The 202,833-nt window shown below is 43.6% G+C and carries 164 protein-coding genes and 3 tRNA genes (1 of these 167 running past the window's edge); 102 read left to right on the forward strand and 65 right to left on the reverse strand.

Going from position 1 to position 202,833, the window contains the following annotated elements; translation table 11 throughout:
- The 3 genes from ACFFGT_RS06810 to ACFFGT_RS06820 all read left to right on the forward strand — a co-directional run.
- Positions 1–3,108: the 3' portion of a SusC/RagA family TonB-linked outer membrane protein gene (locus tag ACFFGT_RS06810; protein ID WP_377021764.1), read on the forward strand. Its footprint begins 237 nt before the window's first position; the window shows 3,108 of its 3,345 coding nt (coding positions 238–3,345); the start codon falls outside the window, past its left edge; the stop codon is at positions 3,106–3,108.
- Positions 3,109–3,138: 30 nt separating this feature from the next.
- Positions 3,139–4,695, forward strand: coding sequence for a RagB/SusD family nutrient uptake outer membrane protein (locus ACFFGT_RS06815; protein WP_377021765.1), 1,557 nt, complete (start codon positions 3,139–3,141; stop codon positions 4,693–4,695).
- Positions 4,696–4,856: 161 nt separating this feature from the next.
- A complete protein-coding gene (locus tag ACFFGT_RS06820; RefSeq protein WP_377021920.1) occupies positions 4,857–6,359 on the forward strand; it encodes an arabinan endo-1,5-alpha-L-arabinosidase in 1,503 nt (500 codons plus the stop codon).
- Between the two features lie 63 nt (positions 6,360–6,422).
- Here ACFFGT_RS06820 and ACFFGT_RS06825 read toward each other — a convergent pair whose 3' ends face one another.
- Positions 6,423–7,520: a redoxin domain-containing protein gene (locus ACFFGT_RS06825; protein ID WP_377021766.1), complete on the reverse strand. Its 1,098-nt coding sequence runs from the start codon at positions 7,518–7,520 to the stop codon at positions 6,423–6,425.
- 215 nt (positions 7,521–7,735) lie between these two features.
- Here ACFFGT_RS06825 and ACFFGT_RS06830 point away from each other — a divergent pair, with 215 nt between their 5' ends.
- Complete coding sequence (locus ACFFGT_RS06830; RefSeq protein WP_377021767.1) at positions 7,736–8,170, forward strand: CBS domain-containing protein; 435 nt, start codon at positions 7,736–7,738, stop codon at positions 8,168–8,170.
- A 12-nt stretch (positions 8,171–8,182) separates the two neighbouring features.
- Here the strand turns inward: ACFFGT_RS06830 and ACFFGT_RS06835 are convergent, their stop codons facing one another.
- The gene (locus ACFFGT_RS06835) at positions 8,183–9,148 is read right to left on the reverse strand and encodes a hypothetical protein (protein WP_377021768.1); all 966 of its coding nucleotides are present in this window, start codon (positions 9,146–9,148) and stop codon (positions 8,183–8,185) included.
- A gap of 115 nt (positions 9,149–9,263) precedes the next feature.
- Here ACFFGT_RS06835 and ACFFGT_RS06840 point away from each other — a divergent pair, with 115 nt between their 5' ends.
- Positions 9,264–10,559: a DUF885 domain-containing protein gene (locus ACFFGT_RS06840; RefSeq protein ID WP_377021769.1), complete on the forward strand. Its 1,296-nt coding sequence runs from the start codon at positions 9,264–9,266 to the stop codon at positions 10,557–10,559.
- A gap of 126 nt (positions 10,560–10,685) precedes the next feature.
- On the opposite strand, the gene ACFFGT_RS06845 is transcribed toward ACFFGT_RS06840, so the two are convergent.
- The 3 genes from ACFFGT_RS06845 to ACFFGT_RS06855 form a co-directional block, all read right to left on the reverse strand.
- Positions 10,686–11,312, reverse strand: a complete 627-nt coding sequence (locus ACFFGT_RS06845; RefSeq protein WP_377021770.1) for a CatA-like O-acetyltransferase — start codon at positions 11,310–11,312, stop codon at positions 10,686–10,688.
- 128 nt (positions 11,313–11,440) lie between these two features.
- On the reverse strand, positions 11,441–12,406 hold the full coding sequence (locus ACFFGT_RS06850) for a quinone oxidoreductase family protein (RefSeq protein WP_377021771.1): 966 nt from the start codon (positions 12,404–12,406) through the stop codon (positions 11,441–11,443).
- Between the two features lie 78 nt (positions 12,407–12,484).
- On the reverse strand, positions 12,485–13,054 hold the full coding sequence (locus ACFFGT_RS06855) for a Crp/Fnr family transcriptional regulator (protein ID WP_377021772.1): 570 nt from the start codon (positions 13,052–13,054) through the stop codon (positions 12,485–12,487).
- Positions 13,055–13,140: 86 nt separating this feature from the next.
- Here ACFFGT_RS06855 and ACFFGT_RS06860 point away from each other — a divergent pair, with 86 nt between their 5' ends.
- Together ACFFGT_RS06860 and fabF are read left to right on the forward strand one after the other, a co-directional pair.
- On the forward strand, positions 13,141–13,977 hold the full coding sequence (locus tag ACFFGT_RS06860; protein ID WP_377021773.1) for an isocitrate lyase/PEP mutase family protein: 837 nt from the start codon (positions 13,141–13,143) through the stop codon (positions 13,975–13,977).
- Positions 13,978–14,238: 261 nt separating this feature from the next.
- Positions 14,239–15,483: a beta-ketoacyl-ACP synthase II gene (gene fabF, locus ACFFGT_RS06865; protein WP_377021774.1), complete on the forward strand. Its 1,245-nt coding sequence runs from the start codon at positions 14,239–14,241 to the stop codon at positions 15,481–15,483.
- A gap of 57 nt (positions 15,484–15,540) precedes the next feature.
- Here the strand turns inward: fabF and ACFFGT_RS06870 are convergent, their stop codons facing one another.
- On the reverse strand, positions 15,541–17,220 hold the full coding sequence (locus ACFFGT_RS06870) for a patatin-like phospholipase family protein (protein ID WP_377021775.1): 1,680 nt from the start codon (positions 17,218–17,220) through the stop codon (positions 15,541–15,543).
- Between the two features lie 93 nt (positions 17,221–17,313).
- Positions 17,314–17,487, reverse strand: a complete 174-nt coding sequence (locus tag ACFFGT_RS06875; protein WP_377021776.1) for a hypothetical protein — start codon at positions 17,485–17,487, stop codon at positions 17,314–17,316.
- A 131-nt stretch (positions 17,488–17,618) separates the two neighbouring features.
- Between ACFFGT_RS06875 and ACFFGT_RS06880 the strand changes: the two genes are divergently transcribed.
- Positions 17,619–18,005, forward strand: a complete 387-nt coding sequence (locus ACFFGT_RS06880; protein ID WP_377021777.1) for a VOC family protein — start codon at positions 17,619–17,621, stop codon at positions 18,003–18,005.
- Here the strand turns inward: ACFFGT_RS06880 and ACFFGT_RS06885 are convergent.
- Together ACFFGT_RS06885 and ACFFGT_RS06890 are read right to left on the reverse strand one after the other, a co-directional pair.
- Entirely contained in the window at positions 17,996–19,180 is a 1,185-nt protein-coding gene (locus tag ACFFGT_RS06885; protein ID WP_377021778.1) for a GAF domain-containing sensor histidine kinase, read from the reverse strand. The genes ACFFGT_RS06880 and ACFFGT_RS06885 overlap by 10 nt on opposite strands.
- 173 nt (positions 19,181–19,353) lie before the next feature.
- A complete protein-coding gene (locus ACFFGT_RS06890) occupies positions 19,354–21,171 on the reverse strand; it encodes a PAS domain-containing sensor histidine kinase (protein WP_377021779.1) in 1,818 nt (605 codons plus the stop codon).
- A gap of 297 nt (positions 21,172–21,468) precedes the next feature.
- Here ACFFGT_RS06890 and ACFFGT_RS06895 point away from each other — a divergent pair, with 297 nt between their 5' ends.
- The 7 genes from ACFFGT_RS06895 (at position 21,469) to ACFFGT_RS06925 (ending at position 29,258) form a co-directional block, all read left to right on the forward strand.
- Entirely contained in the window at positions 21,469–21,936 is a 468-nt protein-coding gene (locus ACFFGT_RS06895; protein WP_377021780.1) for a nuclear transport factor 2 family protein, read from the forward strand.
- Positions 21,937–22,058: 122 nt separating this feature from the next.
- Positions 22,059–25,013 carry a ligand-binding sensor domain-containing protein gene (locus ACFFGT_RS06900; RefSeq protein WP_377021781.1) on the forward strand — a complete coding sequence of 985 codons (2,955 nt, stop codon included), beginning with the start codon at positions 22,059–22,061 and terminating at the stop codon, positions 25,011–25,013.
- 2 nt (positions 25,014–25,015) lie between these two features.
- Positions 25,016–25,642: a response regulator transcription factor gene (locus ACFFGT_RS06905; protein ID WP_377021782.1), complete on the forward strand. Its 627-nt coding sequence runs from the start codon at positions 25,016–25,018 to the stop codon at positions 25,640–25,642.
- 245 nt (positions 25,643–25,887) lie between these two features.
- Positions 25,888–27,012 (forward strand): S1 family peptidase, encoded by a 1,125-nt coding sequence (locus ACFFGT_RS06910; RefSeq protein ID WP_377021783.1) that lies wholly within the window; start codon positions 25,888–25,890, stop codon positions 27,010–27,012.
- Between the two features lie 432 nt (positions 27,013–27,444).
- Positions 27,445–27,807: a VOC family protein gene (locus ACFFGT_RS06915; RefSeq protein WP_377021784.1), complete on the forward strand. Its 363-nt coding sequence runs from the start codon at positions 27,445–27,447 to the stop codon at positions 27,805–27,807.
- 14 nt (positions 27,808–27,821) lie between these two features.
- Positions 27,822–28,688 (forward strand): helix-turn-helix transcriptional regulator, encoded by an 867-nt coding sequence (locus ACFFGT_RS06920; RefSeq protein ID WP_377021785.1) that lies wholly within the window; start codon positions 27,822–27,824, stop codon positions 28,686–28,688.
- 393 nt (positions 28,689–29,081) lie between these two features.
- On the forward strand, positions 29,082–29,258 hold the full coding sequence (locus ACFFGT_RS06925) for a hypothetical protein (RefSeq protein WP_377021786.1): 177 nt from the start codon (positions 29,082–29,084) through the stop codon (positions 29,256–29,258).
- Between the two features lie 81 nt (positions 29,259–29,339).
- On the opposite strand, the gene ACFFGT_RS06930 is transcribed toward ACFFGT_RS06925, so the two are convergent.
- From ACFFGT_RS06930 to ACFFGT_RS06985, 12 genes are all read right to left on the reverse strand, one after another.
- Positions 29,340–31,418, reverse strand: coding sequence for an alpha-amylase family protein (locus tag ACFFGT_RS06930; RefSeq protein ID WP_377021787.1), 2,079 nt, complete (start codon positions 31,416–31,418; stop codon positions 29,340–29,342).
- A 91-nt stretch (positions 31,419–31,509) separates the two neighbouring features.
- Complete coding sequence (locus ACFFGT_RS06935) at positions 31,510–33,855, reverse strand: glycoside hydrolase family 95 protein (protein ID WP_377021788.1); 2,346 nt, start codon at positions 33,853–33,855, stop codon at positions 31,510–31,512.
- Positions 33,856–34,055: 200 nt separating this feature from the next.
- A complete protein-coding gene (locus ACFFGT_RS06940; RefSeq protein WP_377021789.1) occupies positions 34,056–36,395 on the reverse strand; it encodes a glycoside hydrolase family 95 protein in 2,340 nt (779 codons plus the stop codon).
- Between the two features lie 35 nt (positions 36,396–36,430).
- Positions 36,431–37,738 carry an alpha-L-fucosidase gene (locus tag ACFFGT_RS06945; RefSeq protein ID WP_377021790.1) on the reverse strand — a complete coding sequence of 436 codons (1,308 nt, stop codon included), beginning with the start codon at positions 37,736–37,738 and terminating at the stop codon, positions 36,431–36,433.
- Positions 37,739–37,832: 94 nt separating this feature from the next.
- Positions 37,833–39,062, reverse strand: a complete 1,230-nt coding sequence (locus tag ACFFGT_RS06950) for a DUF4998 domain-containing protein (RefSeq protein ID WP_377021791.1) — start codon at positions 39,060–39,062, stop codon at positions 37,833–37,835.
- 27 nt (positions 39,063–39,089) lie between these two features.
- Entirely contained in the window at positions 39,090–40,328 is a 1,239-nt protein-coding gene (locus tag ACFFGT_RS06955; protein WP_377021792.1) for a DUF5000 domain-containing lipoprotein, read from the reverse strand.
- A gap of 48 nt (positions 40,329–40,376) precedes the next feature.
- Positions 40,377–42,287 carry a RagB/SusD family nutrient uptake outer membrane protein gene (locus tag ACFFGT_RS06960; protein ID WP_377021793.1) on the reverse strand — a complete coding sequence of 637 codons (1,911 nt, stop codon included), beginning with the start codon at positions 42,285–42,287 and terminating at the stop codon, positions 40,377–40,379.
- Between the two features lie 26 nt (positions 42,288–42,313).
- Positions 42,314–45,634 (reverse strand): SusC/RagA family TonB-linked outer membrane protein, encoded by a 3,321-nt coding sequence (locus tag ACFFGT_RS06965; RefSeq protein ID WP_377021794.1) that lies wholly within the window; start codon positions 45,632–45,634, stop codon positions 42,314–42,316.
- A gap of 199 nt (positions 45,635–45,833) precedes the next feature.
- Positions 45,834–47,822: an SGNH/GDSL hydrolase family protein gene (locus ACFFGT_RS06970; protein ID WP_377021795.1), complete on the reverse strand. Its 1,989-nt coding sequence runs from the start codon at positions 47,820–47,822 to the stop codon at positions 45,834–45,836.
- Between the two features lie 390 nt (positions 47,823–48,212).
- Positions 48,213–49,511, reverse strand: coding sequence for an L-fucose:H+ symporter permease (gene fucP, locus ACFFGT_RS06975; RefSeq protein ID WP_377021796.1), 1,299 nt, complete (start codon positions 49,509–49,511; stop codon positions 48,213–48,215).
- Positions 49,512–49,526: 15 nt separating this feature from the next.
- The gene (locus tag ACFFGT_RS06980) at positions 49,527–50,291 is read right to left on the reverse strand and encodes an SDR family NAD(P)-dependent oxidoreductase (protein ID WP_377021797.1); all 765 of its coding nucleotides are present in this window, start codon (positions 50,289–50,291) and stop codon (positions 49,527–49,529) included.
- A gap of 9 nt (positions 50,292–50,300) precedes the next feature.
- The gene (locus ACFFGT_RS06985) at positions 50,301–51,530 is read right to left on the reverse strand and encodes an enolase C-terminal domain-like protein (protein WP_377021798.1); all 1,230 of its coding nucleotides are present in this window, start codon (positions 51,528–51,530) and stop codon (positions 50,301–50,303) included.
- Between the two features lie 220 nt (positions 51,531–51,750).
- Here ACFFGT_RS06985 and ACFFGT_RS06990 point away from each other — a divergent pair, with 220 nt between their 5' ends.
- Positions 51,751–52,626 carry an AraC family transcriptional regulator gene (locus ACFFGT_RS06990; protein ID WP_377021799.1) on the forward strand — a complete coding sequence of 292 codons (876 nt, stop codon included), beginning with the start codon at positions 51,751–51,753 and terminating at the stop codon, positions 52,624–52,626.
- Here the strand turns inward: ACFFGT_RS06990 and ACFFGT_RS06995 are convergent.
- Positions 52,623–55,217 (reverse strand): NACHT domain-containing protein, encoded by a 2,595-nt coding sequence (locus ACFFGT_RS06995; RefSeq protein ID WP_377021800.1) that lies wholly within the window; start codon positions 55,215–55,217, stop codon positions 52,623–52,625. The two genes, ACFFGT_RS06990 and ACFFGT_RS06995, sit on opposite strands and share 4 nt — an antisense overlap.
- Before the next feature lie 426 nt (positions 55,218–55,643).
- Here ACFFGT_RS06995 and ACFFGT_RS07000 point away from each other — a divergent pair, with 426 nt between their 5' ends.
- The 7 genes from ACFFGT_RS07000 (at position 55,644) to ACFFGT_RS07030 (ending at position 77,718) form a co-directional block, all read left to right on the forward strand.
- Complete coding sequence (locus ACFFGT_RS07000; protein WP_377021801.1) at positions 55,644–68,573, forward strand: Ig-like domain-containing protein; 12,930 nt, start codon at positions 55,644–55,646, stop codon at positions 68,571–68,573.
- Positions 68,570–69,565: a PorP/SprF family type IX secretion system membrane protein gene (locus tag ACFFGT_RS07005; RefSeq protein ID WP_377021802.1), complete on the forward strand. Its 996-nt coding sequence runs from the start codon at positions 68,570–68,572 to the stop codon at positions 69,563–69,565. Before ACFFGT_RS07000 ends, ACFFGT_RS07005 begins: the two co-directional genes overlap by 4 nt.
- Positions 69,566–69,575: 10 nt before the next feature.
- Positions 69,576–71,537, forward strand: coding sequence for an OmpA family protein (locus ACFFGT_RS07010; protein ID WP_377021803.1), 1,962 nt, complete (start codon positions 69,576–69,578; stop codon positions 71,535–71,537).
- 31 nt (positions 71,538–71,568) lie between these two features.
- Positions 71,569–71,913 carry a hypothetical protein gene (locus ACFFGT_RS07015; protein WP_377021804.1) on the forward strand — a complete coding sequence of 115 codons (345 nt, stop codon included), beginning with the start codon at positions 71,569–71,571 and terminating at the stop codon, positions 71,911–71,913.
- Between the two features lie 448 nt (positions 71,914–72,361).
- Entirely contained in the window at positions 72,362–75,802 is a 3,441-nt protein-coding gene (locus ACFFGT_RS07020; protein ID WP_377021805.1) for a ThuA domain-containing protein, read from the forward strand.
- 119 nt (positions 75,803–75,921) lie between these two features.
- The gene (locus tag ACFFGT_RS07025; RefSeq protein WP_377021806.1) at positions 75,922–76,779 is read left to right on the forward strand and encodes a sugar phosphate isomerase/epimerase family protein; all 858 of its coding nucleotides are present in this window, start codon (positions 75,922–75,924) and stop codon (positions 76,777–76,779) included.
- 3 nt (positions 76,780–76,782) lie between these two features.
- Complete coding sequence (locus ACFFGT_RS07030; protein WP_377021807.1) at positions 76,783–77,718, forward strand: sugar phosphate isomerase/epimerase family protein; 936 nt, start codon at positions 76,783–76,785, stop codon at positions 77,716–77,718.
- A 30-nt stretch (positions 77,719–77,748) separates the two neighbouring features.
- On the opposite strand, the gene ACFFGT_RS07035 is transcribed toward ACFFGT_RS07030, so the two are convergent.
- On the reverse strand, positions 77,749–78,270 hold the full coding sequence (locus tag ACFFGT_RS07035; protein WP_377021808.1) for a protease: 522 nt from the start codon (positions 78,268–78,270) through the stop codon (positions 77,749–77,751).
- A gap of 167 nt (positions 78,271–78,437) precedes the next feature.
- Between ACFFGT_RS07035 and ACFFGT_RS07040 the strand changes: the two genes are divergently transcribed.
- Positions 78,438–79,559, forward strand: coding sequence for a metallophosphoesterase family protein (locus tag ACFFGT_RS07040; RefSeq protein WP_377021809.1), 1,122 nt, complete (start codon positions 78,438–78,440; stop codon positions 79,557–79,559).
- Positions 79,560–79,613: 54 nt separating this feature from the next.
- Here the strand turns inward: ACFFGT_RS07040 and ACFFGT_RS07045 are convergent, their stop codons facing one another.
- Positions 79,614–80,210, reverse strand: coding sequence for an FMN-dependent NADH-azoreductase (locus tag ACFFGT_RS07045; protein ID WP_377021810.1), 597 nt, complete (start codon positions 80,208–80,210; stop codon positions 79,614–79,616).
- 416 nt (positions 80,211–80,626) lie between these two features.
- On the opposite strand from ACFFGT_RS07045, the gene ACFFGT_RS07050 reads away from it, so the two are divergent.
- From ACFFGT_RS07050 to ACFFGT_RS07180, 27 genes are all read left to right on the forward strand, one after another.
- On the forward strand, positions 80,627–81,211 hold the full coding sequence (locus ACFFGT_RS07050) for a contractile injection system cap protein (protein ID WP_377021811.1): 585 nt from the start codon (positions 80,627–80,629) through the stop codon (positions 81,209–81,211).
- A gap of 38 nt (positions 81,212–81,249) precedes the next feature.
- Positions 81,250–82,434: a hypothetical protein gene (locus tag ACFFGT_RS07055; RefSeq protein WP_377021812.1), complete on the forward strand. Its 1,185-nt coding sequence runs from the start codon at positions 81,250–81,252 to the stop codon at positions 82,432–82,434.
- A gap of 18 nt (positions 82,435–82,452) precedes the next feature.
- On the forward strand, positions 82,453–83,907 hold the full coding sequence (locus ACFFGT_RS07060) for a contractile injection system sheath protein (protein WP_377021813.1): 1,455 nt from the start codon (positions 82,453–82,455) through the stop codon (positions 83,905–83,907).
- A gap of 11 nt (positions 83,908–83,918) precedes the next feature.
- Positions 83,919–85,934, forward strand: coding sequence for a phage tail sheath C-terminal domain-containing protein (locus ACFFGT_RS07065; protein WP_377021814.1), 2,016 nt, complete (start codon positions 83,919–83,921; stop codon positions 85,932–85,934).
- A gap of 34 nt (positions 85,935–85,968) precedes the next feature.
- Complete coding sequence (locus ACFFGT_RS07070) at positions 85,969–86,400, forward strand: phage tail protein (protein ID WP_090524162.1); 432 nt, start codon at positions 85,969–85,971, stop codon at positions 86,398–86,400.
- A 2-nt stretch (positions 86,401–86,402) separates the two neighbouring features.
- Positions 86,403–86,861 (forward strand): phage tail protein, encoded by a 459-nt coding sequence (locus ACFFGT_RS07075; RefSeq protein ID WP_114937092.1) that lies wholly within the window; start codon positions 86,403–86,405, stop codon positions 86,859–86,861.
- 4 nt (positions 86,862–86,865) lie between these two features.
- On the forward strand, positions 86,866–87,048 hold the full coding sequence (locus ACFFGT_RS07080) for a DUF5908 family protein (RefSeq protein WP_377021815.1): 183 nt from the start codon (positions 86,866–86,868) through the stop codon (positions 87,046–87,048).
- Positions 87,048–87,719, forward strand: coding sequence for a CIS tube protein (locus tag ACFFGT_RS07085; protein WP_377021816.1), 672 nt, complete (start codon positions 87,048–87,050; stop codon positions 87,717–87,719). Before ACFFGT_RS07080 ends, ACFFGT_RS07085 begins: the two co-directional genes overlap by 1 nt.
- A 6-nt stretch (positions 87,720–87,725) precedes the next feature.
- A complete protein-coding gene (gene vgrG, locus ACFFGT_RS07090) occupies positions 87,726–89,477 on the forward strand; it encodes a type VI secretion system tip protein VgrG (RefSeq protein WP_377021817.1) in 1,752 nt (583 codons plus the stop codon).
- Positions 89,478–89,487: 10 nt separating this feature from the next.
- Complete coding sequence (locus tag ACFFGT_RS07095) at positions 89,488–89,778, forward strand: PAAR domain-containing contractile injection system baseplate protein (protein WP_330859102.1); 291 nt, start codon at positions 89,488–89,490, stop codon at positions 89,776–89,778.
- A 3-nt stretch (positions 89,779–89,781) separates the two neighbouring features.
- The gene (locus ACFFGT_RS07100; protein ID WP_377021818.1) at positions 89,782–90,204 is read left to right on the forward strand and encodes a gp25 family contractile injection system sheath assembly initiator; all 423 of its coding nucleotides are present in this window, start codon (positions 89,782–89,784) and stop codon (positions 90,202–90,204) included.
- Between the two features lie 9 nt (positions 90,205–90,213).
- Positions 90,214–93,507 (forward strand): baseplate J/gp47 family protein, encoded by a 3,294-nt coding sequence (locus ACFFGT_RS07105; protein WP_377021819.1) that lies wholly within the window; start codon positions 90,214–90,216, stop codon positions 93,505–93,507.
- Positions 93,504–96,215 (forward strand): contractile injection system baseplate wedge protein, encoded by a 2,712-nt coding sequence (locus ACFFGT_RS07110; protein WP_377021820.1) that lies wholly within the window; start codon positions 93,504–93,506, stop codon positions 96,213–96,215. Before ACFFGT_RS07105 ends, ACFFGT_RS07110 begins: the two co-directional genes overlap by 4 nt.
- Before the next feature lie 18 nt (positions 96,216–96,233).
- Positions 96,234–100,694 carry a hypothetical protein gene (locus tag ACFFGT_RS07115; protein WP_377021821.1) on the forward strand — a complete coding sequence of 1,487 codons (4,461 nt, stop codon included), beginning with the start codon at positions 96,234–96,236 and terminating at the stop codon, positions 100,692–100,694.
- 9 nt (positions 100,695–100,703) lie between these two features.
- The gene (locus tag ACFFGT_RS07120; RefSeq protein ID WP_377021822.1) at positions 100,704–102,188 is read left to right on the forward strand and encodes a contractile injection system tape measure protein; all 1,485 of its coding nucleotides are present in this window, start codon (positions 100,704–100,706) and stop codon (positions 102,186–102,188) included.
- Positions 102,185–105,736 (forward strand): eCIS core domain-containing protein, encoded by a 3,552-nt coding sequence (locus ACFFGT_RS07125; protein ID WP_377021823.1) that lies wholly within the window; start codon positions 102,185–102,187, stop codon positions 105,734–105,736. Before ACFFGT_RS07120 ends, ACFFGT_RS07125 begins: the two co-directional genes overlap by 4 nt.
- The gene (locus tag ACFFGT_RS07130) at positions 105,733–106,716 is read left to right on the forward strand and encodes a tetratricopeptide repeat protein (RefSeq protein WP_377021824.1); all 984 of its coding nucleotides are present in this window, start codon (positions 105,733–105,735) and stop codon (positions 106,714–106,716) included. The genes ACFFGT_RS07125 and ACFFGT_RS07130 overlap by 4 nt, the downstream gene beginning before the upstream one ends.
- Before the next feature lie 7 nt (positions 106,717–106,723).
- On the forward strand, positions 106,724–107,674 hold the full coding sequence (locus ACFFGT_RS07135; RefSeq protein WP_377021825.1) for an eCIS core domain-containing protein: 951 nt from the start codon (positions 106,724–106,726) through the stop codon (positions 107,672–107,674).
- Position 107,675: 1 nt separating this feature from the next.
- Entirely contained in the window at positions 107,676–109,004 is a 1,329-nt protein-coding gene (locus ACFFGT_RS07140) for an ATP-binding protein (protein WP_377021826.1), read from the forward strand.
- Positions 109,005–109,626: 622 nt separating this feature from the next.
- Positions 109,627–111,939, forward strand: coding sequence for a tetratricopeptide repeat-containing sensor histidine kinase (locus ACFFGT_RS07145; protein ID WP_377021827.1), 2,313 nt, complete (start codon positions 109,627–109,629; stop codon positions 111,937–111,939).
- A 5-nt stretch (positions 111,940–111,944) separates the two neighbouring features.
- Entirely contained in the window at positions 111,945–113,894 is a 1,950-nt protein-coding gene (locus ACFFGT_RS07150; RefSeq protein ID WP_377021828.1) for a sigma 54-interacting transcriptional regulator, read from the forward strand.
- Between the two features lie 335 nt (positions 113,895–114,229).
- Entirely contained in the window at positions 114,230–114,481 is a 252-nt protein-coding gene (locus ACFFGT_RS07155; RefSeq protein WP_377021829.1) for a hypothetical protein, read from the forward strand.
- A gap of 208 nt (positions 114,482–114,689) precedes the next feature.
- A complete protein-coding gene (locus tag ACFFGT_RS07160; RefSeq protein ID WP_377021830.1) occupies positions 114,690–115,235 on the forward strand; it encodes a GNAT family N-acetyltransferase in 546 nt (181 codons plus the stop codon).
- 6 nt (positions 115,236–115,241) lie between these two features.
- Positions 115,242–116,414 carry a M20/M25/M40 family metallo-hydrolase gene (locus tag ACFFGT_RS07165; protein WP_377021831.1) on the forward strand — a complete coding sequence of 391 codons (1,173 nt, stop codon included), beginning with the start codon at positions 115,242–115,244 and terminating at the stop codon, positions 116,412–116,414.
- A complete protein-coding gene (locus ACFFGT_RS07170; protein ID WP_377021832.1) occupies positions 116,389–117,729 on the forward strand; it encodes a sigma-54-dependent transcriptional regulator in 1,341 nt (446 codons plus the stop codon). The genes ACFFGT_RS07165 and ACFFGT_RS07170 overlap by 26 nt, the downstream gene beginning before the upstream one ends.
- 559 nt (positions 117,730–118,288) lie before the next feature.
- Positions 118,289–119,680, forward strand: a complete 1,392-nt coding sequence (locus ACFFGT_RS07175; RefSeq protein ID WP_377021833.1) for an outer membrane beta-barrel protein — start codon at positions 118,289–118,291, stop codon at positions 119,678–119,680.
- A gap of 151 nt (positions 119,681–119,831) precedes the next feature.
- Positions 119,832–120,434, forward strand: coding sequence for a hypothetical protein (locus tag ACFFGT_RS07180; protein WP_377021834.1), 603 nt, complete (start codon positions 119,832–119,834; stop codon positions 120,432–120,434).
- Positions 120,435–120,491: 57 nt separating this feature from the next.
- Here ACFFGT_RS07180 and ACFFGT_RS07185 read toward each other — a convergent pair whose 3' ends face one another.
- The gene (locus ACFFGT_RS07185) at positions 120,492–121,649 is read right to left on the reverse strand and encodes a trans-sulfuration enzyme family protein (protein WP_377021835.1); all 1,158 of its coding nucleotides are present in this window, start codon (positions 121,647–121,649) and stop codon (positions 120,492–120,494) included.
- 2 nt (positions 121,650–121,651) lie between these two features.
- Positions 121,652–122,980 (reverse strand): APC family permease, encoded by a 1,329-nt coding sequence (locus ACFFGT_RS07190; protein ID WP_377021836.1) that lies wholly within the window; start codon positions 122,978–122,980, stop codon positions 121,652–121,654.
- 415 nt (positions 122,981–123,395) lie between these two features.
- On the opposite strand from ACFFGT_RS07190, the gene ACFFGT_RS07195 reads away from it, so the two are divergent.
- From ACFFGT_RS07195 to ACFFGT_RS07205, 3 genes are all read left to right on the forward strand, one after another.
- Positions 123,396–124,427, forward strand: coding sequence for a LacI family DNA-binding transcriptional regulator (locus ACFFGT_RS07195; RefSeq protein WP_377021837.1), 1,032 nt, complete (start codon positions 123,396–123,398; stop codon positions 124,425–124,427).
- Between the two features lie 917 nt (positions 124,428–125,344).
- The gene (locus ACFFGT_RS07200) at positions 125,345–126,016 is read left to right on the forward strand and encodes a basic secretory protein-like protein (RefSeq protein ID WP_377021838.1); all 672 of its coding nucleotides are present in this window, start codon (positions 125,345–125,347) and stop codon (positions 126,014–126,016) included.
- Between the two features lie 182 nt (positions 126,017–126,198).
- Positions 126,199–128,487: a GH92 family glycosyl hydrolase gene (locus tag ACFFGT_RS07205; protein ID WP_377021839.1), complete on the forward strand. Its 2,289-nt coding sequence runs from the start codon at positions 126,199–126,201 to the stop codon at positions 128,485–128,487.
- 78 nt (positions 128,488–128,565) lie between these two features.
- Here the strand turns inward: ACFFGT_RS07205 and ACFFGT_RS07210 are convergent, their stop codons facing one another.
- Together ACFFGT_RS07210 and ACFFGT_RS07215 are read right to left on the reverse strand one after the other, a co-directional pair.
- Positions 128,566–129,249: a TIGR02117 family protein gene (locus ACFFGT_RS07210; protein ID WP_377021840.1), complete on the reverse strand. Its 684-nt coding sequence runs from the start codon at positions 129,247–129,249 to the stop codon at positions 128,566–128,568.
- 940 nt (positions 129,250–130,189) lie between these two features.
- Positions 130,190–131,761: a TROVE domain-containing protein gene (locus ACFFGT_RS07215; RefSeq protein WP_377021841.1), complete on the reverse strand. Its 1,572-nt coding sequence runs from the start codon at positions 131,759–131,761 to the stop codon at positions 130,190–130,192.
- Positions 131,762–132,407: 646 nt separating this feature from the next.
- Here ACFFGT_RS07215 and ACFFGT_RS07220 point away from each other — a divergent pair.
- The 5 genes from ACFFGT_RS07220 (at position 132,408) to ACFFGT_RS07240 (ending at position 133,732) form a co-directional block, all read left to right on the forward strand.
- A tRNA-Pro gene (locus ACFFGT_RS07220) sits at positions 132,408–132,481 on the forward strand.
- A gap of 13 nt (positions 132,482–132,494) precedes the next feature.
- Positions 132,495–132,567, forward strand: a tRNA-Ile gene (locus tag ACFFGT_RS07225).
- Positions 132,568–132,573: 6 nt separating this feature from the next.
- A tRNA-Cys gene (locus ACFFGT_RS07230) sits at positions 132,574–132,647 on the forward strand.
- A 419-nt stretch (positions 132,648–133,066) separates the two neighbouring features.
- Complete coding sequence (locus ACFFGT_RS07235) at positions 133,067–133,312, forward strand: hypothetical protein (protein ID WP_377021842.1); 246 nt, start codon at positions 133,067–133,069, stop codon at positions 133,310–133,312.
- Between the two features lie 51 nt (positions 133,313–133,363).
- Positions 133,364–133,732: a hypothetical protein gene (locus ACFFGT_RS07240; protein WP_377021843.1), complete on the forward strand. Its 369-nt coding sequence runs from the start codon at positions 133,364–133,366 to the stop codon at positions 133,730–133,732.
- Here the strand turns inward: ACFFGT_RS07240 and ACFFGT_RS07245 are convergent.
- The 4 genes from ACFFGT_RS07245 to ACFFGT_RS07260 all read right to left on the reverse strand — a co-directional run bounded on the left by ACFFGT_RS07245 (position 133,710) and on the right by ACFFGT_RS07260 (position 136,505).
- Positions 133,710–133,940: a DUF4287 domain-containing protein gene (locus ACFFGT_RS07245; protein ID WP_377021844.1), complete on the reverse strand. Its 231-nt coding sequence runs from the start codon at positions 133,938–133,940 to the stop codon at positions 133,710–133,712. The genes ACFFGT_RS07240 and ACFFGT_RS07245 overlap by 23 nt on opposite strands.
- Before the next feature lie 42 nt (positions 133,941–133,982).
- On the reverse strand, positions 133,983–135,200 hold the full coding sequence (locus ACFFGT_RS07250; protein ID WP_377021845.1) for a multiheme c-type cytochrome: 1,218 nt from the start codon (positions 135,198–135,200) through the stop codon (positions 133,983–133,985).
- Positions 135,201–135,430: 230 nt separating this feature from the next.
- Entirely contained in the window at positions 135,431–135,598 is a 168-nt protein-coding gene (locus tag ACFFGT_RS07255; protein WP_377021846.1) for a hypothetical protein, read from the reverse strand.
- 115 nt (positions 135,599–135,713) lie between these two features.
- The gene (locus ACFFGT_RS07260) at positions 135,714–136,505 is read right to left on the reverse strand and encodes an NIPSNAP family protein (protein ID WP_377021847.1); all 792 of its coding nucleotides are present in this window, start codon (positions 136,503–136,505) and stop codon (positions 135,714–135,716) included.
- Positions 136,506–136,700: 195 nt separating this feature from the next.
- Here ACFFGT_RS07260 and ACFFGT_RS07265 point away from each other — a divergent pair, with 195 nt between their 5' ends.
- Positions 136,701–137,387 carry a DUF2461 domain-containing protein gene (locus tag ACFFGT_RS07265; RefSeq protein WP_377021848.1) on the forward strand — a complete coding sequence of 229 codons (687 nt, stop codon included), beginning with the start codon at positions 136,701–136,703 and terminating at the stop codon, positions 137,385–137,387.
- On the opposite strand, the gene ACFFGT_RS07270 is transcribed toward ACFFGT_RS07265, so the two are convergent.
- Both ACFFGT_RS07270 and ACFFGT_RS07275 read right to left on the reverse strand, forming a co-directional pair.
- Positions 137,388–137,708, reverse strand: coding sequence for a hypothetical protein (locus ACFFGT_RS07270; protein WP_377021849.1), 321 nt, complete (start codon positions 137,706–137,708; stop codon positions 137,388–137,390). It lies immediately after the preceding gene.
- A 119-nt stretch (positions 137,709–137,827) separates the two neighbouring features.
- Entirely contained in the window at positions 137,828–137,983 is a 156-nt protein-coding gene (locus ACFFGT_RS07275) for a lmo0937 family membrane protein (RefSeq protein ID WP_022832652.1), read from the reverse strand.
- Between the two features lie 159 nt (positions 137,984–138,142).
- On the opposite strand from ACFFGT_RS07275, the gene ACFFGT_RS07280 reads away from it, so the two are divergent.
- The gene (locus tag ACFFGT_RS07280; protein WP_377021850.1) at positions 138,143–138,478 is read left to right on the forward strand and encodes a hypothetical protein; all 336 of its coding nucleotides are present in this window, start codon (positions 138,143–138,145) and stop codon (positions 138,476–138,478) included.
- Positions 138,479–138,583: 105 nt separating this feature from the next.
- On the opposite strand, the gene ACFFGT_RS07285 is transcribed toward ACFFGT_RS07280, so the two are convergent.
- From ACFFGT_RS07285 to ACFFGT_RS07305, 5 genes are all read right to left on the reverse strand, one after another.
- Positions 138,584–139,711 (reverse strand): glycoside hydrolase family 76 protein, encoded by a 1,128-nt coding sequence (locus tag ACFFGT_RS07285; protein WP_377021851.1) that lies wholly within the window; start codon positions 139,709–139,711, stop codon positions 138,584–138,586.
- A gap of 340 nt (positions 139,712–140,051) precedes the next feature.
- Entirely contained in the window at positions 140,052–141,485 is a 1,434-nt protein-coding gene (locus tag ACFFGT_RS07290; protein WP_377021852.1) for a tetratricopeptide repeat protein, read from the reverse strand.
- An 86-nt stretch (positions 141,486–141,571) separates the two neighbouring features.
- Positions 141,572–141,754 carry a hypothetical protein gene (locus ACFFGT_RS07295; RefSeq protein ID WP_377021853.1) on the reverse strand — a complete coding sequence of 61 codons (183 nt, stop codon included), beginning with the start codon at positions 141,752–141,754 and terminating at the stop codon, positions 141,572–141,574.
- 252 nt (positions 141,755–142,006) lie between these two features.
- The gene (locus ACFFGT_RS07300; RefSeq protein WP_377021854.1) at positions 142,007–142,879 is read right to left on the reverse strand and encodes a hypothetical protein; all 873 of its coding nucleotides are present in this window, start codon (positions 142,877–142,879) and stop codon (positions 142,007–142,009) included.
- Between the two features lie 70 nt (positions 142,880–142,949).
- Positions 142,950–143,552 carry an NUDIX hydrolase N-terminal domain-containing protein gene (locus ACFFGT_RS07305; RefSeq protein WP_377021855.1) on the reverse strand — a complete coding sequence of 201 codons (603 nt, stop codon included), beginning with the start codon at positions 143,550–143,552 and terminating at the stop codon, positions 142,950–142,952.
- 471 nt (positions 143,553–144,023) lie between these two features.
- Here ACFFGT_RS07305 and ACFFGT_RS07310 point away from each other — a divergent pair, with 471 nt between their 5' ends.
- Complete coding sequence (locus ACFFGT_RS07310; protein WP_377021856.1) at positions 144,024–144,617, forward strand: dihydrofolate reductase family protein; 594 nt, start codon at positions 144,024–144,026, stop codon at positions 144,615–144,617.
- 32 nt (positions 144,618–144,649) lie between these two features.
- Here ACFFGT_RS07310 and ACFFGT_RS07315 read toward each other — a convergent pair whose 3' ends face one another.
- The 3 genes from ACFFGT_RS07315 to ACFFGT_RS07325 all read right to left on the reverse strand — a co-directional run bounded on the left by ACFFGT_RS07315 (position 144,650) and on the right by ACFFGT_RS07325 (position 146,396).
- Entirely contained in the window at positions 144,650–145,393 is a 744-nt protein-coding gene (locus ACFFGT_RS07315) for an AAA family ATPase (RefSeq protein ID WP_377021857.1), read from the reverse strand.
- A gap of 44 nt (positions 145,394–145,437) precedes the next feature.
- The gene (locus tag ACFFGT_RS07320; protein ID WP_377021858.1) at positions 145,438–145,800 is read right to left on the reverse strand and encodes a hypothetical protein; all 363 of its coding nucleotides are present in this window, start codon (positions 145,798–145,800) and stop codon (positions 145,438–145,440) included.
- Positions 145,801–145,862: 62 nt separating this feature from the next.
- On the reverse strand, positions 145,863–146,396 hold the full coding sequence (locus tag ACFFGT_RS07325) for a hypothetical protein (RefSeq protein ID WP_377021859.1): 534 nt from the start codon (positions 146,394–146,396) through the stop codon (positions 145,863–145,865).
- Between the two features lie 282 nt (positions 146,397–146,678).
- On the opposite strand from ACFFGT_RS07325, the gene ACFFGT_RS07330 reads away from it, so the two are divergent.
- The 3 genes from ACFFGT_RS07330 to ACFFGT_RS07340 all read left to right on the forward strand — a co-directional run bounded on the left by ACFFGT_RS07330 (position 146,679) and on the right by ACFFGT_RS07340 (position 148,883).
- Entirely contained in the window at positions 146,679–147,740 is a 1,062-nt protein-coding gene (locus ACFFGT_RS07330) for a helix-turn-helix transcriptional regulator (RefSeq protein WP_377021860.1), read from the forward strand.
- Positions 147,741–148,042: 302 nt separating this feature from the next.
- Positions 148,043–148,591 carry an RNA 2'-phosphotransferase gene (locus tag ACFFGT_RS07335; protein WP_377021861.1) on the forward strand — a complete coding sequence of 183 codons (549 nt, stop codon included), beginning with the start codon at positions 148,043–148,045 and terminating at the stop codon, positions 148,589–148,591.
- A 154-nt stretch (positions 148,592–148,745) separates the two neighbouring features.
- Positions 148,746–148,883 carry a hypothetical protein gene (locus ACFFGT_RS07340; RefSeq protein ID WP_377021862.1) on the forward strand — a complete coding sequence of 46 codons (138 nt, stop codon included), beginning with the start codon at positions 148,746–148,748 and terminating at the stop codon, positions 148,881–148,883.
- Between the two features lie 34 nt (positions 148,884–148,917).
- Here the strand turns inward: ACFFGT_RS07340 and ACFFGT_RS07345 are convergent, their stop codons facing one another.
- The gene (locus ACFFGT_RS07345) at positions 148,918–149,211 is read right to left on the reverse strand and encodes a helix-turn-helix domain-containing protein (protein WP_377021863.1); all 294 of its coding nucleotides are present in this window, start codon (positions 149,209–149,211) and stop codon (positions 148,918–148,920) included.
- Between the two features lie 189 nt (positions 149,212–149,400).
- Here ACFFGT_RS07345 and ACFFGT_RS07350 point away from each other — a divergent pair, with 189 nt between their 5' ends.
- Complete coding sequence (locus tag ACFFGT_RS07350; protein WP_377021864.1) at positions 149,401–149,976, forward strand: DUF2306 domain-containing protein; 576 nt, start codon at positions 149,401–149,403, stop codon at positions 149,974–149,976.
- Positions 149,977–149,984: 8 nt separating this feature from the next.
- Here ACFFGT_RS07350 and ACFFGT_RS07355 read toward each other — a convergent pair whose 3' ends face one another.
- Positions 149,985–150,194, reverse strand: a complete 210-nt coding sequence (locus ACFFGT_RS07355) for a hypothetical protein (RefSeq protein WP_377021865.1) — start codon at positions 150,192–150,194, stop codon at positions 149,985–149,987.
- Between the two features lie 113 nt (positions 150,195–150,307).
- On the opposite strand from ACFFGT_RS07355, the gene ACFFGT_RS07360 reads away from it, so the two are divergent.
- Positions 150,308–150,664 (forward strand): hypothetical protein, encoded by a 357-nt coding sequence (locus tag ACFFGT_RS07360; RefSeq protein ID WP_377021866.1) that lies wholly within the window; start codon positions 150,308–150,310, stop codon positions 150,662–150,664.
- Between the two features lie 339 nt (positions 150,665–151,003).
- Entirely contained in the window at positions 151,004–151,465 is a 462-nt protein-coding gene (locus ACFFGT_RS07365; protein ID WP_377021867.1) for a hypothetical protein, read from the forward strand.
- 53 nt (positions 151,466–151,518) lie between these two features.
- Here the strand turns inward: ACFFGT_RS07365 and ACFFGT_RS07370 are convergent, their stop codons facing one another.
- Entirely contained in the window at positions 151,519–153,081 is a 1,563-nt protein-coding gene (locus ACFFGT_RS07370) for a PAS domain-containing protein (RefSeq protein ID WP_377021868.1), read from the reverse strand.
- A gap of 307 nt (positions 153,082–153,388) precedes the next feature.
- On the opposite strand from ACFFGT_RS07370, the gene ACFFGT_RS07375 reads away from it, so the two are divergent.
- Positions 153,389–154,309: a ChbG/HpnK family deacetylase gene (locus ACFFGT_RS07375; protein ID WP_377021869.1), complete on the forward strand. Its 921-nt coding sequence runs from the start codon at positions 153,389–153,391 to the stop codon at positions 154,307–154,309.
- A gap of 5 nt (positions 154,310–154,314) precedes the next feature.
- On the opposite strand, the gene ACFFGT_RS07380 is transcribed toward ACFFGT_RS07375, so the two are convergent.
- Complete coding sequence (locus tag ACFFGT_RS07380) at positions 154,315–154,524, reverse strand: hypothetical protein (RefSeq protein WP_377021870.1); 210 nt, start codon at positions 154,522–154,524, stop codon at positions 154,315–154,317.
- Between the two features lie 181 nt (positions 154,525–154,705).
- On the opposite strand from ACFFGT_RS07380, the gene ACFFGT_RS07385 reads away from it, so the two are divergent.
- Positions 154,706–155,713 carry an ABC transporter ATP-binding protein gene (locus ACFFGT_RS07385; protein WP_377021871.1) on the forward strand — a complete coding sequence of 336 codons (1,008 nt, stop codon included), beginning with the start codon at positions 154,706–154,708 and terminating at the stop codon, positions 155,711–155,713.
- Positions 155,714–155,858: 145 nt separating this feature from the next.
- Here the strand turns inward: ACFFGT_RS07385 and ACFFGT_RS07390 are convergent, their stop codons facing one another.
- Positions 155,859–156,815, reverse strand: a complete 957-nt coding sequence (locus ACFFGT_RS07390; protein ID WP_377021872.1) for an EamA family transporter — start codon at positions 156,813–156,815, stop codon at positions 155,859–155,861.
- Between the two features lie 6 nt (positions 156,816–156,821).
- Positions 156,822–157,301 carry an Lrp/AsnC family transcriptional regulator gene (locus ACFFGT_RS07395; RefSeq protein WP_377021873.1) on the reverse strand — a complete coding sequence of 160 codons (480 nt, stop codon included), beginning with the start codon at positions 157,299–157,301 and terminating at the stop codon, positions 156,822–156,824.
- 236 nt (positions 157,302–157,537) lie between these two features.
- Here ACFFGT_RS07395 and ACFFGT_RS07400 point away from each other — a divergent pair, with 236 nt between their 5' ends.
- From ACFFGT_RS07400 to ACFFGT_RS07410, 3 genes are all read left to right on the forward strand, one after another.
- Complete coding sequence (locus ACFFGT_RS07400; protein ID WP_377021874.1) at positions 157,538–158,113, forward strand: RNA polymerase sigma factor; 576 nt, start codon at positions 157,538–157,540, stop codon at positions 158,111–158,113.
- Between the two features lie 21 nt (positions 158,114–158,134).
- Positions 158,135–158,536 carry a hypothetical protein gene (locus ACFFGT_RS07405; protein WP_377021875.1) on the forward strand — a complete coding sequence of 134 codons (402 nt, stop codon included), beginning with the start codon at positions 158,135–158,137 and terminating at the stop codon, positions 158,534–158,536.
- Between the two features lie 79 nt (positions 158,537–158,615).
- The gene (locus tag ACFFGT_RS07410; RefSeq protein ID WP_377021876.1) at positions 158,616–158,831 is read left to right on the forward strand and encodes a hypothetical protein; all 216 of its coding nucleotides are present in this window, start codon (positions 158,616–158,618) and stop codon (positions 158,829–158,831) included.
- A gap of 9 nt (positions 158,832–158,840) precedes the next feature.
- Here the strand turns inward: ACFFGT_RS07410 and ACFFGT_RS07415 are convergent, their stop codons facing one another.
- The 3 genes from ACFFGT_RS07415 to ACFFGT_RS07425 form a co-directional block, all read right to left on the reverse strand.
- Positions 158,841–159,326, reverse strand: coding sequence for a M15 family metallopeptidase (locus tag ACFFGT_RS07415; protein WP_377021877.1), 486 nt, complete (start codon positions 159,324–159,326; stop codon positions 158,841–158,843).
- A gap of 99 nt (positions 159,327–159,425) precedes the next feature.
- On the reverse strand, positions 159,426–159,914 hold the full coding sequence (locus tag ACFFGT_RS07420) for a VOC family protein (RefSeq protein WP_377021878.1): 489 nt from the start codon (positions 159,912–159,914) through the stop codon (positions 159,426–159,428).
- 85 nt (positions 159,915–159,999) lie between these two features.
- The gene (locus ACFFGT_RS07425; protein ID WP_377021879.1) at positions 160,000–160,155 is read right to left on the reverse strand and encodes a hypothetical protein; all 156 of its coding nucleotides are present in this window, start codon (positions 160,153–160,155) and stop codon (positions 160,000–160,002) included.
- A gap of 333 nt (positions 160,156–160,488) precedes the next feature.
- On the opposite strand from ACFFGT_RS07425, the gene ACFFGT_RS07430 reads away from it, so the two are divergent.
- Positions 160,489–161,166, forward strand: a complete 678-nt coding sequence (locus tag ACFFGT_RS07430; RefSeq protein ID WP_377021880.1) for a Pr6Pr family membrane protein — start codon at positions 160,489–160,491, stop codon at positions 161,164–161,166.
- A gap of 122 nt (positions 161,167–161,288) precedes the next feature.
- Positions 161,289–161,435, forward strand: a complete 147-nt coding sequence (locus ACFFGT_RS07435; protein WP_377021881.1) for a hypothetical protein — start codon at positions 161,289–161,291, stop codon at positions 161,433–161,435.
- Between the two features lie 93 nt (positions 161,436–161,528).
- On the opposite strand, the gene ACFFGT_RS07440 is transcribed toward ACFFGT_RS07435, so the two are convergent.
- Both ACFFGT_RS07440 and ACFFGT_RS07445 read right to left on the reverse strand, forming a co-directional pair.
- Positions 161,529–161,729 carry a hypothetical protein gene (locus tag ACFFGT_RS07440; protein ID WP_377021882.1) on the reverse strand — a complete coding sequence of 67 codons (201 nt, stop codon included), beginning with the start codon at positions 161,727–161,729 and terminating at the stop codon, positions 161,529–161,531.
- Positions 161,730–161,839: 110 nt separating this feature from the next.
- On the reverse strand, positions 161,840–162,700 hold the full coding sequence (locus tag ACFFGT_RS07445) for a glycoside hydrolase family 16 protein (RefSeq protein ID WP_377021883.1): 861 nt from the start codon (positions 162,698–162,700) through the stop codon (positions 161,840–161,842).
- Positions 162,701–163,533: 833 nt separating this feature from the next.
- Between ACFFGT_RS07445 and ACFFGT_RS07450 the strand changes: the two genes are divergently transcribed.
- Positions 163,534–164,805 carry a metallophosphoesterase gene (locus ACFFGT_RS07450; protein ID WP_512700655.1) on the forward strand — a complete coding sequence of 424 codons (1,272 nt, stop codon included), beginning with the start codon at positions 163,534–163,536 and terminating at the stop codon, positions 164,803–164,805.
- Between the two features lie 34 nt (positions 164,806–164,839).
- Here ACFFGT_RS07450 and ACFFGT_RS07455 read toward each other — a convergent pair whose 3' ends face one another.
- Positions 164,840–165,232 (reverse strand): VOC family protein, encoded by a 393-nt coding sequence (locus tag ACFFGT_RS07455; protein WP_377021885.1) that lies wholly within the window; start codon positions 165,230–165,232, stop codon positions 164,840–164,842.
- 155 nt (positions 165,233–165,387) lie between these two features.
- Between ACFFGT_RS07455 and ACFFGT_RS07460 the strand changes: the two genes are divergently transcribed.
- Together ACFFGT_RS07460 and ACFFGT_RS07465 are read left to right on the forward strand one after the other, a co-directional pair.
- Complete coding sequence (locus ACFFGT_RS07460; protein WP_377021886.1) at positions 165,388–165,603, forward strand: hypothetical protein; 216 nt, start codon at positions 165,388–165,390, stop codon at positions 165,601–165,603.
- Positions 165,604–166,363: 760 nt separating this feature from the next.
- Positions 166,364–169,204, forward strand: coding sequence for a hypothetical protein (locus tag ACFFGT_RS07465; protein ID WP_377021887.1), 2,841 nt, complete (start codon positions 166,364–166,366; stop codon positions 169,202–169,204).
- Positions 169,205–169,206: 2 nt separating this feature from the next.
- Here ACFFGT_RS07465 and ACFFGT_RS07470 read toward each other — a convergent pair whose 3' ends face one another.
- The 4 genes from ACFFGT_RS07470 to ACFFGT_RS07485 all read right to left on the reverse strand — a co-directional run bounded on the left by ACFFGT_RS07470 (position 169,207) and on the right by ACFFGT_RS07485 (position 172,539).
- On the reverse strand, positions 169,207–170,004 hold the full coding sequence (locus ACFFGT_RS07470; RefSeq protein ID WP_377021888.1) for a hypothetical protein: 798 nt from the start codon (positions 170,002–170,004) through the stop codon (positions 169,207–169,209).
- A gap of 113 nt (positions 170,005–170,117) precedes the next feature.
- A complete protein-coding gene (locus ACFFGT_RS07475; protein WP_377021889.1) occupies positions 170,118–170,870 on the reverse strand; it encodes a copper homeostasis protein CutC in 753 nt (250 codons plus the stop codon).
- A gap of 156 nt (positions 170,871–171,026) precedes the next feature.
- Positions 171,027–172,037 carry a glycosylasparaginase gene (locus ACFFGT_RS07480; RefSeq protein WP_377021890.1) on the reverse strand — a complete coding sequence of 337 codons (1,011 nt, stop codon included), beginning with the start codon at positions 172,035–172,037 and terminating at the stop codon, positions 171,027–171,029.
- 61 nt (positions 172,038–172,098) lie between these two features.
- Positions 172,099–172,539: a putative signal transducing protein gene (locus ACFFGT_RS07485; RefSeq protein ID WP_377021891.1), complete on the reverse strand. Its 441-nt coding sequence runs from the start codon at positions 172,537–172,539 to the stop codon at positions 172,099–172,101.
- Between the two features lie 54 nt (positions 172,540–172,593).
- Between ACFFGT_RS07485 and ACFFGT_RS07490 the strand changes: the two genes are divergently transcribed.
- The 4 genes from ACFFGT_RS07490 (at position 172,594) to ACFFGT_RS07505 (ending at position 175,082) form a co-directional block, all read left to right on the forward strand.
- Complete coding sequence (locus tag ACFFGT_RS07490; protein WP_377021892.1) at positions 172,594–173,541, forward strand: helix-turn-helix transcriptional regulator; 948 nt, start codon at positions 172,594–172,596, stop codon at positions 173,539–173,541.
- A gap of 122 nt (positions 173,542–173,663) precedes the next feature.
- Positions 173,664–174,119: an EVE domain-containing protein gene (locus ACFFGT_RS07495; RefSeq protein WP_377021893.1), complete on the forward strand. Its 456-nt coding sequence runs from the start codon at positions 173,664–173,666 to the stop codon at positions 174,117–174,119.
- Positions 174,107–174,529, forward strand: coding sequence for an SRPBCC family protein (locus ACFFGT_RS07500; protein ID WP_377021894.1), 423 nt, complete (start codon positions 174,107–174,109; stop codon positions 174,527–174,529). Before ACFFGT_RS07495 ends, ACFFGT_RS07500 begins: the two co-directional genes overlap by 13 nt.
- Before the next feature lie 94 nt (positions 174,530–174,623).
- Complete coding sequence (locus tag ACFFGT_RS07505) at positions 174,624–175,082, forward strand: GyrI-like domain-containing protein (RefSeq protein WP_377021895.1); 459 nt, start codon at positions 174,624–174,626, stop codon at positions 175,080–175,082.
- 274 nt (positions 175,083–175,356) lie between these two features.
- On the opposite strand, the gene ACFFGT_RS07510 is transcribed toward ACFFGT_RS07505, so the two are convergent.
- Positions 175,357–176,691, reverse strand: a complete 1,335-nt coding sequence (locus ACFFGT_RS07510; RefSeq protein ID WP_377021896.1) for a dihydroorotase — start codon at positions 176,689–176,691, stop codon at positions 175,357–175,359.
- Positions 176,692–176,795: 104 nt separating this feature from the next.
- A complete protein-coding gene (locus ACFFGT_RS07515) occupies positions 176,796–177,212 on the reverse strand; it encodes a winged helix-turn-helix transcriptional regulator (RefSeq protein WP_377021897.1) in 417 nt (138 codons plus the stop codon).
- A gap of 80 nt (positions 177,213–177,292) precedes the next feature.
- Here ACFFGT_RS07515 and ACFFGT_RS07520 point away from each other — a divergent pair, with 80 nt between their 5' ends.
- The 9 genes from ACFFGT_RS07520 (at position 177,293) to ACFFGT_RS07560 (ending at position 187,797) form a co-directional block, all read left to right on the forward strand.
- A complete protein-coding gene (locus tag ACFFGT_RS07520; RefSeq protein WP_377021898.1) occupies positions 177,293–178,177 on the forward strand; it encodes an NmrA family NAD(P)-binding protein in 885 nt (294 codons plus the stop codon).
- A gap of 292 nt (positions 178,178–178,469) precedes the next feature.
- Complete coding sequence (locus tag ACFFGT_RS07525; RefSeq protein ID WP_377021899.1) at positions 178,470–179,822, forward strand: DEAD/DEAH box helicase; 1,353 nt, start codon at positions 178,470–178,472, stop codon at positions 179,820–179,822.
- Between the two features lie 8 nt (positions 179,823–179,830).
- Positions 179,831–180,097, forward strand: a complete 267-nt coding sequence (locus ACFFGT_RS07530; RefSeq protein WP_377021900.1) for a hypothetical protein — start codon at positions 179,831–179,833, stop codon at positions 180,095–180,097.
- 8 nt (positions 180,098–180,105) lie between these two features.
- The gene (gldC, locus tag ACFFGT_RS07535) at positions 180,106–180,438 is read left to right on the forward strand and encodes a gliding motility protein GldC (RefSeq protein ID WP_090524371.1); all 333 of its coding nucleotides are present in this window, start codon (positions 180,106–180,108) and stop codon (positions 180,436–180,438) included.
- Positions 180,439–180,447: 9 nt separating this feature from the next.
- The gene (locus tag ACFFGT_RS07540) at positions 180,448–180,885 is read left to right on the forward strand and encodes a hypothetical protein (protein ID WP_377021901.1); all 438 of its coding nucleotides are present in this window, start codon (positions 180,448–180,450) and stop codon (positions 180,883–180,885) included.
- Positions 180,886–180,972: 87 nt separating this feature from the next.
- Entirely contained in the window at positions 180,973–184,431 is a 3,459-nt protein-coding gene (locus tag ACFFGT_RS07545; RefSeq protein ID WP_377021902.1) for a response regulator, read from the forward strand.
- A 2-nt stretch (positions 184,432–184,433) separates the two neighbouring features.
- Entirely contained in the window at positions 184,434–185,264 is an 831-nt protein-coding gene (locus ACFFGT_RS07550) for a CheR family methyltransferase (protein ID WP_377021903.1), read from the forward strand.
- Positions 185,254–185,841 carry a chemotaxis protein CheB gene (locus ACFFGT_RS07555; protein WP_377021904.1) on the forward strand — a complete coding sequence of 196 codons (588 nt, stop codon included), beginning with the start codon at positions 185,254–185,256 and terminating at the stop codon, positions 185,839–185,841. Before ACFFGT_RS07550 ends, ACFFGT_RS07555 begins: the two co-directional genes overlap by 11 nt.
- Positions 185,842–185,868: 27 nt before the next feature.
- Positions 185,869–187,797, forward strand: a complete 1,929-nt coding sequence (locus ACFFGT_RS07560; RefSeq protein ID WP_377021905.1) for a hybrid sensor histidine kinase/response regulator — start codon at positions 185,869–185,871, stop codon at positions 187,795–187,797.
- Here ACFFGT_RS07560 and ACFFGT_RS07565 read toward each other — a convergent pair.
- A complete protein-coding gene (locus ACFFGT_RS07565; protein WP_377021906.1) occupies positions 187,794–188,279 on the reverse strand; it encodes a methylated-DNA--[protein]-cysteine S-methyltransferase in 486 nt (161 codons plus the stop codon). The two genes, ACFFGT_RS07560 and ACFFGT_RS07565, sit on opposite strands and share 4 nt — an antisense overlap.
- 93 nt (positions 188,280–188,372) lie before the next feature.
- Here ACFFGT_RS07565 and ACFFGT_RS07570 point away from each other — a divergent pair, with 93 nt between their 5' ends.
- Positions 188,373–189,056, forward strand: a complete 684-nt coding sequence (locus ACFFGT_RS07570) for a heme exporter protein CcmB (RefSeq protein WP_377021907.1) — start codon at positions 188,373–188,375, stop codon at positions 189,054–189,056.
- Between the two features lie 15 nt (positions 189,057–189,071).
- On the opposite strand, the gene ACFFGT_RS07575 is transcribed toward ACFFGT_RS07570, so the two are convergent.
- Positions 189,072–190,142: a serine hydrolase domain-containing protein gene (locus tag ACFFGT_RS07575; RefSeq protein ID WP_377021908.1), complete on the reverse strand. Its 1,071-nt coding sequence runs from the start codon at positions 190,140–190,142 to the stop codon at positions 189,072–189,074.
- Positions 190,143–190,326: 184 nt separating this feature from the next.
- Here ACFFGT_RS07575 and ACFFGT_RS07580 point away from each other — a divergent pair, with 184 nt between their 5' ends.
- The 6 genes from ACFFGT_RS07580 to ACFFGT_RS07605 all read left to right on the forward strand — a co-directional run bounded on the left by ACFFGT_RS07580 (position 190,327) and on the right by ACFFGT_RS07605 (position 197,563).
- A complete protein-coding gene (locus tag ACFFGT_RS07580) occupies positions 190,327–191,568 on the forward strand; it encodes a hypothetical protein (protein ID WP_377021909.1) in 1,242 nt (413 codons plus the stop codon).
- Positions 191,569–191,579: 11 nt separating this feature from the next.
- Positions 191,580–192,005, forward strand: a complete 426-nt coding sequence (locus tag ACFFGT_RS07585) for a QcrA and Rieske domain-containing protein (protein ID WP_377021910.1) — start codon at positions 191,580–191,582, stop codon at positions 192,003–192,005.
- An 8-nt stretch (positions 192,006–192,013) separates the two neighbouring features.
- Positions 192,014–193,090: an imelysin family protein gene (locus tag ACFFGT_RS07590; protein WP_377021911.1), complete on the forward strand. Its 1,077-nt coding sequence runs from the start codon at positions 192,014–192,016 to the stop codon at positions 193,088–193,090.
- 8 nt (positions 193,091–193,098) lie between these two features.
- Complete coding sequence (locus ACFFGT_RS07595) at positions 193,099–194,472, forward strand: di-heme oxidoreductase family protein (protein ID WP_377021912.1); 1,374 nt, start codon at positions 193,099–193,101, stop codon at positions 194,470–194,472.
- Positions 194,473–194,975: 503 nt separating this feature from the next.
- Entirely contained in the window at positions 194,976–196,160 is a 1,185-nt protein-coding gene (locus ACFFGT_RS07600) for a carboxypeptidase-like regulatory domain-containing protein (RefSeq protein ID WP_377021913.1), read from the forward strand.
- 278 nt (positions 196,161–196,438) lie between these two features.
- On the forward strand, positions 196,439–197,563 hold the full coding sequence (locus tag ACFFGT_RS07605; RefSeq protein WP_377021914.1) for a DNA-methyltransferase: 1,125 nt from the start codon (positions 196,439–196,441) through the stop codon (positions 197,561–197,563).
- Here ACFFGT_RS07605 and ACFFGT_RS07610 read toward each other — a convergent pair.
- From ACFFGT_RS07610 to ACFFGT_RS07620, 3 genes are read right to left on the reverse strand one after another with little or no spacing between them, the layout of a single operon-like run.
- Positions 197,560–198,171, reverse strand: a complete 612-nt coding sequence (locus ACFFGT_RS07610; RefSeq protein ID WP_377021915.1) for an MjaI family restriction endonuclease — start codon at positions 198,169–198,171, stop codon at positions 197,560–197,562. The genes ACFFGT_RS07605 and ACFFGT_RS07610 overlap by 4 nt on opposite strands.
- A 12-nt stretch (positions 198,172–198,183) precedes the next feature.
- Complete coding sequence (locus tag ACFFGT_RS07615; protein WP_377021916.1) at positions 198,184–198,765, reverse strand: MjaI family restriction endonuclease; 582 nt, start codon at positions 198,763–198,765, stop codon at positions 198,184–198,186.
- A complete protein-coding gene (locus tag ACFFGT_RS07620) occupies positions 198,749–198,967 on the reverse strand; it encodes a helix-turn-helix domain-containing protein (RefSeq protein ID WP_377021917.1) in 219 nt (72 codons plus the stop codon). The genes ACFFGT_RS07615 and ACFFGT_RS07620 overlap by 17 nt, the downstream gene beginning before the upstream one ends.
- Before the next feature lie 270 nt (positions 198,968–199,237).
- Here ACFFGT_RS07620 and ccsA point away from each other — a divergent pair, with 270 nt between their 5' ends.
- The 4 genes from ccsA to ACFFGT_RS07640 all read left to right on the forward strand — a co-directional run bounded on the left by ccsA (position 199,238) and on the right by ACFFGT_RS07640 (position 202,467).
- Positions 199,238–199,921, forward strand: coding sequence for a cytochrome c biogenesis protein CcsA (gene ccsA, locus ACFFGT_RS07625; protein ID WP_512700656.1), 684 nt, complete (start codon positions 199,238–199,240; stop codon positions 199,919–199,921).
- Between the two features lies 1 nt (position 199,922).
- The gene (locus ACFFGT_RS07630; protein ID WP_121227648.1) at positions 199,923–200,132 is read left to right on the forward strand and encodes a CcmD family protein; all 210 of its coding nucleotides are present in this window, start codon (positions 199,923–199,925) and stop codon (positions 200,130–200,132) included.
- A 152-nt stretch (positions 200,133–200,284) separates the two neighbouring features.
- Positions 200,285–201,721, forward strand: coding sequence for a Glu/Leu/Phe/Val family dehydrogenase (locus ACFFGT_RS07635; protein ID WP_377021918.1), 1,437 nt, complete (start codon positions 200,285–200,287; stop codon positions 201,719–201,721).
- Between the two features lie 125 nt (positions 201,722–201,846).
- The gene (locus tag ACFFGT_RS07640) at positions 201,847–202,467 is read left to right on the forward strand and encodes a hypothetical protein (RefSeq protein WP_377021919.1); all 621 of its coding nucleotides are present in this window, start codon (positions 201,847–201,849) and stop codon (positions 202,465–202,467) included.
- Positions 202,468–202,833: the final 366 nt, after the last annotated feature.

Genomic DNA, 202,833 nt, shown 5'->3' on the forward strand with positions numbered 1-202,833 from the left:
AAAAACGACGTGCAGGCCAGTTTAAATACAAAAGATGCATCGCTTGAAGAGGTGATGAAAGCTATACTTAGCAATACCAACCTGGGCTATACGCTGAGCGATAATAACCTGGTTATCCTTGCCGAAAAAGGAAAAGTATTTGCGGCTAATGCAGTATCCGGTAAAGTAACTGATGAAACAGGCCTGCCTATGCCCGGCGTAACCGTCAGGGTAAAAGGCACGGATGTAAGTACGCAGACCGATGTGCAGGGCCGTTATATGATCAACGTACCTGATGCCAATGCTGCTAATGCAGTACTTGTATTTACTTTTATAGGCTACGCTACCCAGGAGGTGCCTTTAGGCGGCAACTCATCACTTAATATCCAGTTAAAGGCGGCATCCAACTCGTTAAACGAGGTTATTGTTGTGGGTTACGGCACGCAGAAAAAGGAAAATCTTACCGGCTCGGTTACCGTCGTAAACCTTAAGGATGCTACTAAACGTACCACTCCTGATGTTGCCAGGGCTTTACAGGGCCAGGTTGCCGGCGTGCAGGTGAACGGATCAGGTGTACCGGGCGAAGGCGTTTCTATCCGCATTCGTGGCGTGAGCTCTTTGATTAATAACAACCCGCTTTACATTATTGATGGCGTACCAACCATGGAGCCTTTTGATTTTCCGCCTTCGGATATTGAAAGCCTGCAGGTGATCAAAGATGCATCGGCAGGTGCTATTTATGGTTTTCGCGGTGCTAACGGTGTGATTATTATTACTACCAAAAAAGGAAAAAGCGGGGCCATGAAAATTAACTATAACGGTTATGCTGGTTTCCAGAAAAATCCTAAAACCTTATCTGTTACTGATAGGGTAGGCTATCAGCAAATTGCCAATGCCGCCGAAACCAATGCTGGTTTATCATTGGCGCCGGGCAATGATCCATCATCAAGCAAATTTATCAGCAATGTAAATACCGACTGGCAAAAATCAGGTTTTCAAACAGGGCATACCCAAAGCCATGATCTTGGTTTATCGGGTGGTAATGAAAACATGAGCTACAATGTTGCTTTAGATTATTTTAACCAAACCGGTACAACCGTATCAGGTCCGTCATATACCCGTTATAACCTGAGCGGCAATATCCAGGGTAAAAAAGGTATCGTATCATTCGGAACCAAGTTTGCCTATACCGAAGGCGATTATAATAACCTGGCTTACCCACATTTGCACGGTACCGGCAACCAGATAGTCGACCTGGTTACGGCTATCCCAACCATGCCAATTTATGATCCTAACCGGGTTGGCGGCTACGGTGGTGTTGATCAAAACACGCAAAGGGCTATTTCCCTAAATATTATAGGTGTAAACAATTTATTGAACAGCACAGGCCAGCGTAACCGTATGGTAGCATCGGCCTGGATGGAGGTTGAAATTATCAAAAACCTGAAATACCGCCTTAGCGCAAGCTATGATCGTAACGATTTCAAGAATACTTATTTCGACCCGATTTATGACCTGGGCTGGTTTTATCCAAATACCACTGCCTATTACAGCGATGCCCGCGGAAACTACTACACCGCCCTTGTTGAAAATACGCTGAGCTATAAATTCAACATCAAAAAACATAATATAGAGTTATTGGCGGGTACGGCTTATCAAAAAGATAAAAATGATAACCTTACCGGCATAGCGTACAATCTGCCGCAACCTTACCTGTTTGCCTTTGATAACGTAAGCAACACCACTGATAAAACCGTATTTGGCAACAGTAACGAGCGTAAATTTTATTCGCCAATATTTGGCCGTGTAAACTATAACTATGATGACCGTTACCTGCTAACCGCAAACTACAGGCGCGATGGTACATCGCAGCTGCCGGAGTATAACCGCTTTGGTAATTTTGCCGGTGTATCTGTAGGCTGGAACATCAATAAAGAAAAATTTCTGCACCTGCCCGAAGCCATTACCCAATTAAAGTTAAAGGCTGGTTATGGTACTTTGGGTAACGTAAATGCGCTTGCATTTTATCCTTACCAGGCTGTGGTAAATGCCAATGCCAGCTATGTATTTGGTAATACCTTAGCATCGGGCGCTACCCAAACCCAGGTGTTTGACCAAACTAACAAATGGGAGCAAAAACGCACTACCAACATCGGTTTGGATTTAAGCTTGTTTAAAGATCAGCTGAGCTTTTCGTCAGAGTATTATGTGAACAAAATTATAGGCATCCTTTTGCCTGTGCCAATTCCGGTTTCGGTAGGTGCCATTAATACGCCGCTGGTAAATGCTGCTTCGTTTACTAATAAAGGTATTGAGTTTACAGTAACCTATCGCAGCAGGGATACCGGGCCGTTTAACTATACCATCAGCGCAAACGCTTCAACGGTTAAAAACAAAGTATTATCATTAGGAAACGGCGGTAACCCAATTTATGGCGCATACAGTAAAACAGCAGTAGGCGGTGAAGTTGGTCAGTTGTTCGCTTTCAAAACCGAAGGTATTTTTAAAGATGCTGCCGATGTAGCAGCCCATGCCACTCAAACAGGTGCAGCCCCCGGCGATGTTAAGTTTGTTGATACTGATCATAACGGCATCATTAATGATAACGACCGCGTTTACTTAGGCTCGGCCATTCCTAAATTGTATTATGGCTTTAACTTCAGCGCCAGCTACAAAAATCTCGATGCATCCATATTTATACAAGGCAATTATGGCAGCAAAATAGCCAATGGCGTGTACCAGTCTTTAATGACTGGTCAGTACACGAATGCAAGTACCGATGAGCTGAACTACTGGACTCCGAACAATACCAACACCAATGTGCCGCGCCCGATCATCGGCGACCCTAATGCCAATAACCGCAACTCCGACAGGTTTATTCAAAGCGGCTCATACGCCCGCTTACAAACTGCTCAGTTAGGTTATACTTTACCATCGGCATTGCTAAACCGTACGCACGTGTTCAGAAGTGTAAGGATCTACTTATCAGGCCAAAACCTGTACACCATTACCAAGTACAAAGGTTTCGACCCGGATTTTATTAACGATGGCACTATTAACCGCGGTTTTGATTATGGTTCGTTCCCTAACCCGCGCACTTTATTAGTTGGCTTACAGGTAGGGCTTTAAAAATTGATTAACGATTTAACATTATTTATAATGAAAACGATATATACAAAAGCGGTATTTACACTATTGTTGGTAGCTGTATTTGCCATGGGCTGTAAAAAAGGCGATTTGACCACGGTGAACCCTAACGCCCAAACAAGCCAAACATTTTGGCAAAATGCCAGTGATGCTGTAAAAGGAGTAAACGCAGCGTACGGCAGCTTGATTATTGATGGCTCATACATGCGCTTTTCGCCGATAGTGGAAAACACAAGGGGCGATGATGCTACAAGCTATAGCCCCTGGGACCAGATCTATAACATGGGTAAGTTTAACATGCAAAGCACCGGCGATGGCGTGCTGTTTTCGTGGACAGCTTACTACCAGGGTATTTTGCGCGCAAACGAAGTACTGAAGTATGTACCCGCCATTACTATGGATGCAGAGTTGAAGAAACGTGTATTAGGCCAGGCCTATTTTTTACGCGGCTTATTCTACTTTCACCTGGCCGATTTTTATAAAAACGTGCCTATGCCACTGGTACCGGCTGCCTCAAGCGCTGATTATTTCCAGAAACAGCAACCTCAGGATGTAGTTTGGGCGCAGGTGATCAGCGATTTTAAAGCTGCCGAAAGCATGCTGCCAACAACTTACAGCGGCTTATCACCCGATGGGCAGATTGGTCGGGCCACAAAAGGTGCCGCGGCTGCATACCTGGGTAAAACTTACCTGTTCACTAAAAAATATACCGAGGCAGCTGCCGAGTTTAAATCGGTTATTGATATGGGCATCTATAGCCTGGTGCCTAATTATTACGATAACTTTTTTGCGAACAACGAAAACAACTCGGAGTCGATTTTTGAGGTTCAGTTTTCGAGGGATGCCGGTGGTACCGATCTGGGCTGGGGCGGCGATCCCTCATCAGGATGGGGACGTACATCTGCCCGTGCTATCACCTTTGGCGCGGCAAGTTTCGGTTTTACCGATGTACAGCCAACTCCGGTATTATATAACGAGTATCTGCAGGAAAAAACAACCAGCGGTGGCGTTGACCCCCGTTTGGATGTAACCATGTATTACAACAAACCCGGCGAAAAACTATATAACCAGGATTTTGCTACCCGCTATGCAGGCAGTTCATCATTAAACGCACTGTTTTGTCATAAGTATGAAAACGGCGACACTGGCCAGGCTGATGAATACGACTGGAGATCGGGCATTAACGAAAGGCTGATGCGTTATGCCGATGTACTGCTGATGTACGCCGAATGCTTGAATGAATTGGGCCAGACAAATGACTCTTATCAATACATCCAGATGGTGCGTAACCGTGTTGGCTTGCCAAACCTGGCTACTGTTAAACCGGGCATGAGCCAGGCCGATATGCGCGAGCAGATTGGTCACGAACGTTTCCTGGAGTTTTCGTTGGAAGGTCACCGCTTTGATGATATCCGCCGCTGGGGCTGGTTACAGGATGCAACCAAACTGGCCTGGTTAAAGGCCCGCGATCCGGAATTTAACACTTACACTGTGGGTAAAGAGTATTTGCCAATACCGCTTACCGAAGTGCAAACCAACGTTGGTTTGGTGCAGAATGCGGGGTATTAAATAAGAGAGCGAGGGGAGGTGCGATTCCTTCCCCGGGGAAGGAGGAGGAAGGGGTTTATGAAGTCAGGCACACTGCTCGCTTTCAGAAACCCCTCCCTGCCACTTCTCTGTCCATCACACCCCTCCCAAGGGAGGGAATTAAAAAAAATCAAGTGAAAGAGATGAACACGATGACCAATACAGCGAAAAATATATACTTAATAGCAACATTGGCAACAGTAATGTTTTCCTGCTCAAAAAAGGATACACCTGCGCCAACACCTCCTAAAACGGATACCACCACAACACCGGTAACAACGGCATTTGATATCAACAGCATTAGTGACACTTATGCGGATATTGCGGCATTTACCTACTATCCTAAATGGACAGTGTATAACGTGCATGACCCATCTATCAAAAAGTTTGGCGATTATTACTATTGCTATAGCACTGATGTGGCTTTTGGTACCGATGTAAGGCCGGGCCTGCAAATCCGCCGGTCGAAGGATCTGGTACAGTGGGAGTATGTAGGCTGGGTATTCTCGTCGTTACCGGCGCAGGGCTCGGCTTATATTACAGGGAAAGGTGGTACGCCTTACAATGCTTTATGGGCGCCTTATGTAATGAAAGTTGGATCAGAGTACCGGTTGTATTATTCGCTATCATCGGCAGTGGCTCGGCTGAGTGTGATCGGTATGGCGACGGCTTCATCGCCCGATGGGCCATGGACGGAAAAAGGCCTCGTGGTAACATCTGCCAATGATGCCAGTATCCAAACTAACGCCATCGACCCAACAGTAATTACCACCACAACCGGCGAACAGTATATGTACTATGGCTCGGCCTGGGATGGGATCTATATCCTGAAGCTTGACCCATCAACCGGTTTGGCTGCGGCATCGGGCGATAAGGGTAAGCGCATAGCTAACCGTGGCTTTACCGGCGGCAAATACAATGGCAATATTGAGGGGGCGGAAGTGATCTATAATCCCGATCTGAAAAAGTATTTCCTGTTTATCAGTTATGATTGGCTGCAAACCAAATACAATGTAAGGGTAGGGAGGGGCGACAGTCCCACAGGGCCGTTTTATGATTATAACGGGCATGATATCAACACCGATGAAGACCATGGGCCGATGATCCTGGCACCATATCAGTTCACTAATCAAAGCGGCTGGCAGGGTACAGGCCATTGCGCGGTGTTTGACAATGGCAGCGGGCAGTATTATATGGCGCACCAGGGCAGGCCGGGCATTAACTCCTATTTTATGGATTTGCATGTGCGTAAAATATCATGGACACCGGACGGCTGGCCTATCGTATCTCCCGAGCGCTATGCCAACGTTGCCCAAACTGCTATAGCCGCTACAGATGTGGCCGGAACCTATGAAAAGATCACGCTGAACTATCACATTGTGCCGGGTTACGGTACCGAGCAAACCAATCCGGATTTTCAGGTGTCAACAACCTTTAAACTTGATGCTGCAGGTACTATTGATGGCAATGCTGCAGATAAATGGACATTCACCACTCCTTGGCTTGAACTTAAATACAGCAGCGGCGACACCTACAAACTGAAGGTTGAACGTGAACGCGACTGGGAAAATAAAATAACGTCAACCCTGATATTTACCGGATTGGATAACCATGGCACAGCCATTTGGGGAAAGAGAAAACAATAGGTTTGTTTTATATAGGTTGGTGGCCCTTCGGTTTAATTACTGAAGGGCTTTTTTGTTGCATGTTTACTTTAGCAGTGTATCCAGTTTTTCGGCAAGCTGATCTGGATAAATATTGTCTTCAATGATTTTGCCTTGTTTATCTATCAGGAAATTATGAGGTATGCCATTGATGTTATAAAGCGTAGCAACTTCGTTTTGCTGTCCCTTTAAATCGGATAGCTGCGGCCAGATCAGGCCATCGTCTTTAATTGTTTTTAGCCATGTTTGCCTGTTAACATCGGTTGATACACTGATGATCTCAAAGTCTTTGTTTTTAAATTTATTGTAGAGTTTTACCAATTGTGGGTTCATTGCCCGGCAGGGCCCACACCATGACGATGAAAACTCCAACAAAACGTATTTACCTTTAAATGCGGATAGCCTTACAGGCTTTCCGTGCTGGTTAGCCTGTTCAAAATCGGGGGCCATTTGCCCTATTTTGGTTTGATCGTAACTTTTATTCAATTGCTGCACAAGGTGTCCATATTTTGAGTTTTGAAGTTCCGGGTCAAATTGTTTCAGTAATCCCCTGGCTTCATCTGTAGTAAAAGTTTTATCAATTTTGCTGTAGTAAAGCAGGATTATACCCGCGTATGAATGCAGGTTTGATTGAATATAAGTTAATAACACGGTCTTCTTTACAGCAGCAACGCTGTCCAGGCGGCTTTTTACGCTATCCTGATTATGGTATGTGCTATTAATAACAATCTCGTTGCGTTTATCTTGAATTGGCTGGGTTATTTTATTTAATTGAATGAAGTTATCCCACAGGGCTGAGCCTGAAATGGTCATGCTTTCGCGATTTGCTTTGTCTCCGGTAATTTTAATATCCTGTTTATCAGTCCAAAATCCAACCAAAAGATCATCGCCAACACCGCCAGAGTCTTTGGTTTTGCCTATTGATACCTGGTCGGGTTCGCCTGTGTATTTAAAGTGAATTTGACCATTTTGAACTATGCATGAATCCAGGCCCATTATACTGGGGCCGTTTAAATAATATTTATCGTGATCCTTTAAGCCTATGATTTCAACAGATATGGCAATCGAGGCTATTTTTTTCTGTTGGGCATTTAAATTAAATACAATGAATAAGCTAAGCAGTAGCAGCAGGAAGGTTTTCATAATTCAGGTTCAGGTAAAATAACAGGTTAAGTAGAAGCTAAGTTAAGGCAATACTTTAATCAAACAATGGACACGTTAATTAATTAGATGGATAATATGCTTATGCCGTACTCAACGTTAATAAATTATGCCCGGAAATGTAGTTTTTAAAAATAATCCATTGTTTTTCTGCTACTTATTCGTAAATTGGAATTACCAAATTAACCTGAGTACTTATGAAAAGTGTAAAGCATATCCTGGCCCGTAAGGGCAGCAATGTTACTGCTGTGCCCGCCGAAACTACTGTGTTTAATGTGTTGAAATTAATGGCCGATAAAAACATCGGTTCGGTAGTGGTGACCGAAAACGGCAAATATGTGGGTTTGATGACCGAGAGAGATTACTCACGTAAAATTATTTTAGTGGGTAAGCATTCTGACGAAACCACTGCCGGAGAGATCATAAGTACTAATTTCCCGAGAATCACTCCCGACTCTTCAGTTGATGAATGTATGCTGATCATGAGCGAAAACAATATCAGGTATTTACCGGTGTTTGATGTGGCAGATCAGTTGTGCGGTATTATTTCTATGAGCGATGTGGTGTACGAAACCATTCATTCGCAAAGGGAAACCATTGAGCAGCTGCACAGCTATATCCAGTCGACATAAGTTAAACTTATTTCACCAGGCTTCGTTAAACTTCACCCAATAAATATCATCCCAGCCATTGCCGGGGCTGTTTAGCAGCGGTTGTAATTGTTGATATGATTTGGTTTTGCCGTTGCTTAGCTGGCTGTTAATACGGTTGCTGGTGAAGATCATGTACTTTTTATCTGCGCTTATAAATGGGCAGTAATCAAGGGCTGTGCTGTTTATGGGGGCAGGCAGATGTTTGGCGGGCAGCCAGTTGCCCGATTTATCTTTATGGCTTATGTACAGATCACCACGCCCCAGGTCATCGGTCCGGCCGTAGCAGCTAAACATAATAAACTGTTCATCAGGATCAATAAAAGCGTTAAACTCATCGTATTTGGTATTCACAGCTTCAGGGAGGCTTTCGGGTTTACTGTAGCCAGTGGCTGTTGGTTTGCAAACTACAATATCCTCACTGCCTTTGCCGTAATCAGCTTCTACCGTAAAATACAGGTTGCCGCTTTTGGCTACGCTTGGATAATACTCACTTTTGGCTGAGTTTACTTCCGGGCTCAGGTTTTCGGGCTGTCCCCATTTACCGTTCTTGTCACGTTTAACCCGCCAAATGTCAAAATCCTTTTTTGTAATGGTATCATTCACTGGTCTGTCTGACGAAAAGTAAACGGTTTGTCCATCCGGCGAAAAGCTTGCTTCCAGGTCACGATAACGGCCCGAAAATGGGGCAACTTCAGGTTTGCCCCATTTGCCGTTTTTCTTTTGGATCTGTAAAATGGTACTGGTTATAAAACGTGGTTGCTGCAGGGTGAAAAAGATCTCATCCCCTTTTGGGGATATGGTAAAATCGCGGTTGCTCAGGCCATCTGTAAGGATGCCTTCAGCAAACAGCCGCGGCGTATCTGCTGGCAGGGAAGCATCAGGATATGTTACCTGTGCAAAGCCACTGCCGGTTATCAGCATAAAAATAAAAAGCAGGATTAATTTGCGATACACCATGATTATCAAATTTATACCGTAGCGGTTACTGGCTTATCACCCCAACAGGGGGATATTGGGTTTTGCATAAGTAAAATACAGTTTATTATTTATGTTTGTTAACCAGATCCAATTTATGAAGGTTTTTATTGTAGCTCTCGGCGCATTTATATTGTCTGTATTCCCGGTCAAAAAGCAGCAAACGTTTGATGCCTTTTGCAAAGATTTTGTAGCAGGCTATAACGGTCTGCACCTGCCGCAACTGGAATTAAGCTACGTAAGCGGGTTAGAACATATCGGTACAACTGCTGATGTACAAAAACAGCTGGATTTTTTTACAAAAGTAAAGGCTAATTTATCGGCTTTTAAGGCAGATGAGCTAACCGGGCCGGAAAAGGTAGATTACCTGCTCATCAACTATGAAACCGGTCTTAATTTGGAGCGGATAGCTCTTGAGCAGGATTGGTTAAAGAATAAGCCCGCGATTATTCCTACAGGCGGCATTATTACCATCCCCAACGGCAAAGCCTGGTATGCTTACCTGCTTAAACGGTGGACAAGCGCCAATGCCACACCCGATGAAATTTACCAGTTTGGTTTAACCGAAGTAAGCCGGGTTCAAAAGCATATTGAAGCTATCCGCCTGCAAACAGGCTTGAGTGAAGATGATTTTTATAAACACCTCAATGATCCTTCATTTTTTATCAGCGATCCCAAAGTAGTGCAGCAATCGTTTGAAAAAACTAAGGAGATCATTTATGCCAACCTGCCCAAACTGTTTAACAATACCAATATTGCGCCGTTAAAAATTGTAAAGGGCGAAAGCAGGCAACTGGCCCAAACGCCCGGATATTATGATAGTAATGCGTTTTACTACAACCTTTTTGATAAGCCCTACAATAAACGGCAGGTCGATTGGCTTTTTATTCACGAGGGTGTTCCAGGTCACCATTACCAGGCCAGTACCGAGGCGCAAACCAAAACATCGGCGGTGCAGCAGCTTTTTTATTATATGGGTTTTGCCGAAGGTTGGGGCGCTTATACCGAAGAGCTGGGTAAGCAGCTTGGCGTTTATAAAACGCCTTATGACGAGTTAGGCAAATGGGAGTGGGATATTGTACGCTCGGTTCGGGTGCCGTTGGATGTAGCCCTTAATTATTACGGCTGGACAGACGAACAGGCACTTGCCTTCTGGAAAAAGAATATCCGCGGGCAGGATGACATTGCCATGCGCGAGATTGCCCGTATGCGCCGCTGGCCGGCACAGGTAGTTACCTACAAATATGGGGCATTACAAATCCTGCACTGGAAGCAAGAGCAGCAACAAAAACAAGGCGCTCAATTTAATATCAGGGATTTTCATTCACGTGTGCTTGATCACGGTTCGCTGCCGTTGTTTATGGTGAAGGCAAATGTGTTTAAAAAAGGATAGATCTTTTTACACGTAAAATTACAGCCTGAAAGGTTGCCCCAGAGGGGCAAAAGGTTTGTAGAATTAAATTAAAATAAGATTTTAGCGTGCCAGAGGTACGCAACTTCTTAGCTTGATAAGGTTAGCCTAAACGCCTTTGTTCAATAATTCCTGGTAGCAATCAATATACTGGCCTACATGGATCCCGTCAACCAATGCATGGTTTACATGGATAGATACCGGCATGGTGCGTTTACCATGATGTTCGGTCATTTTACCAAATGAAATCTTGGGGCAGCTATCCACAAACGAAAACATGCGTGCATGTGACAGCGATGTGAAATTGATCCAGGGCAGCGAAGAAAAACGGATGATATTATTTACGGTTGAACGTTCCAATAGGTTATTACTTTGTACACGCTCAATTTCTTTAATGGCCTCCCGGTTAAAATCCTCAAACAAAGGATAAAACAAGTATTCGCCAAAACCGAAGGTGCCGTTGGCGCGCGGAATAGTTGAGCCGCCGTCAATCTGGTCGTAAATGAAAACCTCATCACCCTCCATACGATATTTAAACGCTTCAATAATTTGGGATGCAGCTAAGGATTGATACATGGTATAAAGAAAAAACGATACCCCGTTATCCTTTACAAACTTATAGGCGGCCGTTACATCAATGTTAATGTTTACACCATAATAGGGCTCTTCAAACTGTTTAAAAAAGTTATAATGCTCTTTCCTGATCCAGTTTTCAATATCTACTTTTTGTTTCATGACTAATATTGCTGCAATAATAGGGAATATGTTAGTTAACAGGAAAGTAGAAAATAAAGTAGCGTAATGGAAAATGCCATCCCTTTGGTTTACCAAAGGAAATGACATTGATGTATGTGAAATTTGGCCTACGGTACCAGAACAATCCTTTTTCCGGAATCATTTTTCTCCCATGCCTGTTCTACATCTTTCAAGGCGACTACTTCTGTCTCAATAGAAATTATCCCTTCGGCAGCCAGCTCAAAGATTTGTGGCAATATTTCAGTGGGGAGTTTCAGCATGATCTCTTTGGTTATGCCCCCGCCGCCTGCGCCAACCAGTTCAATTAATGAACTCCTTAACGTAGCTGCTTTAAGGTTAATGTCGGCACCTGCCATTTCTCCCACCTGTACGTAGCGGGTTAAGTGCCCTGCCGAATTAAGGTCGTGCCCGGTTAACAAGCTTAGTACAAGTTCGGCCGGTTTGCCCCAAAGGTAGTCGAGCACGATATCGAAAGGCGCTTTTTTGATCTCGGCGCTAATAGCTTGCCGTAGCTGATCTTCAGGCTGGTTAAGGGAGATTGTTACATCCGCCCCCAACGTTGTTAGTACTTTTAAAGCTTCAGGGTTACGGCCGGTAGCTACTATACGGGCTGCGCCCATGTGTTTTGCCAATTGCACAGCCAGTTTACCGGTTATGCCCGTTGCTCCAAGAATCAAAACTGATCCGCCTTTTTGAAGCCCGCCTTTCCACGCTAATGACAGCCATGCTGATACCGCCGGGTTGGCTATGGCCGCTGCTGTAACATCGTCAAGGTTTTGTGGTAATGGGACCATCATTTTGCTGCCTGCAACCGCTTTTTCGGCCATCATACCGGTACGTGAACCGGTATAAACACGTGTGCCGTCGGGTAATACACCTACACCATCTACCCCAACCACAGCGGGGAAATTGGTGTAGGTATCATAATGTGAACCTTTGGCACGCATTTTATCAAGGTTTTTGATTGATGCTGCGGTTACGGTAATAACCTGCTCGCCTGCATTGACTGTGGGTTCGGCAAAATCATCATATATTGGGGTATTGCCTGTTTGGTATAATACTGCTGCTTTCATTTGCTTAATTGTTTTATGCAAAGTTGGGAAGCAGCAAATGCCCCCGCGATAACAATTGTTAAGAAATGAATGCGTGTTTTACTTTACCACCGCGTTGCGGATGCGGCTTAATGAAACCGAGGTAATACCGAGGTAGGAGGCTATGTAATGCTGCGGGATGCGCTTGATGATCTGCGGCTTTTCTTTAACGAGATTAAGGTAACGTTCTTTGGGCGTATGCTTAATGAACGACATGAAATGCTGCATATAATTAAGCTGCCTGTTTAACGTAATATCAATCAACTGCTCACGAAGTTCGGGAATGGCATATATTTCGTTCTGCAGGTTGAGCCAGTCTTTTTTATGGATCCAGTATAAAACGCAGGACTCGATGGTTTCGATGGAGTATAAACTGGGGGTACCGCGGCGGAAGCTTTCGATGGATGATACCGCCTCATTTTCAAAAAAGAACTGGAAGGTTACATCTTTTCCTTTATTGTTAAACCAGGCCCTGATGCAGCCCTGCTCAATGATATAAGCTTTTTTTGAAACATCTCCCTCGTTCAATAAAATGGTTTTGGCAGGTACTTCAATGCGATGGTAAAGCATGGCATACTTGTCCCAAAGCTGGTTAAATTGCGGAAACTGTTTGTTATAAAGCTGAAACATCAGCGTGAATTTAATTACTTATTGCTGAAATAGGTAAACCGCTTTTTATTTAATTTCGGGTATTATCTATCTGTATTCAAATGAGCATGAACAATAATAATCCCCAATATCAAAAAGCCGAAGTTTTCAAAGCGCTGCATGAACGCGATGGCCTGTTTATTATCCCTAACCCCTGGGATGCGGGCTCGGCTAAAATTTTAACAGGATTAGGCTTTGAAGCTTTTACCACTACAAGCGCCGGGCTGGCTTACGCACTGGGCCGACCGGATGGGCATGCTTTGATCAGTCGCGATGAAACGCTTGATAATGCCCGCGCCATCATTAATGCTACGCATTTACCGGTAGCTGCCGATCTGGAGAATGGATTTGGTGATACCCCCGAAATTTGTGCCGAAACTATTTTGGCAGCAGTAGGAGCAGGCCTGGTTGGCGGTTCAATAGAGGATGCTACGGGTAACGAAAATGATCCTATTTACAATTTCGCCCTTTCGGTAGAAAGGGTTAAAGCAGCCGTTGAAGCAGCGCGGAGCCTGCCGTTCCATTTTACGCTGACTGCCCGGGCTGAAAATATGATCCACGGAAAAATAGACCTGCAGGATACAATCAAACGGCTTGTTGCTTATGCGGATGCAGGTGCCGATGTGCTTTTTGCACCCGGACTTAAAACAAGGGAACAAATAAGCGAAGTAGTTAAAGCCGTTGCTCCTAAACCTGTAAATATTGTGCTTGGCGCGGCAGGTTTTGATATCAGCTTTAATGAACTTGCGGATTTGGGCGTAAAAAGGGTTAGCCTTGGTTCGGCTTTGGCAAGGGCTGCTTTAGGTGCTTTTCAGAGGGCCGCCGTTGAGCTTAGCCAGGGTGGTTATAGTTTTGTGGATGATGCTGTGCCTTATTCGGAACTGAATAAGATTTTTGGGCATTGATTTCTTTGTAAAGAACAATTAAAACGCGTCATTGCGAGGCACGAAGCAATCCCCGATTAGCAGAGACGCTATGCAAATCTCCCTGTAAAGTTTGGGATTGCTTCGTGCCTCGCAATGACGAGGTGGAGATATTTATAAACCGCCGCTTGTCATCGTTGCCATAACTTCGTAATATTTACCTCAAGCCTATCTTATCACAACCATTTTCAAAATACCAATTGGTATATATTTATATATTTGCGCCGATTTAATAAAACCATCATGTTAAACAGAGTTGTTATTACTGGTATGGGCGCTTTGACGCCGCTTGGAAATGATGTTAAAACCTTTTGGCAAAATATCGTTGCCGGTAAAAGCGGTGCTGCCACCATTACCCGTTTTGATGCGTCCTTATTTCGCACACAATTTGCCTGCGAATTGAAAGGCTTCAGCGCAGCCGATCATCTGGATAAGGCTGAATTAAAACGTACTGATACTTTTACCCAATATGCACTTGTAGCATCTGATGAGGCTATCCGCGATTCGGGTTTCGATTTTAATAAAATGGACCCCTTTGATGTTGGCGTGATCTGGGGAAGCGGACAAGGCGGTATGGAAACTTTTGAAGAGCAGGTAACCGAATATGCCAAAGGCAATGGACAACCTCGCTTCAGCCCGTTTTTTGTGCCGAAGTTTATTTCCAACATGGCTTCGGGCATGATCTCTATCCGCAACGGTTTTATGGGGATCAATTATACCACGGTTTCGGCCTGTGCAACCTCCAACACGGCTATCATGGATGCTTTTAATTACATCCGTTTAGGGAAAGCTAAAATCATCATTACCGGTGGTTCGGAAGCGCCTATTACACCGGCTTCTATCGGTGGTTTTAGTTCAATGAAAGCTATGTCGGCCCGCAATAATGATCCTCAGCATGCCTCAAGGCCATTTGATATCGATCGTGATGGTTTTGTTATGGGCGAAGGCGCCGGTGCTTTGATATTAGAAGATTATGACCATGCCGTTAGCCGTGGTGCACATATTTATGCCGAGGTAACCGGGGCTGCCATGACTGCCGATGCTTACCACATGACCGCCACCCATCCCGAAGGACTTGGTGCAGCCCGTGCCATGCAGCAGGCATTAAATGAATCGGGTTTAGTTATTGACGACGTTGACTACCTGAACATGCACGCTACCTCAACACCTGTTGGCGACCTTTCAGAGATCAACGCCCTGCTTGCAGTGAGCAAAAACAGAAAAATAGATACCATCATAGGCTCAACCAAATCAATGACCGGTCACCTGCTTGGTGCCGCCGGCGCTATTGAAGCCATTGTTGCCATAAAATCAATTCAGGATCAGGTGATCCCGCCAACCATTAACACAACTGTTCTTGATCCGGCTATTCCCGATACATTAAAATTTGTATTGAGCGATGCTATCGACCACAAAGTAAAAGTCGCCATGAGCAATACTTTTGGTTTCGGTGGGCATAACGGGATAGTGGTATTCAAGGCGCTGTAAAGCAGTTGAAGACTTACGAAGTTTTTAAAACTTCGTAAGTCTGGATTGTACAACAACCTATGGTAACAGTTTCCAGGTTTTAAGTTCGCCTTTTATCACCACCATAATTTTATTGGTTACCATTTTATTCAGGATCACTTTTGCACCTATCCACAGCAAACTTTTGGTAAGCCATCCCAAATCTGCTACATTAAGCATAATGGTTTGGATGCGGTTTTTCAAGCCATCACTAAAGCGGTCGATATCCTGTTCTTTGATGGTAGGCCAGTTGTTGCCCGAACTGAACTTAATGTCAGGGAACTTAATCTCCTCTTCAAACACCGGGATGATCTGGTAACTATCGTTTTGGGTTGATTTAAATTTGGTTTTACTAAGATCAATATTAGCATAACCATCTTTAAAAATTGGGTTGGTTGTAAGCGCTTTGGCAGGTACGGTAAAATAATCGCGCAAAAAGATCTTGCAGTTATGACGGCCTAAAAAGTAATCATGTACCCTGAACTCCTTGTTCAGGAAGCCGCTAAATCCGCTCAGCGCACCACAGGCAATCGCTTGTTCACCCGTAAGATCGGTTGATTTACCATCCGGCGTATCCACCCTGCGAGATGGGGTGATCAGGTATTGGCCTGCGCAATCCGCATCCATGGCGTCTTTAATGTTAACGGCCTTTGAGCGCATTTGCGATAGCATGGACGACAGCGTTAAACCGATCACGTTTGATACAGCTCTTGATTGTGAAATAGGTGTTGGTGCCTGGGTAGGGAAGGGCTCGATCATCAATACGGTCGAAACAAACTTGTTATAGTTATTGTAATCAACATCAGGCTGACCGGTAAGGTCATCCAGAACACTCCTTACCTTATCAAAAGGTTCGTTATTGATCATACCGCCGTCAACATTCAGGGTTTGATAACCGCCTGCAGCAACAGGGCTATTGGCTAAGTAGTTGCTTAGCCATGGGTTATTGTTAACATATTGAGCATCACGCTTAACTATCCTTGATTGCAAACCAACCGGAAAGGCACCGGTAGCCATGGCAGCATCGGCGGCTATATCAGTATTAACTTTATTTTTCAGATCGAGCGGCATCCAGCCATTGTTATGCCCGGTGATGGCGTTTTCGGTAAGTTCAAAACATGCATAGTCATTATGAATACGCATGTTATACTTGGTACGCTCGGGCGATGCTGCATTGAAGGGAACATTATACGCGTAGCCCTGCAGGTTGGTAAGCGTGGTAAAGATCTTTAAACCAGGTTTAATGTATGCAGGCAGGGGCTGCCATTGTTTTGGATCGGCACTAACTACACGTTTGGCAACATCATTAATAAAATCAGAGTTAAGGGCCGATATTACGCCTGAAGCTTTAATATCGCTGGTATCCAGCATTTTTGTGAACATATCGGCCTGGATCAGGTCAACCCATGAGTGGTAAAGCTTATTTTCGGGATGCTCGGCTAAAATATCTCCCGATGGCTTATCAATATGAGTTATGGGGTTATTAAGCGAAGATGCCGCCATGATACTGGTCATGCCGCCTGCCGACGCGCCGCCCATTACCGGGATCTGTACCCTGTGCGATGGAACGCCGGGTTCATTACGCCGCTTGTCCCACTCGGCTAATGCCTGTAACAGGTAGTCAATAACGCCTGCTGTATAGGCCCCGGCAGATACTGCGCCGGCCATACAAAGTCCTACATAAAATACTTGCTGATCTGATGTTTTATCTGCTGCCATGAGATAGATATTAGGTTTGGTTGCTAAATGTAAAAAACGGATATCAAAAAATAATGCGTGAAACTACGTGAGTTGGTAGCGGGTTTTACCCAATTACATAGCTTTTTCGGCTTTTTGCGGCTTAGGGTGTTCCCTGGATTTAAGTTCGCGGTTAATGATCTGCCGTTCAAAGCCTTTTTTATCTTTAAGGTTGGTTTTAACTATCCATATCATTAATACTATTAACAGGGTTATTACAGTGCCTACTATGAAATAATTGATTTGCATGTTTTTATATTTGGCTGACTAAATTTACCCCGTCAGTATTAATTGGCGATTAAATTTAAGTGTGAAATAAAACATGTCTGTCGACCCTTGTTTTGGGATAAGAAAAGGTTTCAATAAAAAACAATGACACTATGCAGAGCCATGTAACTGCCATTACACTTGCTGTTAAAGATCTTGCTGCGATCAAGGCATTTTATACCGGAAAATTCGGATGGCAAACCCTTGCCGAAAATGAAAAGGTAGTAATGTTAAAGCTTGATAATTTGGTGCTCACCCTGTGCAATGAATTGCTTTTTGCACAATACACAAATATAAGCAATAATGCCGGGAGTAAGCCTTTTTATCTCACCATAAACCTGGCTTCAAAGGCTAAGGTTGATGAAAGAATAACCCAATTAAAACAGGAAGGTGTACAAATAATGAAAATGCCGGCTGAAACATTTTGGGGTGGCTACAGTGGCTTTATTGCCGATCCGGAAGGCAATTGCTGGGAAATGTGTTATAACCCCTACGCCTGAAACTGAAAAGTAAAACGCGTTTCTTCGGGTGTTGATATTACAGAAATTGTGCCTCCGTGAGCTTTCGCTATCTCTGATGAAATGTACAAGCCGAGACCTAAACCCTGCTGACCGGGCTTAACCTCACCGCGCGAAAACGGCTGAAATAATCGTTCCATTGCTGCCACCGGGATCTGTTCGCCGGAGTTGGCTACCGAGAGTATAAACCTATTGCCCGCATTGCTTGCATGTACATGAACAGGTGCACCTTTTTCACCATGAACAAGGGCGTTCGAGAGCAGGTTGGAGAATAGCTGAGCTATCCTTGTGCCATCGCAAAATACAGGCCCGGTAATATCAAAATCAATATTGATCTCCCGTTCCGGTGATGCCAGGTGCAATTCGGAAATTACATGGCTAAGTGTTTTTTCGAGATGCTCATTATGCTTTAAGGCAAGCGTGATACCATCACCAAGACGGCCGCGCGCAAAATCAAGCAGGTTATCTATCAGGCCTTTCATACGCATGGATGAATCCTGCAGGATGGCGGCGAGGCGTTTAAGCCGGTCATCAAGCGGCATCCGCATCATCAGCTGACCAACGTTTGATACGGCTGTAACAGGGTTGCGCAGATCGTGCCCCAAAATAGCTATGAACTGTTCACGAAGCTCAGCAGTTTGTTGCTCTTCTAAAAGTTTTCCCTCGGTAAAGGCAAGCTGTTCAATTGCCTGTAAATGAAAGGAGATCAGATCGGCATAAAGCTTAAACATATTGATAACCTCAGGGGTATTAAGCCTGGCCGGGTTAGGGTCAATAGCACAAAGCGTACCAAAAAAAGTACCATCTTTACGGATGATAGGCATCGAAATATAACTCTGAAAGCCATACATCAAAGGCGTATGATGATTACGAAAGTTATCATCCTTTTCAACATGATCAATGATAACAGCCTCCTGGTTTTGCCTTATTTCATGACAAATGGTGGATTCAACCTGTAACTCGCCACCCGGTACCAGTCCAAATTGAATATTATCCAGTACGGCGCAGGCTATCCATTTTTTTTCGGTAACGCGGGCAACAGCTGCAAAGCCCATCCCGGTGGTGCGGCAAATTACCTCCAGTATTGAACTTATTACGGGGATCTGGTTTATTGCTTCCAGATCGGCCTGGAGATTAAGGTCTAAAGTGCCTGCCATTTGGGGTCTTAAATTCGGGGATTGTGTTTAAAAATACGAATATTACTAACACAAAATGGATGTATTTGTTGAATTAAGAATAATTTAACTGTTTAGGTTAAATTATTGCCTAAGGATTAAAAAAAACTGTTTTCGGCCTATGTTAATAAAAGGTAAGTATAAAAATCAACATTTTAATTTAACGGTATTGTAAACCAAAAGGTGCTGCCCTTGCCAACTTCGCTTTCAACACCCATTTCGCCGCCATGCCGCTCAATAATTTCGGAACTGATGTATAAGCCAAGCCCGAGGCCTGAGTATTGAATACCGGAGGAATCAACCCTGTAGTAACGTTCAAATAAATGCGGGATGTTTTCTTTCGGGATCCCCTTGCCAAAATCCTGCACCGATACTTTGGCCATATCATCCTCTTTACTTATGTCAATGACTATCCGGTTACTGTCGGGAGCATATTTAACCGCATTGTTTACAAAGTTAACAACAACCTGGTCAATACGTTGCCTGTCGGCATACAGCTCAAGTTCGGTGTTGCCCGTAAGCTCCAGTTCATGTGTGCCTGCAAGCCGTACATGGTCGCAGCATTCATTGATCATTTGAGCTGCCGAAAAACGGGTTTTATGGAGCGAAAGCTGCCCCGCAGTTATTTTTGAAACGTTAAGCAAGCTATCAACCAATAGCTGCATTTTGTTGAGGCTGCTGTTGCCGCGACTAATAAACTGGGGAATTTTATCAGATGAAGGATCAACCTTGATCAGCCTGTCCAGCAATTGCATAGATGCTTTGATCGATGTCATTGGTGTTTTAAGCTCATGGCTGGCCACACTTATAAAATCGTCTTTTTGTTGCTGCAGGTGTTTAAATTCGGTAATATCAAGCAATGTGCCCAGGATGCGCAATGGTTTGTTTATGGATCCATAATAAACCTTGCCCTGTACCCGGATCCAGCGTAGCGTACCGTTGGGCCAGATGATCCTTGCTTCGTAAAAGAGCTTCCCGCTGGTAAGCGCAGTTTTATGAGCGTTATTGCGCAATTCCAGATCATCAGGATGGAGTGCTTCTACAAATAAATTGCGGGGCACGTCGCGCCCAACTCCGAAAATAATGTTAAACCTTTCGGATGTGAGGATCTCATCGGTGAGCAAGTCGAGATCAAAAGTGCCTATTTCTGCGGCTTCAACGGCGAGCCTGGCGCGCTCTTCTGCTTCTTCAATTTTTCGCCTGGCAAAAAATTTTTCAGTTACATCAATTGCAATAACCATGATGGCGCTGATCTCTCCGTCAAAGCCCCTAACCGGCTCATAAACAAAATCAATAAATACCATTTCGGGTATGCCATTACGTACAAGCAATAATTTATGTTCTTTGGCAGTGATTGGCAAACCGGTTTCAATAACGTTGTCCATTACAGGAGCGTATAATTCGGCTGCTTCGGGTATGGCATCCCAGACTACCTGGTTTTCCATTTCTGCACGTTGGCGGCCAACAAGCTCAAGGTATGAGTCATTAACAACTTCTATTACCAGGTTATCACTATTAATAATGCAGATACCAACAGGAGCTTGTTTCACCATGTTATACAAGGTGTGCCTGCTCTCTTCCATGGCCTGGCGGGCATGCTCAATTTCGGTAACATCGGTTGAGAAGCAGATAACGCCTACTATTTTACCGCGCGTGTTACGCACAGCCTGAAATGTAAACTTGAAATAATTGATTTGCCGTTTGCCGTCAATTATAAATTCGGCCGGTTCATTGTTGCCATAGTAGGTTTCGCCGGTATGGTATACTTCGCTAATTTGCGTGCTAAAGGGCTGGCCCTTAAGTTCGGGCAGTGCCTCATCAAAAGGTTTTCCAATTACCGACTTGTCTTTTCCCCATGCTTTCAAGGTGGCGTCGTTGGCAATGGCTATGAGCTTGTCTTCGCCCATACACATATACACGGGAAAAGGCGAGGCCTCAACAATGCTTCGGAAAAAATTTTCAGTAGGTTCCAAGTTGCAGTAGTAGTTTTATTCGGTAAACGATGCTCTCAAAAATAAAGATATTTTCGTACAGATTTAAATATCTGCCATAGGTTCTGATATTGTTTATTGATAATTAAAGAATTATCCGCATCGGGTTTCAGATTAATTGCAGATCTGCCAGAAATGTGCGAAAAACGGCCTTGATAGGTGAAAAACACCTGCTTGCTATTTGGGTAGCTGTGAACGGCCCCAACTCCTTTGCTTAGGTGTGATAGGCATATTTTTTTAATCAAAGCCTGCCCACATTTGATCAAAAAAATATCACAAATGAAAAATAAATTTTTATTGGCATGTATAGTAGGATTATTATCAGCCAGCACCATGTACGGCCGTCCGGTCACCGAAACAGGATACACCAGCGTGATCCGCGATTTCATTGACAGCCACATGACCACCAACTTTAAAAAGCTAAAATCAATAATGAGCGATAATTCAGTATTAAAAATACCCCGCGGCGAAAAGGTACTTATACAGGAAAAAGACGACCTGGTAAGCATGATGAAAAAGGATGCCGGCACACAGCAAAATTGCCAGTCGAACTACGAAGTGCTTGCCAAAAGCGACGCCATGGTAATTGCCCGGGTTGATTTTAACTACGAAAACTGTATACAGCATGATTACCTGATCATCGAAAAAAATGATAAACAGGACTGGAAAATTACCCAGGTATGTAAAATGTTTGAGGATATAAAAACACCTTTAACCAACGATAATTCTGTAGTAGCCAAAAACTAAATTTTACTTCCTTAACTGATAATAATTAATCACCCTATTGGGGTGATTTTTTTTATTTTAATTAGCTTTAATTTAACTTTTTAATTGTACCCCCATACAGGTAATTTAAATTACGTTTTTAATTGAATAAGCTATCGCGTTTCCCCATTTTTCTGCTTTTGTGTTCCCTGGTTTGTATGGTGTTGTTTACAGGCCAGGCCTACGCACAGAAATACATTTTTGCGCATTATGATATTGAGGATGGGCTTATCCAGTCGCAAATAAACAAGCTGTCAATGGATACCGACCATCGTCTGTGGATTGGCACCTTTGGCGGGGCCTGCCGGTTTGATGGCAAGGATTTTACTGCATATACCCGCCTGACCGGCTTGCCGGATAACTACGTTTCAACTATTTTTTCGGATAAAGGGGGCTGCACCTGGTTTGGTACAATGAACGGGCTGGCAAGGCTTTATAACGGGCGTATTATCAGGTACAAACCGGATATACCCGTGAAGCGTTATTTTGTGGGTAATATAACCCAGGATGGTGAGGGTACAATATGGGTTACATCGGCCGGGAGCCTGTTCAGGGTCAAAAATGATAAGATGCAGCATGTACCCATTAATGATGATGCCGAAGTTTTTGTTACCGGTTTGGCTGTTAACAGTTCAGGTATTTTATATGCAGCTGTGTATAAAAAAGGCATCTACCGCCTCAAAGGGCAAAAATGGGAACAGGTAATTGATATCCCTGCACAGTATGATGAGCAAATTGTAAAAAAGATCTTTTTTGACCGTTTTGATAAGAGCAAAACCTATATTTTAACAAAGGCAGGTTTGTTATGTGCCAGGGATGGTATGGCCAAACCGCTTGCTAACGTTGCCGGAAAAATAAAAGGCCAGCTGTTGTGTATTGAGCAGGATGCTGAAGCCAACATCTGGCTGGGTACTGATAACGGCGCTTATTGTATTATGGGCGATGAGGTGATCCACTATAACTCGTCAAACGGACTAACCGATAACTCTATTCCTGATATTTATTTTGATGCCGATAAAAACCTGTGGCTGGGTAGTCTTGGCAATGGCCTTTACCGCTGTGAAGGTGACAGGTATACTGTTTTTGACCGCACACAGGGAATCCCCGAATCAAAAATTGTAATGTCGGTAACGGAGGATTGGAACAAAAATGTTTTAATGGGGATTGACGGGGCAGGCCTTTTGCGTTATGACGGAAAAAAAGCCAGTGAAGTACCCGTGCCCACCGGCTCGCCATATTTAAAGGGAGTACAGTGTTTATATACCGATAAAAATGGCACCGTTTGGATTGGTACAGGCCAAACCGGTTTATGGCAATATGATAAAAACGGTTTCAGACAGGTAAAAAACAGCTCATCTTTTGCCTATAACTTTATTACTGCCGATGATAGCGGCGCCATATGGCTGGCTACATCTATGGGCTGTTTCTATTATCAAAACGGCGAATTGAAACAGGTGGAGGGCATTCCCTCATATTCGGCTTCAATGCTTGGCCTCGGGGGCGATTCTGTTTTAATAGGCACCCAAAATGGTGTTATGCTGGCCGTAAGTAAAAAGATAGTCCCCGGCTTTAAACTCAAATCATTCCCGGCTACGGCAGTTTATAGCATGATCCGTTATCATGACCTGCTGTTGGTAGGTACCGACGATAGCGGTTTATACACCTGGGATATGACCACCGGGGCAACTAATATTTACAATGTTGATGACGGCCTCAAGGCCAATAGCATTTACAGCCTTGCGGCCGATGAGCGCGGCAGGCTTTGGATGGGTACCGGCCGCGGAATTAACCGGATGCAATACGATCCCGCAAAGAAAACTTTTTGGGTAATTGATAACATTGGCTCAAAAGAACCGGTAGTGGAAGCCAACCAAAATGCTATCATGCACCGTGGCCGCCAGGTTTGGATAAGCACTACCAAAGCTGTTATGGTATATAATACCATGACTAAAATGGTAGCCTCACCGCCGCCGCATGTGTTTATCAAATCGGTACAGCTCATGAAAGAAGATGGTGAAAAACGCTCTTCAATTGACCTTAATGACTGGGCCGAGCTTAAACATAACCAAAATCATTTGTCGATATCTTTCCTGGGTGTTTACCTAAAAAATCCCGATGCGGTAACTTATCAATATAAACTGGTTGGGCTGGATAGCGCATTTAGTTCGCCCATGCGTAATAATGTGGTTAATTATCCTTCGCTGCCGCCGGGTACATATACTTTCAAAGTAAAAGCTATCAGCCCGGACGGGCAGGTATCACCACAGATGGCCAGTTTCAGTTTCGTGATCATTCCTCCCTTTTATCAAACGTTTTACTTCAGGTTGCTGGCTATTATATTGTTGGTGTTGCTCGGTTTCGGGGTGCAAAATTTAGTGCATCAACGTAAAATAAAACGGCAAAAGGCTATTGAGGCCATGAAGCGGGAAGAGAAGTTAAAGATCCGTCAGCAAACAGCCGAAGATTTTCATGACGATCTGGGTAACAAATTAACCCGTATCACCGTCTTATCAGAGATACTGAACGCCAAAATAGATAAAGAGCAGGCAGATCAGCGCGGAATTGTTGATCAGATCAAGCAAAACGCGGCATCATTATACAACGGTACAAAGGATATCCTTTGGGCGCTTGACCCTAAAAGTGATAACCTTTACGAAACCCTGAACCACATCCGTGAGATAGGGATAGAGGTTTTTCATGATGTGCCGGTTGATTTTGAGTTTGCTGCCGTTGATGAGGATATCCAGCTGATAAAACTGCCCATGGAGTACAGCCGCAACATTACCATGATATTTAAGGAACTGTTAAATAATATCCTTAAACATGCCGATGCCGGGCTGGTAATTTTTGAGCTTGACCAAAGCGATAAAAACGAGATAGCATTGAGGGTTACCGACGATGGAAAGGGATTTGACAGCAGTGCAGTCCATCGCGGGCGGGGGATCAATAACATTAATGCCCGCGCCAAACGGATCAATGCAACGCTGCTCATTAACTCGCATGCAGGTAAGGGTACTTCAGTAACGCTAAAGTTTAGTAAAAACCAGTTGAATAATTAAACATGGCCCGTAACATTAAAGTAAGTATTATTGAGGATGATGAAACCCTGCGCGATGGCTATGCCTTTTTAATTGGGGCTACCGAGGGTTATGATGTGATCAGCACTTACTGCTCATACGATGAGGCTGCTAAAAAAATAGCTGCCGACAGGCCCGATGTAATATTACTGGATATTGAACTGCCCGGCGTTAACGGCATTGATGCTATCCCCAAATTAAAAAAGCTGCTGCCCAATTGCTATATCCTGATCCTTACTGTTTACGAATCGGAAAAACAGATCTTTAATGCACTGGCTAATGGCGCTTCGGGCTATCTTACCAAAAATACCCCGTCAACCAAAATCATCGAATCGATAAAGGAAGTGCGGGAAGGCGGCGGCCCAATGAGCATCAACATTGCGCGCCTCGTGATCCGTTCGTTTCAAAAAAACCAGGAATCGCCGCTATCCAAACGTGAAACCCAGATCCTGGAACTCATAGGCGAAGGCAAAAGCCGCGGCCAGATAGCCAATGAATTGTTTATCGACCTGGAAACCGTTCGCAGCCACATCAAAAATATTTACCTCAAACTTGATGTAAACTCACGTGCCGATGCCATTAAACTGGCAAGGCAGAATAAGCTGATATAAATAGGTTTCTTATATTGCTTTCTTTTCATATTATCGCCTCAAAAGTGCACGGAGGAATTTTGAGTGAGCAGAATAGTTTCACTTTTAATGACGATATGGTGATACATACTGATACTTGTGCTTGTTGATTTAGTCTAAGATTAATTATTCATTTTGGGCTTTAGACACGAGGAATAATAGCTCTTAAGTTGAAAATCCAATTCTAATACTCTCGTTTTTTTGTTAGGTTTGAATAAACCGCGGTCATGTATATTACTTCTGAAGATTTTGAAAAATATCCATCTGAAACCTATGGTGTCATCAGATATTATATTGATGCTTTTCCAGGTAATCACAGCTACCCAAGGATTTTCGAAAGTGCAAAATCTTATGTCGAAAAGCGCGGAGAATTTAATCAAAATGTTCCTATAAACTATGGCTTTTATAGCGCGAGTCAAGCTTTTATTTATCTATCGACATTAGAGTCAGGTTCCTTTAACCATGTATTAGCCAGTAAGGTTATCGCTGATATGGAATATCATGAAATTTTAATTTCATATGGTGCTATAATGCTTGAAATGCTGTCGTTAGTTGGCAAGCCATTGCGGCTTGGAGACTATGGAAAACGTTTGAGTAAATGGGGAACTATCTTAATTAAGAATAAACTCATTGGTTTTTCCGAAATCGCTAAAGTTTATAGAAATTCTGTTGTGAAAATAGAGTTGGAGGTAAATGGTGAAGTTGTGGGTATTGGGACTGGATTTTGCATAACTACCCACTTGATAAGTGATGGGCAAAGAAAGATTTACATTGTTACTAATAATCATGTAGTTGAAGAAGCAACCAGACTGAATTTATATACAAATGAAGATCAGCCTATAAGACATGTAAATCAATATTTAGACCCACATAATGACATTGCTTTTTTAGAAGTCGAAGAATTTAATTTACCACCCCCGTTTTTTATATTAAAGCCTGAAATAGAGATTTTATCGGAAATTATAACTATTGGGTATCCAAGTATCCCTTTTACAAGAGATGCTTACCAGGTTGCTCATAAAGGACAAATTAATAATGAAACCTTGGAGAAGTCTTTTATAGATAATTTACAGCTTGCCCATAAAGGGGAAATTAACAGTATGGTTAAAGACTACCCTGGGAATAATTTTTTTCTAATATCCGCTAAAACGTCATCAGGAAATAGTGGTAGTCCAGTTATTAATGATGAAGGATGTGTTGTAGGAATGTTGACTCAAGAATTATTTAATCAGGACGATTACATAAAAAAAGGCAAGCCCCCATATTACGCTGCGATACCTGCTCAACAAATTATCAATTCATTTACATCACTTATAAACACTCCGGAAGTAATAACACTCCAAGTTTTTTAGTATATCCAATGCTAACCTCTTTGAGAATTTCAACGAATATTCACTGTTCTGCAAAATAACAAACACTCTTCTAACATTGATGAAAAGTTATAAGGGACATCTGGTGGTTTTGTGAATGTAAAGGCGATACAATTTTCCACGTTATTGGTGTTGTCTCCAACATTGGCGAGGGCTGATACTTACCCCCGATCCGTGTCCTCACGGATCGCCTGAGTTCAATAATAGCTCCATACCCCCAAATTCCACTAATTCACAAATCCCCCAAATAGGGGGATACTATCCCCCTTCAGGTAAGGTACCTTTGGTATGTTAAGTAGTTTTAACTGACCGGCTACTGTAAACCCGCTTCGAAAAATTATCCTGTACGCTGCCTATAGCCAACAGGTTGGTTTCCATTATTAAATCTGGTTTCTGGTTAAAAGCTACTGCAAAATGAAATTGAAATATATACCTGTGTACACAGCCGACTTTGAGGGGCAACTTAACTTTTATACTCAAAAATTAGGCTTCAGGATAACAGGTACAATGACATTTTACGAGGGCAGGGAAAGCACGGTGATCCAGTCGGATAAATTAAATGTGGCATTGCTTGTAACTAATAACGATAGCAATAGTGATAAGAGTAATATTATCATTAACACGGCCGACTGTTTGAACGATTATCATTTGCTCCGTACGGCAGGCGTGTTTTTTTGCAAATCGCCCGCTTATTTACCGGCTGGCCTGGCAGCCGAATTTTTGGACCCGGCGGGGAACAAATTTATGTTACTGGAAGAAAGAAATTATAACGAATAATAAAACATATCACAATGGACTATTCAAAAGTATTACGCAACAACAATAAGATTGTAAGCCGCACCGGCGGCCAGAGGCAGGGGCCGCAATATACTTCAGATTTAAGCCTTCGCTTTGTTTTAAGCGGTAATGAACGTTATGATATTGGCCGCAGGCATTTATCCATATACCCCGATTCGTTTCTGATCCTGAACAGGGGAACTCAATATACAACCGATACCGATCTGGGCCAGCAGGTACAATCGTTCGCCATCAATTTTGATCAGCAGTTTTTGCAGGATTTTAAGGATTGCTGGACCTTTGATGATGACAACCTGTTAAGCAAAGGCTACGGTAACGGCAAAGCACAGCCCGAATTTAACGAAACTATTTACCCGTTTGCGGGTGATATCAAATACAATGTATTTCACCTGAAGCAACACCTTGATAGTGGTATGCAGGATGAAATGCTGATCAATGAATACCTGCACCATACGCTCATCAACTATTTTCACATTTACAATGATGAGATCTGCAAAAAAGCCGAAAAACTCGACTTTTTAAACCAGGGCACCAGGATCGAGATCCTGCGCCGCCTTAACCTGGCTAAGGAGTTTCTGTATAGTAATTATAACCAGAACATTAGCCTTGAGGACCTTGCCGAACATGCTTGTCTTTCGGTTAACCATTTGCTGCGTACTTTTAAGCAGGCCTTTGGTTTAACGCCGCACCAGTTTTTGATCCAGCTGCGTTTAAAACGTTCGTTAATGCTGCTGAAGGATACCCGTTACCCTGTAAATGAAGTAGTTGGCATGGTGGGTTTTGAATGCCCAAGTTCATTCATCAGGCTGTTCCGTACGTATTATAAGATAACACCGTTAAAGTACAGGCAGTCAGCTTGATATGAATTTGTTTTAAGTGTTAAGATGGTGCTTTTCACACATGAAGCACGCTTTTAACACACTATGTTTGTAATACCAGATAGTTTTTTGTTAAGGATATTTGGTCAGTTAATAGTTAATGAAAAAGTCAGTAACGCGAGGTCACTGACTTTTTGTTTTTAAGATAAAGGTAACTCTCCAACACGTCATTGCGAGGTACGAAGCAATCCCCAATTGACAGAGAAGACATGCTAAAGTTCGCGATTGCTTCGTGCCTCGCAATGACGTTTACTGTAGTAACTGGGTGTATATGAGATTAATCAGTGCCCCAAAATATGCGAAAATCAACATTTCTGTTATGCACTGTAACATTCCCAAAAAAACATCGTCTCTTTAGTTAAAACCTACACAGCTATGAAATTTTTTACGTTACTGGCCGTTACCGGCGGATTGTTTTTTACTACACTTCAGATAGAAAAAACCAACGTTGCAAGTATAAAACACAATAAAAACAAATGCTGTATGAACGCTAAAAAATCAAAATGCCCGCTTGCATGCAAACGGGCAAAATCGGTTAAGTTAAACAGTTAAAAACGATACAGGGTTTCATCCCCTCAAAAGGCGTCCGGCAGCTAACAGGGGAATCTTGTTGCCGGCGCCTTTGCACGCCTTTTATTCGGAACCGTCAAATTTAAGTAGCGCTGCATCACCTGCTTTTACTACAACGCTGCCTTTGTTATTTACACTAAAACCTTGTAATAACGATTTCGCATTTACCGCTTTACCGGCTTCAAGACCAATCCTTTTCGGGTCAATAGCATAGGTTTTATCTTCGTTACCATAATTAAACAGGGCCAGGTAAAAGCTGTTGCCAATTTTAAGTGTAAACTGTTCGGTTGTGCCCGTTTCGGTATTTCCCTCAACCGGTCTGAAAGCTTTACCATTTTGTACAACTTTTAAAATTTCGGGATTTTGATACATGGCTTTAGCCCTGTCAGACCATTGGCCATGAGTGGAAAAATCATCGCCCGTTATAAATGTACCTGTAACAATGGCCGAAAGCATCCTGGCACGGTTAGCGCCTTCACTTTCGGTTGAGAGGACTACGTGATCGGCATCAATATAGTTGTACAGGTAAGTTTGCCACCAGCCATAGTTTACGCTGTTGAGGGTATAGCGGGTATCTTTTATAGTTTTAAAAGCATCGCAGGCAATACGCCTCATGTGTGCGTAACGTCCGGTTGCCAGGCTGGGGGAGATGGCTGCATAAACCAGCATCTGATTGTCCAGCTGATCAATCAAATGTTCCATCCCTTTTTTATAGGCCTGCATCCCGGTAGTTACCTTCGGATCATAAAAATGGCTGGATTCGGCTGCCGCATGACCCAAAAAATCGATCTTGATCATCTTAAAACCGCAGGCCTTTAATTTACCTATCACATAATCAATATGTTGTAAGGTGCCAGGATGGGTAGGGTCGGTGGCGCGGGCGCCGTCAATATCGTGGTAGCTGTTGCCAACTTTTGTCCATGTTTCACCATAGGTATAATTACTGCCTAATACCTTGCGGTCGGGGCCGCCTTTCCAGCCCCAATCGGTAAAAGGTGCCCAGTAAACGCCGGGTTGTAAGCCTTTACTTTTACAATAATCAGCAAATGATTTTAGCTTGCTGAAATCACCTTCCCATCCACCGCTGATCATATTGTCCCAAAACGAGTCGAGATCAATAAACGCGGTATTACCGTTGCGGAATGCAGGGATACTATCGGCAAAAAAGTTGGCTACTTTAATGGCTTTATCATAATTCAGTTTTTCCTGCATAACGCCCCAGCTGTTCCAGCCAACAGGAGTGGGCTTTGTCCAGTTAAAAATGTATGGCGGCTCGGCTATGCGGTTGGCTTTACTAAACTCTTCCATGCCGGTGCGCCAATCTGCAAACCGACCTACAAATACTTTGGGCGATTTAACCACATCACCGCTGATATAACCGTGAGCTATTTTATCACGGTTCACGGCCTCTTCGGTATAACCGCCCCATACCTCAAAGGTATTAGCGCTATCTTTTTTGGCGATAGTGCGCACGCCGGTTTTCCATATTTCGTGTTCAACTGAGCCAAACACTATGCCATTGCGGCTATCGTTATCAAAAATAGTCCCAACCTCGGCACTGGTATTGGTAAGCGGTGCTTTAAACGCTTTGGAATTATAACTGATGAAAGTATCGTTATCAAAAGGAACAAAGAGGGAACGGGTATCTCCGGGTACTGCTACCATATTTCCGGCTATTGGCTCCATGTAATTTGTTTTAATATTTTTACCTTCAACATAAACCTCAATTAAAAAGTAACCTTTATGTGATGGGTAGGTATAAAACACTTGTACCATGTTTGGCAAATTATTACCGGTTAGGGTAAAGGTGTGTTTTACGCCTTTGCCAAAGCCATCAGTTACCAGTGTTTTATTGTAAGAAATGTTTTTGTATGCTGTTGAAGTAATAAGTTTTCCGTTGATGCCGGCTTTACTAAAACAATTGCTAAGTACAGTTTTGCCGTTTTCGATAACAGAGAAGGTGCCGCTTTTTTGATCGTAACGGATAATACCGGCGGGGCCATATGAAAACGATACATCGCCCTGCTGGGTTTGCTGAGTAGTAATGGTTTTGGCTGATGCTGAAATAATTGCCGGCCGCCAAACGCAAAGCAAGCCGGACAACTGCACAGCAATTATAAAACGATTAAGAAATTTTTGCATGAATTTTAGGTTTATTAAATGTCTAAGTTACATTTTATTTATTGTGCACAAAGATTATTTTAAATCATAACGTTTTATTTACAAGAGCTCGTTATACTTTTTGCGCCATCACATTTTTCATCACGCCGTTTATCTTCATTTTAACCTTTCGTGGCTGGGTTGATGTAACACGATAGCTGGTGATCTTGCCATCCTGCCATTTAAAATCTACAGTAAAATTGCCTCTTACCCTTAAGCCTTTAACTTCGCCGGTTTGCTTCCAGTTAGCGGGTACGGAAGGGAGCAGTTCAATAAAACCTGCATGACTTTGGATCAGCATTTCTGCCAATGCCGCAGTGGCTCCAAAATTGCCATCGATCTGAAATGGCGGCCCGGCCGAAAGCATGTTGGGATAGATCCCGCCGCCATCGCCATAGTTCATATTAGTGGCGAGGGTAGGGTGGATTAGGTCGGTAAACAATTTGTAAGCGCGTTCACCGTCATGCAGCCTTGCCCACCACGCTATTTTGTAAGCGATGGCAAAACTCGGACCGTCATCGCCGCGGGCTTCCAGCGTTTTTTTGCTGGCTTCGGCAAGGGCCGGGGTAGCTTCAGGCGTGATGAGCGATGCCGGGTACAAGCCGTAAAGGTGCGAAATGCAACGGTGGTGCGGTTCAATTTCGGTATAATCTTCCAGCCATTCCTGGATGCGGCCATCTTTGGCTATGATACCCGCAGGCGGTAGTTTTTTGAGCTTTTCCTGCAATGTTTTACAGAATGCCTGATCCTTGCCCAGCACCTTGCCCGCAGTGATCACGTTGTTAAACAGTTCGCGAATGATCTGGTTATCGATGGTTGGGCCCATACAAATACTGGCGTGACGGCCACTGCCATCGGGCATTAAAAAGCCGTTTTCGGGCGATGAAGATGGCGAGGTTACCAGCCAGCCTGTTTTAGGATCATTAATGAGCATACTGCTGTAAAACAGCGCCGAACCTTTCAGTACCGGGTAAATATCAGCCAGGTATTTTTTATCGTTGGTAAAATCATAATGCTGCCAGAGGTTGTCGCACAGCCAGCCTGAACCTACTTTACAAATGCCCCATGAGGCTGCTTCGCCGGGCTCCGTCCAGCCCCAGATGTTGGTTATTACGTGGGCTACCCAGCCATCGGCGTTGTAATAAGCTTTAGCAGTTTTTTCGCCGTTGTTAACCATGCCTTTTACCAGCTCGGCAAGGGGCAGGTTTAATTCGGACAGGTTGGATACTTCAACCGGCCAATGGTTCATTTGCACGTTGATGTCCAGGTGGTAGTCGCCTGTCCATGGGGTGGCTATCTGGTTAGCCCAAAGGCCCTGCAGGTTGGGTGGCAACAAACCAATGCGGGTACTGCAAATACTTAGATAACGGCCAAACTGGTAATATAAAACGGGCAGGGCATTATCGGCCTTAGGGGTTTTATGAAAGTTGGCTAACCTAAGATCAGTTGGAATGGTGTCCCTGTAGTTGCCGCCCAAATTGACGGTAACCCGGTTAAACAGTTTTTGGTAATTGGTTATATGCCGTTGTTTTTCCTGGTCATATGGCTTTTTCATGGCGGCGGTTAGGATATCGGCTGCTTTTTGGTTGTAGTTAAGCTGCTTGTAATCGGTACCTGCCGATATGTAAATGATGGCTTCGGTAGCATTTTTAATCACCAGAGAGTTTGCTGTAATGCTTTGGCTGCCACCTTTTAAACTGGCTTTTACTTTGGCCAGGTAACGCATCCCTTTACCATCGATACCGTTATCCAACTGCCCGAACATTTCAAGCTGGTTGTTTTGTGCGGTTGTTGCAAAGCGTTCCGGCCTGTCCATGGTAAGACTTAGGTTTAGCTTACCGGGCTTATCTGCGGTGAGTTTAATGATACTGATATCATCGCCGAAACTGGTAAAGTACTCCCGCTTATAGGTAACACCATTAACCACATAACTGCATTTAGCTACGGCTGTATTAATTGAAAGCTCACGGTGATAATTGGTGTATTTAATGTCCTTTTGATCAGCTCCGGAATATTCAAATGCTATGTTCAGGTTGCCCATGGTTTGGTAGCAGCCATAATTTACCCCTGCCGATCCCGGGCCTTTGCAAATGAAATCCTTATCAATGATCTCCTGCGCATCGGCGTTTTTACCGGCCAGCAGCAGGGCACGGATCTGCGGGAGCTTTTTATAAGCCTCGTAATTATTGGCATCCTGCGGCGCACCCGACCATAGTGTGATATCATTAAGCGTGATTGTTTCCTTTTTAACGCCGCCATCCGGCATCATGCCCAATCTGCCATTACCGAGTGGCAGGGTTTCTTCCCACTGATTGGCCGGGCGGTTAAACCAGATCTTTAATGGTTGTGATTGTGCAATACATAAGCCGGGTATGCAAGTGGCTATAATGTTTAGCCCTATCAGGTACTTTTTAAACATAGGATCTCCTGTTTATAATGTTTAATTATAATTTCGAAAAATCCCCTCTTGAGAGGGGGCGCGGAGGAATGTGCGGCTGTAGGGGTGTGTTTCGTCGCTTTGTTAAACACACCCCCTACACCTCCCGAATTAATTTCGGGACAGGCTCTCTCAAGAGGGGAATCGCACGAACCCACTTCTTGAGGGGGATTCTTGTTGATTTAGCCTTTAGTAGCCATAATACTTTTAACCTCGCCGTTAACTTTCACTTTAACCATGCGCGGGGTAGGTGAGGTTACTTTGTAGGTAGTCACTTTGCCATCTTTCCATTTCATATCAACGGTGAAATTGCCGCGGGCTTTAAGGCCTTTAACCTCGCCCTGCGCTTTCCATGCATCGGGGATAGAAGGGATGAAATCGATGAACCCTGCGTGGCTCTGGATCAGCATTTCGGCAATACCGGCTGTTGCCCCAAAATTACCATCAATCTGGAACGGCGGGCCTGCAGATAACAGGTTAGGGTATACGCCGCCACCTGCGCCATAGTTAATGTCGGTTTTAATGGTGGGCTTCATCAACTCTTTAAATAGTTTGTAAGTGCGGTTGCCATCATGCAGGCGTGCCCACCACAATATTTTGTAAGCGATAGACCAGCTTGGGCCGTCATCACCCCTTACCTCTAAAGTTTTCCTTGCGGCTTCGGCAAGGGCAGGGGTGGCCTCGGGTGTAATTTCAGATGCAGGGAATAAGCCATACAGGTGTGATACGTGACGGTGCTGCGGCTCGGTTTCTTTATAATCTTCCATCCATTCCTGGATGCGGCCATCTTTAGCAATGACACCCGGAGGAGGCAGTTTTTTCACTTTGGCAGCCAGTGTTTTACTGAAAGCTTCGTCCTTACCTAATACCTTGCTCGCTGTGATCACATTGTTAAACAACTCGCGGATGATCTGGTTATCAATGGTTGGGCCTTCACAAATGCTGGCATGTGTGCCATCGGGCAGGTAAAAACTATTTTCGGGCGATGACGAAGGGGAGGTAACCAGCCAGCCGGTTTTAGCATCATTAATAAGCATGCTGCTATAAAACTGTGCCGCGCCTTTCAGTATCGGGTAAATTTGTTTCAGATAGTTTTTATCGCCTGTAAAATCATAATGCTGCCACAGGTTATCACAAAGCCAGCCCGATCCTACTTTACAAACACCCCATGAAGCGCTTTCGCCCGGCTCGGTAAAGCCCCAGGGGTTGGTGATCACGTGGGCAACCCAGCCGTCAGCATTGTAATAGGCCTTGGCTGTCTTTTCGCCGTGAGGCACCATACCTTTAACCAGATCGGCAAGGGGCAGGTTAAGTTCCGAAAGGTTAGAAACTTCAACCGGCCACTGGTTCATTTCAATGTTAATATCCAGGTGGTAATCGCCGTTCCATGGTGTGTGTACTTCGTTAGCCCATAAACCCTGCAGGTTTGGTGGCAACAGGCCCACGCGGGTACTGCAAATGCTCAGGTAGCGGCCAAACTGGTAAAATAATACAGGCAGCCCCTTATCTGCATCGGGGTTGGTGTGGAAAGCGATGAGCCTTTGATCGGTAGTCAGTTTATCAGCTTCTGAAGCACCCAGGTCAACTTTTACACGGTTGAACAGCTTTTGAAAGTTGGCTATATGCTGTTGTTTTTCCAAAGCATAAGGCTTTTTCATCGCTGCGTTCAGCGCATCGTTCATTTTGGTAAGATACAGGTGGTTCTTAAAATCAGTACCTGCCGATACATAAATAATCACCTCCGTTGCATCTTTAATAACCAGCGAAGTAGGGGTAGCAGTCAATGAACCACCTGTTAACTGTGCTTTAACTTTTGCCTTATAAGCCACACCTTTACCGTCGGTACCATTATCCAGCTGACCGGTAAGATCAAGTTCATTGCCCTCTGTAGTGGTAACACCGCGTTCCGGGCGGCTGATATTGATGCTCAGGTTAAGCATTCCCGGTTTATCGGCGCTTAGTTTAATCACATCTACATCATCACCAAAACTGGTAAAGTATTCACGTTTGTAGGTAACGCCGTTTACCTGGTAAGTAGTTTTGGCAAGGGCATTGTTTAGTGAAAGCTCACGCTCGTAGTTATCGTATTTTACATCTTTATCTTCAATGCCTTTGTACTGATACTTAAGGTTCAGGTCTCCCAGCATCTGGAAGCAGCCGAAAGGCACCCCGCCAGATCCTTTGCCGGTACACACAAACGATTTATCGATAATAGCCTGTGCTTCCACATTTTTACCGGCGGCAAGTAAACTCCTGATCTCGGGCAGTTTTTTATAGGCCTCGTAATTATTGGCATCCTGCGATGAGCCCGACCACATGGTAATATCATTCAATACCACTTTTTCGGCAGTGATGCCGCCATCGGGCATCATCCCCAAACGGCCGTTGCCAAGGGCAACGGTTTCTTCCCAGCGCTGGGCGGGCTGCTTGTACCAAAGCTTTAATTGTTTTGTTTGTGCGTGAGTAAACGTTGTAATACCTGTTATCATTACAGTTATTAGCAGAGGCGTTCTTTTTGGCATGTTTATATTAATTAGGTTTTCTGTTTTAAGCTTGTTTATTTACCCGCGGCAATTGCAGGGATTTCTTCGGCGTTTTTGTTCAGTTCCAATACAATAACATTGCTGTTTGCATCGGGTAAGGTTTGCGGCAAATCAATGATATAGCCTGCTGCATCCGGTTTATAATTTACTTTGGCCCCTCCCAGCACATGGGCATTGGTTATATTAACGCCCGGCAGGTTAGGTAGTACAATTTTATCACCTTTTTTCTGAAATACATGTAAATAGATCTTATTTCCCTTGCGTGTAACAGCATAGTTATCATTCGGCGCAAATGGGCCGCCTTTGGTACCGTAAATACTTTCACCGTATTTTTTTAACCATGCACCCATTTGCTGCAGGGTTTCAACCTGGCGCGCTTCGATGCGGCCGTCGGGCATGGGGCCAACATTAAACAGCAGGTTACCATTTCCGGCAGCAGTTTTTACCAGCGTTTGGATGCATTCCTGTGTGGTTTTCATTTTATCGTTAGGTTTCCAGGCCCATTGCTGGCAAATGGTGATACAGCTTTCCCATGGCTCGTTCATGTTAAGCTGGCCAATGCGCTGCTCGGGGGTAAGATAATCGCCTACCGATTGATCGTTCAGTTTTTCACTCTCTTTACCTAAGCGGTTGTTTACAATAACGTTGGGGTCAACACTTTTAATGAATTTGTAGATTTCCTGTCCGTCGGCATTTGTCCAGGGTTTTTCCCAGTAACCGTCAAACCAAAGCAGGTAAGGATGATATTTAGTGATGAGCTCTTTAAGCTCATTCTTCATTTGCGTTTTAAAGGCCACCATATCGCCCTTAACATTCTTTGTCGAATCGTAAGGGTTGTGGATAGGGTAGTTGGGATCGTGCCAGTCGAGCACGGTATGGTAAATACAAAAAAGTACGCCCTGCTTTTTGCAGGCGGCGGCCAGCTCGGCCACTATATCGCGCTTATAGGGTGTTTTGCTGATATTGTAAGCGGTAAAGGCTGATGGCCACAAAGCAAAGCCATCATGGTGTTTGGCGGTGATCACCAGGTATTTCATGCCCGCATCTTTAGCGGCTTTTACAATGGCATCGGCATTAAATAAAACCGGGTTAAACTCCTTGTACAGGTTGTCATAATCGTCCTGGGCTACTTCCTTATTGCGGCTCCAGCCAATTTCAGTGCCGCGTAAGGTTACCGGCCCAAAGTGAACAAACATGCCAAAGCGCCTGGTCATGAAATCATCCAAAACCGCTTTCGGGGTTTTTATGGGGGCAGCCTGCTGAGCAAAGCTGATTTTGATTAACGAAAACAGGTAAAGGAATATAATTGCCGGTTTTTTCATTACTGAATTTTGAGGTGGATATTAATTGAGGTCTTCGTCTTTATGTTCGTAAAATATGACCAGGCCGCAAAGCAGCCCGGTCATTGAGGTGTTATTAAAGTAATGCGTTATTCCAGAAAGTAAGCTCACTCATATTGGTGTAGTTACCTTCGTTGTTTGAGTTGTGCTTAATCCTGATACGGATGTAACGTACCGGCGGTGGGTTTGGATCAAAATTAACCTTTAATGGGGCGCTGCCATCGTCAGTCCTTTTGATTTCTTTAAGCAGTTTCCATCCTTTTGATATTGCTTCTGCGGTCCAGCCGGCATCATTTGCCTTTAAGGTGGTGGTGGCGTTAGTTAAATCTGCTATGCCCCATACTTCAAAATCATCGGGATTGTGGCAGCAGTTACGGCCTGTTTCTTCAATAGCAACCAAGCCTTTGTAAATCGCACCCATATCAAAAGTAATAACCACCGGCAGCGGCCCGTTACCATCGCTATGGAAAATGTTAGGGAAACCCTGAGGGCCTGTACTGCCATCCCAAAGCCTGTCTATGTCGGTATCTCCTTCATAGGGTTTGGCATCATTGGGCAAATAAACTTTTTTAAATAGCTTTTTATCACAGATAGCAACCGAATTAATGGTTGGGAAATCTTCATAATTGGCTACATAAAAAGTATCAAGGGCATTGGCTACAGGTTTGAAGGCCGAGAGGAACTGGATCTTGGTATCTGCCTTATAATCTGCCAGGGTAACCGACATGCTATCGGCGCTAAGTTTGCCAAAGCTCTCTTTACCGGCTTTATTGGTATATTTTATATCAGTGAACACATTATGTGTACTGGTATCAACCTTTAAGAAGTTAAGGGTGAGCTTTCCATCGGCACTGATGCCGTATGGGTTGGTAACATCATAGCCCCTGTTTGATAAACCTGATTGATAAATAGGCCCGTATACCCTAACATTGTTGATATCAAGCGGAATGGAACGGTTGCCTTTGGCATCATACGAAAACACAGTGAACGAATAAATATACTCGTTTAGGTTGGGTACAACGACAGTAAGGCTATCCGACGGATTATGATTGGTGGAATTGTAAATGATCGAATCTGCCTTATTGTTCCAGTATATTACGTAACGCGTTATGCTGGGGTCGGTACTCGGGTTCCAGGTGATGGCCGCACGTAAGTTTCCGGGGCGCGAGTGGGCATTGGCCACCGTACCCGGATATTTAACTTCATGACCGTTTAAGTATGATTCAAACTGTGTGTCTTGCTTGCTGCAACCGTACAACAGGTATCCAAGCAAACAGAAAGCAGCTATTCTGACAATATTTTTCATGTTCGTTTAATCTAAATTATTTAATACCTATTGTGGGTTACCATAAATTGAAAGCTCCATCATGTGGGCAAAGTCACCGTTTGACCATGTGTCATGAACCATAAAGCGGAAATATTTAATAGGTGTTGAACCCGGCGGGATATTAAAGTTAACCCCCGCTGCAACAAAGGCAGCATCGGCCGCGTTGGTAAAGCCCGGTGTAAGGCCTGATGGCGGGTTCGGATAATGGTAGTTGCCGATATTAACCCAATCGCCTACTACAGTTCCTACAGGTGCATAATCAGGCAATCTTACATCCTGCGGCGCATTAATGTTCGATCCCCAGATACTGAAGTCTTTAGGGTTACCATGTGCATAAGCATACTGATCGGGTCTTTCCCATAAAACAAAGCGGCTTAACTGTGCCGATACACCCAGGCTAAAGGTAACCTGTATTGGCGCAGGCGCTCCCGGAGCAGTGTGCCAGCCGTTTGAGTAGCCATCGGTTTTATTATCCCAAAGATATGGCACTTCCCATCCGTAAGCAGTTGGGCTATCGGTAGGGGTTTTATATACCGAAAATTTGCTCTTATCCAGTAGTGTTTCAAATATCGGGGTGAGATTAACAATGGTAGTATCAGATATGTTGCCAAATTTATCGGTAACATATACCCCAAATTTTTGCGATACCGCAGGATATCCCCGTATGGAGTAGTTAATGGTATCAACCTTGGTATAATGCTGGTCGACAACCTCCAATGCCTGGGTTGATTTATCGAAAGCCAATAAAATTACACCAATGTCTTTTTGGTTTGGGTTCATGGCTTTAATGTTTACACCGCCAAAATCAGATGTGATGGTTAATGTTGGCTTTATAAGCTTGTAAAAGGGGGTATCAGGATGTACTTTAACCACCAGCGGATCGGATTTAACGTTAGCCCGGCTTACCGAGTAAAGGGTTACCTCGTACTCCTGGCTTTTGGCAAAACCATCAACAGTAACCGTATCCGAGTAATAGCTCGATTTGGTTTGGCGCGTGGTTTTATCATTAATGCGGTACTCGGCCTGCACGTATAGCAGGTTATCGGAGTTAGGCAGATCATAGGTGATATAAGCACCGCCGTTAAAGTTTTTAACTTTTACATTGGTAACCGCGGTAGGCTTGCTCAAATCGGTCGAAACCTCTTTAACGTACCCGTCGTTCTTTTTGCATGAATTTAAGCACGCCATAAACAACGCCGCTGCAAGCACCAGCGCTGTTACCGAATAATTTTTAATGCGTTTCATAATTCTTATTTATGTTGAATTAATTCATTTTTAGGTTGATGGGGACGCCTACCAATAAGTAGTTTGTACCAGGTTGCTGTTAACGATCAGGTCATTGTCCTTTATAGGCCAGAAATAGTTTTTTAGCCCGAAAACCGGCGTTAACACGGTGTGCGGCCTGTAGTAGTTACCGGCTTCAGATTCATAAATATTCCATCCCTGCAGCGGTACGCTTAATACACCTTGTATCTCTTTCCAGCGGCGAAGGTCCCAGCCGCTTTGGGCCTCGAAACAAAGTTCAATACGGCGCTCGTGATGTATAATGTCGCGTAAACCTTCTTTAGTTGTTGGTTTGCCAGGGTTTTTTGAATAGGTTGACCATGACTCCAATACACCTTTTAAACCTGCCCTTGTCCTTACCTTATCAATGTAGTTGTATACATCACCTGTTGGGCCGTTTACCTCGTTCAGTGTTTCGGCATATAAAAGGTATAAACCGGCAAGTCTCATTAGCGGCAGGTGATACTCAATAGATTGGAAACCATCATCATAAACCGAAAGGTAGTTGGCCAGCTTTTTAGGCCAGTAACCGGTAATATTAAGGGTGTTCAAATCTTTAGGGCCGGCCAATGAACCTGACCCGCGCGCTTCTACGTGGTAAGCCTGGTCCTGGTTGTAAATACCGTTACCGTACCAGATACTGCCGTCGAAAGCAATGTTGGCATAAAAGCGGCTTTCGCGGCCGTAGTGTTCGTTAATGGTAGTGTAGCCCTGGGCTATGTAATATTTGTCAGCGTCGCCTGCTGTTTTCAGCCCGAAACGGTTGGCATAATCGTAGTCTTTATCCTCGGTTAATGGTACGCCGTTAGCTGTATAAAAAAGTTCCTGTGTTGAAATCGGAACAGCGAATGTTGATGGGTTTGAGAAGATATTAACTGCCGATTTTGGCGTTAACCTTGGAGTTGCATAACCCTGGCAAGGGAAAGTTGGGTTTAATGCCCAGATCAGCTCGGGGTTTACATCCCATTTTTCGGTAACGGCGTTTTGAATGGTTAGCTCGTTGCGTAACTGATCTGAAAGAGCACCAACCGTAGGCGGCGCAACAAAGGTGTAAAGTTTAAGCCCGTTGGCCTCGCAGGCATCAATAGCCGCTTTGCAGGCATCGGCCGCACGTTTCCATTTTTGCGGATCGGCAGTGCTTGAAAATAAAGGTTCGCCATCTTTGTTTTTCATGCTGGCATAATCAGGGTTGCCGTTAAAAAGCGGACTGGCCTGGGTTGCAAGGATCTCGGCCTTGATTGACATAGCTGTTAACTGGGTTATACGGCCAAGCTCTTTTGCCTGGTTGGTAATAACCGGTGGCAGATCAGGAATTGCCTGGTCAAGCAGTTGTACGCAGTAATTAAATACTGAGTCAACGGGCGAACGTTTTACCCTTACTTCTTCGGTACTGGCTGTGATATCAATATTGGTTTTTACCAGGGGTACCGGCCCGTACAGGCGGCATAAGTAGTAATGATAATATGCTTTAAGGAATTTTACTTCGGCTATCCACCTTGCCTTTTCGGCAGGTGAAAGGTCAACAGGCTTATCAATGTTTTCAAGCATGATATTACATCTCCTGATGGAGCGGAATAAAGCCTGGCCGCCATTTTCGCCATCCCACCAGTTTACACCCGGGCTGCTGCTGTTTTGCGTGCCGCGGATAAGGTTAAATCCACTTTCATTAAGCGGGTGATTGGTGAGGTTGTTGGGATAAATAATTTCCGAAGATGTGGTGAAACCTATGTTTGACGTAGGATCATAAAATTGCTGCAAGGTTGCGTAGCAGGTAAACAGGTAATTTTCGGCCTCGTTACGGTTCCTGAACGCGTATTCAAGGGTACCGGTATTATCTGGCGTTACATCAAGGTATTTTTTACATGATGCGCCCGAAACCAGGAGCCCTACCAGTAATAAAAGTTTATAATATTGTTTCATAATACTAAGTATTGATCAGTAAAAAATTATAGGTTAACGTTTATGCCTAAGTTGAATACCTTTTGTATTGGGTAAGCAAAGCCGTTACCGCCAAGTTCAGGGTCCCAAAGTTTAAAGGCACTCCAGGTGTACAGGTTTAAACCGTTAAAGTAAATGCGGCACTTGGTTACGTTTAAGCGCTTTAAAATAGATGGCGGCAATGAGTAACCTATCTCTACCGATTTAAGCCTCAGGAAACTACCGTCACGCATCCACCATGTACTGTTTTGGCGATTGTTTTCGATCTGGTTGCCGGTTACACCTAATCTTGGATAGGTAGCATACAGATCCTGGTTTTCCTCACTCCAGTGGCTGTCGGCAAATGCTTTGATCAGCTGGGTGTTACCATAAATATAAGGGTCGGGGCTTTGAATGAACGGACTGGTACGGTTAGGGTCGATAAAGAATGATACACGCGCCTGGCCCTGGAAGAAACAGGAAATATCAAAGTTTTTGATACCGGCCGATAAACCGTAGCCGTATACAATTTCAGGAACCGTAGGATAGCCGATAAAGGTTTGATCAGCGCCATCAATTTTACCATCGCCATTTAAGTCGCGGTATTTGATATCACCACCGCCCGGCGGGATGCCGTTGGTTGAAAATATCTGCGAAGGAGAGTTCTTCGCTTCGTTATCATCAACAAATAAACGTTCGGCAATATAGCCGTACTGCCGGCCTATTTCCTGGCCTTTATGATAACGGTAAGCTTCCTTGTACTGAGGCTCTTCATAGTTGCCGTATTTACTGCTTGCTAAAGTGAAGTTACCACGGCCCTGAAGCCATACATTGTTATTTATAGTAGCCTTGTAGTCCATTTGCAGGTCGATACCTTTGGTATCAGCCGTGCCTATGTTGGCAGTAACATTTGGCTGTCCATACTGGTCAAGCGCCTCAAGACCAAGCGTTGTAGGCAGCGAAGTACGGGTTTGGAGAATGTTGTAGCGGTGGTATTTGTAAACCTCAGCCACTACGTTAAGGTTTTTAAACATGGTAAACTCAAGGCCAAGGTTTAGCTGGCGCGATGTTTCCCAGGTTACGTTAGGGTTTTCGTAGTTGTTGATGTATACACCGTTACGGGTGTAGCCATTAAAAGTACCGAAAGAAGCAGGGTTTCCGCCGTTTAGGTTAACGTCTGAAAGGAAGAAGAAACGTTGTGAACCGATAGCATCATTACCTACTAAGCCATAACTGGCCCTTACCTTCATGCGGGTGAAAACATCATAAAGTCCCTGTCCCCAGAATTTTTCGTCAGATACGATCCATGAACCGCCAATGGTAGGGAAGAAACCGTACCTGTGGTTTGCCGAAAAACGCTCGGTACCGTTATAACCAAAGTTAAACTCTAAGAAGTAACGGCTTTTAAATGAATAAGTAGCACGACCTGCAAGGGTTAAGTTACGGTAAGGCAATGAGTATTGTAAAGTTGGGTAATTTAGTACCGGGTCTTTCGCAGCCGAATAAACAGTTTGCTGGCGCGTACCAATCAAAGATGCACTCAGGTTATGATCGCCAAAGGCATGATTATAATCCAAAACACCCTGGAAATAGATATAAGTATTCAGGTTATCGGTACTTGGGTCACGATAATAGCTTAAGTATTCTGTAGCTACGTTATTACCTGTTGGCTGCGGGTTAAGCCACAATAAAGTGTATTGGTTAGTGGCCTTATCATACGTATTTACATTATAATAGAATGGCGAGTAACCCATTTGCGACTGAAAGTAGGAATACCTGTTGGTATGGAACAAGCCGTGAAAGTTAAGCCCGCTGGTTATAAAATCCAGTTTCTGGTTCAATTCTAACTGAGCCGATAACCTTGATTCTGAATAGTTTTTATGGCCGCGTAACAATGCTGCATAAGGGTTATTATAGGCAATAGCGTTTGATGTTGAGCCTGCGTTGGCCGGTGCGGCGTTACCGAATAAGATGTGCTTAACATCGCGGTTGGCCGAATCGGCAGGGAAATAGGCGGGGAATAATACCGGGCTGGTATGCACAGCAACGTTGTAAAGGTCGGTCGAAAATGAGGCATCACTTGTAAGCGGGCCATTATACTCATTAAATGAGCCGGCAAGCCTTACAATAAGCTCGGTGCTTTTGCTTAAGTTGATATTAACATTTGAGCGCAGCTGGTAATTTTCAAATTTTACGTTGTTGTTGTTATTGTTGGCAATATCTTCCCTCAGGATCCCGTGGTCAATATTGTATGACCCTGAAACATAATAGCGGGCAACATCGCCGCCGCCGCTCACGCTCATGTCGGCGCGTTGAGTGGCAGTGCGTTTTTTGAAAAGCATATCCAGCCAGTCAACAGCAGGGTAAACATATTTATTGCTTCCTGCATCGCCGCGGATGGTAGCTTCGGTATTTAAAATTTTATTTTGAGAGAAAGGGAGCGGGCTTAACGGATCGCGGGTTATGGTGGCTTCGTTAAACAGGTTCATATAGGTAATAGGGTCGGCAAGCTGCAATGTCTTGGCCGATTGTGATATGGAGTTTTCCAAACGCACATTGATCTTGGCTTTGCCAATTTTACCTTCTTTGGTACTTACCAAAATTACGCCGTTTGCACCACGGGCACCGTAAAGGGCAGTGGCGCTCGCATCTTTCAGTATTGAAAAGCTGGCGATATCATCAACCTGCAAACGGGCAAGATCGGATGTAGAAAGCTCAACGTTATCGATCAAAATAAGAGGATCTTTTTTGTAGCCGAAAGTTGTTACACCGCGGATGAAGAAGCTGGAGTTATCCTGCCCCGGCTGGCCGCTTGGCTGAAAAGCGATGATACCTGCAACCTGGCCGGCAAGCGCATTTGTTAAGTTACTGGCGGGGATCTTCAGGTCGGCAGGTTTAACGGTGGTTACTGAGCCTACTACGGCCTCGCGACGCTCTTTTTTACCGTAAGCCAATACCACAACCTCTTCAAGGCCACGTTTAGATTCTTTAAGCACAATGTTTACTACCAGCTTACTGGCCGAAACAGTGAACATTTGATCGATAAAAGTTACGTACGATACTTTAAGGATAGTACCGGGTTCGGCATCGATCACAAACTTACCGTTAACATCGGTAGTGGTACCCAGGTTTTTGCGGTTTGTAGCTATAATGTTGGCACCGGCAATTGTTGTCCCCAGGCTATCGGTCACACGCCCGGTGATGGTTACTTTAGTTGTTTGCGCATGTGAAAACTGTGCCGAACAAATTAAGCTCAACAGCAATAGTACAAAGCAATAAAAACCCGGTGCAGGCTTGTAAGGGTGCTTGAGCTCCCGCCGGGTTTTGATCTGTTGGTAAAATTCTTTCATAAAATTGGTTTGATAATGGTTTTTTGTTTTTGAGTTTGGTTTGGTGCGTTGGTTTTGAATCCTTTTAGATGCGGAAATGGTAAAAGGTTTTTGCAGTAACAACGGGTTTGATCATGCTTGTTTGGGGTTTAAAATATGTTAAGTTGACAATTAAAAGTTTTGAGCTGCGTTTACAGCTTATTGCTGTTCATTAAAAAAATCAATTGGTTAAAAAATAGATTACCTGGCACGTGTTCCCTTTGCTGTTATTATTCTTATCGGTGTCAATTTTTAGGTTGAGCGTATGTGAGCCCTTTTTAAGATCGGTGCTGAAGGTTACATACCATGGCAGATAGATCCATGAACTGAACTGTGTGTATAAGTCCATCTTCTTTTCGGCCCCGCCATCAATACTATAGCTTATAATACCTGCATCCGGCCCGGATACAATGGCCATACCTATGGCAGTGCCGGTGAATGGTAATGTTAGTGATGATCCGGATTTTGTGCCGATAAGCATGGGCTTGTGTACAAAACCTTCACGTGTGCTCAGGTTATCATTTGGTGCCCAATCGGGGTTAACGGCCCAGCCATTCAGATTTTTTGCATTTTGGATGCTGTAATAGCGGCCATTGCTGAGATTTAAAGGAGTAAGGGGTTTCGGCAGTGGGTTTGTTTTTGGGGCAATATCCTGCTGATTATCAAAGCATGAATTGAGCAGGCTTTTTATGGAAGCAAAGTAAAGCTCCTGACCGTAAATGGCAGGGTGCAGGTCTTTAAAATCATATTGCCATGAAAATTCATGGTTGTTGAGTTTGTCGGTAACTTCTTTGGCAAGGTTGATGGATGGTAAGCCGTAATGATTTGCAACCAGTTCATGGTTTTTTATTTGCATCGGGGTTTTGCCGTTATTATAATCCCTGATCTTATCCGGATCAACAAACTCCATCATAACGAGGTCCATCTGCGGGTTGGCTTTTTTTGCATGCCTTACAATGCCCTCCAAAGCCCGTAATTCGGTCAGGCTATCCAGCCCGTTTACGTTATCATTAACTGCGGCTTCAACAAACATCAAATCAACTTTGCCCGAGTCAAGTACATCCCGCTGCAAGCGGAAGGAATGCGGCACGCTGCCCAATGAAGGGATCCCGGCTTGTATAAAATGAAAATCAGTTGATGGGAAACGTTCGGTAAGGTACCGGCTTATTTTTTCGCGCCAGCCGGGATTATAGGTGATGGATCCACCTAAAAAAGCTACCGTAGCTTTTTTGCCCGAATTGAATACGTTAAAACTGCCGGCCAGGCCGTTACGAATGGTGAAATAATCGGTATATGGCAGCATCTTTTTTACAGGATAGCTGTAATCCATGATCATACCGGCCCATTGTTCGGGGTGTTCAATAGGGAAGTGGTGCCCGTTCAACTCCTGCGGACCGGCAGTTACCGGGTATATCATTATCGGGCCGCCTAAAGCGGTATAGCGTTGAGCAAGGATATTGGTATTTTCGGCATTAGGTACAACCTGGTCGTTTATACCTATGATATGCATAACAGGTACTTTAAAAGCAGCCAGGCCGTCAAGGTTATCAATAGGATTGTCATGATAATCAAGCGCCTGTTGCTCTGTTATATGGTACACCTGCTGCAGCTGTTTCCAGAGGTTAGCATCGCCCGGGGCACTTAGTTTGCCGCCCGGCCAGCTTTTAATATTGCAAACAGGGGCTTCGTTATAAATGCAACTAACTTTATCGGGGTTGCGTTTGGCCCAGCCGTATACATATAAACCGCCACGGCTTACACCCTCAAGGGCAACTTTTGCAGCAAAAGATTGTTTAGTGGTTAAATATTTGTAGAAAGCATCCCATACCTGTAAAGCGTAAGGGCTGCCGTATTGGTCATCAACATTTACAAAAGCTATGTGAAAGCCTTTGGTTAGCAAAATACTGTCAATATCAGTATGCCAATCGGGGAAAGAGGCCCGCCACACCCACGGATTGCCTTCAAGCGACTTTTTAGGGTTTACATAATAGGCTTTGTGGGGGCCTATGGTAATGTTAACACGTTCAAACCCCTTCCAGCTATCGTTAGCTGTATTTTGAATAATATATACGGCTGGGGCATTGCCCGCACTGCCATTTTCATGGTTTTGTGCTAAGGCAATACCGGCCGTGAACCCAAATAAAAACGTAATTAGTAAAGTTTTAATCATTCAGTTTTGGTTATAGCAATTCCACTTCAAAAACTTCATCCTTTTTTTGGATTGCTGTTTCTGATTAAAAAAATGTTTTGTAAAAACCTTAGTAGCTGGGGTTTATAATCAGGATAAAAATATGGAGGGTATTAACAATAAATTGCACTTAAATTGATTTGTTTTGATACTATTTTGACAACCTGTTCTCAATTTGATGTCCAAAATCTCATTTTGAAACAATTTAGTTGTAATAAGTGTATTTTTCACAACAAAATACTGCTGAAAAAGCGAAAAGTTGCGCAAAATTGTATTGGTTCATTTAGGTAATAGTTCATTGTTGATGGTTCATAGCAGGACGGGAAGCGAAAAACTTGCGAAGTTTTTAAAACTTTGCAAGTTTGGATTTGCTTAATGCCCGATTACCGTTAATAAGGGTTCTTCTGGTTCATCCGAATAAGCTTTATTCTTCACTACATAACCCTTGATACCATAGTAAAATACGTATACGTAGCAAACAAGCGGTGCTATAAAAGCCATCCTGATACCGGAATGATCTGATATCAAGCCCATTATTGGCGGGATGATGGCGCCGCCTACAACACCCATAATGAGCAATGATGAAGCCACCTTGGTATAGTCGCCTATGTTTTTAATGCTGAGTGTAAAAATGATAGGGTACATTACTGAGGTAAAAAGCCCAACCATTGATAATGAAATTATTGAGAGATAACCTTGCGTAAGTACTGATACCAGTATCAGCACAAATGCACCGATACTGCAGATGGTGAGCACTTTATTGGGTTTAACCTGCTTAAGCAAAAATGCCCCCAATAATCGCCCTGTTAAAACCAGCGCCATGTAAAGTGTAATAAAGAGGGCTGCCTTTTGCTCGGTAATCCCCGCAATATTTAGCGACTTTGTATAACGGATAATGAAACTCACCACACCAACCTCAGCGCCTAAATAGGCAAAAACTGCCAGTACACCCAGTATAGTATGCCTGAACTTAAATACCCCCGATAGTTTTTGACGGCTATTACCTTCATGGATCACAGGCAGTCTCAGAAAGTAAAGTACTACACATAAGGCAATAAACAACAGCGCCAACGTGAGGTAAGGCGGAATGACCAAATGCGCCTCGTTGCTTAAAAATGTTTTTAATTGCCCGGGGTTAAAAGACTGGATAAGGCTTGCCGGGATATCTTTTTCATGCAGTAAAAATTTGGAACCAATGAAAGGCCCTATAGTTGCACCCATTGAACCAACGGCAGCAGCCAGGCTTAACCGGCTTGATGCATGGTCGGGATCGCCAAGTTTTGAAATGTAAGGGGTGGCTGTAACTTCCAATATGGCAAAGCCAGACGCCATGGTAAATAAAGCCAGCAAAAATACCGGGTAAAACCTGGTTGTAGCAGCCGGATAAAATATGGCGGCCCCGATAGCCGCAAGGATAAGGCCGGTAAGCATCCCTGCCCTGTATCCCATTTTTTCTATAAAACGACCGGCGGGCAAGGCCATTAAAAAATAAGCCCCGAAAAATGCCGACTGGATCAGTGACGATTGAAGATCGGATAACTGGCAGGCCCTTTTCAGGTGTGGGATGAGCACATCGTTGATATTGCGGCTCAGGTTCCAGAAAAACATCAGGCTCATTACTATCAGCAGCGGAACCAGATATTTTGATGCGTTACCGTTGGTTTTGTTCATGGTTAATATCTTGTTTTATCGTCTGTATCCCAATTCGGCGCCACCGCTTACGGGCATAATGCAGCCGGTTACAAACCGCGCCGCGTCCGAAAGCAGGAAAACTGCTGCGTCGGCCACTACATCGCCCTCGGGGCAGTAGCCTAAGGCATGTATATCATTCAGGTATTTTTCTATCGATCCGGGATCTGGTTGCTCAGCCGCCCATTGTTTAAGTAATGGTGTCCATACACCGGCCGGCGAAACTGCATTTACCCTGATACCGTATTGCGCATAATCAAGCGCCATTGATTTGGTAAGGGCATTGATGCCACCTTTGGTTGCCGTATATGCGGCATGCAGGCTTTGCCCAATATCGCCAGCCATGCTGCTGGTATTTAAAATGCAGCCTTTTGATGCTTTAAGCAAATCGATGCCATATTTGGTTGTCCAGAACAAGCTTTTGAGGTTAATGCTCATCAGGGCATCCCATTCGTCCTCTTCAGTTTCATCAACAGGCTTTGAGGGGTGGGCTATAGCAGCATTGTTATGAATAGCATCAAGCCTGCCATAATATTGTTTTATGGCATCAAAAGCCGCTTTTACATCAGCTGGTTTTGATACATCGCCGGGTATGCCTTCGTGGCTGCCTCCGAAATGGTCAAGCGCTTTATAAAGTGCACGTTCATTTACATCCATTATAAAAACGGTTGCCCCTTCACGAATATAGGCCTCGGCACAGGCCAAACCAATGCCCGATGCGCCTCCGGTAATAAATATTACTTTGTTTAATAATTGGTCCATTTTTGGTTTTTAGGTGGTTACCAGGTCACTGCTGTTGCCTGCTTCGGCAGGTACGGCGTAATAGCCCCCGCTAATATTGGCCGGATTTTTAAAATATTTGGCCAAATGCGGTATGTGTTCCAAAAATAAGTTTTCGTGACCAATAGCCACGTGGTTAAAAAGTACTAAATGCTGATGGATCTGCCCCATATCGCCCACGTGCGGTACTACCGGTATGTTGAATTTTTTTGCCAGCAGGCTTATGGTCAAAAATTCGGATACACCACCAACGCGCACACAGTCAACCTGGCAAAAATCCATGGCGCCGGCCTGCAAAAAGTTTTTAAAGATGATTTTGTTGGGGATATGCTCGCCGGCCGCAATTTTAAGCGGTGCAATTTCTTTAGCCAGTGTTTGATGTGCCAAAACATCATCGGGGTGGGTAGGTTCTTCTATCCAGTAAGGGTTTATTGCGCTTAATTCTTTACAGATGGAGATAGCCTGCGGCAGGTTCCATTTTTGGTTGGCATCAAGCATGATAGTCGTTTTGTCGCCTGCTTCGGCACGCACCAGTTTAGCCCTGCGGATATCACGCTGCGGATCATCAGAACCTACTTTTAACTTCATGGCAGTAAACCCACGGTCAATGGCGCGGGCTACGTTTTCTTTAATCTTTTCGTCCGAATAGTTGAACCAGCCTACCGATGTATCATAGGCCTTGTAGCCGGTTTGCAAAACGCTGTTACGCAGTGTACGGCCCGTAAAATTGCCCTTTAAAATGTTTTCTGCTTCTTCAATGGTCAATACATCTTCAAGGTAATTCAGGTCGAGCGTAGCTATCAGTTCTTTTGGGCTCAGATCAAGCAAAAGTTTCCAAAGCGGTACCTGGCGGCTTTTAGCCCAAAGGTCAAAGCAAGCATTTACTATAGCCGCCAGTGCCAGTTGCATGACCCCCTTGTGTGGCCCCAGCCAACGGTAAGTAGGCGAATCAAGTATCGAACGGTAAACCGAACCGAAATCGGCCATAAGTTCCTCAATTTCGCGCCCTTTTAATGTTTCTGATAGGTATTGTATGGCTTTGCATACCAAATCGTTACCGGCACCGAGGGTAAAAGCGAGGCCTATACCTTTTATGCTGCTGCCGGTATGCAGCTCGCAAATGGCGTAAGCATACTGAGTTGAATCATTTACGGCATCGGAACCGGCGCCATTGCCTAAATTAAAACGCTTGTCGGTAACTTCAATTTTATTGATGTACATGTAAGTAAATATATTTTGCAAATAGTTTCAGGCTGTTTTCAATTGAAAAGCCAAGGTAAAATCTTGTTTCCTGTGTTTATAAATCGGTTTATTTATACCTTTCTGGATCAGGTACGGTATTGTAAAATTAGCGCCGTTTGAATTTTTGCTTTCATTTTAATTGACAACTTTCGATAGTATATTTGCTTATATTTAGCTTTTCTGTTCATATCTTGTTAAAATGAAACCAATTTTAGCCGTATTGTCTGACGGGGTACAGTCAGAAGACCTCTTTGTTGCCAGGGAAGTAAAGCTCCCTTTTTTCTCAAGTGAGTTCCATTTTCACGAAGAATGTCAGCTTGTACATATCATAAAAGGCTCGGGCAAACGCATCATCGGCGATTTGGTTGATTATTTTGAAAGCGGGGAGCTTATCTTTCTTGGTTCAAATATTCCGCATGTTTGGCATAATACCCAGGAACAACCAAACGAGGATGATCCTGAAGCTTACGCGCATTCATTATCTATTCACTTCAATCCGTCAAAATTGCTGACGAATCTTTCGGCATTTGGTAACGTACGCAAAGTTGAATCGTTTTTGAGTAAGGCGCAAAGAGGAGTGGAGCTAAAGGGCAAAAGCCGCGACCTGGTAATAAAACTGATGTACCAGATAGTACAACAGGAGGGGCTGCAAAGGATCATCACCCTGCTCGAGATCCTTAATATCATGAGTGCAGATCCCGAGCATAACCTGCTGGCCAGTATTAATTATATCAACTACTATCAATACCATGACAGTAAACGCATGGACCAGGTGTTTAAATACATCTTTGACAATTTCAGGGAGGATATTTCGCTTAATACAATTGCCGATGTGGCTAATATGAACACCTTTGCATTTTGCAGATTTTTTAAGGCGCGTACTCAAAAATCATTTACCCAGTTTGTAAACGAAACAAGAATAGGCTATGCCTGTAAACTGCTTAATAATAAAGAAACCAGTATTACAGATATAGCCTACGAGTGCGGCTTTAATAATGTATCAAACTTTAACCGTTTTTTTAAAGTGATTAAAAAGGTAAGCCCACGCGAATACCGGAACAAGATCTTGTCTTAATTCCGGGTTAGGTTAAAGCTTTGGAGCCTGTTTAATGAACTGTTTGCCGGTGTTGTTTCGGCCCATTTTATTTCATCGTTCATAAAATGCTCGGTACGGCAGCCATTGTTGCGGATGCTTTTTATAAAATCAAAATACAGGTCGTTAAAAATATATACGTTTTCTTTTAATACTGCATAATTGGTAAGTATAAAACCAAGTGTATTGACTTTAACTATGATCTGTTTTGAATCGTCGCATAGTTTAATGAGACTTTTAATGTTGTTCACAACAGCAAGGTGATTGCTTACCGGCAAGGCGAGCTTTATTTTTAAGCCTTCGTAAAGCACCTTCATAAAAGTGGTAAAGCCACCGTCCTGTTCACTGTATGCGGCGCTTATCTCATTAAAAATATCTCTTGCCTTATCTTCATAGCCCGATGCCAGGTATGACTCGGCCAGGATTGTTTTTAAGATGAAGGAATATCCCATAGAATAACCCCTGTATACCTTATTTAGCCCGTTGATAAATTTGGCTGCTTTGTTGTGTTTCTGGCAAATGGTTGAGGTGTATAAGGCCAGCAGGTAAACTACCTCCGTAAAGCCTTTTGAAACTCCCGTATTTTGAACCGGGTTGAAGTAAAATTTGGTGATCTCGGTGAGGGACTCTTTTTTAATAATGCCGTATTTAAGATAAAACAGGATGGTTTCGATACAGTTTACCGGGTTGAGCGGTAAATTTTGAAGCCCTTTTAAATTGTATTGTTTTAAATCGGTAAGATGTTTTTCGATCTTTGTTAAATCAAGTTGCATTACAGCAATAGCAGCAAGGCAGGTTTTTATCAGTATTTGTTGCGGGGTTGATAAGCGGAAATGCAAAAACGTTTCCAGCACCTCTTCATAGCCAATATCAATAAACTCAAGACTGATAAAGTAATTAAAGAAATCTTCGCTGCAAACCTGTTTGAACAAATCTTCCATTCGTTCGGTCATATGAGTGTTCACATGCTGAATCTTGAGCAATTCGCCGATAAAACTTATAATCTCTGATTTTTCATTGGGCTGTAACTGCACATTGAGTAAGGCTTTAAGATCAAATTTATAATCCTTGTGTACTGCATTATAGATAAACCATTTTATAATTGGGAGCTTTTTATCCCGGCTAAATACCAGATCGGTCAGGTTTACCAGGTTATCGTCAAATACATAATTGTTATTGTACATGAGTATCATGGCAAGCGCGTACTCAAGGGTGGCTTCATCGGTCATTTTAACAATGAAGTTTAGCTTGTTTTCGCGCGACAGGTTCAGCTCTTCAATGATCCCGGCACTGATCATTTCCTGGTATGCTGATCCATATTTTTTGATGAGCTCATAGATCCTGAGCTTACTAACCTCATACACCCGGTTATCGGTATCCATTTGATTAATGATACCGGTAATGAGCAGTACTTTTTCAATAGCGTAATGGCCTTTGTAAACGCTATGATAATAATTTGAACCCACAAGGTGATAGTAGGTAAGGTTATTAAAATGGCTTAAACTAAAATTATCGCTGTAACGCTGGTAATAGTACTGGAAGTATAAAGGATGACTTAGCTTGTCAATAATAGGTAAAGTTACATCATGGGCAATATTGGGGTTTATGTTATCACAAAGTTTTTTAATTTGCTCGGTAGTGAACAGGGGTACATTAAGTTTTTGACTGTAATCCATCATAAAGCCGGTGAACCATACATCGGGCTGGGCTGTAATGTCTTCCCTGAAATTACTCCAGGTAGATGAGCGCATGGTTAGTATCACCTTAAACCATGGATATTTGTGATACATGGCTATAATATCGGCCAGTTGATTAAATACAGTTTCAAAAGTGTTATTCCTGAAATGAAATTCGTCAAAACTGTCAATGATCAATATGAAACGGCCGTTAAAGTCTTCGGCTATTTCTGCCAGACCTTCCAGGTCTTCATCCGGTGAAAGGCCGATAAGGCCCATCAGCCAGTGGCTAAGATGAATATTTTGAAGGGATGAATTCAGTGTGCTGCCATTAAAGAACAATATCAGATCTTTTTCATCCTTTTGTGTATTAGCTTTTATCAAATCCTTTACCCAATGGCATAAACCAATGGTTTTGCCATAACCAGCCGGAGCCGTAAAAACGGTAGCTGTAAATGGTTGCTGCATGAATATGGACAATTGCTCATCGATAAACTTTCGGGGTACAGTATACTGGAACGGTATGCCCGAATGATTAACCTGGGTTTGCAAAGTGAAATTGGTGATCCGTTCTGCTTTGGCCGTTATCTTGCCGGGTTTATATACATGGTTCTCTTTTTTGACAACCGTTTTTTGCCTGCTTTGGCAAAATGCATCCCAGCCTGTGTAGCCGCAAAATTCAGCAAGTGCATTCATGGTGAATAATGATGGGGTAAACTTGCTGTAAGCAAATCCAAAAATGCGCTTCAATGTGGTTTCACTGATGCTTTTTTGAGTTTTGTTGAATAGCATTAAGGATAAGGCCTTGCAGTCGGCAGGGGTAATATAAGCCATGCCCGCTTTTTCGGTCAGTTCTTTTTTTAACAAATCAAAATGATACGTCGAAAATAGATGCATCGGTAAAGGTTTTAAAAAGTGAATATTATTAACTTAAAGTCAGTCAAACAAAAAAGTAGCACTAATGGTATCAGCGAAAACTCTTGATAACTTAATAATAAATTGTTATAAAAGGTTTAAGCAATTCCCTGGGGTAACGGGACATTGTTAATACATGGCTAAACAAATATTTTCACATATTTTGTTTGATCAATAATACGTATGTTAATTGGAAATAGATTTATATTTTATGAAAAATGATATTCCGTTAGGTTGTATTTCATTAATGAATAAAATGAACAGATAATGAACGGAGAAAACAGAATGAACAGATGTGTATCAATACTGAATAATATGACCAGGATGGTTTTTAATGAATGAAAAGCCTTTTTTGTATTGCATAGGCTTGGTTTAGCTTTACGAGGTCATTTCAAATATCTATGCCTTATGAGAAACCTCGCCTTTAACAAGAACGCTTTTTTAGTGTTATTTATTTTATTGGCATTGTTTAATATTAAATATGCGCAAGCGCAACGGACATATGCCAATGCCGAACAACATGGTGCAACAGGTGTTGCCTGTGTAAACTGCACAGTGCTGAATGCCGCAAACGCAGCAGATGGTAATGTTCAAACATTTTCCTCTATAAATGTAAGTGTTGGCGTTGCGGCACAAACTTACCAGGAATTAATATTTCAAAGTGCAAAATCATCAGGTACCCCGGTCACTGTTAAATTAGGATCGGGCGATAAACTGTTGAGCCTTACAGCCCTTGGAGGGGTTTTCTTACAGGCATATAACGGAAATGCAGCTATCGGGAGCCCGGTAGCTGTCGCTACATTGCTAACTGCACTAAGCAATAATAACCAGGTTGAGGTAAGCATAACACCGGCCCAGGCTTATGACAGGGTAAGGGTAACAGTTAACGGTGGCTTAGCCGGTGTTTTGGCAAATACTTATTTATATGATGCCTTTACCAGCGGCACGGGCGCCGGCATTTGCGGTATGGCTGTTGATGAGTTACATGGCATATCATCGGCTTTGTTGGGTTTGGGCGCAGATGTGGGAGGCGTGGCAAATGCTCAGAACGCCATCGACGGTAATCTTAATACCGCATCTACTTTAAATGCCGGTGTAGGGTTACTCGGGGCTTATGCTCAGCAAACTGTTATATATGGCAGTCCTTCGGTAATAGGTGACTCTGTACGAATGACCTTATCCATACCGCAGGCATTGATTGATGTGGGATTGCTATCGAATATTTCGGTAGCGACTTATCTTGGCAATACTTATAATAATGATCAAACGGCAATAAATGCGTCGCTCTTAAACCTGCGACTGCTCGATTTGACCAATAACAGGCGAAAGGTTACCATAACCTTTGCGCCTACTCAAGTTTTTGACCGGGTGCAGCTTACCCTTGGCGGCGTAGCCAATGTTTTATCAACTCTTGATCTTTACGAGGCAGTTAGATTAATACCGAGGCCCGTAACAAAAATTAATAATACACCTGGCGTAACAGCTCAGATCAATTCGGGCTCAACGGCAACACTCACCGCTAATGCCGTTGCCAACACAACATTCCATTGGTACACGCAGGCAACAGGTGGGTCGCCGGTTGCTACGGGGCCGAGCTATACTACACTTGCGCTTACAGCATCTACCGATTATTATGTATCGGCTTCGCGCACAGGTTGTACCGATGAGTCAGAAAGAACAAAAGTTTCACTTACTATAGGGAGTACCACAACTACACCACCGGTAAATCCGTTGGGAGTGCGCACTTATGCTAATGCCCAGCAACCGGGAGCAGGTGGTTTATTGTGCCTTGGCTGTACAGTAACTAATCCGGGTAATGCTGTTGATGGTAATCTTCAAACTTATTCTACTTTAAATGTAACAGTAGGTGTTGCTGCACAAACTTATCAAACCCTTACATTCCCGGGTGGTACCAAAGCAGCCGGAACCCCTGTTACGGTTAAATTAGGTACCGGGGATAATTTACTTAGTTTGACAGCGCTTGGTGGGGTAACGCTACAGGCTTATAATGGTAACACGCCTGTAGGTTCTCCCGTTTCGGCGGCAACACTGGTATCGGTATTAAGCAATAATAACCAGGTTGAATTAAGCTTTGCACCAACACAAGCTTACGATGGTATCAGGGTTACGCTTAACGGTGGCCTGGTAGGGGCGCTAAGCAGTTTGTATCTATATGAAGGATTTGTTACTACCGCCGGTCCTGCTGTGTGTAACACTGCTATTGATGAATTGCATGGGATCTCTTCAGCACTGCTGAATTTAGGACTTAATGTAGGAGGCGTAGTCAATCCGCAAAATGCTATCGACGGAAATCTGAATACGGCATCTACCTTAAATGCCGGCGTTGGTTTATTGGGAGCATACGCGCAGCAAACAGTAATATTTTCAAATCCGTCGGTAATTGGCGACTCGGTACGGTTAACCCTTTCGGTGCCGGAGGCCTTGATTCAGGTTGGTTTACTGGCAGGTTCATCGGTAAACACATATTATGGTAATACCGATAATAATGATCTTACCTACTTAAGTTCGTCATTATTACAGGTTCGTTTGCTCGATCTTACTAATAACAGGCGCAAAGTAGTGATCACTTTTGTACCGGGTAAAGTTTTCGATAGGGTACAGCTGAGGTTAGGAGGCGTTGCCAACGTATTATCAACCCTCGATTTATATGAGATTCAGCGATTAATTGCCAAACCGGTAATCAAAATAAATAACGTAGCATCAACCGATGCACAGATCTGTACCGGGACTACAGCAACATTTACGGCTACCGCTGTACCTAATACTGTATTTCACTGGTATACACAAGCAACAGGCGGATCGCCGGTATTTACCGGGGCAGCCTTTACAACTCCTGTTTTAACAGCTTCGGCAACCTATTACGTTGCCGCTATGCGCAGCGGATGTACCGACGAGTCGGACCGAACTAAGGTAACTGTAACTGTAAGTGCCGTACCGGCCTCACCGGTAATAGCAAATAATACTGTTAGCGTTTGTTCAGGGCAAACCGCTACGTTTACCGCCACCAGTGTAGCCGGCGTTACCATAAACTGGTATAGCGCCGCTACCGGCGGTACATTACTGCACACAGGTGATAGCTTTACTACACCGGCCATAACCGCAGCTACAAGCTATTACGCCGAAGCAGTAGTTACAGGCGGAAGCTGTGCAAGCGCTGCCCGCACCAAGGTAACTGTCAATATTACCCCGCCGCCGGTAGCGCCAACACTTACAGCAGCAAATGTTACCATTTGTAGTGGCGGTGTAGCTACTTTATCGGTAAGCGGAGCAGTGGCAGGTACTATTTATAACTGGTACGCGGCCGCAACCGGAGGTACCCCGGTATTTACAGGGGCAACTTACACTACCGCCGCTTTAACCGCTAATGCAACTTACTTTGTTGAAGCTGTAAATGCCGGCGGCTGCAGCAGCGCCGCGCGTACTCAGGCAACCGTTACCGTTACACCTCTTCCTGCCGATCCAACAGTATCTGCAGCAAACTCGTCTATTGCTGCCGGGCAAAAAACAAGTATCAGCGTAACCAGTCCTCAGGCAGGCATTACTTATAACTGGTATACATCTGCAAATGCAGGTGCACCGGTATTTACAGGTACTACCTTCCAAACGCCTTTATTATATAATAACACAACTTACTATGTAAGTGCTGTAAACAACGCTACAGGCTGTGCATCGGCCAATCGCACTGCTGTTACTATTACCGTAACCATCAATACCAATGCACCTTGTACTTTTGCTAATCAGCAAACAATGACGGTAAATGGCCTTTGTTTAGGTTGTACCGTTACCAATCCGGCTTTGGCTACGGACGCGGACACAACTACGGCCTCAACCATCAATGTGCTGGCCGGTTTAGTTGGCGGGAACGTTCAGCAGGAGTTGCGTTTTCAACAGCAAGGTTTTGCCGGAGATACCATCAAACTTGTACTGCAAAATCCTAATGGTTTGTTAGGTGCTGCTGTTTTGGGTAATATTGGTGTAACGCTTGCCAATGGCACAACTACTACCGCAAGCTATCAGCTTAATAACGCGCTGATCAAAGTGTTCCTGCTTGCAGGCAGCTCCAATAAATATGCGGTTTATATCCCGGCAACCGGTGCTTATGACCGCATCACGATAAGTATCAACTCAGGCCTTGCAAGTGTTTTAACGCCGCTTAATATCTATTATGCTTCACAACAATTCCCGAAACCGGTGTTTAACCCAACTGCTCCTGAAATTTGTAAAGGTAGCAGTGCGGTAGTTAATATCACTTCGCCGGCTAACGGAACATTTACCTGGTACACTACGCCAACCGGTGGTACTTCGGTACATACCGGCACTTCATATACTACCCCTGTATTAAATGCCAATACTACTTATTACATTGAGTATACCCGTGGTACCTGTACCGGTACTGTAAGATTCCCTGTTACTATTTTGGTTGATGATGTTCCGGCAGCGCCAACAGTTACCGCCCAAAACGTAACCATCACCAGCGGACAAACAGCTACATTAAATGCTACAGCCAGCAATGGTGCTACCATACAATGGTATGATGCAGCAACCGGTGGTAACCTGGTGCATACAGGTAATCCATTTACAACACCTGTTTTAACTGCCAATAAAACTTATTACGCAGGAACAGCCTTAGGCAGCTGCGTATCGGCCACACGTACACCGGTTACTATTACCGTGCAGCCTATCGTGATACCTACTGTATCGGTAACACCGCCAACAGTTGCATTGAACGCAGGGCAAACAACTTCGTTCACTGCTTCATCAACTACGCCAGGCGTAACCTTTAACTGGTTTACTACGCCAACCGGTGGCACAAGCATCTTTACAGGTGCTATTTATACTACACCACCCCAATTTGCCAATACTACTTTTTATGCCGAAGCTACTGTAACAGCCACTGGCGTAAAATCAACTACAAGAGCGCCCGGCGCAGTAACTATCAATCAACAGGCATCAAGTCCTGTACCCTGCGACGCCGCTATCGATCAAACCAATACTACAAGTGGTTTACTATGTGTGGGCTGCGGTGTGCTGAATGCCACAGGTTCGGTTGATGCCGACAGGAATACTTTCTCGCAATTACTGGTTCCGGTTGGATTACTAAATGCTTATGCCAGCCAGACATTAAGGTTTACTAATCCTGGTCTTGCGGGCGATAGCGTTGTTGTTGAATTAGGTGTTCCCGGAACACTTGCCAGCGTAAGTGTACTTTCTCAAATTCAGATAGGTACCTACAACGGTGCAACATTTAATAACGACTATACAAATGTAAACGGATCGCTGATCAATATCCAGTTACTAAGCGGCACCAGCCGTTTCAGGGTAGCGTTTAAAGCAACCCATAATTTTGACAGGGTAGAGGTTAGGCTGAACGCAGCGCTTGCAGGTGTATTCAGCAGTTTAAATATTTATGATGCTTCACAATCGGTAGTTGCGCCTGTCATCGCTGTATCGCCTGTAACAACATGTTCAGGTGCCCCGGTTACACTCAGCGCTACTGTTCCGGCAAACGTAACCGTGAAATGGTATACTTCGGCTACCGGCGGATCTGTAGCAGGCACAGGTGCTAACTTTACTACACCGGCCCTTAGCGCGTCAACAACTTATTATGCCGAAGCAAGCCGTACATCCGATGGTTGTACCCAGGCTGTACGTACTCCAGTTAATATCAATGTGGTTACTATCCCAGCTGCGCCTGTTGTGGCTACGCCTAACGTAACCGTATGCGCAGGCCAAACAGCTTCGTTCAATATAACCCCGGTTGCCGGTGTAACCTATAACTGGTACTCGGCAGCTACCGGCGGCACATTAGTGCACACCGGTAACAGTTTCACAACTGCTGCTATCAACGCAACCACCAGCTATTATGCAGAAGCTGTATCTGGCGGAAGCTGTATCAGCACAACCCGTACCAAGGTAACAGCAACTTTAGCACCTCCGCCAACAGCACCGGCACTTAACGCCACCAGTGTCAGCATTTGCGACGGAAGTGTTGCCACTTTAGCTGTAACCAGTCCCGCTGCGGGAAATACCTATAACTGGTATACCACAGCAACCGGCGGTACACCTGTATTTACAGGCCCAACTTATACAACTGCTGCCTTACACAGCAATGCAAGCTATTATGTAGAAGCAGTGAACGCGGGCGGCTGTACCAGTGCCCAACGTACCCAGGCCGATGTTACCGTTGTTCCGCTTCCGGCCAATCCAACTTTATCGGCAAATAATACTTCGATTGCTGCCGGTCAGCAAACAACTATCGGGGTTACCAATACACAAACAGGTGTTACCTATAACTGGTACACATCAGCTAATGCTGCTACACCAGTGTTTACCGGTACAACCTTCCAAACACCGTTATTATACAGCAATACTACTTATTATGTAAATGCGGTTAACAGCACCGGCTGTACATCGGCCAGCCGTACGCCAATCACCATTAACGTAACTATCAATACCAATGCTCCTTGTACATTTGCTAACCAGGAAACTGTTACGGTAAATGGTATTTGTTTAGGCTGCGGTGTAACCAATGAATTGCTTGCAACCGATGCAGATACTACAACAGCATCAACCATTAATGTATTAGCCGGTTTATTGGGCGGATACGCTCAGCAGGAACTTCGGTTCCAACAGCCAGGTTTTGCGGGCGATAACATTAAACTGGTATTGCAAAACCCTAATGGCTTGTTAAGTGCAGCCGTTCTGGGTAATATCCAGGTGACATTAGCTAACGGTGCTACTCCAACTTCAACACTTGCGCTAAACAGTGCATTAATTAAAGTATACCTGCTTGCAGGAAGCTCTAACAAGTACGCGGTTTATATTCCGGCTACAGGTGCTTATGACCGTATCACCGTAAAAATAAACTCAGGGGTTGCAAGCTTGCTCACACCTTTGAACATTTACTACGCGGCACAGCAATTCCCTAAACCGGTGTTTAACCCAACTGCTCCTGAAATTTGTAAAGGCAGCAGCGCGGTGATCAATATTACGTCACCTGCCAACGGAACATTTACCTGGTACAATGCGCCGGTTGGTGGTACTGTTGTGCATACCGGTGCATCATATACAACCCCGGCTTTAAATGCCAACACCACTTATTATGTAGAGTACAGCCGTGGCTCATGCGCATCAACCGTAAGGTTCCCGGTAAATGTTATTGTTGACGATGCTCCGCCGGCACCAACAGTTACTGCTCAAAATGTAACCATCACTGCCGGACAAACAGCTACTTTAAATGCAACTGCCAGCAATGGTGCTACCATACAATGGTTTGACGCGCCAACAGGCGGCAACCTGGTATTTACCGGAAACCCTTATGTTACCCCGGTTTTAACAGCTACTAAAACTTATTACGCGGGCACAGCACTGGGCAATTGCGTATCGGCAACACGTACCCCGGTGATCATTAGTGTACAACCCGTTGTAATTCCTGATGTAAGTGTAACCCCGCCAACTACTACGGTTAGTCCGGGACAAACTACTTCGTTCACTGCATCATCAACCACGCCGGGAGCTGTATTTAACTGGTTCACCTCGCCAACCGGTGGCACAAGCATCTTTACAGGGACTACTTACACTACTCCGCCCGAATTTGCCAATACGATTTATTATGCCGAGTCGTCTATTCCGGCAACCGGTGTGAAATCGGCCACAAGGGCAACCGGTATAGTTACCGTAAATCAGCAGGGCTCAAATCCTGTACCTTGCGATGCAGCTATCGACCAAACCAATACCACCAGCGGTTTGCTGTGCGTAGGTTGCGGTGTGCTGAACGCTACCGGATCTGTTGATGCAGATCGCAACACTTTCTCGCAATTACTGGTTCCGGTTGGATTACTTAATGCATACGCAAGCCAGACTTTACGCTTTGCCAATACAGGTATAGCAGGCGACAGCGTAATTGTTGAGTTAGGCGTTCCCGGAACATTGGCCAGCGTAAGTGTGCTATCACAAATTCAGATAGGTACTTATAACGGTTCAACCTTTAATAATGATTACTTCAGCATAAATGGCTCACTGATCAATATTCAGTTATTGAGTGGTACCAGCCGTTTCAGGGTGGCATTTAAAGCAGCCCACACATTCGATAGGGTAGAGATAAGACTAAACGCCGCTCTTGCCGGTGTGTTCAGCAGCCTGAATATTTATGATGCTTCACAATCAGTTCCTGCGCCTGTTATTGCAGCTTCACCGGTTACTGCCTGCTCAGGTACTCAAGCTACATTGACAGCCACCGCTCCGGCAAACGTGACTGTAAGATGGTATACCTCGGCTACAGGTGGCTCACCAGTATTTACCGGTGCTACCTTTACTACACCGGCTTTAACTGCCTCAACAACTTACTACGCCGAAGCCAGCCGCACTGCTGACGGTTGTTCGCAGGCTGTTCGTACACCTGTACAGGTAAATGTTGTTGCTCCACCGGCTGCTCCGGTTGTGGCCGTACCAAATACAACAGTTTGTGCCGGTCAGCCAGCTGCCTTTGCTGTAACACCTGTTAATGGCGTTACCTATACCTGGTACGCTTCAGCAACAGGCGGTACACCTATAACTACAGGCAATAGCTTCACTACTCCGGCCCTAACTGCTACCACATCATACTATGTTGAGGCAGCAAATGCAGGCCAGTGCAGCAGCAGTGCCCGTACCAAAGTAACTGCTAACGTAACTGCTACTCCTGTTACTCCAACAGTATCACAGGCGAGTACACAAACCTGCTCTGGCTCTTCGGTTACTTTAACTGCATCATCAACTCAGCCTGGTGTTACCTTTAACTGGTACACTACCGCAACAGGCGGCACACCAGTACATACAGGTGCACAATACGTTACTCCGGCTTTAACCGCCAATATGTCATACTACGTTGAGGCTGCTACCGGTACCTGTATAAGTGCCAGCCGCGCCAAGGCCGATGTGATCGTTAATCCAACTCCGGTTGCACCTACTATCACCGTAGTTCCGGTAGGCGGACAGATCACATCCGGACAAACAGCTCAGCTATCGGCCAGCTCAACAACTGCAAATGTTACCTTCAACTGGTATAGCACTGCTACAGGTGGTACACCGGTTCACACAGGTGCAACGTTTACTACTCCGGCTCTAACTACCAATACAACCTATTATGTTGAAGCAGTATCAAATGCAACCGGTTGTATCAGCACTACACGTACACCAGTTACAGTAATTGTTAACCCGGTATTCTCTACTTCGTGCGATTTTGCATCCACCCAAACCAATACTACCAGTGGTGTGGCCTGCTTACTATGCGGTGTCACAAATCCTGATAATGCTGTAGATATCGATACAGTTAACTTCAGCCAGCTTAACCTTGGGGTAGGCGCTGTAGGTTATGTAGGTCAGAAACTGATTTTTGGCGATGCTGGTCTTGCCGGTGATACCGTGACCGTGAAAATAAAAGTACCGGTTAATCTGGCATCAGTAGGTGTATTAGGTCAGCTGCAGATCGGTTCGTTCAATGGCAATACTGATAATAACGACAGGATAGCGCTGAGCAGCACACTGATCAAGGTAACCATACTTGCAGGTGGCCAAACAGCTTTGGTGAAATTTGTTCCGAAAGCTGCTTACAATGCTGTTGAGGTGAGGTTAACCACAACAGTATCACTGTTTAACTCCTTAAATATCTATTACGCAACCAAGCAGGTACCAATACCTCAGCTTACTGCTAAAACAGATAATATATGTGCAGGCGGCACAGCTACATTTACGGTGGCTAATCCTGTTGCAGGTGTAACTTATAAATGGTACTCGGCAGCTGTAGGAGGTACTTTGCTGCACTCAGGCAATAATTACACTACTGCTGCTTTAAATATTACAACTAATTTCTATGTAGAAAGCAGCCGTACATCAAACAGCTGCCCTAACCCTAACAGGGTAGCGGCTACGGCAAACGTAACACCTGCTCCGGTAAATCCAATACTTGCACAAAACGCAGTATCGGTTTGCTCGGGTGATGCAGTTACACTTTCGGTAACCAATGCGGCAGGTACAACCGTGAACTGGTACGATGCGCCAACCGGCGGTACATTAGTGTTTACCGGTGCTAATTACCAGGCAACGCCAATTGCTACAGTTAGTTATTATGCCGAGATCACCAATGGCAGTTGCGTAAGCCCATCGCGTACAAAAGCTACCATTACGGTAAATCCTCGTCCGGCGGCACCTGGTGTGCAATCAGCCAATGTACAGGTTTGCCCTGGCAGCACCGCTACTTTGGCCGTACTTAACCCGGTTGCAGGTGTTAATTACCAATGGTTTGCGACTGCAACCGGCGGTACTATACTGAAGACTGGTAATACTTACACTACAGCGGCTCTTACACAAGATGCAACCTATTATGTGCAGGCAACCAATGCTACCACAAGCTGTTCAAATAACGGTGCACGTACAGCTGTTGATGTAACGGTAACCAATTCGCTTACAGCTCCGGTATTGAGCGCTGCTACCACTAATGTATGCAGCGGCGGTAGTGCTACACTTAGTGTCAATAATCCGGTTAACGGTTTAACCTACAAATGGTATACAGCTGCAACCGGCGGTGCACCAGTATTTACCGGGCCGATATTTACTATAAATAACTTAACTGCTGATGCATCATACTTTGTTGAATCATCAAACAGTTCAGGATGTACAAGCCCAACCCGAGCCCGTGCCGATATAACCGTGCAGCCTATACCAACTGCTCCGGTTGTACAGGCCAGTGCAGGTGGTCTTAATGTATGCGAAGGTGAATCAACAAGCCTGAGCATCGCCAACCCGGTAACAGGTGTGGTTTACCGCTGGTACACCGCTGCAACCGGAGGGACTTTGTTATACACAGGCACACAATTCAATACGCCTGTTTTAACTGCAGATGCTACTTATTATGTAGAGGCCGCTCAAGCAGGCAATTGTAATGCGTCTGCACGTACACAGGTAAAAGTAACGGTTAACCCATTGCCTGCCGATCCGATACTGGCCAGCAACAACGTGAAAATCTGTTCGGGTTCACCGGCTACGTTGAAGATCCAGTCGCCTGTAGCGGGTATCACTTATCAGTGGTTCAGCACAGCATCGCAAACTACCAAACTGTTTGAGGGCACAACCTATATAACAGGGCCACTTACCGCTAATGCAACTTATTACGTAGCTGCGGTAAATGCTTCAGGCTGTCAAAGTGCTAACCTTACCATAGCGCAGGTAAGCATCCAGGCTGCGCCATCAGCGCCGGTAATTGCCAATGGCAGTACGGTACAAACCTGTATCAATAGCATTGTAACGCTAAATATCTCCAATCCGCAGGCAGGCTTTACCTATAACTGGTATAGCGCGGCCACCGGAGGTACACCATTGTTTACCGGTACAAGCTTTAACACACCTGCACTGGCAGGTAATGTAACTTACTATGCCGAGGCGGTGAATAGTACAGGTTGTACCTCGACTGGTCGCACTTCTGTAAGTATTAATGTAAATCAAATACCAACCGCGCCTACGGTAACAGCACAGGGTGGTGGAAATACCACCGTATGTTCAGGCGGTACAATCGCGCTTACAGCTACCAGTACCACGCAAAATGTAAGCTTTAACTGGTACACGGCAGCTACGGGTGGTTCACCGATATTTACCGGCGCGACTTATACAACGCCTCCGCTTACTGCTGCCACAACTTATTATGTTGAAGCGGTAAGCGCCGGAAGTTGTGCTTCAACTACACGTACCGCGGTGCAGGTAACTATAGGCAATACTACAACGCCGACACCTCAGGTAGTAGCGGCCGATCTGTCTGTATGTCAAAACAGTGCGGCTACAATTCACATCAGTAACCCTGATGCGGGTACTACTTACAACTGGTATAATGTAGCAACCGGTGGCAGCTCGCTATATACTGGCACAGCATTTACAACACCGGTATTATCGGCCAATACCACTTATTACGTACAGGCTTCAAACAGCCAGAACTGTAATGCTTCGGCGAGGCTGGCGGTAAATGTGGTTATTGTTCCGCAGCCAAATACGCCGGTGCCAACATTGGCTAATGTACCAGTGTGCGCCGGAAATACGGCCACCTTATCGGTACAATCGCCGCAGGCCAATATCATTTACAAATGGTATAGCAATGCAGCCCGCACCAATCTGCTGTTTACCGGTTCAACCTATACAACTGATCCTATCCAGGCAAACACAACTTTCTATGTTGACGCCAGCAACGGATCATGTGCCAGCTCATCGGCCGCAACTGTTCAGGTGACTATTTCGGCACCACCGTCAACACCGCTGCTGGTTAACAGCGCTCAAACCGCCTGTGGTGGTTCGCAGGTATTGTTAAGTATCTCAAACCCACAACAAGGCTTTAGTTATAACTGGTACACAGCGGCAACAGGCGGTACGCCGGTTTACACAGGTACAAACTTTACCACGCCTTCGTTAACAGCCAGCAAAACTTATTATGCCGAAGCTGTGAATGCTACAGGCTGTAGTTCTCCTGCCAGGACATCTGCTACAGTAACTATACTCGGTGCCCCAACTGCGCCTACAGTAAGCGGGCCAAATGCAGGGATCTGTCCGGGCAGCACAGCTACACTTACTGTAAATAGTACTGCTAATATTACCATTAAGTGGTATGCTAATGCAACCGGCGGAACAGCACTGGCTACAGGCGATAGCTTTACTACCCCGGCACTAAACCAAACTACTACCTATTATGCCGAGGCTTCAAACAGCGGCGGTTGTAATTCCGGTACACGTACATCGGTAACTGTACAGGTATTACAGAAGCTTTCGACACCATCAGTTAGTGTTACTGAAACCACGCCGGTGAGCATAACCTTTGGCTGGGCGGCCGTAACCGGTGCAACTGGCTATGAGATAAGCCTGAACAATGGTTCAACCTTCAGTAGTGTAGGCACCGCGCTTACCTATAAGGTTGATAATCTGCAGCCATTGCAAAGCGCTACGATAGTGGTAAGGGCACTGGGCACATCGGGTTGCGAGCTGAGTGATAATTCGGCGGCAGTAACGGGTACAACAATCAATCCGCTTGGTAACAGCATATTTATCCCTAATGCCTTTAGCCCTAATGGCGATGGTAATAACGATACGTTCCTGGTATTTGGCACCGTGATCAAAGGCATGAACATGTCGATATATGATCAGTGGGGTGGGTTAATCTTCAAATCTACCAATCAGTCGGCCGGATGGGATGGAACTTATAAAGGTAAGGCGCAGCCGGTGGGTGTATATGTGTACTACGTTGAGGCCACGCTAAACGACGGAGAAGTGATCAAAAGAAAAGGAACTATCAATCTACTACGATGAGAAATAAAATCACAATTGTAACCCTGCTATTGCTTATTGTGGTAGCAGGGCGGTTATCAGCTCAGGTTGATCCGCATTTTTCACAGTACTACGCTTACCCCTTATGGCTCAACCCTGCATTAACCGGAGTTATTAATGGCGATTCGCGCGTGAACGCAAACTTTAAAAGCCAGTGGGCAACTATCAATAACGCCTATCAAACGGCAGCTATATCTGCCGATATGCGCGCAACTGATAAGCTAAGCCTTGGCGTAAATATCCTTGATCAGTCCTCTGGTGGGCATAGCTTCAATTACCTGAGCGCCTATGGTGCTTTGGGATATGCTATCTCTATTTCGGCTGATGGAAACCAGCGTTTAAGCTTTGGTGTACAGGCGGGGATCATCAATCGTAGTTTTGATATGAACAAGCTGCAGTTTGGCAGCCAGTATACCCCAATAGGTGGTTTTGACCCGAACATGCCGAGCTTTGAAAACTTCAATACCACCAATAGCACCGTATTTGATGCCAACGCCGGGATCTTTTATTACGATGGTGATCCCTTCAAAGATGTTAATGCCTTTGGTGGTATAAGTGTAGGTCACTTGTCCCGGCCTAAAGACGCCTTTTCTGCAACATCCGGCGGGAAGATTCCTCTACGCTATACTGTTCATGGCGGCTTCAAGATCAAGGCTTCTGACTTTTTTGACCTTACACCAAATGCTGTTTATATCAAACAGCAAGGCGCGGATATAAAAGGTTTGGGCGCTTACTCTGAATTTAAATTTCAGAATGATAATGGCCTCATCCTGGGTTTCCTTTACCGCTTTAAAGATGCTGCCGTTGCCGATGTAGGTTACCACGTAAAAAGCCTCATTATAGGCGCCAGTTACGATGTTAACACTTCATCCTTAAACCGTGCCACAGGTGGTAATGGTGGTTTTGAACTATCGCTGAGCTATGTATTCCGCAAACGCGTGCAGGAACCTGAACCTGTTTGTCCAAGGCTTTAATCGCTTAACTATGAGAGCTATAATTATAACTATTTTCTTATCGGCCATTACCCTGACGTGTTTTGGCCAGTACGGTAAGGATTTTCGTAACCTGGGCGATAGGGCATTTGCGGATAAGGACTATTACGAAGCTGCCTTTTATTACCGTAAGGTTGCCGAAGGTATGCACCTGCTTCAAAATAAGGAGGTGCCTTTTCAAACCATGAACAAGGCCCCTAAAAAGGATAAACCATCTGATGCTACTTATGTGAGCTACAGGCTGGCCGAATCATACCGTTTGTATGAAAATTATATTGAGGCCGAGGGCTGGTATAAAAAGACCATCGATGCGCCGGATGCGGCCACATATCCGCTCGCAAGGCTTTGGCATGGGGTATGCCTCCGGGCCATACAGCGTTTTGATGATGCCATCACCGAATTGCAGCTGTTTAACACAGGTTATGATAAAACTGACGAAAACAAAGCTATCGCCAATAAGGAAATAGCTAACTGCACCTTCGCTAAAGAACAATACAAATACCCGCAGCTGCTGGAGGTTGTAAAACTAAAAGGCGACTGGAACTCGGACGGATCTGATTACGCACTGCTTCAAACAGGTGATAACTATATGTTTACTTCATCGCGCTTTGCAAAGGATGATAAAAAACATATCAACCGCATTTACACGGCCAATGCTGCCGGTGGCCTTAAACCACAGGTAATTACTTTAAAGGATAACGATGCCAAAAAAGATGCCGAATACGGAACACCATCATTGACGCCTGATGGCAAGCGGATGTACCTAACCCGCTGGTATAAGGAAGGAAGCAAGGTTTACCATAGTATTTATTTTACCCAAAAGCAGGATAGCAGCTGGCAGCCGCTGCATAAACTCGGCAGCAATGTTAATGCCGATGGTTACAACGCCATACAACCGTTTGTTTCTGCCGATGGTAAGAAACTGTTCTTTGTTTCAAACAAACCCGGTGGTTTTGGCGGCGATGATATTTGGGTAAGTGATTTGGGTGATGACGGAGAAGCTACAAACGCCCTGAACCTGGGCAACACCATCAATACCGACCGCGATGAGCAGGCACCTTATTATAATGCCGATGAAAAGAGATTGATATACAGCTCGAAAGGTTTTATTGGTTTGGGCGGCTTTGACTTTTTTGAAAGTAAAGGTGATATCGGCAACTGGAGCACACCGGTAAACATGGGCTATCCGATGAACTCGGCCAAGGATGACCTGTATTTTATGCCTGATAACAAAGATACCAACAAATGGTACATCAGCTCGGACAGGGAATCAGATTGCTGCCTGAACCTGTTTGAAGTGCATAACAAAAGCTTTGTTTTGGCAGGCATAGTTACCGATTGCGAAACCCACAAACCGCTGCCGGGGGTTAAAGTGAGCTTTATCGATTCATTGACCAAGCAAACCCTTAAGGAAGTAACCACCGGTGCAGATGCTAAATATGCTTTTAAAGTAACATCAAAACGGCCATACAATTTAAAGCTCGAAAAAACTGGCTATTTCACTAAAGTGCTGCCTATCCCTGCAAGCGGCCAAATGAGCAACGATACGCTGTACAATGCAGAGATCTGCCTGCAGGCCTTTGAAAAAGATAAGCCTATTGTGATCAATAATATCTTATATGATTTCAACAAGGCAACCCTAAGGCCCGAATCAAAAACAGTACTTAACGGGCTGGTGACCATCATGAAGGATAACCCTAAGCTAATTATCAGGCTTGGTGCGCATACAGATTCGATAGGTAGCGTAAAATACAACATCAAGCTATCGCAGGCCAGGGCGCAGGCATGCGTGGATTATATTATAAGCCAGGGGATAACATCTGAGCGCATCTACGCCAAAGGATACGGAAAAAGTATGCCTGTAGCACCTAACTCATTGCCTAACGGCAAAGACAACCCCGCAGGCAGACAACTTAACCGACGCACAGAATTTACAGTGGTAAAAACAGAGTAATCATGGATTTTTTAACCTAAGCTATTTTTTTATGAAAGAGTCAGCAACATTTCACCGTCCGTTTTTGAGAACAAAAGGATTTTCAACCTTTCACATTCAAATTTTTGAGCTGATACTGCTTGGCAAAGCCAACCGCGAGATCAACAGGCTTATGGGGTACACACCTAAATCGCACATGGTGGTTGACCATTCGCGCCAGGTTATGAACAAGCTGCTCTCATACGAGGGCCTGTGTAAACGTGACTATAAGGATAGGGTGGTATATCCTCGTAAATACCAGTTCTGGTGGAAAAAGCTGCTCGAAAAACACAGGGATACCCTGATTCAGAAAGCTATAATACCTGAGTACTACGAAGATGTAGCACCCGGCATTTAAAGATCATGGGGCATGTTGTTAGTTGATGTGCCCTGGGTTGTAATGGTTAGTACGAGCCCCGCAGATAAGTTTCTGTGGGGTTCGTTGGTTTTATGATCTCTTGTTTGTAGAGACGCATCACATGCGTCTAACATAGGACAAGGCGTATGCAAATCGTTAATTCAAATTGTTTGCATGCGGGAGACGCATGTGATGCGTCTCTACAATTAAATTTTACAGCAGTAACAATTCAATTACAAATCCATCCCCACCTAAAATAAAAGTGTAATTAATACACGGTGAATGTTTTAAATGGTATTATTGTGTAAGCCAATTGTTTGAACAGCCCTTTTTAGCAGTACTGCATTTATATTTTTTTGCCTTGTACATAAATCCTTTTAGCAAGGCAAAGAGTTAATGCCGCTTTGATTGCTGTCAGCAAAAATGTAAACCAATAATAACCTCAAACATGTCATTAAAAACAAAACTCACCTTCGTTTTTTTGACAGGATTAACTTTCCTGCTTTATTCCTTTAAAAAACCATTTGATAAGCCACGTGTGCTGGTATTTTCCAAAACTTTAGGCTGGCACCACTCATGTATCCCCTTCGGGATATCGGCTATCCAAAAATTAGGTAACGAGAACGGCTTTGATGTGGATACTACCACCAATGCTGCCAATTTTAATGACGATAACCTTAAAAAGTATCAGGCCGTAGTATTTAACTGTACCACAGGTAACGTGCTTAACGCCGTTGAGCAAGCGGCTTTTGAGCGTTATATCCAGGCAGGAGGCGGCTTTATGGGCGTGCACTCTGCTGCCGATACTGAGTACGACTGGCCATGGTACGGCAAACTGGTTGGTGCCTATTTTTCAAGCCACCCCAATAATTCAAATATCCGCAAGGCTACGATTGATGTAACCGATAAAAGCCAGCCGGCCACAGCCAACCTGCCTTCAAGGTGGGAGCGAACTGACGAATGGTATAATTACAAATCCATTTACAGCGGTATTCATGTGCTGGCAAGTCTTGATGAAAATACCTATGATGGCGGTACCAACGGTGCTAATCATCCTATAACCTGGTATCATGAATTTGACGGCGGCCGGGCATTTTACACAGGCTGCGGCCATACCGATGAAAGCTATAGCGATCCGCTGTTTTTGGGGCAGTTGCTTGGTGGCATTAAATACGCCATGGGCAATGGTAAACCGCTCGATTATGGTAAATCATACTCCAAAGTAGCGCCCGATCAAAGCCGTTTTATAAAGACTGTGCTGGTGAGTAATATTGCCTCGCCCATGGAACTGGCTGCTGCTAAGGATGGCCGTGTGTTTTTTACCCAACTGATGGGCAATTTTTCGGTTTATAATACCAAAACCAGTAAGTTTAAGGTGATCCACAAATTCCCGATCACTTATGAAGGAGGTACAGGCGTAATCGGTCTCACGCTTGATCCTGATTTTGATAAGAACCAGTTTGTTTATATCTATTATATGCCTGCCGGGCAAACCATTGAGCCGCTTAATTTTCAGCTTTCACGCTTTAAGTTAAGTCCGGCGGATGTGCTCGACCTCAAATCGGAAAAGATTTTGTTTAAAGTGCCTGTGCAAAAGGTTAGCGGTGCGCATCACGGTGGTTCATTAGCCTGGGATAAGGATAAAAACCTGTACCTGTCTACGGGTGATAGCTCAAGCCCGTTCCCTTCCGATGGTTATGCACCGCTGGATGAGCGCCCCGGTACGGAACATTATAGCCTTGACGCGCAACGCAGCGCGGGCAATACCAATGATTTTAAGGGAAAGATCTTACGCATCCATCCCGAAGCTGATGGAACTTACACCATCCCCGAAGGAAATCTTTTCCCCAAAGGCACTGCCAAAACCAAACCCGAAATTTATGTAATGGGCTGCCGTAACCCTTACCGGATTGCGGTAAACCCCAAAACATCGGTTTTATACTGGGGCGAGATTGGGCCCGATGCAGGTAATGATTCGCCGCGCGGTCCTCGCGGGTACGATGAGTTTAACCAGGCCCGTAAAGCCGGTAACTTTGGCTGGCCATATTTTGTGGGCAATAATTTTGCCTACTCGCACTGGGATTTTGTGAACGCCAAACCGGGGCCAAATTTTGACCCTAAAGCACCGGTAAATAATTCGCCTAATAATACCGGGCTTAATGTGCTGCCGCCTGCCATGCCTGCCATGATCTGGTACCCTTACGCCGCTTCGGATGAGTTTCCTGAATTGGGTATGGGCGGCCGCTGTGCTATTGGCGGTGATTTTTATGAGTTTGATAAGAATATTAAAAACCCCAATAAATTCCCCGAATATTATGACGGGGCATTATTTGTGGCCGACTGGATGCGTAACTGGGTAATTGACCTGCGTTTTGATAAGGACGAAAACTACTTGCGTAACGAAGCCTTCATGCCTGCCAACGGTGATTTCAGGCGGCCGATTGATATGGAGTTTGGCCCGGATGGTGAATTATATATGTTAGAGTATGGCTCGGTTTACGGTGCTCAAAATGAGGATGCCCGTTTGGTTAAGATAGAATACAATACCGGCAACCGTGCACCTATAGCAAAAGCCAGCATTACTGATACGGCTGCATTTAACAAGTTTGCCAAAACCAAATTTTTAACCGTAGAACTAAAAGAGTTCCCGGCTAAAAAGGAAATAGCAGGGCAGGCCCCGCTTAAAGTAAGCTTCAGCAGCCAAAACAGTAAGGATTTAGATGATGATGACAAAATTACTTATCAATGGCTGTTTGATGGCAAAACCGTTGGCGCTACTACACCATCAGCGAGTTATACTTTTACTAAACCCGGCGTTTATAAAACCATTTTAAAGGTAACCGATAAAGGTGGCTTAACCGGCCGGGATACTGTGGTAATTAAGGTTGGAAACACCAAACCGGAGATCACCATTGCCAGCGCCGATAACAAATCATTCATCTGGAAAGGAAAGCCTTTCAAATATCATGTGGTAGTTACCGACAAGGAAGACGGGAAGATCGATCCTAAAAAGGTAAAACTGTTTTATATCTACAATCCGCAGCCATCGGCCAATAGCACTACGCAAAGCCTTACAGCTTTGTCAACTACCGAGGTGAGTTATCCGGGCAAAGGATTGATAGCCAATAGCGATTGTAAATCGTGCCACACCATTAACAAAACTGCTGTGGGGCCAAGCTTTATGGCTATTGCCAATCGTTACAAAACACAAAAGGGGGCTATTGATCAGCTTTCCAAAAAGATAATTGCGGGTGGCGCAGGTAGTTGGGGTACCGAGCATGTGATGAGCGCTCACCCGCAACTATCAGGCGCCGATACGCGGGAGATTGTGAAATACATTTTTTCGCTTACTGATAAAAAGAGCCCCGTTTTGCCACTGCCATTAACGGGTACGCTTAATTTGAAATTTAATGATGCCGAACCGCGTGGCGAGTATACCCTGCTGGCTTCTTATACCGATAAAGGCGGTAAAGTTGTTGGTCCGCTGAAGGCTACGGATATGGTGGTTTTGCGAAACTCGGCTGTTAAAGCTGTTTATGCCGATGAGTTGAAAGGCTTTAACCGGTTTAAGAATGACCTATCTGCAGGAAACCATAAATCGTACGTGCTGTTCAGGAATATCGACCTGACCAATATCAGTAAGTTTGCTTACAAATACGCGTCGAAGGATTATGACGGCGAGATAGAGGTGAGAATAGATTCGCAGGCCGGGCCGGTGATCAGTTCAGTAGCCTACCAAACAACAGGTGCATGGGATAAAACCGGCGAAGTGACTGGTGAGTTGAACAAACCGGTGAGCGGAAAGCATGATGTATATTTCTTCGCCATAAAACATTCTAAACCAAGCGATGGTATTTTAAACCTGAAGGATATTCAATTTGTTGAGTAGTTTTAATTGTTAATAACGTCATTGCGAGGTACGAAGCAATCGCGAACTTTACAGAGCGAACCTGCTAATCGGGGATTGCTTCGTACCTCGCAATGACGCATTTTTTATCTTCAAAAACCATGAAAAAATCACCCATTCTTATAGCCCTTTTAGCCGCCATGGCTTTGGGGCAGCATAAAGCCTCAGCACAAGGCAAACCATTGTTTACCTCCCCAATTGGTGTGCAGGCATACACGTTTCGCAGCAGTATGCCCAAAGCTACGGCTGCTGTGCTGGATACCATTAAATCATTGGGTATTACAGAAATTGAAGGCGAGGGGCCAAAAGGGATGCCGCCCGAAGAGTTCAGGAAGATGTGTGATGACCGGGGCATCAGCATCCCATCAACCGGGGCTGGGTATGATGCTATTGTTAATGATCCGGGCAGTGTGATTAAACAGGCCAAAATACTGGGCGCCAAATATGTGATGGTGGCCTGGATTCCGCATGGTAAAGAGTTTACTTTAGATGATGCTAAAAAAGCCGCTGCCGATTTTAATCGTGTTGGTAAGATCCTGAGCGAAGCAGGTTTAACATTCTGTTACCATAATCACGGTTACGAGTTTGGTACTTATAACGATGGCACGCTGTTCGATTATATCGCCCAAAATACCGACCCTAAATATGTTTCGTTCGAGATAGATATCTTGTGGTCGTTCCATGGCGGGCAGGATCCTGCTGCTTTGATCAACAAGTATCCGTCACGAATGAAGCTGATGCACCTGAAAGATATCCGCAAGGGGATAGCTAATGACCTTACCGGCGGTACCGATACTAAAAATGATGTGGCTTTAGGCACAGGCCAAATTGATATCCCCGGGGTGCTGAAAGTTGCAAAAAAGGCCGGGATCAAGCATTATTTTATTGAGGATGAAAGTCCGTCGTATAGCGAACAGTTGCCGGTTACCATTGCCTATCTGAAAGGTTTAAAAGATTAGTATATGAACAATTTAAACCGCAGACAAGTGTTAAAAGCGATAGGTTTAGCCACAGGTGCAGCAGTGTTGGGCGAAGCAGAAGCTGTAGCAGCACCGATAGCCCCCAAAGCAGGCAGCGGCTTTGTTTACTCGTTAAACATGAGTACTATCCGCGGTCATAACCTTGGCTTTGTTAAGGAACTTGAGGTGGCTGCCAAAGCCGGCTTTACTTCGGTTGAGATCTGGATTGACACCCTGCAAACCTATCTGCAGGGCGGCGGCTCATTAAGCGAAGCCAAAAAGATCATCGACGGGTTGGGGCTTAAAATTGAAGATGCCATAGGCTTTGCCCAATGGCTGGCCGATGACGAGGCTATCCGCAAAAAAGCGCTGGTACAATTGCAGCAGGAAATGGAAATGCTGGCACAGATAGGCTGTCATCGGATAGCAGCCCCACCAGCCGGAATGACTAAAGGCCCGGTTCTTGATCTGGATGTGATTACCGAACGGTACCTTACCATCCTGAAAATGGGTGAGCAGGCAGGGGTTATGCCTCAACTGGAAATGTGGGGCGGATCACAAAATTTAAAACATATAAGCCAGGTACTTTATGTAGCAACTCAATGCAGCAACCCTAATGCCCGTATGCTATTGGATGTGTTCCATGTTTTTAAAGGCCAGTCGACTGTAGAGAGCCTGAACTATGTTGGGCACCATGCATTGGATATTTTTCACGTGAACGATTATCCAGCAGGCATCAGTCCTGAGCAAATTTCCGAACCCGACAGGATCTATTGCGGTGATGGTATTGCCCCGCTTAAACAGATCCTGCAAATAGTTAAAAACCCCGAACGGCCATTGGTGATCTCGTTCGAGGTTTTCAATAAAAGTTATTATGCGCAGGATGCTTTAACGGTGGCTAAAACAGCGTTGGCAAAAATGAAGGCTGTGGCCCCCTAACCCCCTGAAAGGGAAATTACTTGCGATTGTTTAATGCGCGCCATAAACAAACTCAACACTGTCTTTCACTGTAAGCCCGCTCATATTTTGCCCCACATAAATTACAGTATATTTTGATGGTTTACTGATATCATAAGCCTTTAGCAGGTCGACAGTAGTTGATAAGCTATCATTAGGATTAACCTTAATATAGCTGCTGGCCGGAGGCGGCATCATTCTTTTAGCCATGGCGCCTTTGTATAACATTTCCTGTCCGCTTGCGTCTTTAACGTCGAGATATTTGCTCATGAGCGGCTCAAATGGTGTATGCCATTTGCAAAATTGCCGGCCGGTGTCGGCATCGTTATAAACCGTGAATTTTAGCTCGACAGGATCGCCAACTTTGATGGTGGGCTTTATTTGCATTTTGGCAAACAGGCTTGTACTTACAGTAATAGCAGGGCTTTGATTTTTAGCAGAATCGGAACCGGCAGATGTGTTTTTTACATTGTTAACACTACATGCCGATAAGGTTAGCAGGGTTGCAGATAAGATTATTTTGTAGTTTTTCATTCGGTAAAGGTAAACACTTCAATAGTCATCAGGCTGATGAATTATCTTATGAGTTCTTTTGACAATCATAAGTAGGCTTTAAATGAATAACCTTGTTCATCTTTTGTAAACATAAAACCCCAATTTAACCCTGCCTTAATATTAAGTTGCGTAATTTTGTGGGTATCATGGAGCAAATGATTTTAATTTCTTCATTAAAGCACACCAGCCCGGTTATCAAAAAAGATCAGCCGGATGACAGCTATAAATTTCAGCCGCTGCCCGATCCATCCGGCAATTATCCATATCATTTATCTGTACATGATGTGGTAACCGGTATTGCTGATGATAAAATGGTTTTTCATATGGTGGGCGATACCGGCAGTATCCGTAACCCCGGTTCACAAAGGCGTATAGCGGCTTTAATGGCCGCTCAATATAAATCGCTTTCAGGGGCCGATAAGCCTAAGTTTTTATACCATTTGGGCGATGTTGTTTACAACTACGGCGAGGCCCAAAACTATTACGATCAGTTTTTTGAACCTTACAGCCTGTATCCGGGGCCGATATTCGCCATAGCCGGCAATCACGATAGTGATGTAAATCCGGCTGCTGCAATGCCGTATCAAAGTCTTGATGCTTTTACAACCGTGTTTTGCGATACCGTTTCACGCCCGGTAGCGCTGAGCCGCAAATTAGACCGCAAAAGCATGCCGCAGCCCAATATTTATTGGACAATGGATACCCCGCTGGCAACTATCATCGGTTTGCATACCAATGTACCTAAATACGGCGTTGTTACCCGCGAACAGCGGGAATGGTTTATGGAGGAGCTGAGATCGGCCGATCTGCAGCGGCCTGATAAAGCTGTTATCCTTTGTATGCACCATGCCCCATATTCGGCCGATATTAATCATGGGGCCAGTTTGCCGATGATTGATTTTTTAGAAGGCGTTTTTGCAGAAACCGGCATCCGGCCAGATATAGTTTTTAGCGGACATGTGCATAACTACCAGCGTTTCAGTAAACAATATGATGATTTAACTGTAGTACCTTACATTGTAGCCGGTACAGGAGGCTTTGACGAATTGCACCCCATTGCTTTAACAGATAACGAAGGCTTTACTGCTGAAGATTCACGGTTTGATGGTGTGAGCCTTGAAAAGAACTGCGATTCCAGGCATGGCTTTTTAAAAATAAGCCTCGAACGCAACAACAGGAGACTTACACTAACCGGAGATTATTATACAGTTGCCGATGAAGACGAACATACATCTGTTTTAACGGATAGCTTTGCTGTGAAGATCTAAAGGATAAAAAACATAAACAAAAACGGGAGGTTTAACCTCCCGTTTTTGTTTAAATTAAAGTTCGATAGCCTGGATCGCTTTGTCCAAAGCTGTTTCCTGTAAACCAGGCACTTTTACACCTTCAACCCTGAAGGTTTTAATATCCGTCATTCCCATAAAGCCTAATACTGCTCTTAAATAAGGCTCAGTAAAGTCATAAGCTTTCATAAATCCTTCTGAATAAACGCCCCCTGATGAAATGGCCAGGTATACTTTTTTATTTTTAACCAACCCCTCGGGCGCTTTTCCATCGTATTTGAAAGTTTTACCTGCGCGGGCAATATGGTCAATCCATGTTTTTAAGGTTGATGGGATCCCGAAATTGTACATAGGGGTATCGATCACTATGGCGTCGGCACCCATCAGCTCGGCAATGGCTTCGTCTGAGTGTTTAACGGCTTCAACAAGCTCAGGCGTCCTTTTTTCTTCGGGGGTATAAAAAGAAGTTAGGTGCGCTTCTTCCAGGTGCGGAAATGGCGTGGCTGTTAAATCGTGAGTGGTTAAAGTATGATCCGGATGGGCCGATTGTAATTCGTTAACAATGGCATTGCCTAATTTTACGCTGAATGATGCTTCGCCCTGCGGGCTGCTGATGAGATGTAATATTTTCATTGCTCTATATTTTGTGAAAGCAAAACTACCTTACTTAACTATCAAAAAGATACTACTATCCTAAAGGATACCGGTATCCTTTAGGATAGTATGCCATTTTTTAGATATATGTTTGAACATCAGATAAATATGCTGTTTGCGTTTAGCCTGATTATCCGCGTTGTATGATTTATGCAGTTTTAAAAATCAGTACGTCATAACGCCAGGCTTATGGACTGCAAAACCTCGTTTTTATTAAAATTTAAAGGTTTTGTGTTCTTTTAACCCATTCATTACCACGTATTTATACGTGGGGCGATTGCGTATAAATACGTGGTAAGTAGCGTGCATACACTTGCATGTTACTTAAGCCAGATGCCCAACTTTGAAATAACATCAGCAGCCAAACTGCAACCACCTATAAACATCTAATTATCATGATTTACCAGACCTTAAGTTTTTTAACTGAGCAGTTGAACAACTACTTCAAAACAACCGATGGCAACAGCGGGCTCAGTTCAAGTTTTACCCAGCTTAAAAATGTAGCCCACCTGAGCGATGACGAGATCAAGGGGCTTGAAAATGTTCTGGTAACACTGGTAAATATTTCCGAAGAGTTTACCATGAAAAACATACCCAATTATGTGCGCAACGGCGATGATATTAACTATCGTAACGCACCCATGTACCTTAACCTGTATGTTTTGTTTTCGGCCTGTCTTCATTCATCCTATGAAAAATCACTGATCTTCCTGTCATATATAGTTGAGTTTTTTCAGGGGAAGAACACTTTTACCAAACAAAACAGCCCGACTACAAAAGTTGGTCTCGGCGATTTTCGCCTCATACTTGATATCTACTCGCCCACATTTGAGCAGGCCAATTACCTGTGGAGCACGCTGGGCGGCAAACAATTTCCATATGTACTGTACCGCGTTCGCCTGATTGAAATACTGCGCGACAATGTGACCGAAACACGCGGCATTATTAAAAAGATAGAACTGAGCGATAAACTGAGTTAACGATTAGTGCGGGCGATTAACCTATAAATTATAACCCGATGGTACTTGACCTGAACTACGAAACGCTATTTGAGATTGCCATCAGTCATCATTATCACCTGGATGACGGTGCCACGCTTTTTGACACGCTTAGTGCGGATGCGCGCCTGGCTATGCTGGAGCGTTATGATATAGGCAATTTCATGAGCGTAACGCCTACCAAAGCTACCAGGGCAAAGTTTGCAGGGTTGCACATAGTTTATAAACAAATAGAAACAGGCATTATCACCGGCATCCCGTACACTTTAAACGGCACCAAGGAGCAGCCGCAGATAGTACCGGCAGATAGCACTGTATTTAGTTTTAGTGTAGCCATTAATGACGGGCTTTTTGCCAACTACAGTTCGCTGCCTTTAAAAGCACCGGATGGTATGGTGTACTTTTTTACCAACGATCCTTCGTATTCGCCGCGTGTGGCCCCTTTTTTAACTGCCACACCTAATGTATACAAAGCCGCTACCAGTTATTACCCGGGCGATATGCTGGCTGATAACCAGGCCGCGCCAACCAAATTATTCATCGCCCAGCAAAAAAATAGCCTTAACCCTACGGTTGCAGCCACACCTGCAGGTAACTGGATCACCGACCCGCTGGTAGGCGGAAAACCTTTGGCTTATGCAAGCAGTAACGATCTGATCCGTCAGTGCGGGCGCATATTTACCTACCAGGTAACAGTGGCAGGCAAAGCTCCTGTGCTTACTATAAAAGATCGGGCCGGAAACGTGATAAATGTGCTTACCAGTATGGAAACAGGCCCCTTGAATATCATAAAGGCCGATATGGGAAGCTTGCCGGAAGGTTTATACACAGCTCACCTGGCCGATACGGGTTATACCGATGATTTTCCGTTTTACTATAGCATGGATGCATCGGCCTGGGCTTTTATTGATATCTGTGTTAAAACAAGCGGGGCTGCTTATAACCTGTTACAGGCAGATACTACGCTGAAAGCGCCGGTATTTAGTTTGCGGTTTAAAAACCGGGCAACTTACTGGCGGTACATAGGCCCAGCCTTTGGTGCAGCATCGGTAAGTGCCAATGCATTGCCGCTTACCAGGCAGGGTTTTATATCGGTAAAAGTAAACGACAAAAATAATAAACCTACTACCGTTGATCTGCCCAATGCTACGGCATCGCTAATTAAACCAGAAACCAATCAGATTTTTTCAGACATATTTTTTTAGGAAGTAAAAAACAGTAATATGGCAACAACATACAAAACTCCGGGTGTTTACGTGGAAGAAATTCCGCTCCTACCTCCATCGGTAGCCGAGGTTGAAACGGCTATCCCGGCCTTTATAGGCTACACACAAAATATTAGCTATAACGGGGCATCGCTGCAGAACAACCCTGTCAGGATCAAATCGCTTAAAGAGTATGAGCAGATCTTTGGCTTTGCCGAAAATACTTTGTTCACCACTACCGGAACAGCAACCGGTATCAAGATCAAAAAAGCGGCCGGTGTATTTTCATTTGATGCCGCAGTTGATGATCCTTATGCGGTCCTGAAATTCAGGATGTATTATTGCCTGCAGCTTTACTTTGCCAATGGCGGCGGCCCTTGTTACATTGTTTCGGCCGGGCAAACTGGTGCGGCTGTGGCAGTTGACAAAACCTTGCTTACCAATGCGCTTGCCGCGGTTCAAAAAGAAGATGAGCCAACCATCCTGCTATTTACCGATGCTGTAACCCTTACCGCCCCTGCAGATTATTATGGCTTATTTACAGCTGCATTAGCCCAGGCGGCCTTTTTACAGGATAGGGTAGTACTTATTGACCCTTATGTGGCAGTTGCCGATAAAGGAAAAAAAGCGTTTGGCGATATCGCAACCGCATTCCGTACTGCTATCGGGGTTAATAACCTTAGTTACGGTGCTGCATATTATCCATGGCTGCAAACCAGCATCAATTATTTCAGCGATGAAAGCAAACAGCTGATTGTTACTGGCACAGGCGTTACTGCAACGGATTTTCCGGCCACTGCCGTTTTGCGCGATGACAAGAACACGGCCAATTCTATCTATCATATAAACAGTGATCTGTATAACTATATTAAACAGCAAACCGGCCTGTTCTCGGTTATTTTGCCTCCGGCAGCTGCAATAGCAGGTGTGTACGCCTCTGTTGACAATACCCGCGGTGTTTGGAAAGCACCGGCAAATGTGAGCCTCAACCTGGTAGCGGCCCCAATGGTTAAAATTGATGATGCCGACCAGGAAGATATGAACGTTACCAGCACCGGTAAATCGGTAAATGCTATCAGGGCATTTTCGGGCAAAGGTGTATTGGTTTGGGGAGCGCGTACGCTGGCAGGTAATGACAACGAATGGCGCTACATATCGGTAAGGCGTTTCTTTAACATGGTTGAAGAATCTGTCAAAAACTCCACTCAACCCTTTGTATTTGAGCCAAATGATGGCAATACCTGGGCTAAGGTGCGTGGTATGATAGCCAACTTCTTAATACTGCAATGGCGTGCAGGTGCTTTACAGGGAGCGAAACCTGAGGATGCTTTCTTTGTACACGTTGGCCTTGGCGAAACCATGACCTCACTTGATATACTGGAAGGCAGGCTCATTGTTGAGGTGGGCATGGCTGTGGTTCGTCCGGCCGAGTTCATCATCCTTCGTTTCAGTCATAAAATGGTTCAATCTTAAATCAATTAATCATGGCTTATAAAACACCCGGAGTTTACGTGCAGGAAATTGCACTGTTTCCGCCATCAGTTGCCCAGGTTGAAACCGCTATACCTGCCTTTATTGGTTTTACGGCCTTTGCATTAACCCCCGAAGGTAAATCGTTAGTAAACGTACCAAGCCGTATAAAATCGTTGCTGGAGTTTGAAAGCTTATTTGGCGGCGGCTATGTGCCGGCAACTGTTAAAGTTACCGTTAACCCAGCCACAAATCAAATCCTGAGTGTTGTGCCCGATAAACGTTTCCACCTTTACGTATCGCTCAGGCAGTACTTTGATAATGGAGGCGGGCCATGCTATATCGTTTCGGTTGGAAATTTCTCGGCCGCAGTAACAGCGCCGCCTATAGCAGGTGGTATTGATACCCTGTCGGCCGAGGATGAGCCTACGCTGATCCTGTTCCCCGATGCGGTTGAGCTGGTAAGCGGCGGTAACCCCGATTTGGTTGCCTTCAGCAATTTGCAAACCAAAGCATTAGGCCTGTGTGCCACCATGCAGGACAGGTTTACCATACTTGATGTATTGCAGGGCGATAAAAGGCAGGATGTTAGCAATAAGCCTATTGATAATTTCCGGAGCTCCATAGGGATCAATAACCTCAACTATGGCGCGGCTTATTATCCCTGGATCATAACAAGCTACGATGTTAATGTTGATTTCAGGCAGCTGGAGTTTTGGAATAATGCAGCTCCGTCAGTCAAGATCACCAACTACGATGGCTTTTCAAAAAGCACTGATGAAAAGGCGCTGGTAACCAACCTGCAAAATGCCATAAAGGATACTGATAAAGTAATAGGGTCTGTTTTTAGCGCTGCTGCAGATGCAACAGCCCTGAGGGTAACCGGCACTGATGCGGTAAAGGCTAAGTTAACAACGCTGGCAAACAACATTGCCCAAAACGTAACACCCGATGTGCAGCTAACCGGTTACCTTGACTTGTTGGCGGCAATTGTTACAGCGGGTAAAAAGGCTAAAGATGCACCCGCCGTTGGCGCGCTGTATGGTAACGATATTGATGCGCTAAGTAAAGATCCAAAACTTGTAGCTGCTATTGCTAAACTGATAGCCTATGAAAAAAATGCCAAAGTAAGCGCCAATACAACTGCCGGCCGCAATCCCGCCCCCGTGTATTCGGTGCTTGACAATACACTGTGGTTACTTGATACATCGACTAATCCACCAACAAACAGAACCTACGCAGCAATAGTAGCTAATGCCGATAATTTTACCAAAGATGCAGCCGGGGCACTTTCAATTGTTCAGGCATTGCAGGATACCGTTGCCACAATTTTAACAGGTTTGGGCGCATTAATAAACGGTGCCTTGTTTTATGAAAACCTGGCCGAGCAGGCGCTGTTTTCGGGCAATGTATTTTTTGGTGCTGCAAACTCAGCAGTAACGCTTAAAATGAGCACTATTCCGCCATCGGGAGCAATTGCAGGGGTTTATGCCAATGTTGATGGTACCCGAGGCGTTTGGAAAGCACCTGCCAATGTGAGCCTTAACAACGTAATTGGCCCTGTTGTAAAAATTGACAACAGCGATCAGGACGATATGAACGTTACCGCAACCGGTAAATCAATCAATGCTATCAGGGCTTTTGCAGGCCGGGGTACTTTGGTTTGGGGAGCGCGTACTTTAACAGGTAATGATAACGAATGGCGCTACATCCCGGTGAGGCGTTTCTTTATCATGGTTGAAGAATCGGTTAAAAAGGCTACTTATCCTTTTGTATTTGAAAATAACGATGCCAACACCTGGACAAAAGTCAGGGTAATGATCCAAAACTTTTTAACGCTGCAATGGCGTGCCGGTGCCTTACAGGGCGCTAAACCCGAAGACGCGTTTTTTGTACACGTTGGCCTTAACGAAACCATGACTGCGCTTGACATTTTGGAAGGCCGCATGATAGTTGAAATTGGTATGGCTGTAGTAAGGCCTGCCGAGTTCATCATCCTCCGCTTCTCACATAAAATGCAGGAGAGTTAACTAAATCAATTGAATTTCATTTAAAACAAATAAAATGGCAAATTATCCTCTACCCAAATTCCATTTCCAGGTTGACTGGGGTGGCACACGCATCGGTTTTACCGAAGTAACCGGCTTACAGATTGAAACCGAAGTGGTTGAATACCGCGAAGGGAGCAGCAAGGAATACAACAAGGTAAAAATGCCCGGCATGCGCAAATACGGTAATATCACCCTAAAACGCGGCACATTTGCTAATGATAACGAGTTTTATGATTGGATGAACACCGTAAAACTTAACCAGATCGATCGGCGCGACCTTACCATCAACCTGCTTAATGAAGAGCATCAGCCGGTAGTTACCTGGTCGGTTAAAAATGCCTTCCCGGTTAAGATCCAGTCGGCCGATTTGAAGGCTGATGCCAACGAAGCAGCCATTGAAACACTTGAGGTTGCACACGAAGGTTTAACCATCAAAAACGGCTAATTATGGCCTTCGACGCTAAATCGGGTTATCCGCCTTTAGGTTTTCACTTTAAGGTGGTGTTTACGGGCATTGGCGATGAGGATATCGACAGCCGGTTCCAGAACGTATCAGGCCTTTCTATGGAAATGGAAACAGAATCCAAAAAGGAAGGTGGCGAAAACCGTTTTGAACATGCGCTGCCGGTAAGGGCTAAGTTTCCGGCACTGGTGCTGAAACGCGGGCTTATTACCGAATCAAAACTGCTGATGGATTGGTGTAATAACGTGTTCAATAATTTTATTATCGAACCTAAAGACCTTACCGTAAGCCTGCTTAACGAAGAACATGACCCGCTTTTAACCTGGAATGTAGTGCAGGCCTGGCCCAAAAAATGGAGTCTGAGCGATTTGAATGCCGAGCAAAACAGCATTGCTATTGAAAGTTTTGAGCTGCAATACCAGTATTACACCCTTCAAACCTGATGTTATGCCAATTGAGATCAGAGAATTGAATATCCGCGTGAGCGTAAACCAAAGCCCGGCCGAACAGGATTCAAAGCCCGCAGGAGGTGGGGGCGGTAGTGGCGGAGGAGGCGGTGGTAAGGACGAGATCATTGCCGAATGCGTGGAGCAGATATTGGAGATTTTGAAAAATAAAAACGAACGCTGATGGCCGATAATGTAACCAAAATGAAGATCGTGGCCTGGTCCGATCCGAAGAGCAAAAACGAGGAAGGCTCCATGATGGTGCAGGTGAACCCCGAAAGCTACAGCCAGAAGATCGAGATCAAGTATTCTGATAAGCAGGCACAGGGAACATCGGGCAAGTTGCCCAAGTTTTCCAAGATTGAGCCGCAGAAGATGGATTTCGAGCTGATGTTTGATCGTACCGGGGTTATCAACGGCGCTACAGCCGGTGAGTTAGGGGTTGACGAGGATATCGATAACCTGCAAAAGCTCATCATTGAATACCAGGGCGATAAGCACCGGCCAAGGTTTGTAAGCATCTATTGGGGAACGCTCCAGTTTGACGGGGCTTTGGAAACCATGGATATCAGCTACAAACTGTTTGATAGCCAGGGCCGTCCGCTTAGGGCTATTGTAAAAGCCTCGTTCATTGGCTCGGTTGAGGATAAAAAGCGGGTTGCCAAAGAAAATGCACAGTCGCCCGATTTAACCAAAGTAAGGGTGATCAATGAAGGTGATACGCTGCCGTTGCTCTGCTACCAGATCTACGGCGATTCAAAGTATTACATCGAAGTAGCCCAGGCCAACAGCCTTAACGATTTCAGGTACCTTAAAACAGGCACAAAAATCAAGTTTCCACCATTAAACCAGTAATAGATCATGGCAGATAGCCGCACCATAGAAACCACCCGGCCAGGTACCGTAGTTACCCCAATTGTAAAAATTGAGGGTACCGAGATCCCGCGCACCATGCAGGTGGAGGCTATGGTAATTGATAAAGGGGTAAACAGGATAGCTGCCGCCAAACTGGTGATCATTGATGGCGATACCTCGGCCCAAAAGTTTGATGCCAGCAACGGCGACCTATTTATACCGGGAAAAAACATTGAGATCCTTTGTGGGTACGAATCGGACAACTACACACTGTTTAAAGGTGTGGTTATCAAGCATAGCATCAAGCTGCGCAACAGTGGTTCACAGTTGGTTATTGAATGCCGTGATAAGGCCATAGCCATGACACTTGCCCGCCATAGTAAATACTTTGGCGATAATATTAAGGATAGCGATGCAATAACCACTCTTGCGGGTACCTACAGCGGTTTAACTGCCGATGTTGCCGATATGAACATCACTACCAGCGATTTGGTACAATATGAGGCTACCGACTGGGATTTCATAACCGGCCGGGCCGAATTGAACGGGATGCTGGTTTATACCGATGATAATACCTTATCCATTAAAAAACCGGAAATAAGCGGCACCGCGGTTGTGGAGCTGTCATTTGGCGCTACCATGCTGGAGCTGGATGCCGAGATTGATTCACGCATTCAGTTCCCATCTATAACCGGTCGCACCTGGAACCCGGCATCGCAGGAAATTGAAAAGGTTGATGCCAATCCGCCTTCGGGCGAACTGAACGGCAACCTGAGTTCTGATGACCTGGCAGGGGTGTTTAACGAAAGTAACTTCCACCTCAATCATGGCGGTAAGCTTTCGCAGCCCGAATTGCAGGCCTGGGCAACGTCTCTCAAGCAAAAACAAGTGCTTTCAAAAGTGCGGGGCAGGGTAAAGTTTAAAGGCATCCATACGGTTAAGCCGGGTATGATCATTAAGCTCAGTAACCTGAGCGATAGGTTTAACGGCAATACTTTTGTAAGCCACATTCAGCATCACATCTCTGCCGGCGACTGGCAACTGGAAGTACAATTTGGTTTGGACCCGCAATGGTTTACCGAAAAGTTTGAAACCAGTATAAAACCGGCTTCTGCACTTATCCAGGCAGTTCCGGGATTGCAGATAGGGGTGGTAACCCAGCTGGAAAGCGACCCCGACGGTGAATGCCGGATCCTGGTACGCATGCCGGTGATCAGCCCTGATGATCAGGGGATCTGGGCACGCGTAGCCACCCTGGATGCCGGTAAGGACCGCGGAAGTTTCTTTTTGCCCGAAGTGGGCGACGAAGTAGTAGTTGGTTTTTTAAACAGCGACCCGCGTAAACCGGTGGTGCTGGGCATGCTTAACAGCAGCAATAAAACTGCACCATTAACTGCCGCCGATGCCAACAACCAAAAGGGCTTTGTAACCCGCAGTAAAATGAAGCTGATTTTTGATGACGATAAAAAATCGGTAACCATTGAAACACCTGCCGGGAAAAAGATAACCATGGATGAGGATGCCGGGGCAATAGAGTTAAAGGATGAGAATAATAACTCGATAAAAATGAATAGTGATGGTATTACCATCGAAACCCAGGGTAAGCTGGTGCTTAAAGCCCAGCAGGATTTTAATGCCGAGGGGATGAACCTGAGCCTGAAAGCCAATACCGCTCTTTCGGCCGAGGGATCGGCCAGTGTGGAAGTAAAATCAAGCGGTACTGCAGCGCTTAAAGGCTCAATTGTACAAATAAATTAATAACAAAAAAATGGCAGCAGCAGCACGGATAGGCGATATGCACGTATGCCCTATGTTTACAGCCCTTGTGCCTCATGTAGGCGGGCCGGTAATAGGGCCGGGAGTACCAACAGTGCTCATTGGCGGTATGCCTGCAGTATGTGTGGGCGATATGTGTACCTGCGCCGGTCCGCCCGATTCTATAATCATGGGCTCGGCAACGGTGCTGATAGGGGGGAAACCCGCCGCCCGCATGGGCGATAGCACAGCCCATGGCGGATCGATAGTGTTAGGCTGCCCAACAGTAATAATCGGAGGCTGATCAATGGAACCAAAAATACCTTTTATAGGCAGGGGATGGAGTTTCCCGCCAAGCTTTGACAAGGCTGCCGGTAAAGTTGAAATGCTTACCGACGAGGCTGACATAGAAAGCAGTTTGGGCATACTGTTCACCACCCGGCTGGGCGAGCGCATTATGCAGCCAACCTTTGGGTGCGATTTGCAAAAAATAGTTTTTGAGGCTGTTAACCTAACGCTCAAAACCTATATCAAAGATTTGATTGAAACATCCGTGCTGTACTTTGAACCCAGGATAACGCTTAACAGCACTGAGGTTGACAGCAGTATGGATAACGAAGGGATTTTGCTCATTAAGCTTAACTACACGGTGCGTACCACCAATTCAAGGTACAACTATGTGTTCCCTTTTTATAAAAATGACATTACCAGCATAACTACCAACCAATAACCACTAACCATGGCCTGTAACGATAAAAATCCGCTTCAACGTGATGGCTCAAGCCAGTCACAGCGCTTCCTGAAAGCGCTTGACCCAGCCTACGCCCCAATTGAGGAATTGGGCATGGAAGACTGGCTGACGTTCGCGGCTGCTTATGCCGATAAAATAAACTACTATACCCTTAAAGACAGCAACTACCCGCAAGGTGACTGGAAGCCGTTTTTCATCCAGGATAAAAAAGCGCTGCAGGATTTTTTGAAGCAGGTTGAGGTGAAAATGCAAAACGCAGGTTTGGGCTTTCCCGACTCAAGCATTAAAAGCGATGTAGAGCCGCACCTGGCGCTGTTCATGTGTTTCATTATGCTGCTGCAGCACTCGGAAGATGCTTTGAACCAGTTTACCGGCCGTCATCTTGATTTTTACTTTAAGCGGGTATTGCAATTGCGCAACCGCCCCGAAGTACCCGATAAGGTACACGTAATATTTGAACTGGCCCGTAACCTCACCGGCTTTTTACTGCCGCAGGACACAGCGCTTGATGCCGGTAAGGATAAAAGCATCAAGCCTAAGCCGGTTGTTTTTAAAACCAACAGCGAACTTGCCGTAAACAGCGCCACCATAGCAGCCATGAAAAGCTGGTACCAATCGGCAGCAGATAAAAAAGTTGCTTACGCTGATGTTACTTTTTCGGCCGATGGTTTGGGTACGCCTTTTAAGGATGAGGTGCCTAAATGGAACCCTTTTGGTAGTAAAAGCTGGCCAACAGCATCTATGGGTTTTGCTTTTGCATCAAAAGTATTGCTCCTGAGCGAAGGCGACCGTACTATAACCTTAACACTTGACTTTACCGGGCTTGATCCCGTTGATCCTACTATACTTAAGCAACTGTTTAAAGTTTTTTTAACATCAGAAAAGGAGTGGCTTCAGGCTGATTTTTCTCCAACAGATCCCTTTAAACTTAATCAGCAGCAATTGGTTATCACCGTAAATGTACCGCTTAAAGCTAAGGCTATAGTGCCGTATGATCAGGTTATCCATAAAGAGAATTATAAAACCGACTTTCCGGTTATCCGCTTGTTAATGAATGTGCAGGACAATGCTTATCCTGTTTACCAGGCCTTAAGTAAGGCCAGGCTTGATGATGTGCGGATAGATGTTGTGGTAACAGGCATGAAAAACCTGGCCATTGAAAATGATAATGGCAAATTGGATCCGTCAAAACCATTTTTTGCTTTTGGAGCTGTACCCAAAATTCATTCAAACCTATATATTGGTAATACTGAGATTTTTCAAAAACAATGGACTGAGATCACCCCTCAGATTAACTGGAAAGGTGTACCAGAGCCAATAGAAGATTATTATAATGCTTACCGTGCAAGTTTCGTAAGTCCGTCTTTTACGCCAGGTACTTATAACATCATTGCCACTTCGGGTGCAGATGAATTTGGCGGGCGGGTTATACAAGATAAGAAAAGCTTTACGGCCAAGGTTTCGTACATAAAAGATGGGGATTGGTTTCCTAAGGGAGGTGGAAGCCCTATTGATATACTCGATCCTTCTTTTACATTAAAACCGGATGGGGTACCTCAGCCTGTAAACCAGGCTCCCAATTTTGTTAATCAATATCTTTACTTTAATGTATCCGGAGCGTTTAATTACGGGAGGGGCGTACAAGCCGAAAAAGCTCTTGTACAACAATATGTTCAACCAATGCAGTTCTTTTTTCCTACACTGGGGTTTATAGGCTTTCAGCAAACTGCTACACAAGTACAAACACAAACCGAAAATTTTTCGGCCGGGGTTAAGGACAACTACATCCGTATCAATTTAGACCGCGATTTTTTGCATAGTGAGTATCCTAAGTTATTCGCAGCCGCTATGATTAAAAAAGATGGGGTAGCAATTATACCATCGGTGCCTTATACCCCCGAAGTGGGTTCTATTACTATTGATTATAAAGCGTTTGCTAAAAACGATATTGATAAACTTACAGCCAGTAACAATAATGCCGATCTGCTGGCTGATTATGTGAACCATAACGTTCAGTTTTTTCACGAAACTCCGTTTGGCCAGGCCGAACAGCATGCTTTCCTCAAAAAACAATTCCATGGCCTTATTGATGGTAATATTACAGCCATACCGCAAGCGCCTGATCTGGCAGCTTTTTACATTGGTATTGCAGGTATTCTGACGGGATCGGTAGCCAGTATCCTTTTCCAGGTGGCCGAAGGCAGCGAAGATGCACTTGCTCCTTCATTTTCCGATACTGTTCAGCCCAAATGGTATTACTTATCCGGCAACGAATGGCTTGCTTTGGATAAAAGCAATATCATCAGCGATGATACCAACGATTTTTTACGCTCCGGAATTATCAAATTTTTGATTCCCGACGGAGCCACTACCAATAATACATTCCTCAACCAAAGCCTTACCTGGCTTGGGGTTGAGCTGCCAACAGCGGTAACAATCGATTCGGTTTGTAAGTTCATTAACGTGCATATCCAGGCAGCGGAGGCCGAATTTGCCGATAATGACAATGAGCTTTCGCACCTCGAAACAGGCTTAGCCGCAGGTACCATCAGCAAACTGGTTGACAGGCTGCCGCAAATCAAATCAATTACCCAGCCATATGCTTCGTTTGGCGGTTTACTGCCCGAGGATGACAGCGCTTTCCGCCTTAGGGTGAGCGAACGCTTAAGGCATAAGCACAGGGCAATTACTATTTGGGATTATGAGCATTTGGTAATGGCGCAATTTCCACAGGTGTTCAGGGTTAAATGCCTTAACCACACTAACGATGACATTGAAGTAGCCCCGGGCAGCGTAAGGGTGGTGGCTATCCCCGATATTCGCAACCAGATCAGTTTTGATCCGTTTAAGCCCAGGGTAAGCAAAAATACCCTGAGCGAGATTACCAAATACCTGGCTGGTTTAAACTCCATGCATGTTGACCTGCTGGCCATTAACCCCGATTACGAGGAAGTGATCCTTGATTTTAAGGTGAAGTTTTACTTCGGCTTTGATGAAAACCTGTACGCCGCCAAACTGAATACCGATGTGATCAATTACCTGTCGCCCTGGGCATTTAACCGTAATGCAGATATTGATTTTGGCGGCATCCTGTACAAAAGCGTGGTGATCCGCTTTATTGAAGAGCTACCTTATGTTGATTATATAACTGATTTTAAGATGTACTTCACAGCATCGGGGCCCGCAAACCCCGATGTTTTGGAGGCAGGCAATTCAAAGGCCATCCTTGTATCGGCAAAGCAACATTTAATTGATACCAAAACCATACCTACATGCCCATGATTGATCAGTTAACCATACCGAAACAAATTGATACCAGCCTTGGGCCCGAGTACAATGCTTTGCGCACCGAAGGCATGCAGCATATCCGCGACCTGGCCAGCGCCATCTGGACGGATTATAACGAACATGATCCGGGCATTACTACGCTCGAGATGCTTTGCTATGCGCTTACTGATCTTAACTATCGCATAACCCTTCCTGTCGAAAATATTTTAGCGGTTGATCATGACAATACCACCAGTATGCATGAGCAGTTTTTATCTGCCATAAAGATACTGCCCACCTACCCGGTTACGCCCGATGATTACCGCCAGCTGTTTGTTAGGATAGATGGTGTACGAAATGCCTGGATCAAAAAATCGCCCCACAGCATTATAGCCAACTATAAACAGCCTGATGGTAAACCCTTGCTGCGTTATGCAAAAACGGGAGAAAATGCCCAAACAGGTAAAGAGGTTAAATTTGATTTAAAGGGGATAAACGATATCCTGATAGATTTTGAGGACTTTCCTGAACTGGAGAACGATGCCGCCAAGATCAAAGTCAGGCAGGATGATATCATCAAACAAATAAAATCGGTATACCATTACTTCCGCGAGCTGTGTGAGGATCTTGACCAGGTAAAAGCGGTTGAAAATCAGGAGATAGTTATATGCGCCGAAATTGAACTGCAGCCCCAGGCCGATCCTGAAATGATCTGGGCTAAGATCATGTTTAATATAGAGCAATACCTTACGCCCGATATTACCTTCTACCTGCTTCAGGAACTGCTTGACAAAGGCATGCAGCCCGACGAGATTTTTGAAGGCCCGGTACTTGATTTTGAAAGCCTGCAGGGTATTGATGCCAAGTTTGCCAAACAAGGGTTCATCATTCCGGCCGAGCTTGCAGCGTCGCAATTACGTACGCAGGTCCGTTTGTCTGATCTGTACCGCATCATCATGGAAATTGATGGTGTGCGGCTGGTAAAACGCATTTCCTTTGGATTTTGCGGATGTACCGCGCCACAGAGCGAAGTCGCCGACAAGATCTATAAATCAAACGAATGGTTGCTTTGCGTGCAGGATGGCCATAAGCCGGTTTTGTGTGAAACCAATTCGTCATTCACATTTTATAAAGATGTGGTGCCCATTGAACTGAAAAAAACAGAAGCGCAGAAGGATCTTAACCAGCTCCGTAAAGACTGGCAGGATAATGTAGAGGCCAAAAAGATAGTCGACCTGCCGGTGCCCGAAGGCGATTACCGTGATATAGCCCACTATGAAACCCTGCAAAACCAGTTTCCCGAAAACTATGGGATCTCACCGCTGGGTTTGCCCGATACTGCCACGACCGAACAACGTTCGCTGGCTTTACAGCTTAAAGGATATCTGTTGTTTTACGACCAGGTGCTGGCCAATTACTTTGCCCAGCTTTCAAACGCCAGGGTACTGCTCACTGCCGATGACAGCATTCGTAAAACCTATTTCAGCAATACGGTGAACAGTATCCGCGATGCGGAAAAGCTTTTGGATGGTTTTGCCCAGTGGGAGCAAACGGTTGATGATGTAATTAAGGAAACCGGGCAGGATAATTATCCCGAGCGGAAAAATAAATTTCTTGATCATTTGCTGGCCCGTTTTGCCGAGCAGTTTAACGAGTACGTGTTTTTAATGTACCGCATTTATGGGGAGGATTACCAGCGCAATATCATCAGGCATAAGGTTAAGTTTTTAAAAGATTATGACCAGATGAGTATTTGCCGGGGAAGCGGGATGGATTTATACAATGCCAAAACTGCCGATCAGCAAATGGTGAATGTATCGGGTATGGAAAAGCGGATCTCCATGCTGCTTGGCTTCTCCAACTATAAAATGCAGCAGCTAAGCGTTGAGGATTACCTTTTGTTTAAGGCTGATGCCCTGCATTACAACTGGACAATATCGCAGCTCGGTATAGTTAAATTTAAAGGCAATGCAAATTTTTCAAAAGAGATTGATGCTTATGAAGACCTTGGCCTGGTGTCTGTACTGGCTTGTGACAGGGAAAATTATCGCTTAAGTCCAGGGGCAACTGCGGGTAAGTATGTGTATAACATAGCTAACTCCGCGGGTACATTGCTTACCCATAATGATATGGAGTTTAGCCCTGCCGCTATTGAAACCGAAATAGCGTTTATCATCAAATTTATGCAAAACGATTTCAAGATGGAGGGCATGTACGTGATTGAAAACATCCTGCTGCGCCCGCCATTTGATTATACCGGCGATGATAGCACCCATCACCAGTTTATGCCGGTTTGCCTCGACCCTAACGGGGTTTACTGCGAGCCGCTTGATCCTTACTCGTTCCGTATTTGTGTGATACTGCCGGGGTATAGCGTGAGGTTACGTAATACAGCCTTCCGTGCCTATGCCGAGCGGCTCATCCGTACCGAAACTCCGGCACATGTGCTGCCGCGCATTTGTTTCATCGGGCATGATCAGATGGTTGGTTTTGAAGCGCTTTATAAAGAATGGCTCGCTGCCAAACATATAGCTGTAAGTACTGATACGCCTATCGATCCGGTATTGAACAGCAAATTCATCGATCTGCTTGAAAAACTGTACACCGTTTATCAGCAGGGTCAGCTAAGCGATTGCAAAGAGGATACCCAGGAAACCAACCCTATAATATTGAACAAAACCAGCCTCGGCAATTTGCAGGGCGGCACAAATAATAACAGTTAAAACCTAAATGAAAAAGCCATGCCACCAGTAACTGAAGTAAAACTTACAGATATAACTTTAGAATATAACTCATTTGTTGATAGCCAGGTGCTTACAGCCAAGCAGTTGAATGATGTTATAGATTTTTTTGAAGATCAGCAGCGCCTTACCCGCACCTGTTTAATTGGTGTTGGCCTTGTTTGTGGTTTAAGTTTTAAAGGCGATCAAAATGGCATAACGGTAGGCCGCGGGTGTGGCGTAACTACCGACGGCGATTTGCTGTACCTGCCTGATACAACTTATAACAACTTTAGGGCTTACACTAATGCAACGCCTGAGCAAGGATACATATATGCTCCTTTCTTTCCGTTGGGTACAGATCAACCGCAAATGGCTTTATGGGAACTTGTTTTGCCCGATGATAAAAATTCGCTTCCGGTGGATAGTTTTCCACTTTCAAACTTCAAAGCCAAATCGGGGAAAGATTTGGCAGAAATGTATGGCCTTCTTTATCTTGAATATTATTCAAAAGGCCCTGATGCCTGTACTGCTATTGATTGTGATAACCAGGGCCGCAAGCAGGTGGCCAAACCCAAAGTGCTCCTCATTTCCCAGGCCGATATGAACCAGATCATTGAACAAAATGGCTCAGAGGTTATTTATGACGATATCTACAAAAAATACTTCAACGCTTACAATGCATATTTTGATGCCCCTGTGCTGGCTGCTAAACGGGTGTTTTTTAATACGCAAACAACCGCCTCGTCATCGGCACTTACGGCAGCTTTTTCAAGCATAGCAAATACAGGGGCAGGCAGTCTGTCAACCGCTGTTCAATCGCTTTACAATACTTTCAAATTCGCGCTCGATCCGCAATCTGTTTATCCCATTACCAGCATTGTAGCCAATATCAATACTACCTTAAGTAAAGCTACAGCCCCCATGCAGGCCCAGTACCTGTATGATTTTTACAAGGATATGCTAACAGGGTACAATGAATTACGTGCGGTACTTTCAGATATTATTTACCAGTGCTGCCCTAATATTTATGCCTTCCCGAAACATATTATGCTGGGGGCCTTAAATGTTACACCAACAGCCAAGCCAACACCTTATCGCCATAAATTTTATGCATCGCCGGCTATCAGTGCTAATAAAGATAAGCTGAATATTGCCATTAACCTGTTGGACAGGTTGAACATCATGAGCAGCGGGTTTTCGCTGCCAGCAAACCCCGTAGTGAAGGTAACGCCGTCTATTGATAACAGTAACCCTTTAGAAACAAGGGCTATCCCGTTTTATTATGGTAAACCGGTTGACCTTGCTCAAAAGTGGAGCCATAGCCGCTGGCTGCAAGGTACAGATAAACTGATTCTTGGCTACAATGCAGGGGCTTATTCGCCGGCTAACGATATGGTGGTAAATCCGTTAAATTATTCAATCGACTCCAATAATTTTTTCAGGATAGAAGGACATATCGGCAAAAAATATACGGAAGCTATTGCAGCCGTTGACAAGATCAGGCAGGATGCCAACCTGCCCTTTGATGTGGTTACCATAAGGCTGGGCGATGTAACCCTTAGTGATATTAATATTGATGATTACGCCTGCCAGTTTAATGATCTTGAAGCCACATTGAAAGCCTTCCAGGCCGAACAAAACTGTCTTTACAGTGATGTGAGCAATTTCTTTTCAAGCTTTGATACCAAAACCGGTTACTCGGTGGCAAATAATATCCGGGCCCAGGCCGCTCAGCAGCAACTGTCGTTTGCTAACGAGGAGGTAGCAGCAGCGCCAGCGCCGGCTCCAGAGGCAGCAGCCCCAAAAGTAAGGATGGCAGCCAAGGCAGAAAAAGTCGCTGATGTATCCGCAGGTGCCCGTATGGAAGTAACCGGTGGACTTGCAATTAACAAAAGTATCAGTAAAGTTGTGCTTAATGGTGGTATCAGCGCTGTGGATAATAATATTAATGTTGCACAGGGTAGTATAGGCTATTATGTTGATCAGATCCGCAGGCAGGGTACGTCCATAAGTATTTCGGATTATGCGGATGCTGTTGGTAAAACGGTTGATACCTCGGCAACAGGCTCGTATGAACAGGCCATAGCGGTTGATATCCCGGTGCGTGTGATAGCCGGTACCCGTAACATAAGCCAGTGGCTGCCCGACAGACTGATTGATATAGATGAAGATACCATAGATAACTTTTCGGCCCGGATAGATGACCTTTGCAATGAAGTAAAATCTGCAAGCCAAAAAAGCCGGCAGATTTTTGCCAAAGCCGATTATGTGCGCAAAGGGTACGAGGATGACTACGAGCTGCAGCTATGGCGCTTATCTGAAAACTGCTGTGCGGGCCAGGCGCTTGCTGTTATCATGAAGGAAATTCAGGACCGCAAAACCAAGCTGCTGCAACAGCTTACCTTTTCGGCCTATGCTGCCAACCACACCGGTTTAGAGCACCTTGCCGGTGTGCCGGCGGGCGGCACTTTTGTAATGGTGTATGCTACGACCATGACTACGCCTTCCCCAACACCACCAACCAAGGCCTCGCTCGATGATAGGTTAAAAGTACTTCAGGCCGAACCTCAGTTTGTAAAAGGTTTTGCGAGTGATACCGATGCCATGACATTTATCGCTAAAAACACCAGCTTTGAAGATATTTCCGCTGCTGTAAAATATTACCAGGTACAGTCGCCCCGTAAATATACACCAACCATTGAGGCTGATGTTATCAGTAAAACTCAGGCCTTAGCGATAGATCTTGGCAAATCAAGAGCTGTGGCCGCAAACCCGGACGTGCCCGAGGATATTGTATTTGCCGATTTTTGTCTGCCGTATATGTGCTGTTCTGATTGCCCTCCGGTAGCATTTATTATGCCTAAGCCGCCGGTGGGGTTAAGCTTGCCTAAAGCTGTAGCATGTTCAGACGAAGGCCTGCTGCAATTTAAAGTAAGTCCTGTGGATGGGGTTATCAAAGCTTCGGCAGGTTTTGAGACTACCGTTGTAACAAAAGACGCTATAACCTATTTTGATACAACAAAGGTTAAAGACGGCACATTTGGCCAACAGATCAAATTTACAGTAAATGATCAGCCAACAGAGTGTACTATTTCCGTATTTAAACATCCGGCTGTTAAGCCCGCCGCCAAAATAAGTGATACCACACAATTTGCAGTGTTTATTCAGCTGTCGGCAACCACTAACCAGGCAGCCGGTGACGTATTTGCTTATACATGGACAATGCCCGACGGCCAGGTACACCCTAATCTTACCACGCCTGATGACAATATTACCTTCCAGTACGCCGATCTTCGCCTGAAATTCCCTGACGGTAAGCTAAACTTTACGCTATCAGCCAATAATCATGATTGTACAGATACGCAACCGGTTACACTTACTGTGGAAATTCCTGAAGAACCGGTAGACCTGAAGTTAGCCGCCGGTGAAGTTTGTTCGGACGGAGGTAATATAAACTTTACCACTGTGCAGCCTGCAACTGGTATTGTTACATCAAAAATAGCCGGCGATGCTGTGAAATTGCTGGGCAGCCAGTGGGTTGTTGATCCATCCAAAGGGCCGTATGACGTTAATATCAACGACTTTATGGTGAACGGCAAACCTGTTGCTGACTGCTCGATCATAATCCATGAGCACCCGCAAACCTTGTTTGAGTACAAAGTGGTTATGGACAACGAAAAAGGCGCTGCCACTGTTACTTTAACCAATAAAACACCCAATCCCGGCAGTTTCAACTTTTTCTGGACATTTGATGACAATACCACCAGCAAGGAGGTGAATCCGGTTAAGACATTTGATATGCGCCAGTTTCCGCGTGGCCGCAATACGGTTATTACACTGATGGCTGTAAATGGCAAGTTTGAGAAATGCCGTGCCGTGTTTACGCCTACGCCGCCTGTAGCTTTGCCTCCTATAACTACCATACCGATACTTACCCACTTGCCGCCGGAAACAACTACACCGGTACTTACTACCATCCCGCCAGTAGTTACTACTACCCCGCCTGTAGCTACCACCGTACCACCGGTAGTTACCACCAAACCGCCGGTAGCTACTACTCCGCCGATAGTCACCACTGTGCCTCCGGTGGTTACAGTTAAAGATACGCCCGCGGTAACCCCGTCGGTAACACCGGCTGCAACACCTGTAACGCCGAAAGTGGATACAACTACTATTAAAGCTAATCCTACGGTAACACCGGCGGCCACGCCGAAGGTTGACCCGGCGGTAACGCCAGCTGCAACACCTGTAACGCCTAAGGTGGATACAGCTACTATTAAAGCTAATCCTACGGTAACACCAGCGGCCACACCGAAGGTTGATCCGGCGGTAACGCCGGCTGCAACACCTGTAACACCCAAAATAGATCCGGCTATTATCAAAAAAGATCTTGGGACAACCGCTACAGAAACACCTAAAATAGATCCGAAGGTTATCAAAAAGGATCCGGGTACTACTGATCCGGGCACTGTTAAATAAAGCTGAGCTATGGCAGGGAGCACACATATTATCCATAAGCTGGTACTGGATATAGAAGTACCGCACCGCAATGCAGCTCAAAAAGTGCAGGACGAAGCTGTGCGGTACTTTGAACAGGTGCTGCTTAAAAAGCTGGAGCAATTGCTGGATAGTATGGACCTGCCTGCCCATGTTTTGATAGACAGGATCGATCTTGATTTAGGAAAGGGAAAACTGGAAGATGTTTTTGAGCAATTGCAGGAAAGCTTATCAAAAGCACTTGAACCCGCTTTAAACCCCGGTTTATTGCCAAACGGAGATGAACCCGATAATGCAGTCAGTTATTCGTTACTTACAGATGAACAGCAGGCTTTTAATGTATTTGTTTATTTCCTTAACACAGGCAGGCTCCCCTGGTATGCAGTTACCGTAACAGAATGGCTGCAGCAGGAAGACGTTTGGTTAAGTAAATTATCAGGGCTGTTAATCAATAATACAGCTTACCAGGCAAAGCTTAACAAACTATTCAAAAGTTCGCAGCTTGCAATCAGCAGGTTATTTAGCCAGTTCGGTATAACATTTATTAAAAAGCTGGCAATTGTTCTACTTCGGGTTGAGGCTGATGAGCTTCAAAAAAGGATCGATATTGTTGTTGCCAAAATCCGGATTTTGCTAAGGGATGAACCAGCAAATAGTGTAAATAGTAATATTAAGGATGTTTTATTGACGAAACTTAATGGCGATACCTGGCGCATTATTGAAAAGCTTTTGCTGATGATTTACCTGCGCACAGGCCATGATGAATTGCCTGAGAGTGGTGATACACTGAAAAAACTCATTGCTTTAATAGTTGCTGAGTTAAACTCTTCTGTTTCAATATCAACGGTAAACCTTATTCAAATTGCTGATAAGGCCATCCAACCAACAGAAAGTAAACCAGAACTACAAAAAGACAAACCAATTGCAACACCTGATAATACCCCGGAACCAAGTCAGGAAAAGGCGGAGGAAATTGCCGGGACTTTTGTAAATCAGGCCGGTTTGGTGATCCTGCACCCGTTTATGGAGTATTTCTTTAAAGATTTCGGCTTGCTGCAGGATAACGATTTTGTTGATTTGCCTGCAAGGCAAATGGCTGTTCACCTGCTGCATTATTTAGGTACAGGTAATGTAAATGCGTTTGAGTATGACCTTTATTTTGAAAAGTTTTTGTGCCGATGGCCTGTTGATGAACCAATAGAACGCGAGGTTGAGATCCCGCAGCGCATGCTTGACGAAGGCGATAATATGCTCCGCACGGTAATAAAATATTGGAAAGCATTAAAGAACACATCGCCCGGCGGCTTACGCGAGGCATTTTTAATGCGCAACGGAAAACTGATCGAGGCCGAACAACCTGCTCGCCTTATTGTGGAGCGGATGGATTTGGATATCCTGCTCTCGTCATTGCCATGGGGCATTGGTGTAATAAAATTACCCTGGATGGATGAACCTTTTTATGTGGAATGGCAATGAAGACACCTCAAAAGGCAGCACCGGCAAATACCAAACAGAACCAGCCCGCTAACCGGCAGGCGGCAGGGAAAGATCCTTTTTTCTCAGCCGCTCATGATATTGACAGCGTACAGGAATCACCTTTTTTTGAAGGGAACAAGGTTCAGCGCAAAATGACAGTGAATGAACCCGGTGATCATTTTGAACGTCAGGCCGATCAGGTAGCTGATAAAGTTGTACAACACATCAATCAGCCTAAATCTGCGCCGGTTGCAGTTCCAACTACAACACCATCCCCAACGGCTGCTGTGCAAAAAAAGGAAGATAAAAAAGAAGATAAACAGGAAAAGGAACAAACCGGAGCCGATAAAGAACTTCAGCGCCGCCCCGTTTTTGAAAGCGATGGCGATCCCAACGAAGGCAATACGCTGAAACGCAACAGCCAGTCGGCCGCGCCTGATGTATCGCCGCAAACACAACAAAAGATTGAAGGCAGCAAAGGCGGCGGAGAGCCATTGCCCGCCAACACCCGCGAGGATATGGAAGGCGCCATGGGTGCCGATCTGAGCAGTGTACGCATCCATAATAACAGTGAGGCAGCAGGTTTAAGTAACGATTTACAGGCACAGGCTTTTACCCATGGTAATGATATTTATTTTGGAGCCGGTAAGTATGATCCGCAGAGCCCATCGGGGCAGCACCTGCTGGCGCATGAGGTGGCCCATACTGTACAGCAGGGGAGCGGGGTGAAAAAGAAAGGGATTATTCAGCGGGTTGAAAATGGTGTTGTTTCGGGAAACGCAGGAAGTGTAGCCACTGCAGACAAGCCAATTGATACTACTGCTTCAAAGGAAGCATTATTTGTACCTGAAATTAGCGTGCCGAGCTTAAAGTTAAGCTTAATGCCAGGCTCTACAACCAATTATGCTTTTAAAAAGACAGAGCGCTCAGGAACCCATATTAGTAAGTGGACCAAAGCAGCTGATTTTAATGATGCATTTACCACAAAAAAAACCAGCGAAATCGCGAAAGAGGCTAACAGCCCCAATTTTTTCATGACCCTTGTTTCAGAAAAAAATCAAGAAACTCCGAAACATCTTTTAACAGGTTCGGCTGAGCAGATCAAAACAGTTCTTGCGAGACCGTTCTGGAACCCCAAGGGTGAGTCGATTACAGATGGTTATGATGTTGATCATAAAGTCGAATTGCAATTGGGGGGACTGGACGATGTTAAAAACTTATGGATGCTTGAGGCTAAAGTCAACAGATCGTCGGGATCAAAACTGAATGCCAATATCAAGAAGAGTGTTGAGGCCGCACTTACAGCGATTACAACAATGCCTGATGGGCAAGTGAAACCGGGTGCAGGTGATGTAATGGGTACGTATACTATTACGGCAGGTAAGCTCGTGGCTGACTCAACTGTTCCAAATGGCCATGGCTGGGAATTGGACGAGATTAAAAAAGGTGATCATTTGAAAAATCTTGTGTTTTTATCAGAAACCGATAAAGCAAGGAAAAAACTAATAGCTAATACAAGCCTTTCTTTGATCACCAGTGAAAGATTCGGAGCTAATAAAAGCATAGAGTGGAAGCCTAAAACTAACGAAACTACTGAAAAGGATGTGGATTCACCTATTGGCAGCATCAAAAAGAGTGGCGCTAATCTTAAAATCAAAAAAGTTTCATATGATGATAAAGACGATGCTACAATACGCAGCGCAGGCTCAAAAGGATGGGCTATAATTGAGGCATTTCAGGATAACCCGTTTATAGCTGTAGCCGCAACAAAATTGCCCATTGAACCGGTGCCTGGTATATACGGAGGGAGGTTAAGTAGCGCTGGCGTTAAACAGGCCTTCTCAGGGCTAACAGTGAAGCAATTAAGCCCGGTTGTAATACAGGAGCTGGAGATTGGTGATACGGGTTTAGTAGGATTTGGGAAGATCAATACTGATGTGCCATTTTTAAAAGGTTCGGCTATTGACCTCATATTTGATCAGGACGGCATCAAAATAAGCAAAGTGTTCAATAGTGGCGAGCTCAAAGTGCCGTCGCCATTTAAGGTTACCAATGCCTCGCTCGAGGTTTATGCTGCTACATCCGGGATAGGTGTAAAGGGCGCGGCCGATTTTGAAATTAAAAAATTAGGTAAAGGCCAGGTAGGGGCTAAGGCTAATTCGGCAGGCGAATTTGCCCTTGATGGCACTTTTGATTTTGACTCAAAAACCTTTAATCCTGCACAAATTAAAGCCTCTTATGCCAATGGCGAGTTCAGCGCTTCCGGCGAAATTGGAATTCCGGAAGGTAAAATAAAGGGACTTAAATCGGCACATATTAAAATTGATTATGCAAAGGGCGTGTTTAACGCCAGCGGCACCGCCGAACCGGATATTAAAGGCGTGAAAAGCGCTGAGATCCATGTTACCTACGGCAACGAAACATTAGTCATCGGGGGCAGCTTTGTTCTTGACGAAAATATGCCGGGCATCCAAAGCGGCAGCGGTAATGTGGAAGTTACCCGTGGCCCGGATGATATTTACCATGTAAAAGCCAACGGTAAGGCAATCCCAAAAATACCGAAGATCAATACCGAGCTCTCAATTTCTTATGATGATGGCGCGCTGACCATCGAGGGCAAGGCATCCTACGCTGCCGATAGGGTATCGGGTGATGTTACTGTAGGCGCAACCAACCGCGCTATTGCTGCCGATGGTACACCATCAGGTCCGGCTGGTGATAAGTTTACCGCCTATGGATCGGGTAAGTTAACACTTAAGGTTACCGATTGGCTGCAGGCTTCGGCAAGTGTTAGGGTAACCCCGGCCGGCGAAATTGAAGTTGTTGGCCGTTTGGACCTTCCTTCGGCGGTTGACGTTTTTCCTAAAAAGAGCATCAATAAAGAGCTTTTCAAAGTACCAACCATCCAGATCCCAATATTTGCTATCCCGCTTGGCCCTAAGAGTATTGGCATTGTTGCCACTATTGACGGTGGTCTTGATTTTGACGCAGCAGTAGGGCCGGGCCAGTTAAAGGACGTTTTTGGACAAATAGAATTTAATCCTTCACACCCCGAAAATACACGCATCAGCGGCGGGGCAAAATTTGTGATCCCTGCACATGCGGGCTTAAAATTAAAAGCGGCACTTGGTATTGGTTTGAGCATTGGGCCGGCCAGTGTAACCGGCGGCATTCAGATAGTTGGTGGTTTGGGCCTGGAGGGAGAAGCAAGCGCCGCCGCCGATCTGGCATGGTCGCCAACAACAGGGTTTGAGTTTAACGCCCTTGGCGAAATAGAGGTACACCCTAAGTTTACGTTTGATGTAAACGCGTTCATTAAAGCCGAACTCGATCTTTTGGTTACCGATATCTCAAAAGAGTGGACTAAAAACCTGGCATCATTTAGTTATGGCCCGGATCTGCAGGTTAAGGTTTCCCTGCCGATCCATTATAAAGACGGTGAACCATTTGATGTGAAAACCGATGATATTAAAGTTACTTATCCCGAAATCAGTATCACTGATATAGCAGGCGGGATAGCTGATAAAGTTAAAGAAGAAATATTATGAGCAACCAAAGTCAACTAACCGAACTGATAAATCTTGGCGCCATGCAACAGTTGAGCGGCAACTTTGATGCTGCCGAGGCCTATTATGCAAAAGCCGCCGATTTAAATGAGCCGAACGTCACCCTGCTCAATAACCGGGGAATGTTGTTTTATCAGCAAAATAAATTTGTTGAGGCAAGGCCGCTTTTTGAACGCGCTTTGGAGATTGATGATCAAAATACTTCGGCATGGCTTAACCTTGCCAATACAGAGGTTTTACTGGGGCAATATGATAAGGCTTTACACGCTTTCAGGCAAACTATCGGGCTTCAGCCCAATCAGTTTGAGGCCTGGGAAGGGTTGGCTAAATTATACATGTTATCGGCTGATATGGAAAGCGCCGAAACATGCTGGATGAAAGCGGTTGAGCTTAACCCCACAAGTTTAAACTTACTGATGGGACTGGCACAGGTTTACCTTTCAACAGGCCGTTATGATGAAGCCTTTGAAATGGCCGATTATGTTTTATCAGAGAACGCGCAAAATGGCAGGGCATTGCAAACAGCAGGGTTGTGCCAGCTTATGATAAAAAACTATTCAATGGCCACCGGTTACCTTATCAGGTATTTAATGCTGTTTCCGGGCGATATAGCGGTGCGCAACCACCTGGCCGTGGCTTACCTGCAAAGTGGTCAGTTAAATGAAGGGGCTGCCGAGTATGAACGGATCCTGGAATATGATCCTGAAAACGAGGAGATAAGATTAAATACCGGTGTGCTTTGCCTCGGGCTTAACCGCTTTGATGATGCACTGGCTCACCTGGAACTCTTACTTGAACAATATCCCGGAAACAAGAAAGGAAAACTATACCACGGCATAGCCCTGGCTAATTTAAATAAGAGGGATAAAGCCAGGAAAGTTTTTGAAGACCTGCTTAATGACCCCGGCGAATGGGCTGCCCATGCCAAAAAACAATTGGATTTGTTAAACAATTTAAACTAAACCACCTATGAAATACGTCCATAATACACGCCAGCCACTTAGTCAGCCAAATGCTGATAAGGCAGAGAAGCCTTTTTTTAATGGCAGTCGCGAAAAAAGCAAGCAGGACGGTGATGCTTTTTTTCAGGCCCGGAAAATTGATGGCAACCAGGACACCGCTCTTGAGCAGGAGGCCGATGCGGTAGCCCACAAAGTAACCACGGCGCAGCAGGCGCCTGTTAATTCGTCGCAACGCATGGGACAGATGAGCGTTCAGAAAAAGGGCGCTGACGAGGAAAAGGATGCTAAAGCCGGCCAAAAGAAAGAAAAAAAGGACGATAAGGAGGAAGGCAAGCCGCAGAAAAAAGACGAGAAAAAAGAGGAAGAAAAGCCAACTCAAAAGAAAGAGGAGGAGAAAAAAGATAAAGAGCCACAGAAAAAAGAGGAAGAGAAAAAGGATAAGGAGCCGCAGAAAAAGGAAGAGGATAAAAAGGATAAAGAAGGGGTTCAGAAAAAGGAAGAAGAGAAGAAAGACAAGGAGCCGCAGAAAAAAGGCGAAGAAGATAAAAAGGACGAAGGCAAACCTCAGAAAAAAGAAAAGGGCGAGGAAAAGGATGATAAGGCCGCGCAAAAGAAAGAAGAGAAAGCAGGGGGTGTAGAAAAAACGGAAGGTAAACCCGAAGCCCCCGAAGCTAAATTTGACAGGTTGCTGAACGAAAGCAAAGGCGGAGGCAGCCCACTACCGGCTAAAGTACGCACACAATTGGAACACCAGATGAACGCCAACTTTGAGCAGGTAAAGATCCACACCGGGCAGCAGGCGGTTGAGCTTTGTAACCTTTCAAAGGCGCAGGCCTTTACGCATGGTAATGATATATATTTTAACGCAGCTAAGTTTGACCCGGAAAGTACCGCAGGTATGAACCTGCTGGCGCACGAGTTAACCCATGTTGTACAGCAAAACGGTCCGCGTAAATAAAATGAATACTAATATTAAACAGTTAAAAGTACTAATGCAATATACAGCCGGGTGTATTGAGGCCCGGCTGCAGAGTGTATTGGGTAGTGAAAATACTTATTTACCGCCGCTGCTGCCACAATTGGAGCGGAACGGCAGCATCCTGGAAAAGTTAATTGAAGATCATAACCTGAGCAGCAATGAAGTTATCATACTAATGATGGCCCTGGCCCCGCATTTACAGGTTGAGTTTTTTGATGAAATTATCCAGCCTTATGTACGCGAATCGGGCGACTTTCAGCAGATTGGAGGGGTTCGGAGCCGTAACGGGCGTAGCTTTTTACCAACCGGCCAAACGGCTGTGTTTGTTTTGGCTGGTAATGATCTGGAAAAGCGGCTGGAGATAGCGCAGCTGTTTCATCACCATAGTGCTTTTGCAAAACAGCATATTTTATACCTGGAGGATGTGCCCGAGGGTGAGCCTTCCTTATGCGGCCGCCTGATCCTGCAGCCTGAATACATTGAACTTTTGATTGCCGGAACCGAATCTATCCCAAGGTTAAGCATGAACTTTCCGGCCCAGCACCTGGAAACCACCTATAACTGGGACGACCTGGTACTGAACGATACTACCCGCAGGCAAATTGCCGAACTGGAAAGCTGGGTGAACTATCAACAGGTACTCATGGGCGACTGGGGGATGGAACGCAAGTTAAAACCGGGCTACCGGGCCTTGTTCCACGGCCCGCCGGGAACAGGGAAAACGCTTACAGCATCGTTACTTGGCAAATATACCGGCAAGCCCGTTTTCAGGATCGATCTGTCGATGATCGTATCCAAATTCATCGGTGAAACGGAAAAAAATCTCTCCAAGCTATTTGAAAAGGCCGATAATAAAAACTGGATCCTGTTTTTTGACGAAGCCGATGCACTTTTTGGTAAACGGACCAACGTTAAGGATGCACATGATAAATACGCCAACCAGGAAGCATCATACCTGCTGCAGCGTGTGGAGCAGCACAACGGCCTGGTGATACTGGCTACCAATTTTAAAAATAACATTGATGAGGCTTTCATGCGCAGGTTTCAGTCTGTTATTAATTTCCCGCTGCCTAATGCGGACGAACGGTATACCATCTGGCAAAAATCTTTCCCGCCCAAAGCTAACCTTAACGGGCATATTAACCTTGAGCAAATCTCGCGTAAATATGAACTCAGCGGCTCCGGCATTTTAAACGTGGTGCAATTTGCCTGTCTGCAAATGCTGGCCCGGAAGGAAAGCCGCATCACATCCGAGCTGATACTGGAAGGGATAGAGAGAGAATATACTAAGGAGAACCGGGTGTGGTAGGGGCCAATGTCATTATTTAAGGGAAATCCCCTTCTGGACTACCGTGTACCCACAAGTTTTTAATAGAAGAAAATGTCATTTCGATAGAGCAGGGGGGATTTGAGCATAGGGGCGAAAGAGAAATCTTATACGCCATGCGGAGCAGTCATACATAGTTTAGATCTGCATGTATAAGATTTTTCGCTATCGCTCAAGAGATAGTTTCTCCTCACCGCGCCCGCACATCCCCAAATTGGTTCGTTCGAAATGACAGCTTCTTTTTATTCGTGATAGCCTTTAAAAGATATGGGTACAAGTAGCCCCCGGTGGAGAGGTTTGTAGCAACATAGAATTCCAAAATAACCGTGCAATATTATCCTATCAGCAATACATAATCTGTACAACCGAATCCATGGTCTGTACATTGATTGATCCTGCCATGTTTATCATTTTTATGTTGGCCTGGATACAATTTATACTTCGGCAATAAAGAAAATTTAGCTTCCTGCTTATTGATGCGGTTTGCATAAAATTGAATAAATTTAGCAAATCATCACCTATCACAATTCCGTGGCATTCACAGGAGATGATTTTGTTATGGTGTTGTCTGTAATTATCTCTAAGGCAATAAAATACTATGTGTATGCTTAAATATATATTGATATGTTTTATTGTTTTGATCTTCGTCTCAAATGTGTCGGGGCAAAAGAAGATGGACATTGCTACCATTAAGCTAAACCTCGATAACAAAAAAAACAAAACCGACACCAATACCATTAAGCTGCAAATACAATTAGGAAGCTACTATCTCAATAAACCAGGCGAGCATAAGGAAGTACTGGATAGCGGCATTACTGCTTTTAATAAGGCCATACAAATGAGTGTTGCTATCCATTCGGCAAAATGGCTTAATGAAGCCATGATGCTTAAAGGCACATCGTACCTCAAACAAGATAACCTGAAACAGGGCAAAGCTATTTTTATGGAGGTAGTTAACTACTACCGTAAAATGGATGACAAATATAACGAAGGTAAAACCTGGGCCCGGTTGGGTGATAATATTTCTATTGATAATACGCCCTCCATTCCAGAAAAAATAAATAGCTATGAGCAGGCCCGGGCTTTATTTCAGCAAACAAGCCATAAATTGGATGAAGCCGATATGAACAAAAACATAGCTGATATTCATCTAAATCAAAAGAAGCTTGATCTTGCCGAAACTGAATTGCTCCGGGTGCTGGCACAATACAAGGCAATAGGCTATAAAAAACTGCACTATACCTATCACTCCCTTGCTGAGGTAAGTAAGCAAAAGGTCGATCTGCATAATGAGCTTTTATATCGCCATGAGGTAATAAAAAGCATGAACGCTACAGCCGATACAGCTTTGGCCGATTTTTACTACGCCAAACTTGCGTTGGTTTATGCCGATTTGAATAAGTATGACCAAAGTCTTGTTTACATTCTTAAGTCGGCCGAGATCCTGAAAAAAAGAAAGCAATACGAAGATTTTTACGGGTACCTGAGCCTCATTATTTATGATTTCATTACAGCTAAAAGGCCCAAAGAAGCTTTGGTATACCTGAAACAGGCTGTAATTGACGTGCCGCCCAAAATCCTGGCACAAAAGGTTGATATGTACGAGGCCTTTGGCAACATCTACGTTGCCCTGAAGGATTATCCTAAAGCCGAGCAGTACTATCTGAAAATGATGGAGGTATATAAGATTACTAATTTTAGTAAAGACTTTTATACCACCAACGAGCAAATGGTTGCCGATTTTGTGCATTACAACGAAACCATGGCCGGCTTTTACCTGCTTACGCAGCAGTTTAGAAAGGCAGGGATCTATACTAAGCAGATCTTGTCATTGCCATCAAATGCTATCAGGCCTATCACCCTTACCAAAATTCATCGTATGCAGTTCCGGGTCGATTCGGCATCAGGTAATTATGTAGCTGCAATAAAACATTTCGAGATCCACAAGCGGCTTGACGATTCGTTGTTTAACGCCATTAAAAACAAACAGATAGAAGAGCTTGATATCAGTTACAAAACCAAGGAGAACAAACAGTCGATAAGGTTTTTACAGGAGCAAAGCAAGAGTCAAAAAAACGAGCTTCAAAAGGCAAATATGCAGCGTAACATTACGTTTGGAGGTGCGGCTATGCTCATTATTATAGCTGGTTTGGCATTTAATGGTTACCGGCACAAGCAAAGGAGCAATCAGCAATTACAGTCAAAACAAACGGAAATCAACAATCAAAATTTATCGTTACAAAAACTGCTTAACGAAAAGGATAGCCTGATTGACGAAAAAGACTGGCTGTTAAAAGAGGTGCACCACCGGGTAAAAAATAACCTGCAAATTGTAATGAGCCTGCTTAATACCCAATCGGCCTTTTTAAAGAATAACGCCGCGCTTGCCGCTATTCGTGAAAGCCAGAACCGGGTGCAGGCCATTGCGCTCATTCACCAAAAACTGTACAGTAATTCGGATGTGGCTTATATCGATATGTCGGTTTATATTAATGAACTGATCAGCTACCTGGTTGATTGCTATAACCCGGGCGATAGGGGGATCCGTTTTGAGCAAATGGTACAGCCTGTAAAGCTTGATGTTGCCCAGGCAGTGCCTGTAGGCCTGATATTGAACGAAGCCATTACAAACGCAATTAAATATGCCTTCCCCACACAGCGGGGTGAAATAAAAATAGCTTTGCAGCTTTCCGAAGAAACGATTATATTGACTATAGCAGATAACGGAATAGGTTTGCCTGTTGATTTTGATATCCAAAAGGCAAGTTCATTAGGGATGGAAATGATGAAAGCCCTGAGTAAACAACTGGGGGGCTATTTTAAAATGGAAAATTGCGGTGGCGCTGTAATCGCGGTCGAATTTAGGGCCGAGAAGCGGTTAAGCAGTATTGAACGAAAAACTTTTGTAGTTAATTAATAGTTATGAGCAAGAAAATATTAATAGTTGAGGATGAGTCGCTGGTGGCGTACGACTTGAAATTAATATTAACCCGTGCCGGTTATAAAGTTTGCGGTATTGCCGATTCGGTACCCGAAGCACTGGAGATCATTGAGGAGCAAAAGCCTGAAATGGTATTGCTTGATATATTTTTAAAGGGGAACCTGAATGGTATTGACCTGGCAAAGATCCTTACTTCAAAAAATATAGCATTTGTATATTTGTCGGCCAATTTTCAGGAAAGTATCCTGGAGCGGGCTAAGGCTACACAGCCTTACGGTTTTTTGGTAAAGCCATTTCGCGAAAAAGAGTTACTCATAACCCTTGATGTTGCATTTTACCGGCATCAAAACAGTATTGAATCAAAACTTCGCCAGGAGCAGGCATTAGACCAGGTATTTAAAAATATTGTTGCCGAACCGATAAACTGGAAACAAAAGCTGCTGAAAATAGCAATGAGTATCCAGCCGCATGTACCCTTTGATTATTTAACCATTACCTTGAAAAACGGTGTGGGTTTCCCTGATAGTGCCCTTTCATTTTTGCGTACGGGGTTTGATGAATACCAGGTGATAGGTACAGATGAATTTGTAAACATCACAAAAATTAATAAACCCCAACTAACGCAGATGCAGGAGGACAGCCCGCGGGTTACCAAGGCTGATTTTTATAATGCCGCCAATTTTGCAAAGATCTGGCCGCAGTTTGCTGTTAAAAAGCTCATTGCCCAGGTTTTTAATATGCAATCGTTTTTGGGGCTGCCTTTGTTAAGTTCAAGCGGCGATATTATCAATTTTTCGTTTTATAGCCGTAAAACCGATTGTTATACCAATGATCATTTGATTTTGCTTGATCGCCTGCACCGGTCATTATTAATGGCGATTGAGGAAATCATTCCGTTTGATTCGCTCGAACCATCAATAACGAAGGTTGATAAATTGGCCGGAAATGAATTAAGCGAAAAGAACAAAGCAGCAGGTTTTAAAGGTATTATTGGCAAAAGTCACCAGATGCTTACCGTGCTTGACCATATTGGTATAGTAGCCCCGCTTGATACATCCGTACTGGTTTTGGGCGAAAGCGGGACGGGTAAGGAGCGGATAGCCAAAAGTATCCATTACCTGTCGCCCCGCAAAAACAAGCCTTTGGTTGTAGTGAATTGTGCCTCTATGCCGGCTACATTAATCGAGTCGGAATTGTTTGGGCATGAAAAGGGGGCCTTTACCGGTGCTGTTGAAAAGCGTACCGGCAAGTTTGAACTGGCGGATGGCGGTACCATTTTTTTGGATGAGATAGGCGAAATGCCGGCCGAACTGCAGGTTAAATTGTTACGTGTTTTACAGGAGCAGGAAATTGAACGCATTGGCGGCAAAGGCCCGGTTAAGATCAATGTGCGCATAGTGGCTGCTACCAACCGGAACCTCGAAAAAGAAGTTGAAGAAGGCCGCTTCCGGCTCGATTTGTATTACAGATTGTTTGTGTTCCCGATTACAATTCCCCCCTTAAGGGAACGTAAAGATGATATCCCTGTGCTGGCCAATCATTTTTTGGAACGATATGCGCAAAAAAGTGCTAAAGCAATAACGGGCATATCACCAAATGTGATGACCCAGTTGCTTGAATACCACTGGCCGGGTAATGTGCGTGAGCTTGAGCATTTTATTGAACGCAGTGTTCTTTTAACTGATGGCCCGGTAATAAAAGATGCATACCTGCCCAAGCTGCAGGGAAAAAAAGAAAGCCCTGCCTATGCTGAAACAGCTACCGACCGATTGAAAACCATTGATGAGCATGCCCGCGACCATATTTTAGAGGTATTGAAACGCTGTAATGGCAAAATAAGCGGTAAGGATGGGGCCGCATCCAAATTAGGTTTGCCACCCTCAACCCTGCACTCAAAAATGCAAAAGCTGGGTATTAAAAAGTGGGAATAGGCATTTGCTGTTAAAACAGTGTTTATGCTCAGAAGCCGTTTAAATTTGACTGGGATTATTTATGTAAAATATAAAATCATTGCCGTTGACTTTAGTCAACGGAGTAATGAATGAAAAACAAAGGGCTTTAGCCAAAATATCGCTTGAATATTGGGCTAAAGCCCACAAATGCTACCTCCTCTTACCGTCGACTAAAGTCGACGGCAATGAATAAGATTCGTTTTTAAACAGCTTCTCAATACTTTATCATTTTGATAATTTTTATCTCCCAAAATGATAGAATAGCTACCTGGTTAGCCATTGGGAATGTTTGCTTTTAACGCTATAAAGGCTGTATGATAACCTTTATTAGCTTTTGGCATAGGTTTGGTTTACTACCGGCTTTTACTATAAAGTTAAAAGCCATGGCATCGTTTTATATCATACTTGAAATTACCGCTTTATTAGCAGTTATTATTCTTTCAATCACCGGCCCGAAAAAGAAAAAAGCATCGCCCAAAACTGAAATGAGCGGGTTTGCTGTTAATGCTGATGGTTACCTGGAGCACTTTAAAAACAGCCCGGAATATCATCAGCCGGTTGAATAATTATCAAAATAACTTGTTTTGAAAATAAAAGCCTTTCATTTTGATAGGCTTTTTTTATGCTCCGCCCCCTCGCCAAAAATTAAAATCTTCATTTACACGGCCTAAACCTATAAATGGTAAAAGTGTGCCATAACGGGCATTCTTTTGGCAATGGCTTGTGTACAGTTATTCAACAGATCCGTGCTGGTAACTGAAATAAACATATAAAATGGAAGATGAACGAATTATTGTAAGGCCGGCTATTCCGGCCGATGTGGTGTTCGCCGATGAAATTATCAGGGAAATGGAAAGTTCGGCCATAGCAAGGGGCTCGGGTATTTCCAAAAGATCGGCAGCCTCAGTAATAGAAAAGATCGACACAGGCAAAGCCATAGTTGCCGTAACGGAAAATGGCGAATGGGTAGGTTTCTCCTATATCGAAACCTGGGATAACGGGCAGTTTGTATCCAACAGCGGCCTTATTGTATCGCCGCAGCACCGTAACCAGGGTGTGGCATCGCAAATCAAGACACTCATTTTTAACCTGTCGCGCAGTAAGTACCCATCGGCTAAAATATTCAGCATTACATCAGGTTCGGCCATTATGAAAATGAATACCCGTCTTGGTTTTGAGCCCGTAACCTATGCCGAAGTAGCACGCGAGCCCCGTTTTTGGGATGCCTGCAAAAGCTGTATTAACTATGATGTGCTTCAAAGTAAAAACCGTTGTAATTGCCTGTGTACGGCCATGTTGTATGATCCTCAACTAAATTAACCAATCATGATGAAAACATTGAACGAGCAGCCTGTTGTTTCCTCAATCGGGCACACGCTACCTTTAAACCCGCATTTCTTCAGCGAATCTGTTGTGCTGCTGCAGCATATGATCAAAACGTCGTCGTTTAGCGGCGAGGAAGGGGCGGTTGCCGATACCATACATCAGCATTTGCTTGGTTATTCGGTAAAAGTAAAACGCATGGGGAACAATATCTGGTGCTATAATAAATACTACGATGAAACTAAACCGACAATACTGCTTAACTCTCATATGGATACGGTTGTGCCAAACGAAGGCTATACAAAAGACCCGTTTTGCCCGGAAATAACCGAGGGGAAGCTTTACGGTTTGGGGAGCAATGACGCTGGAGGTTGCGTAGTATCGCTCATAGCTGCTTTCCTGCATTTTTACAGCTACCAGGGGTTGGGTTTTAATTTGTGCCTCGCTATTACGGCCGAAGAAGAAAACTCGGGCGAAAACGGTATCAAATCAATTCTGCCGCTGTTGGGCAATTGTGAACTGGCCATAGTTGGCGAGCCCACCTTGCTGCAAATGGCCATTGCCGAAAAAGGCAACCTGGTTATTGATTGCATAAGTAACGGGCGCCCCGGTCATGCCGCACGCGAAGAGGGCGATAATGCTATTCACAAATGTTTAAGGGATTTGGAATGGTTTAGTCTTTACCAGTTTCCGCAGCAATTGAAAGGCCTGTCGCCGGTTAAAATGACGGTTACCACCATCAAAGCGGGCTCACAGCACAATATTGTACCAGGCAGGTGTGAGTTTACGGTTGATATCAGGCATGACGATACCTTTTCGCAAAAAGAGATAGTTGATATCATCAGGCGGAATGTATCATGCCAGGTAAACCCGCGCCCCGGTTCACTGGGTGCATCGTCTATATCGGCTGAGCATGCTATAGTTAAAACGGGGATAGCTGTCGGCTGCAAAACTTATGTTTCACCTACCACATCTGATCAGGCCTGGTTATCCATCCCTTCGGTGAAGATCGGCCCCGGCGATTCGGCCCGCTCACATTCGGCTGATGAATTTATTTACCTCGAAGAGATCAAGAAGGGGATCAGCTTATATGTAAGGCTGCTGGAAACGCTGCCGCTGATGCTCATCAATAATCCAAACAAATACAAAAATGAAATCAAGCATATTAATAATTGATGACGAGGTTAAGCTCAGCGAGCTGATGGCGCGGATCCTGGTTTTGGAAGGTTATCATGTGATCCAGGCCCCGAATGCCAAAGCAGGTTTACGCCTTATTGAGCGCGAGGATGTAAGGGTAGTGTTAAGCGATGTAAAGCTGCCCGATGCTAATGGGGTTGAGCTGGTGCAGCGCATCAAACAAATAAAGCCTTATATCGAGATCATTAACCTAACGGCCTTCGGCACCATCAGCGATGGGGTGCTGGCCATCAAGAATGGCGCTTTCGATTATTTAACCAAGGGCGATGATAACGATAAAATTATTCCCCTTGTGAGCAAAGCGCTTGATAAAGCCAATCTGCAATATCACATCAACGAACTGCAAAACCAGGTTGAAACCCAGCACGGCTTCCCGATAGTGCTCGGGCAATCTCCCGCCATACTGGAAGCGGTTGAGCTGGCCAAGAAAGTAGCCCGCACCGATGCCACCGTTTTGCTTTTGGGTGAAACAGGCACAGGCAAGGAGGTATTTGCCGAAGCCATTCACTACGAAAGCCTGCGTAAAGACAAGCCCTTTGTTGCCGTTAACTGCAGCGCCTTTAGCAAGGAACTGCTGGAGAGCGAATTGTTTGGTTATAAGGCAGGGGCTTTTACCGGGGCTGTTAAGGATAAGAAAGGACTGTTTGAAGAAGCCAATGGCGGCACTATTTTTTTAGATGAGCTTGGCGAAATGAGCCATGACCTGCAGGCCAAACTGTTGCGGGTACTTGAAAACGGCACTTTCATTAAAATAGGTGAAACACGCACCATCAAAGTGAACGTGCGCCTCATTGCAGCTACCAACCGCGATCTGCAAAAAGAATCGGAAGAAGGGCATTTCAGGCTCGATCTGTTTTACAGGCTGTCGGGGTTTTCTATCGTGTTACCGCCCCTGCGGGATAGGATAGGAGATATTGAGGTGCTGGCTAAGCATTTTATTAAGCTGTACTCGGCCAAGGTGAAGAAAAAGCAGCCTGACGTGGATGAGAACTTCTTTAAGCTGCTTAACCAGCACAAATGGAACGGGAATATCCGCGAACTTAAAAATGTGATTGAGCGGGTTATTATCCTGATGGATGAACCACTGCTTACCCCTAAGCTGCTACCCAATGAATTTCATAACGGCGGGTACTATGACCTGGTAGCGCTTGACCTTGACAGCGTGGAGCGCCACCATATCCGCAGGATCCTGAAGTATGTTAAGGGTAACAAATCTGAAGCTGCACGGGTGCTTGGAATTGGTTTAGCCACCCTGTATCGCAAAATTGAAGAGTACCATATTATCATGAACTGATTAAAAAGAGGGTGTCATGCTGAGCTTGTCGAAGCATGGTGGGTTGGGCCTGCGCGCGACCCTTCGACAAGCTCAGGGTGACAAGCCCCACCACTTTGATCATAGATCTTATCTGCTACCCATGACATAATTAAAAAAAAACTGTCACCCTGAGGCACGAAGGATCTTCTTCAACAAACATGGCCGCTATACAAAGCGAAGAAGATGCTTCGTACGTCAGCATGACAAAGGGGTAAATGTCATTTTTCTCTTCAAAGACCTCGGATTTTACACACACTAAGCATGACGATGTGGTTAAGTCATTCCTATTCAGCGACTATGAATTCTTATCTGCTCAGCATGAGAAAACCACCATCTCAAAATGAAAAGGATCATTCAGAAATAGGTCATCGGAAAACAAAGTAAAAACTAATAAACTGCTGATAATCAAATCATCCAAAAATATTGCAGCCGCTTTGGTATAGCAATTGGCAGGCGTGCCATAATTAACGCAGGCCGGGACAATTAAACTAAACACTGCAAACCATCCCGGCCGCGAACAAATAATCTCATATTCAAAATGAAAAAACTTCTCTTATTTATTGCTTTAGGTCTTACACTACTTTTAGCCTATGCCCAGGCAAACGCTGCTTCTTTACAAGACAGTACCATTGTTAAAGACACCGTAAAAACCAAACCCGAGCCATTTGCTTTTGGCGATTTTACCTGGCTTAACGGCAACGACCGCCGTCATAAAGCCCTGCTTGATACTAAATATTTCACCGGTCGTTTCCTGCTTGATTTTAATTATACTGCATCAAACAATAACCCGATAGACCATACCGTAGTTGGTTCAACCGCCCTGGCGCGTGATCATGAGTTTGAAATCTCTACAGTAGCTTTCGGCGGCGATTTTCATTATGATAATGTGCGTGCCAGCTTGCTTACACAGTTTGGTACCCGTTCAACCGTAGTGCCCCGTAACGACTTCAGCGTAACCCGCGGCCAGTTTGATCTTTCAACTGCTTACCGCTACCTGAGCGAGGCCAATGCCGGTTATCACTTCAACGTACTGAATGGTATTAACGTTGATGCAGGTATCTTTATGTCGTACGTAGGTTTGTTCTCGTACTACAATGCTGAGAACTGGGCTTACCAGCCATCGTTCACCAGCGATAATACACCATGGTTTTTTAACGGTATACGTGTACAGATCTTTGTGTCAGATAAACTGAAGATTGAGCCGTGGCTCATCAACGGCTGGCAATCATATGGCATGTTTAACAGCAGGCCGGGTATTGGCGGTCAGATCCTTTGGCGTCCTAAAGAGTGGCTGCAGGTATTAACCAACAACTATTATGGTGCCGATACCCAGGATAAACCGGGCCGTAAGCGTTTCCATACCGATAACAGCGTGGAAGTACGTTATTACAAAAACACAAATAAAAACAGCTTTGTAAACAGCGCGGCCTTCTCTATAACAGGTGACCTTGGCGATGAAAAAGGCGATGGTGTAAATGGCTTCACATCCGATCCGGTTAAAGGCCCTGCCCAATACTTTGCCAGCGCCATGTTTTACCACCGTATGGTAATGGCTAAAGGTCATTTAGGCTGGACTTTTGGCGGTGGTGTAATGAATAACCCCGGCCGTTACCTGGTGCTTTACCCAACCGGCGATGCAAACCCGATCCCTGCAGTAGGTACAGGCGCTATTGGTACGCATCCGTTCTCGGCAAATCCTGGTGATAAATTTAAAGCTTATGACTATTCAACCACTGTCGACCTGATGCCGAATGATTACCTGACTTTCAGGATGGAAGTTGTTCACCGTCATGCTAACGTGCCATATTTTGCCGGTCATGGCGGCGTTACCTCACCAGATGGCTATAATACAACACCTGTGGGCGATTTTACACCTGACCTGGTTAATTCCGAAACAAGATTTATAGCTGCCCTGCTGGTGCGCTTTTAAGCACCGGGGGCACTTATAATATAAACGTACTTTAAAACCGCGATAACTTATTCCTTTTTCATTGTGAGGATAGGTTTAGTAAAGGTTGGAGGCCGGGTTTTGCCGCCCGGCTTTTTTATGCCCTTAATTTCAAGAATAAATAGTAAACAAAATGAAAAATTCAATTAAAATGATCATCATCATGGTGATGATAAGTATACAGGCAAACCGCCTTATGGCACAAAATGAAGATGTTAAGGAAGGGATTTATTTAACGGCCCGGGATTACAAGGCAGGTAAACTGAGCTATGTACCTGAAGCCGGAACAAAACTAAAACTTAACAATTTTTTAGGAGGAAACCACATCAGCCTGATTGCCGGAGGGAAAAAGATCAGGTTATCAAAAAGTGAGATTTTTGGTTACCGCGATGGAGGCAAAGATTACAGGCTTTATCAAAATGAGGCATATGAAGTGCTTGATACAGCCGGGTTTGTACTTTACAGTCATGCACAGTTAATACCACAGGGCAAAGGTTATGTCCGGGTTGAAAATTACTTTTATAGCACAGGTACTGCAATGCCTGTTTTAAATTTAACCATAGCAAATATGTACAGGAGCTTCCCTGAACAAAATGATTTCAGGTACAGCATCCGCAGTTATTTTCATAGCGATGCGGACCTGATGGCTTATGATAGCATTAACAGGGAATATCAGATCAAATACCTGTATTTTGAGCATCAGCACGCAAGGGCTGTTCAACACGCATCTTTATAAATAATTAACTATTGATTCCCCAACTAAACAGCAGTCCTGGCGCGAGGCCGGGATTGCTTATTTATCTAAAGCCTGTTTAATATCTTCAATTAAATAATAGGGATCTTCCAGGCCAACATACATCCGGATCAGCTGGTGATGGCTATTATCGGCTGAGTATTCAGCCTCACTAAACGAAGCTATAGCCGGAACAGCGAGGCTTTCATGCCCTCCCCATGAAACAGCAAGCAGGATATGCTGCAGGCTGTTGCAAAATTTTTCAATCTTACCAAATGTGCTGTCTTTTAACGTAAGGCTAAACAGGCCTCCGCAACCCTGCATTTGCTGGTTAACTAATTCGGCCTGTTTAAACTGCGGACTAAAAGGCCAGATCACATCCTGCACAGCCGGATGGGCTGCAAGCCATTCTGTAACGATCCTGGTGCTTTCAAAACTGCGCTGCAGGCGGAGCGGCAATGTTCTTAATCCCCGTAAAAGCAACCATGCCGAGTGAGGCGACAGCGCCGGGCCTGTGTTCATGAATTCGTGTTCAAAAAGCTTTTTCAGCATCGCCTTGCTGCCTGTAAGCACACCCGCTACCACATCCGAGTGGCCGCCGATATATTTTGTTGCTGATTGCGCCACCAGGTCAACGCCCATAGCAATTGGTTGCTGGTAAAGGGGGCTGCAGTAGCTGTTATCAATCATGGTAATAATACCCCTTGATTTGGCAAACCCGGTCACTCTTCTGATATCCTGCAGCTCGTAGCAAAATGTATTAGGGCTTTCAAGGTAAATTAAGCGGGTTTGCGGAGTAGCTGCTTTTTCAAAATTTTCAAAAATGGTTCCATCAATAAATGTAGTGGTGATGCCAAATTTGGGCAAAAAATCTTTAAACAGTTTAATTGTCCAGCTGTACAGGTTATCTACAGCTATAATATGATCGCCAGATTTTAGCAGTGATAAAATGGGTACGCTTATAGCGCTGATGCCGCTGCTAAACAAAAGGGCGTCTTCGGCACCGTCGAGCGCGGCAAGTTTTTTCCTGAGTATATTGAGTGTGGGGTTTTGCCCCCTTGAGTATAGGTTGCTTTCAAATTCATCATTCATGGCCTCCCTGAGCCCAGCAACATCTTTAAAACAGAAGTTGCTTGATTGCATAATTGGCGGCGAAACGGCATTAAAGTAGTTTTCTCTTTCCTCCCCAAGTTCATTTAAAATAAATGACAAATCCATAATTAAAGTGTCGTAATAGGTTTTTGGCTTCGTTTTGTGATATAATAAATAATAAGGCCTGCAATAAATGCACAGATGCATATTAAAGCGGCCCGCGGATTTTCAATAAAAATGCTGATGGTGACAAACCAGTAGGTGGTAATAAATATGACAGGGATAAGGGGGTACCACTTCATAATGTATATACCGGTATTGTTAAGCTGTTTGGTTTTGCGCCGTAAAATGAAGATTGTAATAGCTGCAGTTGAAAGCCCGACAGTATCAAAAAACATCACATAGCTTAATATGGTTTGAAACGAGTTGGCAACAAACAAGATAACCAGTACCGCGCCAACAAAAAAGCTAAGCCCGAACTCCTGCACCTGGGTTTGGCTGTTAACACGTTTAAAACGGGCAGGTAAAATACCATCTTCGGCCATGGCATAGTAAACCCGGGGATTGGCCATGATATTTACGTTAACAAAAGCCAGCACCGATACAAACATCAGTAGCGATACTATTTTATAGCCTGCCGCCCCAAATAAAACCCCTGCAAGTGTTGCCGCAAGTGTTGTTTTATGCTGAAGCCCGCTGATACCTAAAACCGAATAATAAGCAAAGTTGATAAGCATATATAATGATATCACGGTAGCTATCCCAAAAAAAATAGCTTTGGGGATATTGATTTTCGGGTTTATGATATCTCCTCCAAAATTTATAGTCTGCTGGTAACCGCCATAGGTAAAAAATACAGCTACCAGGCTTATTCCGAACGCGCTTATATTATTATTAGTATGATAAGCGATAACTTCTTTAGTGGTAGATATACTACCTTTGAATACCGCGGCACATAAAATCAGGATCATGCCTATTTTAAAAAGCGTGAGCACATTTTGGGTACGGGCGCTCATTTTAATGCCCAGGTAATTGATAATATATAAAATGAGCACAGAAGTTATGGTCATGATTTTGATACCTGTATCGTTTTGCAGGCTTTGAGGCATAATAACAGGATTAATATATTCTGCGCCAATGAGTGCCACGGCGGCAACCGAAGCAGCGTTGCTTATAACCAGCACCCAATTAATCATAAAAGCAAAAGCCGGGTGAAAGCAATATGAAAAAACCTTGTAAAACCCGCCGGTGGTGGGGTAGCGGGCGCCAATTTCGGCAAAGGTGAGTGCCCCGCATAAGCTTACAGCTCCCCCGAGCAGCCAGGCCCCGAAATATAAAAGAGGCGTACTTGAATTTTTTGCCACTTCTGCCGGTGCTGCGAAAATACCCATACCTATCACAAGGCTCACAACAATCATTGAAAGATCAAAACGGTTAAGTTTTGGCGTTATGCTCATGTAGTTTTAAAATATCAATTAATCAGGGGGAACACAAAATTTAAATTTAGCATTAATTCGTTATTAATTTATATGGTAAAAGCTTTTATTGAATGTGTCTGTAATTTTTATTTTTTTGATGGTGTTGCTAAAAATTAATGGTTGTTTTAATTGTTTTGTAACAAATTGTTATTAAAAAGGTCATAAATGGAAGTCATAAGCTATATTTACCCGTTCTGTTTAAAATGTTTATGTTGTAAAGTTAAAATATTGGCAGTTAGGTGAATAAAACTTGCCGGTTTTGATTGAAAATGGATAAGAAATGAAATTTTTAACAGCTATACCTGCTTTTTAACGAATCCCGGATCGGCAATAAAACTGACAAAATATTTAAAACAGTGTACGTACTAAACCTTAAACCTGAATTTGAGAAACGATGATGAAAAAAAAGATATCCATTAAGGATATAGCCAAACTTACCGATACGTCAATAACCACTGTTTCATTTGTTTTAAATGGGAAGGGCCGTATTAGTAAAGAGATTAGCAAAAAAATATTGGATGTAGCCCAGAAAAATGGTTATGAGCCTAACCGCATGGCGGTTGGTTTGCGTACCGGTGTTTCAAAAGTTATCGGGCTGATAGTGGAGAGCATTGGCGGGCCATTTTTTGGTGAGATGGCTAAGGTGATAGAAGAGGAAGCCGAAAAAGGCGGTTACCGTATTATATATTGCAGCACCAACAATAACCTGCAGAAGGGCAAGGATATGATCAGAATGTTAAGTCAGCAACTGGTTGATGGTTATATTATTACGCCAATGAAAGGTTTGGAAAAGGATATCCAGAGCCTGGTTGATAATGAAAAGCCGGTTGTGCTGATTGACGGATATTTTCCTGGAACAAACATCCCGCACGTACTGGTTGACAATTATGCAAGCGCCTATAACGCGGTGGATTGCTTTGTAAGATCAGGGTATAAGAATATTGGGATGGTAACCGCTGATTTGGGGCTGATCCAGCTTAATGACCGAAGCCTGGGCTATAAGGCGGCTTTAAAGGATAATAAGCTGAAGGAAAGCAGTAAAATGATTTTAAAGGTACCTTTCGATATGGATAAAAATGAAGGGGTTGAAGCAGTTAAATCATTTATTGAAAAGCAAAAACAGATGGATGCGGTTTTCTTTACTACCAACTATCTGGGTACCATGGGTTTACAGGCCATTAAAGATCTGAAGCTCCGCATTCCTGAAGATATTGCCGTGATCAGTTTTGATGATAATGAAGTGTTTAACCTGTATCCGCCGGGTATTACTACTATACAGCAGCCTACTTACGATATTGCAAAATCGGCAATTGATATTTTAATGGCACAGATCAATACCCACAAGCTTGATGCTTCAAAAATTGATCTCCAGATCCCTTCGAAACTGATTGAACGGGGATCAACCTTATCAAAAGTCTCAGCTTAATATAATTAAAATGGGTGTCATGCTGAGCCCGTCGAAGCATGGTGGGCGGGCCTCTGCGCGCGTCCTTCGGCAGGCTCAGGATGACAGGCCCTCTACACTAATTTCATTTCACCTTAAGAGCCCGCGGATTTTATCACTTGGCCTTGACATGTTTAAAAACTTTGTCATGCTGAGTAACGAAACATCTTCTTCGCTCTGTACAGCGGCTTTGCCTATAGAAGAAGATCGCTCCCATGACAAGTTTAAAAACGGGTCATGCTGAAGCCAGTTGAAGCATAGTGGGCGGGCCTCTGCGCGCGTCCTTCTACAGGCTCAGAATGTAATGTCATTATTTAAGAAATTGACAGGTTGCACCAGAGGTGCAAAAGGTTTGTAGAAACAAGGTGGTTGAGTTTTTAGTGTGCCAGAGGTACACAACTCCGGTGTTCCGTACCTCTGGCACGGTTATTTTCGGTATCTATGTTACTACAAACCTGTTCCCCCTCTGGGGGATTTCCCTTAAATAATGATATTGCTCAGGATGACAGGCTCTCTATACCAAATTTTATTTCACCTTCAGGGTCCGCCGGATTTTCAAACTCAGCCTGACAAGAAGTTTAGTATTGGTAAACAAATTTCTTTAAAAGTATTTGGTAAAACGTTTTATTTAATTAGTTTTGAATTAATATGCTATCAGTATCTGGTAGTATAGTGGGGAGGGTAGCCCTGGTAGTTCAAATGCTTCATAGTTCTTTTATAATAATATTGTTTAATTAATAATAGCGCCTGGTGTTTGAAGAGCAGCAGGCGTTTGTTTTTGAACAGGTTAAAGGCTAACTATTAATAATATTACAAAGGATTGTGTTTTTAATGATAAAACGTTTTATCTATATTTGAGCGGTTTTAACTACTATCATCGCAAAAAACCAGAACTATTCATGAAAAAAATATCTATTTTCTCACTACTCTTAATTGGGGGCTCACTCATCAGCTTTAAGTCCCATGCCCAGGAAGTTTTTAAGCAAAAAGGCTACGAGGTAACTTTTATCAGTAAGGATGCTGCCTTCAGCACCGACTTGAAAGACAGGCTCATCAGAACCTTTTTTGAAGTGTACCCTAAACTGGCAAAAGAGTACAACAAAAAAACATCAAAAAAAGTAACGTTTGTTATCGACACAGCTTATGATGGTGTGGCTGCTACCGGGAATGATACCGTAGTGTTCAGCGCTAAATACATGACCAAACACCCTGGCGATATTGATGTAGTTACACACGAAGTAATGCACATTGTACAAGCCTACGGTAACAGCGATGGTCCCGGTTGGTTAACCGAAGGGATTGCCGATTATGCCCGCTTTAAATTCGGTGTTGATAACGCCGGCGCTAAATGGGCCTTACCTGCTTTTAAATCTACTCAAAACTATGATAACGCTTACCGCGTAACTGCCCGCTTTTTGGTATGGGCAGAAAAAAATGTAAAACCTGATTTGGTAAAAATATTGGACAAGCAACTGCGCGAGCATACTTTCACCAACGACAGCTGGAAAAACCTTACCGGTAAAACCATTGACGAACTATGGGCTGCTTACGCAGCAAATCCTGCTATCTAAAACTGATTCATCAGTAGTTGTGTAATAAATATAGCTACACAGGTATTTGGCGGTGTGTTTTACATAAATTAGTTGCCTTATCACAAAATCAAAGGCTGTAATGTAAATAAGCAAAAGGGCCCGCTGCGGCAATAGAGAATTTCCTCAAACATGAGGAGCCAATGATATACTTAAAAGTACAAATGAAAAGATTATTTACAGCATTATTAATAGGTACGGCCGTTTTTAGCCAGGCTCAAACCAAAACAGAAAAGCTGGTTGACTATGTTAACCCTATTATAGGTACCCAACGCATGGGGCACACCTATCCGGGCGCAACGGTGCCGTTTGGCATGGTGCAGTTAAGCCCGGAAACAGATACAGCCAGTTACGAAAAAGACGGCAAATACAATCCCGATGTATATAAATACTGTGCAGGATATCAGTACGATGATAAAACGATAGTAGGCTTTAGCCATACCCACTTCAGCGGTACCGGTCACTCAGACCTGGGCGACTTTTTAATTATGCCAACAGTTGGAGAGCTGAAACTTAATCCCGGCGTGGCCGATAAACCGGGCAGCGGCTATCGTTCGGCATTTTCGCACCAGAACGAGGTAAGCGGTGCCAACTACTACAAGGTAAAGCTTGATGCCAATAACATCACTGCCGAGCTAACCACTACCGCAAGGGTTGGTTTCCACCAGTATACTTTCCCTAAGTCGGATCAGTCGCACATTATACTCGACCTGATGGCAGGGATCTACAACTATCCCGACAAAAACGTGTGGACTTACCTTAAGGTAGTGAATGATTCAACCGTTGTTGGTTATCGTCAAACCAATGGCTGGGCACGCACACGTACTTTATACTTTGCTATGGCGTTTTCAAAGCCATTCTATCAGCATGGGTATAAAAAATATGACAAACGTGAGGTGTATGGTGGTTTCTGGGGTAAATTCAATCAAACTAAAAATTTCCCTGAAATTGCAGGAAGACAGATCCGCAGCTACTTCGACTTTAAAACCGAAGAAGGGGAGAAGATCAAGATCAAGTTTGCTTTATCTCCTGTAAGCATGGACGGCGCATTGAACAATATGCGTACCGAAGCACCGGGCTGGGATTTTGATAAAGTAAAGAACGATGGCCAGCAACTTTGGGAAAAGGAATTACATAAAATTGAAATTGCCGGAAGCAAGGAAACCAAGCTGAATTTCTACACTTCCATGTACCATACCATGATCAATCCTACGCTGTATATGGATGCCGATGGTCAGTACAAAGGCATCGACCAAAATGTGCACAAAGCGGATGGATTTACCAACTACACTACATTCTCACTTTGGGATACTTACCGGGCATTGCATCCTTTGTTTAATATCATCGAACCGAAACGCAATGCAGATATGATCCAATCGATGCTGGCGCATTTTGATCAAAGCCCGGAACATATGCTGCCGGTATGGTCAAACTCGGGTAACGAAAACTGGTGTATGAGCGGTTACCACAGCGTTGCCGTAATTGCCGATGCTGTAATAAAAGGTAATGTAAATTTTGATGCCAATAAAGCACTTGATGCCTGTGTTGCCACAGCCCGTCACCGCGATTACGAAGGTATTGGCGAGTATATGGATAAAGGTTTCATCCCTGACGAAAAAAGCGGTGTATCGGTATCCTCAACCCTTGAATATGCTTTTGACGACTGGGCTATAGCGCAGCTTGCCAAAAAATTAAACAGGAACGATATTTACGAAGAGTTTATCAAACGTTCTGAAAACTACAAAAACGTTTATGATCCTGCAGTTGGTTTCATGCGCCCTAAACTGGCTAACGGTACCTTCAGGACTAAGTTTGATCCGCTGAGTACCATTAACGAAGGTTTTATTGAAGGCAACAGCTGGAACTATACATTATTTGCCCCACAGGATCCTGAAAGCCTGATCAAGCTGATGGGTGGAGATAAACGTTTTGTGCGTTACCTGGATTCCTTATTCACCATGAACCTGCCCGATAAATATTTTGCCGAAACGGAGGATATTACCCGCGACGGGATCATTGGTAACTATGTGCATGGCAACGAGCCATCGCACCATGTAGCCTATTTGTACAACTGGACAGATAAGCCATGGAAAACACAGGAGCGCGTACGGATGATTTTACCGATGATGTACAAGCCAACCCCCGATGGTTTAGGCGGTAATGACGATACCGGCCAGATGAGCGCCTGGTATATATTTACATCGCTTGGTTTTTACCCGGTAGCACCCGGCTCGGATCAATACTCAACCGGAAGCCCGGCTGTTGACCACGCAGTGATCAACCTGGATAATGGCAAAATATTTACCATCAATGTAAAAAATCAGAGCGCAAAAAATGTTTATGTACAAAAAATGGTATTGAACGGCAAACCGCTTGATAAGCTGTTCATTAGCCATGATGAGATCATGAACGGCGGTGAGATCACTTTTTACATGAGCGCGAAGCACAGGTAGTGATTAGTGATTGGAGGTTAGAGATTAGATATAAGGGCCTTTCCACATTGGGAAGGCCCTTTTGTTTAATTATACTATCTACCTGTAATGATAAAAGATCCCCCTGTCAAAAGGTGTCCATACGCAGGCGGTTTGTCCGCTTGCCTTCAGGGCGTTATTGGCCCATGTGTTGCAGGTATAAAATAAATTGTATTTGCGTTTGGCTTCGTAAAAGGCATCGGTTTTACCATAGTTGGCATTTGTTTTTATGTTGATGACTTTACCTGCGGCATCCCTTTTAAAACTGCTGTCCACAAAAGCAACTAATCGTTTATACTGGTCATTACTGATCATTATTTTTTTGCAGTCGCTGCTTTCGGGCATGCTTTGATAATAAGTAGCATGGATAGCGGATGTACTTAGCGCAAATGCCGCTTTAAAAGCTGTGCTAAATTTTAGATCGGCCCAGGTAGGTGTATTAAGGTAAAACCCTTTATCGCCCCAGCCAATGGCTAAATATTGGCCGGTAGTGTCCCGCCCGGCAGTGTTTTGATAGCTGATCTCCTTGCTCCAGTCGGTAATGGCGTTTTTCGCCGGGACAACAATATCCGTATGATCGCCATTGGTTAGTATGTAGATGGCAATATCATTTGAAGTTCCAGCCTCTCTTTTAACAGTCCATATGGAAAAAAGGAAAGCTGAAAGAAGGTAGAGCAGTATAAATGCCACAAAGCCCAGTACGAGCCTTAAAATTACTTTTGCAATTTTTTTAACGGTCATCATAATTAAGGTTTGTCAGGTTTGGTTACCTTAATTAATACCCGGATTGCAATAAGGTGACCCTATTGTATATTTGACACTGTAAGTTTATATTAAATAAAAAAGGCTAAAAACAGCCTGTAAGTCCATTTGCTAAACTACCTGTAAAACTAATTACGGTTGGATTTGAACCAACGTTTCCCCGTTTATGGCCAGATTTTTCTAACCGAAGTATGACATGTTTACAGCATCTTTATGTTTTTCTCAAAGAGAATTTGGTTTTAAAAAAATCAGGAAATAAAGAGCAATAAACAGCGAGCGTTGTGATTTTGCGGGACTGGCGAAGTAACGCTTACTAACGGCATCTTTATTCCTGATTGCAACAGGTTTAGGTTTCAAAAACTTAAAGAACAACAGGTTAAAGGCAATTGATAACAAGTGTTTCGGTCCCATGCTCTGATCTGCTGAGCTACCTTAGCTTGTGGCTAAAGGCCGGGCTTTTACCGGCGACCCTGGGGTTAAAAGTGCGAAGTAATACTTGCTTACGGCACTTTAACCTGCTGTTCATTTAAAAATAAGGGCAATGGTCAATAAGTATTCTGCATCATGCTCTAACCAATTGAGCTACTGCGGTTACCCACAGGCCGGCCTCGAACCTGCAACCCTGACGTCCCTAAACGAAGTAGTACTCATTTACGGCACCTTATTTAGTTTTAATATTTTAAAAAGAAGGGTAATAAGTATAAGTGCGTGCTTACACTGCGTTCTAATCGTCTAAACTACCCTTTCGGGGCCGGACTCAAACCGACGTTTCAGTTGGGATTTCGAAGTAACACTTATAAACGACACCTTCTTTATAAAGAGCAACAAGCTGCCTGCGTGAATTTTCATTTTGAGCGAAGTAACGCCAGGCAAACGGCATCTTTATTTTTTAAATGCGGGGATGTTAGCCTCCCCGCATAGGTTATAAATCTATATTGTTAATAATGCTCAAAGCCGAATTGCCGTTTTCGATAGCTGCTAACACATCAAAAACTTTATCGCTCCAGCCTGCAATTAAATAAACGTCATGCTGCAACAGTTGCAATGGCGCCTGGCCATAACCCTGCAAGTCGAACAGGTACAGTTTTGCCGTTGGCGCAATGTTTTTTTTGTATTGCACCCACAAGGCTTGAATACTTTCGGTACCGTTGTTACTGTTCCATAACTGGCAATCGGTAAACAACATTACTTTATCCATTTTTACACGGCGGTTAAACATGTCTTTGATTACCAGGTAGCCATTGGTGGAGTAGCCCACTTCGCCTTCGCGGCGGTAAAACTCCTGCACGTTGCCTAAAATGTTACCACGAGGCACCACAATGGTTTTCCAATAATCACCAAACATACCCACCTGCACATTATTACAGCGCGATTGCAGCAGCATTGCCAGCATCAAGCCAATATCGTACAGCAATACTTTCGATTTTGCCGATATCGGTTTCTGCATTGAGCCGGATACGTCGCAGGCCAGCAATACACGGGTGTTTTCATCAAAGCCCCTGATATTGGCCGCGCTCGCCTGCACAGCTTTTTCCAAAGCATCCAGCAGCTCGCCGGTGTAACCTTTGTTGCCGGTTATGGCTGCTTTAGCCGCCCTCGCAATGTTTTGCACTGCAGAGGCCGGTGTTACCAGCTCACGGTATGCAGCCAGGTAGCGGAACGGGAACTGCTTGGCTTTCGCCACCTGTTCGCCATCGGCAAGAGTTGAGCATACTTTTTTAAAGTGAACATAGCTTACGCCTGCATCCTGTATGTTGCGCAGGTTACGCAGCAAGGCCATGTAACCTATTTTACCGCTGTCAATCAGTTCTTCCCATTTGGCACGGAACGCAATGGCTTTAGCTTCGACGCTGTCAAAATTCAGCTGACCAAGAGCCGATAGTTCGGTTTCCCAGGTGTAAGGCGTTTGCAGGTTGTTTGCTGCTATCTTGTTAAAGATCAGCTGCTGCAAATCATCCTTAGCCCTTGGGTGCACCAGGAACAAGGCGTCGCGCATTTTAATGGCACCATCGCGGTTGTATTTGGCAAACTGGTATTCGTCAAAGCGGTTAAACGCCAGTGATAAACCTTTTTGCATTTGCTTTGACAAGCGGTTGAGCTTTTTAGTGCCCTTGCGCTGGTTCAGTGTTTCGTAGCAGGCCAGCAACTCGGTGATCTCATCGGCACGACCGATAACTCCGTCGGTAACCCGGGCAACCAGATCGTTGCCCGAGTGCAGCTTGGCCAATTCGGTAACCAGTACCAGCGGTACCGAACGCAGGTACATTTTGGTACGTGCATAAACTGCCAGTTTACCCACAAATACCGGGTTGCATTTAGCTATCAGGTTGCGCAGGCGCTCCATCCGTGCCTGGTCTTTTTCATAAAAGGTGTCGTTTAAGCTCCAGGTAACTACCGTGGTGTATAATTCCATTTCGGCGCTCATGGTAAAGGCTTTTGCACCTTCATGATTCACTTTTTGGGTTTTTACTTTGCTTAACAGGTTGAATTTCATTTTGAACCTCCTTTATTTTGTTTTGTTGATACAAAGGTTGAAGGCAACTGCGCAGTGTATTTGCGCAGTGGAAATTATTTTTATTTTTTTTAAATAAGCCGTTATCGTATCCCATCATTGCAAGCAGCCATCGGGGATACCGTGGAGGAAATCTTGATGAGGTATAAAAATATTTTGAGGTTTTGTTTTTATGGTGCGAGGGCCAGCGTTAGGGATGGCAGTGGAAAGCCCACAGCGTGCAGGAGCCTGCGCGGATGGTAAGGCGAGGACTTGGAACGTACAGCCCGGGCCGCAGGCAACGTCAAAAAACGAACCTCTAACCTTAATCTCTACTACGGCGTTACCTGCGGCCCGCGCTATCCGCTCATACTGCACAAGTCCTTAGCCACGGGCCGGTATCCGCTACTATCGCTAACGCAAATTGGGTGAAGAATATGATTCACCGTTTGAGATAAAAAAAATATTTTTAATAATTATTTTTTAATTAAAATATTGTTTGTATCATTGCAGTATGAAAGCAACAATATGTATACAGTGTCCATCACCCATACTGATTTATCAGAGGAGATAGCTATGTATATATAGTAAAACATATAACGTGTGAAAAATCCTCTTAGATAAAAGCTAAGGGGATTTTTTGCTTTACAGGGTAGTATATCAATTGGTCAGATTACCACATTTGGAATGTGGAGGCTCCTGGTTCGAGTCCGGGTTACCCTACTGATTTATAGCTGGAAATGTAGCTCAATGGTTAGAGCAGCACCCTTATACGGTGCCGGTTAAAGGTTCAAGTCCTTTTATTTCCACAACATGGCCGGTTGCCCGAGTGGTTCAAGGGAGTCCTCTGCAAAAGGAATGCTCGCAAGTTCGAATCTTGTACCGGCCTCTCTTTTTTCGGAACATAATATTATTATGTTCCGGCTTGGTTTTCGTGAATTTCCGGATCAGATCCGGGATTGAAAGATATTTTTTTTTATTTATTAATAAGTATAAATTGTATCTTATTGATATTTATTGTGTTTTATTTTCTCTTTTTGGTGATAAATAAACCCATCCGCTGCAGATGTGATTTCCTGTATAGCTTAAAACTTTGACTATTCGCATGTTGATTTAGTTGTTTAATTAAATGGTTATGCATCAGTGATTTGTTATTTTTATTTGGATTTATTCTAAGTAAGCTATTTTTTTGTGTCTATTCCGATGTGGGTAATGCCCAAATACTTTACATGCCGGTCAGGGGGGAAGCTTTTGCCGTCATTTTTACCGATATAACTAACTATATACCATTATTTGATTGCACCTGCTATGCATGATCTTATCAACGAAATAAAATTACGCCCCATATCACAGGTTATTTTAAGATACCTGATGGACCATCAGGAACCGGTAGACGCTGAAACCATATGGCTGGATGCAAAGGCTAATGGGGCACCTTTCAGTATTGGTTCTATTTATGGCCATTTAAAACAGATGGAAAGCGCAGGTATCATCGTTAAGGTACCAAAAGCAAACAGGAAAGCCCTGTACCAATATATTACATCAAAGGGCTAAGAATTGTATTATGTGATCCACAATTGAGTGCTGATTAGTACTTTTATACCAATGACCGCCGAAGAAGTAAATTATATTATTTCGTATTTCAGTAACTTAATTGATCGCCGGGAGGCCATCGCTCTGAGCCACCATTTCTATTCGGCTGAAGTTAAAAGTGCGCCGGATAATAGTTCAAAAAGAGACTGGTTGATCAAAAAAGAAAAGATGACGGATGACCCGGAAATATTGAAGTTGCTTGATGCGGGGTATGAGCAATTAAGGTTATCTGCTGCCGAAAATGTATTGAAAAATCATCCTGGCAAGGTGTTTTTTAATTGCTGTAAAATATGTGGTAAACTTGCCCGCACACCTCGTGCTAAACAATGCCGGTTTTGCGGGCATGACTGGCTTAAGACTATTCGCTGTCCTCGTTTTTGATCCCTTTCAACAGTGCGTAAATGGCCATAGCATGGCCGTGTCCAAGTTCAAAATCGTCCTTAAGCCATTTGGTTATATCGCCGGCCTTGGTTTCAGTCTTGAGTTCACCGTCTTTTGTAAAACCTTTATCTTCGGCTAATTGCCTAAAATCGGCAGGACCTTTACCTGTTTTTTCCTTTATTGTTTTTAAATATCCCTGGAATGACATGTTGCATATGTTTTAAGTAAAGGTACAAGACCTCAACAGAAATTACGCCCCTTTTTTGCCCTTTACAAAATCAAGAATCTTTTTGGTTTCTTCGGGATAAATGCCAATGTAGTGACTTCTGACCATGTAAGGTACTTTCATCTTGCTCTGTGCCGATTCAAGCCTGATCACGTTTGATGCCTTATCGGGCATATGGCAATTGATGCAATATGTTTTGATAGCATTACCCATTTGCGGGGCCAGTTTGCAAAAGTTATGATTGGCTTCACTGTGGCAGCTTAAGCACTTTTGAGTGTACACGGCCATGCTCTGTGGCAGACTCACATGCGGGTTATGGCAGTTGCCACAATCCATTTTGCTCATGGTGTAGCATTTGCTGGCTATTAGCAGGTCGTACTGATTACCATGAACATCGGGCATATTGTTGCCGGGCATCACACGTGGCTGGGTACGGTCTTTTAGCAGGGTATCGCCCATCTCAAACTCAAACGACGATCGTTGGGGGATATTCTTATTCCCGGAATGACAAACCGCACAGGCATCCATTTTTTGCGTGCGCGATAAGGATGCGTAAGTAGCAATGTATTTCGCCTTTTTATCATCAGGATTATCGGTATGGTAATTAACGTGATTGGCAGCCGGGCCGTGGCAGCGTTCGCAGTCGATACCATAAACAAGCGAAGCTTTTTCAAACCCAAAATCTCCGGCCTGGGGAGGGATTTCCTTTACGTACGAACTATGGCATTCCAGGCACCTGCGCAAAATCGGGCGACCAAAATTCATATGATCGGGCAGATAACCAGGGCTGTTGGCCCAATTATGGATGGCTGCAAAGTAAGACACAGGCAGTTCGTACAACATTTTACCCTTCCAATACATGTATGTCTGTGCTTTGCCGTTACCGATGGAAATATCAAATGGTTCGGCTTCAGTTTCCTTTCCGTTAATATAGCCAACCTGGTAAAGGCTGTCGTTCCGTTTTTTCATCACTATCTTTTGGCCCATGCCAAACTCAAAAGTGTTTGAATCTTTGGCAAAACTCCCCCTGATGTTATGGATATTGGCTAATTGCGATGTTTGAAAATGTGCAGTATGCAGAAATGAAGTATAAACATCGCTATGGCATTTTTTACAGCTTTCAGATCCGGCATAGATTTCGCCCCGCGGATCGGCAGGATTTGAAGTATAACACTGGGTTAAAATGAAACTTAAAGGTACAAGAGCAATAAGAACTAAAAAAAGGTATCTTTTTTTGAGCATTGTTTACGGTTATATGGCTGGTTATAAACTGGTTTTGATTTTGGGCTATCCCCGAAAAATCCAATTACAATTTAAGGCAATATTTATATAAAACAAATGCTAAAACAGGCAGTAGAGGTAATGTAGGGGAAGGGATTTCGGAATTGGGAATTTCGATTTCGGATTTGTTGGATGGTTCAGAGTGAGACTTACGAAGTTTTCAAAACTTCGTAAGTCTGAATATCCACAAATTATTTGTTAATAAAAGGTTTGTGTACTATCGAAGCCTTGCTCATGGTTTGCTGGATCTTGTACAAACGGGTGGCCATTTCAAAACGTTCTTTATAGCTTCGTTTTAATCCTTCTTTCAATAGTTCAATTTCAGCCTCGCTGAGCATTTGCTTGTTGGTCTTCTCCATATCGTAGCTAATCAAATTTATGAAAAATAAGCTATACGACGAAATTTGAAAAGACTGTTGACTGCGCAAGACTTACGAAGTTTTCAAAACTTCGTAAGTCTGAATATTCATAAATTTAAATCTGCGAATATGATGTGGGTACCAGCATGGTTGATGTTATTTTACTCACCAGCAGGGCATCGGCATATTCGGGCATAGCGCTGATCTTTTTCCATTGCGGGTCGCTGCCGAAGGCTTTCCAATGGGTATTCTTGGCGTCAAGATCATCAAAGGTGATCATATAAGTAAGATTAGGCCTTTGCGCGCCGATCACCGTTTCGCCCCAGAAAACGGGCTTAAAGCCGAGGCGTTTAAATACATCTATTTCGCCTTCATCGTTAAACATTTCAATCTTCTTTTTGCCTGCTGCTTCAGTGGCGCTTTGGTATTGCCTCAATTCAAAAATCCTGGCTTTATTTTCGGGCGCTTTGAGGTGAGGCATATGTACAAATGCTTTTAACAATGAGCTTTCTATACGTTCATAAGCAGGGGCAGCTGCCGGGGCGTTAAGATAAGCAGCCCCTTTAATCTGCAGATCTGCATTGCCGGCAAAACTATCTGTCACCGTGCTGAAATGGGCCAGACTGTTAAATTGTAGCAGCACAAAAAGCCTGGTTTGGCCTTCGGGCTTCATTTCGGTAAATACGCCTACATGTTTTACACCCAAACTATTGAAGGCAGGTATAGCGGTATCTTTCAGAAAATCCTCTACCAGCTTTTGCTGTTCAGGGCTTTTAAGATTGTATACCCTTAGCTCATAGTATTCGGCAGCTTTGGGGCCAAGTTCGGTAGCTTTGCTCATAACAGGTAAAACAGTTGCGGTAACACCGGTTAACAGGGTTGATTTAACAAAGGAGCGCCTTTTCATAGCAGAGGTTTGATTGTTTGGCTAAGATAGGTTTTTCGGTAAAATAAGAGACCCCTCTTTTTTGTTTTCGGGAGCGATCGGGTTGCTTAACCATCATCTGAATGTATTATTAAACAATGCATCCGGTTTCAATTTTGGGCGGGCAGCAAATTTCTCTAATTTGGCCATCGTGCATTTTGCAGATCATTTTTAATTATGGGCCAGCTATCATTACCCGCCTCATGCTTTGATTTTATGAGGCAACTGAAACAGAACAATAACCGCGATTGGTTTGCGCAAAATAAGGAGGCATATCAACAACAGCTTGAACTGGTAGAGACTTTCACCACCGGGTTATTGAATATGATGAATACTCATGATGTTATTGAAACACCCACAGCAAAAAAGGCGCTGCACCGCATTTACCGCGATATCCGTTTTTCTAAAGATAAAACACCTTTTAAAACCAACTGGAGTGGTAATTTTAAACGGGCAGGCAAGCATCGCCGCGGCGGTTATTATTTTCATTTGGAACCCGGCAATACATTTGTAGGAGGTGGCTTTTGGGCACCCAATACGCCCGATCTTAAAAGGATCCGTGATGATATCGCTTTTGATGCATCTCCCTTAAAGCAAATTATAAACAGTAAGGAGTTTAAAACAACCTTTGGAGTTTTGGAAGGCGAACAGCTGAAAACCACGCCTAAAGGTTACGCTGCAGACCATGAAGGCATTGAATTGCTCCGATACAAGCAGTTTTTGATTAGGAAAAGATTTACAGATGCAGAAGCCCTGGGGCCGGATTTCCTGAAAAAAGCTTCTGATACTTTTAAAAGCATGCGCCCGTTTTTTGATTATATGAGTGATGTGCTCACTGCAAATGTGAACGGGGAGGAGGATTAGTTATTCATGCCCTGTCGAGCCATCATTAGCTTCGGTGATCTTACTGAGGTTATAGTGCATTTGTCCGTTATGTTCTTTGCCTTTGAGCAGGCCTTTATCAAACAGATCGGCCAGGATGGTTTTAACCAGCGCGGTCACCTGTTCGTTCACAATGCCGGGCTGCAGGGTTTCCAATTCCTTCAGTACGCTATCTGCCGTGCCTTCGCCAATTTGTGCCAGCGCGTAAATGGCTTTATTTTGCTGGGTGTCCTGTACATCAAAATGGGAGGGAATGTGCAGCGGTTTATATTCTTCCCTGAATTCTTCGTCGCTTAATTTCATAGTTGTACAACTTATATGTTGCTAACAAATGTTATTGAGGTTTGTGTTACATTAATCCAGAAAACAATAAACGCGGACTTTTGGCCCGCGTTCTGCTTATTTATAAGATCGGTATTAATTTAAACTGTTGAAGGGCTCCTGATAATGCCCAGTAAAAATGAAATTACTGCAATTACCAATAAAGTATGGATTAAACCTGTTGCCGAATAGGCAAACACACTGATCGCCCATCCTATAATCAGGATAACTGCGATGATATACAATAATGATCTCATAGTTTGATGTTTTAGTTTGTTATGTACTTTACTTTAAAAACCATGCCATAAATCAATCTCTATTGAAAAATATTATTTATACTGATAGTAAATTAATTTTATCGAAAATGTAGGTTGTGGCATTCCTCTTGCTATAATTAACGCTTACAACTATCATATATGAAACCGTTCTTTATCACTATAGCTAATAACTTAACTCTTATAATAACGCCGGATAGTGATGCCCATGCAGACGGTCATCCGGTACTAACTTATACCTATGGAATTTATCGCCGGGACACATCAACTTTAGGCGAACTTAACCAGTCAGATAAACTTTTGCAGGTAAACAGGAAGGATAATCCCGATTATCTTGGTTGTATTACTTTTGAGCAGCCCGGTAAAGTATTCAGCTACGTTGCCGATGGCGAGGATGAACTATCGCCTGATGAAGTGCTGGAAGTGATTGAGGAAATTAGCCGTTTCAGGAATACGCCGCAAATGTGGTTGATTTAATCTCGTAATACCAATTCAATGCAGACATTATAACCGCAAAAGCGCGAAGCCGCTAAGAAAAACTTTGCGGCTTCGTGCCTTTGCGTGAAATAACTTTAATGCTAATTATTTTGTTGGCTGTATTAACTGCATAAAGGTTACAATGCTGCTGGCCTCGTACGATTGAATATCGCCGGTTGGGGTGCCTACAGCATAGTTGCGGTAAGTGAGATTACGGCTATCACGGTTTTTCCAGCCGGTGTTAACGTTGGTTTGGATCCAGCTCAGATACTGGTTTTGTCCCCCATCGTTAATCAGTTGTACTATATACTGGGCAAAAATAGCTTTCAATACACCCTGTTCGTTAAAATCGCCTTCGGCAGGCAATATGCCGTTGGTGCACAGGTTGTTTTTTACATAATCAGCATATAGTTTGGCATCGTTAAGGTAAGCCACATCGTTGGTTTGTTTGTACAGCGCCATTGCCGCGCCAATGGCTGTGCCGGAGTTATAAGTATAATCCTGGCCGCCCGGAGGGTTGTTGCCTATTTTATTGTCGTTCACTTTACCTGATGCGTCAACCAAATTAGTTTTCGACCATGAATAGATAGATTTAGCTTTATCAAGATACGCGGCATCTTTGGTGATGCTATACAACTTCATAGCAGCTATAACAGTAGGGAAGTTGATACATGAGTTTTTGCCACTGTGCTGAAAATCCCAGAACATGCCGCCATCTATCGGATCATATGATCCGTTCCAAACCCTGTCGAACCCGGCTTTGGCTTTATCAAGATAAGTGGCATTGCCGGTAAGCTGGTTGGCGCGCGCCAGAGCCATAACCCACCACATCATATCGTCATAAATGAACCAAACCGTAGTGTTGTTCCAGTTGTAACCATCGTAGTGGTTGTAATTACCCTGATATATATCGGCTATTTTGGTAAGCTGGGCAGGCGCTTTGGTACGTTCGTATACATTCATGGCCATATCCCAGTAAATGGCCTGCGTCCAGATGGCGGCAACCCCATCTTTTTTAGTAGTGCTGAAGTATAGTTTATTGTTCGAATCGTAAAAGGCATTGTTAAAAGCTGTATAAGCAAGGTCGGCATCGGCACTGCTAAAACCGGTACTGGTATTAGTTTTGGAGGTATCAGTAACAGGTTTGGTAACAGGCGTAACATCCTTGCCCTTGCTGCAGCTTACAATTGTAATGAACAAGCTCAGGATCATAAAGTAGATCGTTTTTTTCATAATTATAGATGTTGGTTAGTAAATAGGATTGGCTTTGGTCGGTAGCGTAATAAGGTTTATGTTTTTTAATTATTGGTTAATTGTTTACCGATGAGGCAATTATAGGTTAAAAAACGACCGCTTACCAGTGTTTTAACCCACAAAAAATCATTAACCCAATTTTTAACCGCGATTTTAACCGGGGGAGGGCCGTGTTATTTATGTTTAGTGAATGTTTTCTCGCAAAGACGCTAAGTCGCAAAGTTTTTTCTTCACCTCGCTGCGTCTTTGTTACTGGCGACAGCCATAATATGTACTTATTGACAATTGATGTCGACCAGCCTCTTTCCGTAAAGCCACTTTAACCTTGCGGAGGTTTACGTTTTTGGGCAGGTGATTTAGTTACCTTTTTATCAGGTGATGGTGCCGGAACAGGAGGATGATGTTGCTGATGACCGTGAACCAGCCGCTCACGCATAAAATGTGTAAGCTTGTGATGGAAAGGTACCAGTACTGAAGCTACGCATACTAAAATTACCAGTTCAAGCACAGGTAAATGATTGCTGATGCGCTGTACAAAAGGATGGATGAACAGGGTTAAAAATTCAAAGGCCAGCAGCAGGGATAACACGCTCATAAATTCAATCACCTTACGGTGGGTGCGGCTTTTGCTGAGCAGCAATACTACCAGGAAAAATGTAGGTATAAATACAGCAATGGCTACCAGTTGCAGGTTAACTATCCGGGCTTCTTCTTCGCGGTGCTTTTCTTCGGCAATTTCTTCCTGACGGGCTGCTTCGTTGAAGCTCAGTGTTTGGATCTGCTTAATTTTTTCGGCATTGAACATGCTGTCTTTTGCGGCAAGGGCGGTTTTTAAATAAAGTAGCTCAAGATGCTCGTTTTTGCCCAGGTACACATTGGTAAGCAGGTTGCTGGCATGGAAAATGCCTTCGGGATAGATAGCTTTTTTTGCAGCGTTAAGGGCCAGCGTGGCATAATAGATACTTGAATCAGCAGCACCTGTTTGTTTATACAGTTGTGCTATGCTGTTATAGCTATCGGCAAGGCTGTTTTGATCGTTAATTTTGGCGGCATAGTTTACACTTACCCGGTAATAATCAAGTGCCAGGGCAGTATGTCCCATTTTATAGTTGATATCGCCTAAAATAGATAAGGTGTTTGACATGGTAGCCGTATCTTTCAGATTTTGCTTTATGGTATAAGCCTGCATCTCATAGTTTAAAGCCGAATCAACCTTGTTAAGTTTGATGTAACAGTTGCCGATATTGGCCAGCACAATTCCCAGGCGCGCTGTTTCATGCAATTCTTCGGCAACAGCTTTGGCTTTAAAATGGTAAGATAAGGCTTTTACATTGTCCATCTGATCGGAGTAAACAATACCTATATCGCTCAGGCTTTTTAAAATGCCAAGACGGTCGTTAATTTCTTCGCGTATTTTTAGTGAGTTGAGCAAAAAGGAAAGGGCCTGGTCATACTTGCCATTTTTCCATAAAACCACGCCAAGCCGGTTCATACAATTGGCTTCGCCCTTTTTAAACGAGAATTTGCGGGCCAGCTCAAGTCCTTGTTGCGCATAGATCAATGCGCTATCAGGCCGTGTGGCCTGTAATTGTAAGCTTAATTGCCTTAATGGCTCAACACCTGCGGTATCATTTTTATGCTGGCTGGCCTGTGATCTTAACTGGTTTAGTGTGTTTTTTTGAGCATAGGTATTTTTTGCTATGCCCATTAAAAGGCATACGCAAACCATCCCCTTTAGTATGTGATTTAGCATAAATCTTTAAAATAAAACAAAGGCCCCAATTTTAATGAAGGGGTATGATGTACAGGGTAATGGCACGGGTTTATTAAATTTGCTGCCTAACTATCCATTGAAGGTTCTTCGGTTGCATCGTCCGGCTCCGGGGAACCTGCAAATCCGTCGGCGGCTTCGATTTCCGGCTCAAGGCTTGTTTCATTATCAGCAAATCCCATTGAGGTATTCTTGTCCCTAAAACCCATAGAGGTGTTTTTGTCGAATGCTGTTTTAGTTGATGCGCTCATTGTTTTAATGTTTAAAATCGATTTGAGTACTTTAATTATTACACGTGCATGTATATAAATATACGTTTATATTTTGCTGATAGTCAAATTTTTACGCATTATGTGAAAAAGGTGTGATGCTTTAGGGCCAAATATGCCGGAAGGATGGTTGAATTATTAATGTTGCGGCAAACGGGTATAAAGTTTGAAACCCTGCATTGCTGAAACCATCAATTGGGTAAAACAAATTTCACCCTTTATGTCCGGGCGATTTTATTGATAGCTCAGGCTATAGTCAAAATTAAAAGGGCGGGCAGGGGTTGGTTTGTTTGTTAAATGGATATGGCTGATCCTGGTTTCAGTCATAACAAGATCATACTCCCAGCCCTGGTGATCAAGGTTATCACTGCTGTAGTATAACCGCATGGATAAGGGTAACCTGCCCAGTTGCGCCAGTACCAAAGGGTGCATGTTAAAATCAAGGAAATAATTAAGCGCCTGGGCGTTAAATTCAAGCTTGTCTGTAAATTTCGCGAAGGTTACGTATGTGTAATTTAATGGATCCTGATTGGAGTAAATAACCGATTTTGTCAGCAGGCCCTGTGCGTCATACTCGTATGTTGTTTTGTAATGGAGATCCTGGGGCGATGAACCGGTATCAGGATAATGCCTGTCCATCAGTACAATCCTGCCTTGGGCATCATAAGTAAAAGTATCGGTATGCTCAATCTCCGTGTTGAGTACTTTGGTGCCGTTGGGCAGGAATGCGTATTTGTTAATGTGATCAATGTATGTTACCAGCCCCCGGGCATTGTAATGATAGTTTTCGGTATACTGGTAATTTTGACCGTCGTCAAATACTTCGGAAGTTATATGATTGCCGTCATAGGTGAAATCTATATTTGTTTTTGCCGGGAACTGGTAGGCAATATGGCTGATATGCGTGAGCCTGTTTTGAGCATCGTAGGTGTAAAATATCGAATCGCTTTTGTACCAGCTTTCAAGATTAGTTTGGTAAACCTGCTTCAGGCTAAACACTTTAGGCGTAACAGGCGGATCGGGCACTTTAACCGGCTTGTCCTTTTTGCAGGCGGTAAAAGCAGCAACGAATAACATGATAACAAAATACTTGCAGGTAGATTTCATCTACCTAAAGATAAGTGTGTTAGGTTTGAGATTTGTTGTTCGTTTTAGTCATTTAGAATAGAGATCAGCATTAGGCTTGCTTGCTTCCATTATGGAAATGTGCTATGCCAGCGTCAGCATATAAGCCATGATTTTTATGCCAGCTGGTTATTTCGGCCGGATCAACAAATTTAATTTCAAGACTTTCTATTGATGTTTCGATGTTGCCACTAATGTATTTGCACAGGTAAAGCACCACTACCGAGCTATGGGGCTGTTCAAACTGCCCTGCCTGAAGGGCGAAAAATTTAATGATCTCAACAGGTTCTACAACCAAACGGGCTTCCTCCCAAAATTCGCGTTTTATGGCTGTTTCAGGGTCTTCGCCAACATCAACCCAGCCACCGGGTAATCCCCATAAAAAATCATCGCTGCGGTGCTCAACCAATAAACGGCCATGTTCATCAAATAAGATACCGTTAACACCCACCTTTGGCGTGGCATATCCGAGGTCTTTATTAAACCGCTCCTTTAAAACTTCAGTTTCCAGGCCGGTAAATTCGCTGTATTCCTGTGTGGCTATATCAAGCAGCTTTTGATAACGTTCCATGTCGAAAGGGCTTTTGGTATACCTGATACCGGTTTGCGCCAGGGCATAAATATTTTCAAGCAGGTCGATATAGTTCTTTTTCATATGGTGCGGACAATATCCGGCAATATAATTAACAGCTTATATAACCGGGGTAAAGAAATTATAAAATTGTTGCTTTAGAGTTTTGCAGATGGATGGAATTTGGTACTTTTAAACATCGCGGATGTTCTTTTATCCGCTTCCCGGCAGACTGAATTTAGGGATGTACGAGTTCGAATCTCGTTGGGAGCACCTATTAGTATCGTAAACACTCCAAAAAGATTTCTGGCACATTGATAATTGCCTCTTGAGAGTTCGAGTCTCTCTTCGGGCACCTTTATAAGTCTTAAGTCCGGAGTTAAAAATCTTAAGTGGGGATAAAGTTTTCAGTCTTTAGATTAGATATTAATATACCAGTCGCATTCACCCTATCATTTGTCGCATACACACCGCAAGCTTAATCACCTTATTGATGAGATTTGTATCATACAAAAACAAATTTTAAACATAAACTATAACAGGAGATAAAATTGTATGAGAAAGATCATTGTATTAACATTTATAACATTAGACGGCGTAATGCAGGCACCAGGCGGCCCGGAGGAAGATCCATCAGGCGGTTTTAAATATGGCGGCTGGTCTGCACCTTATGGAGATGAAATTTCTGGTAAGATCATGCAAAAACAGATGGAAGCTACAGATATTCTGCTGGGCAGAAAAACCTATGATATTTTTGCTTCTTACTGGCCACAACATGCGGATTATTGGCCCGGCATTAATGACGTTAAAAAGTACGTGCTCTCCAATACCATTAAAGAGTCCGACTGGAATAACACAGAATTTCTTACAAGCGTGGCAGATATTGAAGAACTCAAAAATTCAGAAGGTGGCGACATCAAAGTTTGGGGTAGCGGCGAACTCGTTCAACTGCTGTTGAAGCACGACCTGGTAGACGAGCTCTGGCTCAAAACTTACCCGGTACTGCTTGGTAAAGGAAAGAAACTGTTTAGCGATGAAACAACTCCCGCAGCTTTTGAATTAACAGAAAGCACCGTTACACCAGATGGGGTGATCTTTGCCAATTACAAGCGGGCAGGCGAAGTGAAGACCGGTACTATTGGGGTTTAATATTCATAACTGCTTTTCCTTGTAATGAACAACTATTCGCCAAAAAGGATCCGGGTCATTTCGGTATAGTTATTAAGGAAGTGCTTGGTAACCATGTAGTGTTCTGTTTCCTCGTAGCGTACCTGCCTGATGCCCGAATCATCTAACTGGTAAATGGTTGCGCCCGGGTAGGCTAATAAAATGGGCGAGTGGGTGGCAATAATGAACTGCGAATTTTCACCTACAAGTCTATTGATTAACGACAGCGCTGCCATTTGCCTGTTGGGCGAAAGGGCTGCCTCAGGCTCGTCAAATATATAAAGCCCGTTGCCGCTAAGCCTGTTGCTTAGCGTAGCCATGAACGATTCGCCATGTGAGCATTCATGCAACGATGTTACCCCGTAATGTTTTTTAAATTTATCCCGGTCGTTTTGGTAAACCTCTTCCATATACGTGGCCACATTGTAATAACTCTCGGCCCGGAGAAAGAAATAATCGCTTGGCCTTTTGAAGCTTTTTACACCGGTTAAGTAATTGAAAAGCTGCGACGAATTGTCGTGCGTTTGAAACTGGGAGTTTTTTGAGCCGCCCTCCGTACTAAACCCCATTTGTAAAGCGATGGCCTCTATCAGTGTAGATTTGCCCGAACCGTTTTCGCCGATGATAAAAGTAACATCAGGGTGGAACTTTAACGACGACAGGTTCCTGATAGCCGGGATCTGAAAGGGATAGGTATCAAAAGATGGCACCATCTCACGTTTCAGCTGGATCTCTTTGAGGAAAGGTTTGGCTTGCATGGTAGGGTAAAGATAGGGATTTGGGTGAGGATAAGAGCTGAGGTTTAGTCAAGTAAATATCCCTCAAAACTGCCGAATAAAATAAAATCCTGATCGTTTTCTGAAATAGCCATTAAGCGTTCGTCTTCCGGATCGAAAGTAAAGTAGAACAGATCTCCACTTTTCAGTAAGCTGAAGTTTTCTACATATCTAAAATGATGGTCATGCCTATGATAAAAGGAGTACTCCCGGATATCTGAAAACCTGAGCCTGAACATATCGCCTTTTATAGGTAGGAAATCCATCTCAATAAGTAGTTGATGATCCTGTATAAAGATATTAATCTTTAAGATGCTGGAATCAAGAATACGGAGCTGGGAACTCTTTAACAGATCGAATAACTCATTATCTTTTGCGAGAGATTTCATCTTTGTTGTTTTAATTGTGTTCAGGTATGTGGAGACAGTCTACAAGTATAGGTAATCCGTAGTCATAGGTTGCGGATAGCAGGTATTGATATTTCAATTTGTTCATTTATGGCAGGCCATTCACTGTGGTTATCCAATGTGAGATTTTTGTAGGTGGCCAAAAATGCTAATGTGTCATTACGCAGATTGTCAAAATGTTCCTGTCGAAATGCCTCTTGAAATTCATCAGAAAACTGATATAGCGGACTCTCTTCGTAACCGGTAAGTGTATTGCTAAAGTTGATATGATCCATAATGTCGCAGGCTCTTTTTAACCCGATAATATTGTTATTGAGTTGATGATAAATTAAACCAAGTAATACACGGCTAACTATAGGCGCATTGTTTACAGGTATTTGATCTTTAATAAGCACGATTGCTTCGCTGATACTGCTGCTCATCGAAAGCTCAATGAAAAAATAATCCAGATCTTCCTCTGCAGCCATGATGATATCATCGGCCCATTTTACAATATCGGCCTTGGTGATAAGTTTCGATTCTAACCCGAAATAGAATACTTTAAGAAGGAGGGGGTATGATTGTGGTGTGAGTGGCATTTAATGATTGGGTTTTAATGGTGCTATGCCTGTAGACACGGTCTACAGGCATAGGCTATTTAATTAATGATGCAAATTAAAATTACAACTGCGCAATGTATTTGCGTAGTGGAAAATAATTTAATAATATTATACAAAAAATGGTCACTGTTTATACCGTCATTGCGAGGTACGAAGCAATCCCCAACAGGCAGAGTGGCTATGCAGGCTTCTCTGTACAGTTCGCGATTGCTTCGTACCTCGCAATGACGGGTGATGAAAACCGAAATCCCAAATCAAAATATGCCAGTAAACCGCAACGCCCTTATCCGCTACCGAACTATTGACAATTGCCTGCAAAACCGCCGCAGGCAATGGACACTTGACGACCTGATTGAAGCCTGCTCTGAAGCATTATATGAGTACCAGGGTATTGACAGCGGAGTAAGCCGACGTACCATACAAGCCGACATTGAGATGATGCGCAGTAATAAGCTTGGCTATGAAGCGCCTATTGTTGTGGTTGATAAAAAATACTATACCTATTCGGATAAAAATTACAGTATCAGCAATATTCCCCTCAATAACCAGGATATGCAGGTACTTAGCGAAGTAGCCAGTCTACTGGGCCAGTTTAAAGGTTTGGGCCATTTTGCCGATCTTAATGAAATGGTTACCAAATTGGAAGACAAGATCTACAGTCAGAAAACACACAGCACGCCGGTGGTTGATTTTGAAAAGAATGATAATCTGAAGGGTTTGGAATGGATTGAGATTATCCGCAAGGCCATTGTGGCTAAGAATACGCTGTGCATCACCTACCAGTCATTTAAAGCCAGGGAGGCAAGTACTTTTTGTTTCAGTGCCTATTTGCTGAAAGAATACCGCAATCGCTGGTTTGCGCTGGGCGTATCGCATATAAGGAATAAGCCGCTGCTTACCCTGGCGCTCGACAGGATCCAAACCGTTGAGTTACATGCCGACGAATACATGGAAAATACCCGGATCAATCTTGCTACCTATTATAATGATGTGCTTGGCGTAACCAAATCGCCGGGGCAGCGCGATAACGAGGTTGTTTTTTGGGTAGATGATAAAAATGCCCCTTACGTTGTTACCAAGCCTTTGCACCACACGCAAAAAATACTGAAAGTTGTAACAGACGGAACGATATTCAGCATAAAGGTGATCATGAATTTTGAGTTGGAACGTGAGTTGCTTGGTTTTGGGCCTAAACTAAAGGTGCTTGGTCCGCGGATATTGGTTAAGCAAATGAAGGATCTGCTCCGCAAATCATTGGAGCAGTATTCGGGTGATAGCCCCATTCCGCAGGGAAGCAATTTGAGCAGTTTGTTGAATTCATGAGTGTTAAAAAGCATGGCTTGTGCTATTCCTCTCTTGAAAGTGTAATAGCCCCAAAAAGGCATAAGTAAAGAATTAACCGCCGTATCGACTCACCCCGACATCGCGGCGCTTGTCACCCCTCTCTACGCAAGCGTAAAGAGGGGATTTTTATTTCCTTTACCCTCTTTATCCGAAGGATAGAGAGGGTGGTCCAGCGTAGCGCAGACCGGGTGAGTCGACTGTACGCCGCGTAATTTTCTCTCATCAAGGTTTAAAATTCTTATTTCCTCTTCAATTCAGATTGTCATTATCTTAGTATCATTATGTTAACCGAAAAAGAAACTACCAGCCTGAGCAAATTTTTAAGCCTGATATTACGTCATCAGCCCGAATTAATAGATATTAAGCTTGATGAACAGGGCTGGGTAGCCGTTGATGAATTGCTACAGAAAGCGGGCGCATATGGCAAACCCATAAGCCCTGAGGCGCTGGACTATATAGTTGAAACCAATGCTAAAAAACGTTTTGCGTTTGATGATGCCAGGCAGAAGATCCGCGCCAGCCAGGGCCATTCGGTTGGGGTTGAGCTGGGCTATGAACCGCAGACGCCACCTGATGTTCTGTATCACGGCACGGGGAGCCAATCGGTTGAAGCAATTTTGCAAACCGGGCTTGAAAAGCGGAGCAGGCAGCAAGTACACCTGAGCAGCGATTTGGAAACGGCTGTTAAGGTAGGCCAACGGCACGGAAAACCCGTTGTGTTAACTGTTGCAGCGGGAGAGATGTGCAGGCAGGGACATAAGTTTTACCTGTCGGAAAATAAAGTGTGGCTTACCGATTTTGTACCTGCAGACTTTATCAGGACATATTGATCAAACTGAACAAATCCGAAATCGAACATCCGAAATCCCAAATCAAAAATTGACACTGTCTTGACTTTTGTACCAAATCAGTCGAAACTTTATTTTTAGAAACGCTTGCAGTATATGTAGCAAACCTGTTACATTTAGGAAATTGTAAACTGAAATGCCAAAACACATCCTAATTATTTACGTATTGGTTGCCTGCTGTATCCTGGGCATTATGATCAACTCATTTGTAAAAAACAGGCTAATAAAAAAAGCTGAAGACAGACGAATGCTGAAGCCTGTTAACCGTTCTTAAAGTTTTACTGTTAGTTAAATGAGCAGGCCCTGTGTTAAAGCGGGGCCTGCTGAAAATTATTTTCTAAATTTTGTACGTTGGTATCGTCAACAGGGTGTGCCAGGTTTATCATATCAACATTTAAGATCCCTGCAATTAGTATAAGCCGCTCAAGTGTGAGGGCGGTATAACCCAGCTCAAGTTTACTATACGTGTTTTGGGAAATATAAAGCCTGCCCGCCATATACTCCTGCGAATAATTCCTGCTTTCCCTCAGCTTTCTGATATTATCGGTTATCAGTTTAAGCTTAATCCTGATCTCTGCATATGGTACACCAATTCTTTTCATTATTTTATTAATAATATAAATTATATCCAATTACGAAATTTTTACAGCGTTGGATTTTATTGGTAATTAGAAATGATTATGATGGCTGGTGGGTTTTTTTAGTATTTTTAGCTTGTAAATAAAACCTTACACAAACTGGAAATCCTTAAGTATATCGTTAAAAATGTAGTACTGTACCTGCTGTTAAGTATGGCTACCTTCCTGATGCTTACAGGTATCGTTATCTATTATCCGCTGCACGATACTACAGGCTTTTTGCAGTTTAAACAGGCCTATATTCATATCCTGCCCTGGAAAATTGCATTCTATACACACGTATTTAGTATCATTTTGGTTTTGCTGGCTGGCTTTACGCAGTTTTCGGCCTATGTACTCAAAGAGCACCGGGCGCTTCACCGCATTATGGGTAAAATATATGTTTACGATATTTTACTGGTAAACTTTCCGGCTGCTATGATCATGGCCATATATGCCAATGGTTTATTGCCGGGTAAAACTGCTTTTGTGATACTGGACTGCCTGTGGTTTTGGTTTACTTATAAAGCAGTGGTTGAAATAAAACGAAAAAATATCAAGGCGCATAAGCAGTTTATGATACGGAGCTATGCGCTTACACTTTCGGCTGTGATGCTGCGTTTGTGGAGGATTATTATATCAGCGTTTGTAACTATCGATCCCGTACACCTGTACATGATTGATGCCTGGATGGGATTTGTCCCTAACCTGCTTTTTGCAGAGTGGCTTATCCGTACCAAAAGGGTATAAACAATAAACTACCTGTGGAATGGGAACATAAATAAAGCCAAAGTAACCATGCCGATAAAAAATATGATAAGGCATAAAATAAAAGTGATCACGCTTATTGATTTGGCATAAGGACTGCCGGTACTGATCAGCCTTTTACGTACGCCTCCCGAAATAAAGTAGGCGATAACGCCCGAAACAGTAAGCATGAAAAGCAGGATGAGCAGTAGAATATCCATTGTGATGGTTTAAAGGTTTTTAATAGTGGTTTATTGATTGCTTTAGCTAAGATATTAAAAAATGCTTATCTATGCAGGGTAAAAAATGCGTAAAAGCATCCCTAAGCCATCCGATGAAAAAACGCCCTGTATACCTCATTTTTAATATTATATATCAGCTCATCACCTGTTATTGTTTGCTTTTTGCAAATGCTTTTCTTAATGACTTTTTTGTACCCCAAAGACTGATACATACACGTAACGGAACGGCGTTGGTTAAAGCAAGTTCGTCTGTTTATGCAATTATCAGAACTTTAGCATTACTGGGGGAAGCGGCAATTATTATATTGCTGATCTATGTTGTTAACCAGTTAATTTTAAGTGATACCGAGGATAAGGCTACAAGGCTGCTTGTTGCCGGGAAAACAGCCAAAGTAAACATTGGTGTTACCCTGTGCTTACTATTAGTATTGATTTGGGCGCAATTTTAGATTTGAATATAAGCTTTTTGGTTTAAAAGTTATAAATGAAGGGGCCGGAAATTGTATCACTAATACTGTAAAGTATTGATAATGGCGCTGATATCATCAAATAGCGTAAAAACCGCATCCCGAAAGCGTATAAACACTGTGTTACGAGGTGATTTTTATCGTCAACTTTATCTTCTCTAATTAAAACCGACTAACCGGGTTATCAATCTGCATTTCCTGAACCGGCACATAAGTTGAATAAACAGTATTTATAGTATTTGCAATGTCTGTTATATATGGCTTTGAGCATGAGTGTGAACTAACCAACAATCAAATTATATAAACCTTAAATTACAACCTATGTCTTTTTTATCAAACATGTGGGATCACGTAAAATCCCTGTTCCACAACGCATCAGGCGCTGTGCATGAAATTATCACCGTGGCCGACAAAGTAGCAAACACGCTCAAAAATCTTGAAGCAAGCCAGGCGGGCCAATTTTTGGAAACAACACTTGAAACCCTGGTTCCTCCATCCGCAGTAATTATTAATGGTATCAAATTATGGCTGCCCAAGGTTGTTACCGATTTGAATTGGGCTGTACAAGAGGATGGCAAAACCGATGAGCAAAAGATAGCCGACGCGGTGGCTTATTTAGCTAAACTGAAAGGTGTTAACCCCGATGCCTATGCCAGCCAGCTAAACACCTTAAATGCCCTCATCCAAAAATGGATGTCGGATCAACAGGGCGCCGGGCTCAACATTCAGCAAGCCCTTACCATTAGCCAGGTAAACCACAATCCAGATCTGGTTTCGGCTTAATAGCAATGAACACTTACGAAGCTTTTCAAACTTCGTAAGTGTTCACCTTTCACCTATTCCGATTTTTTGATGATCTCTCTTACTACATCATCAAGTTCATGGGCTGATAGCATGAGGAGCCTGATCAGTTCGGCAGCATCCGGGTGGTTATCAAGATGGTCATTTAATAAATCGGTGAGGCCCATGATCCGGGCAACGGGAGCGCGTACTATGTGGGCCTGGGTCCAGGCAATTTCCTTAAGCTGGATGTTTTGCTTTTCAATAGCGCTTACGTGATCTTTTAATTGGGTAACATCACGCTCAATCGAGATCCAATGGGTTATTTTACCTGTATTGTCCTTAACCGGTGATACCGATTTATTGCTCCAGTATCGTTCGCCGTTCTTTTTGTAATTAACAACTTCAACTTCAAAAGGGCCGTTTTGCTCAAATGTGTTAATCATTTCACCTGCATCAGGCGATGGACTGCGGGCCCCCCATAAAATATCGGTAAAGGAGCCTGTAACTTCCCATTGGCTGTAACCTGTAATATAAGTAAAAGCTTCATTTACATATACGATTTTTTGCTTCTGATCACTATTGGGTTCTGCTTCAACAATTACCACTGCATCGGTAGCATACCGCAATGCCGACTCGGTAAGCCTGAGCCATTGTTCTTCTTCTTTTTGGCGGGTAATATCCTGCATAGCGCCAATAACCCTTATAGGTGCACCGGTAGCAGTGTCCCTAACAATAAAGGCCCGGTCAAACACATGTTTGTATTTGCTGTCGGCACATAAAAAGCGATAGCTTAACTGCAGGAGGGTATCACCGTGTGCTAATGCCTGGGTTATTTGTTCGTTTATTAAGTTAAGGTCGGCAGGGTGAATTTTGTTTTTCAACCATTTATTTACATCTCGAATTTCATTTAACTGGTGCCCGAATACCCCGCTCATACCATAGTTGTATAAGATGGTGTCATTTGCTATATCCCAATCCCAAATGGTATCACTGGTGGCCTGTGCAACAGTTTCATAGCGGTTGTTGCTTTGCTGCAAACCATTAAACAGCATGGGCAGCAGTATGGCTATAACAGTGCACAATATAATGAGGTTGCTTGATACTGCTATCCATGAGCCGAGGGTATATTGCAAACTAATACCGTTTTGTAATAAGTTGTAATGAATACAAATCCCCACCGATACACATATAGCTGTATTGGCGTAAACAGTACAAAAGGGATGTTCGCCATGAAAAACCAGCAGGCAAAAAAATGTCAGTGCCAATAAATACAGCAAGCCGGGCCCATACCAGCCAAGGTAGTAAAGTAAACCCAGGGCCAAAAGGTACAGCAAACCTATAAACCACGATTTGCGCGCTTTAACACTCATGCCTGGTAATAATACCGAAGCGGTAATGCTAACTACTATAAATATATCAAAGGCGGCAAGCGTATACAGATGGCTGATAATACTCATATATACACCCGGTACCAGCGCTATCAAAAACAACGGGAAAAGATATATCATCATGGTAGCAAACAGTTTGTTGCTCCAGTACGGTAGGCCATGCAATTCAGCTGTATCGCCCGAACAGTTTTTAGTAATGGTGCTTTTGTAGGCTTGCCAGATCCGCATCAATTTTTTCTTCTTACTGAAATGTCAATTAAACTGCTGTTTTGCTGCAGGATAGGGCGTACGGCATATAACGCACTGTTAATATCATGTAAAGAGTAAGGCATAAGATGTAGTACCGTTAGTGGACTAATATATTTAATAAACATGTAAGTTGTACGGGTATGAGGGCTATTATGTAACAATATGATATAATGTTTAATTTAGTTAGTTTTATTAAGCCTCATAGTCAGATATTTATAATGTTGAATTACCTTTAATTTCTGTTGGTCTGACATTTATTAAACTTTTTTAATAGTACGTAAAAATTATGAAAAGGATATCGTTTTGTTTGTTTATGCTGATGGTTTGTTTATGGTATAAGAATGTGTTGGCTCAACAGGTTGATAGTAAACTTCCCCGTTTGCTCATCAGGCTGGATGATATCGGCATGAACCACTCCGTAAACATGGCAATGCTTAAAGCTGCGCAAACCGGTATGCCGTTATCAGCTTCAGTACAGTTTGCATGCCCCTGGTACCAGGAGGCGGTTGAAATATTGAAGCAATACCCCAATGTTACGGTGGGCGTTCATCTCACGCTCACATCCGAATGGAAAAATTACCGCTGGGGCCCTGTTACCGGCCGCACGGCTGTTCCAAGCCTGGTTGATTCAAACGGGTATTTCCCGCAATCAACACGTGCTTTTGCTAAAAGCGGGTATAAGCTCAGCGAAATTGAAACCGAACTATCGGCACAAATTGAAAGGGCACAGGCATCAGGCTTAAAAATAACCTATATCGATCCGCATATGGGCATAATGCTCTCAACACCCGAATTGCGGGCCCTTACCGAAAAACTGGCACATAAATACAAATTGGCTATATCAACCTTAAGCAGTGTTACCTATTTTGGCGAAACCTATAAAGAAATGTGGGGCGAACCTATCGCTACAAAAAAGGAAGCGTTTTTAGCTTATATAAGTAAACTAAACCCCGGTAAGCCAAACATGATGGTACTGCATACCGCTACCCCAGGCCCCGAAATGGATGTACTGGTTGATATGAACAGTAACATGATGAACTCAAAAGATGGCAAGCCGCTTACCAGCCTGCACCGCCAAACCGAACTTAACGCATTGCTCTCGCCCGAGTTTTCGGCTATGATCGGTAAAAAGTTTCAGCTGATCAATTATCAGCAGCTCCTTGCAGGTACAGATATCAGCATCCTTAAACCTGTTGATAATAAATAAATGCCTTATTTTTTTGAAGTAGCAACTACAACAATACCGCCTATAATTAATAATCCGCCAAGGTAGGGTGGCCAGTTAACGGTTTTTTCCCTGTCGGCCGATACCTGTATGGGACCGGCGTCAATGATCTTTTCTTTTTTTGTATAAGTAAAGCCCGTCCAGATGAGCATGGCGGCACCTGTGACAATGAGCAGGATCCCTATGGTTTTGTTCATGGTTATATGATTTGGTTACTTATAGGAATAAATTTTACGGCCATTTGTTTTGCATTTGTCGCCTGGGTTAGTATATAAAGTTTTTTTGCTTTCAACTTTTTTTTAGATTAGAAGCCTGAATCCGGAGCAGTATACTGCCAGCCGGATTTTTCGCTAACAGCCTGGAAATTAATTACCGTAGATGCAAGATGATTTGATACTGGAAACCATATCGGTTACCAAAAACTTTTTTGGAGATAAGTCTTCGGGGGTTAATAACATTACCATTTTTATTCCTAAGGGAAAAGTAACGGCCATAGTTGGTGAAAGCGGCAGCGGGAAAACTACTTTACTCAACCTGCTTTACGGCACGCTGGAGCCCGATCATGGCGAGGTGTTTTTTAAGGAAGAGCAGGTATTAAGCAGGGAAAGAGGCATACAGCATGCACACAAGGTTATGCGGATGGTAACCCAGCACGATACTGATCTTGATCCGCGTATATCGGTATGGGATACTATAAGCGAAGGCCTGCCCGATGGGGAGCAAAGCCATGCTATCCATCTTATTACCGAGGCATTAAACCTTTTAAATATCTACCCGCTTAGAGAAATGCCTTTCGGCAAACTAAGCGGCGGCGAAAAGCAACGCGTAACCATTGCCAAAGCGTTGATAAGCCGCCCCGAAGTTTTACTGCTTGATGAACCCTTTAACCAGGTTGATGCCACCTATCGCGAAGGATTACAGCATGATATCAGGTATATTGTAAAAGAGTGGGGAGTTACCGTAGTGCTGGTATCACATGATCCTGCCGAGATCCTTTCTATGGCCGATGAGCTGATTGTGTTAAAAGAAGGTGAGATAGTGGAGAATGGCAGCCCTGAGCAGTTATATCATTCGCCTAAATTATTGTATACCGCGCAGATCCTGGCCAGTTGTACGCAGCTAACATCAACCCAGGCAAAAGTTTGCGGTATAAAAAGTAAGCGTGGCGTGGTTGTGGTTTATGCAGAGCATGTTAAAATAAGTAGCCTCGGCAGTAAGTGGCTGGTGAAAATGGTATTGTTCAAGGGTTTTTTTGAAGAACTTATTGTCGAAAAAGAAGGGATCACTTTACGGGTACTTAATTACGACCGACGTAAATACCAGGCCGGAAGTAAAGTTGGGATCAGTATCAGTAAATATTTTGAGTTTGGGAAGTGGGAGAATTGAGGTTAAACTTGACTGTGTTAAATAAAAATGTCATTGCGAGCGATAGCGTGGCAATCTCGTAGCTATGCAAAGCCGCTTTGCTTCCGTGCGATTGCCACGCTGCGCTCGCAATGACATGGTTTTTTCATCTTTTCAGCAATTATCGTCACTTCGCTACCGCTAATTCCTCATGTTTCGCTTTCCTGTATTTTGATAAATTGATCAGCAGCACGCTGCTCAATATCACAACCAGTCCTAAAACCTGTATTAAAGTCACGTGTTCGCCTGCAAAAATTACCCCCAGCAATACTGCTATTACCGGGTTAACATAAGCATATGTACCAACCTGGGTGGCAGGCCTTACCTGTAAAAGCCATACATAAGCGCTAAATGCAGCTATCGATCCAAATACAATAAGATATGCCAAGGCATACCAGCTTTGCGCCGGTATAGTATGCCATTGAACTGTTTGTACCTCGCCGGTTAAAAAGCTGGAGGGTATAAAAAATACACCGGCCGCCAACATTTGCCATGCTGTATTTACTGATACGGAACCTTTGGTGTTATAATGCTTTGAATACAATGAGCCTGAAGCCCAGCCCAGGGTACCTACCAAAAGCAATATCATTCCCGGTAGTTTTGATGGCCCGGTTGAAGGCCCGAATACATCAGCAATTTGATCGCGGAATAGCAGTATCACACCTATAAAGCCAATTATAAGGCCGGCAATGGTGCTTTTACTTTTAAAGTTGGTGCCCCAGTTGGGTTTATCAAGCAATACAAACCAGATTGGCGGCGAGGTTACCATAATAGCAACCATTGCGCTTGGTAAAGTTTGTTCGGCCCAGATCACCGCGCCGTTACCTATTACCAGCAACAGGAAACCGCTTACTGCTGCATGCAATATGTTTTGCTTCACAAAAATCTTTTCACCCTTAATTGCACACCACACCATTAACAATAAGCCGGCCGTGAAAAAGCGCAACGCGCCTAACAGCAGTGGCGGGAAACCGGCTACTGCCATTTTTATAAAAAAGTAGGTAGAGCCCCATACAATATAAACAGTAGCGAAAGCTATAACAACTAATAGGGGTGACGTGGATTTTGTGGTTGCGGGTGTCATGGTATATTATTTTTCGGGTATAACCAGTTGTTGTTGTTCTTTTTTGGTTTCGAGCACTATGGTGGTACGGGTGCTTAAAATATTGGGTATTTTACTGAAGTTGCTGCGCATTAAATGCATCAGCGATGCCGAATCATAGGTGCGCACTTTTATTAAGTAACAGTCCTCGCCCGCTATATGATGTACCTCCTGCACTTCGGGTATCTTGGCCAGTTCACTTGATGTGGCATCACTTCCCGGACCGTCGGCGGCACGCATAAAAATAAAGGCCAGCATTTTTTGCTGCAGGGCTATCGGGTTAATGCGTGTGGTATATTGTTGGATCACGTTTTTCTGTTCCAGTTTTTTTACACGCTCCAGTATGCCCGATGGCGCCATGCCAAGCTCACGGGCGAGGTCGGCATTGGAGATTCGCGCATTTTCCTGCATCAATCTTAGGATATGCAGGTCGGTTTTATCTAAAATAATTTCCGGTTCGTTAATCATACAGTAATGTTCGTTATTAATTGAATAAAATTCAAATATTTTTAATTAAAATGAATTTAATTCGACAAAAGTATATTTATAGTGTTTAAACATCATTTTATTAAGTTTGTACAGCAATCAAACAAATGCCGTTTTTGCTATCTGCAATGGCTTTTTGGGCCCAAGTGTATTTTTTTGAAAAAAAATTAAAATGTTTTTAAATCACAATCGTCTTTATCTTTAAAAGGATAAAGAAATTGACAACAGCGATAATGCCCCAGGACAAAAACAGCCACATCATACAAACAATTGCTTCGTATGGTAAAAGCCTGTTGGGATTTATTCGCCGGAGGGTAAAAAACGATGCCGACGCCGAGGATATACTCCAGGATGTTTGGTACCAGTTTAGCGCTGTTATTAATTCTGAACCTATTGAACAAACCAGCGCCTGGCTATACCGGGTGGCCCGGAATAAAATAACTGACAAGCATAAAAAAAAGACGGAAACCCTGCTTGATGATATGCTGGCCGATGGTGAAGATTATGACGATGAGGCTCCGGACTTTAAAGCCATACTCCTTACCGAAGCTACCACTCCCGAAACTGAGTATTTGCGCAACCTTTTTTGGGAGCAGTTATTTTTTGCGCTGGATGAATTGCCCGAAGAACAAAAACAGGTATTTGTTTGGCATGAACTTGAAGATATCCCCTTTGAGGAAATTGCCAAACGTACCGGGCTAAATACCAACACGCTGGTATCAAGGAAACGTTACGCGGTTTTACACTTACGCAAACGGCTTGCCCAGCTTTACACTGAAATTACTGAATATTAAAAAATTAAGATATTAAATAACATGAAACCATTTTTTTATAAAAGGCGATTTTTCTTCATCCCGCTTGGGGTGATTGCCTGCCTGGCTGTCATCAGCTTTATTGTGATGCAGTTATGGAACAATTTATTACCCGATATTTTACACGTAACAGCCATTACTTACTGGCAGGCCATGGGCATATTTATTTTATGCAAGATACTGTTTGGCTTTGGCAAAGGCGGCCCTAAAGGCGGAGGAGGTGCTCCCTGGATGCGTGGACGCATGGCCGAACGTTTTAAAAATATGAGCCCCGATGACCGGGAAAAATTCCGTGCCCAATGGGAAGACCGCATGTGCGGATGGAAAGGCCGCGGCCCAGGCAGGTTTGGCCGTGACTGGGACGACTTTAAAACTACCGTTAATGAAGAGAAGAAAGCCGAGTAAACAGAAAGCTTTAAGCTTTGTGCATTCTGCTTTAAGCTTTATATAAATTAATAATTATCTACCCCAAAATAACATTTCAATGGATGTACTGGTATTTGCAACAAGCGTAAGACAGAAACGGCAGGTGAGCCGGGTACAAAATTTATTAACCAAAGTGCCTGCTATAGCCCAATGGAACTTTGACCTGGAAGATTGCGACAATATTTTACGGGTAGAGGCCAGGGACCTTTCACCGCGTTACATCGAATCGCTGTTGCAAAAAGCAGGCATCCATTGCCAGGAGCTCAGCTACTGATCAGTTTAGCTACACATCTGTATACGGATTGTAAGCATCGTCAGGGTACCAGGTGCCGCCAAATAAGGCATCCTGTCTTTTAATACGGCAGCGTTGTACGTGGTCGGCATCAATAAAGCTGTGATGCTGATTGGGAGTGCCCCAATCGCCTCCCCATATCATTTTATGGCTATGGGCCAGTTTACCTAAAAAGGCAAAATCCGAATCCCATGACGGGTTTCCGTGAACGTTAAGCACAATATCGCAAGCTAAGCCATAATGATGCACACCTACTTTTTCTAATTTGCTTTTGCCGGTGTCAAATAAATGTTTTTGCCGGGCCTGGCTGCGGTAAGTTTCAAATATCATGAGGTTTATACCCTGACTTTTAGCTGCGGCAATAATATCAAAAACAAGCTGGCGTGTAACCGGCTCAAGTAAGTTGGGATCGCTGATACACTCAACCGAATTGAGCCTGCTATCTTTCATGATAACATCTTTAAAAAAGTTTGACATAGCCTTATGGATTATTGTGAATAAATTAGGTTTGTTTTGCTAATTTAATTGATATTCAGCTATTTGTCAATCCGTTAAAACACGGTATTTGGGTAGGTGTTATTTTTTAGCCGGGCTGTTTATTTCAATCCAGTAACCATCCGGGTCCTGAAAATATAATTGCAGTACGCCATCGGCACGGTAGGTAGGTTCTTTGCTATCGCCTTTCCAGTTTGAATATGGGATATTCATCTGATCAAGTGTTTTGGCAAACTCTTTTACCGACGAAACAGTGAAGCAAAGGTGTACCCCCTTAACCTGTTTTTCATTACGATCGGCCTGTATAACATGAAGCTTTACATTGTTGCCAAGGCTATACCATTGGTGTACGGTATCGGCAAACGGATTGTCAACTTTTTTAAGATGTAATACTTTGGTATAAAATTCGGTGCTTTTTTTAAGGTTACCGGTGGTAATGGCAATATGGTCAACCACTGGCGAGATATCGGTGCCGTTTTGGGCTTGACAAACTATTGGTAAAAGCACGGTTACTGCCAACAGCAGCATGGTTATTTTAGCTGTTTTAATGATTATTGATAAAGAGCTCATATTTAGGATTGGTAATTTAATTGCCTAAAGATATAGGTTTGGCATTGCGGTTTAAACAGTGCACAAATAAATTACACAAATGCATTCAATGAAAACTGAATATCAGTTTTTCCTCTTGCTGGTTAATGCAATTGGTGTTGTGTATGTTCCAGTCATTAATATCAATAAGGCCCGGATGGGTCCTGTAATGGCTGTCATCAACAGGGCATTTAACCACATATCCAACATCTTTAATCAGCACAATTATTGGCCTTGCACCGCAAACCTTGCAGCAGTTACAATTAACCGACCCTGGTATATTTACATAGCCCCTCATACTTCATCTGGCGTTTAATTAAATTTTTAATTGCGATTAGTTATCAGGTCGTTCAACTTATGAAGATACTTATCTTATTTTATCCCAAAAAGTTAAGATAGTGCTAATTTAGAATAAAATCCTCCATAAAATATAATACGTATAAAATTCGCTTTAGGTTACTGACCTAAGCAATTTATTATATGTTTTGGGGTAATATCTATTTTGTTCTTATTTTACCGGGAGGTTTATAATAAATTAAAACTCTGTAAAACAGCTATGGAACAATATAAACTATATATTAATGATACGGGAAAAGGCCGTAAATGGTTGCATGTGTCTACTGTTAGTGTTTTATGGTTCGGTTTAATTTTACAAATAACCATATCAATACCAACATATTTAAAAGCAGGACGAAGCCTTGAGGGTACACTGGTGCAACTATTTAGTTTTTTTACAATACTTGTTAATTTGCTTGCAGCCATATGTCTTACTGCATTATTTAAAACTAATAGCCGCTTAGGGAAATACTTTTTTCAACCCCGCATTTTAAGCGCCATTGCTTTATATATCACTATAGTAGGATTGGTTTATAACCTGGTGCTCCGCAATTTGTGGCATCCCGAAGGGTTATTTAAGCTTGCAGATGAATTGCTGCACTCCGTTAACCCGCTTTTGTTTGTAGTTTATTGGTTAGTATACGCCCCAAAAGCCAATTTAAAATGGATAGAGGCTTTAAACTGGCTTTGGGTTCCTTTCATCTATTCGGTGTATGTATTTATCCGCGGCAGTATCAGTCATTTATATCCCTATCCCTTTCTCAATATCGATAAATTGGGCGTATCACAGGTGGCAATAAATTCATTACTGATGCTTATAGCCTTCCTTCTTATTGGTTTTTTGTTTGTTTGGATTAACCGGCTCATGGTAAAACGGAATTCCGGAGCTATCGTTTAACCCCTTGCTAACTGAAGAATACCCTACTGTAACATTCCCTTTACCGCGGTTGTTATTTTTTCCTTATGGCATGATAAGTGATCAGATGTAATTATCTATTTAAAACTTATAAATCATTTGCTATGAAAACCACTGTTTCACGCTCAATTGCACTGCTAATATTGGCAGCGCTGGGTTTTACAAGCTGCTCTGCCGAATACCAGGAACGCCGCAGGCACCGCCACGATGAAAGGGTTCGTGTACACGAACGCGTAGTTATACATAATTAAATACAGCTAAATACAACAAAACAGGCCGTGCTTCATCAGCACGGCCTGTTTTGTTTATGGCGATTAAAAACCGGGATCGTTTTTATTGAAAAATCAATCGTTCCAGAGGTGCTGCGATTGAAGGCTGCTCTCCAGTTTGTTTTTAATAAATAGATCGTCTCTATGCAAAATGCAATCGCCGTGGTTGATGTCTTCTTCGGCAGTAACTTTGATGATGCTGCCTGATATTTGTTCAACTATACTTGATAGTGTGAGGATCTCTGTGTCGGGTATTTGAACGGTTAATATTGCCATGGGTAGATGATGTTGTTTTTAATAATTCAAAAATATGGCAATAAAATTTACCGTGTGTTTTATGAAAGTAAAATTTAAATAACCTTTATTTTACAAATGTGTCAACAATATTAATTCGCGGTTTTAGTTACCAGCACCCAGTCAACAATGGTTTTGGCATCGCCGGCTTTTATTTTGTTAAGTGTATTTTCTGATAGGCCATGATATGGCTTCGTAACCTTATTAACGCCACCGGGATAACCGCCGCCTAATGCGAAATTGAGGATGATGAATTTTTTGTTATCAAAAGCCCAGCGGCCATATTTTTCAACCATGGCTTTTGTCACTGTATAGGTTACTTTGCCATCAACCTTAAACACAAGGCTCTCCGGCGACCAATCGACCGAATATACGTGCCATTGTGTAACATCAATGCCTGCCGGGAAAAATACACGTTTTGCAAGTGGGGTATTACCAAAGTAACCGGGGCCGTGTAAAGCATGGCTTACCCAGCTCGAGTCGCCAACGGTTTCCATTACGTCAATTTCGCCGCAATCGGGCCATTTGCCATTTCCCAGTGCCCAAAACGCAGGCCACAAGCCTGCTCCTGATGCCATTTTCATCCTGCATGAGGCGGTGCCATAAGTAAATTCCATTTTAGCGCGGGTATTGATGCGCCCTGAAATAAAATCATATTTACGCTGCTCTTTGCTGGTAAAGCCCGGCTGATACAAAGCCTTTAAAACTAAAGCGCCGTTTGTAGCCCCTTCGTCTTTACCATCGATCATATAAATGGTAGCTGCCGAATCAATATAGGCCTGCTGCTCATCATTAACCGTATGACCCGTAATTTCAACGTTCCATTTGGCCCTGTTGAGGGCAGGTTTGTTAAAATCTTCAAAGAAAACAGTATCTGTTTTAGGTTGCTTTTGTGCAAATACTTGCGATGCTGTTAAAAGTGTTGCTGATAGCAGCAGATGTTTTAGCTTCATTTTTTGATAATGTGGGATGAGGGTTTAAAAGTATATAAATTGGATGATACGGATTTAAGGATTGCTGATTGAGATTATAATTTTACAAAGGGGAGTGTACGTAAACCAATATAAATCCTTTTGTCATCCTGAGCGATAGCGAATAGATCTTCTGCATCATGTCTCTCGGATTAGCATGGATTGGATGCATGTCGAAGAAGATGTTTCAATTGTTACCCATGACATAATTTAAAAAAACTGTCATCCTGAGGCACGAAGGATCTTCTTCGATGGGCAAATCTGCTATACAGGGCGAAGAAGATGCTTCGTACCTACCCATGACATGATAAATAAAGAATGTTCTCGTCAGCAGGTAAGCTTCGGGTGAAAGCGGGCAGAACAATGATGGCCTTGAGCGCAGGAAGGGGCATAGCAAGTTTTTGCAGAAGCTCGGGTGAGTGGGTGCGAAGCAGGGCAAAATAATTGCAGCCCGTGGTTCTGACCGCTTTGCAGGGCAAAGGCTTCCGCGATGGACATCGGGACGGGGTGTGCACAAAGAAGCCTATCTGCTGACTTGACTTTTTGGATACTTTTGTGTCAAGACAAAAGTATCTGGCCCCGCGCGGCCAAGAGCGCGACGATGTAAGTCCATAGAAAAAAGCCTTTTACCTGCCTGTCGGGGATTGCTTCGTGCCTCGCAATGACGTGGTGGAGATGTCATTGCACCTTCAGAGTCCAACGGATTTAAACACTCAGCATGACAAAGGTTTTTGCCCCTGGATCGTACCCTCCCTCTGCAATTTTACCCTCTAATTACCTTTACTTTTTTAAATTGCAGTCTTATACACATTTATATGCACAATAGTGGTTTCTTGCGGGTGTTTGCAATCATCGCATTTATTAGTTTATTGTTTGATTGGTACGTACACTCCGGCCTTAAAACTTTAACTGCCGACTGGCAATCAAACCTGTGGCGCAGTATTGTTTTGTGGGGGTATTTAATCATATCAGTAGGCGTAACGGCTTTGTTTTTACTTGGCTTTGGCGCTTTTAGTACGGCAAATGGCATGCGCCCTTTTCATGAGTGGATGTTGAGCCTGTTTCTTACGTTTTTTATTACCAAGTTGGTTTTTCTGATTGTGCTGTCCCTTGGTGATCTTGGGCGATTTTTTGTCGGTATATTTAATATGATCAGTCGTTCGGGTAGTGCAAACGGTCAATCAGCTTTTCCCGGCAGGCGTAAATTTATCAGCGAGATAGCTGTGCTGGTAGCTGCAGTGCCCTTTACATCGTTCTTTTATGCCATGTTTAAGGGTAAGTACGATTATAAGCTGCATAAAGCCACGCTTTATTTTAAGGATTTGCCCGATGCTTTTGATGGCTTTACCATCACCCAGCTCTCTGATATCCATTCGGGCAGTTTTGACAATACAGAAGCTATGCAGCGCGGTATCGACCTGGCCAAAGCGCAAAAAAGTGACCTGTTTGTTTTTACCGGCGATTTGGTAAATAATGCAGCATCGGAAATTGAGCCTTACATCGATAGGTTCGGGCAGATCAAAGCCCCCTACGGGCAGTTTTCTATTTTGGGTAACCATGACTACGGCGATTATATCGTTTGGGATAGCGAGCAGGAGAAGGCTGCCAACCTGGATAAGCTTAAACAACACCACAAAGCTTTAGACTATCGCCTATTACTCGATGAAAATGTGACCATTGAAAAAGGAGGACAAAAAATCTCCCTGATCGGCATCCAGAACTGGGGCAGGGGTTTTATACAGGTGGGCGACTTGAACAAAGCGCTTCAGGGTGTACCCAAAGATGCTTTTAAAATACTGCTTTCGCACGATCCCACCCATTGGGAAGAGCAGGTGCGCTATAATGCTACAACCATTCATCTTACCCTATCCGGGCATACCCATGGTGCACAGTTTGGGGTAGAGATCCCTGGGTTTAGGTGGAGCCCTGTAAAATACCGCTATGTTGACTGGGCCGGTCTCGCTAATGAAAAGAACCGCTACCTATATGTGAACCGTGGTTTCGGCTTCCTGGCATTTTCGGGCAGGTTAGGCATTTGGCCAGAGGTTACGGTTATTGAGTTGAAAAAGAAAAGTTCGGTTTCCTAAAGTGTTAATGTACAGCGTTTCATTTTGCTATATCTCAGCTTTTCAGCTCAGTAACAATAATTTCATTACCATATAGGTCATAGCAGTGGAAAAAGCTGTAGGCATCGGCATAGACCGGCTTAACTTTAATAGTGACATTATTGTTAACCAGTTTTTGATATAAGGCGTCGAGCTTATTGGTGTACATGACAAAAGTTGGCTGGCCTCCGGTTTGATGGCCTGGCTGTTGCGCATCACCATCGGCTTTTAAAAACCAAATACCTATAGCATTCTCCGTATCAAAGCTAATGTGCAAAAAACGCTGGCCTTCGGCGGTGGTATAATCAACCAATACTTTACAGTTAAAATTATCCTGGTAAAAAGAAAGGGCTTCTTCATAATCATTAACCAAAATGATTAACCTGCCAATGTGGTTTTGTATTTCCATTTGTTTGTGCGATTTAGGCTGCATAAATGTATAGAATAAAACCTGTTGTTTTGTAATGTATTGATATTTAAATTCTTATACGTGTGTTGGTTCCTTGAAAACAAAACAAGTGATTTATAGCTTATAATATCAGGTATTAAACTAAAACTAAAATTATGGCATCCAACAATATGAAACGAATAGGCAAACATGGCCCGCAGGTACAGCATCAGCATAACAATGCCTGGGAAGTGATGAAACCTTTTGTGCATTTTGGCGTGAAAGCAACGGCTACTATTGCCCATGCACTAATCTCCATTATAAAACACATTCCTAAGCCCGATTCCCATAAGCCTTCCAAACAAAACGGCGGTAAAATCATTAAAATATAAAACAGTATACCCGGCAATAATTAACCGGGTTTTTATTATAATGGTTAATGATCACCGTTATTTAACGGAACAAAACAATAGTTTATCTTCTCAATAAAATTGGATGACCGGGTTAGTATCTCCGCCTATTTTTTTTATAGTAACTTCTACCGCTTTTAATGGCTATAAAAGGAATAAGCCCTATCAGAATAAGCGGTAATGATAACATCATCAAAATGCTACCCCACGTATGTCCGGGTTTGGTAGTCGCGAAGTGATGCTTTGCGCCTAAGTATGCAATTCCAATACTGAAAAGTATCAGGATTAGTCCCCTTAATCTCCATTTCTGAATAATGTTCATTTGTCCACTAATATATATATTACGAAATGATATGTTAAAAAAGGATTTACATCTTATGAATTAGTAATAAACCCTGGCGAAGATTTATTTACCGAAGCGGTTTCCTGGTGCTTTTTTAAAATCATTTCTACCGTTAAAACACCCCTTTAAATACCGTGTTTTCACGGATTGCGGGGGCGTTTTTTAATGTTGAAATTTATGCATTGATTGAAACTTACCAAACAGAAATTATCACTACTTATAACAGGCTGCTAATGTTGCCTTTCAATAATTGATATAATATTAAAAACCTAAACCTTAACCTTGTCTTACACCCGTCGACTTGGCGGGTGTTTTTTGTTTTATACCAGTTCAAATTAATAAGCGTTCAGTAAGCGGCTATGTTGTTTAAATTACAATTTGTACTTACTTTCACCCTCAATGAATCATCTGTTTACCGGTTATAAAACGCTTCAAAAATTAATACTTCCGGCGCTGTTACTTTCTGCAACATTGTCAAAAGCGCAGGTATTTGGCGGTAACCCGCCATCAATAAAGTGGAAACAGGTAAACACAGCACCTGCCCGGGTAATATTCCCGGCTGGTTTGGATTCGGCGGGATTACGGGTTGCTAATATTGTTCAGCAAATGAGCGGTTTGGTGCGGCCAACAATCGGCTCCAAGCAAAAACAGATCAGTATTGTATTGCAAAACCAAACTACAGTAGCCAATGGTTATGTGGGATTAGCCCCCTTCAGAAGCGAGTTTTTTTTAACCCCAGAACAAAATAGTTTTGATATTGGCAGCCTGCCATGGCCGCAACAGCTGGCTATTCACGAGTACAGGCATGTGCAGCAGTACAATAATTTTAACGTAGGCCTGTCGCATTTTCTCCGCATAATTTTTGGCGAAGGCGGGCAGGCGCTGGGTAATGATCTTGCCGTACCCAACTGGTTTTTTGAAGGCGATGCCGTATTTAACGAAACCTTAGTGAGTGAACAGGGCAGGGGCAGGCTACCTTATTTTTTTACCGGCTACCGCGCCTTGTGGGCAGCAGATAAAAACTACAGCTATATGAAGCTCCGCAATGGCTCATACCGCGATTATGTGCCCGATCATTATCCCCTTGGCTATATGATGGTGGCTTACGGTCGCGAAAAATATGGCAGCGAACTGTGGAAAAACGTAACACATGACGCTGCAGCATATCGCGGAGGGTTTTATCCTTTTCAGTGGGCTGTTAAAAAGTATACCGGCGAAACTTTCAAAACCTTTTCAAATAACGGTTTCAGCTATTTCAAACAGCAATTTGCTGAAGATAACACCCAACCGGTTGCCGAACGGAAAAAGCACTTTGATGCCAACCGGCAATATCCGGCATTTGTGAACGACAGTACGCTTATCTACGCTAAAAATACTTATGATCATTTGCCGGCTTTTGTTATCAAAACAGGTGATAAGGAAGTAAAGCTGAGTACTCGTTCCTATTCACTGGATAGTTACTTTGATTATAACAATGGTCATTTAGTTTATGCATCCTATCGGCCCGATTTACGCTGGGGCTATCGTAACTACAGCGAACTGATGCTCCTTGATGCAAAAACAGGGCAGGAACATCGCATCACATCTAAAGCAAAATACTTTTCACCTGCTTTTAGTGCCGATGGCCAAAGTATTGTTGCGGTACAGGTTGATCCATCGGGCGCAAGTAGGCTGCATATTTTGGATACAACGGGTAAACTTCAAAAGGAAATCCCAAACCCGCAGGGGCTGTTTTATACTTATCCTAAATTTTATGGCGATGGCAGGCTGTTGTCGGCAGCACGTAATAAGGAAGGCAAAATGGGGATTGCACTTACGGAGATTGCTACAGGTAAAACAGATTATTTAACGCCTTTAAGTTATCGCCCGATAGGTTTTATCGCCCTGAAAAAAGATACACTTTACTTTACGCAAACCGATGGCAAAAACGACCGCCTGTTTGTACTAATGCTTGCCAAAAAAAGCGTTTACGAGATGCTGCCTACCGGCAAAGATAGTGGCATAGGTTACTATCAGCCTGCAGTAAGCGACAATAAACTGGCCTGGGTGGGTTTTACTGCTGATGGTTATCAAATTAACCAGGCTAATAAAAAAGACCTGAAATGGATAGCTGCAGGAGCGGATTATGCACGTTACCTGCCTGACTTGGGTATCACAGCGCTTAAAAAAGATTCGGCTGCTAATATGGTTGCGGGGATAGCTGATAAGCCATTGCCGGTTACCAATTATTCCAAAGCGCATGGTTTGTTTAACTTTCACAGTATCATCCCTAACATCAGCGACCCTAACTATTCCTTCGCTATTACCGGCGAGAACGTGCTGAATACTTTCCAGTCCGAACTATCTTTTGATTATAATACCAATGAGGGGTACAAGCAATTTGGCTTTGATGCCGTTTATGGTGCTTTGTTCCCTTACATTTCGGCCGGGGCCGATTACACGCTCGACAGGCGGAGTTTTTATAAGGGGCAATACGTTTACTGGAACGAAACTGCCGTGCATGGCGGTTTGCGTGTGCCGCTCAATTTTAGTGAAGGCAAGCGCACAACGGGCCTTACCTTTGGCAGCGACCTGTATTTTAACAGCATTAACTTTCAGCAAGCCTACAAAAACAGCTTTGCCGACAGGTCATATACTTATCTTAACAATTACATCAGCTTTAGTAATCAGACTCAGCAGGCGCAAAAAAATATCTACCCCCGGTTTGCACAAAGCATAGGGGTTAATTACAAATCGGCAATTTCGGGCTCACGGGCAACGCAGTTGTTGGCCACAGGTAACTTTTATTTTCCAGGTTTATTTGTAAACCACAATTTGGTGATCAGCCTGGCGCACCAGCAAAAAGGTAAGGATAACGTGATCAGTTTCTCCAATGATTTTCCTTTCTCCAAAGGTTATACTGCGGAAAACCTGGACAATATGAACAAGGTAGGTCTGACTTATCATCTACCGATAGCTTATCCTGATGCTGGCTTTGGTAACCTGTTTTACCTGCTACGCCTGCGCGGGGCATTGTTTTTTGACTATACCCATGCCAACGCCTCCAACTTTTTTACTGATGGCAGCAGCTTCAAACAAAACTTCCGGTCGGCAGGGGGAACGCTGTATTTCGATACTAAATTCTTTAATCAAAATAGCATCACATTCGGTATCAGGTACAGCAGGTTGCTGGATGAGGACTTTTTTGGAGGAACAGGACGCAACAGGATAGAATTGGTTTTGCCGGTAACTTTCTTTTGATGTTAATAAGCTTTGTTTCTGATGTAACCATCTCTTGGAAACACACCGGCTATATCACCATGACATTCATAAAGATGAGTTTTTCTGTTAACCAGATAATTGAAAATTCGCAGGTCCTTCTTGGTGATTTTGAACGCGTATTTTTTCAAACGCATGTAACCATAAATACCGTAAGCTTGTGTCTCACTGCATATGCTAACAAGCATTTCCCTTAATTTTGCGATCTGTTTATGCTTTGCAAGGCTATCTATTGATCTTGCTTCGTCAGTTTCATTTGCGCCATCACCGCAGTGTAATCCGAACATTTCATGCTCGTTTAACTCGTTTTTAAGATCGTCAATAGTTTTTGCATAGTCGTAAAATGCATTTCTTAATTTTAGATACTGTATAGCCTTTACTGTATCTATTTTAGGATGATTTCTGAGTATGTTGGATTTTCTATCGTAATCATTATAGCGTATTGATGCTCCCTGGCCGTATAAAACTGAACTTAAACAAATAGTGTCATTATGTACCAATAAATTTATATGATAATCATAAGTACCGTTAAGTGTTATATTTATTAAACGGTGTGTGTATCCGAAATCAACGTCTCTGTCATATACAAGTTTTATATTGCTATTTACAGGTTCCCGGGTTTGCTTAATGCTGTCAACGCGCTGATATAACCGGGCTGCAGATTTTTCCTGGTTTGCTATTGCTTCAAATTTAAGATAGAATGTTCTATCCAGATTTTGGCAGTAACCGTCACAAGTGGTCAGCGAAAGTAAAATGAACAATATCTTTTTTGCGATCTTCATTTAATTATCTCCTCTTAGGGTTTCCAGGTAGAGAGCCCCGAGGGAATGTTGCTTAATGAAATTTACAAGATATCAGTCTTATGTCCTGATATCTTGTTTCTTGAATCTATTATCTAACTATTCGCCAGCCTGATCAATTCCTTAACCCGATCAACCCCGGTTACATCAATGCTGTATTCATCGCCGGCTTCGGCACTCATCATGATATGCTCATTATGAAACTTCATTTTGCTGGGGATCTTGATCCTTGCCGATGAGTGAACTTCTTTTACCCCTGTAAAATGAACAAGATCGGCCACGTTGGCTTCACTTACACCGCTGCCTGGCATAATGCTGATCCGGTCTGCAGCTTGTTCAACAAGGCGGTTTAAGTTGCTGGCGCCTTCAATAGCAGTACTTTTACCGCCCGAGGTCAGGATACGCTCGCAGCCCATTTCAATAATTTCTTCAAGGGCTTTATGCTGATCGATACACATGTCAAAAGCGCGGTGGAAGGTAACACCCAGGCCCCATTGCCGGGCAAGGCGTACCATTTCGGTACAGCGTGGTATATCTATTGTGCCGTCTTCTTTAAGTATGCCTATCACAACGCCATCGCACCCGGCATCAATACAATACCTGATATCGGCCATCATGAGCTTGTACTCCATATCATTGTACAAAAAGTCGCCTCCGCGGGGGCGGATGAGCACATAAAGCTTGATATGGAGCAGGCTGCGTGCCATTAATATAGTACCGTGTGAGGGGGTAGTACCGCCCTCCTTCAAATTTTCGCAAAGTTCAACGCGCACAGCGCCGCCCTCCTGGGCTGCCAGGGCCGATGTAACCGAATTAGCGCAAACTTCGAGCGATACGGGTTGATACATTTTCTTTTATATTTTTAATTCATGGAATAGTTCATGGTTAATAGATCATGGTTCATAGAAAAAAATCATATGACTATTTCGGCTATGAACTATCAACAATGAACCATGATCATATAGCTATGAACCATCAACCATGATCTATGAACTAACTAAACTCTATTTATAATAACTCTTTCCCGGTATTAGCAGGTCCTGTTGCTGTGCATTGCAAACGGCGTATGAAAAACCGCTTTGTATGGCATAAGCACCATATTCTCCTTTTTTATTGATAGCTAAAAAGCCAACCTGGATGTTCTTAGCTATTTCCGGTTTCTTTTTGATGATGCGGTTAACCGCTTCCTTGCAGGCATCCTCTGGCGATAAACCCTGGCGCATCAGCTCAACTACCAAAAAACTGCCTACATTGCGGATCACTTCTTCGCCAACACCTGTTGATGTTGCGCCGCCAACCTCATTATCTACATAAAGACCAGCACCAATAATAGGGCTGTCGCCAACACGACCGTGCAGTTTAAAGGCCATGCCGCTGGTAGTGCAACCACCGGAGATATTTCCTTTAGCATCAAGGGCCAGCATACCAATGGTATCATGGTTGTATTTATTGCCCGGTTTACCACCGTTTTCAATATTCATTACGGGGCTGTACTGGGCTTTTTTAAGCCATTCTTTCCAGATTTTTTCAGATTCGGGGGTTAACAGTTTTTCTTTTTTCATGCCCTGTTCAACGGCAAACTGGGTTGCACCTTCGCCAACCAGCATTACGTGAGGGGTTTTTTCCATCACCAAACGGGCTACCGAAATTGGATGAGCTATATCCTCCATGGCAGCTACCGACCCGCAGTTGCCAAACTCGTCCATGATACATGAGTCGAGGGTTACGTGGCCATCACGGTCGGGCAGGCCTGTACGGCCTACAGTATGGTTAGTGATATCTTCGGCTTCGGGGATGCGTGCGCCTGCCTCAATGGCATCAAGCGCGCGGCCTCCGGCTGATAGTACTTTCCATGCTCCTTTGTTGGCGATGATGCCAAAATCCCATGTAGAAATAACAATAGGATAACCACCTTCGGGTTTAGAAATGACAGTTTTTGCTATAACAGAATTAGAAAGCGCTGCAAATGAAGCGCCTGCTGCGGATAATTTGATGAACTTACGGCGGTTGTACATAGCGCTAATATATAAAAAACAGCTATAAAAACCGTTTGGTTATGGCTGGATGACCGTTGTGCTATTCAAAATCGCGCTGGCAGTTAAAACAGTGCCATGCTTTGCGGCTGTAAAATGGAAATATCATCGATAAAAATGAAACGATGGCCGTAAACCAGTGAACCCTTTTTTCGGTCGCGGAACCGTATCGAACGTTGGTAGAACCGCAATATGGACAGATCACGGCGTTAAGCGTTTCGTCATCAATTTCCACATGGTCCTGGTCATGCAGATCGCCTTCGGCGGCTAAAATTTCACGGCAGCGTTCCAGGTCGCGCTCAAATATTTTAAGTTTAATGCCGCCTACCGCCTGGTTGTAAAGCGGGTTGGAGCCGATGGTGTTTTCATCGGCGATAAAACAGGGAATACCATAACCCTCCAGTTTGGTACGGATGATATGTGCCAGCATAACATCGTAATAGGTTTCAAATGTTATGATCTTTTCTTCGGGTTGAGCAGTCATTTTGTAGATAAATATTAATCAAAGGTAAAATGTTTTTTATTTAATTTGGACGCCATGAACCGCATCGACCGAATATCAGCCATTTTGATCCAACTACAATCACGCAGGGTGGTTAAAGCCGGTGATATTGCCGATAGGTTCAACATTAGCCTGCGTACGGTTTACCGCGATATCAAAACGCTTGAAGAAGCAGGGATTCCATTGATAGGCGAAGCAGGGGTTGGCTATTCCATTATGGATGGTTACCGTCTGCCCCCGGTTATGTTTACCCGCGAGGAAGCCACCGCTTTTTTAACAGCCGAAAAGTTTGTTGAAAAGCTTACCGACACTTCAACCATGGCGCAATACCAATCGGCCATGTATAAGGTGCGGGCTATTTTAAAATCATCCGAAAAGGATGCTCTGGAAAACCTTGATGGCAGTATTGAGGTACTGAAAAGCCACCGCCAAAAGCAGGCCGGAAGTATCGATCATATCCAAACCATACTGGATTGCATTATATGCAAAAAGATCATGTGCATCGATTACTTTGCTGCCCACTCGCAGGAAGATACCAAACGTGAGGTAGAGCCTGTGGGTGTTTTTTTCCTGGATAGTTTTTGGCACCTGATAGCTTATTGTCGCCTTCGTAATGACTACCGCGACTTCAGGATAGACCGGATCAAGAAACTGGCAGTAACCGATAAAAGTTATATCAACAGCAAGCACCCTACGCTAAAAGATTACATTGATAAAATGGCCTGTGAAAAGCAGCTTGAACAGGTTGTGATTAAAGTTGACAAAGAGATCCATAGCTATTTGGATCATCAAAAATATTACGGTGGTTTTGTGTCGGAAAAAACTGTCGGCAATAAAATTGAGATGACTTTCCTTACCATATCCATTGAGGGTTTTGCTCGTTGGTACATGACCTTTGGCGATCGTGCCGAGATCATTAAACCCGATACCCTGTTGCAGCGTGTGCGGGAAATCACCGCAACCATCAACCAAAAAATAAATTAATTTTCATTCGTTTTTTTCCTGCTGACATAAGGCTGTCACCAGTGTACTGTTACTTTGTTTCATAATAGCAGGGCAAGGCTTTTATTGGTCGTGTTTTTGCTGGTAATTTAAACCATACACTTATGAAACATTGGATAATAGTAGTATCGAAAGATCACATTAGCAGGGGGATTTCCGGAGGCTTTATTCAGGCCAATCATGGTAAGCTGGCGCCGCTTAAACGTATGGCGGTCGGCGACTGGGTAGCGGTATACTCTCCTAAACAAAAGATGAACGGCGATGAACCTTTACAGGCCTTTACTGCCATTGGCCAGGTGCGGGACGAAGATATCTATCAAAAGCAAATGGCCATTGATTTTACACCTTATCGGCGCAATGTAAATTACTACGAATGTGCCGAGGCACCGATAGCGCCAATGATTGGCGAGCTCGATTTTATCACCAATAAAAAAGCATGGGGATACAACTTCAGGTTTGGATTTTTTGAAGTTCCCGGCACTGATTTTGAAAAGATAAAAGAGCAGATGATAACCGAAGATAAACCACTATTAAATAAAGCTACATTATGGAAAAATTAACAGTAAATGTGCAGGTAAAATTTGAAGCACCAATGACCAAAGTTTGGCAGGGTCTTACCGATCCGGCTATGGTAAAAGAATACTTTTTTGGTACTAATCTTGAATCAAGCTGGAGGGTAGGGGAGCCCATCAAATTCAGCGGAGAATGGAACGGGCATAAGTATGAGGATCATGGAACCATCCTGGATATTGACCCGGGTACCTTTGTAAAATATAGTTATTGGAGCAGCATGAGCGGCACCGAAGATAAGCCCGAAAACTATGCTAATATCACCTATAACTTAACCGAAAATAATGGTGAAACGGAACTTACCGTTACCCAGGATAACGTAAAAAACGAAGAGGCCAAAGCACATTCAGAGCAAAACTGGAAAGGCCTTTTTGAGGAATTGAGAAAGCTGATTGAGTAATTATAATAGTAAACTTATTGTTTATATAAATATTATAATTATTTGACTAAAAATTAATTATAGATCAATATAACAAATAGTAATAGCCCTGAATATGGATAAAGTAACAATAAAAGGCTTCTTTTTAGTCGGAATTTCGGTGCGTACCACAAATCAGAACGGGCAGGCGATGAAGGACATTGCCGGGCTCTGGAATTGGTTTATGAGCGAGCATGTTTTGCAGCAGGTGGTGAACCGCCTCAGCGATGATATTTATTGTGTTTACACCGATTATGAAAGCGATAAGGATGGCTTTTATACCACGGTACTTGGGTGCAGGGTAGCCACTAAAGATAACATTCCCGAAGGGTTGATCTGCATCACTGTGCCCCCCGGAAATTATAACCGCTATGTAGCCAAGGGAGCACTGCCGCAATCTGTAGGGGAAACCTGGCACCAGATCTGGACGAGTGATATAGACCGAAAATATATGGCTGATTTTGATGTGTATGGCGACAGGTCACAGAATCCCGGCGATGCAGAAGTAGAGGTTTTTGTTGGGGTGAATAATTAATGTATCCACCTTCTTTTTTTCTGGCGCAAGTCTTGTGTGGCGGATGGTGTAGGGGTGACTTGTGCCTTCTACGTAAGTCTATTTTAGGATGATACAGTCACAAGTCATCCGCTCTCTTGGCAACCGCACAAGACTTGCGCCATTGAAGGAATTGATACTCTCCAACATGTCATTGCGAGGTACGAAGCAATCGCGAACTATGCAGGGCGACTTGATTAGCCGCTTTGCTTGTTTGGGATTGCTTCGTACCTCGCAATGACGAATTGAAGAAATGTTACCGGCTAAAACTCAAACGCTTGCCGGCTTTACCTTCAATAAGCTTACCGTTGGCATAAGCTAAATTGCCAGAGATAAGTGTATAAACCACTTGTGAGCGGAAGGTATCTCCTTCAAACGGACTCCAGTTACACTTGTATAAAATGTTGTTTTTGTTTACGTTCCAGGGTTTGTTTAAATTAACCAGGACCAGGTCGGCCCAGTAGCCTTCGCGGATAAAACCTCGTTTTTCTATCTGGAAAAGGATAGCTACGTTATGCGCCATTTTTTCGGCTATTTGTTCAAGGCTGATTTTGCCGTGGTGGTACAGCTCAAGCATGGCCGGTAATGCATGTTGAACTAAGGGGCCGCCGGATGGTGCCTGCAGGTAAGGTTGCTCTTTTTCTTCGATGGTATGCGGGGCATGGTCGGTAGCGATAACATCAATGCGGTCATCTAATACGGCCTTCAAAATACCATCGCGGTCTGCCTCGGTTTTAACAGCCGGGTTCCATTTAATATAGTTGCCTTTGGTTTCATAATCCGCATCGGTAAACCATAAGTGATGGATGCAGGCTTCGGCGGTAATGCGCTTATCTTTTAGCGGCGTAGTGTTGTCAAAAAGATGTGTCTCGCGCTCGGTTGAGATATGTAAAATATGCAGACGGGTGTTGTGTTTTTTAGCCAGCTCAACCGCCATTGATGACGATAGATAACAGGCCTCGGCGCTCCTAATCTTTGGATGCAAACGTACCGGGATATTTTCACCAAGCAGTTGTTTATAATGGGCAAGATTACTTTTGATAGTAGCCTCATCTTCGCAATGTGTTGCGATCAGCGTGGGGGCTTGAGCAAAGAGTTTTTCGAGCGTATTCGGATCATCAACCAGCATGTTCCCTGTAGAGGAACCCATGAACACTTTAATGCCGCAAACGTTGCTGATATCAGTGCGTAAAACCTCATCCAAATTGTTGTTTGAAGCACCCATAAAAAACGAATAATTGGCCAGCGAATTTCGCGAAGCAATCTGATATTTATCCTCCAGTAATTCCTGGGTTAGGGTGTTGGGTACGGTGTTCGGCATCTCCATAAATGAAGTGATCCCGCCGGCCACAGCCGCCCTCGATTCGGTATAAATATCGGCTTTATAGGTCAAGCCTGGCTCACGAAAATGTACTTGGTCGTCAATGCAACCGGGGAGTAAATGTAAACCTTCGGCGTTAATAATTTCATCGGCTTGTTGGTCAATTACTGAGTCTATACGATCTATTAAACCATCCTTGATCAATACATCGGCAACGTATTGCTTGTTTTCGTTAACTATGGTGGCTGCTTTTATGAGGATTGTAGACATGGGATTGATTTCGGATTTGGAATGTTCGATTTGGGATTTACTGATAACGGTTTCAAACTTACGAAGTTTTTAAAACTTCGTAAGTTTTGGCCGGGGAAACACAATTACATTTCAGCAAATGTTTCCTCAGTCGGGAACTGCCCCAGGTTTCTATAAATGGGGGTACCACTTGCTTCGCTATCTTCAACCGCCCATTTAGACATGGCGTACATCACCGGTCGTAAGCCCATGCCGGTTTCGCTAAGCCGGTATGTTACATAGGGTGGCACAACAGGCTTGGCCTCCCTGATCAGCAATCCGGCAGCTTCCAGTTGTTTCAGGTGCTGGATCAGCATTTTTTCGGTAATGGTTGGGATTGATTTTTTTAGTTCGCTGTAACGTTTGCTGCCAGTTAACAGGTGAAATAAAATAATAGGTTTCCAATAGCCGCCTATGCGTTCCATAACATAAGTTACCGGGCATTCTTTAAATGCAGCTTGTTTGTTTTCCTGTATGGTCGAACTTTCTTTTATCGCAGTCATGATGATACATACTTTAGGGTAAGTACTTGTAAAAAAGTAAGTACAAAAATACCTTTGTCATCAACAAAAAACAAGTAATCATGAAAATTATAGTAACAGGTTCAACAGGTAATATAAGTAAACCCTTAACCCAAACATTGGTTGCCGCAGGGCACAACGTAACCGTGATTAGCAGCAGTGCCGATAAAGTAACAGACATTGAAGCGCTTGGCGCTCAAGCAGCAATTGGTTCACTGACCGATGCCGATTTCTTGACCGAAACATTTACCGGGGCAGATGCCCTTTATGCCATGGTACCACCAAGCTTTAGTGCCGAAAGTTTAAGGGCATATCAAAATGAAACAGGAAAAAGTTATGCGGAGGCCATCAGGCGTTCGGGTATAAAAAAGGTTGTTGCACTAAGCAGTATCGGTGCACATCTGGACAGCGGAGTTGGCCCGATAAAAGGGATCCATGATGTTGAAGGTATTTTGAGCGGGCTCGACGGGGTAGCCATTAAATTTATCCGTGCACCATTCTTTTATATCAATCTTTATAGCAACATACCGCTTATCAAGCACCAGGGGATCATCGGCTCAAATTATCCGGCCGATGCAAGACTGATCATGGTGCATCCCAAAGATATCGCCGCCGCAGTCGCCGAAGAATTACAGCATGATTTCAATGGTAAAAGCGTTCGCTACATTGTAAGCGATGAGGCAACACCCGGCGAGGTAGCTGCTGTTTTAGGCGAAGCTATTGGTAACCCCGGCTTGCCATGGATAGAATTTACTGACGAACAACTTGAAGGTGGTTTATTACAAGCCGGTGTTCCGCCCGAAATGGCCCGCAATTTTGTTGAAATGGGGACTGCTGTACGTAGCGCAAAAATCTGGGAAGATTATGACAAACATAAACCTGCCGTATCCGGTAAGGTTAGTTTGCAGGATTTTGCTAAGGAATTTGCGGCTGTGTATAACGCTTAAGCAGGCAAATAAAATCATGTCATTGCGAGGCGCGAAACGGAAATTAGCCTTGGGCGCGACGTGGCAATCTCGTAGTTATACAGAGTGGTCATGCATTGGCTACGAGATTGCCGCGCTACGCTCGCAATGACATGGTTTTATTTGTTCTTGTTTCCTGACTCCTGATTTCTTGCCTCTCCTGTTCCTTCCTGTCTCCTGACTCTTGTACTCCTGACTCTCCAAAACTAATTTCCTGACATCACCATGTTTTGGGCAATTGTTCCTACTTCAACAAAAAGCCTATCTTTGCGGCATGGCAGTAACCTTTGAAGATTTTAAATTTAACCGGCAAATTTTGAACGCGATAGCCGATGCCGGTTATACCGAAGCTACGCCTATCCAGCAAAAAGCTATTCCGCCTATTATGAACGGGCAGGATGTGATGGGTATTGCGCAAACAGGTACCGGTAAAACGGCCGCCTACGTGCTGCCTATTATCATGAAGCTGAAATATGCCCAGGGTGATCATGCCCGCGCGCTCATCATTTCGCCTACACGCGAACTGGCCATGCAGATAGAGGAGAACGTGAAAATGTTTGCCGCCAATACCGATTTACGTGTGGTTGTGCTTTATGGCGGCTTAGGGCCCAAAACACAAATTGAACAAATTAACCAGGGCGTTGATATCATTGTTGCCTCTCCCGGCCGTTTTATGGATATCTATCTTGCCGGCCATATCGTAACCAAAACCTTGCAGGTATTGGTGTTGGACGAAGCCGATAAAATGATGGATATGGGCTTTATGCCCCAGATAAACCGGATCCTGGAAGTGGTGCCTGTGAAAAGGCAAAACCTGCTTTTTTCGGCTACCATGAGCGAGAAGGTGCACCAGCTTTCGGCCAATTTCCTGGAATTTCCTACGGTTATTGAAGTTACCCCGCAGGCTACGCCGGCACAAACGGTTAACCAGCACTTATACCATGTGCCCAATATCAAAACCAAAATAAACCTGCTCAAAACGCTGCTTGATATTGAAGGCGACATCACCAAGCTCATTGTGTTTTGTAAAACACGTGCAGTTGCCGAGGATGTTTATAAATTCCTGACCCGTAAATACGGGGAAAAGGAGGTAAAAGTATTGCATGCCAACAAGGGGCAAAATACCCGGATCAACTCCATCAACTCGTTTAAAAACGATGAGGTGAAAATATTGGTAGCTACTGATGTTGCGTCGCGCGGTATTGACGTAAGCGATGTAAGCCACGTGATCAATTTTGATGTACCTGTAGTTTTTGAGGATTATGTACACAGGATCGGTCGTACGGGCCGTGCCCTGCAATCAGGCGAGGCCATCACTTTTTGCACCCCGTCTGAGGAGTACTATGTAGGTAAGATAGAAAAGCTGATCAAACAAACCATCCCGGTTGAAAAAATTCCGGATGATGTGTTTATAGAGGAAACCCCTTATGAAGAACGCCAGGAACAGGCCAAAGAGATCGACTTGCAAAAGCGCAAGGAAGATCCCGATTTTAAGGGCGCCTTCCACGAAAAGAAAACCCTTAATCAACGCAAAAAATTTGATGCCAATAAGGATAAGTCCAAATATGGCTCAAAGGCAGCAAGACAAGGTACCGGCCGATCATCCAAAAGCAAAAAACGACACTAAGCCCATCAATGAAATTCAGATTTACCCCTTTAAACCTTTTTACTGCGTTTTTGGTAGCGGTGGCTGCCTATGTTTTTATTTACGGAGCCGGTATAGCCGGGCGGCCGCTTGAGCACTGGGGAGGCATCATTGGCTGGATCTTTTTATTGTTTGCCCTTGTGGTTTTTGTGATTGATATCATGTTCCGCAACTTTTTTATTGAAACCAAAAAAATATGGATGGTGGAGACATTCTTCATTGTTCTGGTTATAATTATATTCTTACTTGTAAAATAAAAATTGAAATGAAAACCGCTGAAATAAAGCTTACCGTTACGCTTGATGATAATAACGTTCCTGAACATATCCTTTGGGAATCAACCGATTCAACCAACAAAGAAGCCCTGCCTGTAAAATCAATGATGCTTGCCCTTTGGGACCAAAGCTATAAAAATACCCTGCGTATTGATCTTTGGACAAAGGATATGCCTGTTGACGAAATGAAACGCTTTTTTTACGAAACCCTGCAAACCATGGGCGACAGCTTTTTACGTGCAACCGGTGAAAAGAATATTGTTGAGGACCTGCGCGACTATTGTGCCCACTTTGCCGACAAAATGGAGATAACTCAAAAATAACAACCTAATATGCGCCTTAGCTCAATTTTATCATTTGTAGGTTTTGCTACGCTACTTGCCGCTACCTACTGCCCCTTACTGAGGGTTTTTCACGTGAAAAGCTTTAATGTTCATGGTATGAGCCCATCATATGGACTGGTACTACTATTAGTTGCCGTAGTTGGGATCATTGTATCATTTTTGAATCAGGCTAAGATAATGCGGGCTACTGCCTGGATCTCTTTGGTGTTGGTTGTTCTGCTGCTTATTGCCACGATTTTTAAAGTAAACGGTGAATTTAAATTTATTCCATTTCACTCTATCGAGAAGTTTTTCAAAGGACAGCTCAAATTTCAATGGGGTTGGTATGTAATGTTTGCAGGTCCGGTTTTGGCCTTAACAGGCGCTTTAAGCGGCCGCCCAAAGGTTTTTATACCCGCTGCTACAGATAATACTGCAGTAAATTAATATTCCCGGTATGTTTAAAAAAGCTGTGACGTTTACATTACAGCTTTTTTTAAACATATTTGTAATTCAGATTAATACGAATACCTAATGTTAAAGTTTTCCTTCCGCCAGCAGGTTTTAGCGGGCTTTGTAGTATCGATAATACTTGTTTTTGTGGTTGGCGTTTTATCGTACACCAGTATCCGCCAGTTTGAGGATGACAATGTTTGGGTTGATCATACACAAAACGTTATCCGCTCGTCAAATAACCTGCTACAGCATCTTATCGATGCCGAAACAGGCATGCGCGGTTACGGGGCAACCAATAAAAAGGCGTTTCTTGATCCATATAACGAGGCGCTTCCCCGTATTGGTGTTGATTTGCAGGAGCTAAGAGATCTTACTAAAGACAATCTTCTTCAACAAGCCCGTATTGATTCTTTAACATCGCTGGTTTCATCGCAGCGCGCCATATTAAAAACCAATATTGATACCCGTGAAGCCAAAGGTTTGGACTTCATGGTGCAGAACAATATGTTTTTTAATGGCAAGCAAAATATGGACATGATCAGATCGATCATTGCCAATATCATCAAGTCGGAAAGCCAGTTTTTGCAGGACCGTAAAAAAAGCTCGGAGACTGCATCCAATAGGGTTGTGATCATCATTATTTTCGGTTCCATTATTTTCCTGATCATCATATTGGTATTATTCTTCTACATCCAAAAAACGTTTGACCAGCAAAAGAAAATTGAAGAGGAGATAAGGGTTGCCAATATTGAGCTTGGTAAAGTGCTTGCCGATAATGAAGCCAAAAACTGGCTGCTTACCGGAACCGGGCAGCTGAACGAAAAAATGCAGGGCCAGCAGATTGAAAAGGAACTGGCAAATAATATTCTGTCGGAAGTTTGCGCATACGCAAATGCTGCTGCAGGTACATTTTACCTGTATAATGAAACAAATGACAAGCTTGAGCTTTATGCTTCTTACGCGTTCCATAATCCCGATTTTGTTAAAAAATCGGTACAAATGGATGAAGGCTGGCTTGGCCAGGTAGCCAGAGATGGTAGGGCAGCTGTTGTAAAAGGCAAACTGAACGATAAACTTGAGCTTTCATCGTCGGTATTAAAAACTGAACTGGCCGAATCATTCATTATTCCTTTCTTTTTTGATAAAAAGCTTAAAGGCGTAATGGAGGTTGCTTTTAACGAAGTGATTTCAAAAAATAAATCTGAATACCTTTTAGCTGTTGCCAATGATATGGGCATAGCTGTTAATACTTCGCAGGCACGCACCATTATGCATGACCTGTACGAAGAAACCCAGCAACAGGCCGAAGAACTGGAAGCACAACAGGAAGAGCTGCGTGTCACCAACGAGGAGCTTGTTCAAAAAACAGAAGAGCTGCAGGCTTCAGAAGAAGAACTTCGTGTGCAACAGGAAGAACTGCGCACCACCAATGCCGAACTGGAAGAGAAAGCAAGTTTGCTTGAAGAAAAGAACCAGGCTATTGAACAGGCCCGCCAGGCTATTAACCTGAAGGTTGAAGAGCTGGAAACTACAGGCAAATACAAATCGGAGTTTTTGGCTAATATGAGCCATGAGCTGCGTACGCCGCTTAACAGTATCCTGGTACTGGCGCGCATCCTTAAAGATAACAAGCCACTTAACCTTTCTGAAGATCAGATCAAGTATGCCAGCGTGATCTTCAATGCCGGTAATGACTTGCTTACGCTGATCAATGATATCCTCGACCTTTCAAAAATTGAATCGGGCAAGCTGGATATGCAGAATGAGGATATCAAGGTAAGTGATATTGTTGGCGATATGGAAATGCTGTTTGCCGAAGTAGCAAGCAACAAAAAGATCAACTATACCACAACTATAGCTAAAGAACTGCCGCAAACTATATTTACCGATAAAGTACGCCTTGAACAGGTGGTCAAAAACCTGTTAAGTAACGCATTTAAGTTTACGCCCGAAAATGGCTCAATTGCTATCAATGTAAGGCCGGGCGCTAAAGATAAAACCATCAGCTTTGCTATAAAAGATTCAGGTATCGGTATCCCTGCTGATAAACAGAAAGTGATATTTGAAGCATTTCAGCAGGCCGACGGATCAACAAGCCGTAAATATGGCGGCACCGGCTTAGGTTTATCCATAAGCCGTGAGCTCGCTTACCTTTTGGGTGGCAGCATAACCCTGAGCAGTGAGCCGGGTATAGGCAGCGAGTTTGTACTGACAGTACCTTATGAAGCTAAATTAACACCGGTTACTGTAACTGAAGACGTACTGCCAACTGCCGAAACTTTTAAAGCAACTGCCGAATTTTTGGCACCTGTTAAAGCTGCACCGCGCGAGCCGGGTAAGGAGCCTTTGGTAGTGATTGTTGAGGACGATAAAAACTTTGCCAGCATATTGCAGGATTATGCCCGCGATCATGGTTATAAATCGATCATGGTGTATGAAGGTACCCGTGCGGTTGAAATTGTTAAGGAAGCCAAACCCGATGCGGTAATATTGGATATCATGTTGCCGGGTAAAGATGGCTGGCAAATTTTGAAAGAGTTAAAGAACGATGAGGATATAATGCATATCCCGGTTCACCTGATGTCGGCTGGAGATGCGGCGGCAAACCGTGTCAGGCGCGAAGGGGCTATTAACTTCATGAAAAAGCCTATCAATACCGAAACGCTGGATAAACTTTTTGCCGATATCATGGTACAAAGTGGTACCCGGTTCAAGCAGATCCTGCTGGTTGAAGATCATAAAGCCCAAAGCCAGGCTTTAAAAGACCTGATGCAAAGCCAGGGTATAACTGTCGATCAGGCTTTTGACGGCGAATCGGCATTCAGGATGCTTCACGAAAACGAGTACCAGTGTGTAATACTTGACCTTAACCTGCCTGATATCTCAGGGCTTGATTTGTTGGATAAGATCAAAGAGGTTGACCGTTTTGCCGCATTACCTGTTATTATCAACACCGCTATGGAGCTCGATAAAACATCGGTAAACAGGTTAATGCATTATGCCAATGCTATGGTGGTTAAAACCAATAAATCATCCGACAGGCTGATTGATGAGGTTAACCTTTTCCTGAACAAGATCAGCGAAACTGCAATTGCCCCGGCGCAGCAGGCTTCAGCGGCGGTACCTGCAAAGTCCAAAACATTAACTAAAGGCAAGGATGCCATTAAAGGCAAAAAAGTGCTCATTGTTGATGATGATATGCGTAATATCTTCGCGCTGAGCAGCGCCCTGCAAAGCTATGACCTTAATGTGGAGATAGCTAACGATGGGGAAGAGGCTATAACCAAACTGGAAGAGATAACAGATATTGATATTGTGCTTATGGATATCATGATGCCTAAAATGGATGGCTACGAGGCCACAAGGCATATCCGTAAGCAAAACAAATGGGCTAAGTTGCCTGTAATAGCATTAACTGCAAAAGCAATGAAAGACGACCGCGAAAAATGTATAGCGGCCGGCGCCAATGATTATATCACCAAACCGGTTGATATGGACAGGCTGATATCGCTGATGCAGCTTTGGCTTGAACGTTAATTATGGATACAGCGCAGGGAATTATATCAAATGCACAGGTTCATGAGCTTATTGATATTGTAAGAAAGGTTCATGGTTTTGATTTTTCGGGTTATACCAAAGCATCGTTAAAACGGAGGTTAACCCGCATCATGCTGCTTAACAAGTTTGAGTTTTATGACCTTAAACATGTGCTTATTAACGATGCGGATTTTTTTCAGGGCTTTTTGGAAGAAATTACGGTCAACGTAACCGAAATGTTCCGCGATCCTTCCTTTTATCGCGCGGTTAACACTCAGGTTGTTCCGTATCTTTCAACCTATCAGCATGCAAAGATCTGGAGTGCGGGTTGCTCAACAGGCGAGGAGGTTTACTCCATGGCCATCTTGCTGAAAGAGGCCGGTTTGGGTAAAAAATCGTTCATATACGGTACGGATATCAATACCGAGGTGTTAAGAGAGGCCCGTAAAGGTATTTATAGCCTGCGTAATATAAAAAGTTACGCCGAAAACTATCAGTACACTGGTTTAAAGGGTTCAATTACCGATCATTTTACTATTTTGTACGATGCGGCATCGGTTCATAATGAGTTAAAGCAAAATACGCTGTTTTCGGTACACAATTTAATATCTGATAATGTGTTTAATGAGTTTCAGATGATAAGTTGCCGGAATGTTTTTATTTATTTTGAAACGTTTCTGCAGGAACGGATCCTTGACCTCTTTTATAAAAGTCTTTGCCCGCTTGGCTATTTATGCCTTGGCAGTAAGGAAACTATCCGGTCTGAGTCGTTCAAGAGTAAGTTTAAGGTGATCAACCAAAAGGAAAATATTTATCAAAAAGTTGGGACCTGATAAAAAATTACTGGAGAGATGGCATGACGCCCAGATAGTTTTATTTGGCGGTTCGGCGGGTTCGTTCAAAATTTTGTTTCAGATCATAAAAGATCTTCCCGAAAAACTGGGAAAAACCGTAATCCTTATCATACACAGGAAAAAAAATTTTTTCAGCGAAATAGAAAAACTGTTCGCTGAAAATAGCCGTATGTACATGCGCGAAATTGAGGACAAGGATATTCTTAAAATGAATACTATGTATATTGCCCCGGCAAATTATCATACCTTAATTGAAGACGGCGGTTATTTTAGCCTGGATGTTTCGGAGCCGGTATGGTATTCAAAGCCATCGATAGATGTTACTTTTGAAAGCGCTGCCGAAGTTTATGGCGATAAGTGTATCGCTATATTGCTATCGGGAGCTAATCAGGATGGTGCTGAAGGTTTATTAAAATTAAAGAATAGCGGTAGCGTTACTATAGCCCAGGACCCTGCTGATGCAGAAATGTCCGAAATGCCGCAGGCAGCAATAAAATTAGATGCTGTCGATTATATTTTAACACAGGATGAGATTTTCAAACTTTTACTTTCATAACAATCACCAACCTTTAATCAATATTAAATGACCCCTGTTAATATTCTTATTGTTGATGATAGAGAAGAGAACATTATTGCGCTTGAAGCATTGCTTGAGCGCGATGATATTAAAATATTCTCTACTACATCGCCAAATGAAGCCCTTAAGATAGCCTGGGAAACAAACATTGCTATTGCATTGGTTGATGTGCAAATGCCTGAAATGGACGGCTTTGAGCTGGTGGAAATGCTCAAATCAAACCCGCGTACCAAAGATATCCTGGTTATTTTTGTAACGGCAATTTCAAAGGAAGCCAAATATGCTGTGAAAGGCCTCGGCACCGGAGCGGTAGATTATCTTTACAAACCGCTTGATCCTTATATTACATCGGCCAAGGTTGATTCATTTGTACAGCTGGCCCGTACACAGGCCGAAATAAAACAAAAGAATGATGAGCTGCAGGATTACGCCATCGTAGTAAAAAACTCGGCCGATATTATTACTTCGGTTGATGCGCAAAGCCTCCGCATTGCGAACATAAATCCAACAGTCGAAAAAATAATGGGCTTCAAGCCTGCCGAGCTGATCGGTAAAAGCCTGGTTGACCTGGCTATTGACGATCACCGCCCCATGTTTCGTAAAAAGCTGGGCGAGATCATCAAAGACAACCTGAGCTATGCCATTTTTGAATTTAAGTTCGAGACTTTCGACAAAAGGGTGATTTGGGTGGAGTGCCGGGCGGCATACCGGAACAAGACCATCTTTATCAATATCAGTGATATTTCTCCGCAAAAAAGTTACCAGGAGCAGCTGATCAAATCAAAAGAGAACGCAGAATACAGCAAAAAGGTAAAAGAAACTTTTTTGGCCAATATGAGCCATGAATTGCGTACGCCGGTTAATGGTATTATTGGTATCACTTCGCTTTTGCGCAAAACAAGCCTTACCGATCAGCAAAAAGGGATGCTTGATTTGCTTGATACCTCATCCAAGTCGTTATTGGGTGTGATAAATGATGTGCTTGATATCTCAAAAATTGAAGCTGGTAAATTCAGTATCGTCCGTACGGCAAATAATGTTTATGATATTGTAAACTCGGTTTTTAACCTGCTCAAGTTTAAAGCCGACGAAAATAATATCGAGTTTTTACTTGATATTGAAGAGGAAGTGCCGCAATACCTTATGTTGGATTCATTACGCCTTAACCAGATACTGATGAACCTGCTGAGCAATGCCCTTAAGTTTACCGAAAGGGGATATGTGAAGCTTAAGATCACTGTACTTCAAAAACACAATGATAAGGTAAAACTAAAGTTCAGTGTTGAGGATACGGGTATCGGGATCCCGGCCGACAGGCTTAACCGGATCTTTGAATCATTTGAACAGGCCGATGAAGATACCGTAAGCAAATATGGCGGTACCGGTTTGGGGCTTACCATTGTCAAAAAACTTGCCGAACTAAAGGGGGGCGAACTGACCGTTAGCAGCCAGGTAGGCAGGGGCAGTACTTTCAATTTTGTGAATTGGTACACGATAAGCCTGAAACCTAAAGACAAGATAAGCCCTAAGAAAGATAAAATACTGCCCCCGTTTAATAATATAAGGGTACTGGTAGCCGAGGATAACATGGTGAACCAGTTCATGCTTTCCAAAATATTAAAGGATTGGAATGTAGAGGTGGAGATGGTTGATAACGGCCGTAAGGTAATTGAGAAACTTACCAATAAAGAGTACGATATTATTTTAATGGATACCCACATGCCCGAAATGAACGGCTATCAGGCAGCCAAAACAATCCGGGTTGATTTTGAGGAGCCTAAACGGAGTATCCCTATCATATCCTTATCGGCGGCAAGTTATGACCATGAGCAGCAGGAGGCTTTATCGGCGGGTATGAATGATGTGCTTTCAAAACCGTTTTTGCCTTACCAGCTGCATGAAAAAATATCGAGGCTGTTAAGGGTGGATGTTTAAAAATCCAGTTTGGTTTGTCCAACACCCAATACCCTGGCCTCATGCTCAAGCAGCCATTTTTTGCGCCACACGCCGCCGGCGTACCCGGTGAGGCTGCCATCTGAGCCTATTACGCGGTGGCAGGGCACTACAACCCAAAGGCTGTTACGGCCATTGGCAGATGCTATTGCCCTTATAGCCAAAGGATTGTTCATTTGGTTTGACTGCTGGGCGTAAGTAATAGTTTTGCCATAGGGGATGCTTAGTAAGCCCTCCCAAACCTGCTGCTGAAAGTCACTTCCGGCTTGTTTTATGGGGAAGGTAAACTCTTTTCTCGTGCCTGCGAAATATTCATTTAACTGATCGATAACCGTTTGCAGCAGCCTGGTAGAAGCAGGTTCAATCTCATATTCCTCATCACGTATGGATACGGAAGTTATAAAGCCGTCTTCTTGAATTATGCGGGCAATGCCAACCGGTGTGCGGAAATAAGCTACAGGCATGGGTAATTGGTATATTATAATCAAAATTAAGCTAATTTTATTAGCTTGTCAAATGCCCATATTCACTCGCGGGTAATTATTACATTTGCGGTTATGAAACTGGTTAACGAAACGTGGTACCTGCTAAAAAAAGAGATTTTGCTGGAATGGCGGGCAAAGTATGCTTTTAATGGCGTTTTGCTTTATGTGGTTTCGACGGTGTTTGTTTGTTACATTTCATTGAACCTGAACCCCGGCTTTTCAAAAAGCGCAGGGTATCCAATAGTCTGGAACGTACTGTTCTGGATCATTATGTTGTTTGCATCGGTAAATGCTATTGCCAAAAGCTTTATGCAGGAAAGTAAAAGCCGGCTGCTTTATTATTACTCCATTGCCAGTCCGCAGGCCATTATCCTGTCTAAAACAATTTATAACATTTTGCTGATGGCTTTACTGAGTGCGCTGGCACTAATAGTTTATAAAGTGTTTTTCACCAATACCCTTGGTGATCCCTTGTACTATTTCCTGGCCGTGTTATTAGGCAGCGTTAGTTTTTCTACTGTTTTTACTATGATCTCGGCCATCGCATCAAAAGCAGGTAACAACGGTACGCTGATGGCCATATTAAGTTTCCCGGTTATTATCCCGGTTATACTGGTGCTTATCAAATTAAGCAAAAGCGCAATGGATGGGGTAGACCGGAGTTTCTTTTATGGCAATATAGGCGTTTTATGTGCTATCAATGCCATTGTTATAGCTACTGCCTTACTGCTTTTCCCTTATTTGTGGAGAGACTGATCAATCATATAATACCTACTTATTTGTTTGGTTTTTCAGTTCGATATCCAGAATGGCCTGACCTTGTTGTTTTAAATAAGCTTTAACAAGGGGTGCGTAAAGCTGCGAACCATTGTCTGAGTTGGTGAAGATCAACAAACCTCGTTTTGAGTTAGGGAGGATGAAAACAATGGTATTAACGCCGGGATCCCGGCCACCATGCGAAACTCCATATTCTCCATTGCCTAAATCATCATAAACTGACCAGCCCAGGCCCATATATACATGTTCCTTGATCTCCACTTGTTTATCAAGCATCTGCCTGAACAGCTCTTTTGATAATCCTCCACCATCTAATATCCAAACTAAAAACCGACCATAGTCACCAACTGTTGTTTTCAGCAGGTCGGCGGCATTGGCTTCTTTGTTCTTAGGTATTTCAAGAGATTTGCCATTTTCATCCGTGGGGACAGCAAAACGGCTTTCCATTTTATCATTCCAGGTAAAGCCTGTGCTCCTCATTTTTAAAGGTTTAAAGATGATGGAATCGGCCAATTGAGCCAGCGTACGGTGAAATTTATTTTCAAGCGCATGCCTCAGGTATTCAAACCCTTCGCCTGAATAGCCATATTTTGTTCCCGGATCGACTTGAAAGGCAAGTTTCCCATATTTTAATTGTGATCGCCAGTTTGGGAAACCGGTACGATGGTTCAGGATATCTTTTGTGGTTAACTTCAAGCTTCGCGGGTCATCTTTAATATCCGGATCTGTCCAGTAATGAAATAATGGTTCATCCAGCTGCCATTTACCCGAGTTCACAAGATTAAGTGTAACCATCGTTGTGATAGGTTTGGTAAGGGACGCAACATTAAACAATGCATTATCGCTGGCCGCAACACCCGGTTTGAGATTACCAAATACTTTAACTGATTGTAATTTCCCTTTCTCAATATAGGCTAATCCAAGCGCAGGTATATTCCTTTTTTTAAGCCAGGCAAGTACTTTTCCCGGATCATTCATATCAGGAATGGTATCTGTTTTATTCTGTGCATATGCAATGGAAGTGATGAGCAGCAGTAACGATAAACTTAAAATTATCTTTTTCATATGCCAGGTTTCTTGTTAGTCGCTATTAACTGTCCATATGTTACAGGTAACAGCCTGATATTTAATTCGGGGTAGTAATCCGAAAATTTTGAGCGAAATATTCCCATTTTTTTTCTAATTTCATTTTAATTTGGATTAAGTCTAAATTAGTAATTACTTTTGTCGCCGACTTAACCAAACAACAATGCATGCTAAAACCCTTACTTTAGTTGTACTTTCTTTTTTTGTTTCGGGCACGGTACTGGCGCAGCAGCCAAACACCTCAACTGCCGAAGATTCACTTAATAACAATACCGTTAAAAGTTCGCTTTTATCAAATACTACCATAGGTGGTTACGGTAATGCTTTTTACCAGTACAATAACAATCAAAGAACGGCCAAGGTTGACCTGGAACGCTTTGTGTTATTTGTTGGCCACAAATTCAGCGATAAGATCTCTTTCTTTTCTGAAACCGAGCTGGAAGATGCCAAAGTAAACGGCGGCGAACCCGGCGGCGAGATCACCATTGAGCAGGCTTACCTGAAATTTAACCTCAACCCCAACCAATACATAGTTGCCGGTTTGTTTTTGCCAAGGATAGGTATCCTGAACGAAAACCACCTGCCAACTACCTTTAACGGTAATGAGCGTAACTATGTGGAAACGCTGATCATCCCCGCCACATGGCGCGAATTGGGCGTTGGCTTTTACGGCCGTTTAAATAATTTCCCGATAAACTATTCAATCGGGCTGATGAACGGTTTAAGTGCAGGTGGCTTTACCCACGGTACCGGCATTGTTGACGGCAGGTTTGAAGGCCGTAACGCAACAGGCACAAACCTTGCAGTTACCGGGGCGCTTCAATACTATCAAAGTGGTTTTAAAGCCCAGCTATCCGGCTACTATGGCGGTACTGTAGGCATCCGCAAAACAGAGGCCGACAGCCTTGGCTTAAACTCAGGCGTATTTGGTACCCCGGTTGCTATGGGCGAGGGTGATATCCAGTATAACGGGCAAGGTTTTTCGGTGAAAGTATTGGGTACCATCCTTTCTATTAAAGATGCCGATAAGATCAACAGGGCTTACGCCAGCAATACACCAAAAACAGCCTACGGTGCATATGCCGAAATAGGTTACGATCTGCTTTACCGCAGCAATTACGGCAAAGTAAATGCGCCTCAACTAATTGTTTTTGTGCGCGATGAAAAGCTCGACCTGAACGCCAGTATCCCCTCAAACGGTATAACCGATCAAACGCTTAATAAAAATTATGTGGTAGCGGGATTAACTTACCTGCCGCTTCGCAATGTGGTGGTTAAGGGCGATGTTAGGCTGGCCCATAGCGGTGTGCAAAACCCGGCGCTGATCATTAACCCAAGCCCGGTTGCATTGCCTTATCAAACCAATAATACATTGATAAACCTGGGTATTGGATATTCATTTTAAACTTAAGCACCATGGATAGAAGAGAATTTGTTAAACAGTCATGCTCGCTATGCCTTGCGGCAGGTGCCGGCATGCTGGTAGGCTCGTTATCGGGCTGTGCCACCCTGCCTGTTTATAAAACAGCTGTGGCCAATAACACGGTAACCGTTCCTGAAACCATTTTTGGTACAACTAATTTTCAGCTTATCCAGCCCAAAAACCAGTATTATAATATCGGATTAAAAAAAGAAGCTAATGGTACGTATACCGCGCTGTTGTTAAAATGCACCCATGCCGATAACCAGCTTACCCCGGTGGGCAACAATGGTTACAAATGCGATTTGCATGGCAGCACTTTTAATAACGAAGGCCAGGTAACTGCAGGCCCGGCCGAACGCCCGCTTAAGAAATACGCAACTGAAGTAGTATCCAATCAAATCATAATTCATTTAACTTAATTTTTACCATGAAAAATACCATACTTGGACTGTCATGCGCTGCTGTGCTTGCACTCAGCAGCTGTGGAAAAGATAAAAACCCGGTAGTAACACAGCCTACAGCTGTTGACGAGCAGGAAGTAATTAACCAGTTTGTAAGTGTTGTAGGTAACCCCAACTATGTTGATATACAGGCTAAGGCTGCTTTATTGAATACATCAATAACAACTTTTTTAACAACACCTACTGATGCCAACCTCGCCGCTGCACGTATAGCCTGGAAAAATACCCGCCAGCCATGGGAGCAGGCCGAAGGCTTTTTGTTTGGCCCCGTTGAGGATGAAGACTATGACCCAACTATGGATAGCTGGCCTTTGAACAGGGTTGATGTTGATAAACTAATATCAGGTACTGATGTTATCAATTTAACTTCTGTTGATGCGCTTGATGGCTTCTCAAAAGGCTTCCACGGCATCGAGTATATCATATTTGGCCCGGGTGGTACCAGGAAAGCTGCTGATATCACTGCCCGTCAAAAAGATTACCTGAAGTATACATCTCAAAGCTTGCTGAATACCACTACCGCGCTTAGGGATAGCTGGTCGGCAACGGGAGCTAATTACGCGGCCAAAATTACTACTGCCGGAAAAGGAAGTTCCGCGTTTGCAACACGTAAGGATTTATTTTTGGCTATTACAGGCAGCATGGCCGGTATTTGCGATGAAGTAGGTACTGGTAAAATGCAGGAGCCTTATGCAGCTAAAGATTCAACTTTAGATGAGTCGTCATATTCGCACAATACCACTGTCGATTTTACTAACAACATTCAGGGCATCCTTAATGTGTATACCGCAACTTACAACGGTACCAAAGGCACAGTAAGTTTAAGCACATTAGTAGCTTCAAAAAATGCAGCCCTGGATGCTAAGATCAAAACACAGGTGCAAACGGCTTTATCTGCAATGGCCTTAATTACCCCAACTTTTGAAAAGGCTATATACGATAACCGCGATAAGATCAAAGCCACTCAGGATGCGCTGGCAACCCTGCAAGCCACGCTTGAAGGCGATTTGACCACATTTATACAAACAAATATTAAGGACTAATTTTTAAGGTGAAGAAATTAAAGGTTATAGGCGCGTTAGCACTCCTGGTGTTGCTGCTGGCAAAATGTCAGAAAGCTGCCGAATTTCCGGCTGATAAATACGATGAGCGTTTATCCGGTGGTGATGCTACTGTGTTTGACATCACATCGCACGCGTTCAGTAATATGTTTCCCGGGCTTTCGGCATATGATGCCGAGGTACATGGTTTTGGCGATGCGGCTTTCAGCAAGATCTTTGTTACCGCACCTGCGCCTATCAATCCGGGGCTGGGAACTATTTTTAACAATAACTCCTGCATCTCCTGCCATCATAACGATGGGATTGGTTTGCCCACAGCCGGCGAATCGCGTTCATCGTTGCTGGTACGTATCAGCATTCTGGGTATCGATGCGCATGGTGGCCCATTGGCTGCACCGGGTTACGGCTTACAGTTACAGGATAAAGCTGTGTATGGCAAGGTACCGGAGTGTAAGGTCAACATAGTTTATGATGATAAGACCTACAGTTTTGCCGATGGTGAAACTTACGCCCTGCGTGCACCTACCTACACTTTGAGTAATCTTTATACTGCGCTGCCTGCCGGTTACATGCTTTCGCCGCGTTTAGCGCCGCCTATGTTCGGGCTTGGTTTGCTGGAATCAGTACCTGAAAGCGAGATAGTGGCCATGGCCGATCCTAATGATAGCAATGGCGACGGAATAAAAGGCCACCCTAACTATGTTTGGGATGTGGCAACACAATCGCGTCAATTGGGCCGTTTCGGGTGGAAAGCCAATACTGCATCCATCCTTACCCAGGTAGCTGCAGCTTATAACCAGGATATTGGGATCACCAATAAAATATTCCCTGTTGAAAATTCTTTTGGCCAGGCGCAGTATGATGGTTTGCAGGATGATCCTGAATTGCCGGATAGTACATTGAACGCGGTAAGGTTTTATGCAGCTACGCTTGCTGTACCTGCCCGCCGCGATGTAACCGATGCCACCAATAAAAAAGGTGAATTATTGTTTAAGCAGGCTAAATGCGAAAGCTGCCACCGCCAAACATTAACTACCGGCGTAAACGTAGCCTTTAAACCATTATCAAACCAGGTGATCCACCCTTACACGGATCTGCTGGTGCATGACATGGGGCCAGGCCTTGCTGATAACCGCCCCGACTTTTTGGCCAGTGGGCAGGAGTGGCGTACCGCATCACTCTGGGGTTTGGGTTTGTTTGAAACCGTTAATAACCCCGGTTATTACCTGCATGATGGTCGCGCCCGGACTATTACTGAAGCCATTATGTGGCATGGCGGTGAGGCAGAGTCGGCAAAAGTTTTCTTCAGCAAACTATCAAAGGCTGACAGGGATGCAATGCTTAAATTTTTGAAGAGCCTGTAGTTTTTTGTAATGATATTTTGAAAGCGGCGTGGAGTATTTCATGTCGCTTTTTATTTGTTGCCCCTGGATTTTTTGTATTACCTAATAAAACTATGTCATTGCGAGGAGCGGGTGGGAGTGAGTCAGGGTGCGACGCGGCAATCGCATACTATACAGGGCGGATATGCATTGGCTACGAAATTGCCGCGCTGCGCTCGCAATGACATACTTTTATTTATTTGCCAGCAATTTTCATCTCCAATCTATGTCATTGCGAGGAGCGGGAAAGGAATGAGCGGAGGCGCGACGTGGCAATCGCATACTATACAGGGCGGATATGCATTGGCTACGAGATTGCCGCGCTACGCTCGCAATGACATGAATTTAATTTACCACATTCTCTAATTCCATAAATTAAAGTTCAGACAAATTCTTCGCAACAAAAATTATACGTCAACAATTCATTAACCGTTCATGAAAAAAGTGTTTTTTAGTAGATTGAAAAAATATCCTAATTTTATTTAATGCGTTTTTATTGGTTTTTGCTTATTGCGTTTGTATGTCCGCTGATGGTTTCGGCACAAACCGGTACTATTACAGGTAAGGTGGTGCGGGCTGATACTAAAAGCCCTGTACCCAATGCCAGCGTATTTTTAAATAATGCCACTTACGGTACCTCTACGGCCGAAGATGGAACTTTTACCCTGAGTGGTATAAAGCCCGGCCAGTACCAGCTGGTAGTTACCGGTGTAAGTATTGAAGAGTATTCCACAACCGTACTGGTTGGCCGCGAACCCACAAAATTAAGTATTGAGGTTAACCAAAAAGTACTGATGCTGCGCGAAGTAGTGATCAGCAGCAGTGCCGACTGGAAAAAAAACTACGAACTGTTCAGGAAAGAATTTGTTGGTGATACTGAAAATGGCAAGGAATGTAAAGTAACCAATCCTCATATTCTTAACATTATTTACCATAGGGGCAAGCAGCAACTGGAAGCATCGGGCGATGAGTTTTTGGTGGTGGAGAACCTTGCACTGGGCTATCGTACTAAATTTTTGCTGAAAAACTTCTTGTATGATGCTATTGAGCATACCATATCCTATTCGGGAAGCGCATTGTTTGAGAACCTGCCCGGCAGCGCCGCTCAAAAAAAACTGTGGAAGCAAAAACGTGAGCAGGCTTATTATGGATCGGCCCAGCATTTTTACCGTTCGCTTTATAAAGGGAAGTTAAAAGAAGAAGGATTTGAAGCGCACGATTTTACAAGGCAAATTAATCCTGAACGACCTGAGGAAGCAGTGCTGATGCAGAAGATGAAAAAGTACAGGGAAGGCCCGCGCGATTCGGCTTTGCGTTACTACAATTTGTCGAAAATGACCAAGTGGTACCATGAAAACCTGGCCAAGCTGCCTTACCAGGAATTTGAGATATTGCGCAAAACACCACAGGATGGGATTTATGCGCTTACTTTTCCGCACTTCTTATACGTTGTATACACCAAACGCGAGGAAACCACCGAGTTTAAGGATGTTTACCATCCGCTGGATATGCCCAACTACGAAACCAGCATCATGACCAAATATTCGGGCTATATAGCTTTTGATATGAACGGCATTGTGGTATCAAGCCCAAGTCCGCTTTATGAGGGCTCATGGTCAAAAGCCAAGCTCGGCGATCTGCTGCCGGTTGATTACGAGCCGGGGGATTAGGCGAGATGTTTACAGACAAGACTTGAGAACATACGTAATAGCAATTTTGTTAATGATTACTCGGTCGCAGAACAAAGCACCTTTTCTTGCGTCTTACATAAGGCACAATCACTCACCCCAATTTTTGGGTATGTTAATACTTAGGTTATAACTTAAAAAGGTTATACTTTAATTCAGCATATGATTTGCTTTGAAAAATCATAACATATAATAGCATGTTGGTAAATTATACAAAACAACATGTTGACTTTAAGTAACTTTGTTTTAGCTTTGCGTCAATGAAACCACTTCAAACGTTACATAAAATTCATATTGGTGCCTCACAAAATATGCATCAGGTTTCCGATAATTCGGTTGAATTGGTTGTAACCTCCCCGCCATACCCAATGATTGAAATGTGGGATGAAATAATGGTTAAGCAAAACAAAACGATAGGTGATGCGCTTGAAAAAGGAAATGGTCAGTTAGCGTTTGATCTAATGCATCAAGAACTTGACAAGATTTGGGCAGAGGTATCAAGAGTATTAATTAAGGGGGGATTTGTTTGTATTAACATTGGAGATGCAACTCGGACAATAAATGGGGATTTTTCTCTATACTCAAATCATGCAAGAATTATTTCGGCGTTTAACAAATTAGGAATAAATAATTTACCCAACATACTTTGGCGTAAACAAACCAATGCTCCGAATAAATTTATGGGATCAGGAATGTTACCATCTGGTGCGTACGTAACTCTTGAACATGAATGGATATTAGTTTTTAGAAAAGATGGTAAAAGGACATTTAAAACTCCTGATGAAAAACTAAAACGTAAACAAAGTGCTTTTTTTTGGGAAGAAAGGAATAAATGGTTTTCCGACCTGTGGGAACTTAAGGGTGTAAAACAAAATATTTCCGATTCTGAAACACGTAAAAGAAGTGCGGCATTTCCTTATGAGATAGCATATCGGTTAATTAATATGTATTCATTAAAAGGTGATACGGTATTAGACCCTTTTTTGGGTACCGGAACTACAGCAATCGCAGCAATGGCTTCACAAAGAAACAGTATCGGATACGAAATTGATTCGCAATTTTTAGATATTATCAAAGATAATGTTGCTAAAACCCCTATTGTGGGCTTAAACAACTATACTAAATTTAGACTTGATTCCCACAGAAAATTTGTTGTTGAACGGTTAGCAAACGAAAAGAATGCACCAATAAAGCATTACAACAACAATATGGAATGTGAAGTCATGACTTCGCAAGAAACAGATATGAAACTATCCTATATTGACAGAATCGAAAACTTTAACGATAACGACTATATCGTTACTCATAAGGATAGTTGGATTTATGAAGAGCCTTTGAACCTTAAAAATAAGGTTGAAACTCAATTGCAGGTTTTTGAACTTTAATAGGTTTCAATCTCTTTTTCTAATTCGAGTATATTTAAAAAAACTTCATTTTCATCATAGTATAAATAAAAGACTGGTCTTCCCCATTTTTGATTTGCGGTTGTATTAAACGTGATGACTTCCCGCCGCATAAGTTTAAAAGTTCTCGGTTTTACTTGAATGCCGCCAATCTCTAAACCATTCTTTTTGATGATTATATCAATTCTCAACTCTTCATCTAAATATCCTTCTGCCTCTTCAAATTTATACTTCGATAACGAATCATTTAAAATTTGTATAGCCTTCTTCTCGATTATACCTCCTTTTAATGACTGGACTACAAACAAATCATATTCCCATTGAATACATTCCTGTAAAGTGAATCGCTTTTCACCCCAGTATATCAATTGTGAATCAAATAAATTTCTACCAAAAGATTCAACGCTTCCTTGACTTTTTGTTCCACACTCACAATTATTTTGACTATGCCATTCAATAAGTTCAACAAGTTCTTCTTTGCTTTTAGGGTTGTGAAAACGTATTAATTTCATTACCGGTACACTTTTGTACGGTGCCGATATTCCCATTTTGCCATTCAATTCATTTAGAGGACCGCCAGTATACGCCATATTACATTAAAATTAAAAATCAAACTCAATGGAAATGCCTGTTTTCTTTTTTTCGTAATAAATCATATTCGCTTCGATTACCTCAGCTAACCCCATCATTGTTTTATAAGTGCTTGGTTTAATGCTTACAGGCTTATCACCAATAAAACCGTCAATACCTTTACTTTCTTCTTCTGGCTTAGATAGCCTGTAAGATTCATTTTTGATTTCTGCAATTTTTTTTAAAATCGCTTCTTGAAATTTTAAACCTGCAAAGGTTTTGTCAATTAGAAATTCTTCTACCCACTTTCTTACTACCGTTCTATCAATTGCTCGTGCACTGGCTTCTAACGCCCTAACCATAGGTAGTAATTTATCAGTTGCATTATCAATGGCATCTGGATATTTCTCTATATACCAAGTTTCCCATTCTTTTAGGCTTGCGCCTTTAAATTCTTGAATTAGATCACTCATTTGTCCTACCATGCTTGGTCTTGTACTTTGAGCATTTTGATTGGCTAAGACAAGTATTTGAGTGGAATATTTGGGATAAGAGTTCAATGGTCTACCGGAAAGAATTTCTTGGATTTCGGCACTTTTAAGGTTTAGTTTCATTTATGAAGATTTGACTTAGTGGGACATTTAGCGCAATTGAAATCTTTTCAAGATTCACGATAGAAATGTTTCGTTTGCCATTTTCAACGCTGGCGATATAACTTCTATCTAAATCGCATGAATAAGCCAAATCCTTTTGAGACTGATTGTTTAATTCTCTCAGTTCTTTGATTTTCTTTCCTACTTTTTGCTTTATATCCACTACGCAAACATCTTAAGTTGTTGACTATAAATCAAAGACTATAAGTCACACTGAGTTTTTTATTTTAAAAAACATTTGGTAAAAATAATTGTCAAAATGCGTCAAAAATGTGAATGCCCTATTTTGATACCTTTTAATAATTATTGAGAATGAATCGCACTGTAGCCATCTTTAATTTATTACGATTCTAATTTAACCAACCAATCTTTTCGCCCAATTATCATACCCATTACCTCAATCACCTAATGATTTTTCCTTACCTTTACCGCCATAAATCATATGAAGTTTATTTATCAAACATGGTGGAAGGTGGCGGCTGTTTTGCTGGTATTATCTACCTTTTACACCGGCCTGGTTTTCAAAGCCCCAAGGCTGCCAATTATTCACGAAACCATCCGTAATTTGTATTTCCACGTACCTATGTGGATGGGGATGCTGACGGTATTTGTAGTATCAGTTTATTTCAGTATTAAGTACCTGCAAACAGGCAAAGAAGAGCACGACCTTGCCTCAGTTGAGTGTGTGAATACAGGTCTGCTGTTTTACAGTTTGGGACTTTTAACCGGCATGCTGTGGGCAAAATACACCTGGGGCGAGTTTTGGAGTGGTGACCCTAAACAAAACAGTGCTGCTATTGCATTTTTGCTTTACTGTGCTTATTTGGTACTTCGCAACTCTATTGATGAGGAACAGAAGCGCGCCAAGATCTCGGCCATCTACAACATTTTCGCGTTTCCGATTATGATCGTATTGATATTTGTTTTACCCCGTTTAACAGATTCATTGCACCCCGGCAGCGGCGGTAACCCGGCATTTGGTAAATACGACCTTGATAACGGCATGAAGATAGCCTTTTACCCGGCTATGCTTGGCTGGAGTTTTATTGCCCTTTGGATAGCAACTATCCGCTACCGCATCCGTTTAATTGAGAATAAGAAGAACGCTATAAATTAAGATGAAGAAATTAACGCTTTTATTGTTGCTGCTTACTTTTTGTACAGTTGTTTTTGCACAGCAGGGCCAGCAAGTTGAAATGGCAGACGCCTTGCGCCAGTCGGGAAAAATTTACGTAGTTGTAGCAACTATTTCCATAATTTTTGTTGGTTTGGCTATTTACCTGTTTACAATAGACCGCAGGTTAAAAAAAGTCGAAAACGAAAAGTAGTTCAAATAATATGTTTAAACAATTTAAACATATTATTCGTGGCGGTGTTTGATGGTGTACAGAGCACACTAACTAAGAAATATTTGCAATATTGATAAAAATTGTACCAAATTTGCTCACTTTTTTAAGAGATTAATATTTATACAATAGTTATGGCTACGAATATTTTGATTGCCGACCAGGAAACACACTTTTTTAGCGATGTGTGTAAAAACTTTGATTATGCTGCCCAATTCACCAAACATGATGCAGGTTTGCTTGATCAGATCAAATCATGTAACAGCGTTTACCGTTTCCGTTTCCCTATCCGCAGGGGCAATGGTTTTGAGGTAATTGACGCCTGGCGTGTTGAGCACTCACACCACCAGTCGCCAACCAAAGGCGGTATCCGCTACAGCGAAATGGTGAACGAGGATGAGGTAATGGCCCTTGCCGCACTCATGACCTACAAATGTGCCATTGTTAACGTCCCGTTTGGCGGCGCCAAAGGCGGTATCAAAATAAACCCTAAAAACTACACGGTAAGCGAGCTGGAAAATATTACCCGTCGTTATACTGTTGAGTTGATCAAAAAGAACTTTATTGGCCCAAGCATTGACGTGCCTGCACCTGATTATGGATCGGGCGAGCGTGAAATGAGCTGGATTGCTGATACTTATGCGACTATGAACCCCGGTCAGCTGGATGCCATGGGCGCTGTAACCGGTAAACCTATTGCCCTGCACGGTATTGCCGGCAGGAGGGAAGCTACCGGTCGTGGTGTGGCCATTGCCACCCGCGAGTGCGTAAGCGTTGGTGAGGATATGCAAAGAATTGGCCTGCTGCCAGGCTTATCGGGCAAAAGGGTAATTGTACAGGGCCTTGGTAACGTAGGCTACTATTCGGCCAAGTTTTTATCAGAAATGGGCGCGATCATAGTTGGTCTTTGTGAGTTTGAAGGCGCTATTTATAACGAAAACGGTTTGGATATCGAAACTGTATTTCAGCACCGTAAGGCAACTGGTTCTATTTTAGGTTATGCCGGTGCAGCGCAGGAATTTACCAATACTATGGAAGGCCTGGAACAACCATGTGATATTTTGGTTCCTGCCGCTCTTGAAAACCAGATCACCGAGGCAAATATTCGTAACATACAGGCTAAGATCATTGTTGAAGGTGCTAACGGGCCAACATCACCCGAAGCCGAAGCTATATTTTATGCCAATGGCGGTATTATTGTACCTGATATGTTTGCCAATGCGGGCGGTGTAACCGTGTCTTATTTTGAATGGTTAAAAAACCTGAGCCACGTAGCTTTTGGCCGTATGAACCGCAGGTTTGAAGAAAACTCCAATCTTAACCTCGTAAACATGGTTGAAGGTATTACCGGTGTAGCTTTAACTCAAATGCAACGCTCAACCATTATTAAAGGAGCATCGGAGCTTGAGCTGGTAAACTCGGGACTGGAAGATACCATGATCCGTTCATACCACGAGATCAGGGAGATCTATAAAAGCAATGCTGAAATTGGTACATTACGTAATGCAGCCATGGTTGGCGCTATCAATAAAATAGCGGTGTCGTATCAAAATTTAGGTATTTGGCCGTAAGTAGAAAAGGCATATCATAGATTATAAAAAACGAGGTGGGTTTGAAAAAAAACTTGCCTCGTTTTTGTTTAATAAGATATTTACCACGTAAATAAAAAATGCGATATTGTATCAACTTATCACATATGAAAAATACGCTGTTACTGATAGTGATGCTTTTGGGTGCAGTTGGTTTAAAAGCCCAAACTCCAGATAATTTTGAACGGTTTTTAATGAAAACAAATGATGGGTTCAAAATAATATATAATGGCAATTCGCAGTCGATAATTGTTGATATCGTATCTACTGACATAAATCCTATTGAAAATTCTGATTTGATTAATGTTAATCAGGATCCGATTCAATTTAACCTGATAAGCAATAGCGCATTTAGTACTACTGATTCCACGGTTGAGAGGCAGAAAGCTGAATTGCTTGGCTACTCTGAATATGAATTGAATTATATAAAGGATGAGCTAAAACTCAAGATTTCAGACATACATAAGGAGTGGGTAACCATCAATAAAAAATTGTTCCTGCTTTGGCATTTTAATATGCCGCCGGATAATAAATCAATTTCTCAGCAGGTATACTTAACTACATTGTGTTTTGCTCATGCGTTTAACATCAGTAGTCCTGTTAGTACGGGGCAAAATTTTGCTGATAAAAAGAGAAAACTAACCACATTGGCACAAACACTTAAACTGAATAGTTTTAAAACAGATCTGGCCGCTTTGGCTAAGCAGCTTCAGGCGGAGAATAAATGATCAACTCCCGCGATAGGGATCGCAGCGGATACCGGCCAATGAGCGTAATGCCCCGATAGGCATCGGGGTAAACTCTGCAGGCGTATGAGCGAAGAGCCCGGGCCGGAGGTATCGCCCAAATGTTGCTAAAAAGGGAATGATATAAGAAAGCTATCGTCATTGCACGAGACGATCTTCACCTCCGCGTCATTGCGAGGAACGAAGCAATCGCGAACTATACAGAGCGGCTCTGCAAGTAGGGGATTGCTTCGTACCTCGCAATTGTAAGGGTTTAGTAATTCGGAGACAAAATAGCAGGTTATTATTTGTTGTTTAAGGAGATCATATCGATAGGTCTTTTGCCATTAATACCTTGATGAGGTCTTT

It is taken from the genome of Mucilaginibacter angelicae (genome assembly GCF_042434235.1).
Taxonomy (GTDB): domain Bacteria; phylum Bacteroidota; class Bacteroidia; order Sphingobacteriales; family Sphingobacteriaceae; genus Mucilaginibacter; species Mucilaginibacter angelicae.

What these genes read in the sequence shown, in the direction of transcription:
- ACFFGT_RS06955 (WP_377021792.1), bottom strand. Translation starts at nt 40,328, where the DNA reads ATGAAACGCATTAAAAATTATTCGGTAACAGCGCTGGTGCTTGCAGCG.
- ACFFGT_RS07370 (WP_377021868.1), bottom strand. Translation starts at nt 153,081, where the DNA reads ATGCGGATCTGGCAAGCCTACAAAAGCACCATTACTAAAAACTGTTCG.
- ACFFGT_RS07525 (WP_377021899.1), top strand. Translation starts at nt 178,470, where the DNA reads ATGGCAGTAACCTTTGAAGATTTTAAATTTAACCGGCAAATTTTGAAC.
- ACFFGT_RS07200 (WP_377021838.1), top strand. Translation starts at nt 125,345, where the DNA reads ATGAAAAAAATATCTATTTTCTCACTACTCTTAATTGGGGGCTCACTC.
- ACFFGT_RS07570 (WP_377021907.1), top strand. Translation starts at nt 188,373, where the DNA reads ATGAAACTGGTTAACGAAACGTGGTACCTGCTAAAAAAAGAGATTTTG.
- ACFFGT_RS07615 (WP_377021916.1), bottom strand. Translation starts at nt 198,765, where the DNA reads ATGAAACTAAACCTTAAAAGTGCCGAAATCCAAGAAATTCTTTCCGGT.
- ACFFGT_RS07360 (WP_377021866.1), top strand. Translation starts at nt 150,308, where the DNA reads ATGAAAAAACGCCCTGTATACCTCATTTTTAATATTATATATCAGCTC.
- ACFFGT_RS07165 (WP_377021831.1), top strand. Translation starts at nt 115,242, where the DNA reads ATGATGAAAACATTGAACGAGCAGCCTGTTGTTTCCTCAATCGGGCAC.
- ACFFGT_RS06920 (WP_377021785.1), top strand. Translation starts at nt 27,822, where the DNA reads ATGGACTATTCAAAAGTATTACGCAACAACAATAAGATTGTAAGCCGC.
- ACFFGT_RS06990 (WP_377021799.1), top strand. Translation starts at nt 51,751, where the DNA reads ATGAAACCAATTTTAGCCGTATTGTCTGACGGGGTACAGTCAGAAGAC.
- ACFFGT_RS07255 (WP_377021846.1), bottom strand. Translation starts at nt 135,598, where the DNA reads ATGGAGAAGACCAACAAGCAAATGCTCAGCGAGGCTGAAATTGAACTA.
- ACFFGT_RS06860 (WP_377021773.1), top strand. Translation starts at nt 13,141, where the DNA reads ATGAACAATAATAATCCCCAATATCAAAAAGCCGAAGTTTTCAAAGCG.
- ACFFGT_RS07115 (WP_377021821.1), top strand. Translation starts at nt 96,234, where the DNA reads ATGCCACCAGTAACTGAAGTAAAACTTACAGATATAACTTTAGAATAT.
- ACFFGT_RS07330 (WP_377021860.1), top strand. Translation starts at nt 146,679, where the DNA reads ATGCCAGTAAACCGCAACGCCCTTATCCGCTACCGAACTATTGACAAT.
- ACFFGT_RS07415 (WP_377021877.1), bottom strand. Translation starts at nt 159,326, where the DNA reads ATGTCAAACTTTTTTAAAGATGTTATCATGAAAGATAGCAGGCTCAAT.
- ACFFGT_RS07125 (WP_377021823.1), top strand. Translation starts at nt 102,185, where the DNA reads ATGAAGACACCTCAAAAGGCAGCACCGGCAAATACCAAACAGAACCAG.
- gldC (WP_090524371.1), top strand. Translation starts at nt 180,106, where the DNA reads ATGAAAACCGCTGAAATAAAGCTTACCGTTACGCTTGATGATAATAAC.
- ACFFGT_RS07285 (WP_377021851.1), bottom strand. Translation starts at nt 139,711, where the DNA reads ATGAAAAAAACGATCTACTTTATGATCCTGAGCTTGTTCATTACAATT.
- ACFFGT_RS07500 (WP_377021894.1), top strand. Translation starts at nt 174,107, where the DNA reads ATGGAAAAATTAACAGTAAATGTGCAGGTAAAATTTGAAGCACCAATG.
- fucP (WP_377021796.1), bottom strand. Translation starts at nt 49,511, where the DNA reads ATGAACAAAACCAACGGTAACGCATCAAAATATCTGGTTCCGCTGCTG.
- ACFFGT_RS06930 (WP_377021787.1), bottom strand. Translation starts at nt 31,418, where the DNA reads ATGCAAAAATTTCTTAATCGTTTTATAATTGCTGTGCAGTTGTCCGGC.
- ACFFGT_RS07020 (WP_377021805.1), top strand. Translation starts at nt 72,362, where the DNA reads ATGTCATTAAAAACAAAACTCACCTTCGTTTTTTTGACAGGATTAACT.
- ACFFGT_RS07540 (WP_377021901.1), top strand. Translation starts at nt 180,448, where the DNA reads ATGCGCCTTAGCTCAATTTTATCATTTGTAGGTTTTGCTACGCTACTT.
- ACFFGT_RS06895 (WP_377021780.1), top strand. Translation starts at nt 21,469, where the DNA reads ATGAAAAATAAATTTTTATTGGCATGTATAGTAGGATTATTATCAGCC.
- ACFFGT_RS06985 (WP_377021798.1), bottom strand. Translation starts at nt 51,530, where the DNA reads ATGTACATCAATAAAATTGAAGTTACCGACAAGCGTTTTAATTTAGGC.
- ACFFGT_RS07275 (WP_022832652.1), bottom strand. Translation starts at nt 137,983, where the DNA reads ATGAGATCATTATTGTATATCATCGCAGTTATCCTGATTATAGGATGG.
- ACFFGT_RS07025 (WP_377021806.1), top strand. Translation starts at nt 75,922, where the DNA reads ATGAAAAAATCACCCATTCTTATAGCCCTTTTAGCCGCCATGGCTTTG.
- ACFFGT_RS07590 (WP_377021911.1), top strand. Translation starts at nt 192,014, where the DNA reads ATGAAAAATACCATACTTGGACTGTCATGCGCTGCTGTGCTTGCACTC.
- ACFFGT_RS06905 (WP_377021782.1), top strand. Translation starts at nt 25,016, where the DNA reads ATGGCCCGTAACATTAAAGTAAGTATTATTGAGGATGATGAAACCCTG.
- ACFFGT_RS07305 (WP_377021855.1), bottom strand. Translation starts at nt 143,552, where the DNA reads ATGAAAAAGAACTATATCGACCTGCTTGAAAATATTTATGCCCTGGCG.
- ACFFGT_RS06965 (WP_377021794.1), bottom strand. Translation starts at nt 45,634, where the DNA reads ATGAAAGAATTTTACCAACAGATCAAAACCCGGCGGGAGCTCAAGCAC.
- ACFFGT_RS06910 (WP_377021783.1), top strand. Translation starts at nt 25,888, where the DNA reads ATGTATATTACTTCTGAAGATTTTGAAAAATATCCATCTGAAACCTAT.
- ACFFGT_RS07520 (WP_377021898.1), top strand. Translation starts at nt 177,293, where the DNA reads ATGAAAATTATAGTAACAGGTTCAACAGGTAATATAAGTAAACCCTTA.
- ACFFGT_RS06915 (WP_377021784.1), top strand. Translation starts at nt 27,445, where the DNA reads ATGAAATTGAAATATATACCTGTGTACACAGCCGACTTTGAGGGGCAA.
- ACFFGT_RS07580 (WP_377021909.1), top strand. Translation starts at nt 190,327, where the DNA reads ATGCATGCTAAAACCCTTACTTTAGTTGTACTTTCTTTTTTTGTTTCG.
- ACFFGT_RS07420 (WP_377021878.1), bottom strand. Translation starts at nt 159,914, where the DNA reads ATGAGCTCTTTATCAATAATCATTAAAACAGCTAAAATAACCATGCTG.
- ACFFGT_RS07010 (WP_377021803.1), top strand. Translation starts at nt 69,576, where the DNA reads ATGAGAGCTATAATTATAACTATTTTCTTATCGGCCATTACCCTGACG.
- ACFFGT_RS07055 (WP_377021812.1), top strand. Translation starts at nt 81,250, where the DNA reads ATGGTACTTGACCTGAACTACGAAACGCTATTTGAGATTGCCATCAGT.
- ACFFGT_RS07545 (WP_377021902.1), top strand. Translation starts at nt 180,973, where the DNA reads ATGTTAAAGTTTTCCTTCCGCCAGCAGGTTTTAGCGGGCTTTGTAGTA.
- ACFFGT_RS07105 (WP_377021819.1), top strand. Translation starts at nt 90,214, where the DNA reads ATGGCCTGTAACGATAAAAATCCGCTTCAACGTGATGGCTCAAGCCAG.
- ACFFGT_RS07405 (WP_377021875.1), top strand. Translation starts at nt 158,135, where the DNA reads ATGAAACCATTTTTTTATAAAAGGCGATTTTTCTTCATCCCGCTTGGG.
- ACFFGT_RS07260 (WP_377021847.1), bottom strand. Translation starts at nt 136,505, where the DNA reads ATGAAAAGGCGCTCCTTTGTTAAATCAACCCTGTTAACCGGTGTTACC.
- ACFFGT_RS06980 (WP_377021797.1), bottom strand. Translation starts at nt 50,291, where the DNA reads ATGGACCAATTATTAAACAAAGTAATATTTATTACCGGAGGCGCATCG.
- ACFFGT_RS07155 (WP_377021829.1), top strand. Translation starts at nt 114,230, where the DNA reads ATGATAACCTTTATTAGCTTTTGGCATAGGTTTGGTTTACTACCGGCT.
- ACFFGT_RS06960 (WP_377021793.1), bottom strand. Translation starts at nt 42,287, where the DNA reads ATGAAACAATATTATAAACTTTTATTACTGGTAGGGCTCCTGGTTTCG.
- ACFFGT_RS07160 (WP_377021830.1), top strand. Translation starts at nt 114,690, where the DNA reads ATGGAAGATGAACGAATTATTGTAAGGCCGGCTATTCCGGCCGATGTG.
- ACFFGT_RS07575 (WP_377021908.1), bottom strand. Translation starts at nt 190,142, where the DNA reads ATGAAAAAGATAATTTTAAGTTTATCGTTACTGCTGCTCATCACTTCC.
- ACFFGT_RS07300 (WP_377021854.1), bottom strand. Translation starts at nt 142,879, where the DNA reads ATGAAATCTACCTGCAAGTATTTTGTTATCATGTTATTCGTTGCTGCT.
- ACFFGT_RS07550 (WP_377021903.1), top strand. Translation starts at nt 184,434, where the DNA reads ATGGATACAGCGCAGGGAATTATATCAAATGCACAGGTTCATGAGCTT.
- ACFFGT_RS07195 (WP_377021837.1), top strand. Translation starts at nt 123,396, where the DNA reads ATGATGAAAAAAAAGATATCCATTAAGGATATAGCCAAACTTACCGAT.
- ACFFGT_RS07015 (WP_377021804.1), top strand. Translation starts at nt 71,569, where the DNA reads ATGAAAGAGTCAGCAACATTTCACCGTCCGTTTTTGAGAACAAAAGGA.
- ACFFGT_RS07505 (WP_377021895.1), top strand. Translation starts at nt 174,624, where the DNA reads ATGGATAAAGTAACAATAAAAGGCTTCTTTTTAGTCGGAATTTCGGTG.
- ACFFGT_RS07340 (WP_377021862.1), top strand. Translation starts at nt 148,746, where the DNA reads ATGCCAAAACACATCCTAATTATTTACGTATTGGTTGCCTGCTGTATC.
- ACFFGT_RS07145 (WP_377021827.1), top strand. Translation starts at nt 109,627, where the DNA reads ATGCTTAAATATATATTGATATGTTTTATTGTTTTGATCTTCGTCTCA.
- ACFFGT_RS07430 (WP_377021880.1), top strand. Translation starts at nt 160,489, where the DNA reads ATGGAACAATATAAACTATATATTAATGATACGGGAAAAGGCCGTAAA.
- ACFFGT_RS07435 (WP_377021881.1), top strand. Translation starts at nt 161,289, where the DNA reads ATGAAAACCACTGTTTCACGCTCAATTGCACTGCTAATATTGGCAGCG.
- ACFFGT_RS07470 (WP_377021888.1), bottom strand. Translation starts at nt 170,004, where the DNA reads ATGAAGATCGCAAAAAAGATATTGTTCATTTTACTTTCGCTGACCACT.
- ACFFGT_RS06840 (WP_377021769.1), top strand. Translation starts at nt 9,264, where the DNA reads ATGAAGGTTTTTATTGTAGCTCTCGGCGCATTTATATTGTCTGTATTC.
- ACFFGT_RS06830 (WP_377021767.1), top strand. Translation starts at nt 7,736, where the DNA reads ATGAAAAGTGTAAAGCATATCCTGGCCCGTAAGGGCAGCAATGTTACT.
- ACFFGT_RS06870 (WP_377021775.1), bottom strand. Translation starts at nt 17,220, where the DNA reads ATGGCAGCAGATAAAACATCAGATCAGCAAGTATTTTATGTAGGACTT.
- vgrG (WP_377021817.1), top strand. Translation starts at nt 87,726, where the DNA reads ATGGCAGATAGCCGCACCATAGAAACCACCCGGCCAGGTACCGTAGTT.
- ACFFGT_RS07325 (WP_377021859.1), bottom strand. Translation starts at nt 146,396, where the DNA reads ATGCCACTCACACCACAATCATACCCCCTCCTTCTTAAAGTATTCTAT.
- ACFFGT_RS07185 (WP_377021835.1), bottom strand. Translation starts at nt 121,649, where the DNA reads ATGGATTTGTCATTTATTTTAAATGAACTTGGGGAGGAAAGAGAAAAC.
- ACFFGT_RS07515 (WP_377021897.1), bottom strand. Translation starts at nt 177,212, where the DNA reads ATGACTGCGATAAAAGAAAGTTCGACCATACAGGAAAACAAACAAGCT.
- ACFFGT_RS07440 (WP_377021882.1), bottom strand. Translation starts at nt 161,729, where the DNA reads ATGGCAATATTAACCGTTCAAATACCCGACACAGAGATCCTCACACTA.
- ACFFGT_RS07480 (WP_377021890.1), bottom strand. Translation starts at nt 172,037, where the DNA reads ATGTACAACCGCCGTAAGTTCATCAAATTATCCGCAGCAGGCGCTTCA.
- ACFFGT_RS07475 (WP_377021889.1), bottom strand. Translation starts at nt 170,870, where the DNA reads ATGTATCAACCCGTATCGCTCGAAGTTTGCGCTAATTCGGTTACATCG.
- ACFFGT_RS07210 (WP_377021840.1), bottom strand. Translation starts at nt 129,249, where the DNA reads ATGATGACCGTTAAAAAAATTGCAAAAGTAATTTTAAGGCTCGTACTG.
- ACFFGT_RS07135 (WP_377021825.1), top strand. Translation starts at nt 106,724, where the DNA reads ATGAAATACGTCCATAATACACGCCAGCCACTTAGTCAGCCAAATGCT.
- ACFFGT_RS07345 (WP_377021863.1), bottom strand. Translation starts at nt 149,211, where the DNA reads ATGAAAAGAATTGGTGTACCATATGCAGAGATCAGGATTAAGCTTAAA.
- ACFFGT_RS07170 (WP_377021832.1), top strand. Translation starts at nt 116,389, where the DNA reads ATGAAATCAAGCATATTAATAATTGATGACGAGGTTAAGCTCAGCGAG.
- ACFFGT_RS07120 (WP_377021822.1), top strand. Translation starts at nt 100,704, where the DNA reads ATGGCAGGGAGCACACATATTATCCATAAGCTGGTACTGGATATAGAA.
- ACFFGT_RS07460 (WP_377021886.1), top strand. Translation starts at nt 165,388, where the DNA reads ATGGCATCCAACAATATGAAACGAATAGGCAAACATGGCCCGCAGGTA.
- ACFFGT_RS07560 (WP_377021905.1), top strand. Translation starts at nt 185,869, where the DNA reads ATGACCCCTGTTAATATTCTTATTGTTGATGATAGAGAAGAGAACATT.
- ACFFGT_RS07490 (WP_377021892.1), top strand. Translation starts at nt 172,594, where the DNA reads ATGAACCGCATCGACCGAATATCAGCCATTTTGATCCAACTACAATCA.
- ACFFGT_RS06995 (WP_377021800.1), bottom strand. Translation starts at nt 55,217, where the DNA reads ATGCATCTATTTTCGACGTATCATTTTGATTTGTTAAAAAAAGAACTG.
- ACFFGT_RS07140 (WP_377021826.1), top strand. Translation starts at nt 107,676, where the DNA reads ATGAATACTAATATTAAACAGTTAAAAGTACTAATGCAATATACAGCC.
- ACFFGT_RS07485 (WP_377021891.1), bottom strand. Translation starts at nt 172,539, where the DNA reads ATGACTGCTCAACCCGAAGAAAAGATCATAACATTTGAAACCTATTAC.
- ACFFGT_RS07510 (WP_377021896.1), bottom strand. Translation starts at nt 176,691, where the DNA reads ATGTCTACAATCCTCATAAAAGCAGCCACCATAGTTAACGAAAACAAG.
- ACFFGT_RS07265 (WP_377021848.1), top strand. Translation starts at nt 136,701, where the DNA reads ATGGGCCAGCTATCATTACCCGCCTCATGCTTTGATTTTATGAGGCAA.
- ACFFGT_RS07410 (WP_377021876.1), top strand. Translation starts at nt 158,616, where the DNA reads ATGGATGTACTGGTATTTGCAACAAGCGTAAGACAGAAACGGCAGGTG.
- ACFFGT_RS07280 (WP_377021850.1), top strand. Translation starts at nt 138,143, where the DNA reads ATGAAACCGTTCTTTATCACTATAGCTAATAACTTAACTCTTATAATA.
- ACFFGT_RS07445 (WP_377021883.1), bottom strand. Translation starts at nt 162,700, where the DNA reads ATGAAGCTAAAACATCTGCTGCTATCAGCAACACTTTTAACAGCATCG.
- ACFFGT_RS07640 (WP_377021919.1), top strand. Translation starts at nt 201,847, where the DNA reads ATGAAAAATACGCTGTTACTGATAGTGATGCTTTTGGGTGCAGTTGGT.
- ACFFGT_RS07350 (WP_377021864.1), top strand. Translation starts at nt 149,401, where the DNA reads ATGGCTACCTTCCTGATGCTTACAGGTATCGTTATCTATTATCCGCTG.
- ACFFGT_RS07630 (WP_121227648.1), top strand. Translation starts at nt 199,923, where the DNA reads ATGAAGAAATTAACGCTTTTATTGTTGCTGCTTACTTTTTGTACAGTT.
- ACFFGT_RS06815 (WP_377021765.1), top strand. Translation starts at nt 3,139, where the DNA reads ATGAAAACGATATATACAAAAGCGGTATTTACACTATTGTTGGTAGCT.
- ACFFGT_RS07355 (WP_377021865.1), bottom strand. Translation starts at nt 150,194, where the DNA reads ATGGATATTCTACTGCTCATCCTGCTTTTCATGCTTACTGTTTCGGGC.
- ACFFGT_RS07000 (WP_377021801.1), top strand. Translation starts at nt 55,644, where the DNA reads ATGAGAAACCTCGCCTTTAACAAGAACGCTTTTTTAGTGTTATTTATT.
- ACFFGT_RS07610 (WP_377021915.1), bottom strand. Translation starts at nt 198,171, where the DNA reads ATGGCGTATACTGGCGGTCCTCTAAATGAATTGAATGGCAAAATGGGA.
- ACFFGT_RS07380 (WP_377021870.1), bottom strand. Translation starts at nt 154,524, where the DNA reads ATGAACAAAACCATAGGGATCCTGCTCATTGTCACAGGTGCCGCCATG.
- ACFFGT_RS07585 (WP_377021910.1), top strand. Translation starts at nt 191,580, where the DNA reads ATGGATAGAAGAGAATTTGTTAAACAGTCATGCTCGCTATGCCTTGCG.
- ACFFGT_RS07335 (WP_377021861.1), top strand. Translation starts at nt 148,043, where the DNA reads ATGTTAACCGAAAAAGAAACTACCAGCCTGAGCAAATTTTTAAGCCTG.
- ACFFGT_RS07310 (WP_377021856.1), top strand. Translation starts at nt 144,024, where the DNA reads ATGAGAAAGATCATTGTATTAACATTTATAACATTAGACGGCGTAATG.
- ACFFGT_RS07215 (WP_377021841.1), bottom strand. Translation starts at nt 131,761, where the DNA reads ATGAAATTCAACCTGTTAAGCAAAGTAAAAACCCAAAAAGTGAATCAT.
- ACFFGT_RS07465 (WP_377021887.1), top strand. Translation starts at nt 166,364, where the DNA reads ATGAATCATCTGTTTACCGGTTATAAAACGCTTCAAAAATTAATACTT.
- ACFFGT_RS07605 (WP_377021914.1), top strand. Translation starts at nt 196,439, where the DNA reads ATGAAACCACTTCAAACGTTACATAAAATTCATATTGGTGCCTCACAA.
- ACFFGT_RS07095 (WP_330859102.1), top strand. Translation starts at nt 89,488, where the DNA reads ATGGCAGCAGCAGCACGGATAGGCGATATGCACGTATGCCCTATGTTT.
- ACFFGT_RS07100 (WP_377021818.1), top strand. Translation starts at nt 89,782, where the DNA reads ATGGAACCAAAAATACCTTTTATAGGCAGGGGATGGAGTTTCCCGCCA.
- ACFFGT_RS07390 (WP_377021872.1), bottom strand. Translation starts at nt 156,815, where the DNA reads ATGACACCCGCAACCACAAAATCCACGTCACCCCTATTAGTTGTTATA.
- ACFFGT_RS06850 (WP_377021771.1), bottom strand. Translation starts at nt 12,406, where the DNA reads ATGAAAGCAGCAGTATTATACCAAACAGGCAATACCCCAATATATGAT.
- ACFFGT_RS07635 (WP_377021918.1), top strand. Translation starts at nt 200,285, where the DNA reads ATGGCTACGAATATTTTGATTGCCGACCAGGAAACACACTTTTTTAGC.
- fabF (WP_377021774.1), top strand. Translation starts at nt 14,239, where the DNA reads ATGTTAAACAGAGTTGTTATTACTGGTATGGGCGCTTTGACGCCGCTT.
- ACFFGT_RS07065 (WP_377021814.1), top strand. Translation starts at nt 83,919, where the DNA reads ATGGCTTATAAAACACCCGGAGTTTACGTGCAGGAAATTGCACTGTTT.
- ACFFGT_RS06940 (WP_377021789.1), bottom strand. Translation starts at nt 36,395, where the DNA reads ATGCCAAAAAGAACGCCTCTGCTAATAACTGTAATGATAACAGGTATT.
- ACFFGT_RS07130 (WP_377021824.1), top strand. Translation starts at nt 105,733, where the DNA reads ATGAGCAACCAAAGTCAACTAACCGAACTGATAAATCTTGGCGCCATG.
- ACFFGT_RS07050 (WP_377021811.1), top strand. Translation starts at nt 80,627, where the DNA reads ATGATTTACCAGACCTTAAGTTTTTTAACTGAGCAGTTGAACAACTAC.
- ACFFGT_RS06970 (WP_377021795.1), bottom strand. Translation starts at nt 47,822, where the DNA reads ATGATTAAAACTTTACTAATTACGTTTTTATTTGGGTTCACGGCCGGT.
- ACFFGT_RS06855 (WP_377021772.1), bottom strand. Translation starts at nt 13,054, where the DNA reads ATGTTTCAGCTTTATAACAAACAGTTTCCGCAATTTAACCAGCTTTGG.
- ACFFGT_RS07455 (WP_377021885.1), bottom strand. Translation starts at nt 165,232, where the DNA reads ATGGAAATACAAAACCACATTGGCAGGTTAATCATTTTGGTTAATGAT.
- ACFFGT_RS07495 (WP_377021893.1), top strand. Translation starts at nt 173,664, where the DNA reads ATGAAACATTGGATAATAGTAGTATCGAAAGATCACATTAGCAGGGGG.
- ACFFGT_RS07070 (WP_090524162.1), top strand. Translation starts at nt 85,969, where the DNA reads ATGGCAAATTATCCTCTACCCAAATTCCATTTCCAGGTTGACTGGGGT.
- ACFFGT_RS07080 (WP_377021815.1), top strand. Translation starts at nt 86,866, where the DNA reads ATGCCAATTGAGATCAGAGAATTGAATATCCGCGTGAGCGTAAACCAA.
- ACFFGT_RS07040 (WP_377021809.1), top strand. Translation starts at nt 78,438, where the DNA reads ATGGAGCAAATGATTTTAATTTCTTCATTAAAGCACACCAGCCCGGTT.
- ACFFGT_RS06835 (WP_377021768.1), bottom strand. Translation starts at nt 9,148, where the DNA reads ATGGTGTATCGCAAATTAATCCTGCTTTTTATTTTTATGCTGATAACC.
- ACFFGT_RS06820 (WP_377021920.1), top strand. Translation starts at nt 4,857, where the DNA reads ATGAACACGATGACCAATACAGCGAAAAATATATACTTAATAGCAACA.
- ACFFGT_RS07320 (WP_377021858.1), bottom strand. Translation starts at nt 145,800, where the DNA reads ATGAAATCTCTCGCAAAAGATAATGAGTTATTCGATCTGTTAAAGAGT.
- ACFFGT_RS07075 (WP_114937092.1), top strand. Translation starts at nt 86,403, where the DNA reads ATGGCCTTCGACGCTAAATCGGGTTATCCGCCTTTAGGTTTTCACTTT.
- ACFFGT_RS07290 (WP_377021852.1), bottom strand. Translation starts at nt 141,485, where the DNA reads ATGCTAAATCACATACTAAAGGGGATGGTTTGCGTATGCCTTTTAATG.
- ACFFGT_RS06945 (WP_377021790.1), bottom strand. Translation starts at nt 37,738, where the DNA reads ATGAAAAAACCGGCAATTATATTCCTTTACCTGTTTTCGTTAATCAAA.
- ACFFGT_RS07035 (WP_377021808.1), bottom strand. Translation starts at nt 78,270, where the DNA reads ATGAAAAACTACAAAATAATCTTATCTGCAACCCTGCTAACCTTATCG.
- ACFFGT_RS06875 (WP_377021776.1), bottom strand. Translation starts at nt 17,487, where the DNA reads ATGCAAATCAATTATTTCATAGTAGGCACTGTAATAACCCTGTTAATA.
- ACFFGT_RS07060 (WP_377021813.1), top strand. Translation starts at nt 82,453, where the DNA reads ATGGCAACAACATACAAAACTCCGGGTGTTTACGTGGAAGAAATTCCG.
- ACFFGT_RS07190 (WP_377021836.1), bottom strand. Translation starts at nt 122,980, where the DNA reads ATGAGCATAACGCCAAAACTTAACCGTTTTGATCTTTCAATGATTGTT.
- ACFFGT_RS07150 (WP_377021828.1), top strand. Translation starts at nt 111,945, where the DNA reads ATGAGCAAGAAAATATTAATAGTTGAGGATGAGTCGCTGGTGGCGTAC.
- ACFFGT_RS07565 (WP_377021906.1), bottom strand. Translation starts at nt 188,279, where the DNA reads ATGCCTGTAGCTTATTTCCGCACACCGGTTGGCATTGCCCGCATAATT.
- ACFFGT_RS07245 (WP_377021844.1), bottom strand. Translation starts at nt 133,940, where the DNA reads ATGTCATTCCAGGGATATTTAAAAACAATAAAGGAAAAAACAGGTAAA.
- ACFFGT_RS06950 (WP_377021791.1), bottom strand. Translation starts at nt 39,062, where the DNA reads ATGAAAAATATTGTCAGAATAGCTGCTTTCTGTTTGCTTGGATACCTG.
- ACFFGT_RS07270 (WP_377021849.1), bottom strand. Translation starts at nt 137,708, where the DNA reads ATGAAATTAAGCGACGAAGAATTCAGGGAAGAATATAAACCGCTGCAC.
- ACFFGT_RS07045 (WP_377021810.1), bottom strand. Translation starts at nt 80,210, where the DNA reads ATGAAAATATTACATCTCATCAGCAGCCCGCAGGGCGAAGCATCATTC.
- ACFFGT_RS07315 (WP_377021857.1), bottom strand. Translation starts at nt 145,393, where the DNA reads ATGCAAGCCAAACCTTTCCTCAAAGAGATCCAGCTGAAACGTGAGATG.
- ACFFGT_RS07395 (WP_377021873.1), bottom strand. Translation starts at nt 157,301, where the DNA reads ATGATTAACGAACCGGAAATTATTTTAGATAAAACCGACCTGCATATC.
- ACFFGT_RS07250 (WP_377021845.1), bottom strand. Translation starts at nt 135,200, where the DNA reads ATGCTCAAAAAAAGATACCTTTTTTTAGTTCTTATTGCTCTTGTACCT.
- ACFFGT_RS06935 (WP_377021788.1), bottom strand. Translation starts at nt 33,855, where the DNA reads ATGTTTAAAAAGTACCTGATAGGGCTAAACATTATAGCCACTTGCATA.
- ACFFGT_RS07450 (WP_512700655.1), top strand. Translation starts at nt 163,534, where the DNA reads ATGCACAATAGTGGTTTCTTGCGGGTGTTTGCAATCATCGCATTTATT.
- ACFFGT_RS07530 (WP_377021900.1), top strand. Translation starts at nt 179,831, where the DNA reads ATGAAATTCAGATTTACCCCTTTAAACCTTTTTACTGCGTTTTTGGTA.
- ACFFGT_RS07030 (WP_377021807.1), top strand. Translation starts at nt 76,783, where the DNA reads ATGAACAATTTAAACCGCAGACAAGTGTTAAAAGCGATAGGTTTAGCC.
- ACFFGT_RS07240 (WP_377021843.1), top strand. Translation starts at nt 133,364, where the DNA reads ATGACCGCCGAAGAAGTAAATTATATTATTTCGTATTTCAGTAACTTA.
- ACFFGT_RS06825 (WP_377021766.1), bottom strand. Translation starts at nt 7,520, where the DNA reads ATGAAAACCTTCCTGCTGCTACTGCTTAGCTTATTCATTGTATTTAAT.
- ACFFGT_RS06925 (WP_377021786.1), top strand. Translation starts at nt 29,082, where the DNA reads ATGAAATTTTTTACGTTACTGGCCGTTACCGGCGGATTGTTTTTTACT.
- ACFFGT_RS07375 (WP_377021869.1), top strand. Translation starts at nt 153,389, where the DNA reads ATGAAAAGGATATCGTTTTGTTTGTTTATGCTGATGGTTTGTTTATGG.
- ACFFGT_RS07295 (WP_377021853.1), bottom strand. Translation starts at nt 141,754, where the DNA reads ATGAGCGCATCAACTAAAACAGCATTCGACAAAAACACCTCTATGGGT.
- ACFFGT_RS07085 (WP_377021816.1), top strand. Translation starts at nt 87,048, where the DNA reads ATGGCCGATAATGTAACCAAAATGAAGATCGTGGCCTGGTCCGATCCG.
- ACFFGT_RS07205 (WP_377021839.1), top strand. Translation starts at nt 126,199, where the DNA reads ATGAAAAGATTATTTACAGCATTATTAATAGGTACGGCCGTTTTTAGC.
- ACFFGT_RS07600 (WP_377021913.1), top strand. Translation starts at nt 194,976, where the DNA reads ATGCGTTTTTATTGGTTTTTGCTTATTGCGTTTGTATGTCCGCTGATG.
- ACFFGT_RS07175 (WP_377021833.1), top strand. Translation starts at nt 118,289, where the DNA reads ATGAAAAAACTTCTCTTATTTATTGCTTTAGGTCTTACACTACTTTTA.
- ACFFGT_RS07180 (WP_377021834.1), top strand. Translation starts at nt 119,832, where the DNA reads ATGAAAAATTCAATTAAAATGATCATCATCATGGTGATGATAAGTATA.
- ACFFGT_RS07365 (WP_377021867.1), top strand. Translation starts at nt 151,004, where the DNA reads ATGTCTTTTTTATCAAACATGTGGGATCACGTAAAATCCCTGTTCCAC.
- ACFFGT_RS06845 (WP_377021770.1), bottom strand. Translation starts at nt 11,312, where the DNA reads ATGAAACAAAAAGTAGATATTGAAAACTGGATCAGGAAAGAGCATTAT.
- ACFFGT_RS06885 (WP_377021778.1), bottom strand. Translation starts at nt 19,180, where the DNA reads ATGGCAGGCACTTTAGACCTTAATCTCCAGGCCGATCTGGAAGCAATA.
- ACFFGT_RS07385 (WP_377021871.1), top strand. Translation starts at nt 154,706, where the DNA reads ATGCAAGATGATTTGATACTGGAAACCATATCGGTTACCAAAAACTTT.
- ACFFGT_RS07110 (WP_377021820.1), top strand. Translation starts at nt 93,504, where the DNA reads ATGATTGATCAGTTAACCATACCGAAACAAATTGATACCAGCCTTGGG.
- ACFFGT_RS07005 (WP_377021802.1), top strand. Translation starts at nt 68,570, where the DNA reads ATGAGAAATAAAATCACAATTGTAACCCTGCTATTGCTTATTGTGGTA.
- ACFFGT_RS07235 (WP_377021842.1), top strand. Translation starts at nt 133,067, where the DNA reads ATGCATGATCTTATCAACGAAATAAAATTACGCCCCATATCACAGGTT.
- ACFFGT_RS06880 (WP_377021777.1), top strand. Translation starts at nt 17,619, where the DNA reads ATGCAGAGCCATGTAACTGCCATTACACTTGCTGTTAAAGATCTTGCT.